This window comes from Buttiauxella noackiae, assembly GCF_000737905.1.
Taxonomy (GTDB): domain Bacteria; phylum Pseudomonadota; class Gammaproteobacteria; order Enterobacterales; family Enterobacteriaceae; genus Buttiauxella; species Buttiauxella noackiae.
In genome coordinates this window covers 518,825-749,510 of the sequence record NZ_JPRU01000001.1, presented here as the reverse complement: position 1 = coordinate 749,510, position 230,686 = coordinate 518,825, and the positions used below count along the sequence as shown (strand labels likewise).

The following is a 230,686-nucleotide window of genomic DNA, read 5'->3' as shown; positions in this document are numbered from 1 at the left end:
TGCGCAATGCGGCGTGATCCCGGCGTCCGCGGTGAACATTATTTCCGGGCAGTGTCAGGCCACAAAACTCAATAGTGAAGCCTTAGCACAAGCGGCGGCAGGCGCTGGAAATCTGGCGATCCCATTGGTGAAACAGCTCACCGCCAACGTAAAACAGCAAGATGAACAGGCCGCGCGTTACGTTCACTGGGGAGCAACCAGTCAGGATGTGATTGACACGGGTCTGGTGCTGCAACTGCGCACTGCATTTGAAGCCTCTGAATTGCTGCTCGGCCAGTTGATCGATGTTTTAGCCGCGCAAGTCCAACAACACCAGCATAGCGTGATGCCAGGCCGCACCTGGATGCAGCACGCATTGCCGATTACTTTTGGTCTTAAACTGGCAGGAACGCTTGATGCACTGTTGCGCTGGCAGCAGCGTTTGTATGAATTAAAACCGCGTGTTTTGGTGCTGCAATTCGGCGGAGCTGCGGGCACGTTGGCATCGCTTAAAGATCAGGGCATTCCTGTGGCGCAAGTGTTGGCAAACATCCTGGCGCTAAATCCGTCCGATACTCCGTGGCATAGCCAGCGCGACAGATTACTTGAGGCTGCCACATGGTTTTCCGGCGTCAGCAGCACACTCGGCAAATTCGCCAACGATTTTTCATTACTGATGCAAACCGAAGTTGCAGAAGTGGGTGAACCGGTTGCTGAAGGGCGTGGTAGCTCATCCACCATGCCCCATAAACGAAATCCGGTGAGTTGTGCCGCTATTCTGACTGCCACCATGCGTATTCCGGGGATGATGGCAACGCTGTACGCCAGCCAGAATCAGCAACATGAAAGGGCGCTCGGCGGCTGGCAGGCGGAATGGGAAACCCTGCCACAGCTTGTGATGCTGACGGGGGGGGTGATGCAAACCACGCTCGAATTGCTGACCGGTATGCAGGTTCATACCGCGAAAATGCGTACGAACCTGGATATCACTCACGGCTTGATTATGGCGGAGTCGGTCACGCTGGCGCTGGCGAAGTTCATCGGAAAACAGGCTGCTCACCATCTGGTGGAGCAACTTTGTCATCGCGCACTCGATGAAAACCAACCGCTTGCGACGCTACTTGCACAACATCCTGATGTCAGTGCCCATCTTTCAACGACACAAATCGAACATTTGCTCGACCCGCAACACGCCATTGGCAGTAATGATCATTTCATCAACCAGGTTCTGGCGCGGGCGACACAACAAACCAGGAGGGTAAAATGAGCCTTTATTATCAACTGGAAGGGCCAGCTGGCGCGCCAGTGGTAGTGCTATCTAATTCATTGGGTACCACGTTTGAGATGTGGCAGCCGCAAATGGCGGCATTGCGCGAAAACTTTCGCGTGTTGTGTTACGACACGCATGGTCACGGGCGTACAACGAAAAACGAGAAAACAACACTGCCACAACTGGCGGAAGATGTTATCAGCGTGATGGACGATGCGGGCGTTAAGCAGGCGCATTTCTGCGGGATTTCAATGGGAGGGTTAACAGGCCTTTGGCTGGCGCGTTTTGCACCAGAGCGTTTTCTTTCGGTTACCGTCGCCAACAGTGCCGCGAAAATTGGCGAACAAAGCGGTTGGCTGGATCGCGCTCGCACTGTTCGCCACGAAGGGATGTCGGCGATTGCCAAAAGCGCACCGTCACGCTGGTTTACTGATGATTTTGTTAAGCACCATCATGAGCAAGTCGATGCGTTATGTGCAACCCTGGCGCAGACCAGTGCCGAAGGTTATGCCGCCTGTTGTGAAGCACTGGCAGCGGCAGATTTACGTGCGGAAATTGGCAGCATCACATTACCGATGCAGTTTATCGCCGGAGCTAACGACCCGGTTTGTACCATAGCTGACAGTGAGTTTATGCATCAGCAGGTGCGCGGTTCGCATCTCGTTACGCTCAAGGCTTCACACCTCTCCAGCATTGAAGATGCGCACGGTTTCAACGTCGCGCTGCTTAACTTTATTCAACAGGGCGACTGAGATGAAGGACGAAGAACATTACCAGCAAGGGATGGACGTGCGCCGGGCAGTGCTGGGTGATAAACATGTCGATCGTACATTGTCGCAACTTACGCCGCTTAATGAGGAGTTCCAGAACTTCATTACGCGCTATGCATGGGGGGACATCTGGACACGCCCAGGACTTGAGCGCCACACGCGTAGCATGATAACCATCGCCATGTTGATTGCGCTTAACCGTGAGGCTGAGCTGAAAATGCACCTGCGAGCGGCGTTTAACAACGGCGTGACGCGTGATGAATTAAAAGAGTTGATCATGCATTCGGCGCTGTACTGCGGTTTACCCGCCGCCAACGCCACTATGCATCTTGCACAACAGGTGTTTGATGAGATGGATGCAGCGGGTTAATTAATGTCGGATGACGCTGACGCGTATCCGACCTACGAAAACGGTGTTGTAGGGTGGATACGCCGCGGGCGTTATCCACCATTATTCAACCCGGAATCGACTTCCGAATCGAAGCCAGCAGAATTTGTGCACTCGCCGAAAGCGGCGTATCAACGCGAGTCAAAATACCAATCGGCTCACCAGCACCTTGTGTTGCCACCGGCAACGAGGTCAACGTTCCCTGGCGTAAATCTTCTTTCACTGCGCCAGATGGCACAAACCACACGTAGTTATAATCCACGGTCAACTGGCGAGAAAGAGAGGCGGAAAGCGTTTCGACGCAGCCTGCAGGCATTTTACAGCCCTGGCTTGAAAGCAGCGATTCAGCATTCTGGCGTGGAATCGTCCCTTTTGGCGACACCACCACCGGCCACTCCATCACGCGGCTTAGCGTGATGTTTTCATGCAGTAGTGGGTGCCCTGGACGAACCACCAGTTTTAACGATTCCAGAAATAACAGTTCATAGTTAAGCCCGGTCATCAATTCAGGATCGGACATTCGGCCAATGCCTAAATCCAGCTCACCAGATTTTAAACCTGATAGCAGCATGGTGTTATTCATGGTGGCGACTTGCAGCGTAACGTCACTTTGCTGCTTGTGAAACTGGCCGATAACCTTTGGTAATATGCCAAGAGCTGCCGTCGGTAACGCACCAACACGGATAACCGTCGTGTTTTGCCCATCTTTTTGATTAAGCGATTGCCCTGCGTGATTGAGCGCATCGAGCACCTTTACCGCGTGCGTCAGAAACTGCTCACCCATCAGCGTCATTTGTGCGCCAAGACGCCCACGCTCAAATAAACGCGTGCCGGTTAGCTGCTCTAATTCATTAAGTGTTTTCGATAATGCAGGCTGGCTAAGATTAAGTGTTTCAGCTGCGCGCCCCAGAGTTCCCTGTTGAGCGACAGCCACGAAAGTATGAAGATGGCGCAAGCGAATGCGCTGACTAAACAAACCGTTTTTTTCCATAACCTGATGTTAAAAACAGACCCGTAGCGCTGACAAGATAAGTTGTTTGATTTTGATAACTTGCTAGCAAAATTTCATTAACATAAATCGATAATTGATAACAATTGGTGAGGGAAGGTTAATTTAAATTGATGATTCGGGTTAGGCGAGATTTTATTGGAAGTGGGTGGGGTTCCAATAAATATAGAGCAATTGTAGGTTTTCCGTTCACACCTAATTTCTGCGTTCGTGGAAACACTTGTTAACGGTGAACGTGTCGGGGGATTACGGTAGCCCCCCTTGTTTCGTTCACCGTTTCGGTGATTACAGGGATCACTGAACGTTCAGTGAATGGAAAATGTCAGGCCCGCCCCAGGCGAACAACTAAACATCAAAAAACACTGTTTCCTTCTCACCCTGAAGATAAATATCAAACGTATACACCACATCATTGCCACGCTTCTCGCGCTTGCCAATTAGCGTATTACGTCGAACTTCCCACTCGATGAGATTGAGTACCGGGTCGGCTTCATTTGCTGCCTGCTCATCGGAAAAATACATCCGCGTATTCAGGCCGATATTAATTCCGCGCGCCACAATCCACAGATTCAGATGCGGGGCCATCACGCGCCCATCTCGTCCAGTGACAGCACCGGGTTTGATGGTTTCAAAACGCCATACGCCGCTGTCAAAATCTGAACAAGTACGTCCCCAGCCCCGGAAATCCTCATCCAGTTGTTTCTCTGTTTGCTGATCCGCAGGATGGTTATAACGCCCGGCGGCGTTGGCTTGCCACACTTCAAGCAACACATCGCGCACCAGAGTACCAGAGCCATCAAACACGCGTCCTTCAACGATAATGCGCTCGCCATAAGTATGGGAGTTAGTCAGCACATGGCTAAAGTTTTTCTCGAAAATGTTAAAACCGGCAGCTTGCGGAGCCAGGCCGATGTGCACATACGGGCCGGCTGTTTGCGATGCGGTTTCCGCTAAATAATCTTTCATTACACGGCTCCTTGAGTGCGGTTTTCAAACAGCGTGGCGCGTTGGCCGCGTAACACCAAATCAAAGCGGTAGGCCAGGCAATCGAGCGGCACAGCTGCGTGCGTGTCCAGTTCGGCAATCAGTGTACGAATGGCGTCGTCGTTATTAATGGTTTTCACAATCGGGCACTGTTTAATCAGTGGATCGCCCTCGAAATACATCTGCGTGATTAAGCGTTGCGCGAATGAGTCACCGGAAAGCGAAAAGTGGATGTGGGAAGGGCGCCAGTCACTGGCCTGGTTACGCCATGGATAGGGGCCTGGCTTGATGGTGCGGAAAAAGTAATAGCCATTTTCATCGGTCAAGACGCGCCCGCAGCCACCAAAATTTGGGTCGATAGGGGCCAGATATTTGTCTTTCTTGTGGCGGTAACGCCCGCCCGCATTGGCCTGCCACACTTCAACCAGCGTATTTTTCATTGGACGGCCGAATCCGTCGCGAACATAACCATGCACAATAATGCGTTCACCAATAGGCAAGCCGTCTTTGGCGTAATTCATGATCAGATCGTTATCAAGGGGGTCGAGATCTTTTGCACCAAAGATAGGCCCGGTAATCTCAGACAATGAGTTCTGCAAAGAGATCAGCGCATTGCGTGGTGAGCGTAACACGCTGGTTTTATACCCCGGCGCGAAAGCCGGAGGATGGGAATCGTAGTCGCGATGTACAAGCTCACGAGGTTGCCAAATTTGTGACATAGCCAGCTCCAGTTGTGGGATACAGGAGACGATGTATTTTAATTTTAACTATCGCCAGCCACAGTCTCGGTTAATGGCATGTTAAATTAAAGTGAATTTAAAGGCTGGTTTATATAACCTTAAGCTATGAAATAATCAGTAAACATTACTTATGATGTATGGCTGTATAGTCGATCACAAAACGAAAATTCTTCGCCCAAAACTCCCGCGCAACATTCTACGCTTTCAGCAATATTCACTGGAGATACGACATCATGGCGAACAACATCACGGCTGATGATATTCGGGAAAAATTTTCGCACGCAATGTCGGCGATGTACCAGCAAGAGGTGCCTCAGTACGGAACCTTGTTAGAGTTAGTCGCCGATGTAAATCTGGCGGTGTTGGAAAATAACCCCGATCTGCAACAGCAATTAGAAAATGCCGATGAACTGGCGCGCCTGAATGTAGAGCGCCATGGCGCAATACGAGTGGGTAAAGCGGAGGAGTTGGCGACCTTACGTCGCGTTTTTGCGGTAATGGGGATGTATCCAGTCGGCTATTATGACCTTTCGCAAGCGGGCGTCCCGGTACATTCCACCGCGTTTCGTCCGATTGATGATGCGGCGCTGGCGCGTAATCCGTTCCGTATTTTTACCTCGTTGCTGCGCCTTGAGTTAATCGACGATGTGCAACTGCGTAAAACTGCGGCAGCTATTCTCGCAGAACGCGATATTTTCACCCCTCGTTGTCGAGCGTTGCTGGATATTTACGATCAGCAGGGAGCTTTTAACGAAGAGCAGGCCGACGAGTTTGTGAGTCAGGCGCTGGAAACGTTCCGTTGGCATAGTCATGCTACGGTCGATGCGCAAACTTACCAGGCGTTTCACCAGCAGCATCGTCTGATTGCCGATGTGGTCTGCTTCCGTGGTTGCCATATCAACCACCTGACACCACGGACGCTGGATATCGACCGGGTTCAGGCGTTGATGCCTGAATATGGCATCGCGCCAAAAGCGATAATCGAAGGCCCGCCACGCCGTAATTTCCCTATTCTTTTGCGTCAGACCAGCTTTAAAGCATTGGAAGAACCAATTATTTTTGCCGGCGTCCATCACGGTACGCATACTGCCCGCTTCGGGGAAATCGAGCAGCGCGGTGTGGCGTTAACGCCAAAAGGGCGTGCGCTATACGATGAGTTGCTAAATGAAGCTGGTAATGGGCAGGATAATTTCAGCCATCAGCAGCATTTACAGGAAGTATTCAGCCGCTTGCCTGACAGTGAAACGCTTATGCGCTGCCAGGATCTGGCTTATTTCCGCTATCGTTTAACACCTGTGGGTGAAATGCACCGTCAGGCGATTAAACCCGGTGATGACCCGCAGTCATTGATCGAACGAGGTTGGCTGGTGGCGCAGCCGATTATTTATGAAGATTTTCTTCCAGTAAGTGCTGCGGGAATTTTCCAGTCGAATCTGGGGAGTGAAAGCGGGGCACGAAGCCATGGCCACTCTAGCCGCCAGGAATTTGAACAAGCACTCGGCGCGCCGGTAGCAAATGAGTTTGAGTTGTACCAACAGGCATCTGACCGCAGTAAACGGCGTTGCGGATTGTTGTAAAACTATTTAAATAATTTGGATAGTTAATAACAGGCCCGCAAATTAAATGCGGGCCTGTTAATTCAGATTCTAATCAGAACTGGTAAACCAGACCTAAAGCAACGATATCATCGGTAGAGATGCCGTTGTCTTTATAGAAGCTGTCATTTTCGTCCAGCAGGTTGATTTTATAATCAACATAGGTGGACATATTTTTATTGAAGTAATAGGTCGCGCCAATATCTGCATATTTGACCAGGTCTTTATCACCGGTCACGGAGCTATTATTTGTTGCGGTAAGGTCTTTGCCTTTAGACATCAGGAAAGAAACAGCAGGACGAAGACCGAAGTCGAACTGATATTGTGCAGTGACTTCAAAGTTCTGAGTTTTATTTGCCACACCGTTGCTATCGCCATATGACGTCATATTACGGGTTTCAGAATACATGGTCGCCAGATAGATGTTATTAGCATCGTATTTCAGGCCCGCAGTCCAGGCGTCCGCTTTGTCTCCCTGCGCATTAGTCTGTGTTTGTTGATCATTACTACGGTCAGATGAGGCGTAAGCTGCGCCTGCGCTGAAGCCCATGCCCAGATCGTAAGTGGTTGATAAACCCCAGCCGTCGCCATTTTCGTTGCGAACGTCGTTATCATCGTTACGATTTGCGGTTCCTTCCTGGGTATTGGTGGAATTTTCATTCGCCCCCTGGTACTGAGCGGCGATATTCAGGCCGTCAACCAGGCCGAAGAAATCGGTATTACGGTAAGTTGCCACGCCGTTGGCACGGTTGGTCATGAAGTTATCAGCCTGGCTGTAGGAGTCACCGCCGAATTCTGGCAGCATATCTGTCCAGCCTTCAACGTCATACAGCACACCGTAATTGCGGCCGTAATCAAATGAACCGTAGTCACCGAATTTCAGACCAGCGAAAGCAAGACGAGTCCATGACTGGTCACCGCTGCTTTCCGTGTTATTTGCCTGAACGTTATATTCCCACTGTCCATAACCGGTCAGCATATCGTTGATCTGAGTTTCACCTTTGAAACCCAGACGCACATAAGTTTGATCGCCATCTTTATTGGCATCGTCAGAGAAATAGTGCAGGCCATCAACTTTACCGTACAGGTCAAGCTTGTTGCCATCCTTGTTATAAACTTCTGCCGCATGAAGAGAACCCGCAGCCAATAATGCCGGGATTAGAATTGCCAATGTTTTTCTAAACATGAGAACACCCTCTGATGAGTATATTATTATCCATTAATTGTTCACTAATCGTACGAGACGACAAGTGAGTCAATCCTACTCATTAAGTTCAGTTATGCTCACAGGATAAATGTAACCAAAATGGATGTTATAATTCAAAACGATACAATAGAAATGAGCATTCGCTTCATGAATATATTCGCTTCAATCATTCTTAATTTGCATTTTAACTCACCTTAATTAATTGATAGCGTGAAGAGGTGCGTTATATGCCAATAGCGTCCGTTATATGCCAATACTGTTAATCATTTAATTTAATCTGTCTTTTTTTATCATTAGAAATGCCTTTAGCCTGGATTTATCCAGGCTTTTTTTTACCCATTATAAAATATTTCGTGATCTGTATCTCTTATTTGACGGTTACATTTGGGGGTGGGGAAGAATGTGATCTTACTCGCGTAAAGTCAGCAAACTCTCCTTAAAAGCCTCAAGTGCAGGACTTTCCTCGCTGCCAGATCGCAAAGCCAGATGGTAACTGGCTCCCGTTTTTACCTCGTTGGTAAACGGCTGAACCAGGCGCCCGCGGCGTAAATCTTCGGCCACCAGCGTGGCATCGGCAATCGCAATGCCAAACCCCTGAATCGCGGCACTGATCGCTAAATCCATGGTATCGAAGTGTTGATTTTTATTCATGGCAGGCGCGATGGCGGTATTTTGCGCAAGCCAGAGTGTCCAGTCGGTGCGGTCGGGCGTTGGATGCAAAAAGGTAAAACGACTTAGATCTTGTGTGGTTAATACACCTTCCGGCAACAGGTGCTGGCTCAAGACCGGCGTAAGTCGCTCCTCAAATAGCAACACGCCACTACTACCTTGTTGACCAAAAATAATCGCGGCATCAAAAGGTTCGTTTTTGAAATTCACGCCGTGTTCCACGGTCGTGGTTAATGCAACCTGAATCTCGGGCGATACACTTTCCAGTTGTACAAGTTTCGGCACCAGCCAGCGCATGGCGCAGGTCGGGGCTTTCAGGCGGATAACGCTGGACTTATGGCAGGCATTGCTTGCCACATTGAGTAAGTGTTCAAAAGCATGTTGTAACTCCGGGAGCAGGGCAGAACCTTGCGGGGTGAGATGCAAGCCACGGGCATGGCGGTCAAACAACGCATAGCCAAGCCACTCTTCGAGCGTCGAGATTTTACGACTGACAGCACCTTGTGTCAGACAGAGTTCTTTTGCCGCGCGAGTCAGATTCAGATGTTTGGCCGTTACCAGGAAAGCATCAACAGTATTAAGGGGGAAGTTGCGCCGCATTCGATTGCTCTCCGCTGAGCTATGAGTTTTTTGCATGGCTATTATGACAACAATTCGGTTGTAGTAGCAACCTGTTGCATATTGAATAGTTATGCAAATCGCGTTTTAACAGGAGAGGCCATGACTATGCGAACCCCGGTGCAATTTCGTTCAAAATTACCGGATGTTGGAACCACTATTTTTACCGTTATTGGTCAACTCTCGGCGCAACATAACGCCATTAACCTTTCTCAGGGCGCACCAAACTTTTCACCTGACCCCAAGCTGATTGCCGGTGTCACCAAAGCGATGCAGGATAACCATAACCAATACGCATCGATGACGGGTTTCAGGCCGTTAAAAACCCTGATTGCAGAAAAAGTTGCCACGCTGTACGGCTCAACGTATGACGTTGATGACGAAATTTTAATAACTGCCAGTGCCAGCGAAGGGCTTTACTCTGCCATCAGTGGGTTAGTGCATCCTGGCGATGAAGTGATTTACTTCGAACCTTCTTTTGATAGCTACGCGCCTATTGTTCGCCTGCAAGGTGCAACACCAGTAGCGTTGAAACTGGCGTTGCCAGATTTCACCGTCAATTGGGATGAAGTGCGCGCGGCAATTACCCCTCGTACCCGTATGATCATCGTTAACACACCTCACAACCCAAGTGGGCAAGTGTTTAGCGCGCATGATCTGGAACTGCTGGCCGAGCTGACGCGTAATACCGACATCATTATTTTGTCCGATGAAGTCTACGAACACATCGTGTTTGATGGCGAGCGTCATCACGGTATGGCAACACATCCGGCGCTGGCTGAACGCAGCGTTATCGTTTCGTCATTCGGTAAAACCTTCCACGTTACCGGTTGGCGGGTAGGCTACTGCCTGGCTCCGGCAGAATTGATGACTGAAATCTGCAAAGTGCATCAGTTTTTAATGTTCTCAGCCGATACCCCTATGCAATATGCCTTTGCTGAATATATGGCGAACCCAGATACTTATCTTTCACTGGCGGCGTTTTACCAACGCAAACGCGATTTAATGCAGACCTTGTTGGCTGAGTCTCCGTTTAAATTGCTGCCAAGTGCAGGGTCTTTCTTCCTGCTGGCGAAGTTCGATCATTTCACCGATGAATCAGACAGCGAATTAGTAAAACGTTTAATTACGCAATACGGTGTGGCGACCATTCCGCTCTCCGCGTTTTATACCGACGGGACAGACAACAAATTGATTCGTTTGTCATTTGCTAAAGATGAAGCTACGTTACGTGCGGGTGCTCAGGCACTTTGCCAGGTTAAGCCACGCTGATACGAGGTCATAATGAAAAAAGTTTATGCGTTAAGTTTGTTGGTTGGGATGTGTGCGTCATTCTCGGCATTCGCAGCAACCGAACTGCGCTACGGCGTGGAAGCTGAGTATCCGCCGTTTGAAAGCCGTAACTCAGCGGGCGAACTGGAAGGGTTTGATATCGATTTAGGCAACGCGATTTGTAAAGCGGCAAGCCTGAAATGTTCATGGGTAGAAACGTCATTTGATGCGCTGATTCCAGGGCTGATGGCGAAGAAATTCGATGCGATTAACTCCGCAATGAATATCACCGAGCAGCGCCGCAAAAGCATCGACTTTACCCAGCCAATTTACCGTATTCCATCACAACTGGTCGGCAAAGCCGACAGCGGAATGGAAGCAACGCCTGCCGGGTTGAAAGGCAAAACTATCGGCGTGTTGCAAGGTTCCATTCAGGAAACTTATGCGAAAGAGCACTGGGAAAAAGAAGGCGTAACAGTGGTTTCTTATAAAGACCAAAATATGGCGTGGGGCGATTTGCTCAATGGCCGTATCGATGCGTCTTTGGTGATGTCAGCAGCAGGCCAGGCAGGCTTCCTGAGCAAGCCGCAGGGTAAAGGTTTTGGCTTTATCGGCAAGCCGGTGAGCGACGATACAATTCTGGGTAGTGGGATTGGCTATGGGTTGCGTAAAGGCGATGAAGCAACCAAAAAACAGCTTGATGCCGCTATTGATAAAGTGCGTGCTGATGGCACGATTACTGCACTTGCCAGAAAGTATTTCCCTGGTATCGATGTAGCCGTCAAATAACTGTTCTCCAGGTCGGATTAGCGTAGCGACATCCGACCCTGCCTGTGTAAATGGTGGATGGCGCATTCGCTTATCCACCCTACAAACTCCATCCTACAAATTTTGCGTAAAGGTCTGTGTCTCTGATTGGTTTTTCAGTGATTTTTGTCTAGAGTGTGCGGTCTAGATTTTGCCGTTGTTCTGCCTCTCGTGGGACGAAACACATCGACAATGAAGGACAATTTTTCAGGCATGAACCGCAGACGTTTTATCAAAGCCTCAATGGCTCTCGCCGCAGTCAGCGGCACAACTTCAATTGCCACGCTCTTCTCACGTGCGGCTTACGCAGCAGAGTCTGAAATTGCCGATGGTCGCACCACCGCATTCGATTTTTCTGTGCTCCAGTCAATGGCCCATGATTTGTCGAAGAAACCATGGGTTGGCAAACCGCGTCCGTTGCCGGACACACTGGCAAACTTAACTCCACAGGCTTACAACGCGATTCAGTATGATGCTGAACACTCGCTGTGGAATAACATTGAAAACCGCCAACTTGACGTGCAGTTCTTCCACGTTGGTATGGGTTTCCGCCGTCGTGTACGCATGTTCTCCGTTGATTCAGCCAGCCATCAGGCACGTGAAATCCACTTCCGCCCTGAGCTGTTTAACTACAACGATGCCGGTGTTGATACCAAACAACTCGAAGGTCAGATTGATCTTGGCTTTGCCGGGTTTAAAGCCTTTAAAGCCCCCGAACTGGCACGCCGCGACGTGGTTTCGTTCCTGGGCGCCAGCTATTTCCGTGCAGTAGATAACACCTACCAATACGGGCTTTCTGCCCGTGGTCTGGCGGTTAACACCTATACCGATCAGTTGGAAGAGTTCCCGGACTTTACCTCTTTCTGGTTTGAAACCGCGAAAGCGGGTGACACGAAGTTTGTGGTCTACGCATTGTTAGATAGCGCAAGCGTCACCGGGGCATACAAATTTACAATCAGTTGTGAAGCTGAGCGTGTGGTGATGGATGTCGATAACCACCTGTATGCTCGTGAAGATATTAAGCAATTGGGCATCGCACCGATGACCAGTATGTTTGCCTGCGGCACTAACGAACGCCGTATGTGCGACACCATTCACCCACAAATTCATGACTCCGACCGCCTGGCGATGTGGCGTGGAAACGGTGAGTGGGTTACGCGTCCGCTTAATAACCCACAGAAATTACAGTTCAACGCCTATACCGATAACAACCCAAAAGGCTTTGGTCTGCTGCAACTCGACCACGAGTTTGCTAACTATCAGGACATCATGGGTTGGTATAACAAGCGCCCAAGCCTGTGGGTTGAGCCACTGAACAAATGGGGCAAAGGCACTATTGGGCTGATGGAGATCCCGACTACGGGTGAAACGCTCGATAACATCGTCTGCTTCTGGCAGCCGGAAAAACCGGTGAAAGCTGGTGATGAGCTGGAGTTTAAATACCGTTTGTACTGGAGTGGATTGCCGCCGATTCAGTCGCCACTGGCGCGTGTTTACGCAACCCGTACCGGTATGGGCAGCTTCCCGGAAGGTTGGGCTCCTGGCGAGCATTTCCCTGAAAAATGGTCACGCCGTTTCGCCATTGATTTTATCGGTGGAGATTTGAAGGCTGCGGCACCGAAAGGTATCGAACCGGTTATCACGCTTTCTAACGGTGAAGCCAGACAGATTGAGATTTTGTATGTCGAGCCATTCGATGGCTACCGTATCCTGTTTGACTGGTATCCAACAGACGACTCTACCGATCCGGTAGATATGCGAATGTTCCTGCGCTGCCAGGGCGATGCCATCAGTGAAACCTGGCTGTATCATTACTTCCCGCCAGCACCGGATAAACGCAAATACGTTGATGACCGCGTAATGAAATAGACCTGAAGGCCCCGCAAATGCGGGGTTTTTTTGCGCTATAAACGGTGGGTTAGTTCTACCCCATCCGACAAAAGCCGTTCTGTCGGCTACTTCAACTTCATCTGCTTGCTGAGCATTTCAACAATATAGCTATTTACCGACATGCGTTTTTCGGCGGCGGCAATCGCTAAACGCTCACCGAAAGACTCCGGGTAGCGCAGAGTAAAAGTTTTTATCTTCTCTTCGCGCTCATAGGGTTCAATCCCTCGTGATCTGCAATCAGCAAGATACTCATTTAGCGAAATCTCACCTTCCTGCATTAGCCCTTTGGCACTGTCTGCAACAAAATCACAGTAACCTGAAAGGCCTAAAAATTTACCGCGAAACAGGTTAATTTCAGGAATCCAGGTGATCAGCGCTGGTTGGCCGCAAATTACCATAGTGTTTGGAATTGAGTGTGAATCCGTCATGGTGTTACTCCAATACTTTCAAACCATTCTCGTAAATTGACGATGGCACCTTTGTCTGTATCAGGGGACGGGTGGGGACGGTGAAAGCGCGCAATACTACCGTTCAATAAAAAGCGTACTCGCGATCCGTTGCCACTACTGACCTCGCCACCTAACGCTACTATCAGCATTTCCACATCCTGCCATTTGATATTGCTCGCCGTGGGTTTACTAAAAACTTGCTTTAACGTGCCCTGGTGTTTATTTCGCAGAGTGTCCTTGCCATATCCCATGAATCCTTCCGTGATATCAAATTATGAAGTCATGCTAGCATATAAAAAAATGACGTCAATTTCTGACGTCATTTCTGGAACATCCTTCAGGATTTGAATGAAAGATTGTGCAACGTTACTCGAGCGGCCCACCGAGAATGGTTTCGCGCATTCCGGAAAGTACCCGTTCGCCAGTTTCAACTTTCAGTTCTTCATACCAGCTATGCGTGATGGTCATATCTTTGCCATGGGTCACATCGCAGCGTTTGCGCGCCTTGAGCACCAGATCTTTTACGCGGTACGCGCGTTTCCCCTGATAGCGCAGCAATGCATCCTCCACGCCAAGAGAGTTAGTTTGCAGTGCAACAGCCAATACAACGGCGTCTTCCATGGCAGCGCACCCACCCTGGCCGATGTCCGGCGTTGTGCTGTGGCCGGCGTCACCAAGCAGTGCAACACGACCACGAACTAGTTGCATAAATGGCTCTATATCATGAATTTCTATGCGATTTGTAGTGTCAGGATTAATGGTGGAAATCAGTTTTTGCACCGGTTCTGCCCAGCCAGCAAAGTAACGGGTTAAATCGGCTTTTACTGTGCTGCGATCCTCCGGCAGTCCTTTTTCTAATGGCACATCAAAGAAGAAGTAAAAACGATTTCCCGCAACAGGCATCAGCGACACGCGTTTGCCTTCTCCGACGAAAGTCGTCCACTGGTTGGCTGGTGCAATAGTTTCATCAATTTCGACCAGACCATTCCAGTTAACGTAACCGGCATAACGGCGCTCTGTCTGGTGGCCGAGCACATAGGGGCGAATCACTGAATGGGTGCCATCAGCGGCGATTAACACATCACCAACGGCGACGTGGCCATCGTCAAAATATGCCCGCACGCCACCGTCAAACTCTTCGATACGCGCCACGCGCTTACCAAACTGAATATCGGCGCGCCCATAATTATCAATCAGCATCTCTTGCAGTTCAGCGCGCGCGACCGGATAGGGGCGCTCGCCAACACTTTGAATTAAAGGATCGAGACTAAAGCGCGTCATGGTTTGGCCGTGGACAAATTCTTTGTAGGCCATAAATTCCATCGGCCCACCCAATTGCTGGAGCTGTTCTTTCATGCCGAGCCAGTTTAGGCACTTCACGCCATTTGGCCAAATCGAAATCGCCGCACCAACCGGTTTGATTTCTTTGACCGCTTCATAGACTTCCGTTGTAATGCCACATCTTTTCAGGGCAATTGCCGCCGAGAGTCCACCAATGCCGCCGCCAATTATGATCGCTTTCATCTGAGTCTCCTTTGGGTTACAAAGATGTTAAGCAATATCTATACCAGCATGTGAAGCAGCCCGGCAGCGGTTCGAGGCGAGCGTGAAACTGATTTGTGCATTGGTGGGGATCGTCTGTGGTGCAATCTATTTTTCTGCACCATTATTTTCCACAGATAAAAAGAAGGAGAGGGTGCGTGCGCGATTCTGATAACTGGCAAGACGACGTGATTAATATTGATGACCACATAACGCTTCATTCAATCAATGAACGTTATGTGGATGAGATTTTTGCTTTGGTGCAAAAGAACAAAGCCTGGTTACAAACAGCGATGGACTGGCCGCGGTTCGTGTTGTCAGTTGAGGACTCGCGCAAAATGGCGCAGGGCAACTATATCCTCCATCATCGTGGTTACGCGAAAATGTTCCTGATTTTCCGGGATAAAAAAATGGTGGGGGTATTCTCGTTTAACCAGATAGAGCCGACCAATAAAACTGCCTATATCGGTTACTGGCTGGATAAGGATGCTCTCGGGGCGGGGATTATTTCGCGAGCGTTAGACGCGGTCATTCATAAGTACGCTCGTGAAGGGTTGGCCCGCCGCTTTGTGATCAAGTGTATTGTCAGTAATGTCGCCAGTAATCAGGTGGCCTTGCGTAATGGTTTCATGCTTGAAGGGCGCCTGAAACAAGCTGAGTTTTTAAATGGCGAGTTTCACGATCAGAACATTTATGCGCGGATTATTGGTTAACCCAACACTTCTTAAAACACGCCATAAAACGGTGAGCGAGTCACACGCTGCTCGCCGTTAATATCCTTAATGCCACGAATATGAATGAGCTCTCCGTCCAGGCCATCAACCGCCGCTTTATCGTAGATCTGCACATTATTCTCTATCAGAACATTGCCGGTGACGCGCGCCTGGCCGTAAATCTGCACCTGGTTATCTAATTGGATAGGGCCGCCAATGAGTGTTGCATCATCGAAGATATGCACATTGTGTTTTAGCAAACAATCGCCCTCAATAAGCGCATTGCCATAGACCTGCGAGGAGTAGCGGATGGTTGGGATTTGGTCCTCACCGCGCCCTGCTATAATCCGCGCATTATCAAAAACTCGAGCGCAGTCGCAGACCCAGATATTGTTCTCGTCATTGCCTTCAAGAATTGCCTGCCCGAATACTTCAGCGCGGTGTTCAATAAAGGCATTATTCACCACCGCGTTCCCAAAGATCTGTGCCTGATGAACCACGCGGGATGCGTTTACCGTAGCGTTGCCATAAATTTGCAGCACTTTATCGTTGTCGGCGGTCAGTCCACGAACCGCAATCACCTGGCTGCCGTTAACAATGCGCGCGGCATCGTAAATACGGCATTCACCGCTAACCAGTGATTCTTTAACGATGCTTCTTCCGCTGATATGTGCCATGTGGCAGAGGGTAGAATTACCATGAATTTGTGCATCATCATTAACACTTGAACCACCGTATACCTTGCACTCGCTGCCATAAATCCAGCAGTTCCCATGTTGGCTAAGGTTATCTTCGTTTTCAATCCAGCCGCCCAGTTGCCCGGTTTTGATGTTACTGAAATCGCATAGGGCTATGACTTGCCAGAGTTTTACCTGCTGTTTTTTTCCATCGACCAGATAATCATGAAGCTGCCAATCGCCCGTTAACTGATACTTGTTCATCATTTTCGCCTTAGTGTTCTTTCTGTTTAAAACTTAGCAGGTAAATCCTCAGATGGCGTTCTTCGGTGCAATCACATAAAATGCATCTCAAATACATTTTAAGTTTTAAACGAAATGAATAAATCAGTAACGCGAACCATGCTTAATCTGCCAGCTGGGTACTTCGGTATGGTACTCGGGACCATCGGAATGGGTTTTGCCTGGCGCTATGCTGCCACGATTTGGCCAGTATCACCGGTGATTGGTGAAGCGTTTGAGAGCCTGGCGATTGTTATCTGGCTCACTCTGGCGCTGGCTTTTATCGTGCGCCTGGTGAAATTCCCGCAAACGGTTATCGACGAGGTTCGACATCCGTTAAAGGGCAGTTTTGTGAGCCTTTTCCCTGCGACAACGATGTTAGTTTCCATCGCCATAGTCCCGTTTATTCGACCGCTTGCCGTGGGTATGTTTGTTTTTGGTGCGACAGTGCAGTTAGCGTATGCCGCCTGGCAGAGTGCCGGGTTGTGGCGTGGCAGCCACCCGCATACCGATACCACACCAGGGCTATATTTGCCGACTGTTGCCAATAATTTTATTAGCGCGATGGCCTGCGGCGCACTTGGCTTCCACGACCTCGGTATTTTGTTTTTCGGTGCGGGCGTATTTTCCTGGTTAAGCCTGGAACCGGCGATTTTGTATCGGTTACGCAGCGCTGGTGAGCTCCCGGAATCCACAAGAACTTCACTTGGTATCCAACTCGCACCTGCGCTGGTTGCTTGTAATGCTTATTTAAGTGTTAACGGTGGGCAACCTGATTTCTTTGCCAAAATGCTGTTTGGCTACGGGCTGCTGCAATTACTGTTTATGTTGCGCCTGATGCCCTGGTATTTGATGCAGCCCTTCAATGCCTCGTTCTGGAGCTTCTCGTTCGGTATTTCAGCACTTGCTGCCACGGCACTTCATCTGGGCATGGGGAGTAACGACGGGCTGTTTACTGCGCTCGCGGTACCGCTTTTTATCTTCACTAATTTCATTATTGGCCTGCTGCTGGTGCGCACAGTAATCCTGCTTTATCAGGGTAAATTACTGCTGCGTGCCGAACGGCCTGCAACAAGGAAAAACTAAATGCTTTCTGAAAATCATTACACCGAGAAATATGGCTTAACGGCAACCCATTCTGATGTGGTGAATGCGGCGACGATAGTACCGCCGGGTAAAACGTTGGATCTTGGCTGCGGTAGTGGGCGCAACAGCCTGTATCTGAATCAAAAAGGTTTTGATGTTACCGCCTGGGATAAAAACCAGATGAGCATCAGTAATGTGAACAGAATTATTGAGGCGGAAGGGCTAAAAAATATCACCACCGATGTTGTTGACCTCAACACATTAACCTTTGATGGCGAATACGATTTTATTCTTTCGACAGTGGTGATGATGTTTTTAGAACGCAACATGATCCCCGGTCTTATCGCTAACATGCAGCGCTGCACCAATGTGGGCGGCTATAACCTGATTGTTGCAGCGATGGATACCGAAGATTTCCCTTGCACCGTCGGTTTCCCATTTGCCTTTACAGAAGGTGAGTTGCGTAATTATTACGCCGGTTGGGAATTGATTAAATACAATGAAGACATCGGCCAGTTACATAAAACCGACGCTGAAGGTAACCGTATTAAATTGCGCTTCGCGACTATACTGGCACGTAAAATTTAAGCAGCAGGCCAGGCGCGGTTTTGCAACACCACGCGGTAACCATCGTTATCGACAAACGTGCGCCCGGCGATATCCCAGTACGGATTAAAACTGTTAATGGTTAAAAAGCCTGCATTCAGCATTTGCTGGCAGGTTTTTTGCCATTGAATGTTATCTGGATAGTACAATACTAACAGGTCATCAACCGTTGCGGCAGGTTCTACCGGGTGGCGGTGGCAAATAGTAAACTCCAGATGCCAGCTTAAATCATCACGCCCCAGCATCACTCCGCTAAAACCGTCGTGTTCGCTAAAATTACCGAGTTCCTGCAAATCTAATCCCTGGCAATACATCTCTTTGCTTTGAACAAGATCGGTCACCGGACGAGCAATACGCAGATGCGGAATCATAATCACTCCATATTTTTTATGTATGCAAGGTTATCTTATATACGAAAAACCATATGATTTGAGCGAAATAATAAGCATGTTAAGAAGAAATTTCGCGCATGTTATCTGAGTTTTGAAAAATAGCATTTATAACTTCATGCGCATTCCAATTTTTTTGCTATAACTGAAAGGCTTACATGCAATTTACAGGGATAAAATATGCGCACTTCTTTATGTGTTAAAGCCGCCTGCCTAACAGGCTTATTAGCCTTGGCCGGCTGTTCCTCGTCTGTAACCGCTCCAGAGAAATATTCCGGTTTTTTAAAAGATTATTCCGGTCTTCAGGAAACAAAATCCCCATCTGGAAAAACCATTTTACGTTGGGTTGATCCAGGCTTTAAAAGCAGCAACTACGACAAGCTTATATACAATCCGTTGACGTACTATCCGGTGCCGAAACCGACTACCCAACTGGGTGCTCAGACACTGGATAAAATTCTTGTGTACGCTAATCAACAGTTGAAAGCGAGTGCCGAGAAGCGCATCCAACTGGTCAGCAAGCCTGGTCCGCGTACTTTGATTTTCCATGGTGCAATTACGGGCGTAGACAGCAGCAAACAAGGTTTGCAGTTCTATGAAGTGATTCCAGTGGCAATGATTGTTGCGGGTACTGAAGCCGCAACAGGCCACCGTACAATGGAAACAAATCTTTATTTTGAAGGGGAGCTTGTTGACTCCTCAACTAATAAAGTCGTGATGAAAGTCGTTCGTAAAGGTGAAGGTAAAACGGTAAGTAATGAAAATACACCGATTACCGTAGATTCGTTGAAATCAGTGATTGATGACATGGCGACAGACGCATCCATGTTTGAAGTCAAATAACACGCTATTACACAGAAAAAGGGAGCTATGCTCCCTTTTTTACCTCTTATGCTGCCCGCTTGCGCCAGGGTAGTGCAGTAAACATCCCCGGTTTTGAAAACATCACCAGATTGCCCAGCAAGATCATGATAAGCCCGATAATGGCATTGCTATGCCAGACATACCCTTCATAAATCGTTGAGAGACTGAGCGCCACCAGAGGGAAAAGCAACGTGCTATAAGCTGCCTGGCTTGCACCGATACGCCCAACCAGGGTGAAATATGCACCAAAGGCGATAACCGAACCGAAGATTGCCAGATAGAACAGCGATCCGAGATAGCGCAGTGTAAATTCTGGCATAAACGAATCGCCGCGCACCAATGCCAGTACACCCATAATGATGGTGCCGTAAAACATGGCATAAGTGTTGGTGGAAAGCGTCTCTAGTCCACGACGCTGGTGGCGGGTACTGATCATATTGCCGAGTGAGAACCCGTAAGTGCCCAGTGCGCTCAAGCCGATTCCCAACAGTAGAGAAGGGGCAAGTTGTGTCGCGACCAAATCATGCCAGAACAGCGCAACAACCCCGGCAATGCCAAGTACTGCGGCCGGTAGCAAATTTTTGTGTGGGCGCTGACGGAAGAAAACCATGCTGTTAACCGCATTAAACAACACGGCCATAGAGAATATCACCGACTCCAACCCCGAGCTGATATATGCCGCGGCATGATAAAAACAGAAGAAGTTAAAACCAAAAACACATCCGCCTTGTAGCATGCAGAACAGATGGTCACGTAAGCTGATACGGCGTAAACGTCCCAACGCCAACAGCACCACCAACATCACGATAGCTGCTACGGCAAAACGCCAGAAAATAGATACTGGCACCGACACCACACCTTGCTGCATGTAAATTGCAAGCCAGGTTGTCCCCCAAATCACTACCACCGAAATATAAAGCAATGCATTCATTTTGTTATCTCCCCAACTGGTTAACGGGAGTATCCGGAAATTTACCGCTCGTTGCTTTCACCAGCTTGCGTGGCTTGCATATTCTTGCGGTTTTATTTGCAGAGTAGATTGTTAATGGCTGGTAACGAGTGCTGGCACTACATACACTGTCAGTCCCGAACTTTGATGGTAATAAGTTATGACCCTGCCGTATCACGCATTCGAAAATCTTCGCCAGCATAATGCCGTGCTGGAAGATAACGTGCAGCTGGGTTCCGGGATTCAATTGTCGGCCTGGTCAAATAGTCTCGACCGTGTGACGCAATGTAGCGATCACCATACGTTAAGCATGTATGTGAATGAAGGTTATGAAACCTACCAAAAAACCCATTCAGGTTGGAAAAATGGCGGTGGACCAGACCGATTCTGTCTGATGCCGAAAGATGGAGAAACCACCTGGGATATTCGCAACCATTTTTCATTTGTGCATCTGTATTGCACAGATGAACATTTGCGTCATATTGCGGAGCAGATCTGGGATCGCAGCCCGGCAGCACTTCAGCTTGATGAGAAAATCTTCAGCGAGGATCCGCGTATTACTCAGTTGTATCGCCACTTTCTACTCAGCAGTGACTGGCAACAGCAGGCGAACCATTTGATGTTGAGCACAGCATCTACATTGCTGTTGACCCACCTGGTGCAGACCTACAGCAACGTACAGTGGCGTTTACCCAATGTGCGTGGAGGCCTTGCACCCGCGGTGTTGCGAAATATTCAGGCATATATTGAACAGCACCTTAGTGAGCCACTAACACTGACTGAACTGGCACAGGAAGCAGGGCTCAGCGAGTTTCATTTTGCGCGGATGTTTAAGCAATCAACTCAGCTCGCACCTCATCAATTTGTGATGCAAAGGCGCATGTTACGCGCCGAAGTATTAGTAAAAAACAGCGCGCTATCGCTGACGGATATTGCGATGGCCTGCGGGTTTAGCTCCGCAAGCCATTTCAGTAACCGTTTTAAAGCGACAACAGGCGTGACACCGTCACAGCTTCGCGCGGCGGGTAAATGAGAACAACGCGTAACATATCCCGCCAGCCACCAGCCCCCAAAAAGCAGAACCAATCCCCAGCAAACTGACGCCAGATGCGGTGACCAGAAACGTGACGATAGCCGCATCACGCTCACGCTCGTGGTTTAATGCCTGATACAAACTTCCTGCAATGGTACTCAGCAACGCCAGACCTGCCAGCGTATGGATATAGGCGACAGGCAGAGCGGTGAGTAACGTGGTAATTGAGCCGCCAAAAATACCGGCAAGCAAATAAAACACGCCAGCCGCAGCGGCAGCAAGCCAGCGCTTCGACGGATCCGGATGCGCTTCAGAACTCTGGCAAATAGCGGCAGTGATCGCCGCAATACAAATAGAAAACACACCAAAAGGTGCCAATAGCAGAGCAATCGCAGCGGTGACGACAATCAATGGCGATACCGGAATCTCATAGCCCGAGGCTTTGAGTGTGGCAACGCCAGGTGCGTTTTGTGACGCCATGGTCACCAGGAAGAAAGGGATACCGATCCCTAACAGGCTCGATAGTGAAAAGTGTGGCGTGGTAAATTCTGGCATAACCATTGCGACCGGTACGCTGCCGTTTTGCAGGTTTCCACTCATGACGCAAACCAACAGGCCGACAATCATTGCTACCACAACGGCATAACGTGGAGCCCAGGTTTTTGCCAGTAACCAGCCGAGCAACATACTGGCACAGAGTAAGAAATTCTCCTGCAAAGAAGTAAATGCATCCAGGCCAAAGCGCAGCAGAATACCTGCCAGCATTGCAGCGGAAAGTGTTGGGGGGATAAGACGCATCAAACGGGCGAAGAGGCCGGTCACACCGCACAGCAGAATTAAAAATGAGGCGAAAATAAACACGCCGATAGCTTCATTGAGCGAATGGCCTGGCAAACTGGTCGCAAGCAGCGCCGCACCGGGAGTAGACCAGGCGGTGAGAATCGGTGTGCGATACCAAATGGTTAGCACGAGAGTACTAATCCCCATGCCTATCCCAAGCATTGTCAGCCAACCCGCGATTTGCAGCGTGTTAGCACCGGCTGATTCCGCAGCTTGCCAGATAATAGCCGCCGAACTGGCATAACCAACTAAAACAGCAACGAACCCGGCCAGAATCGTGGGCAATGGAATGGATATTGTGCGCATTTTTTCCCTTCATGGTTATAGCGTCGTCGAACTATAACATCACAAATCATTAACAACAGGCGTGATGATGTTGAAAACTCTGCAAGTTCACTTTCATGAAATGTTAGGTGAGGGCCAGAACAGGGGATTGCTCTCCGTGCGAAGAGCAATAAAAACCTTATGCGAATTCGCTACTGGATTCTTCTTCAACGGCGGTGCTGAGATAAGCAAACGCGTTTGCGCGCTCCAGAGGGCGCGAGAAGTAGTAACCCTGCATATAAGGGATGCCACATTTCTCAAGTAACTGACGTTGTTTTTCCGTTTCCACGCCTTCCGCGATCACACTGAAGTTGAGGCTGTTAGACATATTCATCATCGCCTGAACAATAGACAGGCCTTTTTGTTCGATATGCTGAATAAACGAACGGTCAATTTTGATGTAGTCAATATTCATATTCTGGATAACTGACAAACTAGAGTAGCCCGTCCCAAAATCATCTACTGAGAATTTCACGCCACATTGTTGTAGCTGACTCACCTTCTCATTAATCATCATTTGTTCAGACTGGAAGAGTGATTCAGTGACTTCCAGATGCAGTAAATGCCCCGGTATTGCATAGCGCTCAATAACCCGATTGACGTTATTGACGAACCCTTTGTCGTAAAACTGAATCAACGAGATATTCACGCACATGCAGATTTCCGCATTTGTTTTATGCATTTTCGCCAGTGTTTTACAGGCCTCTTCCAGTACCCAACTTCCCACTTGAACAATACGGCCGCTTTGTTCCATTAATGGGATAAATTCAACTGGCGAGATCTCCTGCTCCTGATAACGCCAGCGCATCAAGGCTTCAAAACTAACTATCTGGCCGGTGGCGTCGACAATTGGTTGATATACAAGACGGAACTCATCGCGCTCCAGAGCACCTTTTAGTGCTTCATTGAGCGTCATCTTGCGGCGCAGATTGTGTTCGAGTTCGAGGTTATAGAAAGCATAACGTTCAGGATATTTGCCTTTTTGCGAATACATGGCGATATCTGCAAGCTGAATCAGTCGCGTAATTGAGAAGTCATGCTCAGGACAAACTGAAATACCGATGGTTGCATTCAGGGCAATGGTTTGGTCATCAAGACGGATCGGTAGGGAGAGGCTGGCGATGATATTTTCAGCAAGTTCACTGGTAATAGCATGCGAACTTTCCTTAACCAACAGAATAAATTCATCACCACCCCAACGGCACATAAAGTTAACGTCACCGATAAAGCTCTTAAGTCTGGTACTTAATGCAATCAGTACTTTGTCGCCGACATTGTGACCGAGCGTATCATTAATATTTTTAAAACCATCGAGGTCGATAAAGAAGATGGAGAAACCTGTTATATGGTTTTGCTCAAATTCGCGCTCAATCCCTTCTACTGCCGATAAAAAAGCAGTGCGGTTATAGAGACCCGTGAGGGAGTCTATATTTGATATAACATAAACTTCCTGTGTTCTTTCTCGGATCGTCTCTTCCATGCTGGAAACAAGTTTTTTGTTTCGGTAACGTAACAAGATTGCTTCTTTAATATAATTGGCTGAGCGTGCAGAAGAGATAATCATGATTAAAGTAAAACAGATGCCCAGCCCGCCGAGATTATTTTTATATTGTTCTGGCTGCAGCATTAGCAATACAGACATCGGCATTAAAATAATAATGTTATAGAGCGCGGATAGCAGAAAACTTGCAGAGAGAATACTTGTCGCTCCCCCCGCCATGGCGGCAAGTATCACATTTGTAGAGCTAAGTTCTTCAACGGTAAATTGCGGGTAGAAAGTGACTGCATAGACGCTCCACAACATGGCAGTTATTAAACAGCCGATTGAAAAGCGCACCACCCAGTCCTTTCGGTCTTTAGATTTGGCGTCACTTTTTATCCACATATGGGTATCAATGAGTCGAATGGCCAGAACCAGAGTCATGAACAGCCACCAGGTCATTTTGGCGTAGAAATTATTATTGTCGATAAAAGTGAAGGCAAGAGTGGTAGACGCAATAAAAGTAATCAGAATGCCAGGTAATGAGTTGTTGTATAACAGCTTAACGCCTTCTGACTTATAAAGTCTTGAATGTTCTATGTTTATGGTCATTTCCCATCATCTTAACTGAGTCATTTAACTAGCTCCCACTTTAATAGGTCTAATATGATCACTCTTTGTAATTATTCCCGGTGGAAGTATAAATTAAAACATTTCGTAATACACCGTCTTTAGCTACCGCCAGCATTACTATCGGCCTATGTTGTTACGCCGTTTCATATGTGTTGGAAATTAATAAATTGAAGGTTGCTGGAGGTTTAATTTGCTCTTACCTTTGCAGATCTATGCTTACGCGACCAATCTGACTACAATACCCGCCTTTCGCCCATAACATAGAAACAGACCCACTATGCGCCTGCACGCCAATCATCTTGAATTACTCAGCCCAGCTCGTGACACCTCCATCGCCCGCGAAGCCATTCTGCATGGCGCGGATGCGGTCTACATTGGTGGGCCTGGCTTTGGCGCTCGCCATAATGCCGGCAACAGCCTGCAAGACCTTGCTGAACTGGTGCCGTTTGCTCACCGTTATGGGGCGAAGATTTTTGTTACGCTGAACACCATTTTGCATGACAATGAACTGGAACCTGCACGTCGTATGATCCACGACCTGTATCAGGTGGGTGTGGATGCGCTGATTGTGCAGGATATGGGCGTGCTGGAAATGGATCTGCCGCCGATTGAGATTCATGCCAGTACTCAGTGTGATATTCGCAGCGTAGAAAAAGCGAAATTCCTCTCCGATGCAGGCTTCTCGCAAATTGTTCTGGCTCGTGAACTGAACCTCAATCAAATTCGTGCAATTCATGAAAATGTTGATGCCACAATTGAGTTCTTTATTCACGGTGCGTTATGCGTGGCCTATTCGGGGCAATGTAATATTTCCCACGCCCAGACCGGGCGTAGTGCAAACCGCGGTGATTGCTCCCAGGCTTGCCGTTTGCCGTACACCCTGAAAGATGATCAGGGCCGTGTAGTGGCTTATGAAAAACATCTGTTATCGATGAAAGATAACGATCAAAGCGCCAACCTTGCAGCACTGGTAGATGCGGGTGTGCGTTCCTTCAAAATTGAAGGGCGCTACAAAGATATGAGCTATGTGAAAAATATCACCGCTTATTATCGCCAGTTGCTGGATGAATTAATGGAGCAGCGCACTGATTTGGTTCGTGCTTCCTCTGGCAAGACTTCGCATTTCTTTATCCCTTCACCGGATAAAACCTTCCACCGTGGTAACACTGACTACTTCGTTAATGAGCGCAAAATCGATATCGGCGCGTTTGATTCACCAAAATACATCGGCTTACCGGTAGGTGAAGTCCTGAAGGTGGGCAAAGACTTCCTGGATGTCAGTGTTACCGATACGCTGACCAATGGTGACGGTCTGAATGTGTTGATCAAGCGTGATATCGTTGGTTTCCGTGCTAATACGGTGGAAAAAACGGGTAAAAATCAGTATCGCGTCTGGCCAAATGAGATGCCGGAAACACTGAAAAATGTGCGCCCGAACCACCCACTAAACCGTAATCTTGATCATAACTGGCAGCAGGCTTTAACGAAAACCTCCAGCGAACGCCGTATAGCAGTGGATTTGGAACTGGGTGGTTGGGAAGAACAGCTGATTTTGACCCTCACCAGCGAAGAGGGTGTCAGTGTAACTAAAACACTGGAAGGGCAGTTCGAAGTGGCGAACAACCCGGAAAAAGCTTACTCAAACCTGCGTGATGGCCTGACGAAACTGGGTCAAACCATGTATCAGGCGCGAAAAGTGGATTTGAAGCTTCCAGCACCTTTATTCGTGCCAAACAGCCAGTTGAATCAACTGCGCCGTGAAGCTATCGACGAGCTAACCGAAGCGCGTTTACAGCAATATCAACGTGGCACCCGCAAACCTGTTAGCGTCCCGCCTCCGGTTTATCCGGAAGAGCATCTGACGTTTCTCGCCAATGTTTACAACCATAAAGCGCGTGAGTTTTATCAGCGTTATGGCGTGAAACTGATTGATGCCGCTTATGAAGCCCATGAAGAAAAGGGTGAAGTTCCGGTGATGATCACCAAACACTGTCTGCGTTTTGCCTTTAACCTGTGCCCGAAACAGGCGAAGGGTTCAGTAAAAAGCTGGAAAGCCTCGCCTATGCAGCTGGTGCATCAGGATGAAGTACTGACGCTGAAATTTGACTGCAAACCGTGCGAAATGCATGTTATCGGCAAGATGAAAAACCACATCCTCAAGATGCCATTACCGGGTAGCGATGTTGTGGCGTCCATCAGCCCGGACGAATTGTTGAAGACGATGCCGAAGCGGAAATAATCTTTGGTAATTAGATGACGCTGCGCTTATTGACCTACGAGACTGATTTGAAAATGGTTTTGTAGGTCTGGTAAGCGCCGCCAGACCAGTGTTTAAGGATTCTGCGCCCGCAACTGATCAATCATCCATCTTCCCGCAGGACCTGGCGGCGTTTTATTTGACCACAGAACATCCACGTCAATGCGCTGCGGCCAACCAGCAATGGGTAACTCCTGCAAGACACCGTGACCAAATTGCTCCACCAACCAGCGTGGCAAAATCCCCCAGCCAAACCCTTGCTCTGCCATTTCCAATAGCATCAATAACGATGGCGATGACCACATCGGGCCACCGCTTTTATTGCGGGTCGGATCGGTAAAGGTGCTTAAACAAAGCTGGCGTTCAGTCTGTAGCATATCCATTTCAATCGCAGGCAGACGAGCCAACTCATGCTTGCGGTGAATAAAAATCGCCATCTCCGCACCGACCTGCAAACGCGCCACCGTAACATCCACCGGGTAGCGAGGCTGCACACGCAAAACACCCACATGCGCACGGCCAATTTGTATCAGGTCGATGACATCTTCATCCTCAGCAATCAGACACTCGAATTCGATATCGGGAAAGCGTTGTGAAAAACGCTGGAGAATCGATTCGTGATGTGAAGTTTGCCAGACATCAGAGAGCACAAAACTCAGGCGTGGCTCAACGTTGCCGGCAAGGCGTACCGAAACTTCATCCAGCCTTTCGCTTGCCGCAAGTATCGACTGAATATAGGGCAAAACGTGTTTGCCCTGGTCAGTCAATACGGGTTGGCGGCTCTGGCGGTCAAACAAGGTCACGCCCAGGTCGGCTTCTAAATTTGCAATCGCGCTGCTTATGGTTGACTGACTTTTCTTTAGTTTCCTCGCAGCCGCAGAAAACGAGCCGGTTTCAACCGCTTGCAGAAAGGCCTCAAGAGATTCGGGAGAATACTTCATCTTCTATCGCTTTTATCGATGGCTATTAACTTAATTCTATCAGTAATAGCGATAATAATACGCCGCAGAGCCATATTGCTTTTATATCGTCTGGAGTGAGTTATGCAGTCTCAAAATAGAACATTTGCCGAACGCATCCTGCATGCGGTGGGTTTTGAAGTTATCGCGATTGCGATTTGTGCGCCTTTAGCCGCGTGGATTATGGATAAGCCACTGTTTCAGATGGGTGCGCTGGCTATTATGCTGTCGACCGTTGCGATGGTATGGAACATTATTTATAACGCTGGGTTCGATAAAATTTTCCCGATGGGGCAAAAACGCCGCTTGCCACTACGCGTCGCTCATGCGCTGGGCTTTGAAGGGGGCTTTATCCTGATTGGCTTGCCATTGGCGGCCTGGATGCTGGATATTTCTCTATTGCAGGCGTTTATGGTCGAGATCGGGTTCTTCCTGTTCTTCCTGCCGTATACCGTGATTTATAACTGGATGTACGACACGCTTCGTGCTCGCTGGATTCAGTGCCCGGCTTCTTCCACAAAATAGTCCAAATGGTGGGGGCGTTTGCGCTTAACCACCCTTGCATATTTTCCGCTTACATTTAGAACACATCCCCTGAGTCATTTGAGTTGCCTCCCGGCGGCTTAAATGGTTCAGGGGATTTTTGCAGGATTGTGCAATCATCTAACAGCATTGCGCTACAGGAAATACACCGTCTCAGATGACACTGAACCGGTCAAACATACCTGGAGCGCATCATGAAAACTATCAATCACATCTATATCAATGGCCAGTTTGTTATCCCTCATGGCAATGAGCTGTTCGATCTTATCAACCCAACTACCGAAGAAACCGTCGCGCAAGTGCAACTGGCAGATGTTGAAGATACTCGCCTGGCGATTGCTGCTGCAAAAGCGGCATTCCCAATGATGCGCAGCTCTTCCCGCGAACAGCGTATGAACTGGCTGCAACAACTGCATGACGCCGTAAAATCCCGCGAAGTTGAGCTGATTGATACCATGGTGGAAGAGTACGGCTGTATGCCTGCATTTGCTCAGGGTACCGTGAATCATGCCATCGATAGCTTTATGCAAATGCGCGATGTGCTGGCTAGATTCCCCTTTGAAACCCGCGTTGGTAATGCTCGTGTGATCATGGAGCCTTTGGGTGTGGTGGGGCTGATTACACCGTGGAATGGTAATTATGGTTTTATTGCCTCTAAGCTTGCGACGGTAGTTGCTTCTGGCTCAACGGCGGTGATTAAACCCAGTGAGCTAAGTGCCCGCCAGACGGCATTAATTACTGAGTGTCTGCATGCTGCAGGTCTGCCGAATGGGGTGATTAATATTGTTACCGGGCGTGGGGATGTTGTTGGGGCAGAAATTACACGCCATCCTGATATCGCAAAAATCTCGTTTACGGGTTCTACCGCCGTGGGAAAAACCATTGCCCGTGGTGCGGTGGATACGCTCAAGCGCGTGACGCTCGAACTGGGCGGGAAGTCTGCCAACGTGCTGCTTGATGATGTCTCTCTTGAAGAAGCCATTCCACTGGCGTTGCAGGTGATGTCCTGGAACAGCGGCCAGGCGTGTATTGCCGGTACACGTTTGTTAGTCCATGAAAACCGCCTCGAGGAAGTGAAAGCACAGTTACGCCAGGACATTTCTTTACTGGAACCTGGTAAGAATGTTGGAACAGCGGTGACGGCACAGCAATATGAGCGTGTGCAAGCATACATCCGTAAAGGAATTGAAGAGGGTGCTGAATTACTCTGTGGGGGTGAAGGCCGCCCGGAAGGTTTTGAGCGTGGTTACTATGTGAAGCCGACTGTTTTTGTGAATGTTCGTAACGATATGACTATTGCCCAACAAGAAATTTTTGGCCCGGTGCTGTCGGTGATTACCTATAAAGATGACGCAGAAGCTATCGCGATCGCCAACGATACTGTGTACGGATTACAGGCATATGTGAGTGGTAAAGATGTGCAACGTACACAGGCGATCGCAAGCCAACTTATCGCCGGACGAGTGTTCGTCAACGGAGTTTATAATGAACCACAAGTACCATTTGGTGGTTTTAAACAGTCGGGGATTGGACGTGAATTTGGTTCTTTCGGGTTGGAAGGGTATCTTGAACCAAAAGCCATAATGGGGCAGTGAAATGCCGGAAAGAGAAAACATTTTGCGGTCTGATGGCCGCATTTTAGCTGAGCTTTGTCAAAGCGTGGATCGGCATTACCAATGTGCGGAAACGTCTGAGATGGAGCTGCAAACCGCAGTGCCCTGGCTTCGATTTATCCGCGTATCTGAACCGACGCTGTTTAATCGAGGCATGCTGGAACCGTCGATGTGTATGCTTCTTCAGGGGCGTAAAAAAATGCTTATTGGTGACAACGTCACGGAATATGGCCCCGGGAATTACTCAATGGCGGCGGTAGACATGCCCGTTTCCGGCCAGGTGACCCAGGCCACTGTGTCTGAGCCTTATTATGGCGTGCGCATTGACCTCAATAGCCGGGAAATTGCCGATTTAATTGTCTCATTGCAAATTACACTGCCCGAAAAACAAGGTGAAAGTGTCAAGCCGGGCGCCTGGATCTCCAGTGCTGATGACGCGTTGCAGGATGCTTTTTTACGGCTGGTGAAAGTGCTGGATACCCCCGATGATTTACCGGTGATGTCCAAACTTATTAAACAGGAAATTCTTTATCGTCTGGTGACGTCGCCATCAGGTGCGACGTTCTGGAAACAGACGCTCTCCTGGAATCAGGGGAAAGGTGTGGGTGAGGCTCTGGCGTGGATTAAGCGCCATTTCGCCGAGCCGCTAAAAATTGATGAGCTGGCAAAACGTGTCGGTATGAGCACTTCAAGCCTGCATCATCGCTTTAAAGCCCTGACTGTGATGAGCCCGTTGCAATATCAAAAGCAGATCCGTCTGCTCGAAGCACGGCGGTTATTACTCAGTGGAGGCCAGGATGTAGCGAACATCGCCTGGCAAGTAGGCTATGAATCCCCATCGCAGTTTAACCGTGAGTACCGTCGTTCGTTTGGCGCAGCGCCGTTGCAGGATGTCGAAACGCTACGTCAGATGGGCGTTACGCTTTAGTTTTTCTTGCCACAATAAACAGGCGTGGGAACAGCATTAACACATTACCATCGTGTCGCGGCGGGTACGCCTGCTGCAAAAGCGTGTGGTAACGCTCCAGAAACGCCTGTTGTTGAATGTTATCCAGGTTTGCGAGATAAGGCCTTAAACCGGTAGAACTTAGCCATTCAATAATCGCCTGTGCTGACGGCATCACGTGGAAATAGGTGGTACGCCAGATATCCACCGTGCAACCCGATTGCGCCAGCAAATCGTAATACTCTTGTGCTGGGAGCAACGCTTCGCGCCCGGAGTCAGGGCTCCCCAATTGGGCGGCGACCTGGCGCATTAATGTATGCGTGGGCTCTTGCCAGTTATCCGGCATTTGCACCGCTAACACTCCATTTTCGGCAAGTTGCGCAGCCAGGTGGGGAAACAGCTCCGGGTGGTTACTTACCCACTGCAATGACGCATTTGCATAGATAACATCTTGTTTTACCGCAGGCGTCCAGGATGTCACATCAGCCTGTTCAAACTGGCAATTCGGCAGGGCAGCGCGCGCTTTTTCCAGCATCGCCGGAGAGCTATCAATACCGGTCACTGCGGCATTCGGGAAGGCCTGGTGCAGTAAAGCAGTACTGTTTCCCGGGCCGCATCCTAAATCTGCAATATGTTTTGCACCGGGGTGTTGAATACGTGCGGCGAGTTCTGCTGCCGGGCGCGTACGTTCTGCTGCAAACTGCAAGTAAAGCGCGGGGTTCCAGTCCTGCATAGTTTTCTCCTGTGGCTTAATTGCATTAAGCGTAGTGATGAATTAAGAAATTGTGCATGGTTTAGAATCTGATTAATTACTGTAACGTAGTGGCTAAACTCAGGTAAGGAAAACCGCAATGAAAGTGACTCGCAAACAGGAAAAGGTCGTCAAGCGCACACTGGAGGGCTGGCGTCAGGAAGGGGTGATTGATGCCGCAGAGCAACAGCGTCTGCAACAAAACCTCTCGGTTCAACTGTTCGACTGGCAACGAATGAGCCGCTATGCATTCTGGGTAGCGCTGGCCTGTTTCATTATTGCGATTGGCAGCCTGGTTGCTGATGAATATTTGATGGCGTTGCTGTTTAATTTTGGCAACCTCACGCGTGCTGTGATTCTGCTGCTTATCGCTATAGCGTTTTATGTCTGGGGATTTTATCGGCAAAAGAGGACACCGGATAAACGCTACAGCAATGAAGCTATTCTTTTCTTAGGTGCATTATTTACCTCGTTATTTTTGTGGCAGCTCGGCATGGCGCTGGATAACGGCAGCGGGAATGTGGCCCCGCTATGTTTGCTCGGCTGCGCTATATATGGCGCTATTGGCTACCTGGGCCGTTCGGGGCTTATCTGGCTGTTTTGCCTGCTGGCGTTGGGGAGTTATTTCGGCACTTCGACAGGCTATTATTCCGGCTGGGGCGCTTATTGGCTCGGTATGAACTATCCCATTCGCTTTGTATTATTCGGTGGGTTGTTACTTGCGGCATGTTATCTGCTTAAAAAACCTTTGCTGCAACGTAACCTGTTTGCGGTCAGTAAAGCGATGGGGCTGCTGTATCTGTTTATCGCTTTGTGGATTTTGTCGATCTTTGGGAATTACGATTTGGATATCTGGCAAAGTGTGCGCCAGATTGAGCTGCTGCACTGGTCATTGCTCTTCGCCCTCGCGGCAGGCGCATGTATCTGGATTAGCCTGAAAACTGACGATGGCATGCTGCGCGGATTCGGCCTGACGTTCCTCGGTATTAACCTCTACACCCGCTATTTCGAGATGTTCTGGGACGACACCAATAAAGTGATTTTCTTCCTGCTGCTCGCCATTTCGCTGGCTCTTGTCGGGCGCTACGCCGAGAAAATTTGGCGGCTCGGGGAGAAATGACATTCGCCGGGCGGGTCAATGCTGAAAACCCGCCAGCGAATGGCAAAGATTACTCAGATGTAAAAGTCAGATACCCGGCCACGCCACCGCCGCCATCTTTGGGATGATGGACGCCGTCCATTACCGTGACTTTCGGGAAGTCGAAAGGTGACACGCCTTCAATGCAGGCGACATTCACGCCATATTGCTCAGGGTTTGAGCGGCGCTGGTGAAAAGTATAAATCCCGCACACGGAACAGAAGAAATGCACCGCCGCTCCGGTGTTAAAACGATATTCGGTGAGTTTATCCTGGCCTTTAGTCATCTTAATCCCCGACAACGGAGCAGAAACAGCAACCGCGCCGCGCATTCGGCAAAATGAACAGTTACAGCGGCGGATAGTGTTAAAACCATCACTCAGTTCGACGGTAAAAGCGACAGCACCACAATGACATTGGGCAGAAACTTTTTGTTGCATAGCCACCTCAATCCAGATTTTTAATCCTCCTGAGTTTAGTGGTTAACTGAGGCTTGTCATTACGCTCAGGCTGTCTTTTCGCGTCATCTTTTGCGAGGATAGCGCGGAATTTACAGCTATCAACAAAAGGTAACGATATGGCTAAGCATCCAACGGGTAAATATTTGCGCGCCCCAATTACATCCAACGATAAAAATCTGCTGATTTACGTGGTGCGTGGCTCAAAAATTGACGATATGCCACCCGATGAAGATGAGGATTACCCTGGTGATATGCAGATGTTGATGCCGCAACTGTCTAAAGAGTTCGATGGCGAATTAAATATCGCACTTGAAGAGTGCCAGTCAGGTGATGTGATTGTCTTTATGTGTACGACGGATATGATTTTTGAGTACGGTTACTCGAAGATTAAAGCTATGCTCCGCGCTTAATTAACGCCTGTTTGAAAACTAAACCCCGGTGCGATGACCGGGGGTTGTTCTATTAATGACCGTAAAAAATCTCGCCTTTCATAGCGCGTAAAATCTTCCCTTCAGCATCGGTAATCAGCACGTAATTCCCGCCCATGTACGTCCAGTGGCTTCCTGCTACTGGTGCTGGCAGATGCCTGATTTGCCAGGCATCAATCTGATAAGGCTTAGTACGGTATAAATCAGGCACGATGTCGCCAATTTTAAATGGCTTGTAATCGGCATGAAATTCCTGAATTTCAAACGAGGACGTTGGCTGTGGCGCGGCGGGGGCCGGTGCGGCAACCGGTGCATCAGCTGCCTGAGCAGTCATCGCCAATGGCAAAGAACCGGCCATCAGGGCCGCAGAAAAAACAAATACATTCAATTTACGCATATCTTCTCCAGATACCTTCATCTGCTAACTTTCAAATAATGCCGTTATCTCTATCACGTTGTTTCACTGGTGATAATCAATTTTTCGTTACTTGAAGTAAATGACTTGCGGTATGTGGCGGGTGTGGTGGAAAACTTAGCGCGGAAATGGTGGCGCAGAGTCGCCGCACTGCCAAACCCGACTCGCTCGGCAATTTCATCAATGGAGAGTGTGCTGCTTTCCAGTAAATCCCGACAGTGCGTCAGGCGCATATTCAGCAGCCAGCGTGCGGGCGTGGTGCCGGTTGTTGCGGCAAAACGGCGTAAAAATGTTCTCGGACTCATACCTGTGAACGCCGCCAGCGATTCTACCGAGTGTTCATCAGCCAGATGGATTTGCAAATAATCGAACAGTGGGCTTAGACGCTTGCTTTCATAGGCAACCGGAATAGGTTGTTCGATAAACTGTGCCTGACCGCCAACGCGATGAGGGGGCACAACCAGGCGGCGCGCCACGCTGTTTGCGGCAGCCTGGCCGTAATCACGCCGCACCAGGTGCAAACTCAAATCGATACCGGCGGCACTTCCGGCTGAGGTCAGAACCGATCCGTTATCGATATACAACACATCTGGCATCACCTGAATAGCCGGATACCGTTGCTGCAACTTTTCGGTGTAACGCCAGTGGGTTGAAGCTTGTAACCCATCGAGCAGGCCGCTGGCTGCCAGCACGAATACACCAGAGCATATCGACATGATCCGCGCTCCGCGTGCATGTGCAGCACGTAAAGCTTCACACAACTGTGGCGGAACCGGTTCGTCAGCACCCCTCCAGCCGGGCACAATAATCGTCCCTGCGTCCTCCAACAAAGAAAGACCACCATCAACCGCCAGCCGGATACCGCCGGTCGCTCTAAGCTCGCCAGGTTCGATTCCTGCGACCGCAAATCGATACCAGTTATCGCCCATTTCCGGGCGCGGCAGACCAAACACTTCAACCACGACACCGAATTCAAAGGTGCACAGGCCGTCATACGCCAAAGCGACAACAAGAGGATTTTGCATGAGTATTCCAGACGATTGTCATGATCTTCACGTTATCTGTCATTTCTGCCATACGTCAAGCCATACGCTGCGCTCTATAGTGAGATCTCACCACCATGAGGAGTGTTTATGAGTTACGTTACTGATTATCCAGCCGCTGCCCCAGAAATCGCCGCCGCTCATTTTCTACAGCGTTTGAACCTTGAAACAGACTGCGATGATGTTCACAGTGCCATGAAAGAAGGGGACCTAGATTTTGTTCTGCTGCATGTTGTTGGCTCGCCAGAAGCCTTTGCGCGTCGCCATATTCCAGGAGCATTGCATTTGCGCCATCGGGATATGACGGCCGAGCGCATGGCAGAATGGCCTGCGGACACGCTATTTGTGGTTTATTGCGCGGGGCCGCATTGTAACGGCGCTGACCGTGCCGCATTAAAACTGGCTCGTCTTGGCCGTCCGGTGAAAATTATGATTGGAGGATTAACCGGTGGGCGGATGAAGGATTTAGCTTTGCCTGAGCTGTGAATTTGCTACCCGCAGGGCGCTAACAGGGTGTAATCTTTGGCTCAAATTTGTCATATCTAAAGGAAGTCACAATGTCGATTTACAGTGAAACCAATGCACAGTTCATCCTGGGTTTAAGTAACCTGTCTGCAATCCTTGAGAAAGCGGCTGATTGGGCGAAAGAGAACGGTAAAACGGAAGAGAGCCTGCTTACGGCGGCGCTTGCAGAAGATATGTATCCGCTGGTGCGCCAGGTGCAGATTACAACCGATATGGCCAAACGTGCTGTTGCACGTCTGGCAGGTGTTGATGCTCCGGTGATGGAAGATAACGAAACCACTATTGAACAGCTTCAGGCGCGTATTAAAGCGACGATTGCTTTCATGAAAGGCATTAGCGATGAGCAACTTGCTGGTGACGACGAGCGCCCAATTGTCGTGATGGCACGTGAACACGAACTGCGTTTCACCGCTCGCGGCTATGTGTATAAATTCGCCACCCCGAACTTCTACTTCCATTTCACCACCGCTTACGACATCTTGCGCCAGGCGGGTGTGCCATTGGGCAAACGTGATTTCGTTGGCCCGATCTTCTAAATAATTGTGCGCCTGCTAACTTAGCTGATAATGGCGGTTCGGGCGCAACTTCTCAGGCAGTTCCTCACGCTCATCCATATCCTGTAAATCCCGCTCAATAGTGTTGCAAATGGCATCCAGCGGCAGGTCGTTGTCTTCTGTGCCAAACGGCTCTTCCAGCTCTTCAGCCAGCGTATCAAGCGAAATAAAGGTATAGGAAACAAATACCGACAAGAACGGTGTCATGTAGTGTAGGTCGGTGACCAATGCGAACGGCAGCATAATGCAAAACAGGTACACGGTACGATGCAAAATCAGCGTATAGGCGAATGGCAACGGTGTGTTGGCAATGCGCTCACAGCCCCCGGAAACCGCTGAAAGATCGTTCAGATGATGATTCAGACTGCTCCACACCACATCAGAAATCAGACCCTGTTTGCGTTTATCGGCGAGCCATTCGCCCATCAGCAATAGTATGCGGTTACAGGGCGCGTGGCTTTTCATCACCCACTGTAATTCTTCGGCAGTTAAGAATTTTTTCAGGGTCTCTTCTACCGGGCGCTTACGCAATGTGAGCCTGAGCGCGTGGCAAAAGGCAATCTGCAAATTCACAAAAGACCTAATCTGACTGCGGTTTTCACCCAGCAGACTTTTAGTCTCGCGCAAAAACGAACGCTGAGTAATCGCCAGTTGCCCCCACAGCGTGCGAGCTTCGTTAAAGCGGGCGTAACAGACGCTGTTTCTGAATCCGAGAAAAATCGCTATCGCCACACCAAGAATACTAAAGGGTGCGATGGTGAGTTTTATACCCAGCGTTTCATACCATGGCAGGAAGAAGATAACGCTTATCGAGAGCGCAACATTCAACAACAGGCGTGAGTAGATTTTTTGTAGAACCGAACCGTGCCAGACGAATAAGCGGATAAACCAGTGTTGCTGCGGGCGAACAATCATATTGGGAGGCTCTAAAACAGGACGTCATATTTAACGGCAAACTGTGATGTAGATCAACTTGCAATTTACAGGGCTTTAACAACATGAATTATTTTCAATAACCATGAAAGATCTTCGTTTGTCCTCATGTTCGTCATCTGCCATTCTCAATTACACAAATAGCCGTCCAGATGGCTAAATATTCAAATAATGAATTATCACCTTGCTAAATTAATTAGCCGGGTCAGCGGAGAAAACACATGCCTCAGACCACACCACATCGCGCTCCATTCCGTGCCGATATTGTCGGTAGTTTCTTACGTCCAGCCACTATCAAAAATGCCCGTCAGGCGTTTGCTGAAGGTGAAATCGACGCCAGCCAGTTGCGCAAAGTTGAAGATGATGCGATTCGTGCTTCGGTCGAGCAGCAGTGCGCTTGCGGTCTGCACGTGGTGACTGATGGTGAGTTCCGTCGGGCGTGGTGGCATTTTGATTTCTTCGACGGCCTGCAAGGTGTGGAACGCTACGAATCAGAACAGGGCATTCAGTTTAATGGGGTACAGACCAAAGCGCACAGTGTGCGTGTGGTGGGTAAACTTGGGTTTGGTTCGCACCCAATGCTGGAAGATTTCCGCTATCTGAAAAGCATCAGCGGCAACGCGGTGCCAAAAATGACCATTCCAAGCCCAAGCGTGTTGCATTTCCGTGGTGGCCGCAATGCTATCGACAGTAATGTGTACCCTGATTTAAAAGAGTATTTTGACGATCTTGCAACGACCTGGCGCGATGCCATTCAGGCGTTTTATGCAGCAGGTTGCCGTTATCTGCAACTTGATGACACCGTTTGGGCTTATCTGTGCTCCGATGCACAACGTAAAGAGATCCGCGAGCGTGGTGATGATCCAGACCAACTGGCGAAAATCTATGCTCAGGTGCTGAATAAAGCGCTGGAAGGCAAGCCGGACGATTTGGTTATCGGCCTGCATGTTTGCCGCGGTAACTTCCGTTCAACCTGGATTTCTGAGGGGGGTTACGAGCCAGTTGCTGAAGTGTTGTTCGGCAGTGTCAATGTGGATGCCTTCTTCCTTGAATACGATAACGACCGTTCCGGTGATTTTTCGCCGCTGCGCTTTGTGCGCCCGGGTCATCAGCAGGTAGTTTTAGGGCTTATCACCACAAAAAATGGTGAGCTGGAAAACCCTGAGTTGATTGAACAGCGAATTAACGAAGCCGCGCAATATGTTGATATCAACCAAATCTGCCTCAGCCCGCAGTGTGGCTTTGCCTCAACAGAGGAGGGCAATAGCCTTACGCCCGAGCAGCAGTGGGATAAAGTCCGCCTGGTGACGGAGCTTGCTGAAAAGGTTTGGTAACGAGCAAGCCGATTGTTCACGGACCCATAGACATCCAGGGTGGATAGTCCATGCCATGGTAGAGAAGTGTTCGGACACATGGTGAACAATTTTTAACATCCTTTACCCATTATGATCGGCCTGTTTTTCAGGTCGTTCATGCTCACTCTTGCGCTGTACTAACACACTTCATCTTGTCCCCATCCAGCTTCATTCTGCCGATATGCTCGCGGATAAACGCCTTTAGCTACACGTCCCTAATACTGAGTTTCCCACTGATATCCACTTTCCTGACCATCCCCCTGGATCGTACTTTGCCGCCAACCGTACTTTGCAAAAGATCGCTCCAATCCTCAAAAAAACCCTTGACCTTCCAACAGTGGTAAGTCGGCTAAATGGCTGAAGAGCTGTTTCGGCTCAGCAAAATTAACCGTCGATTCCCGTCTTAAAGGGCAAAATGATGAAAGCCAAATCCGTAATCTTAATGACTGCGACGATAAGCGTCGTGCTCGCTATCGCTGGATGTAATGAGACGGCAACCGTTGCCGCTGCCGTAAAGCCGCCTGGTGTTCCGGTGGCTGAGGTGATAGTTCGCCCAGTGACGCCCTTTGTCGAACTCACCGGCTCGCTGACCGCCGTTAAGCGAGTAGAACTTCGCCCACGAGTTGCAGGCTATCTTCAGGCCGTGAGCGTACCCGAAGGAAGTGTTGTTGAAGCGGGCAGTGAACTGTTTCGTATTGACCCTCGAGTATTTCAGGCCCGAGTGAATGCTGAGAGGGCGCGCTTACGAGAGGCTGAAGCGGCATCAATGCTTGCGCAGACAGAATATACCCGAACCCAACGACTGTTCACCCAAAAAGTGGTTGCTCGCGAGCGTCTCGACAATGCAACTGCTTCGCTGAATATGGGTAAAGCCCAGGTTGATGCCGCAAAAGCAGCATTGGATGCAGCGCTACTGGACATGAGTTTCACGCGCGTCACTGCGCCAATTGGCGGGCGTGTTGGCCAGGTTCTCGTTACCGAGGGTAACTATGTCGCCAGTGGCGTAACGCCACTCACAACGATCGTCTCGATTAACCCACTTCATGTCTATTTCGATGTCGACGAGCGTACGTATTTGCAATCGCTCGCCGCAGGGCGAGTCAACGCTAGCTCGGACGGATCGCAGGCGGCAAAAGTCATGGTAGCTCTGCCCACCGATAAGACCTATTCGCGGCAAGGCCGTGTCGATTTTCTCTCCAACGCCGCCGATCGTGGCACGGGAACGGTGCGTATCCGTGCGGTTGTCGACAACCCTGATGGGCATTTGATGCCCGGTCTTTTTGCCAGGGTCAAACTGGAGACCGGCGTATCGCAATCCAGGGTGCTGATCTCAGATCAATCGATTGGCACCGACCAGGGCCGCCGCTACGTACTTGTTGTTGGCAAAGATGACAAGACGGAATACCGCCCCGTCGAGACTGGGCCGATGGTCGAGGGTTTACGAGTGATAGAGCAAGGTTTGCAGCCAGGCGAGCGCATCGTCGTTAAAGGGCTGGTACGTCCGGGTATGCAAGTCACGCCACAGACAGCAGCAATTGATGGCACGCCTGTTGTGGTCCCACCAGCATCAGGAGGCGCACAATGACTTTCCCTCGTTTTTTCATCGATCGCCCGATCTTTGCCATCGTCCTGTCGATTCTAATGGTGATCGCCGGAACCGTTGCCTTCTTCCAATTGCCACTTAGCGAGTATCCAGCGGTGACGCCGCCGACCGTGCAAGTGACGGCTTCTTATCCTGGTGCGAATCCTAAGGTGATCGCTGAAACAGTGGCAGCACCACTTGAGCAGGCAATCACCGGGGTCGAGGGCATGCTGTATATGTCGTCACAATCGGCAACCGATGGTCGAATGATCCTGACGGTCACGTTTAAGCAGGGGACTGATGCCGATATGGCACAGATCCAGGTACAAAACCGAGTCTCGCGCGCGCTGCCGCGCCTGCCTGAGGAGGTACAGCGCCAGGGCGTCGTCACACAAAAAACCTCCCCGGACATCTTGATGGTGGTTCACCTGCTGTCGCCTGATAAACGTTACGATCCTCTCTATATTTCGAATTACGCTTACCTCCAGGTGCGCGATGAGCTGTCCCGCATTCCGGGGATCAGTGACGTCCTGGTTTGGGGGGCGGGTGAATACAGTATGCGGCTTTGGCTCGATCCAGACCTGATCGCCGCCAGAGGATTGACGGCGGGTGATGTTATCGCCGCAGTACGCGAGCAGAACGTACAGGTGGCGGCCGGTTCGGTCGGGCAAACTCCCAATTCCAATGCCGCATTTCAGGTGACGGTGAACCCGCTGTGGCTTTGCAAATCATTCAGAGCCCGGGAGCCAATGCGCTGGATGTTTCGCAAGCGGTGCGGACAACCATGCAGCGGTTGGAAGCTAACTTCCCGGAAGGGCTCAGTTCACGCATCGCCTATGACCCCACGGTCTTTGTCAGTGCCTCACTTGAGTCAGTAGTCATCACCCTGTTGGAGGCAATCCTACTCGTCGTCATCGTGGTAGTCGTGTTTCTGCGCAACTGGCGGGCTTCGCTCATCCCCCTTTTGGCCGTGCCGGTATCGCTTATCGGCACTTTCGCCGTCATGCATCTGATGGGCTTCTCGCTCAACACCTTATCGTTATTTGGCCTGGTGCTTTCAATCGGGATCGTTGTAGACGATGCAATTGTCGTGGTCGAGAACGTCGAACGTCATATCGAAAATGGCGAGCCTCCTCCCCAGGCCGCAAAGCGCGCCATGGATGAGGTCACCGGTCCTATCATCGCGATCACATCGGTGCTCGCCGCCGTTTTCATACCGACGGCGTTTCTCAGCGGTCTGCAGGGAGAGTTCTATCGCCAGTTCGCGCTCACTATTGCCATCTCGACCATTTTGTCGGCGATCAATTCACTCACCCTTAGCCCGGCGCTTGCGGCACTTTTGTTACGGCACCGCAAGGAAGGGGTCACACATGACCCTGGTAGCCTGAGGGGCCGCATTGATCGGTTGTTTAAGTTGCTTGGTCGGCCGTTCCAGCATGCACCGAATGCCTATGGCAACACGGTTCGCAAAGTTGTACGAGTCAGTGGTCTCGCGCTTTTGGTTTACGGTGGGCTGCTCGTGCTGACCTTCTTCGGGTTCAAGGCTGTCCCACCAGGCTTTGTGCCGATGCAGGATAAATATTATCTGGTTGGCATCGCACAGCTCCCTAACTCTGCATCGTTGGATCGCACCGACGCAGTCGTCAAGCAGATGTCGAAGCTTGCGCTTGATGAACCGGGTGTGGAGAGCGTCGTGGCATTCCCTGGGCTGTCGATTAACGGTTTCGTCAACGTCCCAAACGCTGCGGTCATGTTCGTAATGCTCGACCCATTTGAAGCGCGCACGACACCCAATCTTACCGCTAACGCGATAGCCGGGCGACTACAAGCGAAATTCGCCAGCATCCCTGATGGTTTCCTCGGGGTATTCCCACCGCCACCTGTGCCTGGCCTTGGTGCTACCGGCGGCTTCAAAATGCAAGTTGAGGATCGCAGTGGCGCCGGGTTTGATGCCCTGGTCCAGCAAACTCAGCTTCTGATGACGAAAGCCACCGAATCAGGGCAGGTTGCTGGATTGCTTACCAGCTTTGATGTCAATGCACCACAACTCGACGTGGTTATTGATCGTACCCAGGCCATGAGTCAGGGAGTGAGTCTGTCGGATATTTTCGAGTCGCTCCAGGTCTATCTCGGATCCCTTTATGTCAACGATTTCAACCGATTCGGTCGCACCTATAAAGTCACGGCTCAAGCCGATGCAGACTACCGCATGCAGGCCGAAGCCATCGGCCGTTTGCAAGTGCGTAACGCGGCCGGAAACATGTTGCCTTTGTCCTCGTTTGTCACCGTCACGCCGGGTTCCGGTCCAGACCGTGTGATTCACTATAACGGCTATCCTTCGGCCGACATTTCGGGCGGCGCGATGATGGGCGTCAGTTCGGGACAGGCAGTTGCGGCTATGGAACGTATAGCGAAGGACGTTCTCCCTGAGGGCATGACCTTTGAATGGACTGACCTTACCTATCAGCAAAAGCTGGCCGGAGGTTCGGCGCTGTACATTTTCCTGCTCTGTGTACTGCTGGCTTATCTGATCCTCGCTGCGCAATACAACAGTTGGCTGTTGCCTTTATCGGTTCTGCTGATCGTACCGATGTGCCTGTTGAGCGCGATTGTTGGCGTCTGGTTGGCAGGCGGTGACAACAACGTATTCGTCCAGATTGGGCTCATCGTGCTCGTCGGTTTGGCGGCCAAAAACGCCATTCTTATTGTTGAGTTTGCGCGCAGTCTTGAAGGCGAAGGGGCAACGACGCTCGATGCTGTCATTGAGGCTTGTCGACTACGACTGCGGCCGATCCTGATGACGTCACTCGCCTTCATCGCCGGTGTCGTTCCGCTGGTATTGGCTAATGGTGCTGGGGCTGAGATGCGTCAGGCTATGGGCATCGCGGTATTCGCGGGCATGCTCGGCGTGACCCTGTTTGGATTGTTCATGACACCGGTTTTCTATGTGGTTATGCGTGCTCTGGAAACCCGTTTCGAGCAGTACAGATCAAAGTCGAAGTCGCGCATTAAGGAGGCTAAGTCATGAGAAGTCTTTCTAAAGCCGTTCTGCTTTCTCTAAGTACGCTCAGCCTGCTGACCGGATGCGTGGCGGTTGGCCCCGATTACTCAATACCTTCGTCCCCGTTACCCGCGACCTTCGGCACGCCAGCCGCAGGTCTTAGCTCGGGGGCCGTCGAGGTGCAATGGTGGCGCACCTTCGACGATCCTGCTCTGGACATCTTGATCCAACGGGCGCTTGCGGAGAACCACGATATTGGAATCGCTGCCGCGCGACTCGAAGAGGCAAGGGCCATAGTGCGTGAGAACCGTCAGGGATTCCTGCCGGTGGGGGGCCCGGTGCTGAGTTATGAGAAGCGCCAACGCAATGAAGTTGATACGCCACCTGACCAGCCGCGTCATACCGAATCCTATCGCAGCGCAGTGGATGCGTCCTGGGAAATTGATCTCTTTGGCCGCGTGCGGCGATCGGTGGAGGAGGCCAGGGCTCAGGCGGGTTCCCGCGAAGCGCTACTGCGAAGCACTCAGGCGAGTGTCGTTGCCGAGGTGGCCGCTACCTGGTTTGAATTACAAGGAATCGAAGCCGAACTGGCTGTTGTTACCGACATCAGCCAAAGCCAGCGCGAAAGCCTGGAGCAGGTCGAACGTCTCGTGAGTGCGGGTTCGGCCAGTGAGTTTGACCGATTCCGTGCTGAGGCGTTGTTGCGCAATGTTGAAGCGGCCGCACCCGAACTGGAACGTCGCAGTGCAGCTTCCGTCAACGCACTGGCCATTCTCCTTGGGGAAGTGCCCCAGACATTCAAACCACCCACGCCCACACCTGGGCGTGAAACATTAGCGATTCGGACGATTTCCGTGGGCGATCCTACGGCACTCCTCGCACGGCGCGCCGATATTGCGGCCGCCGAAAGGACTCTCGCTGCGGCAACCGCCCGAATCGGGGTAGAGACAGCCGGTCTTTACCCTGAGATCCAGGTGCAAGGTTCGATAGGGCTGGTTGCAGGGAGCCTTGATGCGATGAGTGGTGCCGGGGCGCAGTCCAGCTTCATTGGCCCGATTATTCGCTGGTCACTTCTCGATATTGGGCGAGTGCGGGCCCGGATAGCCGCCAGCGAGGCACGAACCAAAGAGGCGTTGAACATCTACGACCAGACTATTTTGCGCGCACTGCAGGAAACAGATGACGCCTTTAGAGCCTACGGAGCCGCGGGCAACACGCTTGGGTTACGTCTGCTTGAGTCAGAGGCAAATCGCGAAGCGGCACGGCTTGTTCAGCTGCAATTTTCAGAAGGTGAAGGTCAATACCTGGATGTGCTCGACGCTGAACGTACCGACTTTGCAAGCCGCCGTGCGCTGGTCGTTGCTCGCACCAACCAGCGCCTTGCAGTTGTCAGCATTTATAAGGCGTTAGGCGGTGGCTGGGAGATATGTGCCCAGTCGGATAACGATTGTAACGGAGCGGGTGGTCGAGCGGATTAACGCTTCGCGAAACAAATTACCCACGAAGCTTGACCTTCCCCTGAGGGGAAGGTTTAAGTTTTTTTAAACAGTAACATTAAAGGGGTAAAGCAATGGCTTTCCAACAAGTTTCCAATCCATCAACGTCCTCAGTCACTCGTCTGAGCTTACCGGTCGAAGGTATGACCTGCGCATCGTGCGTTGGTAGGGTCGAGCGTGCACTGAAAGAGGTCCCTGGAGTGCAGTCGGCAGCGGTCAACCTTGCTACTGAACGTGCCGATATCACCTTCACCGATTGGGCAAATCCCCAGGGGGCAGTCAGCGCCATCGAGAAAGCTGGTTACAATGTCCGCGAAGAGACCACTGAGCTTGCGATCGAAGATATGACCTGTGCGTCATGTGTGGGTCGCGTTGAGAAAGCGCTCGCGAAAATCCCCGGTGTATTAGAAGCCACAGTCAATCTGGCGACCGAGCGCGCAAGAGTGCGTCACCTTGCCGGGGTAGTCACAACGAGTGATCTTGAAGCAGCGGTTGAACAGGCGGGCTACAAATCCCGTCGTTTATCCGCCGAGGCGGTGAATACCGGCGATCAAGATGCTGAACGTCGCGAAAGTGAGGCACGTGCGCTGCGACGATCTTTCTTTATTGCAGGCATCCTTACCTTGCCAGTTTTCATCCTTGAGATGGGTTCGCACCTTATTCCCTCCATGCATCATTGGGTAATGGCGGTTATTGGTCAGCAGACGAGCTGGTACATGCAGTTTGTTCTCGCAAGTCTTGTCTTGTTTGGTCCCGGTCTGCGCTTCTTTCGTAAGGGCATACCGGCGTTGCTACGCGGTGCTCCCGACATGAACTCGTTGGTATCGGTCGGCACCGCGGCAGCTTACGGCTATTCGGTCGTCGCGACCTTCGCCCCTGAAGTGCTACCTGAGGGTACCGCCAATATTTACTTCGAAGCCGCCGCCGTTATCGTGACCTTGATCCTGCTTGGGCGCACGTTGGAGGCGCGCGCCAAAGGGCGAACCTCGCAAGCAATCAAACGGCTCGTAGGGCTGCAGGCCAAGACCGCGCGCGTTGAGCGCAACGGCGAGTCTGTTGAGATCCCGCTCGATCAGGTGAAGATGGGAGACATCGTGCTCGTTCGTCCGGGCGAGAAGATTCCGGTCGATGGTGAGGTCGTCGAGGGGTCTTCTTATGTTGACGAAAGCATGATCTCCGGCGAGCCGGTGCCCGTGTCCAAAGGGGTAGGCGCTGAAGTCGTCGGGGGCACAATAAACAAGACAGGGGCTTTCAGCTTCCGTGTCACCAAAGTTGGTGCGAATACGGTGCTTGCGCAAATCATCCGTCTGGTCGAGGAGGCACAGGGTTCCAAGCTTCCTATCCAGGCACTTGTCGATAAGGTGACAATGTGGTTTGTCCCCGCGGTGATGGCTGCTGCCACGCTGACCTTCCTGGTCTGGCTGGTCTTAGGCCCGGCTCCGGCGCTGACCTTCGCACTCGTCAATGCGGTTGCAGTGCTCATTATCGCCTGCCCGTGTGCTATGGGGCTCGCCACGCCGACATCAATTATGGTCGGTACGGGGCGAGCGGCTGAGGTCGGCGTTCTCTTTCGCAAAGGTGAAGCTTTACAGGCACTGCGCGATGTTAGCGTCATCGCACTCGACAAGACCGGCACGCTGACCAAAGGACGCCCTGAACTGACCGACCTCGTTCCCGCCGAAGGTTTCGAATATGACGACGTTCTCGCGTTGGTGGCGTCAGTTGAAACCCGCTCCGAGCACCCAATAGCAGAAGCGATTGTCTTAGCCGCGAAGCAGCGGGGTATCCCGCTTGCAGCCATTGAACACTTTGATGCAACACCGGGCTTCGGTGTATCGGCCAGGGTCGCAGGCCGGACCGTCGCCGTTGGCGCTGACCGGTTCATGACACAACTCGGCCTTGATGTGACGAGCTTCCTGGCGACCGCTCAGCGTCTGGGCGAGCAAGGAAAAAGTCCACTTTATGCGGCAATAGACGGTCACCTGGCGGCGGTAATTGCCGTCGCCGATCCGATCAGAGAGTCGACGCCTGAGGCTATCAAGGCGCTACACGCACTTGGACTCAAGGTGGCGATGATCACTGGCGACAATGCCGCGACGGCTGCGGCGATCGCTAAACAGCTCGGCATAGATGAAGTCGCAGCCGAGGTCTTACCCGACGGTAAAGTCGCAGCGTTGAAGACGTTCCGGATCAATGGCGCGCGGGTTGCCTTTGTGGGTGACGGAATCAACGATGCGCCAGCGCTGGCTGAAGCGGACGTTGGACTCGCCATCGGCACGGGAACGGATGTGGCGATCGAGGCGGCTGATGTCGTGCTGATGTCGGGCGACTTGCGTGGCGTGCCGAATGCCATTGCGCTTAGCAAGGCGACGATCCGCAACATCAAACAGAACCTGTTCTGGGCTTTTGCCTACAACGCAGTACTTATTCCTGTTGCAGCAGGGGCTCTCTACCCGGTGAATGGCACATTGCTTTCGCCAATTTTCGCCGCCGCTGCGATGGCGCTTTCCAGCGTCTTTGTGCTTGGCAACGCTCTACGACTCAAACGTTTCCAGGCACCGATGATGGTTGAAACCCACAACGACCGACGCTGAGTCGGTTAAACAGATAATCCCTCGCTTGCTTGAGGGGATTCCCCCAGAAGGAGTGAATGATGAATATCGGTCAAGCAGCCAAGTTTTCCGGTGTGTCAGCAAAGATGATTCGCTATTACGAACAGATTGGTTTGATCCCCAAAGCCCTTCGTTCTGATGCCGGTTATCGACATTACAGCCAGCCGGACGTGCATAGTCTTTGCTTCATTCGTCGCGCCCGCGACCTTGGTTTTTCGGTCGAACAGATCGGGGTATTGTTGGCTTTGTGGCACGACCGTGACCGTGCGAGCGCCGATGTCAAGATGATGGCGCTCTCCCATGTTGCCAGACTAAAGGCGAAAATTGACGAGCTGCAAGCGATGGCGCAAACGCTCGAGCATCTTGCCGATCACTGCCGCGGTAATGACCGTCCAAATTGCCCGATCCTTGCAGACCTGGCTGAGTCCATCGCCGCGGCGGAACAACCGCCACTCACTTCACGCAGGACGCCGCGGTTTGGTGTGGACACTCGCGCTTCATCACGTTCATCGTCACGCTGATTGAAGATTAAAAAAAGTCGCCACTTTACTGGAAAATTTTGTTGAAAAGCATTTGACCTTACCACGCTGTCAAGCTCGATAGTGAGTTTGAAACAGTAAACAAACAGGAGATCAAAATGCTTCATTTCTACATTCCAAAAATGACCTGCGGCGGCTGCGCTAAGTCCGTCACCCAAGCGCTGCTGAGTGTCGATCCGCATGCACCCATCGAGACTAACACGGCTTTAGGTGAAGTTTGGGTTGATAGCACCATGGAGGAGAGCGATTTCATCGCAGCACTTAGCAAGGTGGGCTTCCCGGTGCGAAATACCTGATATCCCGACGCATAGCGACAACCTACTTCAAGAGGTTAACCGCGTCACTCAGTACTGAGGAAACATTCTAAATAATGAGCTCCGTTGATTAAACGGAGCTCATATACGAATACAGAAAAGGAAAACAGATGATGAAAAACGTAACAATGACCCTCGCCGCTCTTACTCTGGCTACGCTTTCTTTCTCTTCTATAGCTGCAAACCTGGTTGACTCAGCGCCAGTGACTCAGGAGAAAGTCGGTGTCATTACCGCATGCACAAGCAGTAATAGCATTTCAAGTCTGCAACATGAAATGAATGTCAAAGCCACCAGAGTGGGTGCCAGTTCTTACCGTATCGTCGGGGCTTACGGCAACAACCGTTTGTGCGGTTCTGCGGAGATTTATAAATAAGCCTGGCGCTAATGAAATGGACGCTCCCATTTATCTGGCATCAAAGGAGGGTAATAGCCTTACGCCCGAGCAGCAGTGGGATAACGTCCGCCTGGTGACGACGCTTGCCGAAAAGTTTGGTCATCGGTTTGTCGGGTGACTGACGTCACCCGATCCCGCTTACGCCAACTTGAATACCGCTACCGTTTCATTTAACGCTTGCGACTGCTCTTTAAGCGACATTGCCGCCGCTGAAGCCTGCTCTACCAACGCGGCATTTTGCTGTGTCACCACATCCATTTGCACTACAGCCTGGTTAATCTGCTCGATACCGCGGCTTTGCTCACCTGTAGACACTGCAATCTCTTCCATCAGCCCGGTGACTTCTTTGATGGCGTTGGAAATGCGCTGCATACTTTCGCCCGCACGGTTCACCAGATTGCTGCCGATATTGACTTGCTCGCCAGAAAGCTCAATTAGCTCTTTGATCTCTTTCGCTGCCACCGATGAACGTTGGGCCAGGTTGCGTACCTCTGTTGCTACAACTGCAAATCCGCGGCCTTGCTCACCTGCGCGTGCGGCTTCAACCGCGGCATTCAGCGCCAGAATATTGGTCTGGAAAGCAATATCTTCGATAATGCTAATAATATTGTCGATTTTGCTGGAGCTGGACTCAATATTACGCATTGAATCAATTACTTCACTGACAATCTCATTGCCATCATTGGCAGCAGTTAGCATGCCATTTGCCAGTTTGTTGGCCTGGCGAGAGTTGTCGGAAGTCGATTTTACCGTCACGGTCAACTGCTCCATGCTGGCAGCCGTTTGACCCAGCGATGATGCCTGCTCTTCGGTTCTGGCAGAAAGGTCGGTGTTACCGGCGGCAATCTCTTCAGAGGCGTAAGCCACGGTCTGGCTCGACTCGCGCACCTGGCCGATAATACTTGCCAGTGATACACGCATTTGCTCAAGCTCGCGCATCATTGCACCAATCTCGTCATTGGCACTGGCAACAATCGGCGTATGCAACACACCGCTGGCGATTTCAGTGCAATGCTCTTTGGCTTTATCCAGTTCGTTGAGTACCCGTTTTTTTAGAAGCCAGAATACGGCACCGAGGATAACGGCGAAGATTAGTGCAAAAATCGCGATACTCAGGAGACTCTGTTTGAAACCAGATTGAGCATCTTTGTTGAGCTGCTGCGCATACTGCTGGCGGAATGCCAGTAATTTATCCAGTGCGACTTCAAATTGCTTATCCAGCTGCGGCAGGGTGGATGTCACCAGCGCACGAGCACGTGGAATGTCGTTGGCGCGGACAGCATCCAGTAAGGGTTGTAAGCCTTGCTCACGATAATTCACAAATGCGTTCTGATAGGAATCAGTCAAGACCTGTTCACCAGGCTGTTTGGGTGCCTCAAGATAAGCCTGAAATGCGGTGTTTGCCTTCTCTAGTACCGATTGTGCGCCGTTAAGTGCCTGTAGCCCCTGATCGTTTAATCCTTGCTCACGCTCTTCTAACGCTTCCATGGCACGAACGCGCATGGTGCGGCTGTGGTTGATTGGGTCGATTACCGATAACACCACACGGATTTCGCGATTTACATTATCCAGAGATTGGTTGCTTCGCGTTAATGACCAGATGTTGGATGCAGTGCTAACCAGAAAAATAATCAGTAACGTACTGAAAACTAGAATCGAAAAACGCCTGACGGACATGCGATACCCTTTTGTTTATAAAATAACCTGACTCGTTTCAGCCAGCACACCTGGGTATATCGGCAAGAATTGCAGGATATTTAGTTGCACAAAGTCATCACGTAAGAAAATAGTCATATTTGTGTCATATGACTGCTTTATATCTTGTTGACCAAAACGGGTGACCAAAACCAAAGGTAGCAAACACCATGAAATTAAAACCTTTTGCGCTGTTATTGACCTCTTTACTCCCTCTGGCAAGCCAGGCAGCAGAACCGCAGGTTGATCGTTACGTTGTCACATTCCCACAAGGTGACCATGTCGAATATAAAGGGGCATATGCCAGTCATTTCCCGGATGGTTTACCGGTTGGCGTGGGGTCGGGGCTGCAATTTATTCGTAAAGAGGGTGATGCCCTGGTATTTGCCACGGTAACCGATCGCGGCCCAAATGCTGACTCACCAAAAGCCGGTAAAAAAGATTCAAAGATTTTTGCTAACCCGAAGTTTACCCCATTGCTGATGACCATCCGCGTTGCTGATGGCAAAGCGCAGGCAACTGATGCGCACGCACTACATGATGAAAACGGCCCAATTAGCGGCCTACCGTTACCGGAAGGGTTAATCGGTGCCACCAATGAAATCGCCTTGAGTGACACCTTGCAGCAGTTATCGAGTGATAAACGTGGCCTGGATACTGAGGGGGTCACCCCGGATGGCAAAGGCGGTTACTGGTTGTGTGACGAATATGGCCCATTCATCATCAATATCGACGCTAACGGCAAAATCCTTAAAAAATATGGCCCGCAGGCAGAGCAAGGCGAGCAGGGCGTGGCGGGGGGCTTGCCGAACATTATCAAATGGCGCCAGGCCAACCGTGGTTTTGAAGGGATTACACGCATGCCAGACGGACGTATTATCGCCGCCGTGCAAAGCACATTGGATATCGACGGCAAAACCAAAAACAGCGCGCAGTTTACCCGCCTGGTGAGCTTTAACCCGGAAACCGGCAAAACCGAGATGTACGGCTACCCCATTGATGTAGATGTCTACAAGAAAGCCAAAGACGCTAAAATTGGCGATATCGTTGCACTGGATAACAACCGCCTGCTGCTGATTGAGCAGGGCGGTGACAAAAACAAAGCCATGCGTAATCTGATTTATGTCGTTGACCTCAGCCATGCCAGCGATCTGAGTTCATTCGATAAAGAAAAAGCACCCGAGTTTGACGACGCCGAACAACTGAAAGCACGTGGTATCAAACTGGCGGAGAAAAAAGAGATTGTTGATCTGCGTAAACTGGGCTGGCAGCAAGAGAAAGCGGAAGGCATGACGCTGATTGATAACCAGACCATCGCCGTGATTAACGACAACGATTTTGGTCTGCAGCCGGTACTGGAAAACCCGGATGCTGACGATAAGAAAGCAGATGACTATGAGGTGGATGGCAAAGGGCATCTGCTGCGCGACGGTATAGAAGTCGCGACTAAAATCGCTTTAAAACCGTTGGAAATACCGGAATCACAAAACGAGCTTTGGGTTATTAAATTGCCTGAGGCGTTGAAATAAGACGATTTGATATAATACCGGGCAGCCAGATGGTTGCCCTTATTTTATTTTTCAGTATTACTTTCCATTACGCTGCGAATTGAGTCTACGAGTGCAACTGCTGCGGGTGATAATTCGGAGTCGGCAAGTCGGGAAATACCAATTTGCTCCAGAATCAGCGGCTCGAATGACGGGAGCCTCACAAGATCGTTACGGTAAGTCAAATCAGTCACAATAGACTGCGGCAAGATCCCCAATAGGTCTGTCTTTTTTAATAACCACAAGATATTAAAAAACGAAACCGCTTCAATAGTGGCATGGGGAGGATCCATATTTTCATGATAAAAAATATTATCAAATTGCTTACGCAACGTGGTCTCAACCGGAGGCAAAATCCATGCCTCGCGCTTTAGTGTCTCAAGTGTTGCATTAGGATTTTGTTCCAGTGGGTGCCCGCGCCGCGCAACAATGATGGCATTTTCGCTAAATAGCGCTTCCTGTGCGATGACTGCACTGGAACGAATATCGGATAGACGGCCCACCAGGAAATCCAGCTCTCCAGAAATCAGTCGAGGTAGGAGCTCTCCACTAACGCCTTCAACAATTTTTATACGAATATCGGGCCGGGAAACACTTAGCCGGGCAATTGCCGCAGGGATCAGGTAACTCGATCCGGTCAAAATACTGCCAATCGCAACCCTGCCTGTTTGCCCGCGTCCCATGGCATCGATCGCCTGAGAGACTTGGTCAAGCTGCGCCAGCACCATTTTGCTTCTCTCGACAAAGTCCCGGCCCAGTTCCGTGGGCGTCACACCACGACGATTGCGCAAAAACAGCTTTGCCTCGACTGCATCTTCAAGATCCTGAAGCAGTTTACTGGCGGTTGGTTGTGAAACCTTTAGTGAACGTGCGGCGTGAAGAACACTTCCGTACTCAAAGAGCGCTATCGCCAGACGAAAATGTCTTACCGTCGCCCAACGTTCTAATCTGTCTGTTCTCATGTGCTATCCACTTTTTGAATATCACATGCAATATATCCGGTATTTACGAATATCACAAACCTTCATATACTCGTTTTTTATATTATCCAACCGGAGTTTTCCCATGAAAGAAAATAACCTTGAAACAGTAAAAAAATACTTCAAATATTGTGTCGATGGAAAAGATGCACAGCGCGTTGATGAGTATTTTGCCAAAGATGTCATTATTCATCGCCCTGATTGCGATGCACCAATACATGGTATTGAGAATTTCAAGCAAGCGTTAACCGAACACGTATTAGACCGCTATGAATCCATTGTCACGACATTCAGCAAAGAAGTGGTCACTGAAGATGTAGTGGTGGTTCATTTAAAACATGTTGCGCGAGGTTCTAACACCTGGCATGGTTTTGATGTTCATGGCAAAGATGTTACATGGACCGCGTTGACTTATTTCCGATTTAATTCCGAAGGAAAAGTCGTTGAAGAGATTGTCGAAAGAAATGAGTTATTTATGGCAAAGCAGGTTGGGATTATTGATTATAAATAAATCAGGCTTAAATAAACGATAACGTTATCCATATAGCACCCGAATTATTGCGGGAAATAGTGTACTTTCCCGCCCCATAAATTTAATTTCACGAAATTAACTATACCGATCCCCGCACCAGTAATTTCCAGTCCAGAATCTCATTCACCGTTTCAACTTCCGGGTTATTAATGCGCTCAAGCAGCAACTGCACGCTGCGAACGCCGAGCTGGTGCATCGGCTGCTCGATAGTCGTAAGCGGCGGAAAAGTCACGGAACCAAACGGCACGCCATCAAAGCCCATTACCGCGACATCTTCCGGAACACGCAAACCTTGCTCATGAGCGTAATGCATCGCGCCACCGGCCAGTGCATCGGAAATGGCGAATACCGCGTCTGGCGGTTCGGGTAGGGTAAACAGTTCAGCCATCGCTTGTATGCCAGCCTGATATTCCAGGCTGTCGGCATACACCACCGCTTGCCAGTTTTTACCAGAAGCAGCGCGATATCCCGCTTCACGCTGTTGAGAATAGAGATAACGCAGATCGCCGTTGATTAATGCGATGCGCTTATATCCTGATGTCATCAGGTGATCGACTGCGGCAGAAGCCGCTTTGAAGTTATCAATGGTTACCGATGATGCGTTATAACCCGGATCGCCTTCACCACATTGTACCCAGGGTGAATCCCCAATCAGCGTGGTTAACCCCGGCAAGCAACTGATGGCATCCATGGTGATAACGCCATCGACTACTTTGCCGCTTAACAGACGCAAATAGGCCGATTCACGCGTCAGGCGTGATTCAGAATTGCATAGCAGAATGTGGTAGCCATGCTTTTCCGCTTCCTCTTCGATACCGCGCACCACGCGGGCGCAGAAGGGGTTGGTGATGTTTGAAACCAACACTAATAGCATGCGACTGCGTGAAGTGCGTAACTGGCGCGCCAGCAGGTTAGGTTGGTATTCGCACGCCTCGATCGCCGCCAGCACTTTGTCGCGCGTGTCCGGTTTAACGGCGGGATTGCCGTTTAAAACCCTGGAAACGGTCGCGGTAGAAACACCAGCAATTCTCGCCACTTTATCTATCGACATGTTGATCCTTTGGACGATCGGTTGATTTGTGAACCACATTCCAGATTTGAATTGATAGTAACAAATAATTCATCAGCATGATGGTAACCCTGATGAAATCGATTACATTTTTAGTGAAGTGCGAATGTAATCGATTTCATAACAAAAACTCTTACCCTTAAATCAATACTCTGTACCGGAGGATTTATGTCTTCTCAGTCGGCCGTTGGGGCACAAGTGGCTACTCATAAATGGGTTATTCCACGCCTGTCGTTAATGATGTTTCTCGAGTTTTTCGTCTGGGGGGCCTGGTATGTCACCCTCGGGGTGGTGATGGGTAAATATGGCCTGAGTGCGTTGATTGGTGATGCGTATTCCACTGGGCCGATTGCTTCCATTTTGTCGCCGTTTGTTCTCGGCATGCTGGTGGACCGTTTCTTTGCCTCGCAAAAAGTCCTCGGCGTGTTGCACCTGATTGGCGCGGCATTACTGTGGTGGCTGCCGGGCATGTTTGAAAGCGGGCAGAGCGGCCTGTTGTGGATAGTATTTGCCTACATGCTTTGCTACATGCCAACAATTGCGCTGAGCAACAACGTAGCGTTCCACAGTCTTGCGAACAGTGAAAAAGGGTTCCCGATTGTGCGTGCGTTCGGCACCATCGGCTGGATTGTCGCGGGGTTAATTGTTGGCACCAGCGGGCTTTCTGACAGCACGGGTATCTTCACCCTGGCGGCGGTAGCCTCTGTGGTGTTGGGGATTTATAGCTTTACACTGCCTAATACGCCCGCACCAGATCGTGGCAAACCGCTTTCGATGCGTGATCTGGTTTGTGCCGATGCGTTCGCTCTGCTTAAACAGCGCCATTTTATGGTGTTTATCATTTGCGCGACGTTAATTTCCATTCCTCTTGCTGCTTATTACGCCTACGCCGCGCCGTTTATTTCCGCAGTTGGGTTTGAGAACGTCAGCGGCGTGATGGCATTAGGTCAGATGTCTGAGCTGCTGTTTATGCTATTGATTCCGTTCTTCTTCCGCCGTCTGGGCATCAAAATGATGCTGCTTATCGGTATGCTGGCATGGTTTGCTCGTTACGCGATGTTTGCCCTTGGCATCACCGAAGAGACACGCTGGATGATCTACATCGGCATCATTCTGCATGGGGTTTGCTACGACTTCTTCTTTGTCATCGGTTTTATCTACACCGACAAAGTGGCAGGCAACAAAGTGAAGGGGCAAGCGCAAAGCCTGCTGGTGCTGTTCACTTACGGTTTAGGGATGCTGATTGGCTCGCAAATTAGCGGCGCGGTATTTAACCGTTCGGTTACTGCACAAGGCGCTGAGGGCTTGTTGCAATGGCAACAGTTCTGGTGGATGCCAGCTATTGCAGCCGTGGTGATTGCGGCGATCTTCTTCTTTAGCTTCAACTATAAAGAGGGCGAGCAGCATGGCAAATAAGCCGCTGCGCGTGTTGGTTGTGGGCTGCGGGAATATGGGGGCTGCCCACAGCCTTGCGTATCAGCATCTGGACGAATTTACTCTCTGCGGGCTGGTGGCCCGTGGGGATTCTAAAGCCCGTTTGAAAACTCAACTTGCAGCGGAAATTCCACTATTCGATGATTTAAAACTGGCGATTGCCGAAACTCAGGCTGATGCAGTATGCATCGCCACCTGGCCCGACACCCACGAAGTGCTGGCATTAACGGCACTTGCCGCAGGCTGCCATGTATTCCTTGAAAAGCCGCTTGCCACCACGGTAAGTGGGGCGAAACGCGTTGTAGCCACCGCGCGGTTGGCAGGTAAAAAACTGGTGGTTGGCTACATTCTGCGACACCACCCGGCGTGGCAGCAGTTTATCGAGTTATCACACGGACTGGGTAAACCGCTGGTGATGCGCATGAACCTCAATCAGCAAAGCAGCGGCAGCGCCTGGCACACCCACAAAATGCTGATGCAGTCGCTTTCACCGATTGTCGATTGCGGTGTGCATTATCTGGATGTGATGTGCCAGATGACGCAATCCACCCCGCAGTCGGTGAGCGCCATTGGCGTGCGTTTAACTGACGAAATCGCGCCAGAGCAGTTTAACTACGGGCAGCTTCAGGTGCGTTTTGAAGACGGTTCTGTGGGCTGGTACGAGGCGGGATGGGGGCCGATGATGAGCCAGACTGCATTCTTTATTAAAGATGTGATTGGCCCGCAAGGCTCGGTGTCGATTATCCCTCGTGAAGCCGCTGGCGAAGGGCAGTCAGCCAATGTGGAAGCACACACCCGTACTGAATCACTGCGCGTTCATCACTCTCAACTAAACGCACAGGGCGAGTTTGTTCACCAGGATGAATGGGTGACGGCAAGCAATGAACCCGACCACTTTGCTTTGTGCCAACTCGAACAACAGTTTTTTGCCCGCGCCATTTTTGAGGATAGCGACTTAGCGCAGCATCAACAGCAGGCCATTGATAGCCTGGCTGTGGTGTTGGCCGCAGACCTGGCTGTGCGCGAACAGCGCACGGTATTGATCAAGGAGATGTTGTAATGAAAACCCTGAAAGGGCCGTCCATATTTCTCTCACAGTTTATTTCCGACCAGCCGCCGTTTAACGCTCTCGACACGTTAGTGGCCTGGGCTGCGGGGCTGGGCTACAAAGCGGTACAAATCCCTACGCATTTGCCGCATATTTTTGACCTCGCCAAAGCGGCGCAAAGCCAGGAGTACTGTGCAGAAATTCGTGGCGTGCTGGCGAATGTCGGGCTGGAAATCAGCGAGCTCTCAACCCATCTGCAAGGGCAATTAGTTGCTGTGCATCCCGCTTACGATGCGGCGTTTGCCGGATTTGCTCCGCCGGAATTAGCGCACGATGCCGCAGGCCGCCAGCAATGGGCGGTGAACAGCCTGAAACAGGCGGCGCGTGCTTCGCAAAATTTAGGGCTGAACGCTCACGCGACGTTTTCAGGTGCGCTGGCCTGGCCCTATTTTTACCCCTGGCCGCCGCGGAATGAACAACTGCTTGATGAAGCATTTCAAGAACTCGCCTCCCGCTGGAAACCGATTCTGGACTGTTTTGATGAGGCGGGCGTCGACGTATGTTTCGAGCTTCATCCTGGTGAAGATTTGCATGATGGTGTTACTTTCGAGCGTTTTCTGGCACTGGTTGATAACCACCCGCGCTGCAATATTCTCTACGATCCAAGCCACATGTTGCTGCAACACATGGATTACCTGAGTTTTATCGACCACTACCATCAGCGTATTAAAGCTTTCCACGTTAAAGACGCCGAATATTTGCCGTCGGCAAAAAGCGGAGTCTACGCCGGTTATCAGTCATGGATTGATCGCCCAGGGCGTTTTCGTTCGCTCGGCGACGGACAGGTTAATTTCAATGGGATCTTTAGCAAGCTGGCGCAATACGATTACGACGGATGGGCTACGCTTGAATGGGAGTGTTGCCTGAAATCAGGCGAAGCGGGTGCGCGTGAAGGAGCCAAATTCATCTCCGACCATATTATTCCGGTTGCCGATTATGCCTTTGACGACTTTGCGCTGCGCGACAGCGATAGAACGGCTGTACGTCGCATGCTCGGGCTGGAGGAATAACCCATGAAACGACTTCGTTTAGGTATGGTTGGTGGTGGTGAAGGTTCGTTTATCGGCGGCGTGCACCGCATTGCAGCACGTCTTGATGACCAGTTTGAACTGGTTGCCGGGGCGTTTTCGTCCTCGCCGGAAGTGGCAAAACGCAGCGGTGAAGCGCTGTTTATCGAAGCCGAACGCTGCTATGCCAGTTGGCAGGAGATGGCTGAAAGAGAGGCATCACGCCCGGATGGCATTGAAGTTGTCTCGATTGTCACCCCGAACCATCTTCACGTTCCGGTAGCAAAAGTATTTTTGCAACACGGTATTCATGTGATCTGCGATAAACCGCTCGGGGTAACGCTCGGCGAGGCGCAGGAGCTGGCGCAGATTATCGACGCAACCGGCCTGCAATTTATTCTGACCCACAACTACAGCGCGCTGCCGATGGTGCGCGAAGCCCGTGCACGTATCGCCAATAGCGAAATCGGTGATATTCGTGCCATTGAAGTAGAGTATTTGCAGGACTGGCTGAACGACAGACTGGAGTTAACCGACAACAAGCAGGCGAGCTGGCGTGGAAACCCGGCCATGGCGGGTGCAGGTGCGATTGGTGATATTGGCACTCATGCCTGGCAACTTGCGGCGTTTGTCAGCGGTATGGAGCCAGAAGCTTTACGCGGCGAACTGCTAACACGTATTCCGGGCCGCGTGCTGGACGATGAAGTGTACGCCGAAATGCGTTACGCCAACGGTGCGCGCGGGCGTTTATGGGCAAGCCAGGTGGCACCCGGTTTTGAAAACGATCTGCGGCTGCGCATCGTGGGAAGCAGGGCGACGATCAGTTTTCGCCAGCAACAGCCTGAAATCCTGGAAATCCATCCGCATCATGGAAACAGTTACGTTGTCACGCGAAACGGTGTGAATAATCACGATTCCGTGCGCCACCAGTGCCGCACACCTGCCGGGCATCCGGAAGGTTATCTGGAAGGGTTCGCGCAAATTTACCGGGAAGCAGCGGTTAAAATTCGCGGTGGCGACGCGCCCTGGCTACCGGGCATTGCCGAAGGACTTGCTGGTATGAAGTTTATCGAGACAGTGCGAGAGAGTAGCAACCGTGGCGGTGAATGGCTGGAATGGTGAGTGTCTTGATTCAAAGGCGTAGCATTGCTTCAAAAAAGCGACTCAGTAAATGCTGATCGGCATCTTCGGCTCACTGCCAGTGTAGATGCCGGTTCACATCCTGGCTCTGACCAAGAATACGGATGATGATAATTTCTGCCTGCGCCTTCCCGAAATGCAACAGTCCATAATCCCAGATGGCAGTCAGATCATCATTCGCTTTTGGCGTAAGTTTAACTATTCTCACCCGTTTTCCTCGTCCCTGATTTCACGTTCAGCAGGAAAGCGTCCTTTTCCCATGCCTGCGGCTCCCCGCTGCTTAATCCTTCTGCCAGCATGTCTCGCAATGCCTGAAGGCGCGACTCAGCCTGTTTTTCCCGTAGAAGCCGAAGGGATTCGCGGATAACTTCACTTTGTGTCCGGTAATCACCTGATTCAATAAGGGATTCTATAAATTCCCGCAGTTCATCACCAAGATCGACCGTCATTGTTCTGGCCATTATGCGTCCGATGTAAGTTTAAATCTTACAATAGTGTATTGGGCATCAGGGATAATTGCCAGTTCGGGACGTAATCCAGGCTGTATTTCATCGTTGTTTCAAAAAGTGGTTTTTCGGTTGCTTCTGGCTCACACCCCCGTAGCGCGTCCTACTCAAAAGTGAAATAAAAAATAGCGATACGTGCACCGCGTCGAGAATTTGCACAAAGGTTAGGGCGCTAAGTTGCTGATGTAGACGGTTGTTAACTAACTTTTCAAATGGTGTGCTGTTTTTTCACCCCCTCCGAAGCTATCTGAATAAAAGAGGAAACAATGAAAAAGCTGACGTTAAGTCTTATTACCTTAGCGCTCGCGGGTGTTTCAAACGCCGCGCTTGCCGATACCCTGCGTATGGAATGCCCGATCTCCCCCGGCGGTAAGGAATACTGCAAATACGTCAAAGACCGTTTTGAAAAGCAGACCAGTAACAAGCTTGAGTTTATCGAGTTCCCTGCGGCGTCGGATGAAAAGCTGGCGCTGCTCCAGCAACTTTTTGCTGCCAAAGATGAAAAAGCCGTGGATTTGTTCCAGTCAGACACCATCTGGGTGGGGCTGCTTGATAAACAAACGCTCGATTTAACCGACGCAGTTGGGGATATGAAAGGCGATTTCTTCCCCGGTCCGTGGGCGAACGACACGGTGAACGGCAAAGTGAAAGCGGTTCCGGCTTATCTCGACACCGGCGTGCTCTATTACCGTAAAGACCTGCTGGAAAAATACAACGAACAACCGCCAAAAACCTGGGAAGACCTGACGCGTATCGCTACCAAAATTCAGGAAGAAGAGCGCAAAGCGGGGCACAAAAACTTCTGGGGAATGATCTTCCAGGGCAAATCGTATGAAGGGCTGACCTGTAACGCGCTGGAGTGGATTGACTCCTATGGTGGCGGCACCTTTATCGACGAAAAAGGGAACGTGACCGTTAATAATCCTAAGGCTGCGGCAGCGTTGGATATGGTCGCAGGCTGGATTGGTAAAATCACGCCGAAAGGGGCGTTAGGTTACAAAGAAGAAGAGTCGCGAGCGGTGTTCCAGAATGGCGACGCACTATTTATGCGCAACTGGCCTTATGCCTATCTGCTCTCGCAAGGCGCTGATAGCCCGCTGAAAGGCAAAGTCGGCGTAGCACCGCTTCCTGCCGGGCCAGACGGGAAATCAGCCAACGCCCTGGGTGGCTGGCAATGGTCGGTTAACGCCAATACCAAAAACAAAGATGCAGCGATTGCGCTGCTGAAAATCCTCACTGATGCCGATTCGCAGAAAATGCAGCTGAAATATCTCGGATTCGCACCTACACGTTCGGCCCTGTATGAAGACAAAGCGGTACTGGAAACCGCACCGCATCTGACGATGTTTAAGGACATCTTCGCCAATGCAGTACCGCGCCCGGCAACGGCGACCAAAAGTCAGTATCCGCGCGTTTCAAACGCCATCTTTAACGTGACCTTTAAAGTGCTCAACGGCAGCAGCGACGGCAAAACGGCGGTCGCCGATCTGCAAAAACGTCTTGAGCGCGTGAAAGGTAAGGACTGGCATTAATTGGCGCATACAGGCTATCAACAACGGCGTCGCCGTATCGCATGGATACTGGTGGCGCCAGCGCTATTACTTCTGGCACTGGCGGCGGGATGGCCGCTGGTGCGTACCTTCTTTTTCAGTTTCACTAACGCGATGCTCGATAACCCGTCCGAGTACCAAATGGTGGGGCTGGCAAACTACTACGCTACGCATGACGGCGACACCAGTGGGGTATTGGTTGACCCTCTCTGGTGGCAGGCTGTCGGCAACACCTTGTGGTTTACCGTGGTATCGGTTGGCATCGAGCTATTTCTGGGGATGTTGCTCGCGCTGCTAATGAACCAGAAATTTCGCGGCCAGGGCTTAGTGCGTACCGCGATTCTGGTGCCGTGGGCGATTCCGACCATTGTGAGCGCCAAAATGTGGGGCTGGATGTTCCACGACCAGTACGGCGTGGTAAACGATTTGCTGGCGAAAATATTTGGTTATCAGGCACATCTGGCGTGGATTGCCGAGCCGTCGCTGTCGATGTGGGCGGTAGTAATTGCCGATGTCTGGAAAACCACGCCTTTTATGGCGCTGATGTTGCTTGCTGCACTGCAACTGATTCCCAGCGATCTTTACGAGGCGGCGCGCGTTGATGGTGCCAGCCCATGGCAGCGCTTTAAGCGCATTACGCTGCCGCTGATTATGCCGGCGATGATTGTGGCGCTGATTTTCCGCGTGATGGACGCGATGCGCATTTTCGATCTGATCTTCGTGCTGACCTCAAACAGTGAGGCCACGATGTCCGTTTCCGGTTATGCCCGTGAGCAGATTATTTCCTATCAGGATATGGGCATGGGCTCGGCAGCATCGGTGCTGGTGTTTATGATGGTGGCGGGTATTGCTGCCTGTTTTATCCGCGTCTCACGTTTAAACGAGAAGGAGAAGCGGTGATGAAAATGACTCGTCGGCAACGCAAATTCGGTCATAGCCTGGTTATCTTCATTGGTGCGACCTGTGCCGTGCTGTTTTGCGTTTTCCCGTTTTATTACGCGATTATCACGTCACTGCGCACCGGGCAGGAGCTGTTTTTACCCTCCTATTTACCGAGCGGCTACCACTGGAGCAACTACGTTACTGCACTGGTGGATAATGGCATCGCCCGCAGCCTGCTTAATTCTGTACTGGTGGCGACGATAACCGTCGGTATCTGTCTGCTGGTGTCCATTACTGCTTCCTTTGCGCTGGCACGCGTGCCGTTTCGTGGACGTAAATTTCTACTGTTTACCATTCTGTGTGTGTCGATGTTCCCGCAGGTGGCGGTGCTGACCGGCATGTTCGAGCTGGTGCGTTTCCTCGGGCTTTATGACTCGCTCGGTGCGCTGGTGCTTTCATACACCACCTTCTCGCTGCCGTTTACCGTTTGGGTGCTCACCACTTTTATGAAGTCGATACCCGTTGAATTGGAAGAGGCGGCGATTGTTGATGGCGCCAAAACCTGGACCATTATCCGCCGGGTGTTTGCCCCGATTCTCGCCCCCGCTTTAGTTACCACCGGGCTGCTGGCGTTTATAGGCGCGTGGAATGAGTTCATGTTTGCGCTGACATTTATTATTTCTGGCGACAAACGCACGGTGCCTGTTGCCATCAGCATGTTCAGCGGTGCGTCTACGTTTGAGCTGCCGTGGGGCAGCATTATGGCAGCGTCGGTGGTGGTGACACTGCCGATTATCGTGCTGGTGCTTATCTTCCAGAAACGCATTGTCAGCGGGCTTACCAGTGGAGCGATTAAGGGATAACCATGGCGCAACTCGTACTCGATAAAATTCAAAAACGCTACGGCGCGGCATCTGAGGTGATTAAACCGCTCGACCTGGAAGTGAACAGCGGGGAATTTGTGGTGGTAGTCGGGCCGTCCGGCTGTGGGAAATCCACCTTGCTGCGTATGGTGGCGGGGCTTGAGGAAATTAGCGGCGGCGAGATGCGCATTGACGGGGTTTGCGTCAACGATGATTCCCCGTCAGAGCGTGGCATAGGTATGGTGTTCCAGTCTTACGCGCTCTATCCGCATATGACGGTGTACCAGAATATGGCGTTTGCGCTGGAAATGGCGAAACTGCCGGTTAAAGAGATCGACGAAAAAGTGCGCGAAAGCGCGCGAATTTTGCAACTGGAGCATTTGCTCGACAGGCGTCCTAAAGATCTTTCTGGCGGGCAGCGTCAGCGCGTGGCCATCGGGCGGGCCATTGTACGCGAGCCGAGCCTGTTTTTGTTCGATGAACCGCTTTCTAACCTTGATGCTTCATTGCGCGTGCAGATGCGCATGGAAATTGCCGCACTGCATAAACGCATCAACGCCACCATTTTGTATGTCACCCACGACCAGGTTGAAGCGATGACGCTTGCCGACCGCATCGTGGTGCTTAATCAAGGGCAAATCGAGCAGGTGGGCACACCGCTTGAGTTGTACGACAGCCCGGCAAACGTGTTTGTCGCGCAGTTTATCGGCTCGCCAAAAATGAACCTGATCCCCGGTGTTTTGGTTTCTGGTAACGCCCAGCGTACCGATGTGATGCTGGAAAATCGCCAGCTGATTTCGCTGCCGGTTAACGGCGCTGGCGTGCCTGAAGGGCAAAAGGTGCAGCTTGGGATTCGCCCGGAACATATCCAGATAACCGAACTGGCGCAGGCAGATATCGAAGGGGAAATTTTATTTGTCGAGCAGATGGGCAACGAGACTTTGCTCTACGTAAATAGCGGTTACGGTAGCGAACCGTTAGTTATGCGCCATACTTTCAGGCTTGAGATCAAAGCTGACCGACGCATCGGCCTGCGGTTGCCGCCGGAGAATTGCTACTTGTTTAACAGTGACGGGCGGGCGTTTGTGCGAATTTAGAAAGCTGGATTTTTCGTGCGTAGGTCGGATAAGTACTGCGTCATCCGACAAAACAAGGAGAAATAAGTGGAAAAAAAATGGTGGCACAATGCGGTGGTGTACCAAATCTATCCGCGCAGTTTTATGGACAGCTTCGGTGATGGTATCGGCGACATCAACGGCATCATCAGCAAACTCGACTACCTGCAACAACTTGGCATCAACCTGATTTGGCTCTCTCCCGTTTACCGCTCGCCAATGGACGATAACGGCTACGACATATCTGACTACGAAGATATTGCCACCGAATTTGGCACCATGGCGGAAATGGAAACCCTTATTGCACAAGCGAAACAGCGTGATATCCACATTCTGATGGATCTGGTGGTTAATCACACCTCCGATGAACACCCGTGGTTTATCGACGCGTTGAAATCGAAAGACAATCCGTATCGTGACTTTTATATCTGGCGTAAACCTGCGGCGGATGGTGGCCCACCAAATGATTTCCGCTCATACTTTGGCGGCAGCGGCTGGGCGTTTGACGAGGCCAGCGGTGAGTATTATCTGCACCAATTTTCTAAGCGCCAGCCTGATCTGAATTGGGACAATCCGCGTGTTCACGATGAAGTCCACGCCATGATGAACCGCTGGCTTGCTAAGGGCATCGGCGGCTTTCGCATGGACGTTATCGATCTCATCGGCAAAGAGGTCGATGCGCAGATTATGGCGAACGGTAAAAACCTGCATGCGCTTATTCGCCAGATGAACCGCGCCACCTTCGGCAAAGGCGATTATGTGACGGTCGGTGAAGCCTGGAGCGCTACGCCAGATGACGCGCTGCTGTATAGCGGGGCCGAGCGCGAAGAGCTTTCGATGGTTTTCCAGTTCGACCACATCAAACAATTCTGGGATGAGCACGCCGGGAAATGGCGCAGCAAACCGTTTGAACTGGCGAGTTTCAAAGCGGTGATTGAGAAGTGGCAAACGGCACTGGCGCATCAGGGCTGGAATTCGTTGTTCTGGAGCAACCACGATTTACCGCGTGCGGTGTCGAAATTTGGTGACGAAGGGGCGTTTCGTGAGCCGTCGGCAAAAATGCTCGCCACCGCGCTGCACTGCCTGAAGGGCACGCCGTATATCTATCAGGGCGAAGAGATCGGCATGACTAATGTGCGGTTCGGGAATATCGATGAGTACCGCGATATTGAAAGCCTGAATCTTTATCACGAGCGACTGGCGCAAGGCGTCAGCCACGAAGAGATGATGCTCGGCATTCACGCTAACGGGCGCGATAACGCCCGCACCCCGATGCAGTGGGACGCTAGTCCAAATGCAGGTTTCACCACTGGTACGCCGTGGATTGCGGTTAACCCCAACTACCGTGAAATCAACGTCGCCGCTGCCCTTGCTGAGCCGGATTCGATTCTCTGGCATTACCAGAAACTGGTGGCGCTGCGTAAGCAGTATCCGATTTTAGTGTACGGCGATTTCCAACCTGTGTTGTGCGAGCATCCGCAGGTGTTTGCCTGGCTGAGAGCACTTGATGATGAGCGGTTGCTGGTCGTCAACAACTTCACCGCTGAGCACCTGACGCTCGACATTCCGCATGAGATGCAGAACTGGCACGGTGAATGTTTGATCAGTAACTACGCGCCGCGCGACCAGTTGGCGGTGAGTCTGGAACTACAACCTTATGAATCTTTTGCGTTATTAATCGGGAGGTAAACGATGGCGAACTGGTGGAAAGAGGCGGTGGCCTACCAGATTTATCCGCGCAGTTTTAAGGACAGCAACGGCGATGGTATTGGTGACCTGAACGGCATCACCGAAAAACTCGATTACCTCAAAGACCTCGGCATCGATCTGATTTGGATCTGCCCGATGTACAAATCGCCGAATGATGATAATGGTTACGATATCAGTGATTATCAGCAGATCATGGCAGAATTTGGCACGATGGCTGATTTTGACCGCCTTCTAAGCGAAGTTCACGCTCGCGGAATGCGGTTGATTATCGACTTAGTGGTAAACCACACATCCGATGAACACCCGTGGTTTTTGGAATCTCGATCCTCGCGTGATAACCCAAAACGCGACTGGTATACCTGGCGCGACGGTAAAAATGGTGCAGAGCCTAACAACTGGGAAGGGATCTTTAAAGGTTCGACCTGGGAGTTTGACCCGGTAACCGAACAATATTTTCTGCATCTGTTTACCCGCCGCCAGCCGGATCTTAACTGGGAAAACCACGATGTTCGCCGCGCTGTGTACGACATGATGCGCTGGTGGCTGGATAAAGGCATCGACGGATTCCGTATTGACGCCATCGCCCACCTGAAAAAAGAGCCGCTGCTGGCTGATGTGCCTAACCCTGACAAACTGCGTTATGCGCCGTCGATGAAAAGCCATCTGAACTATGACGGACTGCTCGATTATGTCGATGACATGAGTCGTAACGTCTTGCAGCACTACGACATTGTCACCGTTGGTGAGATGAACGGTCTGTTTGCCGACCACGCCGAAGAATGGGTAGGGGAACATCGTAACCGTCTGAGTATGGTGTTCCAGTTTGAGCATGTGCGGTTGTGGGAACCAGAAGCCGGTTTGCGCCCGGAACCTGCGGTGTTAAAGAAAATTTTCACCGCCTGGCAGGAAGCGCTGGAAGGCAAAGGCTGGAACGCGCTGTATGTGGAAAACCACGACCTGACGCGCATTACCTCGCGCTGGGGCGACACCGAACACCACTGGCGAGAAAGTGCGACCTGCATCGCCGCACTCTATTTCCTGATGCAGGGCACGCCGTTTATCTACCAGGGCCAGGAAATCGGCATGACCAATACCCGATTCAACAGCCTTGATGATTTTGATGACGTGTCTGCGAAAAACATGTGGCGTGAAATGGAAGCTCAGGGCAAAAGTGAAGAGGAAATTATCGCGTTTCTCACCAACACCGGGCGTGATAACTCCCGCACGCCGATGCAGTGGAACACCTGGCCCAACGCCGGTTTCAGCGAAGTGAAACCGTGGTATCACGTCAATGCCAACTTTGAAATGATAAACGTCGCCAGCCAGCAACAAGACCCGGATTCAGTGCTGAATTTCTACCGTGCATTAATCAAACTACGCAAACAAGAGCGCACGCTGATTTATGGGCGCTACGAGCTGGAACTGGCAGACAACCCGCAAATTTACGCTTACCGGCGCGTGCTCGACGGCGCGGAGTTCGTGGTGCTGTGCAATATGTCGTCGAAATCCGCCCGCTGGACGAGCGATGAGTTGCCGCTTGAATGGGCGCAATGCGTGCTGGGGAACTACCCGCAGGTGGATGAGCTCTATCGGCTGCATCCGTGGGAGGCGCGGGTTTACAAGCTTGCGTAAACCATTTTGTCGGATGACGCTGCGCTTGTCCGACCTTCGAAAAACGATTTTGTAGGGTGGATAAGCGCAGCGTCATCCACCTGTTGCGCAAGGCTAATCGAAGTCTAAGAGCAACCTTATGTAGTAACGGCATGGCCTGCGGTATGATGGGCGCTGGTTTTTAACAAGGAGGGGTTATGTTGACGACAACATTTCCAGCTTTGCAGCCGACGACCATTGATGCCATTAATACGCTTGGCGAGTGGCTTTCTCACAATGAGTTTGCCGCCCCGCCTGCGGTTTGCGATGGCGAACTGATTATCCTCGCGGGTAATGCCGTTATCCCCACCATTGATGCAGCCTGTGCGCTTGCCGCCAATACTGAATTGCCGCTGCTGATTACCGGTGGGATTGGCCATTCCACGACTTTTTTGTATGCGGCGATTGCGAAGCACCCGCGCTACAACACCATTCCCACCACAGGGCGTGCGGAAGCCGCCATTATTAAAGACATTGCGACCGAGTTCTGGAAAGTCCCGGCAGAAAAAGTGCTGACCGAAGAGAAGTCTACCAACTGTGGTGAGAACGCGCGCTTCACTTATGACTTAATGCAAACGCGGCAAATCGAGCCCGCACGCGCGATTATCATTCAGGACCCCACCATGCAGCGCCGAACCGTCGCGACCTTCGAACGCGTTTGGCAGGGGCAAGAACGCTGCCCGCAATGGCGTAGTTGGCCGGGTTTTGTTCCACATGTAGTCAGTAACGAAACCCATACCGCATTTAGCCTGAATGAAAAGGGCTTATGGCCGGTAGAGCGTTATATTTCACTGGCGTTGGGGGAGATCCCGCGTATCCGGGATGATGCGCAGGGTTACGGGCCGCGAGGCCGCGACTTTATTACTCATGTAGATATTCCTGCTGACGTTACACATGCCTGGGAAATTCTGGCGAATGATGCCGCGCTGGCGCAATTAATGCACGAGCGCGGCTTGTAAATGATTAACGATGCAGGTAACAGTTAACGCCTAAATACTTACTGAACGCCTCCTGCAATACTGCACCCGTCGCTGAGTGGTTCATGGCGACGTGGTGCTCAAAGCCATTGTTACAAATCCATGCCAGTAAATTCTCCAGATGCGGCACTTCAATCACCGCGCGGCAGCCGACGGTATCTAACGCATCGTCAACCGATTGCCCTTCACCAACATAGGCTTTCACCTCACCGGTAAAATCATCAGAAGAGAGGCGGAAGTAAGTCAGTGGGCCACTTTTCAGACGACCATGTACTGCGCCGCAGGTGTTCTCTTTGCCGACCGTGGTGCCGATAATATCGGCGGTGCCCATCGACGGCGATTCCAGGCTACTGCTGGCAAAGTTCCCGCAGTGGAACAACACGCATTTGTTGCGATCGTCGCCAAAGTTGTTGTTCCAGTCGGCAATTGAGGCCGGGTTAAGCGACGCGCTGGCGAGTGCGTACATCGATAATGCGCCCATCACGTCGACTTCACAGGCGCTTGGCATCAGCTGCCCGGACATCACGCTCATAATGGAGCAGACGTTAATACCGAGATTTTCCTGAAGCGAGGTCCAGCACTGGATTGCCGTGGTGTCGATGTCGTTTGCCACGACCCATTCGCTGATCACCACAAACAATTTCGCCATCTGGGTTAACTTATCGGCCGGGATCCCACTGGCGTCGGCGTTTTCAATCAAGATGCCACGTTTCTCATGCACCCGCAGATCGTCGTCGCTGATGTGTTTGATGCGGGTGAAAATTTCAGAAAGGTCGAGGGTTTCCACCGCCACACCCATTTTTTCGAGCAGCTTTTCGCTGTAACGCACGGTGTTAAAACTGGCCGGACGCGCACCAATTGCACCGATGCGCACGCCCTGCATTGATTTCACTACCCGGCAGATTTGCGCAAAGCGCTGTAAATCTTGTTCGAACACTTCACCGCTTAATGCGCAAACATGCTGCGTGGTGAGCGTGAAGGGGATGTTGTACTGACGCAGGTTGTTGCACAGAGAAATTTTCCCGCAGAAGCTATCGCGACGTGTCGCCAGGCCCATTTTGTCGAGATTGTCCTCTTCGGCCTGGATTAACACCGGCACTTTCAAACCGGAAAGGCGAATCGCTTCTGCCACCGCTTTTTCATCGCCAAAGTTAGGCAGTAGGACCACCACACCATGAATATCATCGCGATGCTGGCGGAAAAGTTCGGCGCAGACTTTGGCATCCTGACGAGTTTCGACACCGCCAAGATGCGTTTGTCCATCTTTTAACATCACGGTTTTGATACCCAGTTTGCCAAACAGTGTTTCGGCTTGTTCATGTGCCTGCGCCACTAAATAGCTTGGGAAGAACCCGCGGTTTCCGATGATAACGCCGAAAGTTAATTGTGTTGGGATACGAGACATGGCTTCACTCCAGTAAAAAGTTAATTTGGCACAAAGCGGCAACGGGCCACGGCTTCAAGCCATTGTTTATAGTTTTCTTGCATTTTTTGTTGTTGTTCTGCGTGTGGCTGCAAACGCTCGCCACAGTGGGCTAATGCGGCAAGCGGTGTTCCGTCTTGCCACCAGCCGAGAGTTTTTCCGGCTAACAGCGTTGCGCCGAGTGCGGAGATTTCAGCCGCGGGTTGAATGATTAACGGGCGTTGCAGCACATCTGCCTGTAACTGCATCAACCAGCGGTTTTGGGTGGCGGTGCCATCCACACACAGCGATTCAAGGCGCTCGCCAGTGGCCTGTTCCATGGCAAAAAAGACATCGGCAATTTGATAGACCAGCGACTCCAGCGCGGCTCGCGCCAGCACTGCAGGGGTAGCGGCATCCGTCAGGCCGCAAATCATGCCGCGGGCGTGGAGATCCCACCACGGCGCGCCCAGCCCTGAAAGCGCTGGCACGTAATAGACGCCCTGGTTGCTGTCGGTAGATTGGGCAAGATCGGTGAGTTTTGCCGGGTCATTGATACCCAACATTTTCCCCAGCCAGGCGGCACCCGAGCCGGTATGGGTAATGTTGCCTTCCAGTGCATAATTCAATTCACCGTCGTGCCAGGCAAGCGTGGTGCTCAGGCGATTGCTACGGTTAACCGGTTCCGGAAGCGAAAGCATTAATGATGAACCGGTACCATAAGTGGCTTTCACTACGTGGCCGCAGACGCTGCGCTGTGCGTAGAGCGCAGCGTGTGAATCACCGATTAGCGCCAGTACTGGCGTGCCGATGGGCAAGCCTGCAATTGAGTTGATTTGCACTTCGCCGTGGTGGCCAGCAGAAGGGCGCACTTCAGCAAGTGCTGCACGGGGAATGCCGAATAATTTGAGTAATTCGTCATCCCATTCGCTCCGGTAAATATTAAACAGCTGCGTGCGGGCGGCATTCGAGTAGTCGGTAGTGAACGAATGCCCGGCGGTCAGTTGCCAGTTCAGCCAGGAATCGATTGTCCCGATACACAGTTCGCCCGCTTCGGCACGTTTCATACCATCCGGAATGGCATCGAGCAGGGCGCGGATTTTCGCCGCCGGGAATAACGGATCGACGGGCAGTCCAGTCAGGCGAGTGATTAGTTCGCCATGGCCCTGTAGCAAAAGTTGCTCACAGATTTGTTCTGAACGGCGGTCCTGCCAGCTTACTACTGGCGTCAATGGTTGGCCGTCATGGCGCTGCCACACCAACACCGACTCACGCTGGTTGCTAATCGCTATCCCTGCGATGTTGACGGAGCCGAGTTGTTGCAGGCAGCCGCTCAGTGCTTCGCAAACGGCATGCCACAGCGCAACAGGGTCTTGTTCTGCAAGCCCTGGTGCCGGGTGCGTCATTGCCACGCCGACACTGCAACGGGCGCAAATTTCCCCGCTGCCATTCACCGCCAACACTTTGGCGTTGGTGGTGCCCTCATCAATAGCCAGAATTACCGGGCTGGACATGGCTATGCTCCTTTGCAAAGCGCCGTGGCGGAACGAGTGACTCCTGCGGCATCAATTCCATGATGGGCACGCATCTCCTTGCGATCCGCCGCAATAGCATAGCTACCGTCTGCAATTCCGAGCCGCAACAATGGTATGCCGCATCCCGCTTCCGCTAACACTTCCGCGACCAGGCTGCCGACACCGCCATTCACGTTGTGCTCTTCAACGGTTATTACGTGTCGAGAATTTTTAAGCATGGTGAGAAGGTGCGCGGTATCGCAAGGTCGAATAGACGGAACGTTGATCACCGCCGCATTAATACCCAAATCTGCGAGTTGTGCCGCAGCAGTGACGATTTCATGCACCGTTGAGCCCATGGCGACTAATGCCACATCGTCGCCTTCGCGCAGTTGCTCAACCGCCCCTGGTTTGAACTGATAATTAGCATCGTGCAGCTCCGGCAGCGCTTTACCATCAAGGCGAATATAGACCGGACCAACGTGTTCCAGCGCGTAGTCAATAATCTGGCGGCATTCAATCGGGCAAGACGGCGCATAGATTTCGATGTTGCCAAAACCGCGCAGCACGGCGATGTCGTCAATACTGTGGTGGGTGCTGGCGAGGGGGCCGTAACTGGCTCCGGCATTGAGGCCAAATAATTTTACGTTGCTGTTGTTGTAGCAAACGTCGACTTTGATCTGTTCGTTAGCGCGCGAGATTAAAAATGGTGCCGCATTGCAGGTCACAGCAATTTTGCCGCCCATCGATAAGCCGACCGCCGTGCCCACCAGTGTCTGTTCTGCAATCCCGACGTTCACCAGCCGGTCCGGAAACTGTTTCATAAACGGGGATATTTTTGCCGTCGAGGTTGAGTCGGCTACCACCGGAACCAGGTCTACGCCGCGCTCGACGGCGTCAATAAAGGCATTCACCATTACGGTTGCCAGGTGTTCGCTATTACTCATCTTTCAGTTCCTCCAGCGCCAGTTCGATTTCGTCACCTTTCGGTATCCGGTGGTGCCACTCCGCGCGCCCCTGAATAAAGGAGATGCCCGCGCCTTTGGTGGTGTTGGCAATCACGACGTGCGGTTTTCCATGCGGCTGCAACCCTTCAAGTGTTGCGACCACATCAGCCATGTCGTTGCCACGGCACTCGGTCACTTCCATGCCGAACGCGCGCCATTTCTCATCCAGTGGGTCAGTATTGAGAATGTCTTTGGTCGAGCCCGCGAGTTGCAGATTGTTTTTGTCGTTAATAATGATCAGGTTATCGAGCTGGTAATGCGCCGCGACGAGAGCTGCCTCCCAGTTGCTGCCTTCGGCCAGTTCACCATCGCCTGTCACGACAAAAACACGGCGCTGGCTGTTGTTGCGTTTAGCTGCAAGTGCGATACCAACGGCGACGGGCAGGCCGTGGCCGAGAGCGCCAGTGTTAAGCTCCACCCCTGGTGTTTTGTGCTTCACCGGGTGGCCGGGCAGATGAGAGTCGGCATGCTGATAGGTCGGCAGCCACTCCACGGGAATAAAACCGGCCTCTGCCAGCACACAGTAGTAGCCGCCAACGGCATGGCCTTTGGACTGAATGTAGATGTCACGTTCGTCGCTGTTAATCAGCTGTGGCGAACAATTCAGTATCCGGAAGTACAGGGCGGTTAAGATTTCCACCTGTGATAAGTCGGCCCCGGTATGGCCACCAGCCGGGCTGTTAGCATTGAGTAGGACGATGCGGCGACGGACGGCGCGTGCTCTTTTTTCCAGATCCGTAACTGACAGTGCGAACGGATTCATAGTGTTACCTCTTGCATTTAAAATCATATGTGAATAATTATTCTGAGTGGGTAAAAAAATACCCGCCGTTCAGGATCTGTGGTGCGTTATACCTTCCCGCTACTTTCCATGATGGTTTTCTGCGCCACGACAGCGGCTTTCTGCTGCATGCGGTTTTGCATCTGGTCGATGATGACCGCCACAATAATCACGATGCCTTTGATGACCATTTGCCAGAATTCACTCACACCCATCATCACCAGGCCGTCAGCCAGGAAACCAATGACGAATGCGCCGATAAGTGTGCCAAGGATGGTGCCGCGTCCGCCTGCAAGCGACGTTCCGCCGAGTACAACTGCAGCGATGGCGTTCATCTCAAATGCTGTGCCGTTTGCCGGGTGACTGGCAACCAGTTGTGCTGAGACCACAATTCCGGCGATGGCGGCGCAAAAACCTGACAGCGTGTAGACCCAAATTTTTACCTGGCGGACTTTAACGCCTGACAGTTCAGCTGCGCGTTCGTTATCACCAATCGCGTAAACATGGCGGCCAAAGGGCAGGCGGCGAGCCACATAAGCAATCGCGATGGCGAGCACAATCATCATCCAGATAGCCCACGGAATGCCGAACAGCGTCCCAGAGCCAATAAAGTCGAAACCGGTATTGCCAAGTTGTGGGTTGCCGGAGAGTCCGGGGAAGGTTTCCCCACCCGAGGTCAACATGGCTGCTCCGCGCAGCACATACATGGTGCCGAGCGTGCAGATAAATGGTGCGACGTTATAGCGGGTAATAATCCAACCGTTTGCTGCACCAATTAACCCACCAACAAGCAGTACCAAAGGCACAATTACCCACACACTTGGGAAAATCGCGATGCCAAACATCGGCAGCACAATGCCTTTGGTAATCAGCCAACCGGCAATCATGCCGCACAGCCCGAGTGTTGCACCAATCGATAAATCAATACCCGCCGTGATGATGACAAAGGTGATGCCGAGTGCCAGGAATGCATTGATAGCAATGTGTTTAATCATGATCACCATGCTGCCCATGGCAAGGAAATCCGGCACCATGATGGCGAAGAAGCCCACTATCAAAAACAGCGCAATAAAGGTGCGAAGTTTAAGCAGTAAGAGCAGCAGATTTTCCCGCGAGCTAAACGGCGAATCTGGTCTGGCGTTGAGCGCGACAGTATCATTCGTTTTCATATCAGAACCCTTGTGCACTAGCGGAAACCAATGCCGATTCTTCGGCGTGTTCGCGGAGAATATCGGCGGTGATTTTGCCACCTGACATCACCAGAATGCGGTCAGAAACCGCCATAATCTCTTTCAGATCGGAGGTAGAAAACACCACTGCAATTCCTTGTTCGGAAAGCTGAACCATCATGCGGAACACATCGGCTTTCGCGCCTACGTCGATACCGCGCGTCGGTTCATCGAGCAGCAAGAGTTTAGGGTTGGTTAGCAGCGAGCGGCCAATCACCACTTTTTGCTGGTTCCCACCGCTTAACGCCTGAATTTCTACGTCAGGAGAGGAGACCTTGATTGATAGATTGCCAATCGTGCTGGCAACTACCGCTGTTTCATCCACTTGGGAGATGGCAAAACCGCGTTGTAAGCGCCGCCATAAACTGGCAATCGTTAAGTTGCTCGCCACCGATGAACCAGGAAAAATCCCGGTGCGCTTGCGATCCTCAGGCACCAGACTCATGCCCATACGAATGCGTTCGGCTGTGGCAAGGCGCGGCGGCACCGGTTTACTGTCGAGCCATAATTTGCCCAAATAGTTGCGTTGTGTACCCAGCAGGCATTCAAACAACTCTGTGCGGCCAGCGCCCATCAACCCATAAATGCCAACGATTTCACCTGCGCGTACCTGAAAACTGACATCATTTACCACTGTATTTCCCGCAGAATTGACGCAGGTGATGTGTTCGGCTTCAAGAATCGCAGCACCAAATTCACGCCCCGGTTTCAGGAAGCTCGATACCGGTTCGCTGCCCAACATTTCACATACAATCCACGGCACGTCGATATCACACACCTGCGCTTCGGCCTGGAATTTGCCATCGCGCAAAATGGTTATCACATCGCCAATCGCCATTAACTCTTCGAGGCGGTGGGAGATATAAATAATGGTGACGCCCTGGCGGGTAAGTTCGCGAATCACCCGGAACAGGATCTCCACTTCGGTTTTACTCAGCGCTGAAGTGGGTTCATCAAGAATTAATATGTCCGCGTTCTCAGCTAAAGCTTTGGCGATTTCTATCAGTTGCTGTTGGCCAACTTTCAGATTTGCCACTATCTCCTTCGGGGAAATAGGCTGATCCAGGCGTTTGAGCAATTCCGCGCTGCGAGCCTGCTGCGTCGTTTCATCAATGGGCGATAGACCGTGTTGCAATTCACGCCCAAGAAAAATGTTCTCGGCGACTGTCAGGTTTTCAAACAGGTTCAGTTCCTGGTGAACCATACCGATGCCGTGCGCGGCGGCCTGGCGCGTGCTATTAAATTGTACGACTTCACCATTGAGGCGGATTTCGCCGCTACCTGGCTGCTGAACGCCAGCCAGAATTTTCATCAGCGTCGATTTACCGGCACCGTTTTCTCCGATGATCACATTCACTTTTCCGCGCCAGACGTTGTAATCAATGTTGTCCAGCGCCACGGTGCCGGGGAACAGCATTGAAATGCCACGGGTGCGCAGAATGATTGGATCTTGCGACATTATGGTTTCCCCCGTTCCAGTGAAATTGCCGCCGCATCACTTAATGCACCGTTACGCATCGTGACTGCCATCACCACGGTGACAGGTTGCTGTTGCCAGCTTTCATCGACTTTTGGCAGATGCTTTGCCGCTTCACGGTTATAAGCTTTTGAAAGCTGTGCGAACTGCACCTGGTTGGTGAAATCTTCGAATTTGTAACCTGTCGCATCGCGGATTGCGTTGCCGCGAATCATCGGCCCAACTTGCACCTGCAGCGGTTGGTCATTGACGGTCACGGTCAACGTGCGCTCGCGTTCGTTATCCAGGGAAACGCTGTCGACTTTGCCTTGTACTTTGACGAATACGCTTTCGTTGTTGGCATTGGCGGCGCGGGTTTTCAGAGCAGTACTATCCAGTGCATGGCTCTGCGCGGGAGTCAGTACTTTGCTGTTCCAGGTTTGTTGCGCTATCTGCGCGGGTGTCTGGTTTGCGAAACTCGCTTTCGCATTCGGATCGGGCGGAATAATCGGTTGCCCGTTTTCATCCAGATCCACCACCCGGCAGGCAGTGAGCAACAGGGTACTGCAACATAACCAGCCAATACCCCATTGTTTAAGCGACATATAGCCTCCCGGACTACTTAGCCAGCTTGAAGGTTTTCAGCTGATTAGCATTGCTATCGTCAATTAATACGCAGTCCATTAACTGTTTTTCCTGTAGCTGTGGTTTGCCGTTTTTCAGGAAATAATCCGCTTGTACCACCGCCATTTGCGCTTGCTCCCAACCAGGTTGCAGCACGGTGGCTTTGATATTGCTCCTGGCGATAATCGAGTCGCGTACGTAGTCGCTGCCGTCAAACCCGACCACGATGACATTGGTCTTGCCTGCGGCTTTTAACGCAGCTTCTGCACCAAGCGCCATGGTGTCGTTACCAGAAATCACACCGACGATGTCAGGCTGGGTTTGTAAGATGGATTCCATGCGGGTGAAGGCTTCGGTCTGGCTCCAGTTTGCGGTTTGCTGTGCCACCATTTTCATATCCGGGTAGTCGTCGAGAATGTCGTGATAGCCCTGCGAACGCACGTGGGCGTTGGTGTCTGACTGGCGGCCCAGCAATTCAACATACTTGCCTTTACCGTTAAGCAATTTGGCAAATTTCTCGGCACCCAACTGCGCGCCTTGATAGTTATTGGAAACAATCTGCGCCACGGCGACACCGGTTTTGTTGATTTCACGGTCAATAAGGAATGTAGGAACTCCAGCGGCTTTGGCTTTTTCTAATGGGCCGACGGTGGCATCTGCTCCTGCGTTATCCAGGATGATGGCTTTTGCTTTGCGGGCAATAGCGGTTTCAATCAGCTGGTTTTGTTTATTCACATCATCATCGTGCGACGCGACCAGCGTGGTGTAACCCAACTCTTTGGCCTTGGCCATCGCGCCATCGGCTTCGGCTTTGAAGAATGGGTTGTCATGAGATGGGGTAATGATGGCAATCAGCCCATTATCGGCGGCATACAGGTTGACAGAGGAAGCAAGAAGAGCGGCAACGAGTGAGGTCTTAAGTAAGGTAACTTTCATTTTTATCTCCACATTGAATATATATTCAAGCATGATTTATTATTCAATGTAACGATAGGCCTGTGATTAGAATCTGTCCATGCGGAATTGAGTAAAATGATAAAAAGGCGAAAGCGATCACAAATTGTACGATTAAGCATCAAAAGGAATGCTGTCTTGTTATTTATGCAAGCTTGAATAAAAATACAAAGCAGAGAATCAGGAGGTGCTAATGTCAAAGCAGGATGAACAACGTTTGTTGGTCAAGATTGCGACGCTCTACTTTGTCGAAGGGATGAAGCAGTCAGAAATCGCCGGGTTATTGCACCTGTCGCAATCATTTGTCTCACGCGCTATTACACGCTGCCAGAAAGAGGGCGTGGTAAAAATCAGTGTTATCCAGCCTGCCAATATTTTCCTGTCACTCGAGCAAGCGCTGGAGAAAAAATACGGTATTCGCCAGGCAATTGTGGTGGATGTCGATGAGTCTGCACCCGCCGCGCAAATCAAACATGCGATTGGCAGTGCGGCAGCACACTATGTTGAAACGCGTTTGCGGCCAAACGACCTGGTGGGGATCTCTTCCTGGAGTTCGACCATTCGCGCAATGGTCGACGAACTGCATCCGCAGAGCATTAAAGCGCGCGGCGTGATTCAACTGCTCGGTGGCGTGGGTCCAAACGGCAACGTGCAGGCGACAATTCTGACGCAAAACCTGGCGGCGCAACTCGACTGCCCAGCCTGGCTGCTGCCGTCGCAAAGTATTGAGCACTCCGTTGAAGAGCGCGCCAAACTGGTCGCCAGTGACGATGTGGCTGAAGTGGTGAAAAAGTTCGCCGAAGTTGACGTGGCGATTCTCGGTATTGGAGAGCTTGAACCGTCCCAACTACTGAAAAATTCGGGCAACTATTATGGCGAAGCGATGCTCAAAACCCTCGCCGAGCGTGGAGCTGTGGGGGATATCTGCCTGCATTATTTCAATGCCCAGGGCGAGCCAGTATTAAGCAAAGAAGAAGACCCGGTTATTGGCATGGAACTAAGTCAGGTCCGCGACTGCCCGCATGTGGTGGCGCTTGCAGGCGGAAGTGACAAGGCTAATGCGATTCGCGGTGCGCTTCATGGTGGCTACATTGATGTGCTGATCACCGACTACCCTACGGCCTGCCAACTGCTGTAATTCTCCCATAATGACCGTTTTCTGATGAAGATGTCTAAAACGGTCATTTTTCCCTTTCTCCGTGACAACTAAACGGCTTCTTTCCCATTGTTTTTATTGAGAGCCATCACAGTTCATGACCTTTTTGCCCGAATGGCTGTTTTTGATATCTAAAGTGTTTACATTGTTTTTACATAAACGAAACATAAAAACAGCAAGCGCAGAGGAGCCGATCATGACAGCACCTGTACAACACCCGATGTATATTGATGGTCAATTTGTTCAATGGCAGGGCGAACAGTGGATTGATGTGATCAATCCGGCTACTGAAGAGTTGATTTCGCGCATTCCTGACGGGGATGCAAAGCACGCCTGTGATGCGATTAATGCTGCGGCAAATGCGCAGGCCGGTTGGGAAGCCTTGCCCGCGATTGAGCGTGCTGGCTGGTTGCGCAAAATTTCTGCCGGGATTCGTGAACGAGCAAAAGCCATCAGCGCATTGATTGTTGCCGAAGGTGGGAAAACTCAGCAATTGGCTGAAGTGGAAGTGGCTTTCACTGCGGATTATCTCGATTACATGTCGGAGTGGGCGCGTCGTTATGAAGATGAAATTCTGCAAAGTGACCGACCTGGCGAAAACATTCTGGTGTTCAAACGTGCGCTTGGCGTCACCACCGGGATTTTACCGTGGAATTTCCCGTTCTTCCTGATTGCCCGCAAACTCGCGCCAGCGCTGATTACCGGTAATACCATTGTTATCAAACCCAGCGAATTTACGCCAAACAATGCCATCGCTTTTGCACAAATTGTCCATGATATCGGGCTACCAAAAGGCGTGTTCAACCTGGTGCTGGGTCGTGGCGAGACTGTTGGGCAGGAGTTGGCGAGCAACCCGAAAGTGGCGATGGTCAGCATGACCGGAAGCGTGGGCGCGGGCGAGAAAATCATGGCAGCGGCGTCTAAAAACATCACCAAAGTTTGCCTCGAACTGGGCGGTAAAGCGCCTGCCATTGTGATGGACGATGCTGACCTTGATATCGCGGTGAAAGCGATCGTTGATTCACGCATGATCAACACCGGGCAGGTGTGCAACTGCGCGGAGCGCGTGTATGTGCAAAAAGGTATTTACGACGAATTTATCACCCGTCTGAGCGAAGCGTTTAAGCAGGTGAGTTTTGGTAATACCGGCGAACGCAATGATGTGTCAATGGGGCCACTAATTAATGCGGCAGCGCTTGAACGCGTCGAACAGAAAGTGGCGCGTGCTGTGAGTGACGGTGCGCGTGTTGTGCTGGGTGGCAAAGCGCCTGAAGGAAAAGGGTACTTCTACCCGCCAACGCTGCTGGTGGATGTGCGCCAGGATATGGCGATTATGCATGATGAAACCTTTGGCCCGGTGCTGCCAGTCACCACGTTTGACACGCTTGAGCAAGCGCTTGAGATGGCCAACGACAGCGATTACGGCCTGACATCTTCAGTTTACACACGTGATTTAAATGTCGCGATGAAGGCAATTAAGGGCCTAAAGTTTGGCGAAACCTACATCAACCGTGAAAACTTTGAAGCGATGCAGGGCTTCCATGCCGGCTGGCGTAAATCGGGTATTGGCGGTGCCGATGGTCGCCATGGTTTGAATGAATATCTGCAAACCCAGGTGGTCTATTTGCAAGTGTAATGATTTACTTTCTCATTTATAAATGATAATAATTATCAACAGTTATTTAAACCTTTAGCTAACGTCCTGTTAGCTAAAGGTATTCACCTGCTGTTGATAAGGATATTTATGTCTGCTTTACCACAAACCCGCCTGCGTGCTTTGCCTGCTTTAGTGCTTACCAGCTTGCTGTTTTCCAGTTCACTGTTTGCCGACACCTCGTTTACGGTTGAAAGAAAACCGGTTGGCAAAGGGGTGTATGAAATGGCCTATAGCGCGGACCAATCCGCACTCTATGTTGCCACTTCCCAAAGCCGAAAAACGGATAAAGGCGGGGTGGTTTATCGTCTTGACCCGGCAACCCTCGAGGTGACTCAGGCGATTCACAACAACCTGAAACCTTTCGGTGTGGCCTTTAACAAAACCACGGGCACATTGTTCCTGGGCAATACCACCAGCAGCGCGGTGACGGCCATCAACAGCAAGACGGGTGATGTGATTAAGTCACTGGTGGTGGATGAGACAAAGCGCACTGAAACTGCTCGTCCGTTAATGCCGCGCCAGTTAGTGGTTAACGAAGCCACCAACACGCTGTATATGGGCGGATTGGGTGAGTCCAGCGTGCTGTGGGTGATTGATGGAGCAACATTGACGCTTCGGGATACCATTAAAGATCTCGGTAAAATGGCGACGGGCCTGGCGATTGATGAGAAATCCTCGCGTATTTATATGACCAATGCTGACAACGAATTTATTGTTATCGACAGCAAAACCAACAAGGTTATCTCGCGCACAAAATTGGAGACAGAAGGCGAGCATTTCTATCTGAATATCGCGCTGGATAGCGCAAACAACCGTGCATTTGTCAGCGATTCGAAGTCACCGCAACTGTTGGTTGTTGATACCAATACCAGCAAAGTGCTGAACAAAGTGGATGTGCCGCTGGGTCTGGATGTGTTGTTTAACCCGACGCGCAACGAAGTCTATGTGACTCATCGCAAAGCCGGGAAAGTTAGCGTAGTTGATGCGAAAAGCTACAAAGTGCTGGAGACTATCGATACGCCAGCACTGCCAAATAGCCTGGCGCTTTCACCAGACGGGCAACAGCTGTTTGTCAGCGTGAAACAACCGGGAACTCGTGAAAAAGAGCCGACCAGCCCGGACGATGTTGTGCGTATCAGCTTTAAGTAATCGTCATACTTCGAGTTGCCGCCTGGCTGCAACTCGAAGTATTTAGAGTCATTACGCGTGGTGTTTTGTCGTTTGTTTAGCAAAACACCAGAACGCTTTATTTAGGAGAAGCGGGCAAAGCTTCAATCCAGTTTATCAGCAACTCTGGCCAGCTGGCAGCGGGCAAACCGACTGCGCCACGAATCCCAAAACCATGTTTACCCTCCTGGAAAAGATGTATTTCCACCGGCACGTGCTGGGCGCGCAAGGCCGAGAACATGGCAAGACTGTTATCTACCGGGACGGAAGGGTCATCCACCGCATGAACGATAAACGTAGGCGGCGTCTGGTCCGTTACATTCTGCTCCGGTGAGTATTTCTTTATCTGCTCAGGAGTGGATTTCTCGCCAATCAAGGCTTTGCGCGAGCCCGGATGCGCGATACTTTCCTGCATGCTAATCACCGGATACATAAGTGCCAAAAAGTCGGGGCGCGCACTGGTTTTATCTACCTCATCGCTTGCTGGATAAACAGATTCTTCATAGCGCGTAGCAAGGCTTGCTGCGACATGGCCTCCTGCCGAGAAACCCAGAATACCAATACGATGCGGATCGATTTTCCACTTGTTGGCATCGGTTCTTAGAGTTCGAATGGCCCGCTGAGCATCAGCCAACGGTGCATCTGAACCTTCCACATGCCCATTTGCTGGCATGCGGTAGGTCATCACAAACAGGGTATATCCTTTAGCGTTGAAAATGGGAGCAAGGTCGCTACCTTCTTTATCCAGCACTACGCGCTGATAAGAGCCGCCAGGGGTGACTAATATCGCAACCCCATTGGGTTTTTCCGGTAAATATGCGGTGATGGTTGGTGTGCGAATACCTGTTACCGCGCGGTCCGAAAGCCCGCCGTCCTTACGCCTGTCGACAGTTTCTTGCTGCACAGGGCTCGTTTTAGCACCTGGCGCTTCGCCCTGTGACCAGACAGGAAATTCAGGTAGTGCCAGAGCGGCACTACTCATAGACAGCAGGATTGAAGTAGCAAGCAGAGAGCGACCTAACATAGCCTTTCCTTTTTTGAATAATTAACGCAGATATAACATGTTGTTAATGTCAAAAAGGCGAGGTGGTGCTCAATTATGAATCAGATTGGTAATTTTATTGAAATAATGTTTTGAAAATAGAGCTGCGCCCATCTTGCCAGTTATAGCGAAGATGAGCGTAGTCCTTGAGGCTAATCTGGGAAGTTACTCGCTATCTGCTTTTTCCGCTTTACCTGCCATCTGGGCCAGGAAGTCGTAGCGTTTTTGCAAATCTACGGCGGCATCTTTCCACAACTGCTCTGCAACTTCTGGCTGTTGCGCGTTCAGACGGCGGAAGCGCTGCTCTTTCATCAGCGTATCGGCCAGCGCGTCGGACGGCGGACGGGAATCCAGCGCCAGCGGCAGTTTGCCTTCATCGGCACGACGCGGGTCGAAGCGATACAGCGGCCAGAAGCCAGTCGCCGTGAGCTGGCGCATCTGATCGTGGCTGAGCGCCAGATCATAACCATGCTCTTCACATGGGCTGTAGGCGATAATCAGCGATGGGCCCGGATAAGCTTCCGCTTCCTGAATCGCTTTCACCGTCTGGTTGAGCTGTGCGCCAAGTGAAATTTGCGCCACATAAACATGCCCGTACATCATCATGCTGACACCGAGATCTTTACGTGCTTTGCGCTTGCCGTGTTCGCCAAACTTAGTCACTGCACCCAGCGGTGTCGCTTTTGACGCCTGGCCGCCGGTGTTGGAGTAACACTGCGTGTCGAGAACCAGAATATTGACGTTCTCGGTCAGGCTTAACACATGATCCAGCCCGCCAAAACCAATGTCATACGCCCAGCCGTCGCCGCCAATCAGCCAGATAGATTTCTCGACCATCGCGTCAGCGTCGGTGATGAGCTGGCGCGCGTCCGGGTCGTCGATATCCGCCAGATGTTTGCGCAGTTCGATAACTTGCTCGCGGCGCACTTCAGGTGTGGCTTCGGCATGGAGTTGTTCGTTCAGCTCCGCAGGTAGTTTATCGGCAAATTTTCCGACCAGGCGCATCACACGGGCGCGGTGCTGGTCGACCGTTAGACGGAAGCCGAGGCCAAATTCGGCGTTATCTTCGAACAGCGAGTTTGCCCAGGCTGGTCCGCGCCCATTAGCATCAGTGGTGTACGGCGTGGAAGGCAAATTACCGCCATAAATTGACGAACAGCCGGTGGCGTTAGCTATCAGCATGCGGTCGCCATACAGCTGGGTCAGCAGTTTGATATACGGTGTTTCGCCGCAGCCGGAACAGGCGCCGGAGTATTCGAACAGCGGTGTCAGCAACTGCGAAGTACGAATATCAATGCGCTCAAGGCTGGTGCGGTCCATTTCCGGCAGTTTGAGGAAGAAATCGTAATTCTCTTTTTCTTCTTCAACGTGCTCAAGGCGCGACATCATATTGATGGCCTTGATTTCCGGGTTCTGGCGATCTTTAGCCGGGCAAACTTCCACACACAAGTTGCAACCGGTGCAATCTTCCGGTGCCACTTGCAACACATATTTCTGCCCACGCATATCGCGGGATTTCACATCCAGCGACTGCAACGCGGCAGGGGCGTTTTCCATCGCTTCCGGCTGCACGACTTTGGCACGAATCGCCGAGTGCGGGCAGGCGGCTACGCAGTGGTTACACTGGGTACAAATATCCGGTTTCCAGATAGGAATTTCTTCGGCGATGTTGCGTTTTTCCCACTGCGTGGTGCCCATCGGCCAGGTACCGTCCGGCGGGAGCGCAGAAACGGGGAGTGCATCTCCAAGGCCTGCGAGCATCGCGGCAGTTACGGTTTTAACGAAATCAGGTGCGGCGTCGGACACCACCGGTGGGCGCATTGGGCTAGTTTCGTTGACTTCTTGCAGCGCTACTTCCGCCAGCAATTCGCGGGATAATGCCAACGCCTGCCAGTTGCGCTCCACCAACTCCTGACCTTTGCTGCTGTAGCTTTTTGCAATCGCACCTTGCAGTTCTGTCAGTGCGCTATCGCCCGGCAGAATATTAGTGAGATGGAAAAATGCCATCTGCATCACGGTGTTGATACGTGCACCAAGCTGGCATTCACGGGCGATTTTCGCTGCATTAACCACAAAGAAGCGCGCTTTTTTCTGGTTCAGTACCGCCTGAACTTCTTGTGGCAGGCGATGCCATACTTCGTCCGCGCCGTAAGGCGTGTTGAGCAGGAGAATACCGCCTGGTTTGAGGCGTTCGGCCATTTGATATTTGTCGATAAACTGCAACTGGTGGCAGCCGACAAAATCAGCGCGGTCAATAAGGTAGGTTGAGTTAATCGGCTGTTCACTGACACGCAGGTGGGAAACCGTCAGACCGCCTGCTTTTTTGGAGTCATAAACGAAATAACCCTGAGTGAAGAACGGTGTCGAGTTACCGATGATTTTGATGTTGTTTTTGGTGGCGGACACGCTGCCGTCACTGCCAAGACCATAGAATAGCGCTTCAAGTTTGGCGCGGTTCGGCAGGGTATTTTCCGGCAATGGCAGAGACAGGTTGGTTACGTCATCGTAGATGCCAACGGTAAAGCGGGGGCGCGGTTTGGCCTGCGAGAGTTCGTTAAATACCGCCAGCACACAATCCGGGCCAAACTCTTTGGACGAAAGGCCATAACGCCCGCCAATTACGCGTGGCAACGTTTCACGTTCGCCACGGTTAAACGCTTCGGCAAGGGAGGTCATGACATCGAGATAGAGCGGTTCTGCCAGCGAACCGGGTTCTTTGGTACGGTCAAGCACAGCAATGTGGCGGGCACTTACTGGCAACACTTCTAATAAATGGTCGGCGGAGAAAGGACGGAACAGGCGAACTTTCAGCACGCCGACTTTCTCGCCGCGTGTCAGTAATTCGTCGACAACTTCTTCACACGTTCCGATAGCGGAGCCCATCAGGATAATCACGCGCTCAGCTTGCGGATGGCCGTAGTACTCAAACGGGCGATACTGGCGGCCAGTTGTTGCCGCAAAGCTGTTCATCGCCTGTTCAACGTGTTCATACACTGCGTCGTACCACAGGTTGCTGGCTTCGCGAGACTGGAAATAGGTGTCCGGGTTAGCGGATGTGCCGCGAATTACCGGGTGCTCTGGATTCAGTGCGCGGGCGCGGTGATCATCTATCTCTTTTTGCGGCAACAGTTCCAGAATGGTGCTGTCTGCCAGTGGGGCGATTTTATTGATTTCATGTGATGTGCGGAAACCGTCGAAGAAATGAATAAACGGCACGCGACTCTTTAGGGTTGCGATATGCGAAATCAGCGCGAAGTCTTGTGCTTCCTGAACGCTGCTGGCGCACAGCATGGCGCAACCGGTCTGACGAATTGCCATCACATCCGAGTGGTCACCAAAAATTGAGAGCGCGTGGGTGGCGACAGTGCGTGCCGCAACATGCAGCACAAACGGCGTTAATTGCCCCGCCAGTTTGTAGAGCGTTGGGATCATCAGCAGCAAACCCTGCGATGAAGTAAACGAAGTGGAAAGGGCACCGGTTTGCAGCGCGCCGTGAACCGCAGCAATCGCACCCGCTTCTGACTGCATTTCTACAACGCGTGGCGTATCGCCCCAGATATTTTTACGGCCATCCCCGGACCAGGCATCAGCCAATTCAGCCATGGTTGAGCTAGGGGTTATCGGGTAAATGGCGATGACTTCACTGGCGCGAAACGCCACTGACGCGACCGCACCATTGCCGTCGATTGTGATCATGGAGACACCCTTACATTGCGCAATAATATGAATACGAAAAGGCCCACATGACAACGGCGAGCCGAAGAATAATCTTTTAATTCTAGCAAAGCCCACAGAAGGTGATTTTCGCTTTTGTGTCCTGCGTTGAACCTTGATTGAGGTCGTGAAAAGGGTTGGGTGGTTATGTTTTGCGCAATAAAGTGATCCGCATTGCAAAATCACACACATTTTATGGCTTTACGGCCTCGACGCAACGCAACGCCTGCGCTTATGATTCTTAGGTTTTGCAACGTTCAGGGGGAGAAGAGTAATGCGCGCTGCGTTTTTAGCGGGATTTGCCGCACTGTTATTGTCGGCATGTAGTAGTGAACCACCTCAACAAGCCACTGCAGCTCACGTACCGCCTGGTATGCGTGCAGCAATGTCAAATCAAGGGCAGGCGAGTTGTGCAATGATTGGTGGGACGTTAAGTGTTGCTCGTCAGCTTGATGGTTCGGCAATCGGTATGTGCGCGATGCCAAACGGCAAACGCTGTAGTGAAAATGCGCTTGCCGCCGGAACGTGTGGAGCGTACTAGCTTAATCAGTTGACCAGATCGGCCAGTTTATAAACTAAAGTATGCTGGCTGGTTTTGAGCGTCAGCTGTTGCGCAGCTAAGTCAACTTTTGCACCCGTGGTCAGCATATCGTTAATCATGTGATCCAGCCCATTAAGCTGCGGTTCCGCACACATCATCATGGTCATTCCCAGACCTTTGGCTTTCAGGGTATCACCTTCAAGTGTTGCCTGACCCATAAAGCGGTTACACATGCTGCCCGCAATGTGCATGTTCTCACCGAAACTCAGTTCCGGCATGCGATCAATCCCGGTTAACGGCTTGCCATCAACACTTTGCAGAACATAGCGGTGGTGTTGCAGATCTTGTGTGGTCACTGTCGATTTATCGCCTGATTGCGCGCAACCGGCCAGTACCATTGCAGCCAGAGCTAAAGAAGCTAATTTTTTCATTTCTTGTCCTTAAGTTATTCGTTTCATCAATGAGTTGGTGCCAACTTTGGCAAAAAGCGGGGCGTGATTCTTTAAGGATAATCTTAAAACGAGAGTTGAATCTATTTCGTTATAGATGTCGCTAACGCTAACCCAATCGACATAACTCCAGGTGTAGGGCGTATTAGCGCAGCGACATCCGCCACAAAGATTAACTCACCTGATTAACACAAGGCTCGCCGTTCTCTAATTGACGTAAGTTTTCCAGCGTCGTTTCGGAAATGCTGGTTAACGCTTCCGCAGTCAGGAATGCCTGGTGGCCGGTAAACAGTACGTTATGGCAGGCTGACAGGCGACGGAATACATCATCCTGAATGACATCGTTAGATTTATCTTCAAAGAACAGATCACGTTCGTTCTCATACACATCCATACCTAACGCACCGATTTTTTGATTTTTCAGCGCATCAATCGCGGCTTGTGAATCAATCAAAGCGCCACGGCTGGTGTTGATAATCATCACACCATCTTTCATCTGTTCAAATGCGGCCCGGTTAAGTAAATGATAGTTCTCAGGCGTCAGCGGGCAGTGCAGTGAAATAACGTCTGATTGTGCAAACAGCGTTGGCAAATCGACATATTCCACACCCAGTTCAAGTGCTGCAGCACTTGGGTACGGATCGAACGCCAGCAAGCGCATGCCGAAGCCTTTCAAAATTCTCAATGCGGCGATACCAATCTTACCAGTACCAATCACACCGGCGGTTTTGCCATACATGGTGAAGCCCGTCAGCCCTTCAAGAGAGAAGTTCGCATCACGGGTACGCTGATAAGCGCGGTGAATACGACGGTTCAGGCACATCATCATGCCGAGGGCATGTTCTGCTACGGCTTCTGGTGAATAAGCTGGAACTCGTACTACTGGCAGGCCTAACTCTTTAGCAGCGTCAAGATCGACGTTGTTAAAACCTGCGCAGCGCAATGCGATGAACTTCACACCGTGCTTTTTGAGCTCTTCGAGAACAGGGCGGCTACCGTCGTCATTAACGAAGATACAAACACCATCGCAACCATGAGCCGTTTTGGCTGTTTTTTCGGTTAGCAGGAAGTCGAAAAATTCAAGATCAAAGCCATATTCATTATTAACCTGCTCCAGATACTTTTTGTCGTACTGTTTTGTGCTGTACACTGCCAGTTTCATGAGACTTATCTCCAGAATGATATTGGTGTAAAATTATCACGCTTAAAATATTCTTACAAATATTAAAATTTATTTTTAAGCATGAAATTCTGCCGCTAACTCAAGGTTGGCTACGCTTATACCAGGTACGACCTTCACGCCCGGTCCAAATAATGCAAGAATAATCGCATATGTTATGTAAATGGGCACATAATTGTCGCAGAATCAGGATATTAACCACCCATGAAGGGTAAATATAAAGCCATTATTGCGTTGGTGCTGATACTCATTCTGCTACCGTTAACGCTTCTGATGACTATAGCCCATTGGCTGCCAACGCTTGCCGGTATCTGGCTGCCGCAAGGGACACGCATCGCTATGGAAGCCAGCCCACGCTTTACGCGCGGTGCGATAATCGTTCCTGATTTGCATTATCTTGCCGGGAATTGCGAACTGGCGACGATAAAAGATGCCACTCTTAGCCACCCCAAACGCTGGCGCATTCATCTTGATACGCTCAATCTTAACGTTGATTGCCTGAGCAAAATCCCTCTCGACAAATCAGGCCCAGCCGCACCGCGTACTTTGGCTGAATGGCAATCACTGTTGCCTGAAAGCCTGCTTACTATAGATAAGGTCAATGTAACACCCTTTCAACAGTTCTCCGGTGGTTTACGTTTGACGCTAACGCCGCAACAGCAAACGGTTCACTACAAAGGCCCATCGCTCAGCGTTGATGCGCAGCTAAACGGTCAAATACTCAATCTGCAAAAGTTAAAAATTCAGGCTTTTGCTGGTATGGACCCGCTGGAACTTGTCGGCACCATTACCTTACCTCCGCTTACCGATAAACTGCCTGAACAGGGCCATCTGGCGACAAAATTACGCATTCCACAAGAGTCTGATCTGATCGATGTCGTTCTGAACTGGCACGATGATCAGGGTTCATTTTCACTGAAGAACCCAGCTGCGCCTGAACCATTGATGACACTTCCCTGGACCATTAGTGAGAACATTTTTGAAGTCAATGGTGGGCAGTGGTTCTGGCCCTATGCGGGGTTCCCGCTGCGTGGCGGCATCGCTTTACGGATTGATGACTGGAAGCAGGGGTTGGAAAAAGCCTTAATCAGCGGGCGTATGAACGTCATCACGCAGGGGAGTGCCGGGAAAGCCAACGCGGTGTTAAATATTGGCCCCGGTAAGCTCAGCATGATCAACAGCGCCTTACCGGTGCAATTAACCGGTGAAGCAAAACAAGATGGCATGGTGTTATACGCCGTACTGCCGGGTGAAATTAGCGGCGCGATTGCCGACCCACAATTAATGTTCCGACCAGGTGCACTGTTGCGTTCTCGAGGGCGTGCCATTGACTCTATCGATGTCGATGAAATTCGCTGGCCTCTGGCTGGAGTCAGCGTCACGCAACGCGGTGTTGATGGACGGTTGCAGGCAATAGTTCGCGCACATGAAAACCAGATGGGTAATTTCGTGCTGCATCTTGATGGTAAAGCGGATGACTTTTTGCCCGATGCGGGTTTGTGGCGGTGGAAGTATTGGGGCAAGGGTGAGTTTACCCCGATGCAGGCGAAGTGGGATGTCCGCGGGCAAGGAGAGTGGCGCGACAGCGTGATTGAGCTTAGCTCGCTTTCTACCGGCTTTGACAAGCTTGAGTACGGCTCAATGTTGGTCACTGAACCGCGTTTGAAACTTGAGAGACCTCTTCACTGGCAGCGTGCGCAAACAGCTCCTGTTTTTGATGGCGCGTTTATCCTCAATGCGGGGGAAACGACGTTCAGCGGTGGCAGTACATTACCGCCGTCAACATTAACGTTTAGTGTGACGGGCGAAGACCCTTCTTCCTTCCAGTATAAAGGTGACCTGCATGCCGGGAGTATTGGCCCGGTACGTGTGAATGGTCGCTGGGACGGTGTGCGCCTGCGTGGTAATGCATGGTGGCCACAGCAAGGTTTGACGGTATTCCAGTCCCTTATCCCCGCTGACTGGAAAATGACGTTAAAAGATGGCTCGCTCTATTCGCAGGTGGCCTTTTCCGCAGCTGCAGGGCAGGGATTTGAGGCCGGTGGCCATGGCGTGGTGAAAAATGGCAGCGTCTGGTTGCCGGATAACCAAATTAATGGTGTTGATTTTGTATTGCCCTTCCGCTTTAGCCACAGTACGTGGCGATTAGGGACAGATGGCCCGGTCACATTGCGGATTGCCGAAGTGAAAAATCAGTTCGCGGCGACAAATGTGACGGCCGATCTTGAAGGCTGGTATCCATGGAGTGAAAAGCAGCCGCTGATGCTCAGTAACGTTAATGTGGATCTTCTGGGTGGAAAATTACGTATGCAGCAATTGCGCATGCCACAACGCGATGCGGCCTTGCTACGCTTAGAGAATATCTCGTCGAGCGAATTGATTTCTGCGGTCAATCCCAAACAGTTCACTATGTCCGGGCGAGTGAATGGAGCGTTACCGCTGTGGCTTAACCATCCACAGTGGATCATTAAAGATGGCTGGCTGACAAACCCTGGGCCACTTACATTGCGGTTGGATAAAGATATGGCTGATGCCATTGTTGAGAACAATATTGCTGCAGGTGTTGCGGTTAACTGGCTGCGTTATATGGAGATTTCTCATTCCTGGACAGATATCAATTTAGATAACCTTGGCGTGCTAACTTTGCGTGCGAATGTACAGGGCACAAGCCAGGTTGAAGGGAAAAGGAATGCGGTGCGGCTGAATTACAGCCATCAGGAAAACCTCTTTACGCTTTGGCGCAGCCTGCGTTTTGGGGACAATTTGCAAACCTGGCTTGAGCAACATACCGAATTGCCGGATGTGCGTTGCCAGGCTCGCGATAAAGCTTGTGAGGAAACACAATGAAAATCGTCATCGCTATGCTCCTGGTGACAGGGATTGCAGGGTTAACGGGATGCACGCCGCGTATTGAAGTCGCGGCGCCAAAAGAACCTATCACCATTAATATGAACGTGAAAATCGAGCATGAAATTCATATTAAAGTAGATAAAGACGTTGAAACGTTGCTTAAAAACCGCAGCGACTTGTTTGGCCAGGAGTGAAGCTCATGAACAAAATCGTTAAGAGTGTTTTTCTGGCATCCATCTTATTTAGCCACCAGGCATTGGCATTAACCCTGTCTGAAGCACGCCAGCAAGGGCGAGTGGGAGAGACATTAAGCGGTTATGTTGCGCCAATCAAACAAGATAAAGAGACACTGGCATTGGTGAAAAGCATTAACGAAGCACGTGCGGAAAATTATCAGAAACTGGCAGATAGCAACAACATCTCAGCAAACCAGGTCGCAGAATTGGCTGGACAGAAGCTGGTGGCTCGAGCACAACCGGGTGAGTACGTGCGCGGCATTAACGGCCAATGGATGAAAAAATAACCCGGTGCGCAAGGCGCTGGGCTACACTGAAGTTGCTTTAATGACATGGATTGTACACGCATGTATTAGCCATACCGTTGTTCTGAAGCCCGCTCATTTACCTGTGCGTGAAATAGTATAAGGACAAAAAACCACTTTTTATTCCGTACTATGGATACAACTATGGGTACTGGATGAGGAACAACTGATGAAAAAGATCATTTTGACCGTGGTGCTATCTCTGGTTACCACAGCGGCGTTCGCGCAATTAACGATGAATTCTGGATCAAGTAATACGAGCTCAGGCAGTTCATCAAGCAGCAGCCAGCAAACAGGCACCGTTGACTTGATCGGCAGTGATACGGTTGCAGGTTTTGGGACTAGCGATACCGTGGCTGGTCTTAGTGGGACCGATTCGCAGACTATCAACCCAACATCTTCATCCTCGCCAATGCCGGCTTTTGGGCATACGGGCAACCTCAGGCAACCTGGTTCAATTCGCCATTAAGCAATAAGTAGAGCAGCTGCTGCATAGCATCAAACGGTTACCGACCAGAGTCTTACGAGAAAGTGTGAATGCTGGATATAAACGTAAGGTTGTAACCGTCATGCATTTCAATGCTGCTCTCGTTTTGGCGAAATTTACGTATATTTATATAACATCTGGAATAAAAGCTTATTTTCTCAGCAGGTTAATTTAAAACCAGTGATTGGTTTTTATTCTATTTAAAATATTCACCTTATATTTTTTAAGTACATTCTCGATTAAGAAAACATCCCCCTCATAAAGTGTCAAATCCATCAGGTATGATTTACGTAACAGTGCCTGTTTGCATCTTAGAGCAGGAGTAGGGTTTTTGAATTATTCGGCTAAAAAATGCAAATAAGTGAAGTCAAAAACCACGCAAATGCAAATATTCAGCATAAATTGCTGCATTGTGAATAACGCACTGATTTTCATAAAATAAATACAAGATAAAAACATTAGGACAACATACAGATTTTCACAAAATAAAATATTGAGTAGAAAGTAAAAAGAACCTATATTGACGGCGTTTTTTACACACTGGTCAGTTTTTCGACATTCATTAATTCAACTGCCTTATTAACGAACCGGCAGCTGTGGGAGAGATATGATGACGGATAAAGTCCGTATTGATAGTTTAGGTGCTAATTCATTCAATGGTAACAATGAAACCTATTTGGCGCGTCAAGCTGAATTTGAATCGAATGTCAGAAGTTATCCACGTAAATTGCCTTTAGCAATTGCGCAGGCCAACGGTGTTTGGATCACTGATGTTGAGAATAATCAATATCTTGATTGCCTGGCCGGTGCGGGTACGCTTGCTCTTGGGCATAACCATCCTGACGTGCTGCAAAGCATCCAAAATGTCATTACCAGCGGCTTGCCGTTACATACACTGGATCTTACAACTCCGTTGAAAGATCAGTTCTCTGAATATCTTCTCTCTTTATTGCCAGGTCAGGGTAAAGAGTATTGCCTGCAATTCACCGGCCCATCTGGTGCGGATGCAGTTGAAGCTGCGCTGAAACTGGCTAAGAAAGTAACCGGTCGTTCAGGCATCATCAGCTTCTCCGGCGGCTATCACGGCATGACTCATGGCGCACTTTCCGTAACAGGTAACCTGTCACCGAAAGAAGCGGTTGATGGCATGATGCCGGAAGTTCAGTTTATGCCTTATCCGCACCTGTACCGCTGCCCGCTGGGTATTGGCGGCGAAGCTGGCGTGAAAGCATTAACTTACTACTTCGAAAACCTGATCAACGACGTTGAGAGTGGCGTGCGCAAACCTGCAGCGGTCATTCTGGAAGCGGTTCAGGGTGAAGGTGGTGTGAACCCAGCACCAAAAGAGTGGCTGCAGCGCATTCGTAAAGTCACCAAAGAACACGGCATTCTGCTGATCATCGATGAAGTTCAGGCTGGCTTCTGCCGTACCGGTAAATTGTTCGCCTTCGAACATGCGGGTATTGAGCCTGACATCATTGTTATGTCTAAAGCGGTTGGCGGTGGCTTGCCACTGGCTGTTCTGGGCATTAAGAAAGAGTTTGATGCATGGTCACCTGGCCACCACACCGGTACTTTCCGTGGTAACCAGCTGGCGATGGCAACCGGTCTGACTACGCTTAAGCATCTGACTGAAAACAAGATTGCTGACAAAGTTGCAGCGCAGGGCGAGTGGCTGAAAGGCAAACTGGCTGAACTGCAAAAACGTTACCCGGTTATTGGCCAGGTTCGTGGTCTGGGCTTAATGATCGGTATTGAGATCGTTAAACCAAACGAAGCCAAAGATCATATGGGTTGCTACCCGGCTGATGCTGAGTTGTCCGCATTGCTGCAGAAAAACTGCTTCAAAGCAGGGCTGATTCTGGAGCGTGGTGGCCGTAATGGCGTCGTGCTGCGTCTGCTACCATCTTTGCTTATCACTAATGATGAGCTGGCTATTTTCCTCGATAAGTTTGAGCAGGCGCTGTTAGCGGCTGGCATCAAGCCTGTCTGAGTGGAGTTAATGACCTCGATGTCTGAATTAAATCCTATCCTGGCAGGCTCAGCGCAAAGCACTGAAGCCTACCAGCAGGCCATTGCACAGACCAGCGCCGCTGTTGTGCAGTGGTTGCAGCAACCTGAGATGTATCAGGGTAAATCTGTTGCTGAACTGCGTGAACGTATTCAACTGGATTTTAATCCTCAGGGCCTGGGCAACCAGGTCGCTATTGAACGTGCGATCGAATACTTCTTAAAAGACAGCTTGTCGGTGCATCACCCACAGTGTGTCGCGCATTTGCATTGCCCAAGTCTGGTTATCAGCCAGGCTGCGGAAGTGTTGATCAACGCCACTAACCAGAGCATGGACTCATGGGACCAAAGCCCGTCAGCGACCATCATCGAGATGAAGCTGATTGAATGGCTGCGTGCTCAAGTGGGTTATCAGGCAGGCGATGCAGGGGTGTTCACCAGCGGTGGTACTCAGAGCAACCTGATGGGCCTGATGCTGGCTCGTGATGCGTTCTTCGCGCGCCAGGGCCACTCCATCCAGCAAGATGGTCTGGTCGGCAACCTGAAGAAGATTAAAGTTCTGTGTTCTGAAAACGCGCACTTCTCAGTGCAGAAGAACATGGCTTTAATGGGCCTCGGTTACCAGTCAGTGACGTTGGTGAAAACCGATGAATTCGCACGTATGGATATTAACGACCTGCGCGAGAAACTGGCACAGGCTCAGGCAAACGGCGAGCAGATCCTGGCGATTGTTGCAACAGCGGGTACTACCGATGCTGGCGCAATTGATCCGCTGCGTGAAATCGCAACGCTTGCAGCAGAGCACCAGATTTGGGTGCATGTTGATGCAGCGTGGGGCGGTGCGTTGTTAATGTCTGAGAAATATCGCGACTATCTGGATGGCATTGAATTAGTGGACTCCATCACCCTGGACTTCCACAAACAATACTTCCAGACCATCAGTTGCGGTGCTTTCTTGCTGAAAGAAGCGCGCCACTATGAGTTGATGCGCTATCAGGCGGCTTATCTGAACTCTGAGTTCGATGAAGCTGCTGGCGTGCCAAACCTGGTGTCTAAATCTTTGCAGACAACTCGCCGTTTCGACGCACTGAAACTGTGGATGGGTCTGGAAGCGTTAGGTCAGAAGCAATATGCCGCGATCATCGATCATGGTGTGACGCTTGCACAAGAAGTTGCACAGTACGTTACTGAAGAGCCGTCTCTGGAACTGGTGATGAAACCGCAACTGGCGAGCGTTCTGTTCCGTTTCCGTCCTGAGCAAATGGCTTCTGCTAGCGACGCGGACATTGCACTGCTGAACCAAAAAATTGGTGATGCATTGCTGGACTCTGGTCGTGCAAACGTCGGTGTGACCGAGCATAACGGCGTAACTTGCCTGAAGCTGACGCTGTTAAATCCGACCGTTACGCTTGAGGATATTAAAGTCCTGCTGGCGTTGGTTGAGAAAACAGCACAACCGTTGCTGGTTGGCTAAATAAAGTCAATGGGCGGTGAATACCGCCCATTTATTTTTCCCCCGCATTACATTTATCTCCTGTCTCCCACTTCTTTTTATTAGCTACGATATTGCTCATATTCAATGGTTTCACGCACCGTGTTCAACGCCTGATAAAGAAGGTCTTCACTGACTGATCCGAGTGCAATACGAATGGCGTGGGGAACATTTTGCGAAGTAGTGAAAGGCTCCGCGGTTGAGGTCGAAATATTTTTTTCCAGCAAGCTACGTACCACACTTTCTGCCCGCACTTCTTCAGCCAGCGGCAACCATAAAAAATAAGAGGCTGGATGACTGATATAGGGCAGTGGCTTCAACACTTCGCGCGCAATATTTTGGCGCCTTTGGGCATCTTCTCGCTTAAGTGATTCAAGTCTGTTGACCGTTCCATCACGTATCCAGCCACAAACTAATGATGTCATAAGGGAAGGCGTATTCCAGGTGGTTACCCTAATCGCGCGCTCCAGTAGCGTTCTGTATGGAGCAGGGCAGACAACCGCTCCTACACGTAAACCGGTCGCAATATTCTTCGAAAAACCTGTGACATAAATAGTCCGTTCTGGTGCAAAAAAGGCTAACGGCGGGGGCGGATTGCTGGCCAGAAAAGCGTAGGCCGCATCTTCAATTACCAGCAGATCATGTTCTCTGGCGATAGCGGCAATTTCTTTACGCTGATCGGAGTTGAGTACCCATCCCAGTGGATTATGCAGCGTGGGCATCGTGTAGACGGCACGTACTCGTCTGCGCTGGCACAATGCCCGCAACGCGTTAAGGTCAGGCCCCACCTCAGATACGGGAATCGCCTCCAGCTCGAGATTAAATGCCGCCGCTAGTGTCTTAAAACCGGAATAGGTTAGCGCATCCACGGCGATAACATCCCCAGGCTTAAAAAGCCCCATCACGGTGATGGCCAGACCATGCTGGGCGCCGTTAACAATAAGTACATCATCGGCACTCGCTGTTATCCCGGCATGGGCAAGATGCGATGCGATTGTCTCTCGATCGTTCAGGCGACCGGCATGAGGCTGGTAGCGCAGTAATGCTGCCAGGTCACCGGAAGTCGTGAGTTGGCGGAGTGCATCGCGCAACAGATCCGTCTGTTCGGGTAGTGCGGGGTAGTTAAAGTTTAAATCCAGCACATCGCTCGCCACAATGTGCTGATCGATTCCCAATCCAGCGGGAATAGAGATTTCCCGGACAAAAGTGCCGCGGCCGGTTTCCCCGCTCACCAATCCCATGGATTCAAGTTCAGCATAAACGCGTGTCGCCGTAGCCAGGGACACATGCTTTTCGCCAGATAGTGCCCGGTGTGTTGGTAGCCGGGTTCCAGCGGGTAGATCGCCGCAACGAATGGACGCGGCAAGTTCATCAACAATCGTTTTATATCGCGCTTTCACTGATTGTATCCATGACAATATTTTGATTGTCATGGATTGTGGCGATTATCATGCGATCTGTCCATGAAAGAGTTGCCATGGCGTTCCCTTCGCGTACTGCTGAGATTGAGGTGAATGTGGTTGATAAAAAAAGTGCAGGTTCATTATCTGGATGGTTAAACGGATTGATTGGCGTGGTTATCTTTAGTGGCTCGCTCCCGGCAACACGGGTGGCAGTGCAGGAAATAGATCCTTTGTTCCTCACCTTTATCCGTGCATCAATTGCCGGCATGTTAGCGCTGATATTGGTGCTGAGTTTCAGGGAACAATGTCCGAAGAGGTCTCAAATTGGCTCATTAGTGATTGTCGCATTGGGCGTGGTGATTGGTTTCCCATTATTGACAGCGATGGCCTTACAATCTGTCACCTCCGCTCATTCAATTGTTTTTCTGGGGCTTTTACCGCTGGCTACTGCCATCTTTGGTGTTATTCGCGGCGGCGAACGCCCACAGTCTGCGTTCTGGATATTCTCTATTATCGGTAGTTTGCTGGTGGTGGGTTTCGCCTTTTCCCAGAACGTTTCGATTTCGCAAACCGGTGATTTACTTATGTTGGCAGCAATTGTGGTGTGCGGACTTGGCTATGCCGAAGGGGCGAAACTCTCAAGGGAACTGGGTGGTTGGCAGGTTATCTGTTGGGCGCTGCTGATTTCACTTCCCTTTATGTTGCTGGCCTCGTTTACTACTTTGCCCGTAACTCCTGGCAGCATTAGCCCTGAGTGCTGGTTTGCGCTCGGCTATGTCTCCGTGTTTAGCATGCTGATAGGTTTTATATTCTGGTACAAAGGGTTAGCGGTGGGCGGTATTGCCGCAGTGGGGCAATTACAACTGCTGCAACCATTTTTTGGTCTGGCACTGGCTGCTACATTACTTCATGAAAAGGTGAGTGTGCTGATGGTGATCGTGACACTTGGTGTGATTGCTTGTGTTGTGGGTTCGCGTAAGTTTGCGAGATAGCTTTGTTACACCTGAAAAAAACGGCAAACCAGGGTTTGCCGTTTCAGAAACACGATAAGTCAGATATTACGCAGTAACGATGCTATCAATTGCCGCTTTCGCATCAGTTTGCGCTTTAGTCGCTACTTCCGGTCCGTATGCAATACCTTCAGCGAACACATAGTTCACATCGGTAATCCCGATAAAGCCCAGGAAAATATTCAGATACGGAACCAGCAGATCGGTAGGGGTGTCTTTATGGATACCGCCACGGCTGGTCAGAACCACAGCACGTTTGCCGGTTACCAGGCCTTCCGGGCCTTTCTCGGTGTAACGGAAAGTCACGCCAGCACGGGCAACCAGGTCGAAATAGTTCTTCAACTGTGTTGGAATGTTGAAGTTGTACATTGGTGCGTTGATAACAATCACATCGTGAGCTTTCAGCTCGGCGATCAGCTCGTCAGACAGCGCCAAAGCTTCTTGCTGACGTGGTGACAGTGGCGCATCACTTGGGCGCAGCGCACCGACCAACTCGCCATCCAGAACTGGAATTGGGTTAGCAGCCAGATCACGCACGGTAATCTCATCTGCGCTATGCTCTTCACGCCATTGTTCAACAAAATAGTCGGACAGCTGATTTGACTGAGAGTAACCTGCCAGGATGCTGGACTTCAGAACTAATACTTTGCTCATGGGTGATTCCTTTGTTGTGTTCATTCGGGACAGATTGCCCGTTCGCTGTGAAGTACTTTATTCACAATCCGATTACAGTGATAGCGCAATATATCGAACTCAATGTTCGATTTTATTGAACAAGGCGTCGAAAGGTGTGATGTGCTAATCTAGCGCCAATTCATGAAACAGACTTACCAGGCAGTGCGCTGCCATGACGACTACGCAATGGAAAACATAAAACCCTCACTGTCTTCATTATTCTCTCGCCTTGATGGCTTAATGCTACGCGACAGGCAACGCTTCTCGCGCCGTTTACATGGTGCGAAGAAGGTGAAAAATCCTGAATCGCAACAGGCGGTTCTTGATTCACTGGCGCAAGAGATTGACTCTGCCGCCGGTAAAGTCCTGCTGCGTGAAGCTTCACGTCCAAAAATCACCTACCCAGAAAATCTGCCTGTCAGCCAGAAAAAACAGGACATTTTCGATGCCATTCGTGACCACCAGGTGGTTATCGTGGCGGGGGAAACTGGCTCAGGTAAGACCACGCAGCTACCAAAAATCTGCATGGAACTTGGGCGCGGTGTTAAAGGCTTGATAGGCCATACGCAGCCTCGTCGACTGGCTGCGCGAACCGTTGCCAATCGTATTGCCGAAGAGCTGCAAACAGAGCCGGGCGGCTGTGTTGGTTATAAGGTGCGTTTTACTGATCATGTCAGTGAAAACACAATGGTTAAACTGATGACCGACGGCATTTTGCTGGCGGAAATTCAGCAAGACCGCCTGCTGATGCAGTACGACACGATCATCATCGATGAAGCGCACGAACGTAGTCTGAACATCGATTTCCTGCTGGGCTATTTGCGTGAGTTATTGCCGCGTCGCCCGGATCTGAAAATCATCATCACGTCTGCAACCATTGACCCGCAACGCTTCTCGCGACACTTCAACAATGCGCCGATTATCGAAGTTTCTGGCCGTACTTACCCGGTGGAAGTGCGCTATCGCCCAATTGTTGAAGACGCAGATGATACCGATCGCGACCAGCTACAGGCGATTTTCGATGCGGTAGATGAACTCGGCCATGAAGGTGCCGGGGACATTCTGATTTTCATGAGCGGCGAGCGTGAAATTCGCGACACCGCTGATGCGCTAAACAAGCTGAATCTGCCGCACACCGAAGTGCTTCCGCTGTATGCGCGCTTATCGAATAGCGAGCAAAACCGCGTCTTCCAGTCCCACATTGGGCGGCGCATTGTGCTGGCAACAAACGTGGCTGAGACATCGCTCACCGTGCCGGGCATTAAATACGTCATTGATCCTGGTACGGCGCGTATCAGCCGCTATAGCTACCGTACCAAAGTGCAGCGTTTGCCGATTGAGCCGGTTTCTCAGGCTTCGGCAAACCAGCGTAAAGGTCGTTGTGGCCGTGTTTCCGATGGGATCTGTATTCGCCTCTACTCTGAGGATGATTTCCTGTCACGCCCGGAATTTACCGACCCGGAAATTCTGCGCACCAACCTGGCGTCCGTTATCTTGCAGATGACTTCGCTTGGGCTTGGCGATATCGCCGCGTTTCCGTTTGTGGAAGCACCGGATAAACGCAATATTCAGGATGGCGTGCGCCTGCTTGAAGAGCTCGGTGCGATTACCAGCGAAGCCGATCTAAGCGTTTATAAACTCACACCGCTAGGTCGGCAGCTATCACAACTGCCGGTCGACCCGCGGCTTGCGCGTATGGTGCTCGAAGCGCAGAAATTTGGCTGTGTGCGCGAGGTGATGATCATCACCGCCGGTTTGTCGATTCAGGACCCGCGTGAACGCCCAATGGACAAACAGCAGGCATCTGATGAGAAACATCGTCGTTTCCACGATAAAGAATCTGATTTCCTGGCCTACGTGAATCTGTGGAACTACCTCGGCGAACAGCAAAAAGAGCTGTCCTCGAACCAGTTCCGCCGTCAGTGCAAACTCGATTATCTCAACTACCTGCGTGTACGCGAATGGCAAGACATCTACACCCAATTGCGCCAGGTGGTGAAAGAACTCGGCCTGCCGATTAACAGCGAACCGGCCGATTTCCGCTCCGTTCACTGCGCATTACTGACTGGCCTGCTTTCCCATATCGGCCAGAAAGATGCCGATAAACAGGAATACACCGGTGCGCGCAACGCCCGTTTCTCCATCTTCCCAGGCTCTGGTTTATTTAAAAAACCGCCAAAGTGGACGATGGTTGCCGAACTGGTAGAAACCAGCCGTCTGTGGGGGCGCATTGCTGCCCGTATCGACCCTGAATGGGTAGAGCCGCTGGCGCAACATTTGCTGAAACGCTCATATAGCGAACCGCACTGGGAGAAATCGCAGGGCGCGGTCATGGCGACAGAAAAAGTTACGCTCTATGGTTTGCCGATTGTTGCCGCCCGCAGCGTCAACTACAGCCAGATTGACCCGGCTTTATGCCGTGAGCTGTTTATCCGTCACGCGCTGGTAGAAGGTGACTGGCAGACGCGCCATGCATTCTTCCGCGACAACCTCAAACTGCGCAATGAAATTGAAGAACTTGAGCACAAATCTCGCCGCCGCGACATTCTGGTGGACGACGATACGCTGTTTGATTTTTACGACCAGCGTATTGCCCACGATGTAATTTCTGCGCGCCACTTTGATAACTGGTGGAAACAGGCCAGCAAAGAGACACCGGACCTGCTCAATTTCGAAAAGAGCATGCTGATCAAAGAGGGCGCGGAGCAAGTCAGCAAGCTCGACTACCCGAACTTCTGGCATCAGGGCAATCTCAAGCTGCGCCTGACGTATCAATTTGAACCGGGCGCAGACGCCGATGGCGTAACGGTGCACATCCCGCTGCCGCTGTTAAACCAGGTGGAAGAGGCCGGTTTTGAATGGCAGATTCCGGGCGTGCGCCGTGAGCTGGTGATTGCACTTATTAAGTCGCTGCCAAAACCGGTGCGTCGTAACTTTGTGCCTGCGCCAAACTACGCAGAAGCATTCTTGGGCCGCGCCACGCCGCTGGAACTGCCGCTGCTGGAAAGTTTAGAGCGTGAATTCCGCCGCATGTCGGGCATCACCATCGACCGTGAAGACTGGCATTGGGATCAGGTGCCCGATCACCTGAAAATGACTTTCCGCGTGGTGGATGAGCACAACAAAAAACTCAAAGAGGGGAAAAACCTCACTGAGTTGAAAGGTGGCTTGAAAGAGAAAGTCCAGCAAACACTTTCGGCTGTAGCCGATGACGGTATCGAACAAAGTGGTTTGCATATCTGGAGCTTTGGCTCGCTTCCGGAAAGCTATGAGCAGAAACGCGGCAACTATCGCATGAAGGCCTTCCCGGCGCTGGTGGATGAAAAAGAGAGCGTGGCGATCAAGCTGTTTGATAACCCGCTTGAACAGCAACAGGCAATGTGGCGTGGTTTGCGCCGTTTATTGCTGCTGAACATTCCATCGCCGATTAAATACCTGCATGAAAAGCTGCCGAACAAAGCCAAACTTGGCCTGTACTTTAACCCGTACGGCAAAGTCATGGATTTGATTGATGACTGCATTTCTTGCGGCGTTGATAAGCTCATTGCGCAGGCCGGTGGGCCAGTCTGGAGCGAAGAGGGCTTTGCCGCGCTGCATGAAAAAGTTCGTGCAGAACTCAACGAAACCGTAGTGGAAATTGCTAAACAGGTCGAACAGATCCTGACGGCGGTGTTCAACATCAACAAACGCCTGAAAGGGCGCGTGGATATGACGATGGCACTCGGTCTGTCGGATGTGAAAGCACAGATGAGCGGGCTGGTTTATCGCGGTTTTGTCACCGGAAACGGCTACAAACGCCTGGGCGATACGCTGCGTTACCTGAATGCTATTGAGAAACGCCTCGAAAAAATGGCGGTCGACCCACATCGTGATCGTGTGCAAATGCTGAAAGTTGAGCATGTGCAGCAAACCTGGCAGCAGTGGCTGAACAAATTGCCTCCTGCACGCCGCGTTGACGACGATGTGCAGGAGATCCGCTGGATGATTGAGGAGTTGCGTGTGAGTTTCTTCGCTCAGCAATTAGGCACGCCATATCCGATTTCTGATAAGCGTATTTTGCAGGCGATGGAAGCGATTACGGGGTAGTTTTAGTTTATTCAGAGCAGTCTTTACTTCGCACTTTTGGCCTGAGCAATGGACTGTTTATGCCAGTTCGGAGAAGGTTCCGTTCACTAAACGATAAGCGATTTATGTTGTGACTGAACTGGTGAACGTCGCAGGGGGGCCGCCGTCGCCCCCCTGCGAACCCCGACTCCCGGCACACAAATCGCCGCAAGCGGTAAACCTCCATTTTGTCTCCGTGTCAGGGTCGGTTGTGACGCGTTCCCGACGCTCACAACCTCCAGCCGCTTCCCTGCGGCTGGACCCATCCACCAGGCGCCAAAATGTCAGCGATTTAAGCCGGACTAAAACCACTCGCTATCATATCCAGCTCATTAAACTCACTCTTCGTTGTACCCTCAGCAAAGCAAAGATACGTTAGTTCAAATTACTGAGGCGAATGCGTCTATATCATCAACAATGCAATAATTCCCTTCCGATACCATACTCCTTGAGCGGTCAAATTATGACCGCTTCACCGGGGTTCTCATATGAAACGATTAGTCGATAAAGTTGCCATTGTGACCGGAGCCAGCTCAGGCATCGGGTATGTCACCGCCAAACTGTTCGCCGCCGAAGGCGCAAAAGTGGTGGTTGGTGCCAGGCGTGAAACCGAACTTGCTCAACTGGTTGATGAAATCAAAGCTGCCGGAGGCGACGCTGTCGCTGTAACGGGTGATGTACGCGAAGAAGAGTACGCCAAAGCGTTGGTAGCTAAAGCGGTGGAAACGTGGGGGCGGCTTGATATCGCCTTTAACAATGCCGGAACGTTAGGTGAAAACGGCCCAAGTACCGAAGTCTCAGCAGAAGGTTTTGCTAATGCGGTGGCCATCAATTTGACCGGATGTTTCCTCGGAGCTAAACACCAGATTGCCGAAATGCTCAAACATGGCGGTGGCTCGGTTATCTTCACTTCAACTTTTGTAGGATACAGTTTCGCGTTTCCACAGGTTGCCTCTTACGCAGCCAGTAAAGCAGGGCTGATTGGACTGACGCAGGCGTTAGCATCGGAGTTTGGCCCGCAAAATATTCGCGTCAATTCCGTATTGCCGGGCGCGGTGGACACCGATATGTATCGCGATATGAATAACACTGCCGAATCACAGGCATTTATTACCGGGCTTCATGCGCTAAAACGCGTTGCTCAACCGGAAGAAATCGCCCAAGCGGTGCTTTGGCTTGCTTCAGATGAATCATCATTTGTGACGGGCACCGCTTCACTGGTGGATGGCGGTGCGTCAATCAACGGGGTTTAGTCTTTTACGCGCGCAATCGAAAAACCATCCCAACCTTTGCTGCCCACGGTTTGTAAGGCCGTGGCAGTCAGGCGTGGGTTGCTACCTGTCAACTCGATAAACGAACGGGTTAGCCCGTTTTTGAGGTGATATTTATTATTTAGCGGCTAATACGCACAGTTTTAATGCCACGTTATAAGAGGCTTCAAATGCGCGTAGCGGTAAAAACTCGAATTTAGAATGGAAATTATGCGCACCAGTAAAGAAGTTTGGTGTTAATAAGCCTTTTGCCGAAAGTGCTGCACCGTCTGTACCGCCACGCATTGGAATGATCTTTGGTTCAATATTTAACTCTTTCATCGCGTCAAAAATTAAATCAATGGCCCGACGATCGTCTTTGATGGCATTACTGATATTGCTGTAGGTATCGCTGATTGAAATTTCCACTTTTGCTGTCGGATGCTGTGCGGCTATTTTAGCTGCAACATCACGAAGTTGTTGTTTACGTTGTTCAAACATTTGCGTATCAAAATCGCGAATATTGGCTTTCAATATCGCTTCATTTTGTGTGGTGTGCATGCCGTTAAACCAAATATAACCTTCCCGGCCTTCGGTATTTTCTGGTGTCTGATTTCTGTCGAAATGGCTGATGAAATCATGTGCCATTAACAGCGGGTTCACTAAGACACCTTTTGCAGACATCGGGTGCGCAGTCACGCCTGTAAAACGAATTTCGGCGTGCGCGGCATTAAAGTTTTCATATACCACTTCACCTAATTCGCAGCAGTCGATAGTCCAGGCAAAATCAACGTCAAAACGGGCGAGATCCAACGCTTTTGCGCCACACAGGCCAATTTCTTCATCAGGTACAAAAGCCACGACAATATCGCCATGCTTCATCTCAGGTGTCAGGTTTTCAAGCAGCGCCATCACCACAGTTACTGCGGCTTTATTATCGGCACCGAGTACGCTGGTGCCATCGCTAAAAATAATCTCTTCATTTGGGTAAGCGAGAATTTCCGGGTGTTCAGTGGTGCGTAACCAGATATCCTTTTCTTGGTTAAGGCATAAATCCTCACCGGTAAAACGGAGCAATTGCGGATGAATATCCGGTGATAACCCGACATCTACCGTATCAATGTGTGTAATAAACCCAACGCGTGGCGCACCTGCAACATTTCCCTTTTTAACCGCCGTGACGGTGGCATGCTCATCGATAACTACATTATCCAGGCCTAATTCCCGTAGCTCAGTTGCCAGCAATTGTGCCATTTCATGTTGGCCTGGCGTGCTTGGTAGGGTGCTGGCACCCGCCTGACTTTGGCTGGTGATCGCCAGATAACGGAAGAAACGTTGCGTTAATTGTTCTGAGAGTTGTGATGCCATGACTTCCTCTTTACTGGATATATTCATTTGTTTGAAATCGACTTTTAATGTTATTTATTAAGTCGCTTTGTACAAGCACTATCCTGGGTGAAAATTATAAATAATAGGGCAGGCATGAAAAATTCCATCACAACAAAAACCACAAAACTTGCATTGATAATAGCCGCGCTGACAGTCAGTTCTACTGTTGCAGCTAAAACATTAGTTTATTGCTCCGAGGGTTCTCCGGAAAACTTTAACCCGCAGTTATATACATCGGGAACCAGTGTTGATGCGAGCGCTGTACCGGTTTATAACCGACTGGTAGATTTTAAAGTAGGCACCACCGAGCTTTCGCCAAGCCTCGCTGAAAGTTGGGATATCAGTGATGATGGTAAAGTTTATACCTTCCATTTGCGCAAAGGGGTGAAGTTCCAGAGCAACAAATACTTCAAACCGAGCCGTGATTTTAACGCTGACGATGTTATTTTCTCGTTTATGCGTCAGAAAGATCCAAAGCATCCTTATCACAATGTTTCTAACGGAAACTATTCCAATTTTGAAAGTCTCGAGTTTGGCAAATTAATTACCTCGATTGATAAAGTTGACGATAATACCGTTCGCTTTACGCTGACTCATCCGGAAGCACCATTTATTGCCGACCTTGGCTGGTATTTTGCCTCGATACTTTCCGCTGAATATGCTGATTCGATGCTAAAAGCAGGTACGCCAGAACGTGTGGATATGGACCCTATCGGCACCGGGCCTTTCCGTCTTGCGCAGTACCAAAAAGATTCACGCATTCTATTCACCGCATTCCCTGAGTACTGGCAGGGCAAGGCAAAAATCGACAAGCTGGTATTTTCCATAACCCCGGACGCCTCAGTGCGTTTAGCTAAGCTTGAGAAAAATGAGTGCCAGGTGATGCCATTCCCAAATCCGGCCGATTTGCCGCGCATGAAGGAAAATACTGACATTAACCTGATGCAAAAAGCGGGTCTGAATACCGGCTTCCTCGCATTCAATACCCAAAAAGCACCAACGGATAATGTGAAAGTGCGCCAGGCGTTGGCAATGGCGATCAACAAGCCTGCAATTATTGACGCGGTATTCCGTGGCACCGGTACGGCTGCGAAAAATTTGCTGCCACCAGGCGTATGGAGTGCTGATGATTCGCTCAAAGATTACGAATACGACCCGGAAAAAGCCAAAGCGTTACTTAAAGAGGCGGGTTTTGCTAATGGCCTGGCTATCGATCTGTGGGCAATGCCGGTACAGCGTCCGTATAACCCTAACGCTAAGCGTATGGCGGAGATGATTCAGGCCGACTGGGCGAAAATTGGCGTAACGGCAAAAGTGGTGACCTTTGAGTGGGGCGAGTATCTAAAACGTGTGAAAAGTGGTGAGCACCAGGCGGCATTGATGGGGTGGACCACGGCCACAGGGGACCCGGACAATTTCTTTGGCCCACTGTTTACCTGTCGCTCAGCGGATGGCGGCTCTAACTCGGCAAAATGGTGTTATCAGCCGTTTGATAAGTTGATTCTTGAAGCGCGTACTTCAAGCGATCATGAAAAGCGCGTGGCACTGTATAAAGAAGCGCAGCAGATGATGCATGACCAAATGCCTGCGGTGATGATTGCTCACTCAACGATTTTCGAACCGGTGCGCAAAGAAGTGACCGGCTATGAAGTCGATCCGTTTGGTAAACACATTTTCTATCAGGTGGATGTGAAGTAACTGAAAACGGGGGCGATAAGCCCCCGCTTCAGATTGCTGACAAGTGTTGTAGGGTGGATAAGCGAAAGCGTCATCCACCATTTTCGCCTGTGTTGTCGGATGGCGGTACGCTTATCCACCCTACGTAGGTCTTTGTTATAATATCGTTTTTGCTTATTTTTCGTCCGGTAACGCATAAGCAATGATGTAATCACCACGGTCAGGAGACTGACGTGCGCCGCCTGCGTTAATCACGATGTACTGTTTACCGGTTTTTGGTGACACATAGGTCATTGGCCCTGATTGGCTGCCAACCGGCAGACGTGATTTCCAGATTTCCTTGCCGTTTGCTGTATCAAACGCGCGCAGATAGAAATCCTGTGTACCCGCGAAGAACAACAGGCCAGACTGAGTCGACAGTGACGCACCCAGCGTAGGCATACCAATTGGAATCGGTAAATGCATACGAATCCCGAGCGGCCCTGTGTCCTGAACGGTGCCTACCGGAACCTGCCAGACGACTTTCCCGGATTTCAGGTCAATGGCCGACATGGTACCAAACGGTGGTTTCTGGCACGGAATGCCCAGCGGCGAGAGGAAACGCTCGCGCATCGCGCCATATGGAGTACCGTCCATTGGGACAATCCCCATCTCGATACCGCTGGCGTTCTTCGCCACATTGGCGCGAGGCACCATGTAGTTTGCAAGCCCCAGACGCATATCGTTGACGAACATCAGGCTGTTATTCGGGTCAACAGAAACGCTGCCCCAGTTCATCCCGCCTAGCGAGCCTGGATATTGCAAAGAGCGATCAAGGCCCGGTGGTGTGTAAACCCCTTCGTGGCGCATCCCTTTAAACTCGATGCGGCAAATCAACAGATCGATTGGGGTTGCGCCCCACATGTCCGATTCTTTAAGGGTTTCGTTGCCAATCATGGGCATCCCGACAGAATACGGCTGGGTTTTCGAATAACGTTCACCTTCAACATTACCCTGCGGCACTGGACGTTCTTCTACCTTAGCTACCGGCTCGCCAGTCTCGCGGTTGAGCATGAAAATCATGCCCTGTTTGGAGGTCTGAACAATCACAGGCGTAGTGCTGCCTTTACCATCGGGTAAATCATAAAGCAGCGGCTGTGAGGGTAAGTCGAAGTCCCACAAATCGTGGTGGGTGGTCTGGAAATGCCAGCGTACTTTGCCCGTTGTAGCTTCAACTGCAACAATAGATGAGCTGTATTTATCGTCCTGTGCAGTACGCGTGCCGCCAAAGAAATCAGGGGTGGCGTTACCGGTTGGCAGGTAAATCAGACCCAGTTTTGCATCATAAGACATGGCCGACCAGACGTTTGGTGTACCGCGCGTATAAGTCTGGCCTTCCGGCGGTAATCCTGTGATAGCCGGATTACCCGGATCCCATGCCCATGCCAGTTTACCGGTGTGAACATCATAAGCGCGTACCACACCCGGAGGCTCACCGGTGGAGAAGTTATCTGCTACGCGGCCACCCACGACTACCACGTTACCTGCAACAAGAGGTGTAGAGGTTTGTTGGTAATAGCCCGGTTTAACTTCACCCATGCCCGCTTTCAGGTCGACCGTACCGTGGTCACCAAAGTCATCGCACAGCTTGCCGTTATCTGCGTTGATGGCAATTAAGCGCGCATCGGTAGTGGGCAGGAACAGGCGACGAGGGCATGCAGCGGGTTGCGCCGGTTCGGCAAGAGTAGCGGCAGCCTGTTGAGTCGTTTCTTCGAAATAGCCTAAACCACGGCAGCGCTGCCAGTTTGGTGCTGTGGCTTTGCTGTCATAGCGCCATTTTTCTTTACCGGAGTCGACATCCAACGCCAGTACCTTGCTGTACGGTGTGCAGACAAAAAGTGTGTCGCCAACCTGCAATGGTGTGTTCTGGTCTTCAGCACCCGAGCCGTTGCTTTGCGGGATATCACCCGTATGCGCCGTCCAGGCTACTTGCAAATCGGAGACATTACCCTTGTTGATTTGATCAAGGGCGGCAAAACGGTCGCCGTGGGTGGTATTGCCCCAGTGCTTCCAGTCTTTTTGGACTTCATCAGGAGTAACGGGTTTTACCGGTACATCTTCATTGGCGGCAACTTGAACCTGCGGAACAAACATCCAGCCTGCGCTCACCAACATGCAAATGGCGAGCAGGGCGGCGATGCCATATGCCGGCCCTTTTTTTACCGGAACCGTACTTTTGGTTGCACGTAAAATGGGCCACGCAATGGCAGCAAGGAAGGCGAGCACTGCAAAGGTAAACAGGCGCGAGAACAGCGGCCAGAAGTCCCAACCTGCATCGCTAATCGCCCAAAATATTGAGCAGATGAATGCCAGACCATAAAGCACCAGCCCGGCAGTTTTCTTTTTCATAATCAAAATGGCAGAAATGAACATCACAATGCCCATCAGCAAGAAATACCAGCTGCCGCCCAGGGCAACTAAATAAGCCCCGCCAATACCGATTGCCAGGCCAATAAGTGCCATTAGCCCGCCAAGAACCCACAGCAGCCCAAGTGCCAGGCCGCGCGGGGGAGTATAATTTGCCATAACTTTCTCCTGTAGAAGCCTGTTCCTTCAGCTTCATATGCAACAACGTCTCCTTGTTGCAGGAGATCGTCTGATTTGTACCTTTTGGTATAAACATAAACGCACGTGGTGGCTGTATTTAGCGTTATCTCAAGAGGGAATTACGCGCAACGAACCAAATGGTTAATGTCGAGGTATCATAATCTTCCGTTATGGTATTGCAAAGTTGTTAATGAGAAATCTCGCATTTATTGCGAATTGGTAGCGTGATGGGTTGGCTGGTCGGGTAGGTTAGGCTACCCGACAAATACTGAGAGGAAAGAGGGTTTTAAGCTATGCGCAGGCTTTCAACGGGAGCAGTACGGCAAATTTTTACCGGTACTGATTTCGACGTTGGTGTCCCGGTGCCGTCGCCGATGCTGGTCAGAGGAACCAATGGGTTCGTTTCAGGGTAATAGGCGGCCAGATTGCCGCGCGGAATGTTGTAAGGCACGATTTTAAAACCGCTGACTTTGCGCGTAATGCCATCGTTCCATATGGTTTCGATATCGACCAGGTCACCCTCGCGCAACTCAAGTGCTGCAAGATCGTCTGGGTTAATAAATAGCACTTCGCGCTGCCCGTAAACGCCACGGTAACGGTCGTCTAACCCGTAAATTGTGGTGTTGTACTGATCGTGCGAGCGTAAAGTTTGCAGAGCAAACGGGGCTTTCAAATCACCAAATAGTGATTCTGGAAGAGGGGCCGCACTGAATTCTGCTTTCCCCGTTGGGGTATTAAAACGCAATTCCGCAGCCGCGTTACCAAGGTAGAAACCACCTGGTTTTTCGCACTGCTGGTTAAAATCTTTAAAGCCTGGGAGGGTGGCCGCAATATGATCGCGAATCAGATTGTAATCCCCTGACAATGCCAGCCAATCGAGCTTACCGCTTCCCAGAACGGCATTGGCAATTCCGGCGACAATCGCCGTTTCCGAACGTTGCGTATTCGCGATTGGCTTACCGATACCTTCAGATGCGTGCACCATGCTGAATGAGTCTTCAACGGTGATGAACTGCCGCCCGCTGTCTTGCATATCTTCTTCAGTACGACCAAGCGTTGGCAAAATCAGTGACTCTTTGCCGGGCACAACATGGCTACGGTTAAGTTTGGTGCTGATATGCACCGTCAAGCCGCAACGTTGCAGCGCTTCCTCAGTACGAGGGCTGTCTGGTGCTGCTGCCGCAAGGTTACCACCAAGTGTAATCAGGACTTTGACTTCATCGCGTAGCATTGCCGCGATAGCTTCAACGGTGTTATGGCCATGTGTGCGTGGCGGTTCAAATCCAAAATGTGCTGCAAGGCTATCGAGTAATGCTGCTGAAGGTTTCTCATCAATACCCATCGTCCGGTTGCCCTGTACGTTACTGTGACCACGTACCGGGCAAAGGCCCGCGCCAGGCTTTCCGAGATGACCGCCCAGAAGTTGCAGGTTAACGATTTCACGAACGGTGTTCAGGGAGTGTTTATGCTGGGTAACGCCCATCGCCCAGGTGCAAATCACACGTTCGGCCTGCTGCCAGACAGTTGCGGTATCGCGTAATTGCTGCTCGCTCAATCCAGATTGATGGGTAATCTGCTCCCATGAGGTGTTGTCTATTTCAGCGAACCACGCGTCCACGCCATGAGTGTGCTCAGCAATAAAGGTTTCATCGAAAATACCCGTGTCGCCGTTCTCAAGTTTCTGACGATGGGTTTCCAGCAGCGCTTTTGCCATACCGCGAATCGCGGCCATATCACCGCCCAGATTCGGTTGGTAATAGTAGCTACTGATTTTACCGGCCAGTGGTGTCACCACTTCTAACGGTTTCTGCGGATCGGCAAAACGCTCAAGACCGCGTTCACGCAGGGTATTGAAGGTCACAATTTGTGCGCCATTTTCAGCTGCGTGGCGCAGGCTATGCAACATGCGCGGGTGGTTAGTACCCGGGTTTTGGCCAAACACAAAAATGGCGTTGGCCTTATCGAAATCATCTAAATGAATGGTGCCTTTACCGACGCCAATGCTGCGTTTAAGTCCGCTACCGCTGGCTTCGTGGCACATGTTGGAGCAGTCCGGGAAGTTGTTGGTTCCCACCATGCGGCCGAATAGCTGGTACAGATAAGACGCTTCGTTGCTGGCGCGCCCCGAGGTGTACAGTTCCATCTCATTGGGGTTATCGAGAGCCTTAATATGCCGACCGATAAGCGCCAGTGCATCATCCCAACTTATCGCTTCGTAGTGGTCAGTCTGGGGGTTGTAACGCAACGGTTCAGTAAGTCGCCCTTGATATTCAAGGAAATAGTCGCTTTGTTGATACAGATTACTGACACTGTGTTTAGCAAAAAACGCATTATCGATAAAGCGGCGAGTGGCTTCCCATGTCACCGCTTTCGCGCCGTTTTCACAGAAGCTAAAGGTACTTTTATTGTCATCGCCCCATGCACAACCCGGGCAGTCAAACCCCTTGGCTTTATTCATACGCATAAGATTGCGCAGGTTTTTTATGGCGTGTTTGCTGTCGATAACAAAGCGGGTAGTTGCTTCAAGAGAGCCCCAGCCACCGGCTGCTGCGTGATAGGGCTTGATTGCCGATTTAAATTTCATAACGCTTAATTGTTGTCCTTTGAGCGACCGCACGCGGTTACGCCATTTACTGTTACAGTCAGTTTACTCCGGTTTAACCTGAATGTAAGCCTTACTGGTTACATGGTTAAACTGTGATCTGTATAACTATTCATCGATTATTTGTTAACCCTTCCACAAAACGACAACTTTTTATTCAATCTTTTGTTTTTCATGGCCGATGACTCTTTTACAGAAACACCTTTTTACAAAAAGAGAAACCAAGGACATGGCAACTACAAAAATCACCCCACAAGGGGCTGTTCGTTTCTGGCACAACATCCGATTAGTGCCGCTGTTTACCTCGATTCTGGGTGGGATTTTAGTTCTGTTCGCCTTATGTGTTGGGCTTGCGAGCTATTTTTTGATTCAAAGTGACAAAGCGCTGCAAGACGTGACAAACGAAATTCAGGTGCGGATTGGGCTTTCGGAAAGCTCGACTAATTTGCGTAGCGCACGACTAAATATCATTCATGCGGGGGCTGCCGGGCGTGTGGCCGACATGGATGATATGAAATTTAATATCGCTGAGGCGGAAAAGCTGATTAAACAAGCGCAGGCCAGTTTTGATATTTATATGGCGCGTACAGATAAAGTCGCAGCGGGCGAAGCGTTGGACAGCCAATTGCGCACCCGCTTTGATGACTACCTGAATAAAGGTATGGCGCCGATGATGAAATATGCCAAAAACGGCATGTTTGAGGCCATCATCAATCATGAAAATGAAGAAGCCCGTAAGCTGGATGCCGACTACAACATGGTGTTAGAGCAAGCGGCGAAGATCCGTACCGAGCGTGCAGTTGCGCTTCATGAGCAAGCCCAGGCCCGGTCACATTTGAGTGTGATGGTGATGGCTTGCGCATTCGCAATCGCATTGCTTCTGACGATATTTACCTTTGTCGTATTACGCCGCGTGGTCATTCACCCTCTGCAACAGGCAGCAACGCGTATCGAACATATCTCTCAGGGCGATTTAACCCAGGCATTGCAATCGTTCGGCAACAGTGAAATCGGCAAACTTAATCATAATTTGCAAGATATGCAGGTTTCATTGGTGAATACGGTGGGTGAAGTGCGTATGGGGGCTGAGGCGATTTATCAGGGCACCAGTGAAATCTCTGCCGGTAACACCGACTTGTCGGCGCGTACTGAACAGCAAGTGGCGGCACTTGAAGAAACGGCAGCCAGTATGGAGCAGTTAACGGCCACGGTGAAACAGAATGCAGATAACGCCCACCACGCGACCAGACTTGCCGAAGAAGCCTCCCATAAAGCCGGTGACGGTGGGCGCATTGTTTCAGGTGTAGTGAAAACTATGAACAATATCTCGACCAGTTCGAAGAAAATTTCCGAGATAACCGCAGTCATCAACAGTATTGCGTTCCAGACCAATATTCTGGCACTCAATGCGGCGGTTGAAGCGGCGCGAGCCGGTGAACAAGGGCGCGGCTTTGCTGTGGTGGCAACTGAAGTACGCACCCTGGCGCAGCGCAGTGCGCAAGCCGCTAAAGAAATTGAGGGGCTTATCAGCGAATCGGTATCGCTCATTGATAGTGGCTCAAGCCAGGTCGCCCAGGCCGGTGAAACCATGACGGATATTGTCGGCGCGGTGCGACGTGTCACCGATATCATGCAGGAAATTGCGGCGGCGTCGGATGAACAAAGCCGTGGTATCGAGCAAGTCGGGATCGCGATAAACGAAATGGATAATGTGACACAACAGAATGCAGCATTGGTTGAAGAAGCAACGGCTGCGGCAAATTCTCTTGAGGAACAGGCTGCGCGCCTGACCGCCGCTGTAGGAACATTTCGTTTAAGCCATCAATCCGATAGGGTAAAAACAGAGCCTGAAAAGCCAAAAACCCTCTCTAAGACGACTAAAACCGTTATAGATGAAGACGATAACTGGGCAACATTTTAGTTAATGCGAATCGGTGGATGTCGCTTGCGCTAATCCACCGTATAACGCGTCGGATTAGCGCAAGCGACATCCGTTACTAATGCTTACTCAAGTTCCAGCCGCAGATTAAGTGCGGCTATTTCTTTCCGCCATTGCTGCTGAAGCGCTGGTTTCTGGTGGCTTTGCTTACGCGCTAAATCCTGCGCAAGTTTCTCCTCCAGCTCAACCAAGCGTTCAAGCCAGGTTTCTGTTTCCGAATGAACCTGAACCGTCGTTGGTGACTCACCTTTCTGTGACGTTGTCACGATTTCGGCATTTTCATTCGTCAGCTGCGCATACAGTCCCTCCAGGGAGTGCCATTCACTTAATTCGCCATTATCAATCAACCAGAAGCGGTTACAGCTTTTAGCGATTAATGTCCGATCGTGTGTGACCAGCAACACGCCACCTTCAAAACTTTGCAGCGTTTGGGCCAACGCCTCTTTGCCTTCCATATCCAGGTGGTTGGTTGGCTCATCAAGAAGTAACAGTGAATAGCGCGCAAGAGTCAGCCCAACAAAGAGCAATCGGGAACGTTCGCCACCGCTCAAAGTGCTGACCGTTTGCCCATGGCGTAACCAGGCAAAACCGGCGCTGATTAACGCCATTTTACGATCGCGCTCGGTTAACGGTGCGAAAGGCTCAAGCGCTTCGAGCAAGGTGTCACCGTCACGTAACTGATGGAGTGTCTGGTCGTAATAACCCATTTCTACTCGTGGATGCAGACGAATTGAGGACTCATCTTGCGACTGCTGATAATGCTGCCACAGCAGGCGCAATAAAGATGATTTTCCGCATCCGTTCTTGCCGATTATTGCCACCCGATCACCACTTTTCAGGCGTTGCATTGGCAGCTTGAACAGTTGTGGGCAATCGGGTGCAGGGCTGACCGCCAGGTTTTCCATTTCCAGCAATCTGTCTGCCGGTAACGCTTCGCCTTTGAGTATCAACTGCCACAGGTTCGTGGCACTTAGCTCGGTTTGGCTATCCTTTAGTTTGTCCATGCGTTTTTCCATTTGCTTTGCTTTACGAGCAAGGTCTTCGTTGTCGTAGACTTTTCCCCAAATAGCCAGACGTTTCGCACTGGCCGCAATGCGGTCAATTTCCTTTTGCTCGGCCTGATAGCGGTGTGCATCGGTACGGTCCCGCTCTTCAAGAGCAGCGCGGGCCGCAGAGCAGGGTAGCTGGAAGAAACTGAGCCCGTGGTCGCGCAGGATCCATGTGCCGTTGGTGACGTTATCCAACAGATGTTGGTCATGAGAAACCAATACAAAGCTGCCGTTCCAGTGACGTAAGAACTGCTCCAGCCACAGTAGTGTGGGCAAATCGAGGTGGTTGCTTGGTTCATCAAGCAGCAAGAGGTCCGGCTCGGATATCAACGCGCGCGCCAATAATAAGCGTGTGTGTTGCCCGCCGCTTAGTGTTCCGGCGGTGAGTTGCCATGCACTTTCATCAAAACCCATGCTGGCTAATAGAGCCTGTGCTCGCCAGCCGTCGGTATGTTGTTGTGCATCACTCAGTCGCGCTATGACGGCTTCAAGTAAGGTGAGTGAATGTAAATCTTCAGGCAAATGCTGTTCGACACGCGCCAACAAGCAGTGATGCGCGCGCGTCACAGTGCCACTGTTGGGGGCGATGGTGCCATCAAGCAATTTAAGTAGGGTGCTTTTACCACAGCCGTTGTGACCAATTAAGCCCAGGCGATCGCCTTTTTTAAGCGTAAAGGTGATGTCAGCCAGCAGGGGGCCAAAAGCGGTATCAAGACTCAGGGATTGCGCGGTTAATAATGTGCTCATTGTTGCTTACTCAAGAGTTACAGGCGCGAAAACGCCTCGTCAAATATGGCTGACGATAACCCGGTAAGCCCGAGGAAAGGGGTTGCAGTTGGTTGCTTCGCTCAAGCCGGATTATCGCAGTGCGATATCGATAACGCTTGAGCTATGACGATCACCAAAGGTATGTGAAATAAACAAAATTTCACGAAACAGCAGCATGGGTTCCTCCTTATATATTCAGTTGGTTGATGAATAAGCAAATCCTGGCAGAAAGCATGAATAATTTCCAGCTACTGATTTTTGACCTGCAACCGTTATCGTATTATTAGCGCAGAGATCAAAATTTAAATGAGTGAATGTTCGCGATGAAAGATACCGTAAAGTACGAGTTTCACCACTTTGGCATTCCGTTGCAGGACGGCAAAGAAGAAGGGGTTTTCAGCGAAAAAGCTGATTGAGCGTTTCGGCACAAAATAAAGTCGTAAGGGCACAATGCAGTTTTGCGGTTCGCTTTACATTGAGGCTTCTCACTCAAACGAGGACAAACAATGAAAAGAATCGCAACTCTGGCCGCAGGTGTTTTGGTCGCAATCAGTTTTAGTGTTTCAGCCGCGCCTGCATTCAGCCTCAGCAGCACCGACATTCCAAAGGATCACCGCTTAACCGAAAACCAGGTTTTCCAGGGTTTTGGCTGTAGTGGCAGCAATATTTCCCCACAACTGGCCTGGAAGAATCCGCCAGTGGGTACAAAAAGCTATGCGATTACGGTTTATGATCCCGATGCGCCAACCGGTAGCGGGTGGTGGCACTGGACGGTGGTAAATATTCCTGCAGATATCCACGCCATCCCGACCGGTGCCGGAGATAGTGCAAAAACAGAGCTGCCCGCTGGTGCTGTTCAAGGGCGTAATGATTTTGGTTATTCCGGCTTTGGCGGCGCGTGCCCACCGGCAGGCGCAAAGCCTCACCGTTATCAGTTTACCGTCTGGGCACTGAGTACCGATAAATTGCCAATCGATAGCAATGCGAGCGGTGCGTTGGTCGGTTTTATGCTAAACAGTAACGTCATTGCGAAAGCTGAATTAACAGCATCATACGGAAGATAACAGGCGGGATAACACGGTGCAGGAATTACATTTTCAACATAAGAATCTGACGACGGCGGAAGTTTATTCCAGCCGGTTGCACCACTTGCACCGTGTTAAGCTTTTCTCGCCGGCTATTTGTCGCATTACCCAGGGAAGCAAAATCATCATTCAGGATGGTAACCGGCTGGTTGCCACGCCTGATGAGCTGATTATCATTCCGGCAAATACGGAGCTTGAGATTGTTAACCAGCCCGCGCAAGGGGTATTTCGCTCCGACTTATTGCTGCTCTGTGCGGAATTAGTCACCGCGTTTAAAGCCCAGTATATTCAGGATTTCCCACAGGCCAGGCACACTTCTTTGTGCGCGCCGATGAGCAGCGGGCTCTCTTTTATGTGGCAGAATTTGTTGAGTGCCGTACGCCATGATTTACCCGCGCAACTCCAGGAACACCAGGCGATGGGGCTGTTGCTGGCGCTCCATCATGACGGCCTGGCGGGGCCGCTGTTGATTGAGCGCCGTTTTAATCTCGCGGAGCAAGTGCGGCAAATTATTATGCTGTCACCAGCAAAACCCTGGACGGCGCAAGATATTGCTCGCCATCTCTCTTTGGGAACCTCAACGTTACGCAGAAGGCTGCAACAGGAGTCCTTGAGTTACCGGCAAATTATTGAAGAGGTGCGCATGTCGTATGCATTAGGGCAACTCCAGACGACGGCGCTGCCGATCGGGGAAATTGCCTCCCGAAGCGGTTATCTATCCAGTTCGCGCTTTACCGCCCGTTTCCGGCAGCACTATGGTTGCCTGCCGAAAAACGTCCGTTAGCAACCATAGGCTAGCGGACGTTTTACCCACTCAGAATGGCAATGGACGTGGCTGTGTTTGCATGGTTATCCAGCGTAATTCGGTAAACTCGTGCACCCCAGCAAGTCCGCCAAAACGCCCGTAGCCGGAATCCTTAACGCCACCGAATGGCATCTGTGCTTCGTCATGTACCGTTGGGCTATTGATATGGCAAATCCCGCTTTGAATACGGCTGGCGATATTCCATGCGCGTGCGTTATCGCGAGAGAACACCGCTGCAGAAAGCCCCAGATCGTTGTCGTTGGCGATCGCCAGAGCTTCATCATCGCTTTTCGCACGGATAATCCCTTTTACCGGGCCGAAGGATTCTTCGTGGTAAATGCGCATTTCATTAGTGACAAAATCCAGCACTGTAGCGGGCATTAATGTGGAGTCCGCTTTGCCACCGGCAACCAGTTTTGCCCCTTTCGCCAATGCATCATCAATCAAATCATTGCAACGGGAAACCGTCTGCACATCCACCACTGAACCCAACACGGTAGGGCCGAGGCGTGGATCGCTGCACGGCAAACTCATCGCTTTGGCGGCAAATTTTGCTACAAACTCATCGGCGATCTGTTCATCAACGATAATACGCTCGGTAGACATGCAGATTTGCCCGGAGTTGGCGAAAGCTCCGAACGCCGCGCAATTCACCGCTAAATCAATATCAGCATCATGTAAAACCAGTAACGGTGCTTTGCCACCCAGCTCCAAAACCACAGGTTTGAGATAGCGAGCACAAGTTTGCGCGATAATTCGTCCGACGTGTGTCGAACCGGTGAAATTGACACGGCGTACAGCCGGGTGGGCGATCATAGCTTCTACTACGCTTGCAGCATCTTGCGGCGCATTGGTGATGAAATTGACCACACCCGCCGGGAAACCGGCCTCATTGAGCGCATCGATGATCAAACCGTGCGTTGCTGGGGAGATTTCCGATCCTTTCAGCACCACACAATTACCGCAGGCCAGAGGGGTGGCGATAGCCCGCACGCCGAGAATCACTGGCGCATTCCAGGGGGCCATTCCCAGTACTACACCCGCAGGTTGGCGGATTGCCATTGCCAGGTTTCCTGGCACATCTGATGGAATAACTTCACCATTAATTTGTGTGGTGAGAGCCGCTGCTTCACGCAAAATTCCGGCCCCCAGATGCACGTTAAATTCAGCCCACTGTGCTGTTGCCCCGGTTTCGGCGGCCATCGCGGCAACAAAGGCGGCTTGTTTAGCTTCCAGCGCGTCAGCGGCTTTTAAAAGCAATGCTCGTCGCTGGTTTGGCCCGGTTTGTGACCAGGCGGCAAATGCCTTTCCTGCGGCTTCTACGGCTGCACGAGCGTCATTGACACTGGCAGCAGGCGCTATTGTGGCAACCTGTTCATCTAGCGGATTACGACGTTCAAAGATGGCCTGATTGTGTGCCGCGACGGGCACTCCATTGATAAGCATAGAAATAGAGACAGGGGATGTGTTCTGCATATGACACCTCTTTTGTTATTTAAATGTTAAGGTGTCATCGAGTGTAGTGAGGATTAAATCGTTTTCCCAGCAATTTAATATGCTTACGAATGCGACATAATCTGCGTAATCAACTCTCTAACCCATAGGTGCCCGGCGTGCCCATGGCTGCGTTCGTGCCAGACCAGGCTTACGTTAAATTGCTCGGCAAGCCACGGTAATTCAGTCACCGCCAGCTGTTGCGGTTGTGCCAGCAATAAGCGACGCGGAACCAATGCCACTAAATCACTCACCGAGACGATTTGCGGTACAAACATAAAGGTTGCCGCCGACATCACCACATTTCGCTTATGCCCGAAAGTTGCGAGTGCATCGTCTATTGGCGTGGTAAAGCTGCCTCCGGAGGGTGAAACAATCACATGCTCCAGTTCAACAAATTCCTCTATGGTCAGGTTTTCTTTAAGCGCCGGATGACCGTGTCGCCCGATCAACACATAAGTTTCATCAAACAAGTGGCAGGAGCGCAGATGTGCTTTCGTCGCATCGGGTGACGCAATGGCGATATCAACTTCACCACTCGCCAGTTGCTGCTCAAATTGAAGAGGATTGTAGGGGCGCGCGGCAATACGCACGCCCGGAGCCTGTTGCCGCAGAGCGAGCATCAGCGGCATAACAATGGCGGCCTGGGTGTAGTCGGTACAGCTAATCGTGACGGTGAGGTTCGCTTGTTCAGGGTAAAAATCTTTGTGGGATAGCAGCGTATGCCGCAGTTTATCAAGAGACTCGCGCACCGGAACAATCAACTCCAGCGCCTTTGCCGTCGGTGTCATTCCTCGCCGCGCAGGGATCAGTAATGGATCGTCAAACATGTCCCGCAGGCGGTTTAACTGCGCGCTGACGGCAGGTTGGCTGAGGTGCAGTCTTGCTGCGGCTTTAGTGACATTTTGCTCGGCAAGCAAGGCTTCCAGCGTCAATAGCAAGTTTAAATCCAAGCGCATGGTATCCATCTGGTGGATTCCTCAATATAAAACAATCGATTTCAGTTATCCCTTAGTTGTCCTGATAATTCAAGCCAGTCCAGAATAGTCAGGAGAAAATCATGGTATCGAACAACAAACCCATCATCACAGTAGTGGGTGCACTCAGTAAACAAGGGCGCAGCGTGGCGCGCTCTCTGCTGGAAAGCCAGCGCTATCAGGTGCGGGCATTAACCCGCCAGGTAAAATCACCGCAAGCGCAGGAGCTTGCCCGTTTGGGGGCCGAGTTAATCAACGTGCCGCTGGATTTGGGGCACAAAGATGAGTTTATTCAGGCTTTTCGAGGAGCGTATGGCGTGTTTATGATGACGCCTGGGATCACTCCCGACGCGGTAAACGCCCAGACGCATGAAACAGCACTAGGCAAAGAAATTGCCGATGCCGCAGTTGAAGCGGGTGTGAAGCATCTTGTTTTTAGCAGCCTGGAAAACGTCGGGCAAATTACCGAAGGTAAAAAATGGGTGCCGCACTTTACCGATAAAGGCCGGGTAGATGAGTACATCCGCACGCTGCCTATCACCAGTTCATTTATTATGATGGCGTTTTTCTATACCAACTTGCTTGAGTACTACCAACCGCGTAAGGCCGATGACACGCTAATTTTCCCGATCTATTTGCCTGAGAATTTTCGCGCTCCTTTTGTCGACCCGTTGACGGCAACAGGCCCGGCGGTGCTGGAGATTTTTAATAACCAGGACAAATACGCTGGCTGCACTTTACCGGTGATTGGCGAAATGCTCACCCCTGCTGAGATGATCGAAACCTTTAACCGTGTAACGGGCAAAAAGGCGGTGTATAGCTCAGCGGTAACACGTGAGGAATTGCTGAACCATTTCCCGGCATTTGCGCAAATGGGTGGGTTAGTGGAAGAAGTGATCGGGATGGCCGAATATGCCATTGAACAGGGTTATTACCGCCCGGATCGCGATCTGCTATGGAGCCGGCAGATTAACCCGCACGCGCTGACGTGGGAGCAATTTCTAAAAACTACCGGCTGGCAGGGTGATGGTCAGACTTTCGGGCTTTGAGTGAATATGTCGGATTAGCGGCAGCAATATCTACCGCTTTTATCACCCTAAACTAATAATGTCCGTAGCTGCTGGCGCTGTTGCTCACTCACATCCAACGGATGGCGATAACCGATGTTTTCCACCGCGCGGGTATAGAGCGCCACCAGCCAGTCATAGACATAGAGCGTGTTACCACATGTAGGTTGCTCACCTAAACGCACCAGGCGGGTGCTGGCGGTCGCCTGTTTTTGTGGTGCAAACACGGGTGAGCCTTTATTCACCCGACTTGCCGGACGCAAAGCTGGGTCAACATGGGCATAACCCAACCAGCTAACAAAATCGCCCAATACGGCGGTTAAACAGGTGATTTCCTGCGCCATGCTGCCATCACCGTGGCGTAATGCCGACTCCAGCTGTTCAGGTAATTTCAGGCGATAACTGGCGACAATCAACAACTGGCAAAGTGCCTGTAGTTGGGTGTTATCCAGCCCGGACAGATGGGCGACTTCGCGGCGCGTTGCCAACTGACGCAGATGATTAATCCATAACAGATGTACGGCGTCTGCAAAGCTGTCGGGGCTGCGCGTTAGTGTTTCGCTGCTGTCTACTTCTGCGAACAGATCGATATCCAGATTGAAACCAGCTGGCTGCTGGCGACGTAATTGCTGGTGGCTTACCCAGCGTTGTTGTAACACGTGGCGTTCTGGCAGCAGGCTTGCCAGTAGTTCGCCATGAAGAGCCGCGTGGGATTGCAGTACGCGCACTAAACCTTCAGCCTGAGAACGCGCGCGTACAGGTGTGAGGTCTTCGTCTTCAATAATATGCGTGAACAGGGCGTTGATTTCTGTATTTAGCGCGGCCTGCAACATTTCAATACGCAGTCTACGCTGTGCAGGAACCAGCGCGTCGGCCAGCCACTCCAGCAATCGGTGCATATTACGGCTATCCAGTGCTTGTAGCGTTCCCCAACGTTTACCCGGCAGACCTATAACACGTTGCACACCTTCATCCAGGTTAGCGCCGCTAAAACGGGCATCGCGCGGGGTAATCGCCCAAATCAGACCCGGTGTTGTGGCATTACCGGCCTGGGTTTTATCGACCCAACGCGCCAGCATTTTACCCGCTGCATTCACTTCCCGACGCTCGGCTGCCGCATTGCAGACCACTAATTTATCGGGCTGTAGATATTGTGCGTAATCATCAAGTTGTGCGAGGGGAATATCGACCACGTCAACCTGCGCCAGGCGCGGCTGGTAGTTAAGGGAAAGCGTGATTTCAGCGCTCAACTGCTGTAAATCCTGCTGCGCAAGGCTGGTCTGTGTCCCGGCTTGTTGGTTGAGCAAAGGGCAAACCAATACGTCTGCACTCATTTCTGGTTCATCAGGCGTGGTGGGGATCAAGAAGCCTTCTACCGGAAGCAAGAATGTATCCACCAGCAAACTGGCGGGAGCTAAAACCTGGTGGGCATAACCTAAATGATTCAACGTCTGTGCGAGATGTTGCCAGTGAGCGGTAATGGTGGCGTTATCACCCCAGAGTGGTGCCAGCAACGTGGCTTGATCGGTGCAGCTTAACCACGGCAGAAGCTCGGCCATTTGCTGCCACAGTGTGTTATCCAAATGATGTTGGCGGCGTACCACTTGCTGATAAGTTTGTGCAATATCAGAAAATTGCAGTTGCGTCAGCCCCGGCATCGGTTGTGCCTGGCGGCGAGACTGTAACTCTTTGAGCTTTAATGCGATCACCTCAGGCTGCGCAAAACGGGTAGCCCTGGTAGAGTGGTACTGGCGAATCATACGTTGCGCAAGCGTACTGGTGCTGCACAGCGTGATGAGCAACGGATAATGTTCCACCACCGGCAGTTCGCGGCGAGTAAAACGCACGGCAATGCCCGGCGCATGTCCTGGGTTAATGTGCGTCAGATAATCCAGCACTTTTCCGCCGAGCATAATCTCGATACGTTGATGATTATCGCCCAATAGCGTGGTCAATAGATGATGCTTGCCTGCGACCGAGTGGCCATATAAGCCAATGGTTAGTGGTTGCTCCGCCTGGAGGTCTAGCTGATGCTGGCGCTGTTCGAATATTGCCAGTTTATGCAGCAGTCCATCGGCTTCATTTTCCACCAGTGGCACACTCTGGCGAGTCTGTTGTACCCAGTTCACTAAAGGGTGCAGCGTTGAGGTTTTTGGATTCATTTTTGATACACGCTCCCGCTGTCAATCCAGTAATGGCTGGCTCCGCTATAGCTTCCTGCCAGAGTATTCAATTTAAAACTGAGCTGGTTAAGTGGCACTTTACTGCCATCCTGCAACCAGGCTTCTGCCAGCACAAAAGCATCGGCTTCGCGTGTTTGTTGCAGGCGCACATTTAGCACCCCTTCACCGGCTATCTCTTTTGCCAACTGAGGTGAGTTAATCGCCAGTGTATACAGCGGTGTGGCAGGCCAGCGAGCATCGTCAAGCTGGCGGAAACCGAGACAGGCATTGCCGCGTAGCGGGAAATGCAGACGCGTATCTAGCGTGGATTTCGGATCGTCAAGATCTATATCGCGATACCAGACGTTTTTATCCACCAGGGTGTTATTGCCATCGAGCATGCCCAGATAACGCACTGTGGAATACGCCTGAATGTCAGAGGCTTTGAAGTTAAAGCCAGGCAAGCGCAAGTCCATCGCCAGGCTGCACAGCATGGCACCAACAGCGGCGGTTGATTTCGGGTTGCCAATACGGCCTTGTTGGCTAAATGGATACCATTCATGAGTCTGATAGTTATCTAACCAGACGATGCGGTTCACGGGTACCGGTTGTTGGTAACGCAATAATGCCTGCACGCCTGGTAAGCAGGCCGGACGCCCGGTGACCAGCAGCACATCGCAACAATAGTGGCTTATCACTTCACACAGCGCCTGAAGCGGGGCGGTCAGAGTGAATTGCCCTGCAAGTAACGCCTCTTGTAACGATGCCAGTTCAACATGTAATGGCACACTGAACAGATCAAATGCCGGGGCATCGGCAGGCAGCGCGTGCTGCACGGCCTGCTGAACATAATTAATCACGTTGTCTGTTGGGCGTTGGGCTAACAGTTCGCCAAATGTCGCTTCGAGTGTTGCGTGGCGATCGTCGGGATCGCTGTTTTCCCAATAAGAGAGCACTGCGTGCCCAAGAGGGATAAACAGTTGCAGCGCGGTTTGCTGGCGCAGCGTGCCTCGTGTATCCATGCGCCCGGACTCGCCAAACAACGTGGTCATCAGACCGGTGGTATCCACCACTCCGGCCTGGTGAATTTGCGCCTGTAATGCGGGGAGCACACAGCGCTGGATAACATCCAGCAAAATGTCATCACCGGCGACTTTAAAACCTTCGCGGAACAGGAGACGCGGAGCAATTTTCACATTGCTGCCAACACCATCATCAAGATGATACTGGGTGATAGCCATATCGGTAGTGCCCCCACCGATATCAATGGATGCGACGCGCAGCGTTTTGCCCGGCAGTTCATCGGCGGCTAATTCGCGGTCAGGGCGTGCGAGGCTTTTAAAGAAGTTACCTGTTTGCCCGGCATAGTTGACCAGCGCTTCATTATAGAGCCACACCAGTTGCCCGCAGGTGGCTTCGTCCCATTCCATCTGCACATCAGGTACCGGGACAACACTTTTCTGGAAATCACGATCGCTGGTGAAACCATCGTCTGTCGGGTGCCATTCCATCGCTTTCCACACCAGACCTACTGCTTCTTGCATCCGCTGGCGGAAGATCTCACGCTCCTGCTTTGGCATTGCCGAAGGCAGTGTCAGAATCAGATGGCGTAACTGACGTGGTGCATTGAGATGCCCCATACTCTGACGCGAACCGACGCTGTTAATCTGCATCAGCGCCTGAGCCAGCAGTTCGCAGAGCATCAGCGTCATTAACGAACTGCGGCTGTACTGTGGCGAAAACACCGGCAGGCGTTCTTCTAAAGGTAATGAGTAGAGCGGTTGCCCGTCGTCATTCATCAGGTTCATTAAGGGATAAGCGGTTGCCAGCGGTTCACGCTGAGTTTTCACCCCCATTTGGCTAAAACGCCAATCCTGGGTGGCCGGAGTTTCATCCCATAGATAACGGCGCGGGCTGGAGATACCACTTGCGCCATCGGTCCCCAAACGGGCAGAAGCCATGCTGCGAGCTTCATCGCCAACGCGGGCAATCGACGGCCAGACAAACGCATCATCACGGCCACTTTCTACTGAGAAATGCTGTTTGCCAAATTTGGCTTCAGAGAATTCGAGGCGGCTGGTAAACATCGCGTCATTGATGGTTTGCGGTTCGCTGAGCGAGCGAATCTGCAACTCGGCGGTCTGGCGCAGGCCGTCGTTAGCTTCAGCGTGGTCTTCAATCAACACGCCGCAGGTGTGGGTATTGCCAACATCCAGCACCAGATCGACAGGGATCGCGGGGGCCTGCAGAGTGGCAGTGACGATTTTCACTTCTGGCACGCAAAGCTGCGAGCCAAGCATTTCGATAATATTGAGATAGTGCGCCTGGTACTCGAAGGTTTTCAGCGAGTTGCTAATTTCACGCTCTGTTCTGGATTCTTGGCGTGTGGCAAATTGCGTGAACACTTCACGCAGCCAGCCATCGACCCATGTTTGATCGATAAAATCGTTAATTTCTTCGTTGTGCCACGCAAGGGCAAAACGGGCTCCGTTACGGACATCATTTTGCGTGGGAGCCAAATGGGCCGCAGGGTTATCATCGGCCAGGATTTTTGTATCCAGTGCGATAGTAATGCGTACGGTGTTACCAGCTGAATCAGGTGTTTCAAGGCAACGAATCTGCACGCGTGCCCAGTTATCCGGGCCGCCAACAAAAGTACGTGGCGGGTTAAAACGCAGGAACGGCAGCGGCAGCCACGTTTTATCCAGCAGTTTTAGGGAATGGCCAAGTGTAATAGTGCTTTCTGGTTTCACGACCTCAGGAGCCGAACCCTGTGTGCCTGGCAGAGTAAACTTTCCTGGCACGACATCGTAATCCAGGCGTAACAGCGGGCCGTTCGCCGTTTTACGCACAAAGCGCCCGGTATGCGGAGCATTAGGCTGTGGAGCAAGGCCGAAATCCAGGAACTGAATGCCGCTGTCTTTAATGAGCGTCACGCTCGACTTGTAAGGGTACAGAGTGGCAAACATTGATTAATCACCCACTTTTTTAAATGTCACAGGAACCACAGTGTCCTCCTCGTAGCGCCCACTGCACTGAGCGACATCGTTCTCGCCTGGTTTGCAGGATATTTCCGGCAGCGGGTAGCGTGAGCCATCGCTACAACGTGCGTTGCCACGGGTTTTGATCATCAACGTACCGGACTGCATCAGCCCTGAGAACACTTCTGCTTTGCAGACGATATTGTCGCCATGCACCAGCCGGACATTGCCTTTGTTGTTGGCAATTTGATAACGCAGCGTAGGCGGTTTGCCAGTGATGGAATCTTTAACGTTGATGGCCACACGCCAGTTGCCGTTGAGGAATTTAGTCGAGCCAATTTTTAGCGAATCAGCCGGTAAAACAAGCGCGCCTTTAGGTATCTCAGCGGCTGGAGTTGTTGCAACGGCAGCAGCTTCTGGTTCCGGTGCTGGTGGTTCAACGACTGCAGCTTGAGCGACAGGCAAAGTAGAAACATGGGCCACGGGTTCTGCCTGAATGACTGCTGGAGCGATGGTCTGAGGTTTAACTTCCGCTGGTTTCTGAGCTAAAGGTTCGGCATGTGGCGCCGATACCAGATAATAAGAGAGCGGGGCGGCGATGCAGGCGATGATGGCGGCTGCAACAGGGAGCAACCAGCGTTTCGGTTTTTTCGCGATGGGTGTTTCACGCGTAACCTCAGGCTCCGGTACTGATACCAATGGTTCGTCAATTTGAGGTACCGCAGGCGTGAGTGCTGCCACGGAGTAAAGCGGTTCATCGGGTTCGCTTAACACCACTACAGCAGCAGTTGGCGGTTCTGGCAGGAATTCAATAACCGGCTCGTGTTCTTCAGTCATGCGCAAGCAATCCAGTGGATCAGGACGAGCACTGCTATTTAGCGCCACAAAGCCCCAAAAGGTGATGACCGGTTTACCGTCCACCAGATAAATATGTTGGCTACCCGGAAACTGCATTGTATTGGCGAGTAACGAGCCAAAAAGCTGGATGGAGGTTTTTTCCGCCTGTTGGCAACGCTGAATCAGCGAGGCGACGTTGGCCTGGCAGTTATCGAGGTAGCGCAGCGCTTTTTTGCGTTGTTCATCACTGGCCGCAGCCCAACTAACAACGCTGCCTTCAAAGGGGGCGTACCAGTCAACACGATCGCCTTCATCGTTTGGTTGAGGTATCGCCAGGCTATCGACCACCGCTTGCTGTTTGCGTAAACGGAGTGTTTCGCGAATTTGTAGCGCTGAGTCGAATACCGTCTGCCCGTTTTCCCCGAGCGAAAGGAAATCATCTAAGCATCCGCTGCGTAATAATGTTTTTGCCACGTCATCAATCCTGCTGTTTTCGGCTCCGCATGAGCCATCTTCACGCTTTCCACTTTACTGAAACTTTGCGCAACTAAACGGCGGAAGAGACGGGTCTTTTTTCTAATTATCGGCGGATTGCACTTAAGTCTTTGGGGCGTTCGCAGGTTTTGTGCTACTGATTAAAGTCATCCCAAAACCAAAAAGGCGTTCGATCAATGTCAGAAACACTACCTTTATTACTGGTTCAAATGGGCCATCCTCCCATTGATATTCGTGCAGCCGTTGGCGAACAACCCGACTGGTTTAAAGCCGCGTTAGGTGATGTTGGCCCAATTAAAGTTGTATGCCCGTTTGAAGGTGAGCCATTGCCACCAGCAGGTACGTTTAGCGGCGCGGTGATTTCTGGTTCATGGGCGATGGTCACCGACTGTGAAGAGTGGAGTGAGCGTACGGCTAACTGGTTGCGCGAGATTATCAGCGCAGGGGTTCCGGTATTAGGTGTCTGTTATGGGCATCAACTGATGGCCTACGCGCTAGGCGGTGCGGTGGATTACCATCCGCAAGGCAGCGAAGTGGGGCAAATTACCGTTACCTTGAATGATGCCGCTCTTTATGACCCGTTACTCGAAGGGTTGCCAAACGCCTTTGATACGTTTTTAAGTCATGAGCAAAGTGTGCTCACGCTACCGTCTGGTGCCGTGGTGCTTGCTGCATCCAGTCACGATCCACACCAGATTATCCGCTATTCATCTACAGCGCTTTCGGTGCAATTCCACCCGGAATTTAGTGCGTCGGTGATGAATAAAATCATTACCAGCCGCAGTGAAAGAGTGGCGATGAAAGGCAAAGACCGTGATGCGTTATTAGCAGCAGTGAGTGACACGCCATTTTCGCGTGCCATCCTACAACGGTTTGTTGCGTCATTGTAAATGGGGTTCTACGCTGAACCGCCGAATTTCGTTATCCCAGTTTCAGTGCAGTAACCAGCGTATCCTGGTCAATAATTTCATCGCTGCCCTGGAATGTATATTGTCCGTTCAGCAAAATGTGCTGCCATGCTACCGACGATATTCGGGTCAGAGCCTTAATGCCCCTGTCGTTATCTTCGGCTTCCGGTCGTTTCAGTAAACGTGATGTAATAAATTATCGTGTTGGAGATTAACCTCCAGCACTGATTGCTGATGTCCGTTTCAATATCATTTTTCCCGGTTAACTCTTTCTTACCGCTGATATTGGCGACTACGGCACGCAACTGGTGATAATATTCAACGCGGTTCGGGGAGTGATGGATAGCGATTTGGCTAAATTGTTTTCCGTTTCTCGTCCAACTGTTTACCGGACGCTTTCCCGAGGGGAAATAATAAAAAAATGGATTTAATGAAAATTAGCATGGAGTGGCTATGTATACCAACAATGAAGTCATCAGTTACCTACAAGCTAACAGGATTCTCGCATTAAAACTCGATCATGCAGTTTCTGCCGTCGGTCAGCAGGTTACAAATCAAGTTGAAACCTTAGGAAAGGGTGCTACCCGCCTGCTGTATTACACGTCCTGTTTTACCGATGAATATAATGATGTTTGCCAGCAGCAAAAGACGGAGGATCTACGCTTCAGGAATGCTGTTATTCGAATTATTCAGCATGGCGACGTTGTCTATGAAATGCTTCGGGTTTACTTTGAAGAAATATTCAAATACAAAACGAATGCCCAATTAGAGCATATTAAAAAAGCGCTTATGGCCGTAAATGTTCATATCGCGGCAAGCACCCTTAGCGGTGCGGGGTACGCTTTAGCGGTCGCTACCAGCGTCCGTATCGGATTAAATCTTAGTATGCAACTCAGTGCCCTTACGGGACGTGCAGCGGGTACGGCTGCCGGGGTTGTGGCCACGTATGGCCTGGTTCAGAAAGCAGCGGAGAGTGCTCGTCGTCTACATGTCCAATATCCAGCTTATTACTCTGCACTTTACATGCATCAACTGGAAATGATGTATTTCCTGATAGAACCAGTATTCGAGCGCGCGGGCGCACTTGAAGCGCAATCGTCGTCTGATTCATGTATAGCAAATATCATAACCTGGATGATCAGATAACCATGATTCGATCACTAAAGAAATTTTTACTGTGGCAGCTCAGGTTTTTATCATCGCTGTATGGAGCTGTAATTTTTACGATTATTTTCGCATTGCTCCAGGGATATTTTTTCCCTGATAGCCCAGTCTGGCCTATAGGCGTATTCGCCATAGTTATGATTGTTATTTTCACGCGTTACTGTAAATGGTGACAGCATTAATATCACAGTTATTTAAATCATCACTGATAAGGAAATTACATGTCTACTCCCGCTCATTTATGGCTTGAAGATGAAAATGGAGAGCCGGTTGTTGGCAGTTGTTTAATGCCACTGCGTTTGGGTTCCATCGAATTAAAATCATTTTCGCACGGTGTAACCATTCCAGTAGATCCCAGTTGGGGCAAGCTTACAGGAACGCGCGTTCATAGCCCGATCACGATAGTGAAAGAATTTGATCAGACAACACCACTCCTGTACCGCGCTGTCTGCGAAGGCCGAACTATGAAAAAGGCGACAATCAAGATGTACCGTATTCTGGAATCCGGCATCGAGGCCGAATATTTCAATATTATTCTGGAAAACGTCAAGTTCACAACAGTTGCGCCATATCTGGCTCCTAACGGTATGAGTAGCACTCACCTTGAAACGCTCGAATTGCGTTATGAGGCGATCACCTGGAAGTATACGGAAGGTAATATTATTTATCGTGATTCATGGAACGATCGCTGCTGTGCCTGACAACTAAGGAGGTCTTTAAACGGATGATGGACAGCGCTTCAAAAATCTAGATGGACTGCATTTGCCTGCATGCCCTGGATATTTTCGCTTTGCAAAATGGATGGAAAGGGTGGCTCAGGGCATTGCTAATGGAGTCATTGAGATGCCGAAAGATCACTAAAAGAAATGGATCGGAATTTCGGCGGTTCCGGCGTAGCCCCCCTAAATGAAAATGATGGGATATTGTGCTGCGTCTGGCGTAAAAATGCACGAATATCACTATTATTGAATAACCTGAGAGCCTTTTGTTATTTGTCAGAATATAAGAGCTATGGTGTTATTGACGCTCAAAATTATAAGTTCACTTTTCATTTGGCAAGCATACAAAAGGCAAAACTATGTCGACAGGGAAAACACTTCTCGCACTGTTGCTCAGCAGCATCTTACCCGCCACGGCTGCATTTGCTGCAGCAAATAACACGTTAGTTTATTGCTCCGAGGCCTCACCAGAATCCTTTAACCCACAAATTGCCAGCTCCGGCCCTACGTTTGTTGCCAGTTCACAGACACTCTATAACCGTCTGGTTGAATTTCGCCCAAGCGACAACTTACCGGTTCCGTCACTGGCTACCGCGTGGGAAATCAGCCCGGATGGTAAAACGTATACCTTTACCCTGCGTAAAGGCGTGAAATTCAATAGCAATAAAGAGTTTAAGCCGACCCGCGATTTCAATGCTGATGATGTTGTTTTCTCAGTCATGCGCCAGAAAGACCCGAAAAACCCGTACCACAACGTGTCGCAGGCGACTTACGAATACTTCAATGATGTTGGGCTTGATAAGCTGATAACCGAAGTTAAAAAGATCGATGATAACCATGTTCAGTTCACCCTGAGTGAACCCAATGCGGCATTCCTCGCAGACTGGGGTATGGATTTCGCTTCCATTCTTTCAGCAGAATACGCGGATGCGATGCTAAAAGCGGGCACCCCTGAAAAGGTGGATACTGCGCCAATCGGTACAGGGCCGTATGCGCTACAGGAATATAAAGTAGATTCGTTGATTCGCTATGTGGCGAACCCAAACTACTGGAACGGTGAAGTGCCGACCAAACATTTGATCTTCTCCATTACGCCAAACGTCCAGACGCGTATGGCGAAATTGCAGAAGAACGAATGCCAGATAATTCCAGCCCCGGCTCCGGTGCAGTTTGACGCCATTAAAGCCGACAAGGACCTGACTTTGCACACGGTAGATGGCCTGAATGTCGGTTATCTGGCGTTTAACACCACCAAAAAACCTTTTGATAATGTTCTGGTACGCCAGGCGTTGAACTACGCCGTGGATAAACAAGCCATCATCAATGCGGTGTTTATGGGGTCAGGCACGATTGCAAAATCACCGATCCCACCGGGCATGCTGGGTTTTGATAAAGATCTCAAAGATCGCTCGTACGACCCTGAAAAAGCAAAAGCGTTGTTGAAGCAGGCGGGGTTAGAGAAAGGTTTTGATACCGATTTGTGGTCGATGCCAGTGCAACGCCCATACAACCCGAACTCGCGCCGTATTGCTGAGATGATTCAGCATGACTGGGCTAAAGTCGGTGTGAACGCGAAAATCGTCACCTTTGAATGGGGCGAATACCTTTCTGGCATGCGTAAAGGCGAGCACTCATCTGCGTTGTTTGGTTGGATGAGCGATAACGGCGACCCGGATAACTTTGCAGACACTCTGCTTGGTTGCGGCAGTATTAAAAGTGGCTCTAACGCCGCGCGCTGGTGTGACAAACAGTACGATGCATTTACGCAGAAAGCGAAACTGATAAGCGATCCAGCTGCACGTGCCAAACTCTACGAGCAGGCGCAAGAAGTGTTCTACCAACAAGCCCCATGGATCCCACTGGCAAACGGTAAAACTTTCTATGCGACACGCAGCAATGTGACCGGTTATACCGTAAGCACAAACGGCAGCGATTTCTCGAAAGCAAAATTGAATTAATCTCGACTGACGCTTCCCGAGTTGGGAAGCGCCATATTCTGGACTCGGCAGCTACATAAACAAGGATGAAAAATGGTAATGTTCAGGCCTATGTTAAGCCATGAGTTTTTGGCTTTTGTTGAATATTTCATTGCGGATTATGCAAATGAGATAGCCAGTAATTATCGACTTTCGCCAGCGGATGCTTTGTTACAGGCCCGCCGTGAGACAGAGTCAAGTTTCCCTGACGGTGAAAAAAGTGCCGGTCAGGTTGTGTTATGCATAACACAAACCCGCCAGGGTGAAGAGCAGCATATTGGCTATCTATGGTATAAGCCGGACGCGCAACTAAAATCTATTTACATCAATGACTTTTATCTCTTTCCAAAGTTTCGTGGCTTGGGACTGGGGAGTGAGGCGATGAAATGCCTGGAAGGGCGGCTAATTCAGGAAGGCTATAAGCAGATCAAACTTCGGGTGGCTGCTGATAATCGCAAAGCCAGACAGGTCTATGAATCTAATGGTTTTGGTGTCACCGGTATCAATATGAATAAAATATTGGGCTCAACACCCGATACTCTTTCTGAGGATTAATGCTGTGGAATCGTTTATCTCCTCTATAGCACATTGCCGCGTTCGCTGGATGGATCTGCCCGGAACGGGAACACCACTGGTGTTTGTTCATGGCCTTGGATGTGCGGCTTCTTATGAATACCCACGCGTGGTTACCGATAAAAATTTTTCCGGAAGAAGGGCGATTCTTATCGATCTTCCTGGTTACGGATACAGTGAAAAACCAAAGGATTATCGCTATTCGATAACCGAACAGGCGCAGGTGGTTGCCGAGCTTATCTCTCATTTGAAATTAGAGAAGTTTTTTATCTATGGCCACAGTATGGGGGGAAGCATCAGTATCGAGGCGGCGCAATTGCTCGGCGAGAGTTTGTGCGGGCTGGTGGTATCGGAACCCAATTTTCACCCTGGTGGCGGGTTCTTTAGCCAACAGATTTGTAGCAACAGTGAAGCGGATTATGTCTCAACAATTCACCATTCAATGGTTAGCGATGAAAGTGGGCCATGGGCGGGGAGTTTATCTGTTGCGGCGCCCTGGGCCGTCTGGCGAGGCGCTGAAAGCCTGATAAACGGAAATGACTGGATTGGCGCATTTGCTGAGCTAAACAAACCGAAGGCGCTCATATTTGGCGAAAGGTCGTTACCTGACAGCGATTTCGAGCAAATCCGAACCATGAATATTTCGACTGTAGTATTGCCCGCTTGTGGGCATTCGATGTCATGGGAAAATCCTTCAGCGTTAGCCAAAGCTTTAGATGCATTTTGCCAATGCTATGAGTGAATGGTGAACAGCGGCAGTACTCCCCGGTTAATACCAGCCATAAAATCATTGATTCCTGACCTAAAAACGCTAGGGTGTCGGTACGAATTGTAAGGAGAAAAAGATGGCGCATTTAGAAGATGTTATTGCCCGAGTAGACGCAGCGATTGCTGAAAATGTGATCGAACATATGAACGAACTGCTGATCGCGTTGAGCGACGATGCAGAATTAAGCCGTGAGGAACGTTATGCGCAACAACAGCGCTTGCGCGTCGCCATTGCGCAGAAAGGGCATCACCACAAAGCAGAAGCAGAACAACGCCGTGAAGATTTAACGAAAGGCGGCACAATTATTTAATCCTGGGCGGGAATTTCCCGCCTTATCGTCTTTCCCCAGCTCGAATTATTTTGGGTATATCAGAATATAAGTAAATATTATGACGGATAATATTTGCACCGTCCTGAACAAATAATTTTATTACACGCTCTAAAAGAGTGCGGAGAAATATCTTACTCCATCTCTGAAAGAATCTAATTATCTGAATATAATGATAATTAAAACTTTGGCACGCTAAATGCTTTATTTATTCCATCTTGTATACCAGATGGGATTCCAGTTTATGTCAGTAGCGACTTTGTCTGAATGGGTAGCCAGTTATCACCAGCATCCGCAACAACTTGTAGCGGCATATCAGCAATTAGATGCAGATTTATCCCGTGATGATAACGCCTGGATATATATTGCGACGCATGATGAAATCTATGGGCAATTAACCACAATTTTTCATGCGATTAATTCTGGTGAAAAACAAGCACTCGATTTTCCTCTATTAGGCGTTCCTTTTGCGGCGAAAGATAATATCGATGTCGCCGGAATGCCCACCAGCGCCGCATGTCCAGCTTTTACCTACACACCAGAAAAAGATGCGACGGTGATTGCTCGCCTGAAAGCGGCGGGAGCAATTGTGGTAGGCAAAACAAACCTCGACCAGTTTGCGACCGGGCTTGTCGGCACACGCTCACCGTTTGGCGCGGTGAAAAATACTTTTAACCCAGAATATGTCAGCGGTGGCTCAAGTTCTGGTTCCGCCTCCGTGGTGGCTCGCGGCCTGGTGTGTTTCTCTCTGGGTACCGACACCGCAGGTTCCGGGCGCGTCCCGGCCGGGTTTAACAACATTGTTGGCTTGAAACCGACCAAAGGCTGGATTTCCACCGCAGGCGTTGTCCCTGCATGTCGGCTGAATGACTGTGTTTCGGTGTTTGCGTTAACCGTTGAAGATGCACAAATCGTTGCCGCTGTTGCGGGTGGCTACGATCCACAAGATCCGTACTCCCGAAAGAACCCACAAACGGCTCCTGCACGTTTTAGCGAAAAAATGCGATTTGCCATTCCTGATTCGTTGGAATTTTTTGGCGACAGTGTGAGTGAAGCGGCCTTCATGAAAACATTGACCCGACTGCAACAGCAGGGCGCAGAACTGGTGCCGATTGATTTCAGCGCATTTAACCAACTTGCCGAACAGCTGTATTACGGCGCGTGGGTGGCAGAACGCACCGTTGCCGTAGGTGAAATCTTCAAAAACCAGCCTGAAGCGATGGACCCGACAGTGCGCGGTATTGTGGCAAATGGCCTCAATTACACGGCTTGTGATGCCTGGCAGGCGGAATACACCCGCGCCGAACTGGCACAGCAAATCAATGCGCAGCTGAGCGAGTTTGACGCACTGGTGGTGCCAACCTCACCGACCATTCATACCCTTGCCGAAATGGCGCAAGAGCCGGTGCGATACAACTCGCAGTTTGGCACTTATACCAACTTCACTAACCTTGCCGACCTTTGTGCTTTAGCTCTGCCGGGTGATTTCCGCACAGACGGAATCCCCGCCGGGATAACACTTATCGCCCCTGCATGGCATGACCAGGCACTGAGTCATTTTGGGGAAAGCTGGCAGCAGGCGCTGAACTTACCACTGGGGGCTACCGATAAATGTCTTCCTGCGAGCAACGCCGCAAAAACGTCTACAAACCACGTTCGTGTTGCGGTCGTTGGCGCACATCTGCGCGGTATGCCGCTTAACCACCAGCTCACCACCCGCAATGCGGTATTTATCGAAGAATCCTTTACTGCCGCCAATTACCGCCTCTACGCACTTGCAAATACTCAGCCGCCGAAACCGGGGCTTGCACGCAGTTCCAAAGGGCAGCCGATTGTTGTTGAACTGTGGGACATCCCGCTGGCGCGCTTTGGTGAGTTTGTGGCAGAAATCCCGGCCCCGCTTGGGATCGGCACATTGACGCTGGAAGATGGCCGGAGCGTTAAAGGGTTTATCTGCGAACCCGTAGCACTCTCTGATGCCACGGATATCACCGAGTGGGGCGGCTGGAAGGCCTGGCTTACCCGTCACCACAGCGCCTAAGGAGACGACAATGTTTAGCTCTGTATTGATAGCCAACCGCGGTGAAATTGCCGTTCGCGCAATTAAAACGCTTAAAAAAATGGGCATCGGCAGTGTTGCGGTTTATTCCGATCCTGATGCTAACGCGCAGCATGTGATTGATGCCGATGTGGCGATTGCGTTGGGTGGCGAAAAAGCAACGGACAGTTACCTCGATATTGAGAAGATCGTTGCCGCTGCTAAAGCGAGCGGGGCTCAGGCGATATTTCCTGGCTACGGTTTTTTGTCGGAACGCGCGGAATTTGCTCAAGCCTGTGCTGATAACGGGTTGATATTTATTGGCCCTACACCTGAGCAAATTCGTGACTTTGGCCTGAAACACCGCGCGCGTGAACTGGCGTTTAAAGCTGATGTGCCGATGACGCCGGGAACGGGCCTGCTGCTGACACTGAAAGAGGCACAACTGGCGGCGGCTGAAATTGGCTATCCGGTAATGCTGAAAACCACCGCCGGTGGCGGAGGGATTGGGCTGACGCGATGTGAAGATGACGCAAGCCTGGTTGAAGCCTGGTCGAGCGTAAAACGTTTGGGTCAGCAGTTTTTCAGCGACGATGGTGTGTTTATTGAGCGTTTTGTTGACCGTGCACGTCACCTTGAAGTGCAGATTTTTGGCGATGGCAAAGGCAAAGTCGTGGCTCTCGGCGAGCGTGATTGCTCACTGCAACGCCGTAATCAGAAAGTGGTGGAAGAAACCCCGGCACCAAACTTGCCGCAAGCAACCCGTGAAGCTATTCATGCGGCAGCGGTCGCACTCGGTGAATCAGTGAATTACCGCAGCGCTGGCACCGTGGAATTTATTTACGATGCGGCACGCGATGCGTTCTATTTTCTCGAAGTGAATACCCGTTTGCAGGTAGAGCACCCGGTAACAGAGATGGTCACCGGACTTGATCTGGTTGAATGCATGATTAACGTCGCCGCAGGTGTCACGCTTGACTGGCAACGTATGGCGCAGCCGCCAAAAGGTGCATCCATTGAAGTACGCATTTATGCCGAAGATGCGCTGAAAAACTTCCAGCCAAGCCCTGGCGTGTTGACTGACGTTTTCTTCCCGCAGGGTGTGCGCGTCGATGGTTGGGTCAGTACCGGCAGTGAAGTCAGCGCGTTCTACGATCCGATGATCGCCAAAGTGATCGTCCACGGTGACGATCGTCAGCAGGCGTTAAGTAAACTGAACACGGCGCTGGCAGCTACGCGTTTGCATGGTATTGCGACCAATCTCGATTACCTGCGTCAAATTGTACAACTGGCGGAATTTAAAGCTGGGGTGATGTGGACGCGCCTGCTGGATGACGTGGTTTACCAGGCTCATGCCATTGAAGTGCTGGAGCCAGGCACCTGGAGCAGCGTGCAGGACAGCCCCGGCCGCCTCGGTTACTGGGACATTGGTGTGCCCCCGTCCGGCCCGATGGATGATTTTGCTTTTCGACTAGCCAACCGCATTGTGGGCAACCATCCGTCTGCCGCAGGTCTTGAATTTACCCTGCAGGGGCCGACGCTGCGCTTCCACAGTGAGGCGACCATCGCGTTAACGGGTGCTGATTGCCCGGCAACGCTTGATGATCAAGAGATCCCATACTGGCAGCCGGTGATCGTTAAAGCCGGGCAGACGCTAAAACTGGGTCGCGCCACTTCCGGTTGCCGCACTTATCTGGCAGTACGTAATGGTTTTGACGTTCCGGTCTATCTCGGTAGCCGTTCGACCTTTGCCCTTGGGCAGTTTGGCGGCCATGCCGGGCGCACCTTACGCGTAGCGGATGTGCTGGCGATTTCCCAACCGTGTTTACCGGCCTGTACCACACCTGCACCGATTTCGTTGCCACAAACCCCGGAACCGGCAGTGATTCCACAATACAGCGATGTGTGGGAAATCGGTGTGTTGTACGGGCCACATGGCGCACCTGATTTCTTCACGCCTGAGTCCATGCAGACATTCTTTGAAAGCGAGTGGCAGGTTCACTACAACTCGAACCGCCTCGGGGTGCGTTTGGTCGGCCCTAAGCCCGAGTGGACGCGGGCTGACGGCGGTGAAGCGGGTTTGCACCCTTCCAACGTGCACGATTGCGAATATGCTATTGGCGCGGTGAACTTTACCGGTGACTTCCCGGTCATCCTGACACGTGATGGCCCAAGTCTGGGCGGTTTTGTCTGCCCGGTGACCATTGCCAAAGCGGAACTGTGGAAGGTCGGGCAGGTGAAACCAGGCGACCGCATTCGTTTCCATGCGATTACCTTTGAACACGCTCAGTCGCTGGAAATTGCCCAGGATGTGGCGGTAACTAATTTGCTGCATGTATTAACGCTGCCGGACTTACATCCGTCGATTACGCCGACGACCACCTCAAGTGCGGCGATCCTCGCAGAACTGGCGGCGCAAGGGGATTTACCCGCCGTGGTTTACCGCCAGGCGGGCGACAACTATGTGCTGATTGAATACGGCGACAACGTATTGGATCTGGCTTTGCGCCTGCGTATTTATCTGCTGATGAAAGCCATCAAACAAAGTGGGATGTCGGGAATAGAGGAGCTTTCACCGGGCGTACGTTCGCTACAGGTGCGTTACGATAGCCAGCATATTTCCCAGTCGCAATTACTCACTTTGCTGCTTGGCCTGGAAAAACAGCTTGGCGATGTCAGCAAACTCAAAATTCCTTCACGCATTGTGCATCTGCCAATGGCTTTTGAAGACAGTGCGACACTTGCTGCGGTTGAACGTTATAAAGAAACCGTGCGCGCCGATGCGCCATGGCTGCCGAACAACGTTGATTTTATTCAGCGCACAAATGGCCTCGCACACCGCGACGAAGTGAAACAGATCATCTTCGACGCCAGCTACCTGATTCTCGGCCTTGGGGATGTGTACCTCGGTGCACCATGCGCTGTGCCGCTCGACCCACGTCACCGCCTGCTTAGCTCGAAATACAATCCCGCCCGTACATGGACTGCCGAAGGCACCGTTGGAATCGGCGGCATGTATATGTGCATCTACGGCATGGATTCACCCGGTGGATATCAGCTTGTCGGGCGTACGCTACCTATCTGGAACAAATTCCTTAAGAACGAACAGTTTGGTGATGAGCCATGGTTGCTGAAGTTCTTTGACCAGGTACGTTTCTATCCGGTTAGCGAAGACGAACTGACTGAGTTTCGCGCTGCGTTCCGTGAAGGACGTGCCCAGGTGCGTGTTGAAGAGGTTGAGTTCGATTTTGCCGCTTACACACTATTCCTCGCCGATAACGCCGACGACATAGCTGATTTCCGCACTCGCCAGCAACAGGCGTTTGCGCTTGAGGTAGCCAATTGGAAAGAGCAAGAAAGTGCCGCCGTCGAGAGCGCGATGTCAGCGCAACTCGAGGTTGTTGAAGATCAGCCAGGACAACTGGTGAGTGCGGATCTTAACGGCAATATCTGGAAGATCCTCGTGGAGCCAGGGCAGGTTGTGAAGCAGGGCGAGCCGCTGATTGTGGTGGAAGCGATGAAAATGGAGTTGATGGTCGCAGCACCGTGCGATGGCACTGTGCTGCGCGTCAGCTGCCAGCAGGGCCGCCCCGTGGGGCCAGGGGATGCGCTGCTTTGGCTGGATGCGGTGTGATTTTATGGCGGATGGCGCGTTGCTTATCCACCCTACGAACGGAGCCATCCGCCGCGAGGTAAACATGCATAACACGAAAAAACCAGCGGGTATCGCCGAACGCATCTATCGCCAGCTCAAGCAGGAAATCTTTGATTTTCAGTTACTGCCCGGTGACAGATTCAGTGAAAACGACATCGCGGTGCGTATGGCGGCGAGCCGTACGCCGGTGCGTCAGGCGCTGTACGCGCTGGAGCAGGAAGGCTATGTCGAGGTGCAGCCTCGCAGTGGCTGGCAGATCAATGCGGTGGATTTCGACCATCTGGAATCGCTCTACGATCTGCGCATTGTGCTGGAGCTGGAAGCCGTAAAACGGCTATGTGCGCTGCCCGCAGAAGTGCTGCCGCTACCCCTTCAGTCTCTCAAGCAATTCTGGATTGATGCACCGCAACTGGCTGATGGTGCGGAAGTCGCCAGCCATGATGAGGTGTTCCATATGACGCTGGTGGAAGCGACAGGAAACCCGGAAATGGCGCGGGTGCATCGGGATATTACAGAAAAAATTCGTATTGTGCGGCGGCTGGACTTCACCCAGCGGCCGCGCGTGAGTGCCACTTACCACGAGCATGGGCTGATTTTGCTCGCCATTTTGAACCGACAGCTTCAGGAGGCGCAAAGCCGTTTACACGACCACATAGCCGCAAGTCAGAAAGAGGTTCGTCAGATTACCCTCCACATGCTTCATCAGGCGAAGCGTGGAGCTATTCGCTAGTACACACAGCTAATTTTTGGAGTGAGACTTATGCAACGTCGTACTTTTATCAAAGCTTTTGCACTCTCGGCCTCCGTTGTCAGCATGGGGCTGGCCTTCAGCGCATACGCTGCTGACACCATTAAAGTGGGCATCATGCACTCGCTTTCCGGCACCATGGCAATTTCTGAAACGCCGCTCAAAGATGTGGCGCTGATGACCATCGCGGACATCAACGCCAAAGGCGGTGTGCTGGGGAAACAGCTCGAACCGGTGGTGGTTGACCCGGCATCTAACTGGCCGCTGTTTGCTGAAAAAGCACGGCAGTTACTGAGCCAGGATAAAGCAGCGGTGGTGTTTGGCTGCTGGACATCGGTATCGCGTAAATCGGTTTTGCCGGTATTTGAAGAACTGAATGGACTGCTGTTCTACCCGGTGCAATACGAAGGTGAAGAGATGTCGCCAAACGTGTTCTATACCGGTGCGGCACCGAACCAGCAGGCCATTCCGGCGGTGGAATACCTGATGAGCGAGGACGGTGGGGCGGCGAAACGCTACTTCCTGCTGGGCACGGATTATGTTTATCCGCGTACCACCAACAAGATTCTGCGTGCTTTCCTGCATTCCAAAGGCGTGCAGGATAAAGATATTGAAGAAGTGTATACCCCGTTTGGTTACAGCGATTACCAGACCATTGTTGCCAATATTAAGAAATTCTCCGCCGGCGGCAAAACGGCGGTGATCTCCACCATTAACGGCGATTCCAACGTCCCGTTCTATAAAGAACTCGCCAACCAGGGCCTGAAAGCGACCGATGTGCCGGTAGTGGCGTTCTCGGTGGGTGAAGAAGAACTGCGCGGTATCGATACCAAACCGTTGGTCGGCAACCTGGCTGCGTGGAACTACTTTGAATCAGTGGATAACCCAACTAACAAAGCGTTTGTCGCCGAATGGAAAGCCTACGCCAAAGCCCACAAGCTGCCGAATGCCGACACGGTTGTGACCAATGATCCAATGGAAGCGACATATGTGGGTATTCATATGTGGGCGCAAGCGGTGGAAAAAGCCGGAACCACGGACGTCGACAAAGTACGCGCGGCAATGGCGGGGCAAACCTACAAAGCGCCATCTGGCTTTACGCTCACCATGGATGCCACCAACCACCACCTGCATAAGCCGGTGATGATTGGTGAAATCGAAGGTAACGGCCAGTTCAACGTGGTGTGGCAAACCGACCAGCCAGTACGCGCACAGCCCTGGAGCCCGTTCATTGCAGGCAATGATAAGAAGTCTGACGAGCCGGTGAAAATGGCGAGTAATTAAAGCAAAACCAGTGTCGGGTAACGCTAACGTTTACCCGACCTACAAATGCCTTTGTCGGGTGGATAAGCGCTGCGTCATCCACCATAAATCCAGGAGCCTTCATGAAACTATTTCGCTGCCTGTTAATCGCAGCCTGGCTGCTGCCGTGTTTCGCTCATGCCGGAGACGCTGAAGATTTTGCCGCAGCAAACCGCGCTCAGCAGGCAAAATTGCTGCAAACGTGGGCGGCGGCACCGGATGCAAAACGTTTACCGTTGCTCAACGCTCTGACGCAAGAAAATCTGGTGATTAACAATAAAAAAGTCCGGCTGACTAACCGTTTACGCATTCTGGCTGGCAGTGCCCTCGCCAGCCATCAATTAGTGAGTGACAACGTCACCGAGCGTTTGCAAGCGGCAAAAGCGCTGCAACGCGATGTACAGCCTGATTTGCTGCCACTGTTACAACAAAGACTTAGAGCTGAAACAAACGAAGATGTTCGCAGTGCGCTCGAAGGCGTCGTTGCCCAACTCCAGCTTGTCAGCCCTGACGCAAAAGTGCGCCTCAATGCGGTTGAATTACTTAGCCATTCTGCCGATCCCGATACGCAAGCATTGCTTAAACCGCTGACTGACGCGCAAACCGAACCCGATGCGCAGGTGCGCAAAGCGGCCAGCGAAGGGCTGCAAAAAATTCAACACCGTTTAATGCTGGGCGACATTCTCGGTCAGGCATTTATGGGGATTTCGTTAGGTTCTATTTTGCTATTGGCAGCACTCGGGCTTGCGATTACCTACGGTTTGCTGGGCGTGATTAATATGGCGCACGGCGAAATGCTGATGTTGGGAGCTTACTCCGCATGGCTGGTGCAAAGCGTTTTTCAGCACTACGCGCCAACATGGCTGACATTTTACCCGATCGTGGCGTTACCGGTGGCGTTTGCTGTTACCGCCGGAATCGGTATGGCGCTGGAGCGCACGGTGATTCGCCATTTGTACGGACGGCCGCTGGAAACCCTGCTGGCAACATGGGGTATCAGCCTGATGCTTATCCAGATAGTACGCATGGTGTTTGGTGCGCAAAACATGGAGGTCGCTAACCCTTCCTGGTTGTCTGGTGGCGTGCAGGTGTTGCCGAACCTGATTTTGCCGTGGAACCGCCTGGTGGTGATGGGGTTCGTGATGCTGGTGTTGCTGTTTACCTGGCTGCTGCTGAACAAAACCCGTCTTGGCATGAATGTGCGAGCCGTTACGCAAAACCGCGCCATGGCAGCCTGCTGCGGTGTGCCAACCGGACGTGTGGATATGCTGGCGTTTGGCCTCGGTTCAGGTATTGCAGGTCTTGGCGGCGTAGCGCTTTCGCAGCTTGGCAACGTCGGTCCGGAACTGGGACAAGGCTACATTATCGACTCCTTCCTGGTGGTGGTGCTCGGCGGTGTGGGCCAACTGGCAGGAACGGTTGTTGCCGCATTCGGGCTGGGTATCTTCAATAAAATCCTCGAACCGCAAATTGGCGCGGTGCTGGGCAAAATCCTCATCCTTGTGCTGATCATTTTGTTTATCCAGAAACGCCCGCAAGGCCTGTTCGCCCTGAAAGGGAGGGTTATTGACTGATGAGCCAGCCGCTTACGTTAACCATGACCCGCAAAGCGCCACGTTTGTCTGTCGCATTGGGGGCACTGATTGTGGTGCTGATGCTGACACTGCCGTTTTTAACGCTTCTGCCAGCAAGCCATCCACTGAGTCTCTCCACCTACACGCTGACGCTAGTCGGCAAAATCCTTTGCTATGCGGTGGTCGCCATCGCGCTGGATCTAGTATGGGGCTACGCCGGGCTGCTTTCGCTTGGACACGGTATTTTCTTTGCCCTCGGCGGCTACGCAATGGGGATGTACCTGATGCGTCAGGCCGCAGGTGACGGGCTACCCGCGTTTATGTCTTTCCTTTCCTGGGATCAACTGCCGTGGTTCTGGTGGGGCACGCAACATTTTGCCTGGGCGCTGGCGCTGATTGTGCTGGTGCCAGGGTTGCTTGCCTTAGTGTTTGGTTTCTTTGCGTTTCGCTCAAAAATCAAAGGTGTCTATTTTTCGATTATGACTCAGGCGCTGACTTATGCCGGAATGCTACTGTTCTTTCGTAATGAAACCGGATTTGGCGGCAATAACGGGTTTACCGGGTTTACCACGTTGCTGGGGATGCCAATTACGGCGACCAGTACGCGAATTGGTCTGTTTATTGCCACGGTTTTGTTACTGCTGGCAAGTCTGGGAATAGGTTTTGCCTTAGCGCGCAGCAAGTTTGGCCGGGTATTAACCGCGGTGCGCGATGCCGAAAACCGCCTGGTGTTCTGCGGGTACGATCCGCGTGGTTTCAAACTGCTGGTGTGGACATTATCCGCTGTGCTTTGCGGGCTGGCGGGGGCGTTGTATGTGCCACAGGTCGGCATTATTAATCCAGGTGAAATGTCACCGACCAACTCTATCGAAGCGGCTATTTGGGTGGCGCTTGGCGGGCGAGGCACCTTGATCGGTCCAATCCTTGGCGCAGGGCTGGTGAACGGCGCGAAAAGCTACTTCACCATGGCGGTGCCGGAATACTGGCAACTGTTCCTTGGGCTGATTTTTATCGTCGTTACCCTGTTTTTACCGCGCGGTGTGATTGGCTTGCTGCGTAAGGGAGAAAAATAATGCAACCAGGTGAACCGCTTTTTACTCGGCAGTACGAAGCAGACAGATTTCGTGATCAAACCGATCCGGTTCTGATGCTGGAAAACATCAATGTCAGTTTTGATGGGTTTAAAGCTCTGACCGATCTGTCACTCAATATCGGCGTCGGTGAATTACGTTGCGTGATTGGCCCAAATGGTGCCGGCAAAACCACGTTAATGGATGTGATTACCGGCAAAACCAAACCGCAAAGCGGCAGGGCATTTTACGATCAATCGACCGATTTGCTGCGTTTAGAACCGGCTGATATTGCTCAACGCGGTATCGGGCGTAAATTCCAGAAGCCAACGGTTTTCGAGGCTTTGACAGTATTTGAAAACCTCGAGATTGCGCAGAAAACCGATAAATCGGTCTGGGCGAGCCTGCGGGCGAAACTCAACTCTGAACAGCGCGATCGCATTGACGAAATGTTCACTATCTTACGCCTGGGTGCTGAGCGCCATCGTAAAGCCGGGCTACTTTCTCATGGGCAAAAGCAGTTTCTGGAAATCGGAATGCTGTTGGTGCAGGAGCCACATTTATTGTTGCTCGATGAACCCGCAGCAGGCATGACGGATGCCGAAACTGAGTATACCGCCGAGCTGTTTCGTGGGTTGGCGGGTAAGCACTCCTTGATGGTGGTGGAACATGATATGGGCTTTGTGGAAACCATTGCCGACCACGTTACGGTACTTCATCAGGGCCAGGTGCTGGCGGAAGGTTCACTGCGCGAAGTGCAGGCCAACGAGCAGGTGATTGAAGTGTATTTGGGGCGATAAATTCATGATGGAAGACGCCACGCTTTTCCATCCTACAACGGCAATTCGTAGATCGGATAAGCGGCACGCCATCCGACACCAAAGGGGTTAACTATGCTCATAGTCAACGATCTTAACCAATACTACGGCGGTAGCCATATTCTGCGCGGAGTCTCGTTTGAAGCAAAAATTGGTGAAGTCACCTGCTTGCTGGGGCGTAATGGCGTTGGTAAAAGTACCTTGCTTAAATGCCTGATGGGGCTGATCCCGGCAAAATCCGGCAGCGTTAACTGGCAGCAGAACAACATCACCAGCCGTAAACCCCATCAGCGTGTACAGGCAGGTATTGCCTATGTGCCGCAAGGGCGCGAAATATTCCCGCGCTTAACGGTGGAGGAAAACCTGCTGATGGGGCTTTCACGCTTTGCAGGGCGAGATGCAAAGCAGGTGCCGGAAGACATTTACCAGCTTTTCCCGGTGCTTAAAGAGATGAAGCAACGGCGCGGAGGCGATCTCTCTGGGGGCCAACAGCAACAGTTGGCAATAGGTCGTGCGCTGGCCTGCAAACCACAGTTACTGATTCTGGACGAACCAACAGAAGGGATTCAGCCATCAGTTATTAAGGAGATCGGTCAGGTTATTGGTAGCCTTGCTGCCAAAGGAGATATGGCAATTTTGCTGGTGGAGCAGTTTTATGATTTTGCCGCGCAGCTTGCCGATAACTATTTGGTGATGTCACGTGGCTCGATTATCCAGCGTGGAAAGGGCCCGGATATGGAAACCGATGGGGTCAGGGGGCTGGTGGCGATTTAGCCCTGCATATGGTCTACAAAACCTGCCACATTATGGTTCTTTTTGTTATGCCATTTGTTGCTTATATTCGTAACACTTATCCCTCTAAGTTTGCCGAGGCCTGAATTGACCATAAATGAACATCAACAACCGGTTGGCCATGCACTTCCGGATTGGCAGCCTTGCCCGCACCCACAGCGTGTAGTGCTGGAAGGGCACTATTGCCGCCTTGAGCCGCTGGCACCTTCTCATACCGCCTCACTTTGGGCTGCCTGGAATACGGCAAAAGACAACAGCGGCTGGACGTATCTGAGTGTTGGGCCGTTTGCGAGCCTTCAGCAATTTGCCGATTTCATAGAGACTGCGGCGCAAAGCCACGATCCATTGCATTACGCGGTTGTCGATACCCAAAGCGGCGACGCGCTGGGCACACTGTCTCTAATGCGCATCGACCCGGCAAATGGCGTGGTGGAAGTCGGTTTCGTTATGTACACCCCGCTGTTACAGCGCACCGTTCAGGCAACCGAGGCCCATTACCTGTTAATGAAGTATGCCTTTGGGCTGGGTTATCGCCGTTATGAGTGGAAATGCGACAGCCTGAATGGCCCATCGCGCCATGCGGCAATTCGTCTGGGGTTCCGTTACGAAGGTTTGTTCCGCCAGGCGGTGGTGTATAAACAACGCACTCGGGATACTGCGTGGTTTTCTATTCTCGATAGCGAATGGCCGCAAATTCAGCAGGCATTTGAAGCTTGGCTCAGCATTGAAAATATGGCTGATGGCGTACAAAAGCAGGGACTGGCCAAGATTCGTGCGAGTTTGAGGAGTCATCGTCCAAACCTGAACAGGAATGTGGTGCAGGTAAGAGCTCTTGTTGAAAGTGACTATGCGCAGTGGGCTGCGTTGTGGCAGGGGTATCTGACGTTTTATAACTCGCAGATTGGTGACGTTGTCACGCAACTGACGTGGCAGCGTATGCTGGATGCAGCCGAGCCGATGTATGCGCTGGGCGCGTTTGATGAGCAGGATAAAATGGTCGGTATTGTGCATATGGTTTATCACCGTGGCACCTGGTCGGCTGAGGATCATTGCTATCTTGAGGATCTGTTTACCGCATCTGATTCGCGTGGCAAGGGGGTTGGCCGGGCGCTGATTGAAGGTGTTTATCAGCATGCGCAATCGAAAGGTTGCGGGCGGGTGTACTGGCATACCCATGAAACCAATGCGGCAGGCCAGGCGTTATACGACAAGTTGGCGGATAAGCCTGGTTTTATTCAGTACCGTAAAGATCTTAAGTAGTTTCGTCGGATGACGCTTTGCTTATCCGACCTACGATTAGGTTTGTAGTATGAATAAACGAAGCGTCATCCACCACTTAGTTCAAAGCCCGTTGCGGTTTCACCGCCATTCCTTTCACAATCATCAGATAGGCCAGTGCAATCGCCACCATCAGCGCTACAAATAACATCGATGGCGGCAACCAGGTTAGCATCAAGCCGGTGAACAGCGGGGTACATGCACCGCCTAACCAACCCAACTGCTGTGCAGAAAAGTAACTTGCTTTAAGCCCTTCAGGGGCAATGTTATCAACCAACATATATTCCCCTGGTGCAAATATAAGTTCGCCAAGCGTAAACACTGCCGCAGATACTCCCCATAACAGCAGGTTATCGCCCGAGATCATAAACCCTCCCAGACCCGCCATGAAAAACAGCGTACCGTAGCCCATCAGTTTTTTGATGTTGTCCGGGCGAATGCGTTTGCCGACCATATACTGGAAAACCACCACCACAAATGCGTTCACCGGCAGCACGACACCCACCACTTTTTGTGCCAAATCTGAATCGGAGATGGCAATCGCGTATTGCGATAAACAGGCAGCAAAAGAGCCAAACACCAGCGAACCAAGAAATGCTGACAAGGTGAAATACATCAATGCCTTGTCTTTAAGCATCTGGCGCGGGGAAAGTACGACCCCATCGTTAGAACGCGAAGGGGTAACCGGAACACTATGCACATAGCGGCTAATCATGATAAACGGGATGATTGCGGTCAGGCCCGAAAGCCAGAATGGCAGGTTGGTGCTGTAGAGAACAGCCAGCGTGCCAATAGGTGGGCCGACCGTCCAGCCGATATTGGCGAAGGTGTAGTTAAGCGAGAAGATTTTAGGTTTTTGATGAATTTCCAGCGTGTCAGAAAAATACCCTTTCAGTACCGTGGCAAATACTGAATATGCGCAGTTTATGAGCGAATAGAACACCACCACCAGAACGGCGCTATCCACCAACGGAATTGCGACAAATCCGCCGAGGAAAATCACTATCGACAATAGCATGTATATTTTCTTGTCGAATTTATCCGCGAGGATGCCAAACCACAGGCTAAACACCACACCCGCCGTTAGCGCGATGGTCAGCGCCATACCAATTTCGCTTAACGGCATACCGTACTGCCGGGAAAGATAAATGGTCATAAATGGCAGTGTCAGACCGCGCCCAACGGTGAGTAGTAGCGAAGAGAGCAGTAAAACGCTGATGGAAAGTTGCTTACCAGAAAAACGAGCTGCTAAAAAAACCATTTTGTTGTGTGTTTTTAGTATGTTCACGAAGATGTATTTCAGATTTAGCATGAAGAATCGCCAAAGTATAGGAGGCGTTTATCATGGAATGCTTTCTGTGCTTATGGTTAAAAGTGCGATCTGTATCTGTTTTCAAATTGGATATAGCCTTAGATTTTAACAAAATCGAAACAAAATGAGGGCAGGGTATGACGCGTAAAGATGGGCTACTGGCGATGCTGGTGGTTGTGGTGTGGGGGCTTAATTTTGTGGTCATTAAAATGGGACTACACAATATGCCGCCGCTGTTACTGGCGGGTCTGCGCTTCCTGCTGGTTGCTTTTCCCGCGTTGCTGTTTGTCGCGCGACCTAAAATTCCCTTTCGCCTGCTTGCGGCTTACGGGCTGACTATCAGTTTCGGGCAGTTTGCGTTTCTGTTTAGCGCGATTAAGTTTGGTATGCCCGCAGGGCTTGCTTCACTCGTACTTCAGGCGCAGGCATTTTTCACCATTATCCTCGGCGCGGTTGTGTTCCAGGAACGCCTGCAAGGCAAACAACTGGCGGGAATAACGCTTGCGGTGATCGGGGTACTGGTGTTGATTGAGGGCAGTCTCGGTGGGCAGCATGTTGCATTGCCTGGTTTTATGTTGACGCTGGCGGCGGCGCTTAGCTGGGCATGTGGGAATATCTTTAATAAGAAAATCATGCAGCTTGAGTCTCGTCCACCCATTATGTCTTTGGTGGTGTGGAGCGCATTAATCCCGGTGCTGCCATTCTTTGCCGCCAGTTACCTGCTTGATGGCCCAGACGTGATGTGGCAAAGCCTGATTGTCATTGATATGACGACGATTTTATCGCTGATTTATCTGGCCTTTGTGGCGACGATTGTTGGTTACGGTATCTGGGGAAGTTTGCTGGGGCGCTATGAAACCTGGCGAGTTGCGCCATTGTCGTTGCTGGTACCCGTTGTGGGGATGGCGAGTGCCGCGTGGTTACTGGATGAAACACTGTCGTTAACGCAATTGGCCGGGGCGCTACTGATCATGGGCGGCTTGTATATTAACGTCTTTGGTTTGCGGATTAGGCGGGCGATAGTCAGTTAATTTCTTCTGGCGGGCTCATATAAGTGCGCCCGCCAGATGCGGAAATTAGCGCGTACTTTCGTGGTAGTAAGGCGTGCCCAACAACTCTGACTTATCACCAATTGTATCGCGGGAGCTGCAATTGGTATTGTTGTCAGAAGGAGGGAGAATCATCCCGCCGTGATTGCTTTGGGTGGCGTTAAAACTGCCGGGCTGTTCCGCCAGAGCGTTAGCGGAAGCCAGAATCAGTACCAGGCTTACAGCGCCGATAAAACGTTTCATAAATCCTCGGTGTCTGTTTTAACCAGACGGTTGCATAGCATTTAGTTTTTAATGATTTAGCGCGTGAATAAACTTTCCTTCGCCACCTGAACACGCAACGCGGTATCTGTGAGGAGGCACAGAGAAGTAATTCTTGAACGTGCGGGTGAGTGTCTGTTGTGACTCAAACCCATAACGCTCTGCTAAATAGAGAATCGGCTCGTTGCTTTCTTTAAGCTTGAGGGCGATCTCGGTCAATTTGCGATTGCGGATGTATTGGCCTAATGAGTGGCCGGTCTCTTTTTTAAACATCCTTTGCAGGTGCCACTTCGAGTAGCCAGAACGCTGTGAAACCTTCTCAAGTGACAAAGGGTTCTCCAGATTCTCTTCTATCCAGTCCAAAATGCTTTGAATGGTTATGGCATCATTGTTCCGTCTGGACATCGTTTCACCTCTTTTCAGGTTTTACGGTAATACTTTTGTCAGCAGTTGATAAAGTGTGTCCACTTCGTCATCAGTCAGGTTTTTAGTTAACTCTTGATGCAGGTTTTGCCCCACAAGCTGGTGGCATTTTTCGCACAACGTTTTCCCTTCAGGCGTCAGCCGTACCAACACACCGCGTTTGTCGTTTGGGTTGGGCAGGCGTTCAATCCATCCTTTGGATAGCAGGCGATCTAACATGCGCGTGAGTGCACCGAGATCTACCGACAACGCTTTTTTCAGTTCCACTGGCTGCAAACACCCTTCGCAATAAATGCTGCAAAGCACCTTAAATTGCGTAGCGGTGATATCGAGAGGGGAAAGGTGATCGTTTAGCAGGCGATCCTTATGCTGGTTAACCATATGGATAAGGCGCCCCAAAGGAATGACTTCGTTAAACAGATCGTTAGTGCTTTTCACTATGATTGCCCAGGCAAGTATATTTAATCACGGTGGATATTATTGCTTAGGCAACCATAAGTCAATGTGATGGTTCTGTGATGACACGAATAGCTAAAACGGTTCAGATTTTAACATTGATACAAATCAGTTAACCCATATTGAACACAGATAGCTGGCAAAGGTTGATAAACATATTTATACGGGAACAAGCGGTTTGCGCCAGTGTTGACGGATGAAGCTGCCACTTATCCGATCTGCGATGGCTTTGGGATTACTTGACCTGAATAAATGAATCTCTCGGCTCCGGCATACATGCTCGTTCCACAATCAATTCTTTAGGTTTTACGGAGTACTGTATAAATAAACAGTCATGCATGAGTGCGACTGTTAAAGGGGACTAAATAACAAGTTAGGGGCTGGTACTAAACGTAATATAGGAAGCGATCCTGATATTGAATTTAAGTTGTAATGTTTCTCTAAAAATAAGCGCACATATCCATGTGCTGTTCCCTGTATAATTGGAAGGAATTCATGCGGAATATATTTTTTATTTAATTATCAGTGGCATGAATGTTGGTTAAATAAGTTTTTAACGGTTACACATTACGATTTATAGTGTTAATTTTAATCATCTCAAACACCATAAAGGGAATTAAAAAATGGCAATACCAGCTTATCTATGGCTCAAAGATGATGGTGGTGCAGATATCAAAGGATCTGTTGACGTTAAAGACCGTGAATACAGTATAGAAATTTTAGGCTTCGCACATGGTTTACATCTTCCTACCGACAACAACACGGGTAAAATAACAGGCACTCGGGTTCACTCTGCGTTGACCTTCGAAAAAGAATTTGATTCATCGAGCCCATATTTATATAAGGCTGTAGCGAAGGGGCAAACTTTAAAATCAGCTGAATTTAAGTGGTACAAAATCAACGCTGCGGGTCAAGAAGTTGAATACTTCAACATGCTTCTTGAAAACGTAAAAATAGTTTCCATATGTCCGATGATGCACGATATTAAAAATCCTGCTACTGAAAAGCATAATCACCTCGAAGGTGTTTCCTTGCGTTATGAAAAAATCACATGGAAACATTGCGATGGCAATATCATCTTTACTGATTCATGGAATGACCGATGATCCGATGCACTTTTCATTTAAACGGCGCAGCACTTTCAACGTTGAGTTGCCCAGGTGTCGGTTTCTTTCCTGCGTATTCTGGCAATGCAGGGCCGATGAGGAATAATCCAGATTCAATAAAGGTTAAAGATGTTGGGCCGCTTCCACCTGGGCAATACTATATTGTTAGCCGTGGCCGTGGTGGAATAGGCACAATGGTTAACGATCTTATTGCTTCTGAATATACCGGGTCGGATCGTGGCGTATGGTTTACTTTATATCGTAATGATAGCCAAATTGATGATCACACGTTCATTGAAGAAGTTCAGCGGGGGAATTTTCGGCTACATCCTGCTGGCTATGAAGGTCGGAGTAACGGTTGCATCACATTGCCGCGAAAACCTGATTTTATGCTCCTGCGTGAAAGTCTGCTCAAAACAGCCGCTTTTAAAGTTACGGCATCATTAACTGCTTTTGGAACGATACAGGTAAATTAGTGAAACCTCATCAATTCGTATTTTACTGGTTTGCGGCCTTTGCCTCTTATCTACTCATTGTTTTTTCAAGTTATGGTTTCTTACCAGAAGGTATTCTGCTGGAACTTATCACAAAATATACCGGTGATATTAGTGGTGAAAGCTGGGATAACTTCATGGGTTACGTAATATTCATTGGTTCTGCAATGGTCAATGCTGTTCTCATCTGGATTGTTGTCAATATTTACCAACGAGCAACGGTGAAGAAACATTGATACAAATCCGATAACGTAAACGCTGACGGTTGGCTGCTATACTCAGCCGCGCATAAAGCCACTGAATGAAGGGTAAAAGATGATGGAATTGGTTAAGGCCATAGGGTTTGGGTTAGTGGTGCTACTGCCGCTGGCTAACCCATTGACTACTGTGGCATTGTTCCTCGGCCTTGCCGGAGATATGAACAAAAAAGCGCGTGATAAAACCGCGTTGATGGCGTCTGTCAACGTCTTCATCATCATGATGGTTGCGTATTACGCTGGGCAAGTTGTGATGAATACGTTCGGTATTTCGATACCCGGTCTACGTATTGCGGGTGGTTTGATTGTTGCGTTTATTGGCTTCAGGATGCTATTCCCCCAACAAAAGGCACATGAGTCCCCCGAGGCGCACACGAAAGCTGAGGAACTGGAACAAGAACCGGATACTAATATCGCGTTTGTGCCGCTTGCGATGCCCAGCACTGCAGGTCCTGGTACGATTGCGATGATTATCAGTTCATCATCAACAATCGAACACGGTGTCAATTTCTCCAACTGGGTTGTTCTGGTGGCTCCGCCGCTTATTTTTGCGCTGGTAGGCGTAATTTTATGGGGTAGTTTGCGCAGTTCTGGTGCGATTATGCGTCTGGTTGGCAAGAGCGGTATTGAGGCAATTTCCCGTCTGATGGGCTTCTTGCTGGTTTGTATGGGCGTGCAATTTATTATTAACGGCGTACTGGAAATTATTACCCACTTCCCGGCGCAGTAAGTTTAATAAGGGCCACGGTTTCAGACCGTAGCCCTTAACTTGCTTATTGGCTTTGCTGCTCTTCAAGCGACACGGGCCAGCGACGGAATATCAACACCGACCAGATAAGCGCCGCCAGGGCCGGAACCGCACCTACCAACCCGATACTCGACATATCAAAATGCAGGCTAACCTGATTTCCGACCAAAGCGCCTGCACCAATCCCAAGGTTAAAAATTCCTGAGAACAGCGCCATTGAGACGTCGGTCGCATCTGGAGCCAGAGCCAGTACTTTTACCTGCATACCCAACGTAAGAATCATAATTGCGATGCCCCAGAACAGGCTTAATATCGTCAGGTTGACTGTGCTTTGTGCGGCAGGCAAGAGCAATGCGAGGCAGAGAACTAACAAGCCGATTGAGCCACTAACCAGCATTGATGAATGGCGGTTGCCCAACTTGCCAAACAACACGCTACCAATAATCCCTGCGCCGCCAAGAACCAGTAACAGGAAGGTGGCCACGTTGGCGCTTAGTCCTGCCACGGTTTGTACAAACGGCTCAATGTAGCTATAAGCGGTGTAATGAGCGGTTACGACTACGGCTACCAGCACATACAGACTCACTAACGCCGGGCGTTTGAATAGCAGCGGCAAACTTTTCAGTGACCCGGAATGCTCACTTGGTAATTTAGGCAGCAGCTTGATGACGCAAAAGAGTGTCAGGGCGGCTATTACGCCGATGGCGAAGAAGGTTGTGCGCCAACCGAAATACTGGCCGACGACACGCCCAAGCGGCAAACCTAAAACCATCGCCAGCGCAGTGCCAGTTGCAATCAAACTCAATGCCTGGGCTTTTTTACCCGCAGGTGCCATACGTATGGCCAATGATGCCGTTATCGACCAGAAAATTGCGTGAGCGAACGCGATACCAATGCGGCTTATTACCAGCACAGTAAAGTTCCAGGACAGGAATGACAGCACATGGCTTGCGATAAACAAGGTAAAGATGCCAATCAACAGCCGTTTACGCTCAACCTGACTGGTCAATAACATAAATGGCAGAGACATCAGCGCAACGACCCATGCGTAGATAGTCAGCATGATCCCAACTTCCGCAGTTTGCATACCAAAACTACTGGCGATATCGGAAAGCAAACCAACGGGAACAAATTCGGTGGTATTAAAAATGAAGGCTGCAACCGCGAGTGTTACGACGCGTAACCATGCCGTTTTGCGTGAGACATTACTTATTGTCATAGATTGGTTTCGCGCTGATAAATGAACTGTTAGGTGAGGAGGTGATCATAAAACCATCGATCCAGCCATACAACCCATTTTGTGATTTAAGTCTCATTTAATTGTGCTGATAATTCTGGCTCTCATGGCATGGTATGTAAGTGGAACATGTGGTGGAGAAAAGCGATGCAGCAAATTGATTTTTATATGGTAGATGCCTTTACTGAAACCACTTTTGGCGGCAATGCGGCAGCGGTGTGTCCGCTTACGGAGTGGCTGCCTGACGAAACGCTGCTGGCTATGGCTCGTCAGCATAACCAGTCAGAAACAGCATTTTTTATTCACACTGATGATGGTTTCGAATTGCGCTGGTTCACCACGCAGGGGGAAATTAATCTGTGTGGCCACGCAACGCTTGCAACAGCGCATGTGATTTTTGAGTCTCTGAGTTACCCGGAGGCCACCATCCACTTTGCTACACGCTTTGTTGGTCCACTGACAGTCACGCGGAATGGCGACTGGTTGACGCTGGATTTCCCGGCAACCAGCAGCGAGCCTGTTGAGCCGCCACAATTACTTCTTGATTGTCTGGGGATTAGCGACTATCAGGAAGTCAGACTTGGGCGCACATATACCGTGGTGCTCAAGAATCAGCAGCAGGTTGAAGCGGTAAGGCCGGATATTCAACTGATGCTCAAGCTTAACCAAAAGGTCTGCATCACGACTCCTGCCGAAATTGAAGGTTACGATTTTGTCAGCCGTTTCTTCTCACCTGCTGCGGCAATTACCGAAGATCCGGTTACCGGTTCAACTCACACCATGTTGATTCCTTACTGGGCGCAACGGTTAGGCAAAACACAGATGTTGGCTCGCCAGGTTTCCAGTCGTGGAGGCGATATTCGCTGCCAACTGGTCGGTGATAGGGTGCTGATGTCGGGCCAGGCGGTAACTTACCTGGTTGGCAAAGTATTATTGCGTCGCCCGGCCGCACAGCCCAACGTGTGATTTAACTCGCTTTTAACTGTATAGGTCGTCATTGTTTTTATGAAATGGTAAGTGCCATTGAGTTACCCGGGAGAAAAGGCTATGCAACAAATTGATTTTTATATGGTAGATGCGTTTAGCGATACCACTTTTGGCGGCAATGCGGCAGCAGTATGCCCGCTTACGGAATGGATGCCTGACGAAACTCTGCTGGCTATGGCTCGCCAACATAATCAATCCGAAACGGCCTTTTTTATTACCACCGATAGCGGTTACGAATTACGTTGGTTCACTACGCAGGGGGAAATTAATCTCTGTGGCCATGCAACCCTTGCAGCAGCACATGTGATTTTCGAATATCTCAATTACCCGGAAACCACGATTCACTTCGATACGCGCTTTGTTGGTCCATTGTCGGTGACACGTAACGGGGATTGGTTGACGCTTGATTTCCCTGCCTGGGAATCAGAACCCGTTATGCCGCTTCCATTGCTTCTGGAAACGTTAGGTATTACGCAATGCAAAGAAGTGCGTGTTGCGCGGGATTACATGGTTGTGCTGGAAACTCAGCAACAGGTAGAAGCTGTTTGCCCAAATATCAATGCGATGATACCGCTTGGAAAAATGGTCTGTATTACCGCACCGGGCGACGGCGAGTATGATTTTGTCAGTCGTTTTTTCTGCCCGGGAGAATCTGTACCCGAAGATCCTGTTACCGGGTCAACACATAGCATGCTGATTCCTTACTGGGCGGACCGCTTAGGTAAAACGCAAATGCTTGCTCGCCAGGTTTCCAGTCGTGGTGGTGATTTGCGTTGCCAACTTGTCGGCAATAGAGTGCTGATTGCGGGTAAAGCCGCAACCTATTTGATTGGTAAGGTATTCCTGCGTAGCTGAGTTGTTTCCCCATAAAGCGATATATGAGGGTTAGAGCTGTTAGTTAAGTATGTGCGGGATGCCTCAGTGACGATAGTGATGAACATTAATCATCTGGCGGGAGGTAACGGCTGTGGCGGTGGTCTGATATAATGGCGGGCGTAAAATACCCGCCAATCAGGAGTTTGCAGTGCCAGGTCCGTTAGATAATCAATTACTGGAAGATATTCTTACTCAGGTACGGCCATTAATTGGTCGCGGTAAAGTAGCGGATTACATTCCTGCTCTGGCGGAAATTCCAGGTGACAAGCTGGGGATTGCAGTTTGCACCGTCGAAGGTGAGGTATTTAGTGCAGGCGATGCGACTGAGCGTTTCTCCATTCAGTCGATCTCTAAAGTACTGAGTCTGGCGTTGGCAATGGCGCGTTATGACGAGCATGAAATCTGGCAACGCGTGGGTAAAGAACCATCAGGGCAGCCGTTCAATTCTTTACTCCAGTTGGAGCTTGAACAAGGTAAACCCCGTAACCCGTTTATTAATGCTGGCGCGTTAGTGGTGTGCGATATGCTGCAAACTCGCCTTAGCGCACCGAGGCAACGTATGCTGGAAGTGGTGCGTGTGCTTGCGGAACAACCGGACCTTGCTTATGACGCCCGCGTGGCGAAATCTGAGTTTGAACACTCGGCACGTAATGCGGCTATTGCCTGGCTTATGAAATCATTCGGCAATTTCGATAATGACGTTATTACCGTCCTGCAAAATTACTTCCACTACTGCGCGTTGAAGATGAGTTGTACTGAGTTGGCGAAAACTTTCCTGTTTTTGGCAAACCAGGGGCGCGCATTGCATCTTGCTGATCCCGTTATTACGGCTCAACAAGCCCGGCAGATTAATGCATTGATGGTCACCAGCGGAATGTATGATGGCGCCGGTGAATTTGCCTATCGTGTCGGGATGCCGGGTAAATCGGGCGTTGGCGGTGGAATCATTGCCGTTGTGCCCCACGAGATGTCGATTGCTGTCTGGTGCCCGGAATTGGATGCTTCGGGGAACTCGCTTGCGGGAACGGCAGCACTTGAGATTCTGGCGCAGCGAATAGGCCGCTCAATCTTCTAAGATTTTCGTAAGCAAGGCATATTAGAGCCTGATAGTTCAGGCATATGAGCTTTATCTCGTTGTCCGCAGGTTGTACCAGATAAAATCTGCTAAGCTAAAATTTATTTTTTGCACTCATCTCGCAGTATGATTTTATTAAGCAGTGCATGCATAAATATGAGTTAAAATAGCATGTCTAATCAAATTGAGTTTGTGTGTTTTTCGCCTGAAAAACGGCTGGCTAACGCGATAAATATATTTGTCATCACTACATTGTTTTACTTTTTTGGGGCCTCACTTCGCCTGATTGATGAGCTGTCTCTGTTCTGGCCGCTGAATGCCGTGCTGGCTGCGGTGTTTGTACGCAACCCGTTCCTGAATCGCCCTGTATATTATTTCCTCTGTTATAGCGCGATGGTGATTTATGACGCCTTTACCACGCATTGGGGTTGGCAATCAGCAATAATAAATCTCTCCAATATGGTGTTTATTATCATTGTAGCCCTGCTATTACTCCGTTATTCCCGGGATGAAAATGAAAATAATTGGGCAATTAATGCCTTTAAAATTTTCTATTTTTGTCTTATCGGTGCGGTGCTCAGTTCTTTATTAGGATCTTTAGGTTCCCTTGGCCCTTCATCAGACTATCGTCAGTTTCTTCCTTTGTTTGCCGATTGGTTTAGTGAGCAATTTTCTACCGGGGTCCTGATGATGCCATTTCTGCTGATGGCTAAATGGCCACAGTGGGGCAAGATGCCTGCTTTTCATTTTTCAAAACTGTACCCGTTGCTGGGGGTTATCATTTCGGTGATTGCCTCGGTGGTAATTGGTGGTGCAGGGAGCCTGGCGTTCCCGCTGCCAGCCCTTATCTGGTGCGCAATTCGCTACCCATTGCCGATTACCGCGTTGATTACACTTTTAACTGGCGGTATGGAGATTGTTCTGGTCGCCAATTCAATAGTGGTGATTCACCATAGCCAGCCGCTGGTGGTGAATGAGATGTTCTCTGCACGCCTGGGTATTGCCACTATGGCGATTTGCCCGCTGATAGTGTCGGTGAGTGTAGATGCCATTAACCGCCTGATTAAACAGACTTCACTGCGTGCCGATTATGACTATCTTACCGGTGTGCATTCTCGTTCAGGTCTTTATGAAGCGCTGAAAATTACCGCTCCGTTAATGCATAAACCAGGACAAAAGTTGTGTGTGATGCTGCTGGATATCGATTATTTCAAACGCATTAACGACAACTATGGCCATGAATGCGGAGATGTCGTGTTGCGTGCTTTTGCTGCGCAACTCAGAAAAGCGGTGGGTGAAGAGGGGCTGGTGGCACGTCTGGGCGGGGAGGAGTTTGTGGTGGCTTGTAGCACCAATTCCGAAGATGAAGGATATAAGATTGCGGAGAAGATTCGCCAGAGTATAGAACTCACGGCGTTTCGTTATCAGCAACAAACACTGTTTATCACCGTCAGTATTGGCCTTGCTGCCACCACACCGGGAAAAGAGACATTGCTTGATACGTTTAACACACTGCTGGCCGAAGCCGATAAGTATCTCTATCTGTCAAAGCGCAACGGTCGCAACCAGATCAGTACTTCGCTCATAAATCAGGAAGATATGGCGGCGTCTGTTTAGATAGCGCCTTGTTATTCAGATTTATATACATATTCTGAGAAATGCCCAATCCAGAGTTTTTATTAGGCCGTTGTAAAAGCGTATAGGTTCCAGCGAATAAACTTTGCAAGAGGAATTCACCTTGAGTGAAGCAAAGTATATCGCCTGGAGGCAAAATGACTATTCTGGATCAGCATCCGTCACTGCAAAAAAATAATGCAGGGGTTTCCACTATCATGGCTCTGGTTAGCGGGGATCTCACGCCTTGCGATATCTGGCATGAAAAGTCATACCGGGCGAAATTCCTTTTGCGCACGCTGCTGGCTCCCCGCCAGACATTGCGTTTCTTTAATTCAATGGCGCGACAGAGTTATTTTTCAACGCTGCTAAAAGCACAAAAAACGCTACCGAGTAAAATCCATCGTCATTATTTATATTTGGGCATGCGTGCTGCCGACCGTGTAGATGCCATTCTCAACCATTACCAATTTATTGAAAAACTGGGCTGCAAAACACTGGCCCGTGGCTTGATGTCACCCGAACAAACACGCCTTCTGGAGCTGAGCGGTAAAATCGGTGAAAAAATAGAGATTAATGCCAGTACCGCACTGGGTGCAGAACGTGAAGGTGAGAGTACTCTTTGGTTTAACATGAACGGGATAAGACTTGCCGCGTTAACATTCTGTATTACTGGGGATGCGATTTTTATTGGCGGACTGCAGGGTGCTCATCGCAGTGTACCTCATGACACAATCAAAACGGCAACTAAAGCATGTCACGGTTTATTTCCTAAACGTCTGCTCATGGAAATTTTGTGGTTATTAGCCGCACAAAAGGGAATAAAAGCCATTTATGGGGTGAGTAACGATGGGCATGTATTCCGTGGACTGCGTTATCGGCTCAGTAAGGGCAAGCATTTTCACGCCAGTTATAATGAATTCTGGGAATCAATTAGCGGTGAAAAATATGATAAGCATCTTTACCGCTTACCATTGTCATTACCGCAAAAAGATCTGAGTGAAATTGCCAGTAAAAAACGCTCGGAATACCGTAAGCGCTATTCATTGCTTAATGAGCTACAAACCCAGTTCGCAGAACTGAGTTAACCGCCTTTGCTTAGAGATGTTATACCAAATGAGCGTGTGGTTTTTCAATTGAGGGTGCGACAGCAAAACAAACGTGACGGATGTCGCACCCCTCGCACATGGCAAGCAAGATAATTGGTATAATAACTTTAGTTTGATCAAAACGGGGTTTCACTTTGTTGAGTTCTGGTAATTTGGACAGGATTTTTATGGTCGCTCATCCTGTACACACCAAGGAACAACATAGTGAAAACACTTAATCGTCAAGACTTCCCTGGCGCCCAATATCCTGAACGTATTATTCAGTTTGGTGAAGGCAACTTCCTGCGTGCTTTCATCGACTGGCAAGTCGATCTTCTTAATGAACACACGGACTTAAATGCGGGCGTTGTTATCGTACGTCCGATCGACAGCGCATTCCCGCCGTCGTTATCTACCCAGGATGGGCTTTACACTACGGTTATCCGTGGTCTGAACGAGCAGGGCGAAGCGGTCAGTGACTCGCGCCTGATTCGCTCCGTTACCCGTGAAATCAACGTCTATCAAGAATATGAAACATACCTGAAACTGGCTCATAACCCAGACATGCGTTTCGTGTTCTCCAACACCACTGAAGCTGGCATCAGCTACCATGCAGGCGATAAGTTTGAAGATGCGCCAGCAGTAAGCTACCCGGCTAAACTGACTCGTTTGCTGTTCGAACGCTTCAACCACTTCAACGGTGCTGCGGATAAAGGCTGGGTTATCATTCCTTGCGAATTGATCGACTACAACGGTGACGCATTGCAAGAGTTGGTTCTGCGTTATGCACAAGAGTGGGAGCTGCCTGCAGCATTCACCCAGTGGCTGAACGACGCTAACACATTCTGTTCTACGCTGGTGGACCGTATCGTGACGGGTTATCCACGTGACGAAGCTGCCGATATTGAAAAATCTTTGGGCTACAAAGATAGCTTCCTGGCTGCTGCTGAACACTTCTACCTGTTTGTTATTCAGGGGCCTGCGTCACTGGCGCAAGAGCTGCGTTTGGATAAATATCCGCTGAACGTGCTGATCGTAGATGACATCAAACCTTATAAAGAACGTAAGGTTGCGATCCTGAACGGTGCTCACACGGCGTTAGTTCCGGTTGCTTATCTGGCTGGCTTGAACACTGTTGGCGAGTCTATGAACGATGCTGAAGTTTGTGGCTTCGTGGAAAAAACTATCGCTGAAGAAATCATTCCAGTACTGGATCTGCCGCGTGACGAATTACTGTCATTCGCACAAGCCGTAACCAGCCGTTTCCAGAACCCGTATATTCAGCACCAACTGCTGTCTATCGCGCTGAACGGTATGACCAAGTTCCGTACCCGTATTCTGCCGCAATTGCTGGCAGGCCAGCAGGCGAACGGTACTTTACCTGCGCGTCTGACTTTCGCACTGGCGGCACTGATCGCCTTCTATAAAGGCGAGCGTAACAACGAAAGCTATCCGTTACAGGATGACGAGCATTGGTTGGTGCGTTATCAGCAACTGTGGACTTCACTTGGCGACAAACAGATCACCGAGCAGCAGTTGGTTGAAGCGGTACTGTGCGACAGCGATCATTGGGGCCAGGATTTGACTCAGGTTCCAGGTCTGGTTGCTAAAGTTAGCGAAGATTTGCAGGTTATTCTGACTCAGGGTATGCGTGCTGCGGTAGCTCGTTACTGCTAAGTGCCAAACCGGTAGAAAACCTTGATATAGTGCCTCCAGGCTTAGCTTAGAGGCACTTTTTTTATGCGCAATTCCGCACTTTGGTTCCGGCGATTTGGTGAGCCTGAACAGGTCATCACTCATGAACACTCAGAACTTGAACAACGCCCTTGCAGCACTACAGGCTTTTGCTGTTTCAGGGCGACGTTATAAGCCAGTTTTGGCGATGTAACGTGACAACGTCACCCATAAATGATTACTTATCGCCGCCCATGATCGTTTTCATGGTTTCTTCATCTGGCAGGCCCTGATGTTGTTGCAGACGCCCATCTTTATTGAGGTAATAAATAGAAGGAGTGGCTGTCCCGCCGAGCTCATCCATTAACGCCAGGTTATCTTCCAGCGCTTTCGTGATTTCTGGCTTGATGGCTGCCGGGATTTTCAGTGCCAATTTCCCTTTGCTATTCTCATATTCCGCCAGTGTTTTAGCGGGGTCTTCAGCCATCATGATCGCGGCGGCTTTTTGTCCACTGTCCGGGCGTAACATCCCAACCATTAAGACACGCAGTTGTACCTTTCCTGAACTCAGCCACGGCTGCGCATTCTGCCAAAATTGAGTGCAGTACGGGCAGTAAGGATCGGCAAAGGCGTAGACAATTTGCGGAGCATCCGCTTTCCCTGCGGCTATCCAGTGATTTTTTTCAAGTTTCTGCCACATCTCTTTGGCCATAGGCGCATAAACCCATTTTTCGACTTGCGCATCGCTGAGGTTTTTCCCAGTGGCATCAACCAGATTCCCCATAATTGCATGCTGTTTATCCGGGGTCAGGAACACTGTTGTGCCTTGCCCCTGGAATTGCATCACGTAACCTGGCAGGTTACCTGGACCTTTAAATTCACCTTTCAGTTCAAAACCTTGCTGCTGTAAGGCGGTAATTGGGGCAGGGAGTTTAGCCTCAGTAGCCAGCGCAGAAGCGCTGGTTAGCAGGGCAAGCGACAGAGTCCATACTGCATGTTTCATTACGTAATCCTTCTCATTCTCTTGATGAATGTATGCCGTGTTAGGCTACATGTCGTACGCTTGTAATGAAAGTTCTCGTTTAGAAAGATGAGGCCGCGTTATTTTGTTATCTTATGCGCAATTATTTAGAACTACCGGACGCATTATGACCAACTCATCAAAAGACCCTCTGCACGGCATGACGCTTGAAGCTATTGTGAATGCGTTAGTTGCTCATTTTGGCTGGGAAAAACTGGGAAAACTTATCAATATCAACTGTTTCAAAAGTGACCCAAGCGTGAAATCCAGTCTCAAATTTTTGCGCCGCACGCCATGGGCACGCAAAGAAGTCGAAGATCTGTATATCGATATGGTAGAGACCACACACGAGGCTTCACCAGACCTTCCTGCTGATAGCCCTTGGGCCAACTGGCAAAGTAAGAAAGATCGGGAATAGTAACCAATAGCGGGGCGAATTGATGAGTGACTGTCTGGCAAAAATGGGGGCTGCCCGTGTTCGTCGAACGTCATTCCATGGTATCGAATGCATTGAAAAAAGCTCGGCAAGCGCAGTTGAGTTTCAGTTTTACCAGGATGTTGCTCCCGCATTTCGCTCCGCAGGTATCGCCATCCCCGAGCTGTTAGCTTGCGATGCCCAAACCCAGACATTAACCCTGGAATATATTCCCCACGCTCTGAGTCAACACGCGTTAGCAGAACACCGCGATGTGTTAACGACAATTACGCGTATTCACCAATATCCCTTCGATAAGCATTGGACTTTTAAGCACCACCATTGGCTACGGGACAAAACTACAAAAGCGCTTGAGCTGCTGAAGTTACCAAATGAGTCTGTTGCGATTTTTCTCGATCTTGAAAAATATGGCTCATGCCTGTTTAGCGCCCAAACGCTTATCTCTGGCGATACTAATGCAGGGAATTGGGGAATAAGAGAAAAGGGAGAAGTGGTGTTATATGACTGGGAGCGATTCAGTACCGGCAGCCCGGCAATTGACCTCGCCCCCTTAATTAAAGGGATGGGAAACATCTGTGATTACATTCATATCGCAAAACGATATCAGGAAGTTTCACCTTCCGCTGATGCCGCAGCACTGGCCCAGGAGATTGCTATCTGCAAATTATGGATAGTCACCGAAGTCCTCGATATTCTTTCTCGAAACCATAAGGCCGATCTCAGCAAGTATATCGACTGGTATCGCAGATATTTGCCAGACTGGTTAATACAGCTACGGCAATTTTTACCTTAAACAAACGCTGCTAACGGATCGGCTGCCGCAAAGGCAATATCCTTCTCCGGTTTAGGTGGATAAATCAGTTCGTTAGTAATAGCGATTTTAATTTTCTTACCCTCCGCGCGGGTAGATTTCACGACCTGATCCCATCCTTCTGTGTAAACCGCACCCCATGCACCTAAATCCAGGCAAGTCACATAGTTTACCTGGCTGTATGGCAATGGGTTGGCACCAATTACGTCAGCAGCAACGTTGTTGCCCACGAAACGTCCGAGCATGATTGCGTGCTGGCAGGTCATCAGGGCAGTGTTGCCTTTGTCATCGGTACGGGCATGGGCCACATCACCGGTCGCATAAATGTCTTCATGGCCAACTACTTTCAGATTTTGATCAACATGCAGGCGGCCTTGTACATCGCGCATGGCTGGAATTTGCGCGGTAAGGGGACTGGCCTGTACGCCCATGGTCATAATCACCGTGGTTGAAGCAATAAAATCGCCGTTCTTAAACTTAACGCCATGTTCATTGATAGAAGCAATATCTGCTTCAAGCTGCCATTCAACACCAAGCTCGTCGCTTGCCTGTTTGATAACCGCACACAAATCTTCGCTGTACCGGCCACCAACCACTGGGCTTCGGTCTGCAATAATCACACGCACCGGAGTTTCATTTCCCAAAATAGCGCGTAAACGGGTAGGGAGTTCGGTTGCCAGTTCAATACCAGTGAAACCACCGCCACAAACCACCACGGTATTACGTGCATGGCTATCGGGTTGCTCCACTAACTGGTGAAGGTGTTTTTCAAGATGAGCCGCGCTTTCTAGCGTATCGACATCAAAAGCATGCTCATGTGCGCCAGGGACAATTGGATTGATTTGACTGCCGGTGGCCAATACCAGGCGGTCATAGTGAAGCGCTGCCAGTTGCTCTTGCGCGGTGTGATACCACACTTGTTTGTTCGCAACATCAATCTCTTTGGCGGACCCGGCAATAAACTTCACTCCTGTGGCTGCAAACAGCGGTAATAGGGGCGCTGCAAAATTTTCAACTCCTGCTTCATAAAAGCGTGGGCGAATACGGAGCTCTGGCTGCGGTGCGAGGACTGTAATCTCAATATCGTTACGATCGTGAAGATCGGTTAAACGTGCAGCGCTCAATGCTGCCCACATTCCTGCAAACCCTGCGCCTAAAATAAGAATTTGTTGTTTCATGTTTTATCCCTGGTTTTTCGACGGTCATTGAAAATCTTAACTACGATAATATTTGTCGTAGTTAAGATTTTCAAGAGCTTTAGGGTTCCTGGAAACGGATTTAATCTTAATTATTTGAAATTAATTGATATTTAAAAACAAGCCAATAATTAAAACTGACAGAAATTGCTTCAAAACAAGGAAGGATTTATCATTTAACTCAGAATAAATGGAGCGGAGAATTTATGGCATTTTACAGTTCTGGCGTGGAGTACGGCATCCATAGCCTGATGTGTCTGGTTGATAGCAAAGGCGATGGACGCGAGATGAGCGTGCGGGAAATTGCTGAGCTACAAAACGTTCCGTACGACTATCTGGCGAAGATTTTTACCAAGCTGTCCAAAGCTCAGTTGGTTGAAAGCACCGAAGGAAAAGGAGGGGGATTTCGCCTTGCGAAACCTGCCGATCAGATAACTGTGCTGGATATAGTCGCGGCCATCGATGGTGAAAAATCGATTTTTGACTGTAAAGAGATTCGCCAGCGCATGGCTATCTTTGATGAGCCAGCTCCCGCATGGGCATGCGAAGGTGTGTGCGGTGTGCGCCATGTGATGCAGGTTGCGCAGCAACGTATGGAAGAAGCGCTTGCTCAGCACACCGTGCTGGATTTGGCGCGCAGAATGTTTAGAAAAGCGCCGGAAGCGTTGCCTATCCAGATTGAAGAGTGGATAGGCCGTCGCCGTAGTGATGCTTAGTACTTAACTGACGCGGCGTAGCAAAATCACCAGAACAAACACTCCGCCCACACCGGCGGTAATAATCCCAATTGGCAGTTCCTGCGGGGCGGCGAGTGTTCGACTCAGAATGTCACCCGCAGAGAGAATAATTGCCCCCATGATCCCCACCAGTGGCAGTAATCTCCGGTGGCGCACTCCGGCAAAGGGGCGCGCCAGATGAGGCACCATTAATCCCACAAAACCAATCACCCCGGTTAGCGAAACCAGGATTGCGGTGGCCATAGAACAGCAGAGAAAAACCTCGGTTCGTAAGCGATTGACGTTAATACCCAGCGACCAGGCGGTTTGTTCCCCAGCCAATAGCGCATCCAGGGCTTGCCAGCGCCGGGATATAAGCACAACGAGAATCACCAGCGCGATAGCGGCAAACCCGAGATTTTCCCAGCGCGCAAAACCTAAACCGCCGAGAGCCCAGAACAGTGCATTGCTGGCTGCGCGCTGATCGCCGGAAAAAATCAGGAAGTTGGTCAACGCCCCAAATAAAAATGACACTGCCAGCCCGCATATAATCAGCTTTTCAGTTCCTTTATGTGACTGCGACATAAAAATAATCATCACGGCAGCGGCAGATAGCATCCCACCGACAAATGCGGCGATGGGTAATGTCCACGATCCCAGACTGTCACCAAGACGGGTTATCACCAGTACCACGCCTGCAGAAGCACCAGAAGACAGGCCGAATAAAAAGGGATCGGCTAAATCGTTGCGTGTGGTGGTTTGCAGCAATGAACCGACCAGGGCCAACCCGGCACCGGCAATCATGCCAAGTATCGTGCGCGGTAGCCGTAATTCGAGCACGATGCTCTTTATCATCGGTGCGACTTCCCCATGCATCAGGCCGAGGGCGGTCAACACTTGTGAAAAAGAGAGGGGTACGCTGCCATTCGCAACACTTGCCAGAGCAAGCCCCGCAAGCAACAGCGGGGCCGCTATCCATATCAGCAAAAAACGCTTGTTAGCGAACATTAGTTAAACGCTGCCGGATAAAATGCACGGGCAAGTTTAGTTATCGCGGTGATATTGGCAGGCCCTGGTGTCAGTTCCTGATACTTAAGTTTCAGATAGCGATGGTGAAGCACCGCTGGCGTGTTTTTCATCAGCGGATGTTGTTCCAGGAAACGCCGTAATCCATCAGCGCCACCGTTATAGTCAGACTGATAGTCCATCAGAATAATAAACTCAGGCTCCGCGGCGGCAACACTTTCCCAGTTGGTTGCGGCCCAGCTTTTATCCATCGTATCCATGACATTTTTACCGCCAGCAGCTTCGATAATTGCCGTTGGCATGGCATACGCACCGCTGGTGAACGGCTTATCTTCGCCAGAATCGTAGAGGAAAACGCGAACGGGTTTATGCCCGGCCGTCTTTTTGGTTAAGTTCGCAACCTGCTTTTTCCAGCTATCGACCAACTTCACGGCATCTTCTTCTTTGCCAAAGACTTTGCCCAGACGCAGCATATCGCCATACAGCAAATCCATACTGGCGCGTGGACGATGGCTATTAACGTGAATACAGCTTTCGCTCAGGATCAGCGTCTTGATATCAAATTTTGCCAGCGCCTGCGGCGTGACGTCGCCGCGTAAACCGTAGTTCCAGCCTGCGAAGAACAGGTCGGGCTTTGCCGCCAATAACGTTTCCATCGAAGGGTATTTGGGCGCAATCTCCGGAATAGAACCCTGCAAACGAGTAAATGCCGGGATATTTTTGTACCAGCCGGAAATGCCGCTAACGCCAACAATTTCCGGTTGTAAATGTAGGGAAAACGCCATTTCGGACATATTGATATCATGAACGACCATGCGTTTAGGGGCTTGCGTGAACGTTAAAGGTTGCCCGCAGTTATCGACGGTTACCGGGAAACCAGAGGCAGCCGCGCCGTTGGAAACCACGGCCAGTAACGCCGCCAGAATTGATTTTTTCACACATACTCCTGATTCACTACTGCCACACATGATTGGCTCTGTGGACATGAATAGCGGGACAGGGTGTCCAGAATGAAACCTCACCTGTGCACACTTCCCGACACTGAGTTGTGTACAGGTGTGGCAAATGACGGTAGTAAACCGCGACCTGTGACACAACGCCTTCCCACCGAAGGGTCGTTCTTGAGGTTGTGCCGTCGGTCTTCTGGCTTAGCATCATTCTTCACCACGCCTTCCCGTCAACAGACAGTGGCATGTGTGGTGTCGTCAGCATTACAGCAGCGGGGGCTGCGGAGGAATTTCACCTCACTTCCCGGATAGCGACGTGCGCTAAAACGGCAGAACCGAAAGCGAAAATCTCGCTTCCTGATAAACCGCCGCACCATACAGGAATTGATGGGGTGAATAGGTCTGGTCAGATCAAACAATACTTAGTTATTTGTATTTCAATCAAATTGTGATGGCAGGGCTTCGAAGATGCGCAGTGTTTTGCCACTGTTTGGATGTGTGACGTGCAGGCTTCGCATACCGAATATCCTGGCAAGCCAGGGCGAGTCCAGAACCTGCGCCGGCGTGCCACGGCAAACCAGTTGCCCCTGGTTCATCATCAGAACCTGGTCTGAGAAAGGTTGAATCAATTCAAGATCATGCAATACCGCAATGGTGGTGATGTTCTTGTGCCTGACGAGACTGAGCAGCTGATGGCGGGCGAGTGGATCGAGATGATTTGTTGGTTCATCCAACAACAGCAAAGCTGGTTGTTGTGCCAGAACACGGGCTAAGCCTGCACGCTGGCGCTCACCGCCGGATAATTTTCCCAAAGAGACCTGTTGCAGGTGTGTGATGCCAACATCGTTAATCGCCTCAGTGATGGCTTTTTCATGTTCAACGTTTGGGTATTCGGCCTGCCATGGGATGCGCCCCAATGCCACATATTCACGCACTGTCAGACGTAAATCGGCATTGTCATGTTGGGTCAGTAGCGCGACGGAGCGAGCGCGTTCAATGGGTTTCATGGTGCGTAACGCTTTACCCTGAATCACAACCTCACCGCTGGCGGGTAACAGTTCACTGATGATAAGCCGTAAAACAGTCGATTTCCCGCTACCATTTGGACCTATTATCGAAACAAACTCACCGGGATAAATATCAAATGACACCGCATTCACCTGTGGTGTTTTACCGGCAAAGAAGTGGGTGAGGTTACGAACAGATAGCAGGCTTTCAGGCGCGTTCATCGGCAATGTCATTAGCTGAAAATGGCGCTTAGGATAGCAGCCATGTTTTGCCAGGCAAGCAGTAAGGATCGATAATCAGTTGCCATCGACTACGTTATATAATTAAATACACATCGAATTTACTCCTTTCCAGATGGCAATTATGTTAATCCTTCGTAATATCGCGCTGGTTCTCGCCAGTGCATTTTTCGCATTAAACGCTCAGGCAGACAGAATCATCACTGACCAACTTGGTCGCCAGGTCACTATTCCTGACCATGTTGAAAAAGTGGTGGTGTTACAGCATCAGACCTTGAATCTATTGGTTCAGCTCAATGCACAAAATGAAATAGCCGGTGTGATGACCAGCTGGAAAAAACAGCTTGGCCCTGAGTTTTCACGCTTTATGCCTGAGATTAACTCACTGCCTACTCCAGGTGATCTCACCGCGGTAAATATCGAAAGCTTGCTGGCCATTCACCCGCAGGTGGTATTCGTCGCCAACTATGCACCCGCTGAGATGATTCAGCAGATTCAGAATGCTGGAATCCCTGTCGTGGCAGTCTCTTTGAGAAAGGATGCTGATGGGCAGCAGGATAAAATGAATCCGACGATGGCGGATGAAGAGCTGGCCTACAACGAAGGGCTAAAACAAGGCATCCGCTTAATTGCTGATGTGGTAGGGCGCAAACCTCAGGGTGAAGCACTCATCAAGTATACCTTTGCGGCACGTGAGAAATTTAACGCACCGGTTGCGAATATCCCGGATGCACAGAAAGTGCGTGTCTACATGGCGAACCCTGATTTGATGACTTATGGCTCAGGCAAATACACCGGGCTTATGATGAAGCACGCAGGTGCGCTGAACGTCGCTGCTGCCAGTGTCAAAGGTGCGCGCCAGGTTTCATTGGAGCAGGTGTTACAGTGGAACCCACAAGTTATCTTCGTGCAGGACCGCTATCCGCAGGTGGTGTCTGAAATCCTGAACGACCCGAACTGGCAGGGGATCGATGCTGTGAAAAACCACCGTGTCTGGTTAATGCCTGAATATGCTAAAGCCTGGGGTTACCCAATGCCGGAAGCTTTGGCAATTGGTGAGCTGTGGATGGCGAAAAAACTCTACCCGGATGCTTATAAAAACATCGATGTTGATGCCCAGGCACAAGATTACTACCAGAAATTTTATCGTGTGAACTGGCAGCCCGATGCTAAGTAGTGAGTCATTTATTCCCCAGCAACTGGTACTGATTCTCTCAGTGCTGTTGCTGGGAGTTGCTTCACTTTGCTTAGGTCAATATTCACTTACGCTAAGTGAAGTTCTCCATCAGCTAACTCATTTCTCCGACACGCAAGGCATTGCCAACCAGGTCATCTGGACGGTAAGGCTACCGCGTATTCTGATGGCCTTGCTTGCCGGTGGTGCATTGGGGTTATGCGGCGCAACCCTGCAAGGGGTTTTCCATAATCCGCTGGTTGATCCACATATCATCGGCGTGACTTCCGGCTCTGCTTTTGGCGGCACACTGGCGATACTGCTGGGGCTTGACCCATTATTGATGATGGGGTCGACATTTTTCTTCGGCCTGAGCGCATTGATTCTGGTTTATGCGATTGCCGCTTTGCAGGGGCGAGAAAACGCGTTGGTGCTGATTCTCTCCGGCATCATCCTGAGCGGTTTTTTTGCCGCCCTGGTAAGCCTTATTCAATACCAGGCTGATACAGAAGAAGTGTTACCTAACATTGTCTTCTGGTTATTGGGGAGTTTCGCAACCGCCAACTGGCATAAAGTTTTGATGCTGGCTGTTCCGGTCATAATTTCTGGTGCGATTTTGTTCCAACTGCGTTGGCGCATTAACTTATTGTCACTTAACGATAAAGAGGCGCAGGCATTGGGTGTTTCCGTGGTGCCTCTGCGACGCAGCGTATTGGTTTGCTGTGCATTTTTAGTCGCAGCACAGGTTGCTGTCAGTGGCAGTATCGCGTGGGTAGGATTAGTCATTCCTCATCTGGCGCGTCTTCTCGTGGGAGTTGACCATCGCCGCTTGCTCCCTACCGCATTCTGGATGGGGGGCGGTTTTATGATTGTCGTCGATGATATTGCCCGCACGTTAATGCAAGCCGAAATTCCACTGGGAATCATCACCGCTTTATTGGGTGCACCGCTGTTTACCTTTTTGCTAATACACTCAAGCCGCAGAGGCCGTCGATGAAAACGGGTGAATTACGTGTTCAGCAACTATTGTATGGACACAAAACGCCATTGTTTGAACCACTCAGTTTCCATTGCCAGCAAGGGGAAGTCTGGGCTGTTCTCGGACGCAACGGTTTGGGGAAAAGCACGTTGCTTGACACTTTGACCGGTACATTAAAACCCCTCGCAGGGAATATAGAGAATGAGGGGGGAATTGGCATTGTGGCGCAACATTCGCACTTGCCCTTTCCGTACTCAGTAAGCGATGTGGTGCTGATGGGAAGGGCGCAGCATGTGAAACTATTTTCACAACCGGGCAGTGAGGACAAGCAGAAAGTTATCGAGGCGCTGGAGCAGTTAAATATAGCTCAGTTAGTTTCAACGCCTTTTACTTCACTTTCTGGCGGGCAACAGCAATTAGTGATGATTGCCCGTGCGCTAGTAACTGCCAGCCAAATCTTATTGCTGGATGAACCTTGTTCAGCACTGGATTTAGCCAACCAACAGGTGGTGTTGCAACTGATTAGCGATCTGGCTCACCGGCAGCATCGCGGCATCGTTTTTACCACCCATGATCCGGTTCATGCATTACAGGTTGCAACGCATACGTTGTTACTTTTGCCTGGTGGAAAATGGTTGGCTGGCACAACAGACACCATCGTTACTGAAGAGAATATGTATCAAGCCTACGGTTTAACGTTGAGGAAAATCAGGATGGACAACTATGCCACCCCGTTTGTTGCGCCACTCTTTACGATTGAGAAGTAAGCGGTAAAAAACCCGCGCTAGTCAGAAACCTTTGTCCGTCAGGGCTAAGAATAAATTCAACCAGCGCCATTACTTCTGCGGAATTCTCAAGCACAGCCAACTGATATTCGCACTGAATATTGTGTTCAGGCGCAATCGCTACGCAACGGATATCCGTGTGCCTGGCCAGTGCTTTACCATAATGCGCGTAGCCGATAAACACATCGGCGAAGCCCTGGTGCAAAATCCAGGCGCTAGCCAGTTCTCCCGGCGGGATGCTGAGCGTATCACGTCCACCAACCAGCGGAATTGCGCGCTGACGCAGTTGTTGCCCAAGACCCGGCTGAAGTAGCTCGAGTTTATCAAACAGTGCCCAGGTGTAATCGCCAGACGGGTCGCATCCCGGTGTGGAAGTGCCAATCCGTAGCGTGGGATCAGCGAGCAAATCCAGCCATTCACCACTTTTTTGCGTAGTTAATACCAGTTGATTGCAGGTAAAAGTATGGGTTTCAGTCGCTTTCCCTGCCGTCAGTAAATGCTGAGGATGCTCCCGGTTGGCGGAAGCGAAAAGGGCGCAGGGCTCACCCGCCTCAATACGCTCTCTCAACAATCCTGCCGGGCCATATTGTGCTGCAACCTCAATTCCTGTGAGTTGGGTAAAATGGTTAAGTAGCGGGGTTAAAGCCAGTCGTAAACTGCCCGCAGCAAGCAAAGGTAAAGGAGATCTCATTGGTTGATTTTGAACCTTAAGAGTCATGGAGAATACACCGGCTAATAATACTGTTTATTAATTCCTAACTGAAGGTTGTAGCCAATCATATGGGTAGATCGTGGGCACCATAATGTTATTAATTCCCATGCTAGAATTTAACCACTACTTTGACATGGTTAACCTTTTTCAAACTAAAACTAGCATAGTATGACTTGCTATTTAGTTAATAATAATGATGAGTTCGTATTCAACTTCTCAGGGGAGTCTGAAATGGAAAAATACGTTTTTTATGTCAAGGGTAGCGCAACCAAAGTGTTTGTTAAAAGTGAGCTTTCTAAGAGTAGTGTCCAGCAGCTAAAACAAGAAGGGTATAAGAAGTACCAACTGGAATTTGATGCAAATAGTAAGCAAGAGGCTATCAAAAAGCTTAACGAAAACTCGCGGGAAAGTCTTGATTCGTTGAGCCAATTTTCTGGAAGTTATCTTTTTCTGGCATTATTCCCTCTTGCTATATTTATACTGGTTTTTATATTCCGCTGAAACGAATATCCATATTGTGTGGAATTTATTAGATTAAAATTGACAGCCACACTATGTGGCTAATTATTGCGCACATTGCTTTGATCTTAATATCGAAATCATTTCCAGTTAAATCTTGTTTAAAATTAAACAAAGAAAATAAAAATCAGCACAAATTAAATAACATGCAACACGGCTGAAACATAAAATCCTCATTCATATTTTTAGTATTTGGCAACAGATATTGTTCAGTTTGCCGGCTATTTTTTTTGAATCAGGATATATATGAAGTACAAAAAAATTATTCTCATTGCCGCTTTGGCCATGGCAGGCTGTAGTGCAAAGGGCGATACGGCTAGCCAGCAACGGAGTGCCATTCAGCAGATGCGAATTGATACGCTGATAAAACTCTATAAGGTCCATCCTGAAGCCCGCAGTGAGATTCTGAAGTCAAAAGGGTATGCGGTGTTCTCCAATAACAGCAGCAAAATTTTGTTATTTGGATTTGGCAGTGGCTATGGTGTCGTGAAAGACCTTAAGTCAGGGAAAGACACCTATATGAAGATGGCACAGGCCGGGGCAGGATTGGGGATGGGGGTGAAGCAACAGCGAACCGTACTGGTGTTTAAGGACCGCAAAGCGCTGAGCGATTTTATTAAGAATGGCTATATTGTTGGTGCTGATGCAAATGCCGCGGCTAAATATGATGACAAAGGGTTGCCTGCATTGGGGGCTTCGGCAAGTGCTGTTGCTCCGACCAATGTTGCAGTGCCTAAACCCGTGGGTGTATACGAACTGACCGAAAAAGGCCTTGCCGCACAAGCCATGGTTAATGGTTACAAATACTGGCCAGATGATGCTCTGAACAGTAAATAATGCAGAGAAACTAACGGCACGATGGTGCCGTTTTTTTATCGGGTAATTTTCCAGGGTGAAAAGCAGAAGGGTAAAGAAGTGTAAAAAACTCTTTCATTTGCTTATGGCAATACATAGCTTCAATTTCTATTATGCACTGGCTTTTTCATCAATAACGACAATAAATAAAGAACCAGCAAAACATGTTATAGGGTTAGGTATGCTTAACAACTACAGCGTAAGAACCGTTATCCTTGTTTTTATATCTGCCTCTTTTGTCTTCATTGATCTGATGGCCTTCCTTTTGGTAGCAAACGTAAATGTCATCCTGATGTTGAACGTCGTTGGAGTCGTATTGATCTCAACCTTATGGTTCTACATGACTAAATATCTTGTGAGGCCGATTAACGAGGTTAAAAGAAATATCGATGAAATCAACGCAGGGAATTTATCAATTTCTATTCGCGAGTTTGGCAATAACTGTGCGGGAAAATTGATTCCAGGGATAAATAGCCTCGCAAAAGAAATATCCAGTCTGGTCATGGATATAAGAAAATCATCCAATTCGGCAAGCATTCTATCTGGCACTCTGGCTAACCAAAGTGCGGAACTCTCAGTTAAAACTGAACAGCAATCGGCCATGCTGATGCAAACAGCATCAAGTATGGAAGAGATTTCGGCGGGGACAAAGAGCAATGCAGAAAACACCCGGCAGTTAAATGACATAACCAATGAAGCCCATAAATCTGCAGGTCATGGGAGCCAGTTGATGCATAAACTCACTGAGAACATGGTATCAATTACTGACTGTTCAAAGAAAATGACCGAAATTATTAGCATAATCGATGGGATAGCGTTTCAGACGAATATCCTGGCACTGAATGCAGCGGTTGAAGCTGCGAGAGCAGGTGAACATGGCAAAGGATTTGCCGTGGTTGCGGGTGAAGTCCGGGTGTTAGCTCAAAAAAGTTCTGAGTCTGCAAAAAACATAAAAGCACTGATTGAAAAAACAAATACCAATGTGATGCAAGGTGCAAAACTTGTCTCTGAAGCAGAAAAAAATATGCACGACATCGTTTCAGGATCAGACGATCTTAATATGCTGATGGAGCATATTTTTTTATCGACCAATGAGCAGGAAAAAGGTATTCAACAAATAACCATTGCGTTATCCGAGCTGGAAAAGGTCACTCTGAGTAATGCTGCAGTCGTTGTGGAGCTTGCAGAATCTTCCGATGTTCTAAAAAACCAGGTCGTAGATCTTCAAAAAAGAACAAATAATTTACGCTTAAATGATGAAGACAAAATGACGATGCCTGTCTCTGCGCTCATCGTCCCAACGAAGCAGAAAAAACAGCCACCAGAAGGTCACTGGCAGACATTTTGAATGGCCATAATTAAGCAGCCTGAATTGCACCCCAACTGTTGGATATTCAACGTATTAAGGTGCAGTTTTTAATCGTAAATTTGCATTTATCCGATTGCAGTTATTTATATTAATTTAAGATTCAATTGTCTGCCGGATAACTTGTGCGCTATTTGCTCAGGGCGTGATACGATGAACCTCAATCATTGAAAGGCTAATCATCATGTCAATATTCGATTATGCAATGAAGCGCTTTAGTAACGCCACAAATGGCACTGTGACATGTCCAATCTGCGGAAATAAAGCCTCTTTTCCCGCCAGCAAAATTCGCCAGGGGCAAACATTGCTCTGCCCAAAATGCAAATCACTGTTTGTTGTTCCTCGCTAATACTGTTGCCCACAGAGAATCACCACTGACGCCACTCATCTTCATATTCTCTGTGGCAAGAACCTGCGCTGAGCCTATAAATCAGCGCACGCAATGGCGATAAAAACGGCTGTAATATCTCCTGAACATTCATATTTCGCTTACCAACGAAGCATCATCTTATTGAATCCCTATAGTAGGCCTCACAAGCGTACAGTCAGGAGGATTATTATGATCGCGGTACTTTTCGAAGCTAATGCCATACCTACACAACAAGCGCGGTATCTACAACTGGCCGCAGAATTAAAACCTGAGTTGGAGAAAATTGCAGGCTTTATTTCAATCGAGCGTTTTCAGAGTCTGCATACCGCAGGAAAAATTCTGTCGCTGTCCTGGTGGGAAAGTGAAGAGTCTGTCATAGCGTGGAAACAAAACCTAAAACACCAGGCTGCTCAATTTGAAGGGCAACAATCTATATTTTCGTTCTACAGAATCAGAGTTGCACATGTTCTGCGGGATTATTCATCAGAGAATAGAGGTTCTGGTCATGTATGATATTTACGTTATTCTTACCAATACTCCAGGATCGCTGTCACTGCTGGGATCTTTACTCGGCAAAAGCGGTGTGGGACTTGAAGGTGGCGGTGTTTTTACTTTAGGCGATGAAAGCCATGCTCATTTTCTGGTTGAAGATGGTGAGCTTGCGAGGCAAGTGCTTGTCGAGGCAGGTCTGAATGTTAAAAATATTACTTTGCCATTAATCAGAAAGTTAAAACAAGAAAGACCCGGAGAGCTCGGGGAAATTGCCAATGTCATTGCTCTAAATGGCATTAATATCAATGTACAATATAGCGATCACAACAATCGTTTGATTCTGCTGACCGACAATAATGAACTTGCCGCAGAAGTAACCAAACAATGGGAAGTGCCTGCTGAATGAATTTAAAAGTTTCAAAAGCTGTTGTTGATGAAAGTGAATTTCTTGAAACATCAATGTCAGTTGTTGCATCTGCCATTGCTGACCCTTCAAGGGTCAGCATTCTTTGTGCACTAATGGATGGACGGGCATGGACGGCAACAGAATTAAGCTCTGTTGCCAATATCGCTGCATCAACAACAAGTGCCCACCTCGCAAAACTACTTAATAGTCGCTTAGTCACATGCCTGTCCCAAGGGCGGCATCGTTATTACCGCCTCGCTGGAAACGATATTGCAGCTCTTCTTGAAACCTTGATGGTGGTATCAGCAAAGAGTGGAAAGACGCTTGAGACCAAAACCCCATCCCATTTACGTGTTGCCCGGACATGCTACGACCATATGGCCGGAGAAGTTGCTGTTGGAATTTATAACTTCATGTTCAAAGAAGGCTGGTTTTCTCCTGATGGTAATCTGCTTTCGCCGATCGGAAAGCTCCAGTTTCAGAATATGGGCGTACTCGTCAATCCAAATAGCAGGCGCAAAAGCTCCTGTGCTTGCCTTGACTGGAGCGAGCGAAGATTTCACCTTGGAGGTAGTGCCGGTGCCGCACTAATGCTGTTCTTTGAACAAAAGGGGTGGATAACCAAAATTGCTGGTTACAGAGAGGTGACAATCACAGAAAAGGGCAAAGCTGCTTTTTTACGGTTATTCCAGCTCACTGTGAATTGAAGAGAGCAAGATTTTCAAAACATTAACTTTGAGCACTCCTTTGCTCATCAGCATTGAAAACGTCACTGGTTACTTCGAAAACTTTTCAGCTTGCGCTTTTGCTCTCCGCTGGTTGTGAAATTGCCCGGCGAAAGCCAGCCTGATAGTGAGCTTTCCACTATTGGCCATTCAATATCGATAATAGATAACCAGTCCGTATCGCGGTTACGTTGTTTGCGTGTCATCGCCTGGCGAAAACGTCCTTCAAATGTGAATCCCAATCTTTCCGCGGCATTTCTGGAGGCCAGATTCAGTGAGTCACATCGCCATGCCACGCGCCGATAGCCCAGAGAAAATGCTTTTTTCAGCAACAAAAATATGGCTTCTGTGCCCATGGCGGTTCGTTGCATTTTGGGAGACCAGGTGACATGTCCTATTTCTAGCGCACCGTTAACAACATCAATATTGCTAAAGCAGACGACACCAACCGCAAGACCACTGTTAATTTCCGCCACGGCCCATGCAACCAGCCCGGGATCATTAATTTTATTCTCAACCCAAAGCTGCATTTCCTGTAAACAGTTAGGCCGCTCAGCGCCAAGCCATGTCCAGTCTCTATCATCAGGAGCCCGTGAAAATGCCTCGAGAAGATCATCACAATGGCTGATTTCAAGAGGTAAAAGGTTACAGTGATGGCCACTGATTGGGGTGCGGGTTGGAAAGGGCGCAGGTTGCCAGTCGGAAAGCGGAAAACCAACGGGCTGACCATATTTATTTGTATTCAACGATCATTCACCTTCTATTTTGCAAGCGTGCGCGATAGCCATTTTGGTAACAGTCAGGAGCGTATTAAATCATGAAGCCGAATCAAGCGTTAGAAGTGAGCTATCATGCTGATAGCCTTTTACTTTACCTGAAAAATTCTTTCACGTTTAGCATGCCTGAAGTTGCCAATGCCCCTCGGTGATAGATAAGCGCTCCGTTAAATTCAGGTTCTTTAGGAACGTCTCATCGTGCGAAACAACGACCAGAGCCCCCTGATAAGTCCGCAGCATTGTTTCCAGTGCCTGAATAGAAGGTAAATCGAGGTGGTTGCTGGGTTCATCGAGCAGCAATAGTTGTGGCACGGGGTCAGCGTATAACACACAGGCTAACGCTGCTTTCAGGCGCTCACCACCACTCAGACATCCGCTGGCAATCTGGATTTTGTCAGCATCCAGGCCCAACTGCGCAAGCCGCATACGTAAATCAGCCTCAGCGGCACTGCGGTTGGCTTCACGTATTTGGTCGAGAACTGAACGTTGCGGATCCAGATTGTCGAGATGTTGATTAAGCAAGGTATGCCCATGTGGGATACGGATAACACCGCTTAATGGCTGAAGTTTGCCTGACAGTACGTTTAATAGTGTCGATTTTCCACAGCCGTTACGCCCAACGATACCGATGTGTTGCTGGGTGTATATCGACAGGTTCAATGGAGAAGAAAAGGCTGTCACGAAGGGCAGTTGTAGCTGATTGAGCTCTGCAACCAGCCGCCTTGAAGGAGAGTTCACGGCCAGCGAATGCACAATGATTTCAGCATTCTCTTCTACGCGAGTTGCCGCTTCACGCACACGCTTATCAAGTAATTCCTGAGCGGCAATGTGAAGCTGGTTTAATTTCCCGGCCGACGTCTCACTGCGTTGCTTTTGTCCACCCAGCAAAATTTTAGCCTGATTGGCTTCTCGGCCCTGTCGATGACCGCGTGACTGCCGTTTCTGAAAACGTTCCTTCTGATCCTGAAGGTTTTTCTGTTCGCGCTGGCGCTCACGTTTTCGCTGTTCCAGTAGATGAAGGGCGTTTTGTGTTTGTTGTGCTTTTTGCTGAGCGTAAAACGAGTAATTACCGCCATAACTGTTCAAGCCGATGGAGGAAAGTTCAAGAATCCGCTGCATTGACTCCAGTAATTCCCGATCATGACTTACCGTCAATAGCCCGGCGGGCCAGCGTTGTAACTGAGCAATCAAAGCCAGACGGTTTGCTCTATCAAGATGGTTGCTGGGCTCATCAAGAATTAAAAAATCGGCCTGTGAAAGCAATGCTCCTATGAGTGAGACGCGCATGGCTTCGCCACCACTCAACTGACTTACAGGCGTTGATGCTGCAAGATGCCCCAGTTCGCATCGCTCTAACTCAATTTGCAAACGCTGGCGTATATCCCATTGTTGGCCAACCAATTCAAAATCTACCGTCGAGATACTACCCATTTCGATGCGCTCAAGTGCGCTGATAATGGATTGAACCCTCGCAAGCTCTGCAACGGTCATTTCAGCCTGATAGTGGGTTTGCTGTGCCAGATAATACGCAACGCCAAAGCAGTTACATCTACCGGACGAAGGAAGGATTTTCCCGGCCAGAATCTGCGAGAGAACGCTTTTACCCACACCGTTTCGCCCCACAATACCGGTATGGCGTGAGTCGAAAGATTCATTGAGTTGTGAGAACAGCGGTGAACCGTCAGATAATACAAAAGACACGCTTTCGAGCGTGATGAATAAATTCGTCATATAACTACTCCATAGATGCCAGCAACTGACCCGATAAACCGGGACAAGTAAATTGGCCGTCAGACAGACGGCAGCATCAATGGCGCATTGGACGAATACCTATAAAGAAGAAATGATGATAGACATTTTAAATAGGGTATGAAAAAAGTAAAGGATCGGATAATAAGCGTGATTTAGGTCAATTCGCGCAAATGGGGAGTGGAGCGATGAAAGTGAGATTGGCAACGCCAAAAGAGGCAGAAGAGTGTTGGAATATTAGAAACCAGTCTATTCGCCATGGATGTCAGAGTAGCTATAGCGCAGCGGTAATTGCGGCATGGACACCTGAAGCAATGCCTGAAAATTACAGAGTGGTTATCACTAACAACCCATTTTTCGTCATTGATGGACAGAACAGTCGGCCTGTTGCAACAGGCTATCTCGATCTTTCTGCGGGAAGTGTTGAGGCTATTTTTACCTCCCCCGATTATATTGGTAAAGGATTTGCCGGTCTTATTCTTGAAATGATCAAAGACGAGGCGCGTAAACGTGGGTTTAAACAATTAACATTGTCATCGACGCCTAATGCGCAGTCTTTCTATGAAAAACATGGCTTTATTCTATTACGAGAAAACCTGTATTCATCTTCTCTTGCCCAGGCAGATTTGCGCTGCATGGACATGTCCATCGAGCTATAGCCCACCCAATTTTCTCCCTCTCGACTATCCTGACAGATGAGCGAATGACTCGTTTTTACTCAGAATCTGTCTTTAACTGTTTTGATTTACCACTTCGAGCCAGGAGAAAGTTTTATGAATGCAGAAATTAAGGGGGGTATTGATATCGCGATTAAAGTGCCCTCACATCAATACCAGCAGACGCTTGATTTTTATCGCAATGCTATCGGGCTCATAGAAATCACAGACAAAGCACCGGCTACCGGGTTTGTATTTGGCCCAAACCGTTTATGGATTGATGAAGCGCCAGGTTTGAGTCAGGCGGAGGTCTGGCTTGAGCTGTTTACACCTGATTTTAAATCAGCTGAAGCGCATATTAAGGAGTATGGAGTTGTGCGTTGTGATGCTGTAGAGCCCTTGCCTGAGGGGTTTAAAGGAGGATGGGTTATGAGCCCTTGTAATATTGTACATATGCTTCGCGAACCAGAAGCATGGTGAACAGGGGAGTTATATTTCTGCCCAAATACAGCAAGAAGCCAGGGATGAGTATGTTCGTATTATCTGCAAAAGGCCGCTGCAAGAATTAAAACCTGCAGCGGCTAATAGTTTGTTGTTTGCCCGCTATTTATCGATCTTCTTACCTTGTTCATCAACAACCTGCTCACCATCCTCTTTGGTGAATGCGCCGCGTTGCCCATCAGTTAAAATTTCCAGAACCATCTCTGAAGGCCGACATAGCAGGGTACCCAATGGTGTGACGACAATTGGTCGGTTAATCAGGATTGGGTGCTGCAACATGAAATCAATCAACTGGCCGTCACTGAAGGTGTCACTTGCCAACCCTAATTGTTCGTAGGGTTCGACATTCTTACGTAATAACGCACGGACCGTGATCCCCATATCGGTAATTAACTTTTTCAGTTCATCCCGGGCTGGCGGTGTTTCCAGATACAGAATAACCGTAGGTTCGGTGCCACTGTTGCGAATTAATTCCAATGTGTTGCGGGACGTTCCGCAAGCGGGATTATGATAAATAGTTACATTGCTCATCGTGATGATCTCTCGCTGAGGCCCATAAAATGGGCCGTACTTTAAACAACAGTTATAAGGCCACTGACAATCGCAGGGCTAAGGCCGCCAGTGTGATGAACAACACTGGAATAGTCATGACTATGCCTACCCGGAAGTAATACCCCCAGGTAATTGTGATATTTTTCTGCGACAAAACATGCAGCCATAACAATGTCGCCAGGCTGCCAATAGGGGTGATTTTTGGCCCCAGATCGCTACCTATAACGTTGGCGTAAACCATTGTTTCTTTGATAACCCCCGAGGCTACACTGCCATCAATCGACAGGGCCCCGATCAGAACGGTCGGCATATTGTTCATAACTGACGAAAGGAAGGCTGCCAGGAACCCTGTTCCTAATGTCGACACCCACAATCCTTGCTGTGCAAATTGATTGAGTAGGGCGGAAAGGTAGTGGGTCAGTCCCGCATTTCGCAAACCGTAGACCACCAGGTACATACCCAATGAGAAAATTACAATCTGCCAGGGCGCACCACGCAGTACTTTGCCGGTGTTAATAGAATGACCAATCTTTGCAACAGCAAACAGAATCAGTGCGCCAACGGCAGCGACCAGACTCACTGGTACGCCGAGTGGTTCCAGACCAAAAAATCCCACTAATAGCAAGAGTAGGACCAGCCAACCGGCTTTAAAAGTACGGGCATCCCGGATTGCTTCTTTCGGCTCTTTTAGTAGAGAAACATCATAAACGGCAGGGATGTCCTTACGGAAAAACAGGTGCAATATAACCAGCGTTGCTGCAATGGCGACAAGGTTAACCGGCACCATCACGGCTGCGTATTGCGTGAACCCAAGATTAAAGAAATCGGCCGAAACGATATTTACCAGGTTCGAGACAATTAGAGGCAGACTGGCGGCATCAGCGATAAATCCTGCAGCCATGACAAAGGCTAACGTTGTTCCCCGGCTGAAACCCAGCGCCAGCAGCATTGCAATGACAATCGGAGTCAGGATAAGTGCGGCACCATCATTGGCAAACAGTGCCGCCACCATTGCACCCAGCAAAACAATCCAGGTAAAAAGTAGTCGGCCCCGGCCATTGCCCCTGCGTGCAACATGCAATGCGGCCCATTCAAAGAAACCTGATTCATCCAGCAGTAGGCTGATAATTATCACCGCGATAAAGGTGGCAGTCGCATTCCAGACTATTTGCCACACTATTGGGATATCCCCAGGGTGAACGACGCCTGTTAGTAATGCCAGGCCAGCACCTAGTATGGCGCTCCAGCCAATCCCAAGACCTCTGGGCTGCCAGATGACCAAAACGAGAGTGAGCAAAAAAATCGCACTAGCCACTAACATTACAAACCCCATTCATATTTGATTAAGTGAATATGTTTCTTCGTTATCAACATGAGGATAATGAAGCCGCACTGAGTTTTTTCTGGATGTTATCTCGCTCACTATTCCATGCGGATTCAATAATGGTCGCAGCCCAGGCTGGCATGTGTGGTGACAGACGATAATGTACCCATTTTCCTTCCCGGCGATCGGTGACCAGCTCCGCTTCGCGTAACAGAGCCATGTGGCGGGATATTTTGGGTTGGGATTCAGCTGTTACTGCACAGATATCGCAGACACACAGCTCACCGGACTCTCGGAGTAGCATCACAATGGTCGAACGGGTTTCATCGGCAAGCAGTTTAAAAAGTTGAACAGGCTGTAGCATGTTGAACCTCGCTATGAACTTATGATACATATGTTAAATCATATGTGTTGGTTTTTAAAGCTTAGTTTTAAGATGGGGAAATTTCATGACGCATTTATCAGCAATCGAACAGGAATATTTTGATGATGAGATTGCCAGCAAACTGCAAGACGATACCCAAACGATGCCGCGCATTTTAATCCTCTACGGTTCAGTTCGGCAGCGGTCGTACAGCCGGTTTGCAGCCGAAGAAGCAGGGCGTTTACTTAGCAAAATGGGGGCTGAGGTGAAAATCTTTAATCCTTCCGGCCTGCCATTACCTGATGATGCGCTGGAAACCCATCAGAAAGTGCGCGAATTGCGGGAACTGGTCAGGTGGTGTGATGGAATGGTGTGGAGTTCTCCGGAAAGACACGGAGCTATGAGTTCAGTGATGAAGGCCCAAATTGACTGGATACCACTGAGCGAAGGTGCTGTTCGTCCATCACAAGGGAAAACGCTGGCCGTAATGCAGGTTAGCGGCGGTTCGCAGTCATTCAATACGGTAAATCAGATGCGAATACTTGGCCGTTGGATGCGAATGTTCACCATTCCAAATCAGTCATCGGTACCGAAGGCGTGGCAAGAATTTGATGATGAAGGACGTATGAAACCCTCAGCCTGGTATGACCGGATTGTGGATGTAGCAGAAGAACTATTCAAAATAACGTTAATCCTGAAAGGCCATACTGAGTATCTGGCCGACCGCTATAGCGAAAGGAAGGAAAGCCATCAGTCGCTGTCCGCTCGGGTTAATCAGGAAAAAATATGAGCACCTTCAAATACCGAAACCTGTCTGCAAGCAATTAAAGCCTTAAAGGAAAATTGATGATTACCGGAATAAATATCGTGAAAAGGATCCGTAGTCTCCTTGAGACTGCAGATCCACTAATCTGAAGATAAAGGCCCTGTATATCGGCCAGCCATTTATATTTACGGCTTATCCAAAATACGTATAGTCGGGTATGACTTAGCTATGGACAAACAGACTCATAATACCTATCAGCAGTGAGCTGTAAAAAATGATTCCATATAAATTACTCGGAATATCAATCCATTTGCGAATAATCCCAAGGGCCACAACGGTTAATGCCGCTGGATAAATGGCGCAAAGTACTGGCACAGCAAAAGTAGTCAGCGAATTTAGGCCAAGCACGGAAATACCGGCGGAAGCAATCAGCGAAATGACGACCAGCAAACCATAAGACACACCAGTATTTTGGCTGAAATATTGGGCAGTACCGGTTACCAGGCCGATTGCCGTCACCAGACAGGCGAGGGTAATTATCGCCGACAGCAGTATGCGACCATAAACACCAAATAAGGTTTCCACAAAAGTACTGATGATCTGCAGCCCGTTTGTGGCATGTAATGCAGGGCTGTGGGCCCCCATTGAAAGGTAACAGACATAAATCAGTATCAACCCCACAGCGGCGATAATGGCGGCGATTGTGGAGTATTTAAAAATTCCTGCTTTATAGGCAATGCCGCGTTGTTGCAAGGTGTGTGTAATAATCGCGCCAAAGCACAGGGCACTAATAACGTCTAAGGTCTGATAGCCATTTATAAAACCTGTGTTAAAGGCATGCTCCTGATAAGCATTTTCTGCAAAAGTAATGGCGCCAATTGGATGAATCCATGCGCAAATCCCAATGAAAATTAATGCACTTATCTTCACAGGCGAAAGAACAAATCCGACTATCTCCAATAGTTTTCCGGGTTTAGCCAGTGCTGCGCCGGCAAGGCCAAAAAATGCCACTGAAAATAGAATTTTCTGACCCCATGACTCTTTTGCGCCGTGAGCAATAAGTTCATAGCTGATTGTTGCCGTCCTTGGAGTACCAAATAGAACACCAAGAGTCAGAAAGCAGACACTAATAAAAATAAAACTAACGCGTTTACCTAATGGTTGAGTTAATTCATTAATATCACCGCTATTGATGGCCAGCGATATGATGGCGAGAGCAGGGAATAATACTGCCGTGATGATAAAACCAAATCCTGCCGTAAAGGTGTTGCTCCCGGCTTGCATACCAACCAGTGGCGGGAAAATAATATTCCCAGCCCCAAGAAATAGAGCGAGAGTCATCCCCCCAAGCGCCAGCGTTTTCGGGAGTGATAGTGTTATTTTTTGTGTCATGTTGTTAATACCAATATTAAATTATGCTTATACCATCATTTTGAGTATTAAATAAATTCTATTGTTCATTTGGTAAAATTAAATTTTTAAATTAACCGTTATTTTTTGTCTTATTCTGTTGTCTGATTAAAAATCAATCCTTTCAGGAGTTTTTTTAGAATTATTAACTGAACGTGTTTATGACACGCAGCATGAGAACCCGGGTGTTTGCTTTTTTAATCACTACAATCTGTTAACAACAGGATTTGAGGTGATTTTACAGATGCGAAATGGTGGCCTGGATGCTGAAATATCATCAGGCCAATCATCCACGCTTCATTGAAAAGTCACCGTAACCGTCGCGGTAGCGGAAAAATTCCCCGTCTTCGGTTTTGCACTTAGCCACAGTACCCCCGCAGTGTAAGCCTTATTGATCGTATTGCCCGCGGTAACAGTAACCACCTGTGGTGCATTCATCTCAATTCTTGGCTCCAGGGTGACATTGTTTGAGAGGATAATGCCAAACCCGCTGTCCGACGCGGGCAAAATAATAGTTTTGTCCTGTAGCTGATTTGTCGTGCTGAAAGTCGCGAGTAAGTTTTCAGTTGTACAGGTTACTCCCGTTCCCTTGATTTGCAGTCCATAGGCAATATTAAAGCCTAACTTTTTCTCAACTCGTCCGGGGGATGCGTTAAAAGAGGTCATGGAACCAAAATCGATTTTGTCAGGTGTTATGGCGATGGTGGGAACACACGCCATCAGGTTTATCTTACTTAGCCCGGTAATAAATAAATTGAAATTGGTATCACCGCCGCGTAGTCCTCCTTCACCATCAACTTGGAACAAAGATAGATTCAGGTTATCTTTAATTACCCCACCCGCTGGCACTGCTTTGCCGGTCGCTTTTATATATACCTGATAATCAAGGTTGAAGGTCTGGGGTGTTGCAGGGGAAACACATTTGCCAGCAACCCTGTTACAAATCGTCGCCGGCCCAAGTTCGACTTTCTTGCCATTCTCCAGCGGATAATCAATCCCGTTGTAGGTCACGCCGATTGAAATAAATGAAGGAATAGTGCCAGCCTGTTTTTTCGGATCAAGCCAGAAATAGGCCATTTCACCTTGCGGGTGGCTATCCGTATCCCTACAGGTAAAGGTGGCATTGATGACCGAAGACACCCAAATTTTTTGGTTCGCCTTAATCTCAGAACTGGATGCCTTAATCACCTGGCCAATATTCACCGTTTCGCTGACCGCTGAATTTGACGCTTCACAGGTCAAAGCATAAACCGTTTGCGGCATGATCATCATGATTAGCAGGGCCGTCAGACAGCGACCCAGGTGTTGGTATCCTTTCATCATTTCCTCGATTACTTGCGACAAGATAGGGTAAGTTCGCGATAGCCGCTAACCGCCAGGCTTGCGTCTTCGTTCATTCCAGGAAGGGTTAACTGACATTGTTCTTCGGGGGCATCACCCCATTTAACCTGCAATTTATCTCCACCCGAAACGCCGGAAATAAAGATATCGCCATCGGGGCCGGTCAAGCCGCTGTTTCGGCCATCAGCCGCGAAAACGGTAGCACCGAGCGGAGGCACGCTGTTATCCGCAAGTTTGCTGTGAATAAGCACGCTTTCACCTTTGTAGGTCTCGAATGTTATGCGGGTAATTGCGCCACGGGTTGGAACGGTATCGGCTACCGCGGCCGGTACATCAATGCGAGAACCGAAATCTTCGGTGTTTAATGCCACGGTATTAACCCGCCAGGGAATGGTGTGGGGCAAAACGGCGTAGCCAAAGCGGTCGATAGCAACACCTGGCTGATTTTCAATACTGACACCCGCGGCATTTTTGGCCTCTATCAGCGAGAATGTTTCCCCGAGTGGCTGTGACAACGTCACACCGCCCTGGTGAGCGATCAGGCCGCCAGAGAGGTTAATGCTGGTCTGCTGACTGGAATTATTGTAACTGTATCCAGCGTAAGCATTAGCGAATTGCCCTTGATAACCGACACTGGCACTGTTAGTTGATTTGGAACTCCGATCGTAGGTCGTCTCTACGGCATAGCTCATGCGTCCATCGTCAAGCAACGTGCCGTTGACCCCGGCAGTCGCGGATGCGCCAGAGGATTGGCTGTTATTAACGCTAAAGTATGCCGTCATATTGTTTTGGTTTTTAAAGTAGAACGGAATGGATATGCGAAAATTGACGCTATCATCGTGAGTAGAATAATGATTACGGCTGTTTTGATAATAAATACTATAACTGGCCCGACCAATATTGGAGCTAATCCCACCCTGAACAGACATATCATGGTCGGTGTTTTGCCAGTAATTTTGCTGACTAAAATTCAGATAAAAGGCCGTTTGTTCACCAAGATGCTGACTTGCTGAGAAATCAAAACGTTCTTTTTTAGTGTTAAAACTCGGGGTGTAAAACGTTTCGGGTTTCCTGACCGCCCATTCAGGATCATTGGGATCTTGTTCCTCCCAGTAATAATTTTTGTATGACCCATTGTCCCAGCGTTGATGCTCGGCAATTGCTTCTGAAAAGTCGTAATAACCTGAGGTTGAATAGCGATAACCAGCGATTTGAAAATCGGTCCCTGAACCGCGAAATGATTTCGCATATAAAAAGCGCACGCTACTACCTTGCTTCCGCTCACCGCTGGCAAGCGCGGTATCAGCCCAGGTTAAATCCGCCGAAAATGCACCTATGGCACCAAGATTTGTCCCAACCCCCAGGGCGCTCGCCGTGTAGTTTTCCGCATTCAGCACACCGCCATACAAGGTAAAGGTGTCGTTCAGACCATGGGATACCGTGCTCTGAATAAAAGCCGGAGCATAAGCGTTGTTAGCGTTATAGTATTTCCCGGCAGCTAATTGATAGTTCCATAAACCGCGACGAACCAGGTTTGGTAAGGCCGTGTAAGCCACGGTGAAGGTGCTTTTAGTGCCGTCGGCTTCAATAATCGTGACATAAAAATCACCGCTTCGGTTAACCGAATAAATATCATTTATCTCAAAAGGGCCGGGAGAGACATTAGTCGAATAAATAAGATAGGTATTTTGCCGTACTTCAACACGCGCATTACTGTTGGCAATGCCGCGAATAGTAGGGGCATAGCCGTTCTGGCTATCGGGTAACATACTGTTATCACTGTTTAATTGCACACCGCGAAATGGCACGCTATCGAATATCTCCCCTGGGGTGCTGGCCTGCCCGATAAGCAAATGACTCTGCCACGGTACAATATTAGTTTCTACCCAACTTGAGACGGTTTTCCAGCGCGCAGTTCCGTTGCTCGATTTGTTCCAGTAGGAATTATTGCGAAAACGCCAGGCGCCAACATTGATCCCGCTATTAAGTGAAAGGTACTGATATGTCTGATCGCTAATATCGCTTCTGTTATTGTCAGCGGTGAAGTTGTAATTAACAAACGCCGCATTAATACCGTCATCGTAACGGGCAGGGGAGATATAACCCTGGGGAACGGGATGGGTGTATATCTGCGGAATAGTAATATCAAGACGATGGCGAAATATATCCAGAGCTTCCTGTGCACCAGAGACGTTTTTTCTGAGTGAATAGCAGGGAAGGCTACTCTCCGGTAGTTTTATGCCATATTGTTGATATTGCTTTGCCGTTAAGCATGGCTGTAATTTATCATCATCCGGTGAACGAGAAAATTCTACATTCTGGCTATCAACCTGCACATCATTGACATAAATCGCGACCGGGTAAACACCGGGCAACACGTCATCATCATGGCTGATAAAATCAGCCATGGATTTGGCGTCGATGCCATGAAGAAAAAGTGTGTTGTATTTTTCCGCGGCCATGGTGTCGCAGGATGCAGAAATGAACAGCGCGCAAAAATAATAACCAGCATGGGCAGCTTTCATCATTCCTCTCCCTGGAAATCACAGTTAATTATTTAGTTGCTGGCTGGATAGCCACAACGGCACCGTAATCATTGATGTAATTCATTTTGACCACGCGTGTTTTCCCGGCAACAGGAACGACTAGCGTACTAAATGGTGAAACCATCGGAATGTTAACCGGAGATACTTTCCCATTTTTATCAGCTACTGCGACAGAGATGAGCGTAATATGTAACGGACCATCATTTTTGATGAGCAGTTGATTGTCTTTTATTTGCCAGGACATTTTTTTCACCACATCAACAAGTGTATTTTTTACTTGTGGTGGGCGATAGAAAAGTTTCAGCCTGGTTCTAATTGCCAGCTGGAGAACATTTTCCTGCTTCGACTTTGGCGGCACTTCCTGTACATTCAGCCAAAATATACTTTCTCGGTCGACTGGCAGTCCGTTACCCGAGTATATAAAACGTAATATTGCTGACTGCTCGGGTTTAAGTTTAACCAGCGGAGGGGTAACTACCAGCGGTGGCTTTTCGCCGCCTTTGTCAGTGCCTTTATCTAACCAGGACTGCACAATATAGTTCTCGGTTGAAATGTTATTTATTTTAACCGATGCCGAATTTGAGTTGCCGGAATAAATAATACGCGAACTTTCAATTTGTATAGCACTTTGGGCCTGCGCCATACACAGAAGAAGCGACATAAATAAATATCTTTTCATAGTGATTCCATTTTTAATTTACGCCATCCATGGCTTGTAAATATTAATGCTGGACGATGGTGAAATGGGCGGTGGCGTTCGCAACACCGGGTTCAACTGTATCAGCAATTGCTTGATAGTTCGCTTTTAAAAGAAACGCGCCAGCTCCACCCTGGTTAGCAATGGTAATTGAAGCATCGGTGCTCTCAAATTTCTTGGAAATGGTTACTGCCTTATTGTTGGTGTCGGTTATTTTAATACCTACACCAGTGGTATCGCTGCCGGCATCGTCCAGAGCCAGAATGTTGTCTTCTCCATCAACGGTTGCACCATCAATGATTAAGTAATAAGTTCCTGCATCACAATTCGTCAGTGAGATTCTGAAACCAACCTGTGGCCCAGACTTATTCCCCCCTTCGAAGACAGATTTTGGAATTGACCCCATAGGTACGGTTATTGTCGAGCTTTCACCAGAAGAAATAGTACAGGATGAATTGGTGATATTCCCCTGGAAAGTTAGTTTTCCATCCGCGGCATTGGCATAGTGCGCTGTTGCAGTGAATACGGCCATGGCCATACAAAGTGTTTTAATTTTCATAGACAGCTCCATCTGTTTTGATTTTGCCCAAAATAGTTTATGAGCAATAAATAAGAGTTTGCGGGATTAGCATAAAGCATTATGAATACATAACGCGCTTCAGCATAAATATGCTGGCCATAAAATGATGTAATGTCAGTTCCTTGACGATTAATAACCTCCTCACTTAACAAAACCCAACGGTGTTTTCCTCGCTGGTTTGCGTAATCTGTGTCGCTTTCTGAAATGCGTTGTAAAATTCTGTTAAATTGTGCGCATTGAATTTTCTGTATATACTACGCCGGTGTTGACTAACGACCTTGTCACTAATATCAATAAACCGTGATATCTCTTTGTTATTTTTCCCGGAAATGATATATGGCAATATCATGTCTTCTTTTTTTGTAAGATTTATTTTCTTCTCAATTTCAGACCATACCATGTTTTTAATGATGATTTTTGAGTGTTTTTCCGCGTTGATATATTCAAGATATAACTTTAGTTTTTTTACATCAGCTACCACATCAATAACAAGATCAGATACGGTGTTAATAAGAATATTTTCAGCAGTGTTTAAGAAGCGTTCTTGTCTGGCGATTAATATAACATCGCAATCAGTATTCTTATACTTAACCTCTATCAACCTCACCAGCGATTGAAAATCAGGAAGGCTATAATCAACAATGATTGCTTTCGCCGCACTTAAAACACACTCTTCAATATGGCTGATGTTCGACGAATAGACAACTCTTGAAAAATTATCAGCCCTTTTCAAGGCTTGCTCAGAAAGAACACTTATTCCGTCATAAAAGAACCTATTCGACGACACGACTATAATCATAACAGAGAACCTTAATAGTACTCCCTTGACTTAATAGTTACTCGATATGAGTTAACTAGCAACCAAGAAATTCTGCGCAATACCAGAACATTCTGAATTTACGGGTTGAGAAGTAAATATAATAATTTCCTCAATATAAAAAGCCATGTAAAACATACCATTAATTGGTGAGTTAAGATTGATCCATAATCTACGGATTATTCCTGAGAACAGCCAAAAATGATTGATAGCTAAACACAGCAAAATAGTTCTGGTTAAATAAACCCCGGAAGTAATAAAATTGTTATCAGATGGCTGAATATTCGCTTGTTATAAGAGGAAATGATTACGCTAATATCAAGTGCTGATGGCGTTAATCATAATGAGACTGGTCCTTTAATTTTTGTGTATTTGTGCTTTAAAAGTATAATCATGGCCCAGAGGAAAGGTTGAACGGTGTTAATAGCTGCTATTTTAAGGACTTATACCATGGCCTATTTGTGTTGCCTTGATTGTCCGAGTCTGGTCCCATATGTATAATATGGGGACTATCTGTGACTACGCTACAGTGACAACCGATGAAAATCTTCGCCTATTTACCCATAAATGAAGAATATGAACAGGCAAAAAGTGCGTTGATCGCTGCCAGCGAGACGCTCGATTTCCGGATTGACCATATATTCGAAGAAAACGACAAAGAATATACCCGTCTCCGCCAGTTGCTGACGCAGGCCAACCCCGGCGATGTTCTTCTGATCACTAAATTCGTTTTTTTAGCCCGCCTTCCAAAGCAACAGTGGGTTACGCTGAGAAACAGTACCGATGCCGGTTTGAATGTCGTCGCCCTGAATGTAAAGGCAACGCTTCGTGGGCTGCATATTGCAAGCCCGGCGGAACGACTGGCGAGCAAAGCATCAACAGATACACTGATGGAATTAGCGGATAATGTTATTTCCTATCTTCAGAAAGACCCCGCATTTGCGAAAAGAAGAACCATCACGGGAAGTGCCGCCGGGAGGCCGGTCAATGAAGGGCTTCATCACCGCATTTCCCTGATGTTACTTGCTGGCGCGAGTTACAGCGAGATCCAAAAAACGCTAAATTGTGGAAGGTCAACTATCTCCCGGGTGAAGCAGACAATAGTCAATGTGAATGATATCTAAGGGCAGGGAAGCTGCCCCGAAATTGACGGCAGGCTGAGTGCTGGGCGGCGGCTTTACTTGATGTAAGACTCTAAAACTTTCAGCACTACGTCTCAGTCGTTCTCACGTTTTGCCTCACTATCTTCGCGAACAATGTGATCGATCAGATGCCCGCATCAACCCATTGGCTTCACGATTGGTGACGGTCGGTGCGGCTGCAGCATATAGCGTACGCCAGGCAACCATGCGCTGGAGCAGATTCGATACACTGACGCGTCGGCACTATATTTCTCCAGTATGCTAATTGCGCTGGTTGGGATTTATATGGGGTATCACGGTTTGATCGCGCCCTGCAATAACCGATGCAAAAGGTAATATGGCCTGAGCAAACACATGTTCAGGTCAATTATTTTCTGCCCCTCAGCCCAATTCATCACGCCAATAAACCTATTCTGATACTTAAATATTCGCAGGAAAAACAGGTAATACATTTTTGTCGGCCAGTTTTCTGAGGAAATGTATTAAATCACGGTCGGTACGCAGCTTAAATTTCTTCATGATAAGACATTTATGTGTTGATACCGTTTTCTCAGCGATCGTTAATTTTTTGGCAATTTCAGACTGGAGCATCCCCTGATAAATAAATGACATGATCATTCCCTGACGTAGGGTGAAATCTTTTCTGTGGCAACTCATGCAAAAATCCTTACACCACGGTATTTTTTGCTGTGGGGCTTTTTGCCATGCGGAGAGTATTTTATTTTTAATCTCATCAAGTGATTCACGGCGGTGGATAATAATCATATCGGAAAAACAGAGCGGCAAGATGGAATTGATCTCCAGAGACTCATCCACCAGTCCAATCACAATACCTTTTTGCCTGGCTCGTAGTTCAGGAATACACATAAAATGCTCCCCTGGTGATAATGTAAGCACTGTCACATCCGCCTGGTAAAAAGAGAGAGGATCGTAATCAGTTAAAAAGAAGATATTCTCAGAAATATACCCGTAGAAGGTATCGATAAAGAAATGCTGTAATCCATGACGATAGAATTCGTACGGGTCTGTTATTAATATATTCATTTATCCCTGAGCCACAGCAGATATATTGACACTTAGGATTATTGATAAGTAAACGTCACTTGCGACAAACTCACTACCGTACCAGGCATCACGTCTGACGACGAAGCAATCGCACGGGCGCCCATATGGAAAGTTGCGGTATGGTCGACTGCTACGCTTTTGGTTAACGTTGTTCCTGGCCCTAAAAACCTGCCGTTTCCGCCAGACTGGCTCTCTTTTAGCTGCACGTTTATATTCTGCGCCGTCCCCGTATTGTTGTAATCGGTGCTACCGCCCGGCGCCAGTTCGCCGGAAAAAGCCGCCGTGACCGAGGTGGTTGAAAGCGGGCAATCTTTCAGTATCAAATCGAAAATCTTGTAGGGGCTTGTATTACCGGCCTGGTTCATCGTACTGATCGGAATACTTCCCAAGTCGACGTTAAGGTTGGAATTTGCCGCATCAATGGTACAAGCTGATGCAATAATTTTACCGGTAATATTGATATTCACCGGGTCGGCCTGTGAAATATTCGTCAGCGTCATCAAACAATTCGCAGAAAATAATGTCATGATGATCCATCTGGTTCTGTTCATTGATATCTCCTGTTCTTTTATTACTGGTGTGATACTCAGCGGTTATTGATAAGTGATATTTAACGTTGCCGTGGAGTTGGCGCTACCGGCGGTTACTTTGTCTCTGGTCTGGAAATAGCGTGCCGTAAAGGCATCAGCAGGAAACTCCTGGCCACCTGTTGACGTTTTCAGCACAATATTATTATTAATTTTCAGCGGTGTATTACCATAAAGCAGTTGAATTCCTACGCCCCTGGCGACGCCTGCTGTTCCTGCGCCAGATAAAGCCAGAATACTGGTGTCAGATGTTTCGGCACTTTTGCTGCCGCTTAATGAAACGTTAATTCGCGCCCCGGCATCACAGTCAAGATCAACCGTAAATGAGGTTTCGCCAGGGGTTGCACCTGGGCCAGTAAAATCAATACCTAAGACATCGGGTAGTGCGACGTTAATATTCTGATTGCGTAGGGAGCAGGCCACCTGAATAACCTGCCCGCCGACAATACTCCCCCTGACAACTTCCAGTTCGCCATAGGTTTTCTGAAAATATAAGCCTGGTTCAATATTTCCGGAGCTAATTGGGCCCGTCTTATACAATTCAATCTTGATGCCACTGCCGAGTCCTAAAGCGGAAACTGTTCCACCGGAAGAGCTATTTATCCCGGTGCGAGGAGGATTATCGAAAGTACCGCTGGTCTGATAATAGGCCTTGATTCCCACTCCCGGAATACCGGTGTCATAAATATGCGAAAAGCCGCTGACAGCATCCCGGAACATGGTTGCAGAGATGAGTTCACCGCTGCCACAGGTTAGCCACTCGCCTGAGAAAGTCGCAGGCAAAACCGTGCTGTAAATTATTGAGCCGACCGGGGTGTCGCGCTGTGCATATACGGTTCCGATGTTGATATTGTCCCAGATCATAGGGGCTGTCCCGCGGTAAAAACTACAGGTGGCGCAGGCGGAAAATGCGCTGAGCATTAAAAATAGCCCCGGGAAAATCATCCCTAATAAGCGTAATGTGCTCATTGGCACCTCCCGTTAATAACCAGTATCTCTTCGTGTTTTTCCGGCAGGCTGAAACGGGCGATGCATTGCTCGTGTGCATCTTTACCCCATTTCGCGTGTAATTGCCCGTTCTGCCCGAGCCCGGTCAGGTACACCTGGCCATTCTCCCCAACAATAAAGCTCTGTTTATTCACCTGACCGGCTTGCGTGACGATGGCGCCAAACGGCACCGGCTGTTGGTTGGCCTGTAGCAGCGTCATCAACAGCCGATTGCCCACGCTTGTCTGAAAGTCAGCTTTTACCACCGCGCCACGGGTGGGAATTACCGTTTGGCTGGTTAATGCCACTTCGGTGTTGTCATCGAAAGTTTCTGTATCCAGTTGAATCTGATTTTTACGGTAGGGATTAACGAACGGGATAAGCGCATATCCACGCCAGTCGGTTTTCACCCCGGTCTGATTGCTGACCCCGATGCCCGATGCCCCCGGTGCCTGCACCAACGTAACGGTCTCCCCCATTGGCTGCCCGAATGTAGCCCCTCCGGCATGCATGACCATTCCCCCCTGAACGCCATAGTTCAGACGTCTGCTGCGCGCATCATAGGCGTAGCCTGCGTTCACTTCCCCGTATGTCGCCCGATAATCGGCCAACAGAGCACCGCTATTACCGGTTCCCTGGCTGCCATAGCCCTGTTGCAGACCCCAGCTCAAGCGGTTATCGGCAAGTGCAGTACCGTTAAGTGACAGGGTATTGCTGGTTCCACTTTTCTGGCTGTGATTCAAGTTCCAGGAAGCCCAGCTGTTCACCGTCCAACGGCTCAGCGGGATACTGACGTTGAGCGAAAGGATTCGGTCGCGGCCGTATACCTTGTCGCCGTGCCCGTCAGTGGTCGTGGTGTTTTCGTTGAGGTTATAGTTCAGGCCATAACTGATGCCATTCCAACTGTTGTTGTATCCGATGCCCGTCGAACGCATGGTGCGATTGCTTTTCCAGTAATCTTCGCTGATCAGGCTTAGCGACAGCGAGCCTGCGCCTTCCCACAGGTTCTGACTCATCGTGAGTTCCGTGCGGTTACGCTTACGCTCGTTATACGGTTGGATCTGCCTGTCACGCCAGGTTTCCAGAACTTCCTGCATGCTGTAGTAACCGTCCGTTGAATAGCGATAACCGGCAATGGCGAAGTTCGTGCCGGTCAGTACAATGTTTTTGCTGTAACGAACGCGCCATGACTGGCCTGTTTCTTGTGGTTGCTCCTGCATGCGCGACCACGCCTGAGTCACGTCCAGGGAGAGTGCTCCAATGCCGCCAAGATTTTTGCCTATTCCAAGCGCCAGCGAATGATATTTGCTGGCGAACTGGCCACCACCGTAGGCGGTAAAACCGTGCGGTAAACCGTATATCAACGTCCCCTGGCCAAACGGCGTGTGGTCGACGCTGCTGTCATAAGCGCGATACTGGCCGCTGGTCAGCGAATATTTGAGGCGGCTTTCACGCTGTAATACCGGCAGAGAAGCAAAGGGGACCACGAGAAGCTGTTCGCTACCGTCAGCCTCTTTAATCGTCACGTAGAGATCGCCACTGCCACCGGTAGCATACATATCGTTGATTTCAAAGGATCCGGGCGCCACATAGCTCTGGTAAATCACGTAACCGTTCTGACGGATAATCACCTGCGCATGAGTACGGGCAATTCCCCTGACCACGGGCGCATAGCCTTTCAGGCTATCGGGAATCATGTCGTCGTCCGATGCCAGCTGCACGCCCCGAAAAGGGACGCTGTCAAACACATCTGCCGGCGAAGTGCTGTCTCCGAGCATTAACTGACTGTGCAGAGGGCGAATGTCGCGGTTCAGATAGGTGTATACCATATCCCACTGAGGCTGGCCGTGAGAGTCCCGCAGGAATGTAGTGTAATTGCGCAACCGCCAGGGCCCGACGTTGATGCCTGGCCGTAAGTTGGCGTACTGACTACTACTGTCGTTGCCGCCACCCTGACGGGAAACCGTGCTGGCGCCGCTCAGATTATAGTTAAGTAACAGAGCGGGGATCCCGTCATCCCATTGTGTTTCAGGTACATAGCCACGCGGGTTTTGCGCAATGGCCGACTGCGGGATACTCAGTAGGAGTTGTTGGGCGCTGAAGTGGAATTCGGCGCTGGCCTGCGGGATAGCCGAAAGGTTAGCGCAAGGCGCCCCGTGTTGTTCTAATTCAGGAAAGAGCGTGGTTTTTATTCCCATTGAGTTTAATTGGGTAACGCTCAGGCAGGGCTGAAGGTGAGCTTTCCCCTGCGGCGTGGTCTGCGTTTTGAATTCAATATCCTGCGTTTCCTGCTGCTGGTTATTGATATATATATCTACCCGATAAACGCCAGACGCCTGACCATTTCCCTCTTCAAATATCGTTAAATCTGTATTTCCCTGCTGCGGATTATCAATCTCGAGCATCAACGGATTAAAATATTCCCGCGCATGTACCGAGAAGGAAATACAGTTGAAAAAGAATATTGATGCGGAAACAAGCGAGAATAGTCCGCAGATGCTTAGCGGTATATATTCATCGTGCTCTGTCTGGTTATTCATTTAGTTACTTCCCTTATGTAAAGGGGAAATTAATAATGCCTTGTTGCCTGGCTACCGGGTTATTACTGCAATGTGGCGTGGTGGAGATTGCCCACACCGCCGTAATCGTTAATGATTTTCCAGGCCACGCCGCTGCCACCGCCTGCAGGTAACGCAAAGCTGGCATTACTCATCGGTGCCACGTAAGTAGCCTCCGACAGTGTGTTGTTACCGACGGTGACGCTCTGAAAGTTCATATAAAACGGCGTGGGATTACTGACTTGTAGACGGTTCCCGATGCGCTGCCAGGTGAGCTTTTCGGTGAGTTCTTCCGGCACGCCTTTTAAGCTCTGGGGGCGATATATTAGTTTGATGCGCGTTTTCACCGCGATCTGTAGCGTGTTCTTGCTCTGATCTTTCTCAGCCGACGGGATGGACTTAATACTCATCCAATACAGCGTTTCCCTGTCCTGCGGCAGGTTGCCGCCTACCCGGACGACGCGCAGCACATTTTCTTGTCCACCATCGAGGCGAAACAGCGGCGGCGTTATTACAAAGGGGGCTTTTTCTGCGCCATCCGTAGCCGGCTCTACCCAACTCTGAATAAGATACGGTTGCCGGTCTGGATTACTGACCTTCAGCGAAGATTCTTTCTTGCTGCCGTTGTAAATAAGGCGGGTGCCGCCAACAATCATGCCCGCCTGGGCTAACCCAGCGCTTATTAATAACGCTGCCAACAGTGTGGAAGGAATCAATTTCATATTCAATATTCACAAAAGAGAAGGGGAGAGCCGGCTATTTATCAACGGCTCGAATAACCATTCCGGTATTCTGACCAAAATCAGTTATAGATAACGGTAAAGCTTGCCATTGAATTTGCCAGACCTGCCGTCACCGAAGCCGCCGTCGCAATATAACGTGCGACAAAATCCAGATTGTTCATCACCCCGGTGCCCGTATTCAGGTTGTAGCGTTTTGATGCTGTATATAACGGCACAACGGTATTGCTATCGTCGGATAACTGAATACCGACCCCTGAGGCCACACCGGGCTCTTGGGTCAGCGCCAGAACGCTGTTATTACCGGAGATGGAACTGCCATCAAACTTAACGGCGGCAGCGGTGGCGCTAACCGGGCAGTCGGCAAGCTGGAGCGTGAATTTGGTTGCCGCAGCCGTTGAACCTGCGCCAGAAAATGCGCTCCTGTTGACCTGGCCCAATGTCACTTGCAGAGGATTGCTGGGGGTATTAATGACCTGACAGGCAGAGTCAATAATTTCACCCGAAAAATTCACCTGCCCATCGGCGGCCATCGCAGAAATACTAAATACGGACGAAAACATCATTGCTATAGGCAATAGTTTATTATTCATGATTCATCTCCTTGAGTATATTAATTGGTGTTTTTAACTAAGATATTGCATGTTGCGCGGCAATATCTTCTATATCCATAAACATTCACCTCTCTTCGCATTAATAGTAATAGAGGAAATGCCGGTCAATATAAATAATAAAGTGATAATCAGCGCACTTTATGACTATTGAGTGTTTTTATCTTTCTTTTTATTTCTATGGGTATTCTCAGTGATGAGCAAAAATACATCAAGATTTTTTTGAGTGTAATTTTACACCGGAATTTTAAGCGGCTAGGTTATTAACGTGGCTTTGTCGGATGCTCGGGGTTTTAATAAAAACCAATCCATTTATTAACAAATGAAAAACATAAAGTTTATGCCATAGGATAAGTCAGTACTTTAACGGGAGGTGGTAAATCTCCATCAGAATGCCGTTTTCGATTCTGATATACCCTCCTTTTTTCAGCTGCGCCAGTATCTTCATAATACTACTGCGGGAAAGCGATGTTTTTTGCTGAACATAATGGGCAGCAGAAACATTATTTTTGTATTCAGGAGGTTCGCTCATTAGTTCAAGTAACTGAATGCGGGTGATTTCGTATGCGCTGGAAACGTTGAAATAGGTATTTATGGTATAGAGTCGGCTGGTGACCCGGGAAACATGACTGGCCAGTAACTCCCAGAGATTGTTCTCAGCAATAAGTTGCCGAACCTGTACGGTGCTGATAGTTGCTATCTCGGATGTACTATGTGTCTGAATAAATAGCCCCGCCTCAACAGGAAGTATTGCGCTAATACCAATGATCCCAGGGACAAGGAGCGTGCCGAGAAGCAGTTCGTCATTCCGGTGATAAACTTTACAGATGCCACTGCGCACCAGATAACAGTACGAATGGCCATTGATATAAAGGTAAAAGCGGGTATCGGGAGGCGCCGTTATGAAGGTCACAAAGGGCGTGAGCTTTTCTACAAGCTCAACGGTCGCGGAAATATCCTTGCTATGATCGTGATGTATGTTGATCATAAATGCCTCGCCCCATAATAAATGGCTGTTTAAAATATAGCATAAGATAGCACTGCTACGTAGTTTACCAATTTCTTTCTTAATCAATAGTTTGGCTGGGTATCAGCGCGATGCTTTTAATGTAAATATTCCATCAGTAACATCTAATGCGAGCTGTTAATTTATATGCATTTACTTATTGATGGAAATGTCTCTGAGGATGCTGAAGAGAACAGTGGAAGGGCACAGATCATTGATACAACGCGCACAAGTCTTTTTTGGGGTGTAATTTTACACCGTCAGAAAACTTTTAAATTTTATTAATAATTATCATAATCCACTCATCTGGAAAAATGACAGGATTGCGGTTGTTCGTAAACCGCATGACGATTTATGAAAAAAACCTCTATTTTAATTGGTTGCAATATGATGCATAAAAAACCACTGGCTGACATTAATTTGCTTATCAACAGCCTTGCGCCGAATGCAAATAAAATAGTGACTGCTGATAAGCAGTCATTGAATTATAAAACAGGAGGGCAGCACAATTGTTTTTTATTGCATGGCGGCAATGTTACCCTCTATCGTTATGCTGACGGTATGATATTAAATTCAGAAGCGGCACCTTACGTTTTTGGTTTAAGTACGCAATTGGTGGAAAATGACTATCTTTATATCCGGGCGCAGGCCGCATCTGAAATCAGCATCCTCACCATTGAAGAGGCTAACCGGATTATCGACAGGGACAACTTGTGGAAAAACCTTTCTACGCTGTTAATTTATACAGCCACAAGAATTTATGATCACTGTACGAAAATTTCATCGTTATCCTCTTATGAAGTTATCTGCTATCAACTATATGAGTTGATGAATGAAACCGAAGAGGTAAGAAATAGCGTCAGCATCGTTTCTTACATTTTGAGCCGTACATTTCTTTCCCGCAGCACGATTATGAAGATACTGGCCCAGCTTAAAACGGGGAATTATATTGTGACCGAAAAAGGCCTGCTGAAAGCGATAAATAACATTCCTTCACGCTATTAATACTGGAATGGTCATGCGGTTGTAGTGCCGAAGAAGATTTCGCCTTAGCTTATCATGGTGCGCATAATGTATATTATGTTAAATTACATATAAAGGTACATTACTTCACATCTCTAACTGACTTTGCGATAAATCAAGGTGTTCGCTAAGTCCCACGGCACCAATAATCTCCCTCACCCGTCAGCGCTGAAACGCGCGATGATATCCCGCAAACGATCAGGTACATGAGCTGATGTTACAGAGGTTCGCACTGCATATACCCGCTTCGACCATGCGGATGAGATCGGCAATGTATAAACACCGAGCTCAAGGGCTCGCTGGAACAAAGCAGTGACTGCCCCGGCATCGGCGCACATGATTGGGATGATTGCTGTGGACGACCGTCCGGTGTCAAAACCCAGCGCGTTGAGGCTGTCGCGCCAAAGGTCGGCATTGCGGTCAAGTTGTGCTTTCAACACATCTCCTTCCTTTTGCAGAAGTTTCGCGCCTTGCAAGGCAATAAATGCATTGAGTGGGGAAAGACTCGTTGAGAAACTTGCGCCCCGTTGGAACCGCAGGCGCAATAAGTCCTCGGTTCGACACGTAACATATCCACCAGTCGATGCGAGTGCTTTGGCCAATGTGCCGGTGCGAATGTCGATCGAGCCGGGCAAACCAAAATGAGATTCCACCCCAGAGCCATCAATGCCAAGTTGTCCCAGCGAGCAAGCCTCATCGACAATCAGGCGGCAGTCAAAGCGACGTGCAACATCATAAATTGCTGGCAGTTCCAGAACATCACCCTCGATGCTGAAAACACCCTCGGTCACGATTGCTCGAATAGCTTTTGGGGAGCAAGGTGTGCTCGACAGCTGGCTTTCCAGATCTCCAATGTCGTTATGCCGATAGACGGATATTTTCGCGCCGCTCAAAAGACAACCATCAATGAGCGATTGATGACAACTCTCATCGACGAACAAGTGGTCATCGGCGGAAACGACCGCGGCAATCGCTGAAATATTAGCGAGATAACCGGAGCCATATAGCACTGCAGCTTCGCTGCCATGAATTTCGTTTATGGCAGCGATCAACTGTTCGTGCCAGACAGTGAACCCGTTTAGTTCCGCCGAACCATGCGCGCCTAGTGCGTGGCCCTGACCGATAAAGCGAGCGATCTGTGCGCGGGTTTCCGGGTGCCCAGCCAGGCCGAGATAACTGTTCGAACAGCAATGGTCGAGTTCTCTGTGCGCAAAAGAAATGTGTGTCTCGGTAACATCTATCGCCGGTCCGAGAAGATCGCGTGGGTTATCCTCAGGCAAAATGGTGCGTTCTGGCCGTGAGGATAAATCAGGTAAAGCGCGATCAGGGAGTGTTGCCTCTATTTCAGCGATGGACATCCCATTATGGAGCCCATCCAAAACATATTTGTCACGTGACAGATGGCTGACAAGCGCCATAAAGCGTAGTGAATCAATGCCAAGAGCGACAAGTGCGACGTCGAGGGGAGGATTGTTCAGCCCTGTATGCCGGGAGACGAATGCTAAGATCTGCTCAAGTGTTTTAGCGGTCATCTCCCCTGCCCCTGCGGTATTCGCGTTCTTAAGCCCGGTTTCAGATTTCGCCATCTCGGTCAGGGCTCGCATATCGATCTTACGGTTGATCGTCAATGGAAGTTCGTTGAGCATGCAAAGCCGGTGCGGAACCATGTAATGCGGCAACCGTTGCGAAAGCCAGTGACGTAGGTCACCGAGTTCATCCTCTGTCATCGGATTACAAGGAACAATACAAGCGATGAGTGTGAGCAGACCTTCCACCTCAACAACAAGTGTTGCGGTGTTTTTGACTTTAGGATGCTGGCGGCACATGTCATCAATTGCCGTGAGTTCGACACGATATCCGCTGATCTTGTACTGGTCATCCATTCGTCCAGTGAAAATGACACCGTGACACAGTGAAACGTAACCAAGATCGCCAGTTAAGTAAGTCGGGATGTTATGCGGCCCGGGCACGATATCGTTTCTGAATTTTCGCTTAGTTAATTCCGGGTCCCCGACATAGCCAAGAGCAACATAAGGACTTCGCAAAGCGATTTCACCGATTTGGTACGGGAGCGCCATTCCTGGGTGCGTGAGGTCCCGGACAAGAAGCTCAACATTTTTCATGCCACGCCCGAGGGGTACCACATCCGGCAGATCTGCCAAAACATCAGCGTCACGCGGCAATTCAAAAAAGCCAACCGCGCGCTGGGTTTCGGTAGCGCCATATAGATTGATGATTTGTGTATTTGGCGCAATTTTGCGCAGCATGATGGCCTGTGTACGCGTCAAAGCTCCGCCGACACAGAACAAAGCGCGAAGATGCAGAAGCTGGGTTGATGACCCGAGCCACGGCACAAGTGCTGCATTAAGGCAGACAAATTCGATTCTATTATCTGCAAGCCAACGAGAAAGACGCTGGGGTTCATTCAGATCACGCTCGGCCGGGATCACTATGTGCCCGCCGACATAGAGCGGCGTCATAATATCCCTCTGCAGCGGGTCATGCCCAATGCTCGAGCACATACCAAATGCCGCGTCGGTCATGGGACCCAAACGCTCGTCCATCCAGTCGAAAAATTGGGTCAGAGAACTGTAGCGGCCCATAACTGCTTTCGGCACGCTCGTCGTCCCTGATGTCAGTGTAAGGATTGCACAGTCGTCTCCTTGAAAATGGTCTTCACGTATTGGAGGAGCCTTAGCGTTCGGCGAGAGATCGACGGCCGTGACCACGGGAATATCCGCAAGCGCCAGTTCCCGACCGGTCAGATTGATAACCATTGCGGGAGACACAATACGACAGCAAGTTTTTAAATAGTCATCCGGCTGGCGCGGGTCGACCAGGCTTATGGCAAGACCTGCCTTAAATGCGGCAACAACAGACGCCACAAGTGCAGGACCACGAGGAGCAATCACCATCACCCTGGCCCCTTTTGATAGCTGAAGATGCCGCCATTCATTGGCGATACGGTCTGTCATCAAGGCGAGTTCACCATAGCTGATGGACTTATTCCCCGCGATAATTGCAGTTCGTTCGGGAGTCTCTTGGGCAATAATAGAAAAGCGCTTAATGAACAAATCCCCTGTCGTCTCAATGGCCTGCGGCGTGGCTGTTTGATATGAAAGCAGCGAACGAATTATCTGTGTGATGTCGACCGTACTGTTAACAACCGGCAAACACTGCTGTGTTAACCCATACAGTGCCTGTTTCAGCAAGTCCGGGAAGCCAGGATCGTTGAAAGCGCCCCGCTGCTGCATAAAGGTAACGGTCACGCAATTCTGGTTCGTCGACATGTCCAGGAGTAGCCCGGTACGCGGCTGCCAGCGGGTAGCCATCGCCCGGTCTGGAGTTTCGCCGCAGACGATGATGTGTGCGCCAGGAGCTGGTTCACCCTGACTGTTGCGGCTAGCCGTGGCAATCCATTTATGGCAAGCGCTGAGGGTGATGGGGCCTTCTGCTAGCTGTGCCAGATCGAGCGCCACAAATGCACCAGGATTGCGGCATAAGCAAATTTTGCTGGTAAAAACCGCGTCAAAGATACGGTGTAAAGAAACGGCTGCTGCAAGCCACGTCTGCGGGTCGGCGGGCGGAAAACGCCAGACAAAATAGTGATAATTGCTTTCGAAAGCGTCTCCACATTCCACGACATGCTCCTTTCTTTCGATCTGCCAGTTTCCCGGCAAAAATGAGTCTATATATCAACGGTGTGTTTCAAGGTCGGCTCGAAATATGCCAGAACTGGCCGGGGACTCAGGCCATGTCGGGTTTTAAAACGTGGATTGCGACGCCCGGCTTCCAGCACGGACTTGCCTGACGTCAGAGCCTCTTCGAGAATGCCAAGGAATGCGAGATAGAAAGGGCTGATCTGCGGCAAGGCGGTATAGTCGTTTCCGGCCACCCACCAATGCAAAGTTGACTCTTCATCCAGCAAAATCGCCGAGCCGATGAGCTTTCCGTCGAGTCGCTGCTCGAGCACGATTGCATGTTTGCCCATGGCCCGCACGAAAGCCTCGAAAATACCAGGTTGGTAGTAGCCGGCATTACCGTATTTGGCAGCACCCGCACGGGCAAGTTTGACGAAACCTTCGAGGTCGGCTTGCTGCACATCTTTGATACTGTTGACAATACCTTCGCGTTCCGCAATGTGTCTGTAGCGGCGTAGGTTCTGGCGTACATCACTTTTCAGTCGCGCGAGATAACTATCAATATCGGGAACAGACGTGAGATCGATAAGAAAGCGCTCATCAACCGGGACTCCCGTCATGCCTGCTGCGGTAAGAGCCTGGTTTAGCGCACCGGTACCATCGACGTTGGTGAATCCCCATAGTGCAACACCGAGCTCCTCCGCAAGCATCTTCATATTTTGCAGCACTACACCCACGACATCGGCGTCGAGATGACGCGCCAGAATCCAGGTGTCGTAGCAATGCCAGACATGGTTAACGAGGATGGAGGCGCCATTATAGTCAGGGAAATGATCGTTAATCACCCGCATGGGATCTACCCCTTTCAGGAGGTAGACAGGAGTTGCGAAGATTAACGAGCCGTTTTCGTCCTCTCCAGTAAGGTAGTAATGAGCCTTCACGTCGTGTAGCGGAAAAAGCTCAAAAGCACGCAGGAATGTTGAGCGATAGAAGATTGGAGCACCGCAGCTGGCGACCAGTTCATCCCAACGCCCCACTCCCACCTCGTCAATATTGTTATAGGTGTAGATACGCATCGACAGGCAACCTCTCAGGGACAGGAATGAGCAAAGGGGTTATAAAAAACACCCATCGGGTCATAGGATTGGCGCAAGATTACCAGTCGTTCAAAGGTTGCTGCCGAATAACATCGGCTTACTTCATCCCGCCGGCCTTCCAGATCGAACTCGTTGATGTAGGCGCTGGTTGCGACTTCAGCCATGTCGTCATAAAAGCCCTTCAGCCAGGCGGCGTTAACCTGGTCATCCTCGGTGAGATCCCACTGCGCATAAGTTGAGACGAAGTACCTGCCCGAGACAGAGTAAGCAGCTTCCGGCAGTGTTTTTTGCCCACCCAAGACTATCAATGACAGGCTGGCCGGTGATGGTGCCATCGGCAAATGCCGCATAACGATTTTTACCGCGTCGCCGAGGTTGTCGCAGAGAATGTTATCGGTACGAAAGCGTTGCGACACAAGAAGCGCTTTGCCTTGTTCCTGAATTTCGGCAAACCTTGTAGAGGGATTTTCAGTCCGAACTATCGCGTTTGAGAGCATAGGCAGCGAAGCCAATGGTCCCAGAATCAAACTGGCATCATCAACATCCTCAGCGAATGCCATCGCAGTAAGGGCAACGATGCGACCGCAGTCCTCGGCGCTGCACAGCTCGGCAAGTTCTGGTGGCGCAGAAAAAATAGCCACCATCACCTGAAGGCGCGGATCGAGAGACGATGCAACCGCCTCCAGCTCTTGTGTCAAGTGCAGCAAATCGGAGAAGTGAAACAGCCAGGTGTTACTGGAGATCAAACCGGGATGGTCGTAGCAGCGTAGGTGAAAGCGGGTAACGATAAATGGCAGTCCAGGGCCGCCGCCGCGAAGCGCCCAAAAGAGGTCGGGATTGTTTTCGGCATTGATGTAATGCGTTTTGCCATCGGCTGTCACAATATCCGCTGCCAGGATGTTGAAAGTGCTCATTCCTCCCCATGCGGCGCAGTTGATGCCAAGCCCTCCACCTAAAAGGAATCCGCCGATCCCCACTTGTGTGTCATGCCCGACGGGAAAGGCTAGCCCTTCCCGTGCCAGCACCGCAGCGATCAGGCCGCTCCTTGCACCTGCTCCTACGCTCAATCGGTGTGCTGAGCGGTCAACAGTAATGTCGTTTAACTGTGAAAGGTCAAGCAGCAGGCCACCGTCGCATAAGAAAACAGCGCTGTAGCTATGGCCTGAGCCTCGAGCACTGACGGCCAAACCATGGCATTTCGCGAAATCAACGGCCTTCGCCACATCGGTGGTGGTACGTGCTGTGACGATCAGAAAAGGATAATGCTCCGGGGGCCGACCATTCCAGACCAGTCCACATCGGAGCGGTTCATAGCCAGGTGACAATTGGCTGGATACGTGGCCTGAAATACTTTGGGCAAAACATTCTATTTGTGCAGCAGTCGGGACATTTCGCGAGAGGTTCATGGCTTTCGCCCCGTCACAATGCTGTGATAACCGTAAGTCGGGATGATCTGAATGTCACGGAAGCCCGCTTCTTCCAGGAAACTTTGAATCTGCGGGCCCGAATACTGTTCACCCTCTCCCCAGCCGAGCATGATCATGCTCAATGCTGCAGCCGGAAAAGGACCCGTTTTGCCAATATCGTCATAGAGAATTTCATGGACGATGATCCGTCCGCCTGCTTCCATACTTTCAAAGCTCTTTTGGCTAAGAAACTGACACTTATCGGGCTTCCAGCCATGATAAACATGGGAGTAGAAATGTAGATCGGCCTGCGGAAAAGCATCGTTCCACATATCGCCAGGCTGAGCCTTGACGCGCGTCTCAAGACCGTAACGGGTGATAAATTCCTCAGTCACCGGGCAGACTGTAGCAAGATCGAAGACAGTGACCTGCAAATGCGAAACAGCTGAGGCCGCCGTTAAAGCATGAGCACCCGATCCGCCGCCTATATCGAGCATTCTACGGTAGCCGGTGAGATCCAGTTTTTGTATCCATCCGGATGCCGCCGCCACACTGACTGAGTGCATAGCACGAGTAAAAGTTCGAGTCCGTTGGGCATCCTCACGGTGAGTCTGGTAGATGTCCTTAACGCCGTAGGCTCGCGGAGTATCGCTCACGACCGCCGCCATCAGGGCTTCGAAGGAAAAGACCTCATGGTTATCAATCAGGAGATCCCAGTAATGACCGAAATAATTTGCGCTGCTTTCCAGCAGATAATCTTTTGCGAGGGGAGTTAAACAATAGCGATTATCAATGAGGTCAAGAAAACCGAGGGATGTTGAGGTACTAACCAGTATTTGGGCGCCACGCCTGTGCAAATTAAGACCTTCACAGAGCTCATCGAGCGTGGGGTTTTTATCCGCGACGAACTGGAAGAGATTGAGCCGATGCGCAATGAAAAGCGCTGGCAGTCCAAAAATACCAAAGATGACATCCCAAAGCTGGTGGTCATCAGTATGTGGCGCGCGCGCAAGGGCTGGTGATTGTGTCGGCATAGCTATCCTCTTACTCAATTGAATAATTTAGGACACCGATACAACGCCAGCCTACAGGCCAGGACCTCAGCATACTTTTACAATTGAGACTAAGAGTAGTAAAAGGCTTATACCTAGCAATGAATGAAAGGAAAAGAATCGTTTGTTTTTTGTAAAAAAACTGTCAACAAAACGAAGTGAAAGCTACTGACGCACAGTCACCTTCAGTTTCGTTTTACGCGTTAAAATACCTTGGAAGAATAATCGGACTTCACTTCACTCTCGATGTAAGTATTCAGGCCCCATCCTGCCCGAGCCAACTCTTTCATCTTTTCCAGATGTTCAGGTCCTGGATGGCGGAGATCGTAGAGATACACGTGATTATTTTTAAAACGGACTTTGATCGAATTGGTATCAATCTGGAAACTAACAACTTGTGAATCACCACTGATGTTCGCGTAATTTTCCATATTGCATCCTGTTAGCTATGCCTGAACTTGGCCGAAGTTATCTATTAACCACGTTCCGCATTTTTATACAGGGTTATAGCTCACGATTTGGTTATAACTCGTGTTACTGACCTGAATGAAACTTAATGGCAAAACCTTGCTTCTGCCAGTGTTCCAGTTGTTCCTGTTGGCGCAAAGTTAGTACCTTCCCTGTCCAGACAAAAATATGCTGACCTGGAAACAATTCCGGTCGAGGTGAATCCAGAGGGTCTGCCAGCACATCAGGACGCCAGCCATGTTGTGAAAGGCGCCAGGCTTCGAGCCAAAGACGGGTTCTCTCCTCGCTTTCCCAGCCGATCAGTAATGTGTCTTTACCTTCTTTGCTTCGAGAGTCAGCGAGGCACTGGATAACGTACTCAATCAGCAACCCATCAAGAAGGCTAATCATTGCTCTTGAAGTATTTTTATCCAGGCTAAGACATTGACGTACCGGGATAAAAACATGGTCAATGAGGATGTCAACACTAAATACCTGACCTAAAGCTGCAATTTTTGTGCGGAGTTTTGCAGGTTGTACAAGACGCAACACAGTCATCACTTCTTCCTGCTGCGGTCGCCACGCTTCATGGTCATGAGTCGTTGTCTGACTCGCTTCCAACAATGCTTTAACCTTCCCTACGGACACGCCACTTTTTATCAGACGTTTAATCTCTTCGATACGCAGGATATCTTCGTCATCAAACTGCCGATGTCCGCCCTCACTGCGCTGCGGCTTGAATAATCCATAACGGCGTTGCCACGCGCGCAGCGTGACAGGGTTGATTGCGCATCGTTCGGCAACTTCGCCGATACTGTATAAGGTCATTAATCCCTCGTTGTGAGCTTAAAACGTCCATGTCGAAACTAACGACTCCGTGCTGGTTGTACAACCTTTTTTACATTGTACAACCTGAATTAGAGATCTGCTTTCCTTTCTGGCCAGGCTACGGCGGCTATGCCACTTAACTGGGCACGGGCAAACAAGTTGCCCTGAAAATGCGAGATACCAGCTGATTCCAGCCACATCCACTCTTCGGCCTTTTCCACTCCAACCGCCGAAATGGATATTTCAAGCGAAGCGCAGCATTTGATAATGGCCTGGATAATTGCCTGCCGTGGGCCACTTTTATGGACATCTTTAATCAGTTCACGATTAATTTTAATTCTGTCTGGCTGAAACTGTGACAGCAACAATAGCCCGCCAAATCCGGCACCAAAATGATCTATCGCTACGCTTATCCCCGCAGCTTTCAGTTGTCTGATGCCATCGGTGAACTCCTCGATGCGCGATATCACTTCACTCTCAGTAAATTCTACGGTTACTTGCTCTGGAACAAGGCCGTTTATCTGAATCTCTCTTAACAAGAAATCAACAGCACCAGGAATCACCACCAGGGTCATAGGCAACAAATTAACGGAAACAGACTGCTCGCCAAGTTTGAGCGAACTGGCCATCGCAAAGGCGACTTTCTTGCTATTAAGGTCCGCTTCGTAAAGTGCCTTTCCAGTAAACCCTGCAAAATAAGTAGCCGTTGACTCCCCGCCAGCTGTGCGCAGCAAAGCTTCAGTTGACAAAATTTTCTGCGCGAACGGGTCCACCATAGGCTGGAATGCAAAGCTACAATCTGCCGTATTATCAGCAATAATGGCTTGCGTATGAACGTCTTTTTTGTCGGAGATAAACAGCCAGGAATCCGCTGGCGGAATTTCAAAATAGTTTTCTTTTTCAGTCGCTTCAACGAATGTACGTAAAAATTTAAGCGCGCGGTCGTTATAAAACAGCTGGTACTTTGAGGTCCCTTTATCCAGCACAGCTTGCAGCACCTCATCCCTGTCGTACTCCCTCAAATCAAAGAGTTCCATGCCGGTTTTTCCAAACCGCCGCGCAGGAGCGTAATCACAAAGCAACTCAACAATGTTGTAGTGGCGATTATCCCGGCAAATATGTTGATAAATACTCAAAACGCTCTCTTCCGGGCCTTCAATCATCTGAAAGAAATGCGTGCCGTTGAACAGCAGAATGCCCGTCACGTCGGCCTGATCATTTTTAACATTTGCAGCTGCAACCATATCCATAACCGAGTGGAACGGTACGTTTTTACAGATATGGCTGCGATAAATGATGGTAGTAAGCATGCTGTGTCCAATTGAAAGCTGTTTAGGCATTTACAGTAGCAGATGACCTGCCAAACCCCTCATTTAAAATACATTAAAATTAATAACTTATTAACAATAAATGAACGTTTGTACACCTCGCTTACTCGGTTTTTGATCACGCCTTATACACAGAAATGCTGAACCTATACACCAAATGTCGTGAATGCAAATTACTTATCACGCTAACTAGTTGAAAATTAATGTATAGCATTAAAAGCTTAAGCTTTTAAGAAAAATCCTTACGCTTTTCTATGTACAACTTTTTAATCATTGTATAACTTTGTTTGTACATCTTATTAAATACTGCATATTTACAGGAGTGACTGATGCAACAGAACAACTACGTACCCGATACAGCTAATGCTATCACCCGATATTTCTCTAAAGCAGCCCTGCCTTCCCAGCAGGAAACACTCGGGGAAATAGTGGTGGAGATCCTGAGCGACGGACGCAGTTTGAACCGCAAAGCAATCTGCACAAAATTGTTACGTCGGGTTGAAGAAGCATCGGGTCCTGAAGAAGAGAGTCACTACCACACTTTAATTGGCCTGCTTTTTGACCGTTAACTTTAAAACGGTCCTGATAGCGCAAATTACATGGCTTAATAGATCAACACTTGCGGGAGCATTATTTCAGGCAATATAGAAAAGCCTGGCAACCTTCAGCTGACCTCCTGAGCGAGGGCTGATTTCAAGCCACATTTCGGTAACGAAACTCGGTGGCAAGAAGAGACGCAGTTATGAGCAGAAGTAAAAGAGAGCAACTAATCGATCAACTGATTGGAGAGGCAGTTCTATCAATCCTTTACGATAACGGACCCATCAGCACTCGGTCCCTGATTGAAAGACTGCAAACAATGGAAGCGTCAGAAAGAGATGCACAACGGCGAAATGTGATAGCGGATGTGATTGCCGATATCAGTCACCAACGCCTGGGTATCTCGCGACGTAACCCAGTTCCGACTCAAAAGCAGTGGGACATGGATAGCCCGGTTAAACAAAAAAACAAGGCATATCCGTTATTCGACGATAGCCCTGATCCTGGCAGCAGTAAAAAACACTGACTGTCCTACACACTCAACTTACTCATGGTGAAAGTAAATGACTCAGATGACGCTTCATAAATCAGAAATTTATGCCACCCTGCCAAACACGGCTTTAACTGCATATTTTCGTAACGCTGGCGACATGCTGGCTGATGAGGCCGTATTACTTGGAGCGGTAATACGCAGCATTCTTGCTACTGATGGACATTTAACTAATAAAGCCATAATTCAGCGCTTGATCGAGGCAATTGAATCCACTGATGATGTCGTCACCATCGACATCGTGCGTAAAACCCTCGAGATTGTCGTTGACCATACTTTTGATGACATTTAATCGTGCAGCGATAGTATCAATTTTCAACTTTTTGCACGATTGGCTTAAGACAAATAGAAAAGTATGCTGTCATCCCCGCTCCGGGATGACAGCAAATCTTGTGGTAGTGAGATAAAAATTTCGTCTTGAGAATCGATTAACCGCAGACTCACCAGTCAACACCACTGTTTCAGCGCCATTCTGACGCTAAAAATAACCCATCTTTTAATCAATCCGTAACAAATCCAATTTGATGAGTCACGATAAATGCAATGAGTTGGTACCAGCCCTCTTGCTACTTTTATTTTCCCTACACAACGTTAATGGTATGGGTGTTGTTGGTTTTTATTCGAATAATGAACATGTTTAATTAGCATGCTATTTACACAGCATTATTACGTTATGAAAATAACCTGCCATCGAAACACTAATATTAGCGAGATATGAAAGTAGTAGCATAAATACTTTGCCGACTAAAAATCGGAACGTAAAGAAATGAAAATATCACTTGCCGTTATGACTGATGAGATTTTTTATCATTTGACTTTTTTTGGTAAGATGCTAAACACCCAAGGCATAGATGTTAAATTTAACAATTATATTTATCAATAAGTTGAGTCGATTTTCGCATCTTATTCAGCTGAAAAAAATCTTGCCTCCCTCCACTCTTACATTAAAAAAGTAACGCATTGTGATTACTGCTCTACTGAATTGTTTCAAATTTTATTTTTTCTCATAAGAAAGTATGAGAGAAGTAACCCAAAGAAAAACCATAGTTATGAATATAACAAAAGTGTCATGCAGGGTAAAAATCTCAGCCAATATACGAGTAATCAATATTTAAAACCCTCCGCCTTGAATGCATCTGCAAATTCAAAAGGTCAAGGCTGCCTGTAACTTACATAAAATTATCTTTGCGAACGAAGGAATAAACTTATTCAGCTAAGTATTTTTACAGGGAGAATAACTCTTATAAGGTAGCCAATATTTTAAATTACATAACATGGACATTGGTTGCGTCATTGCAACTCGATAATTCATTTCAATACACACGGTTCATTCGCCTGCCCTTTTTTGAAAAAGGCAGGAAAGAGTGATGATAGCTAGTTCAAAGTAAAGATAGGGGTAATTATTTATGGCCTCACAATATGACTTTACTGTCACGCTGCACGATCTTGCTTTTATTCTCAAGCAGATAAAAATATCTGAAGCAGCGACAAACCCAGACGGTAGTATTAATGGCGATGCACTCCGGGACTTAGTTTCCAGTCCGTTGTTACCCTACGGTATTCGCACCGTAGATGGCTCCTGGAATAACCTTTTACCGGGTCAGGAGCTATATGGTTCAGCCGATCAAAACATGCCAAGACTCACCGCGTTGAACTGGCAAGATGCGGATGCCATGACCAGTTATACTCAACTCGGTGGGACGGTCATTGACGCAGACCCGCGTATTATCAGTAACTTGATATCTGACCAAACCGCGTCAAACCCGGCAGCAGTCGAAGCGCATAACAACTTACAAGATGCCCCTGGAGGTGGAACCACATCGGCAAATGGTAGCCTGTCGATTCCTAACCTGTCTCCTGATGTGGGCTTGTCCCCTGCTTTCAATGGCTGGATGACACTATTCGGGCAATTCTTTGACCACGGTCTGGATTTAATTCCAAAGGAGGGAAACGGCATTGTATTCATTCCGCTGCAACCCGATGACCCCTTATATGTGGAAGGGTCGCCCACTAACTTTATGGTATTAACCAGGGCAAAAGTTGATGCCAACCATGAAACTGTAAACCTCACCACTCCATTCATCGATCAAAACCAAACTTACACCTCCCACCCGTCACATCAGATATTCATCCGCGAATACGTCATGATTGATGGCAAGCCTGAACCAACCGGCAACTTATTAGGCGGCGCAAACGGTGGGCTGGCAACCTGGGCTGATGTCAAAAACCAGGCTGAAACCCTGCTCGGTATCAAACTCACCGATCAGGATGTGTTTAATGTTCCGCTGCTGGCCACTGACCGTTACGGCAACTTGATCTTAAGTGAGAATGGCAAAGTGCAGATCGTTACCACCGCTGGGTTAGTTGAAGCGAATGGTGATTTCTTACCTGCCGGAACGCTGCGCACCGGGCATGCATTCCTTGACGACATTGCCCACACCGCTGCGCCAAAAGCCGGGCTGGTAGCTGACAACGATGATGTCATTGGCGGCGCTCAGCCAGCCGGAACTTATGATGACGAGCTGCTCGATCGGCACTTCATCACCGGTGATGGGCGCGGTAATGAAAACATCGGTTTAACCGCGGTGCATGCCGTATTCCACAGCGAGCATAACCGCCTGGTGGAAGAGTATAAAACCACCCTGCTGGCAACCGGTGATATTGACCTTATCAACCAATGGCTGATGCCAGCGCACCAGATAACGGAACTGCCAGCTGATACCAGCACCCTGGTCTGGAACGGTGAGTATTTATTCCAGGCAGGCCGTTTCACCACGGAGATGCAGTATCAGCACCTGGTCTTCGAAGAGTTCGCCCGCACCGTACAACCTGCAGTCGACCCGTTTGTCTTCTCCAACACGGCAGACATTAACCCGCTGATCTTTGCTGAGTTCGCACATGTGGTTTACCGTTTTGGCCACTCGATGCTGACAGAAACCGTGGCGCGTACTGATATTGATATGCAAAACGGTGACATTGGCCTGATTGAAGCGTTCCTGAATCCGGTTGCTTTTAATGAAATTAACGGTGGTGCGGTTTCCGACGAACAAGCAATTGGCGCGATTGTTCGTGGCATGACGCGGCAAGTGGGTAACGAAATTGACGAATTTATTACCGATGCACTGCGAAACAACCTGATCGGTTTACCGCTTGATTTAGGCGCTCTTAACATTGCTCGTGGCCGTGATACGGCAATGCCAACACTGAACCAGGCCCGTGAGCAGTTCTTTGAACTTAGCGGTAACAGTGAACTACGCCCTTATACCAGTTGGGCCGACTTCACGACTTACCTGAAAAACCCGGCCTCCATCATCAACTTTATGGCCGCCTACGGCCAACATGAGCTGATTCTTGGCGCTACCACCATTCAAGGCAAACGCGATGCGGTGAACTTCTTGCTGTTTGGCGATGGCACTTCTCAACCGCCTGCCGATGCGATGGATTTCTTCAACAGTACTGGCGCATGGGCGACAAAAGAGTCCGGCCTGAACATGGTCGACTTCTGGATTGGCGGGCTTGCCGAGCGGAAAAACGAGTTTGGGGGGATGTTGGGCTCTACCTTCAACTTTGTCTTTGAAACGCAAATGGAAATGCTGCAAGACGGCGACCGCTTCTACTATCTGAGTCGAGCTCAGGGGCTGAACATGCTCAATGAGCTGGAAGCCAACTCATTCTCCGCGCTGGTTATGCGTAACAGCGACCTTGGGGAAAATGGCTCATCTCACCTGCCCGCTAATCTCTTCCAGACCCCAGACCATATTTTCGAAGTGAATCGGGCACTGCAGACGGAAGCTGACCCAACGTGGGGTAACCCACTAAAAGATCTGTTAACGCCTTTGCTGACCCGGCGCGCGGCCACACAGGACGTTAACGGCGATGGCGCAGCTGACGGCGCTTATCTTAAGTACACCGGTGATGGGCATGTGGTGCTCGGCGGTTCTGCGGGTAACGATACGTTAATCGGCGGTAAAGGCATCGACAGCCTATGGGGCGATGGTGGAGATGACCGCCTGGATGGTGGCGATGAGGCAGATGTGGTCCACGGTGGCGATGGTAATGACATTATTACCGACACCGGCACACCCGTTGGTGATGCAGACTTCCTGCACGGCGACGCAGGTCACGATGTCATCTTCTCCGGTAACGGTAACGATCTGGTATTCGGCGGCAGCGGCAGTGATTTTGTGGTTGTTGGCGAAGATGCCCAGGAAGTCTTTGCTGGCCGGGACAATGACTTTGTTCTGGGGGGCTCCGGCGCTGACGCCCTGCTTGGTAACGAAGGCGATGACTGGCTGGAAGGCGGTGACGGGTTTGACTCGTTGACGGGCGAAAACTCCGAGCTGTTCTTCAACAGTACGATAGTTGGCCACGATGTGCTTAACGGCCAGGGTAACGACACGGACTACGATGGCGAAGCAGGCGACGACATTATGGTTCAGGGCCCCGGCATTCAGCGCAACAATGGCATGGCCGGTTTCGACTGGGCAATCCATAAAGGCGACCCACATGGTGCTAATTCCGACCTCGGCATTCCGATTTTCGTTAACCAGCAAGAGTTTATCCTGCGGGATCGCTTCGATCTGGTTGAGGGGCTTTCGGGCTGGAAACACAACGATGTGTTAGTGGGCACCGAACAGCCTCTTGGGACCGCACCGGTTCTTGGCACCCCGCTCTCCAATAATCTTACCCAGGAAGGAGCTGACAGGATTAGCGGTCTTCAGGCCGTACTCGGTGTCGCCCACTCAGCGGACCCGAATGCAGTGTTGCTTAACCCCGATGATGGCAGCGATATTTTGCTCGGTGGTGGTGGAAGTGACCGCATAACCGGTAAAGCGGGCAACGACATTATTGATGGCGACTCGTGGTTGAACGTGCGAATTGCGGTCAGTGGGATGCCGGGCATCACCAGTGCGGACAGCATGAACGAACTGAAATCTTACATGCTGGCTGGCACCTTAAAACCGCACCAACTCTCTATAGTGCGTGAGATCTTGAGTGAGGGTAATGGCTCTGAAACTGACGTTGCGGTGTACCGCGATATCAGTAGCAACTATGCCTTTACACGTATGCCCGATGGCAGCCTCCGGGTTGACCATGCTACCCCCGATGCCGCATTGAATTTTGATGACGGTATTGACCGCCTGCTGAACATCGAAAAACTGGAGTTTGGCAACGGTGAACAGTTGTGGGTAACGGCGCAACAGGCGACAGGCAATCTCACCATTGATAACCCAACCCCCGAAGTTGGCGACCTCCTGCGAGTCAACCTGGCGAATTTGCAGGATGGGAACGGTATTGCGGCTAACGCAGCTATCACGCTGACATGGCAGGCATTTACCAATGGCCAATGGCGTGATCAGGCCGTCGGTGAGGAGTTCAGAGTACCTGGCGCTATTTTGGGTGCTCCACTGCGTGTGGTTGCCAGTTTCAGTGACCGTATGGGAGATGCTGAAACCCTGGTTTCGGCTCAAACCCAGGCCGTTATGGTGCGCGACCAGCCGACTACCGGTGCCCCGGTGATTAATGACCTCACACCGACCGAAAGCGTCACACTGACGGCTGTTGTCTCCGGTATTGCTGATGCGGATGGTTTGACCGGCGGTAACTTTAGTTATCAATGGAGAATGAGCACCGCGACCGGGTTTGTGAATATTGTTGGCGCCACTGCGGCTACCTTCACTCCGGCTCAGGCGATGGTTGGCAGGACTCTGCAAGTGGTGGTGACAGTCACAGATGATGAAGGAAACGCACCTGTTGTCCTCACATCTGCCACTACCCAGCCTGTTGGCGATCTTATTGTGGGCTCTAACGCCGGTAACACTCTCATCGGTACAGCATGGAGTGACATCCTGCGTGGTGAAGGCGGTAACGATACCCTGCTTGGACGTGCGGGTGACGATTTGTTGGTAGGTGGTGCAGGCAACGACAGCCTGTCAGGTGAAGCGGGACAAGATACCCTGCAAGGGGATGCTGGCAACGATGATCTTGATGGTGGTCTGGGGGCAGACAGCATGGCCGGTGGCGCCGGAAATGATAGCTATATTGTTGATAACGCAGGTGACATCGTTATCGAAGGTCTCAATGCCGGGACAGATATTGTCCAAACCGGCCTCGCAAGCTACGACTTGACCGATAACATCGAAGAACTTGTGTTTACCGGCCAGGGAAGTTTCATCGGTACCGGGAACGCGATTGCTAACACCATCACTGGCGGTAATGGGAATGACTCTCTGTTTGGGATGGGAGGCAATGACCAACTGATAGGTGGGAACGGTAATGACTTCCTTGATGGTGGTGATGGTGCCGATAACCTCCAGGGCGGGATTGGCAACGATGTGATGATTGGTGGAACGGGTGCCGATATTCTTTCTGGCGGCACTGGTAACGATATCCTCAACGGCCAGGCGGGTAATGACACCATGGACGGCGGCACCGGTAATGACATCTTCGCCTTCAGCACAAGCTTTGGGCAAGACCGCATCACGAGTTTCGATAGTAATGCCGTTGGTGGGCAGGATTACCTCGATTTAAGTTTGTTAGGTATTACTGCGGGTAGTTTTAACGGCAACGTCGCGATTACGGGAAGCAACGGTAATACCGTCGTTACCGTTGGTGCGGATGTTATTACTTTAGTCGGCGTGAACTCAACCACCGTTAATATCGGTGATTTTATTCTCGAAATACCGTCAACCTTTGCCGCTAATAATGGCAATAACTCACTGATTGCGTAAGGAGAAGACTATGTCGCGCCAGCATACGCCAACAGAACTGAAGAGTGCATTAAAGGGGACTAAACCGACCTTTATAATGCTGTTGTTTTTTAGTTGTGTAATTAACATGCTTATGCTGGCGCCGGCAATATATATGTTGCAGGTCTATGACCGTGTTCTGGTCAGCAAAAATACGACCACTTTACTGATGTTGACGTTACTTATTGTCGGTATATACATCGTAATTGCGATGATTGAATCGGCCCGTTCAAGCGTCATGATTAGGCTTGGTAATCGGCTCGATGTCAAAATGAATAAGTTAGTCTTCAATGCTGCATTTAAACGAAAAGTTGCTACTGGCGATAGTAACCCTGCCCAGGCTTTAGCCGAGCTCGATCAAATTCGTCAGTTTCTTTCTGGCAGCAGTCTATTTGCGCTGCTGGATATTCCGTGGACACCGGTATATTTATTCATTGCCTTTCTTGTCCATCCTCTGTTGGGATACCTCTCTTTAGGAGGGATAACAATATTATTTATCCTGACCCTGGTTTCTGAATTTTCGACCAAACGCCCTATTCAGCAAGCACATGCGCTAACTATCAATAATGCCAGCAAACTCAATAAACAATTACAAAACTCCGACACTATAGAAGCGATGGGAATGCTTTCCACCCTAAAACATCACTGGGGGGAGCAGCATGACAAAGTGCTGGTTTTACAAACACAAATTGCCGATAAAACGGCTGGATTAAACAGTTTAAGCCGCTTTGTGCGAGTACTGCTGCAATCTATTGCGCTGGGTGCTGGGGCCTTACTGGTGATCGGAGGCCAAATTACCCCAGGGCTGATGATTGCCGCCTCCATCATTCTCGGGCGTGTACTGAATCCGGTGGAACAAATCATCGGTAGCTGGAAACAATTTGTGCAGTTTCGTAGCGCATGGCATCAGATATCAACTTTGCTGAAGGAATACCCGGTACCAAAAGAAGTTCTGACCCTGCCGCGTCCGAACGGAAATATCAGTGTTGAAGGTATTTTTGCCGCAGCACCAGGCCAACATGCACCACTGCTACGTAATATCTCATTTCAACTCGAGAAAGGTGAAGTACTGGGTATTATCGGCCCTTCGGCATCAGGGAAAACCTCACTTGCTAAGTTACTGGTCGGCGTCTGGAAACCTTTATCCGGTAAGGTTCGCCTCGACGGCGCGGATATTTGCCAGTGGGATAAAGAGTTGCTTGGCCCCTCCATCGGTTATCTTCCACAAGATGTTGAATTATTCGACGGCAGCATCGCACAAAACATTGCCCGTTTTGCCGAAAACGACAGCGAACTTATCGTCGCAGCCGCAACTTTGGCCGGTGTGCATGACATGATTCTACGTCTCCCCCAGGGCTACGACACGCCTCTGGGTGCAGGTGGACACCAGTTGTCCGGCGGGCAACGGCAACGTATTGGGCTTGCGCGCGCGGTCTACAACAATCCGGCATTCGTCGTTCTGGATGAGCCAAATGCCAATCTGGATGATGCCGGTGAGTTTGCTCTCGTCAAAGCGATTAATACGCTGCGCACACAAGGCCAAACAACCGTCATTATCTCGCATCGCCCGACACTGCTCGGCGTGGTCAATAAAGTCTTATTACTTAATGACGGAGCCATGCAAGAGTTCGGAACCCGCGACCAGGTTTTTGCCAATCTACGGCAGGCCAATATATTAAAACCGGTAGCGACCTCCTCTCCATCGAGTACTGAACAGCAACGAGAGGCCTGATGAATGAAAAAGAATAATAAAGACACTGCAACCCCCGCTTCCGGCAGCGTTGATACCAATATCTGGCCACCAATACTGCGTGGAATCATCGTTATAACACTTGGCGTTGGTGGTTTCTTATTATGGGCTGTGCAGGCTCCTTTAGATGCCGGTGTAGTGGCTGACGGGACGGTGACGGTTTCAAGCCACCGTAAAACTATTCAGCATTTAAGCGGTGGGCGAGTCACCGATATTTTTATTAAAGAAGGCGATTTAGTTAAAAAAAACCAGGTGTTAGTGCGGCTGGATAAAATGCAACTTGGCATGCGTTACAGCACGTTAAATGCACAATATATATCAGCAAAAAGTATTGAAGACCGTTTACTGGCAGAAAGAGATGGGCTGGAAGTTATTGCCTTCGACAATACACTGACACAGCAATTTCCGGACAATAAACGCCTGGCAGCAGTCAGAAATTTGCAGGGAAAATTATTTGATACGCGTAGAAAAAACATCCAGGATGAGTTGTCCATGATTCAGGAAACACTGGATGGCCTTGTTGGGCAAATCGAAAACCTGAATAAAATAAAAAGCTATCGGGATCACCAATCGACTCTGATCAATCGAGAACTGGGTGCTATTCGAGCGCTTAGCGAAAAAAACTACTATCCAAAAGCACAATTGCTGGTGCTTGAACGCGAAGCCGCTGAAATATCCAGCAACGTTTCAGAAGATATTCTGAATATCGCCAAATTAAAGTCACAACAAAATGAACTGAAGATCAAAGCGTATCAGGTGCGTCATCAATATCTGCGGGAAGTAGAATCAGAGCTTACGGAAAAGCAAAAAGAAGTCGCAATGCTTGAAGATGAATTAGTTTCGACTCGACATGAACTGGATAATACGGAAATTCGTTCACCTATTGACGGCATCGTTCTGGACGTAAAAGTCAGTACTGTGGGCGGTATTATTCAGCCAGGAGAACATTTAATGGATATTGTTGCCGCAGGGCAACCTCTGCAAATAGATGCAAAAATACCGGTACATGCCATTGATAAACTGGTTCCGGGGTTGATGGTTGATGTGCTGTTCCCTGCCCTTAACCATGCTTTATTGCCATCAGTTCCTGCGCGCGTGTTAACTATTTCGGCTGACCGCTTAATCGATGAAGCCACGCAGCAGCCCTATTACCTGGCAGAAGTTCAGGTCTCTACAGAAGGTGTGCGTTTGTTGGGGGATTACAAAATTAAGGCAGGCATGCCGGCGAGTGTGACGATTAAAACCGGAGAGCGAACATTCTTGAGCTATCTGTTCAAGCCATTAATCGCTCGCCTGGAACTGGCGTTTAAGGAGTACTGATGCCATCCTGTCTAAGGCGAGTGGCCATAGTGCCACTCGCTACCCGTCATACTTAAAGCGGCAGGTGCGTTGGCAGCTCTCAGTCACCCGATGCCAATTAACATAATCTACATCATTGACTTAAATGCGAATCAGCAGAGAATATTCGTTCCTGACTATGTGCCGCAAAACTGGAGTCTACCATTAGCCGTTCTCGTAGCTTTCCGCTTATGACAAGAAAAGTGAAAACGTCAGGCGCCTTTATTATCGCCGCTATTTTACTTGCCAGTTGTTCTTCAAAACCACCGGTCTCGCTCGTGACCCCGGTGACTAAACCGGCGCATCCGGCATCGCCTTCGCAAAATCAAGAACCCGTGCGAGGCGTGTGGCTCGCAACGGTATCTCGTCTTGACTGGCCCCCTGTTGCATCAGTAAATCCGAACAACGCTTCCACTCGCGTTAGTCAGCAACAGCAAGCGTTAAAAAACAAATTAGATAACCTGAAAAGCCTTGGAATTAATACCGTATTTTTCCAGATCAAACCCGATGGCACCGCGCTTTGGCAATCAAAAATTTTGCCATGGTCAGATGTAATGACGGGTAAAATTGGTGAAGACCCAGGTTACGACCCGCTGCAATTTATGCTCGACGAAGCACACAAGCGCGGTATAAAAGTTCACGCCTGGCTTAACCCTTACCGTGTTTCCACCAATACCAAACCGTCGACCGTTGCAGAACTCAACAACACTTTATCGGACCAACCACCGAGCGTGTTTGTGCTCCATCGTGACTGGATTCGTATCTCAGGCGATCGTTATGTCTTAGATCCTGGAATTCCAGAAGTTAGAGACTGGATTACCAGCGTCGTTGCTGAAGTCGTATCGCGTTATGACGTCGATGGCATACAGTTTGATGACTACTTCTATACAGAGTCTCCAGGATCCCACATCAACGACAACCCGACATTCCAAAAATATGGTCAGGGATTTGATTCAAAAGCAGACTGGCGTCGGCACAACACGCAGCAACTTATTGAGCAAGTTTCTCGAACTATCAAGCAGTTAAAGCCGGGTGTTGAATTTGGTGTGAGTCCTGCTGGTGTATGGCGCAACCGTTCATTTGATCCTGCCGGTTCCGATACCCGAGGTGCAGCGGCCTATGATGAATCTTTTGCTGATACACGAAAGTGGGTACAACAGGGCTTATTGGATTACATCGCCCCGCAGTTGTACTGGCCTTTCGCGCGTGATGCCGCCCGTTATGATGTACTCGCAAAATGGTGGGCCGACGTGGTGAAACCAACAAATACACGTCTGTATATTGGCGTTGCACTCTACAAAGTCGGTGAACCGTCCCGGAAAGAGCCGGATTGGACGGTAAACGGTGGTGTGCCCGAGTTGAAAAAACAGCTCGATCTTAACGAATCATTGCCGCAAATCAGCGGTACGATCTTGTTCAGAGAGAACAATCTCAACCAGCCGCAAACCAGAGAAGCCGTTAGCTATCTTAAAAATCGCTGGGGGAGTTAATACCTTCCACATAACCAATTGAATATAATGATTTTTCTTTAAAATGGCGTCGCTACGTGAATTCTGTTGTTCTGGCAGTACATCAGTGCAGCAGAATTCACGTAAAATCATCTGAGAATTTGGGTTTCATTTTCCAAATCACTTCCCGACATGAGTCATAGTTGCTTATCTCTTTTTGTTTTCCCGCGTTGGTTCCTAAAACCAATCGAAACGGTCGTTTTCTGTTCCTCGATTGGTGCATCAATTTAGCCACATTAATTATTTGTTATTTTTAATTATGCGATGAATATTAATTGAACAATATTGAGGAAAGTGTGGAGGGGATAAAATTGAGTTTTATCTGGTTGTTCAAGTTTTATATCAACCGATAATCACTGGTAATGTTAATAGTGAGAAACGGTATCAACCATGAAAAAATTTGCATTAATTATCAGTAGTATAGTAATTGTTATGAGTCTGTCTGGCTGTATTTACAGAGATGGTGGTCATCACCACGGCTGGCATCATCACCATTATCGCTAATTAAAAATAAACCCCGGAATAATCCGAGGCTATTTATTTAACCGCCAGGGAAGTGACCACACTTCCCTATTGAAAACTTCCGCCAGGTTATTAGCCGTGGCGGAGGTTTTCATAAATGGCTGATTAAGACGCCGTTACACCCGGATTGTCTGATAACGAGATGAATTTCCCGCCTTTGCTATCAAATGCTTCAATACATCCCGATTCAATATCATAAACCCAGCCGTGAAGTGTAATGTTGCCCTTCGCAAGCGCTAATGCAACACAAGGGTGGGTACGTAAATTCCCCAGTTGTGCGATCACATTTTGGTGCACCATGCCGTCAACGCGAGATTGGGTTGAGCTATGCTCTTCCGCTTCGTTAATGGCTTTTGCAGCATCTGCATAACGTAACCAGTGAGCAACGGCTGGCATATGGTCAAGACACTGGCAGTTGGCGACCGCGGTCATCGCCCCACAATCTGAATGCCCACAAACCACGATGTCACGAACGCCAAGTGCCATCACCGCATATTCAACCGATGCTGAAACACCACCAGGCTCTGGCCCGAACGGTGGCACAATATTACCTGTGTTTCGAATGACAAACAGTTCACCCGGTTCACGCTGTGTAACTAATTCAGGAACTAGTCGGCTGTCGGAACAGGAAATAAAAAGTGTTTTAGGATTTTGATTTGATGCGAGTTTTTTGAATAGTTTGGAGCGTTGCGGAAAGGCTTCTTTCTGAAACCTCAAAAAACCGTCAATAACGTCTTTCATCGTAAGCCCTATATATTTTTTGTGCCGATATGATGCCACGCAGATAATGACAGATCAATTCACTGTCATACGATATATATATCCACATATTTATTGTTATTATATTTCCCCCTGTTTTTTATGCTGCTTTATATCCGCTTCATTCGAATAATCGGCAGTGGTTCCAGGTCACTATCATGCCTCCTCACCCAGCCGCGTTATCACTGTGCGCAAATAAGTCAGCACTGCTGTTGCCGTTTCGCTCAGGGAGGATTCAGCAAGCGTGACCGCGCCAACATCCATGTAGGTGGTGCTGTCAGTAATGCTGCGGCGCATCACGCGCAATCCTTCGAGCGACCACGGGCGGTAAACCAGATCCGACAATATCGTCACCCCCTTTCCTTTTGCCACCAGACTGCGCACCGTTTCGAACGAGGTGGTGATGAAACTGATATTTGGGCTACCGCCTCGGGCACGCCAGTGCTCTTTAATCACGTTGGGGTATTCGTCGGTATCCAGCAGCAAAAATGGCTGGTTTTCGAGATCAGCCAAATGAATCACTGACTGGTTCAATAGCGGATGGCCCTGCGCGGCCCAAAGTCGGCGCGGTGAACGAATAAATATCTCTTTTTTCAGGGCATTGTCGTGAGCAATATTTGAGGTTAACAGTAACGAGAAATCAATATCCCGATTCTTTAATGATTCGGTTAATTCCTGCGGATCTGACTCAATAAAATTAATCGTCATTAATGGAAAATGCTGTTCAACTTCAAGAATAATCGCTGGCAGTAAATAAGCAGAAAGCGTTTTGGCGATACCAATATTCACCGTGCACGCGCGGTGAAGTCTATTCGCACCTGATTCCGCTCAGCGGCGGCGTGTTTAGCGTGCTGTTTCTCAACGTGCCGCTACATGGTTTTCACCTCGTCAGCGCGTTGCTTATCGCACTGGGAATTGCACTTTGCTCGATGGCTCCAAAGCAGAAGCTTTTAGCTCCTGACCCATGCAGTCGATAAAATATTCGCAAACTGGCGTCAGTACCTGGTCTTTTCGCAACATAAAGCCAAAGGTGATATCGGGTAATTGCGTCTGAATGTTTAGCGGTACTAATTCCTCTTGCCCAGGGCGGGCACGCAGCAAAAAATCCGGCCAGATGCTGACGGTGTTAGCATCCTGTGCCAGTGCTGAATAGAGCCCCCATGAAGTGCAGATATTCACCTGCGCGGGCTCCTGCACCTGTTGCTCCCCTGCCAACTGTTGCCAGAATGGTTGCCAGCTTTCCCTGGTGTGGCTGCATAGCCACTGTGCTTCAGAAAGTTGGTTCAGATTGACGGCGTTGGCCAGCGGATCGCCTTTTGCCACCGCCAGAGTTTGCGGCCAGTGCTGCAAAGCAATCAGGCGAAACTCAGCAATGGGGTCGGTTTGTGCCACAAATGCCAGGCACAGGTCAAAGTCACCATTGCGTAACCCATCAATGATTTGTCCCGGCATGCCTTCATGAACGTTAACGCGGGCCTGTGGGAAGCGTAAGCGAAAGCGACGCAGAGCCTCATAAACCGGAACAGTTGCTGAAAGCAAAGAGACACCAATATTCAAACTGGCATGGGATTGCGCTTTCATGGCGGCAATTTCATGCTCTGCGCGGCTAATTTCGGTTATCACGGTGCGGGCATAACGCAGCAGCGTGTTGCCATAAGTGGTGAAACGCACGCCAGCGCCACTGCGCACCAGTAACTGCACACCTAGTCGAGATTCGAGTTCTTTGATACTGCGCGTGACGCCCGGTTGAGATAAACCCAACTCGCCAGCCGCACCGATCAGCGTTCCATGTCGGGCTACTGCCACTAAGATCCGCAATTGAGATGTTTTGATAAACCCTCCGCTATAACTGTTTGTTATAGGCATAAGAAACTGGAAATTGACCAATGATTTCAGTCTCTTCTAGCATCATAAAGCCGGTCGTTTTGCGAACTCAGTATAATAGAGGGCTTTATAAGTGGTGAACAATAACCTTGATTTGACGGTAAATATTGCTGAGTTAGTGGCACTACGCCGTGATTTACATGCTCATCCCGAAATTGCTTTTGAAGAAACACGCACCAGTGAACGTGTCGCTAATTGCCTGCAACAATGGGGAGTCACCCATTGGCGCAATATCGGCGGAACAGGTGTTGTTGGTGTGGTGGAAGGCGAACGCGGCCTTGGGCGCACTATCGCTCTGCGTGCGGATATGGATGCGCTGCCGATGGAAGAAGAAGGTACTCCGGAATATCGCTCCACTCATGCGGGCGCTTTTCACGGCTGCGGGCATGACGGGCACACCGCTATGTTGTTAGGTGCGGCGCAGTGGTTTAGCCAAAACCGCGATTTTGCCGGGAAAGTGGTGTTCTTGTTCCAGCCTGCCGAAGAAAACGGCGGTGGCGCACTGGCGATGCTGGAGGCCGGTGCTGAAACACAGTTTGACTGGGATGAAATTTACGGACTGCATAACGCGCCACATTTTGCGCCCGGGACATTTGGCGTGCTGGATGGCGCAATGCTGGCCTCATGTGACGATGTGTTGATAAGTATCGATGGCGTGGGTGGGCATGGTTCCGCACCAGAATTAACTCGCGACCCGGTGATTGCCGCAGCACAACTGGTCTGCGCATTACAAACGGTAGTCAGCCGTACCATCTCCCCCTCAGAAATGTCGGTGCTGAGCATCGGTAGCATGCATGCTGGCAGTACGCCAAACGTTATCCCTGCTCATGCCACACTTGCAGGCACGTTACGTACCTTTAACGAAGCGGTGCGTGCCCAGGCAAAACGCCGGATTGAGGCAATTTGCGAAGGGGTGGCAAAAACCTGCGAATGCGCGATTAGCGTTCGTTTTGCCAATGGTTCCCCGGCAACCGTCAACCACCCGGCTCAGGCCGAGGCTGCAGCAAAAAGTGCCGAAAAAGTGTTTGGCAAAGACAACGTGTTACGCAGTTTCCCACCGATGAACGGTTCAGAAGATTTCTCAGAGTTTTTATTACGCAGGCCCGGTGCTTATGTGCTGCTCGGCCAGGGAGGCGTTTTTTGCCATCACCCACAATACGACTTTAACGACGATGTACTGCCGCTGGGCGTGCGCTATTTCATTACCCTCGCCCTCGACCGCCTTTGTGCATAACAGCGCTAACTGACTATCACCGGAGTGTAAGATGAACAAATATGTTGCAGGGGTTTGTGGATTGCTGGCATTGACGGTCTGCCAGACCGTTCAGGCGCAAACATTACGTTTTGGTACCGACCCCACTTATCCACCTTATGAATCGAAAAAGCCTGACGGCAGTTTGGTGGGACTGGATATTGCGATTGGCAATGAAATTTGCAAAACCGCAGGCGTCACCTGCCAGTGGGTTGAATCAGGTTTTGATGGTCTCATTCCGGGCCTGAATGCCAAAAAATTCGATGCGGTTATCTCCTCAATGGCCCCGAATGCGCAGCGCCTGAAAGTCATCGACTTCAGCCAGACATTGTATGAAGACAACAGCCGCTTAATCTCTGCCAAAAATGCACCGTTGAAACCGGATGCCGCATCGCTGAGCGGAAAAAATGTCGGCGTATTACAAGGCTCAGTACAGGCAAAATATGCGGATGCGAAATGGCGCTCGCAAGGTGCCAACGTCACGGAATATCCCGATCAACAGTCGATTTACGGCGACTTAGCCAATGGCCGACTGGATGCTACTTTTGTTGTTGCCACCTCCGGGCAATCAGCCTTTCTTGACCAACCGATTGGCAAAGAGTACGCCTTCTCGGGTGAGCCGGTGAAAGACCCGATGTTATCCGCCAATAGCGCCATCGGTGTGCGTAAAGGTGATGAGCAGACGCTGAAACTTATCAATGATGCACTCACAAAAATGACGCAGGATGGCACTGTGGCCAGGCTGGAAAAAGAGTATCTCGGCAAGCATTAACCTTCGGCTGTCTCAGTCAGTGCTGAGACAGCACAGCTTATCGTAAACATAAAATTACACTTCATGTAACCCTCATTTGACGCAGTCACAACAATCCTTTACCCTGCGCGGCATAATCTCGTTATTACAAGCGTAAATTCAGAGGGAAGCGTGAAGAATCGCACTCTTGGCAGTATCTTTATCGTCGCCGGCACCACAATTGGCGCAGGAATGTTGGCAATGCCATTGGCTTCAGCAGGCGTTGGGTTTGGGGTGACTTTCCTGTTGCTCATCGGCCTGTGGGGGTTGATGTGTTACACAGCACTGCTTCTGGTCGAAGTTTATCAGCATGTTTCCGCCGACACAGGACTTGGCACCCTTGCCCGCCGCTACCTTGGGCGTCCGGGACAATGGCTTACCGGTTTTAGCATGTTGTTCCTGATGTATGCGCTGACGGCGGCGTACATCAGCGGTGCAGGTGAACTGCTGGCCGCAAGTCTGAATCAATGGTTTGCATCCTCAATCTCCGTGACAACCGGGGTTTTACTGTTCACGATTGTTGCCGGTGGCATTGTCTGCATCGGCACTCATATGGTGGATATGTTTAACCGCGTACTGTTTAGCGCCAAGGTGATTATGTTGGTGGTGATGCTTGGGCTGATGATGCCGCACATCCATCACACTAATTTACTGACGTTGCCTCTGGAGAAAGGCCTGGCTCTTTCAGCTATTCCGGTGATCTTCACCTCGTTTGGTTTCCACGGCAGCGTGCCGAGTATTGTCAGTTACCTTGACGGCAACCTGCGCAAACTGCGTTGGGTGTTTATCATCGGCAGCGCAATTCCGTTAGTTGCCTATATCTTCTGGCAAGTTGCCACGCTGGGTGCGATTGACTCTGGTGTATTCAGTGGGCTGTTAGCCAACCATTCAGGGCTGAATGGTTTGTTGCAGGCGGTTCGTGAAGTAGTGGCCTCGCCGCACGTCGAGTTAGCGGTGCATCTGTTTGCGGATCTGGCGCTGGCGACTTCATTCCTGGG

198 protein-coding genes, 7 pseudogenes and 1 riboswitch (2 of these 206 cut by a window edge) are annotated in these 230,686 nt (G+C 49.9%); of the genes and pseudogenes, 117 read left to right on the top strand and 88 right to left on the bottom strand.

All coding sequences use genetic code 11. The annotated features are described in order from the left end of the window. The 3 genes in view from IX31_RS03320 to pcaC are tightly spaced (at most 1 nt apart) and all read left to right on the top strand, a layout consistent with a single transcriptional unit that may run on beyond the window. Nucleotides 1–1,246, top strand: the 3' portion of a protein-coding gene (locus tag IX31_RS03320; protein ID WP_034455739.1) for a 3-carboxy-cis,cis-muconate cycloisomerase. Its footprint begins 110 nt before the window's first position; 1,246 of the gene's 1,356 nt are visible here — the last part of the coding sequence; its start codon lies off the left edge, out of view; the stop codon is at nucleotides 1,244–1,246. After that, entirely contained in the window at nucleotides 1,243–2,001 is a 759-nt protein-coding gene (pcaD, locus tag IX31_RS03315) for a 3-oxoadipate enol-lactonase (protein WP_034455738.1), read from the top strand. Before IX31_RS03320 ends, pcaD begins: the two co-directional genes overlap by 4 nt. A 1-nt stretch (nucleotide 2,002) precedes the next feature. Then, a complete protein-coding gene (gene pcaC, locus IX31_RS03310) occupies nucleotides 2,003–2,389 on the top strand; it encodes a 4-carboxymuconolactone decarboxylase (protein ID WP_034455737.1) in 387 nt (128 codons plus the stop codon). An 85-nt stretch (nucleotides 2,390–2,474) separates the two neighbouring features. Here the strand turns inward: pcaC and pcaQ are convergent, their stop codons facing one another. From pcaQ to pcaH, 3 genes are all read right to left on the bottom strand, one after another. After that, entirely contained in the window at nucleotides 2,475–3,398 is a 924-nt protein-coding gene (gene pcaQ, locus IX31_RS03305; RefSeq protein ID WP_034455736.1) for a pca operon transcription factor PcaQ, read from the bottom strand. 363 nt (nucleotides 3,399–3,761) lie between these two features. Next, nucleotides 3,762–4,382, bottom strand: coding sequence for a protocatechuate 3,4-dioxygenase subunit alpha (gene pcaG / locus IX31_RS03300; protein WP_034455735.1), 621 nt, complete (start codon nucleotides 4,380–4,382; stop codon nucleotides 3,762–3,764). Then, on the bottom strand, nucleotides 4,382–5,119 hold the full coding sequence (gene pcaH / locus IX31_RS03295) for a protocatechuate 3,4-dioxygenase subunit beta (RefSeq protein ID WP_034455734.1): 738 nt from the start codon (nucleotides 5,117–5,119) through the stop codon (nucleotides 4,382–4,384). Before pcaH ends, pcaG begins: the two co-directional genes overlap by 1 nt. A gap of 254 nt (nucleotides 5,120–5,373) precedes the next feature. Between pcaH and hglS the strand changes: the two genes are divergently transcribed. Continuing rightward, a complete protein-coding gene (gene hglS, locus IX31_RS03290; protein WP_034455733.1) occupies nucleotides 5,374–6,717 on the top strand; it encodes a 2-oxoadipate dioxygenase/decarboxylase HglS in 1,344 nt (447 codons plus the stop codon). A gap of 73 nt (nucleotides 6,718–6,790) precedes the next feature. Here the strand turns inward: hglS and ompC are convergent, their stop codons facing one another. Both ompC and IX31_RS03280 read right to left on the bottom strand, forming a co-directional pair. Further along, nucleotides 6,791–7,921, bottom strand: a complete 1,131-nt coding sequence (ompC, locus tag IX31_RS03285; RefSeq protein WP_034455732.1) for a porin OmpC — start codon at nucleotides 7,919–7,921, stop codon at nucleotides 6,791–6,793. Nucleotides 7,922–8,350: 429 nt separating this feature from the next. Further along, complete coding sequence (locus IX31_RS03280; protein ID WP_034455731.1) at nucleotides 8,351–9,211, bottom strand: LysR substrate-binding domain-containing protein; 861 nt, start codon at nucleotides 9,209–9,211, stop codon at nucleotides 8,351–8,353. Between the two features lie 120 nt (nucleotides 9,212–9,331). On the opposite strand from IX31_RS03280, the gene IX31_RS03275 reads away from it, so the two are divergent. From IX31_RS03275 to IX31_RS03265, 3 genes are all read left to right on the top strand, one after another. Further along, nucleotides 9,332–10,501, top strand: a complete 1,170-nt coding sequence (locus tag IX31_RS03275; protein ID WP_034455730.1) for a pyridoxal phosphate-dependent aminotransferase — start codon at nucleotides 9,332–9,334, stop codon at nucleotides 10,499–10,501. 12 nt (nucleotides 10,502–10,513) lie between these two features. Continuing rightward, complete coding sequence (locus IX31_RS03270) at nucleotides 10,514–11,290, top strand: transporter substrate-binding domain-containing protein (RefSeq protein ID WP_034455729.1); 777 nt, start codon at nucleotides 10,514–10,516, stop codon at nucleotides 11,288–11,290. Nucleotides 11,291–11,521: 231 nt separating this feature from the next. Next, nucleotides 11,522–13,177, top strand: a complete 1,656-nt coding sequence (locus IX31_RS03265) for a glucan biosynthesis protein D (RefSeq protein ID WP_034455728.1) — start codon at nucleotides 11,522–11,524, stop codon at nucleotides 13,175–13,177. 86 nt (nucleotides 13,178–13,263) lie between these two features. Here the strand turns inward: IX31_RS03265 and IX31_RS03260 are convergent, their stop codons facing one another. From IX31_RS03260 to hpxO, 3 genes are all read right to left on the bottom strand, one after another. Beyond that, the gene (locus IX31_RS03260) at nucleotides 13,264–13,626 is read right to left on the bottom strand and encodes a type II toxin-antitoxin system HicB family antitoxin (protein WP_034455727.1); all 363 of its coding nucleotides are present in this window, start codon (nucleotides 13,624–13,626) and stop codon (nucleotides 13,264–13,266) included. Further along, a complete protein-coding gene (locus IX31_RS03255) occupies nucleotides 13,623–13,898 on the bottom strand; it encodes a type II toxin-antitoxin system HicA family toxin (protein WP_034455726.1) in 276 nt (91 codons plus the stop codon). Before IX31_RS03255 ends, IX31_RS03260 begins: the two co-directional genes overlap by 4 nt. Before the next feature lie 115 nt (nucleotides 13,899–14,013). Beyond that, nucleotides 14,014–15,171 (bottom strand): FAD-dependent urate hydroxylase HpxO, encoded by a 1,158-nt coding sequence (gene hpxO, locus IX31_RS03250; RefSeq protein ID WP_034455725.1) that lies wholly within the window; start codon nucleotides 15,169–15,171, stop codon nucleotides 14,014–14,016. 176 nt (nucleotides 15,172–15,347) lie between these two features. Here hpxO and rimL point away from each other — a divergent pair, with 176 nt between their 5' ends. Further along, nucleotides 15,348–15,902, top strand: coding sequence for a 50S ribosomal protein L7/L12-serine acetyltransferase (gene rimL / locus IX31_RS03245; protein ID WP_034455724.1), 555 nt, complete (start codon nucleotides 15,348–15,350; stop codon nucleotides 15,900–15,902). An 11-nt stretch (nucleotides 15,903–15,913) separates the two neighbouring features. Here the strand turns inward: rimL and ydcK are convergent, their stop codons facing one another. Then, nucleotides 15,914–16,846, bottom strand: coding sequence for a YdcK family protein (gene ydcK / locus IX31_RS03240; RefSeq protein WP_338390761.1), 933 nt, complete (start codon nucleotides 16,844–16,846; stop codon nucleotides 15,914–15,916). Between the two features lie 111 nt (nucleotides 16,847–16,957). On the opposite strand from ydcK, the gene tehA reads away from it, so the two are divergent. Together tehA and tehB are read left to right on the top strand one after the other, a co-directional pair. Next, complete coding sequence (gene tehA, locus IX31_RS03235) at nucleotides 16,958–17,947, top strand: dicarboxylate transporter/tellurite-resistance protein TehA (RefSeq protein ID WP_034455722.1); 990 nt, start codon at nucleotides 16,958–16,960, stop codon at nucleotides 17,945–17,947. Beyond that, nucleotides 17,948–18,535 (top strand): tellurite resistance methyltransferase TehB, encoded by a 588-nt coding sequence (gene tehB / locus IX31_RS03230; RefSeq protein ID WP_034455721.1) that lies wholly within the window; start codon nucleotides 17,948–17,950, stop codon nucleotides 18,533–18,535. It begins immediately after the preceding gene. Here the strand turns inward: tehB and IX31_RS03225 are convergent. Beyond that, on the bottom strand, nucleotides 18,532–18,924 hold the full coding sequence (locus IX31_RS03225) for a hypothetical protein (RefSeq protein ID WP_034455720.1): 393 nt from the start codon (nucleotides 18,922–18,924) through the stop codon (nucleotides 18,532–18,534). The genes tehB and IX31_RS03225 overlap by 4 nt on opposite strands. A gap of 198 nt (nucleotides 18,925–19,122) precedes the next feature. On the opposite strand from IX31_RS03225, the gene IX31_RS03220 reads away from it, so the two are divergent. Continuing rightward, the gene (locus IX31_RS03220) at nucleotides 19,123–19,785 is read left to right on the top strand and encodes a DUF3313 domain-containing protein (RefSeq protein WP_034455719.1); all 663 of its coding nucleotides are present in this window, start codon (nucleotides 19,123–19,125) and stop codon (nucleotides 19,783–19,785) included. 46 nt (nucleotides 19,786–19,831) lie between these two features. Here IX31_RS03220 and IX31_RS03215 read toward each other — a convergent pair whose 3' ends face one another. Further along, nucleotides 19,832–20,737, bottom strand: a complete 906-nt coding sequence (locus IX31_RS03215) for a DMT family transporter (protein ID WP_034455718.1) — start codon at nucleotides 20,735–20,737, stop codon at nucleotides 19,832–19,834. Between the two features lie 178 nt (nucleotides 20,738–20,915). On the opposite strand from IX31_RS03215, the gene IX31_RS03210 reads away from it, so the two are divergent. Further along, nucleotides 20,916–21,788 (top strand): AraC family transcriptional regulator, encoded by an 873-nt coding sequence (locus tag IX31_RS03210; protein WP_198528553.1) that lies wholly within the window; start codon nucleotides 20,916–20,918, stop codon nucleotides 21,786–21,788. Here IX31_RS03210 and IX31_RS03205 read toward each other — a convergent pair. Then, a complete protein-coding gene (locus tag IX31_RS03205) occupies nucleotides 21,762–22,934 on the bottom strand; it encodes a benzoate/H(+) symporter BenE family transporter (RefSeq protein WP_034455716.1) in 1,173 nt (390 codons plus the stop codon). The two genes, IX31_RS03210 and IX31_RS03205, sit on opposite strands and share 27 nt — an antisense overlap. Nucleotides 22,935–23,091: 157 nt before the next feature. After that, complete coding sequence (locus IX31_RS03200; protein WP_034455715.1) at nucleotides 23,092–25,044, bottom strand: putative bifunctional diguanylate cyclase/phosphodiesterase; 1,953 nt, start codon at nucleotides 25,042–25,044, stop codon at nucleotides 23,092–23,094. Between the two features lie 298 nt (nucleotides 25,045–25,342). Between IX31_RS03200 and IX31_RS03195 the strand changes: the two genes are divergently transcribed. After that, nucleotides 25,343–27,304 carry a peptidase U32 family protein gene (locus IX31_RS03195; protein ID WP_034455714.1) on the top strand — a complete coding sequence of 654 codons (1,962 nt, stop codon included), beginning with the start codon at nucleotides 25,343–25,345 and terminating at the stop codon, nucleotides 27,302–27,304. A gap of 92 nt (nucleotides 27,305–27,396) precedes the next feature. Here the strand turns inward: IX31_RS03195 and IX31_RS03190 are convergent, their stop codons facing one another. Beyond that, nucleotides 27,397–28,263 carry a LysR family transcriptional regulator gene (locus tag IX31_RS03190; RefSeq protein WP_034455713.1) on the bottom strand — a complete coding sequence of 289 codons (867 nt, stop codon included), beginning with the start codon at nucleotides 28,261–28,263 and terminating at the stop codon, nucleotides 27,397–27,399. 102 nt (nucleotides 28,264–28,365) lie between these two features. Between IX31_RS03190 and IX31_RS03185 the strand changes: the two genes are divergently transcribed. The 3 genes from IX31_RS03185 to IX31_RS03175 all read left to right on the top strand — a co-directional run bounded on the left by IX31_RS03185 (nucleotide 28,366) and on the right by IX31_RS03175 (nucleotide 31,365). Next, the gene (locus IX31_RS03185) at nucleotides 28,366–28,806 is read left to right on the top strand and encodes a multidrug/biocide efflux PACE transporter (RefSeq protein ID WP_034455712.1); all 441 of its coding nucleotides are present in this window, start codon (nucleotides 28,366–28,368) and stop codon (nucleotides 28,804–28,806) included. 212 nt (nucleotides 28,807–29,018) lie between these two features. Beyond that, a complete protein-coding gene (locus IX31_RS03180; protein WP_034455711.1) occupies nucleotides 29,019–30,419 on the top strand; it encodes an aldehyde dehydrogenase family protein in 1,401 nt (466 codons plus the stop codon). Between the two features lie 100 nt (nucleotides 30,420–30,519). Then, complete coding sequence (locus IX31_RS03175) at nucleotides 30,520–31,365, top strand: AraC family transcriptional regulator (RefSeq protein ID WP_241767160.1); 846 nt, start codon at nucleotides 30,520–30,522, stop codon at nucleotides 31,363–31,365. On the opposite strand, the gene tam is transcribed toward IX31_RS03175, so the two are convergent. Continuing rightward, nucleotides 31,355–32,116 (bottom strand): trans-aconitate 2-methyltransferase, encoded by a 762-nt coding sequence (tam, locus tag IX31_RS03170; RefSeq protein WP_034455709.1) that lies wholly within the window; start codon nucleotides 32,114–32,116, stop codon nucleotides 31,355–31,357. The two genes, IX31_RS03175 and tam, sit on opposite strands and share 11 nt — an antisense overlap. A 118-nt stretch (nucleotides 32,117–32,234) precedes the next feature. On the opposite strand from tam, the gene IX31_RS03165 reads away from it, so the two are divergent. Next, a complete protein-coding gene (locus tag IX31_RS03165; RefSeq protein ID WP_034455708.1) occupies nucleotides 32,235–33,254 on the top strand; it encodes a DUF2157 domain-containing protein in 1,020 nt (339 codons plus the stop codon). A gap of 49 nt (nucleotides 33,255–33,303) precedes the next feature. Here IX31_RS03165 and IX31_RS03160 read toward each other — a convergent pair whose 3' ends face one another. After that, entirely contained in the window at nucleotides 33,304–33,711 is a 408-nt protein-coding gene (locus tag IX31_RS03160) for a GFA family protein (RefSeq protein WP_034455707.1), read from the bottom strand. Nucleotides 33,712–33,848: 137 nt separating this feature from the next. On the opposite strand from IX31_RS03160, the gene IX31_RS03155 reads away from it, so the two are divergent. Next, nucleotides 33,849–34,142, top strand: a complete 294-nt coding sequence (locus tag IX31_RS03155; RefSeq protein ID WP_034455705.1) for a hypothetical protein — start codon at nucleotides 33,849–33,851, stop codon at nucleotides 34,140–34,142. 52 nt (nucleotides 34,143–34,194) lie between these two features. Here the strand turns inward: IX31_RS03155 and IX31_RS03150 are convergent, their stop codons facing one another. Next, entirely contained in the window at nucleotides 34,195–34,557 is a 363-nt protein-coding gene (locus IX31_RS03150; RefSeq protein WP_034455704.1) for an RcnB family protein, read from the bottom strand. A 53-nt stretch (nucleotides 34,558–34,610) separates the two neighbouring features. Beyond that, nucleotides 34,611–35,600, bottom strand: a complete 990-nt coding sequence (ftrA, locus tag IX31_RS03145; RefSeq protein WP_034455703.1) for a transcriptional regulator FtrA — start codon at nucleotides 35,598–35,600, stop codon at nucleotides 34,611–34,613. A 108-nt stretch (nucleotides 35,601–35,708) separates the two neighbouring features. Here ftrA and IX31_RS03140 point away from each other — a divergent pair. Continuing rightward, nucleotides 35,709–36,097: pseudogene (locus tag IX31_RS03140) on the top strand (rhodanese-like domain-containing protein). Nucleotides 36,098–36,175: 78 nt separating this feature from the next. Continuing rightward, nucleotides 36,176–36,679 carry a DUF1993 domain-containing protein gene (locus IX31_RS03135; RefSeq protein WP_034455702.1) on the top strand — a complete coding sequence of 168 codons (504 nt, stop codon included), beginning with the start codon at nucleotides 36,176–36,178 and terminating at the stop codon, nucleotides 36,677–36,679. Between the two features lie 15 nt (nucleotides 36,680–36,694). Here the strand turns inward: IX31_RS03135 and IX31_RS03130 are convergent, their stop codons facing one another. Then, a complete protein-coding gene (locus IX31_RS03130; RefSeq protein WP_034455701.1) occupies nucleotides 36,695–37,612 on the bottom strand; it encodes a bestrophin family protein in 918 nt (305 codons plus the stop codon). 239 nt (nucleotides 37,613–37,851) lie between these two features. On the opposite strand from IX31_RS03130, the gene IX31_RS03125 reads away from it, so the two are divergent. From IX31_RS03125 to IX31_RS23705, 9 genes and pseudogenes are all read left to right on the top strand, one after another. Beyond that, a complete protein-coding gene (locus IX31_RS03125) occupies nucleotides 37,852–38,964 on the top strand; it encodes a cobalamin-independent methionine synthase II family protein (RefSeq protein ID WP_034455700.1) in 1,113 nt (370 codons plus the stop codon). Nucleotides 38,965–39,400: 436 nt separating this feature from the next. Next, on the top strand, nucleotides 39,401–40,570 hold the full coding sequence (locus IX31_RS03120) for an efflux RND transporter periplasmic adaptor subunit (protein ID WP_277813393.1): 1,170 nt from the start codon (nucleotides 39,401–39,403) through the stop codon (nucleotides 40,568–40,570). Beyond that, a pseudogene (locus tag IX31_RS03115) lies at nucleotides 40,567–43,595 on the top strand (efflux RND transporter permease subunit). Before IX31_RS03120 ends, IX31_RS03115 begins: the two are co-directional and overlap by 4 nt. Further along, entirely contained in the window at nucleotides 43,592–45,046 is a 1,455-nt protein-coding gene (locus IX31_RS03110) for an efflux transporter outer membrane subunit (protein ID WP_034455698.1), read from the top strand. Before IX31_RS03115 ends, IX31_RS03110 begins: the two are co-directional and overlap by 4 nt. Before the next feature lie 92 nt (nucleotides 45,047–45,138). Further along, entirely contained in the window at nucleotides 45,139–47,658 is a 2,520-nt protein-coding gene (locus IX31_RS03105; RefSeq protein ID WP_034455697.1) for a heavy metal translocating P-type ATPase, read from the top strand. Between the two features lie 59 nt (nucleotides 47,659–47,717). Beyond that, nucleotides 47,718–48,197 (top strand): Cu(I)-responsive transcriptional regulator, encoded by a 480-nt coding sequence (cueR, locus tag IX31_RS03100; protein WP_034455696.1) that lies wholly within the window; start codon nucleotides 47,718–47,720, stop codon nucleotides 48,195–48,197. 116 nt (nucleotides 48,198–48,313) lie between these two features. Beyond that, entirely contained in the window at nucleotides 48,314–48,511 is a 198-nt protein-coding gene (locus IX31_RS03095; protein WP_034455695.1) for a heavy-metal-associated domain-containing protein, read from the top strand. Between the two features lie 131 nt (nucleotides 48,512–48,642). After that, complete coding sequence (gene bhsA, locus IX31_RS03090) at nucleotides 48,643–48,903, top strand: multiple stress resistance protein BhsA (RefSeq protein ID WP_034457109.1); 261 nt, start codon at nucleotides 48,643–48,645, stop codon at nucleotides 48,901–48,903. A gap of 16 nt (nucleotides 48,904–48,919) precedes the next feature. Continuing rightward, nucleotides 48,920–49,042 (top strand): hypothetical protein, encoded by a 123-nt coding sequence (locus IX31_RS23705; protein ID WP_277813392.1) that lies wholly within the window; start codon nucleotides 48,920–48,922, stop codon nucleotides 49,040–49,042. 20 nt (nucleotides 49,043–49,062) lie between these two features. Here the strand turns inward: IX31_RS23705 and IX31_RS03085 are convergent, their stop codons facing one another. Then, on the bottom strand, nucleotides 49,063–50,601 hold the full coding sequence (locus IX31_RS03085) for a methyl-accepting chemotaxis protein (protein WP_034455694.1): 1,539 nt from the start codon (nucleotides 50,599–50,601) through the stop codon (nucleotides 49,063–49,065). 188 nt (nucleotides 50,602–50,789) lie between these two features. Here IX31_RS03085 and IX31_RS03080 point away from each other — a divergent pair, with 188 nt between their 5' ends. After that, entirely contained in the window at nucleotides 50,790–52,148 is a 1,359-nt protein-coding gene (locus IX31_RS03080; protein ID WP_034455693.1) for an esterase-like activity of phytase family protein, read from the top strand. A gap of 44 nt (nucleotides 52,149–52,192) precedes the next feature. Here the strand turns inward: IX31_RS03080 and IX31_RS03075 are convergent, their stop codons facing one another. Further along, the gene (locus IX31_RS03075; protein ID WP_034455692.1) at nucleotides 52,193–53,128 is read right to left on the bottom strand and encodes a LysR substrate-binding domain-containing protein; all 936 of its coding nucleotides are present in this window, start codon (nucleotides 53,126–53,128) and stop codon (nucleotides 52,193–52,195) included. Between the two features lie 103 nt (nucleotides 53,129–53,231). Between IX31_RS03075 and IX31_RS03070 the strand changes: the two genes are divergently transcribed. Further along, on the top strand, nucleotides 53,232–53,657 hold the full coding sequence (locus IX31_RS03070; protein ID WP_034455691.1) for an ester cyclase: 426 nt from the start codon (nucleotides 53,232–53,234) through the stop codon (nucleotides 53,655–53,657). A 100-nt stretch (nucleotides 53,658–53,757) separates the two neighbouring features. On the opposite strand, the gene IX31_RS03065 is transcribed toward IX31_RS03070, so the two are convergent. Next, nucleotides 53,758–54,729: a LacI family DNA-binding transcriptional regulator gene (locus IX31_RS03065; RefSeq protein ID WP_034455690.1), complete on the bottom strand. Its 972-nt coding sequence runs from the start codon at nucleotides 54,727–54,729 to the stop codon at nucleotides 53,758–53,760. Nucleotides 54,730–54,915: 186 nt separating this feature from the next. Between IX31_RS03065 and IX31_RS03060 the strand changes: the two genes are divergently transcribed. Genes IX31_RS03060 through IX31_RS03045 form a run of 4 tightly spaced genes read left to right on the top strand, consistent with a single transcriptional unit; the run spans nucleotide 54,916 to nucleotide 59,418 of the window. Then, complete coding sequence (locus IX31_RS03060) at nucleotides 54,916–56,163, top strand: MFS transporter (protein ID WP_034455689.1); 1,248 nt, start codon at nucleotides 54,916–54,918, stop codon at nucleotides 56,161–56,163. After that, entirely contained in the window at nucleotides 56,153–57,241 is a 1,089-nt protein-coding gene (locus IX31_RS03055) for a Gfo/Idh/MocA family protein (protein WP_034455688.1), read from the top strand. The genes IX31_RS03060 and IX31_RS03055 overlap by 11 nt, the downstream gene beginning before the upstream one ends. Next, nucleotides 57,241–58,299, top strand: coding sequence for a sugar phosphate isomerase/epimerase family protein (locus IX31_RS03050; protein ID WP_034455687.1), 1,059 nt, complete (start codon nucleotides 57,241–57,243; stop codon nucleotides 58,297–58,299). The genes IX31_RS03055 and IX31_RS03050 overlap by 1 nt, the downstream gene beginning before the upstream one ends. A 3-nt stretch (nucleotides 58,300–58,302) precedes the next feature. Beyond that, on the top strand, nucleotides 58,303–59,418 hold the full coding sequence (locus tag IX31_RS03045) for a Gfo/Idh/MocA family protein (RefSeq protein ID WP_034455686.1): 1,116 nt from the start codon (nucleotides 58,303–58,305) through the stop codon (nucleotides 59,416–59,418). Between the two features lie 70 nt (nucleotides 59,419–59,488). Here IX31_RS03045 and IX31_RS23465 read toward each other — a convergent pair whose 3' ends face one another. Together IX31_RS23465 and IX31_RS03040 are read right to left on the bottom strand one after the other, a co-directional pair. Next, nucleotides 59,489–59,644 carry a type II toxin-antitoxin system RelE/ParE family toxin gene (locus IX31_RS23465; protein WP_122973980.1) on the bottom strand — a complete coding sequence of 52 codons (156 nt, stop codon included), beginning with the start codon at nucleotides 59,642–59,644 and terminating at the stop codon, nucleotides 59,489–59,491. Next, nucleotides 59,631–59,959, bottom strand: a pseudogene (locus IX31_RS03040) (type II toxin-antitoxin system ParD family antitoxin). The gene IX31_RS23465 and the pseudogene IX31_RS03040 overlap by 14 nt, the downstream one beginning before the upstream one ends. Before the next feature lie 249 nt (nucleotides 59,960–60,208). On the opposite strand from IX31_RS03040, the gene IX31_RS03035 reads away from it, so the two are divergent. From IX31_RS03035 to IX31_RS03005, 7 genes are all read left to right on the top strand, one after another. Continuing rightward, the gene (locus tag IX31_RS03035) at nucleotides 60,209–61,474 is read left to right on the top strand and encodes an ABC transporter substrate-binding protein (RefSeq protein WP_034455684.1); all 1,266 of its coding nucleotides are present in this window, start codon (nucleotides 60,209–60,211) and stop codon (nucleotides 61,472–61,474) included. Further along, nucleotides 61,475–62,392, top strand: a complete 918-nt coding sequence (locus tag IX31_RS03030; protein WP_051880504.1) for a carbohydrate ABC transporter permease — start codon at nucleotides 61,475–61,477, stop codon at nucleotides 62,390–62,392. Further along, on the top strand, nucleotides 62,392–63,237 hold the full coding sequence (locus tag IX31_RS03025) for a carbohydrate ABC transporter permease (protein WP_034455683.1): 846 nt from the start codon (nucleotides 62,392–62,394) through the stop codon (nucleotides 63,235–63,237). Before IX31_RS03030 ends, IX31_RS03025 begins: the two co-directional genes overlap by 1 nt. Nucleotides 63,238–63,239: 2 nt before the next feature. Then, nucleotides 63,240–64,334, top strand: a complete 1,095-nt coding sequence (locus IX31_RS03020) for an ABC transporter ATP-binding protein (protein WP_034455682.1) — start codon at nucleotides 63,240–63,242, stop codon at nucleotides 64,332–64,334. A gap of 66 nt (nucleotides 64,335–64,400) precedes the next feature. Further along, nucleotides 64,401–66,041 carry a glycoside hydrolase family 13 protein gene (locus tag IX31_RS03015; RefSeq protein ID WP_034455681.1) on the top strand — a complete coding sequence of 547 codons (1,641 nt, stop codon included), beginning with the start codon at nucleotides 64,401–64,403 and terminating at the stop codon, nucleotides 66,039–66,041. Between the two features lie 3 nt (nucleotides 66,042–66,044). Beyond that, nucleotides 66,045–67,694, top strand: coding sequence for a glycoside hydrolase family 13 protein (locus tag IX31_RS03010; RefSeq protein WP_034455680.1), 1,650 nt, complete (start codon nucleotides 66,045–66,047; stop codon nucleotides 67,692–67,694). A 176-nt stretch (nucleotides 67,695–67,870) separates the two neighbouring features. Next, nucleotides 67,871–68,671 carry a YdcF family protein gene (locus tag IX31_RS03005; protein WP_034455679.1) on the top strand — a complete coding sequence of 267 codons (801 nt, stop codon included), beginning with the start codon at nucleotides 67,871–67,873 and terminating at the stop codon, nucleotides 68,669–68,671. A 4-nt stretch (nucleotides 68,672–68,675) separates the two neighbouring features. On the opposite strand, the gene IX31_RS03000 is transcribed toward IX31_RS03005, so the two are convergent. The 8 genes from IX31_RS03000 to IX31_RS02965 form a co-directional block, all read right to left on the bottom strand. Beyond that, complete coding sequence (locus tag IX31_RS03000) at nucleotides 68,676–70,094, bottom strand: L-fucose/L-arabinose isomerase family protein (RefSeq protein WP_034455678.1); 1,419 nt, start codon at nucleotides 70,092–70,094, stop codon at nucleotides 68,676–68,678. A 20-nt stretch (nucleotides 70,095–70,114) separates the two neighbouring features. Further along, the gene (locus tag IX31_RS02995) at nucleotides 70,115–71,605 is read right to left on the bottom strand and encodes an FGGY family carbohydrate kinase (RefSeq protein ID WP_034455677.1); all 1,491 of its coding nucleotides are present in this window, start codon (nucleotides 71,603–71,605) and stop codon (nucleotides 70,115–70,117) included. A 2-nt stretch (nucleotides 71,606–71,607) separates the two neighbouring features. Then, entirely contained in the window at nucleotides 71,608–72,552 is a 945-nt protein-coding gene (locus IX31_RS02990; protein ID WP_034455676.1) for a transketolase family protein, read from the bottom strand. After that, entirely contained in the window at nucleotides 72,545–73,375 is an 831-nt protein-coding gene (locus IX31_RS02985; RefSeq protein ID WP_034455675.1) for a transketolase, read from the bottom strand. The genes IX31_RS02990 and IX31_RS02985 overlap by 8 nt, the downstream gene beginning before the upstream one ends. 86 nt (nucleotides 73,376–73,461) lie before the next feature. Further along, on the bottom strand, nucleotides 73,462–74,562 hold the full coding sequence (locus tag IX31_RS02980; RefSeq protein WP_034455674.1) for an ABC transporter permease: 1,101 nt from the start codon (nucleotides 74,560–74,562) through the stop codon (nucleotides 73,462–73,464). A 1-nt stretch (nucleotide 74,563) separates the two neighbouring features. After that, complete coding sequence (locus IX31_RS02975; RefSeq protein WP_081908618.1) at nucleotides 74,564–76,081, bottom strand: sugar ABC transporter ATP-binding protein; 1,518 nt, start codon at nucleotides 76,079–76,081, stop codon at nucleotides 74,564–74,566. Beyond that, nucleotides 76,081–76,683: a DUF2291 family protein gene (locus IX31_RS02970; RefSeq protein ID WP_034455673.1), complete on the bottom strand. Its 603-nt coding sequence runs from the start codon at nucleotides 76,681–76,683 to the stop codon at nucleotides 76,081–76,083. Before IX31_RS02970 ends, IX31_RS02975 begins: the two co-directional genes overlap by 1 nt. A gap of 13 nt (nucleotides 76,684–76,696) precedes the next feature. Continuing rightward, complete coding sequence (locus IX31_RS02965; protein ID WP_034455672.1) at nucleotides 76,697–77,638, bottom strand: D-ribose ABC transporter substrate-binding protein; 942 nt, start codon at nucleotides 77,636–77,638, stop codon at nucleotides 76,697–76,699. Nucleotides 77,639–77,849: 211 nt separating this feature from the next. On the opposite strand from IX31_RS02965, the gene IX31_RS02960 reads away from it, so the two are divergent. The 3 genes from IX31_RS02960 (at nucleotide 77,850) to yncE (ending at nucleotide 81,618) form a co-directional block, all read left to right on the top strand. Continuing rightward, a complete protein-coding gene (locus tag IX31_RS02960) occupies nucleotides 77,850–78,794 on the top strand; it encodes a sugar-binding transcriptional regulator (RefSeq protein WP_034455671.1) in 945 nt (314 codons plus the stop codon). 214 nt (nucleotides 78,795–79,008) lie between these two features. Beyond that, nucleotides 79,009–80,448 (top strand): aldehyde dehydrogenase, encoded by a 1,440-nt coding sequence (aldA, locus tag IX31_RS02955; protein ID WP_034455670.1) that lies wholly within the window; start codon nucleotides 79,009–79,011, stop codon nucleotides 80,446–80,448. A 108-nt stretch (nucleotides 80,449–80,556) separates the two neighbouring features. Further along, on the top strand, nucleotides 80,557–81,618 hold the full coding sequence (yncE, locus tag IX31_RS02950) for a 7-bladed beta-propeller protein YncE (protein ID WP_051880502.1): 1,062 nt from the start codon (nucleotides 80,557–80,559) through the stop codon (nucleotides 81,616–81,618). A 97-nt stretch (nucleotides 81,619–81,715) separates the two neighbouring features. Here yncE and paeX read toward each other — a convergent pair whose 3' ends face one another. Together paeX and nifJ are read right to left on the bottom strand one after the other, a co-directional pair. Beyond that, complete coding sequence (gene paeX, locus IX31_RS02945; RefSeq protein WP_034455669.1) at nucleotides 81,716–82,660, bottom strand: pectin acetylesterase PaeX; 945 nt, start codon at nucleotides 82,658–82,660, stop codon at nucleotides 81,716–81,718. Nucleotides 82,661–82,843: 183 nt separating this feature from the next. Continuing rightward, nucleotides 82,844–86,374 carry a pyruvate:ferredoxin (flavodoxin) oxidoreductase gene (gene nifJ, locus IX31_RS02940; RefSeq protein ID WP_034455668.1) on the bottom strand — a complete coding sequence of 1,177 codons (3,531 nt, stop codon included), beginning with the start codon at nucleotides 86,372–86,374 and terminating at the stop codon, nucleotides 82,844–82,846. A gap of 292 nt (nucleotides 86,375–86,666) precedes the next feature. Between nifJ and IX31_RS02935 the strand changes: the two genes are divergently transcribed. After that, entirely contained in the window at nucleotides 86,667–86,933 is a 267-nt protein-coding gene (locus tag IX31_RS02935) for a putative hemolysin (protein WP_034455667.1), read from the top strand. 5 nt (nucleotides 86,934–86,938) lie between these two features. On the opposite strand, the gene hslJ is transcribed toward IX31_RS02935, so the two are convergent. Continuing rightward, nucleotides 86,939–87,364 carry a heat shock protein HslJ gene (gene hslJ / locus IX31_RS02930; protein ID WP_034455666.1) on the bottom strand — a complete coding sequence of 142 codons (426 nt, stop codon included), beginning with the start codon at nucleotides 87,362–87,364 and terminating at the stop codon, nucleotides 86,939–86,941. A gap of 190 nt (nucleotides 87,365–87,554) precedes the next feature. After that, complete coding sequence (locus tag IX31_RS02925) at nucleotides 87,555–88,544, bottom strand: 2-hydroxyacid dehydrogenase (protein WP_034455665.1); 990 nt, start codon at nucleotides 88,542–88,544, stop codon at nucleotides 87,555–87,557. Between the two features lie 222 nt (nucleotides 88,545–88,766). On the opposite strand from IX31_RS02925, the gene IX31_RS02920 reads away from it, so the two are divergent. From IX31_RS02920 to IX31_RS02895, 6 genes are all read left to right on the top strand, one after another. Continuing rightward, nucleotides 88,767–91,409 (top strand): YdbH family protein, encoded by a 2,643-nt coding sequence (locus IX31_RS02920; protein WP_034455664.1) that lies wholly within the window; start codon nucleotides 88,767–88,769, stop codon nucleotides 91,407–91,409. Continuing rightward, nucleotides 91,406–91,606: a YnbE family lipoprotein gene (locus IX31_RS02915; protein ID WP_034455663.1), complete on the top strand. Its 201-nt coding sequence runs from the start codon at nucleotides 91,406–91,408 to the stop codon at nucleotides 91,604–91,606. The genes IX31_RS02920 and IX31_RS02915 overlap by 4 nt, the downstream gene beginning before the upstream one ends. A 5-nt stretch (nucleotides 91,607–91,611) precedes the next feature. Further along, nucleotides 91,612–91,935: a YdbL family probable chaperone protein gene (locus tag IX31_RS02910; RefSeq protein WP_034455661.1), complete on the top strand. Its 324-nt coding sequence runs from the start codon at nucleotides 91,612–91,614 to the stop codon at nucleotides 91,933–91,935. 187 nt (nucleotides 91,936–92,122) lie between these two features. Further along, entirely contained in the window at nucleotides 92,123–92,422 is a 300-nt protein-coding gene (locus IX31_RS02905) for a hypothetical protein (protein ID WP_034455660.1), read from the top strand. A gap of 625 nt (nucleotides 92,423–93,047) precedes the next feature. Further along, nucleotides 93,048–94,433, top strand: coding sequence for a diaminobutyrate--2-oxoglutarate transaminase (locus IX31_RS02900; protein ID WP_034455659.1), 1,386 nt, complete (start codon nucleotides 93,048–93,050; stop codon nucleotides 94,431–94,433). A gap of 18 nt (nucleotides 94,434–94,451) precedes the next feature. Further along, nucleotides 94,452–95,924: a pyridoxal phosphate-dependent decarboxylase family protein gene (locus tag IX31_RS02895; protein ID WP_034455658.1), complete on the top strand. Its 1,473-nt coding sequence runs from the start codon at nucleotides 94,452–94,454 to the stop codon at nucleotides 95,922–95,924. 80 nt (nucleotides 95,925–96,004) lie between these two features. Here the strand turns inward: IX31_RS02895 and IX31_RS02890 are convergent, their stop codons facing one another. Then, the gene (locus IX31_RS02890) at nucleotides 96,005–97,342 is read right to left on the bottom strand and encodes an aminotransferase-like domain-containing protein (RefSeq protein WP_034455657.1); all 1,338 of its coding nucleotides are present in this window, start codon (nucleotides 97,340–97,342) and stop codon (nucleotides 96,005–96,007) included. Nucleotides 97,343–97,419: 77 nt separating this feature from the next. Here IX31_RS02890 and IX31_RS02885 point away from each other — a divergent pair, with 77 nt between their 5' ends. Continuing rightward, on the top strand, nucleotides 97,420–98,337 hold the full coding sequence (locus IX31_RS02885) for a DMT family transporter (protein WP_051880500.1): 918 nt from the start codon (nucleotides 97,420–97,422) through the stop codon (nucleotides 98,335–98,337). A gap of 66 nt (nucleotides 98,338–98,403) precedes the next feature. Here IX31_RS02885 and azoR read toward each other — a convergent pair whose 3' ends face one another. Then, on the bottom strand, nucleotides 98,404–99,009 hold the full coding sequence (gene azoR / locus IX31_RS02880; RefSeq protein WP_034455656.1) for an FMN-dependent NADH-azoreductase: 606 nt from the start codon (nucleotides 99,007–99,009) through the stop codon (nucleotides 98,404–98,406). A gap of 207 nt (nucleotides 99,010–99,216) precedes the next feature. Between azoR and hrpA the strand changes: the two genes are divergently transcribed. Then, nucleotides 99,217–103,116, top strand: a complete 3,900-nt coding sequence (gene hrpA / locus IX31_RS02875; protein WP_034457099.1) for an ATP-dependent RNA helicase HrpA — start codon at nucleotides 99,217–99,219, stop codon at nucleotides 103,114–103,116. Between the two features lie 506 nt (nucleotides 103,117–103,622). Next, on the top strand, nucleotides 103,623–104,387 hold the full coding sequence (locus IX31_RS02870) for an SDR family oxidoreductase (protein WP_034455655.1): 765 nt from the start codon (nucleotides 103,623–103,625) through the stop codon (nucleotides 104,385–104,387). Here the strand turns inward: IX31_RS02870 and IX31_RS23570 are convergent. Beyond that, a pseudogene (locus tag IX31_RS23570) lies at nucleotides 104,384–104,494 on the bottom strand (methyltransferase); the annotation flags it as partial. The gene IX31_RS02870 and the pseudogene IX31_RS23570 sit on opposite strands and share 4 nt — an antisense overlap. 28 nt (nucleotides 104,495–104,522) lie before the next feature. Next, on the bottom strand, nucleotides 104,523–105,752 hold the full coding sequence (pepT, locus tag IX31_RS02865; protein WP_034455654.1) for a peptidase T: 1,230 nt from the start codon (nucleotides 105,750–105,752) through the stop codon (nucleotides 104,523–104,525). Between the two features lie 114 nt (nucleotides 105,753–105,866). Here pepT and IX31_RS02860 point away from each other — a divergent pair, with 114 nt between their 5' ends. After that, nucleotides 105,867–107,471 carry an ABC transporter substrate-binding protein gene (locus IX31_RS02860; RefSeq protein WP_198528552.1) on the top strand — a complete coding sequence of 535 codons (1,605 nt, stop codon included), beginning with the start codon at nucleotides 105,867–105,869 and terminating at the stop codon, nucleotides 107,469–107,471. 153 nt (nucleotides 107,472–107,624) lie between these two features. On the opposite strand, the gene IX31_RS02855 is transcribed toward IX31_RS02860, so the two are convergent. Both IX31_RS02855 and IX31_RS02850 read right to left on the bottom strand, forming a co-directional pair. Further along, a complete protein-coding gene (locus tag IX31_RS02855; RefSeq protein WP_034455653.1) occupies nucleotides 107,625–110,015 on the bottom strand; it encodes a glucose/quinate/shikimate family membrane-bound PQQ-dependent dehydrogenase in 2,391 nt (796 codons plus the stop codon). Nucleotides 110,016–110,322: 307 nt separating this feature from the next. Then, nucleotides 110,323–112,620 (bottom strand): FdhF/YdeP family oxidoreductase, encoded by a 2,298-nt coding sequence (locus IX31_RS02850; protein ID WP_034455652.1) that lies wholly within the window; start codon nucleotides 112,618–112,620, stop codon nucleotides 110,323–110,325. A 247-nt stretch (nucleotides 112,621–112,867) separates the two neighbouring features. Between IX31_RS02850 and IX31_RS02845 the strand changes: the two genes are divergently transcribed. Continuing rightward, nucleotides 112,868–114,559 carry a methyl-accepting chemotaxis protein gene (locus IX31_RS02845; RefSeq protein ID WP_034455651.1) on the top strand — a complete coding sequence of 564 codons (1,692 nt, stop codon included), beginning with the start codon at nucleotides 112,868–112,870 and terminating at the stop codon, nucleotides 114,557–114,559. 83 nt (nucleotides 114,560–114,642) lie between these two features. On the opposite strand, the gene IX31_RS02840 is transcribed toward IX31_RS02845, so the two are convergent. Further along, nucleotides 114,643–116,373, bottom strand: a complete 1,731-nt coding sequence (locus tag IX31_RS02840) for an ABC-F family ATP-binding cassette domain-containing protein (RefSeq protein ID WP_034455649.1) — start codon at nucleotides 116,371–116,373, stop codon at nucleotides 114,643–114,645. 527 nt (nucleotides 116,374–116,900) lie between these two features. Here IX31_RS02840 and IX31_RS02835 point away from each other — a divergent pair. Together IX31_RS02835 and IX31_RS02830 are read left to right on the top strand one after the other, a co-directional pair. After that, nucleotides 116,901–117,458, top strand: coding sequence for a kinase inhibitor (locus IX31_RS02835; protein WP_034455648.1), 558 nt, complete (start codon nucleotides 116,901–116,903; stop codon nucleotides 117,456–117,458). A gap of 16 nt (nucleotides 117,459–117,474) precedes the next feature. Then, a complete protein-coding gene (locus tag IX31_RS02830; RefSeq protein WP_034455647.1) occupies nucleotides 117,475–118,263 on the top strand; it encodes a helix-turn-helix transcriptional regulator in 789 nt (262 codons plus the stop codon). Between the two features lie 30 nt (nucleotides 118,264–118,293). Here IX31_RS02830 and IX31_RS02825 read toward each other — a convergent pair whose 3' ends face one another. Together IX31_RS02825 and IX31_RS02820 are read right to left on the bottom strand one after the other, a co-directional pair. Then, nucleotides 118,294–119,760: an aldehyde dehydrogenase gene (locus tag IX31_RS02825; RefSeq protein WP_034455646.1), complete on the bottom strand. Its 1,467-nt coding sequence runs from the start codon at nucleotides 119,758–119,760 to the stop codon at nucleotides 118,294–118,296. A gap of 83 nt (nucleotides 119,761–119,843) precedes the next feature. Further along, the gene (locus IX31_RS02820) at nucleotides 119,844–120,746 is read right to left on the bottom strand and encodes a LysR family transcriptional regulator (RefSeq protein ID WP_034455645.1); all 903 of its coding nucleotides are present in this window, start codon (nucleotides 120,744–120,746) and stop codon (nucleotides 119,844–119,846) included. Nucleotides 120,747–120,838: 92 nt separating this feature from the next. On the opposite strand from IX31_RS02820, the gene IX31_RS02815 reads away from it, so the two are divergent. Beyond that, nucleotides 120,839–121,804: an NmrA/HSCARG family protein gene (locus IX31_RS02815; protein ID WP_034455644.1), complete on the top strand. Its 966-nt coding sequence runs from the start codon at nucleotides 120,839–120,841 to the stop codon at nucleotides 121,802–121,804. 47 nt (nucleotides 121,805–121,851) lie between these two features. Here the strand turns inward: IX31_RS02815 and IX31_RS02810 are convergent, their stop codons facing one another. Genes IX31_RS02810 through IX31_RS02800 form a run of 3 tightly spaced genes read right to left on the bottom strand, consistent with a single transcriptional unit; the run spans nucleotide 121,852 to nucleotide 128,276 of the window. Then, a complete protein-coding gene (locus tag IX31_RS02810) occupies nucleotides 121,852–123,984 on the bottom strand; it encodes a virulence factor SrfC family protein (RefSeq protein WP_034455643.1) in 2,133 nt (710 codons plus the stop codon). After that, on the bottom strand, nucleotides 123,981–126,953 hold the full coding sequence (locus IX31_RS02805) for a virulence factor SrfB (protein ID WP_034455642.1): 2,973 nt from the start codon (nucleotides 126,951–126,953) through the stop codon (nucleotides 123,981–123,983). Before IX31_RS02805 ends, IX31_RS02810 begins: the two co-directional genes overlap by 4 nt. A 3-nt stretch (nucleotides 126,954–126,956) precedes the next feature. Then, nucleotides 126,957–128,276 carry an SrfA family protein gene (locus IX31_RS02800; protein ID WP_034455641.1) on the bottom strand — a complete coding sequence of 440 codons (1,320 nt, stop codon included), beginning with the start codon at nucleotides 128,274–128,276 and terminating at the stop codon, nucleotides 126,957–126,959. Between the two features lie 197 nt (nucleotides 128,277–128,473). Between IX31_RS02800 and IX31_RS02795 the strand changes: the two genes are divergently transcribed. After that, nucleotides 128,474–129,187, top strand: coding sequence for a glutamine amidotransferase (locus IX31_RS02795; RefSeq protein ID WP_034455640.1), 714 nt, complete (start codon nucleotides 128,474–128,476; stop codon nucleotides 129,185–129,187). A 31-nt stretch (nucleotides 129,188–129,218) separates the two neighbouring features. Here IX31_RS02795 and IX31_RS23730 read toward each other — a convergent pair. Beyond that, a pseudogene (locus IX31_RS23730) lies at nucleotides 129,219–129,549 on the bottom strand (Tn3 family transposase); the annotation flags it as partial. Nucleotides 129,550–129,658: 109 nt separating this feature from the next. Here IX31_RS23730 and IX31_RS02785 point away from each other — a divergent pair. The 15 genes from IX31_RS02785 to IX31_RS02710 all read left to right on the top strand — a co-directional run bounded on the left by IX31_RS02785 (nucleotide 129,659) and on the right by IX31_RS02710 (nucleotide 147,991). Then, complete coding sequence (locus tag IX31_RS02785; RefSeq protein WP_034455639.1) at nucleotides 129,659–130,351, top strand: hypothetical protein; 693 nt, start codon at nucleotides 129,659–129,661, stop codon at nucleotides 130,349–130,351. Between the two features lie 239 nt (nucleotides 130,352–130,590). Beyond that, nucleotides 130,591–131,070 (top strand): Hcp family type VI secretion system effector, encoded by a 480-nt coding sequence (locus IX31_RS02775; protein ID WP_034455637.1) that lies wholly within the window; start codon nucleotides 130,591–130,593, stop codon nucleotides 131,068–131,070. Nucleotides 131,071–131,447: 377 nt separating this feature from the next. After that, nucleotides 131,448–133,046 (top strand): ABC transporter substrate-binding protein, encoded by a 1,599-nt coding sequence (locus IX31_RS02770; RefSeq protein WP_034455636.1) that lies wholly within the window; start codon nucleotides 131,448–131,450, stop codon nucleotides 133,044–133,046. Nucleotides 133,047–133,118: 72 nt separating this feature from the next. Continuing rightward, nucleotides 133,119–133,619, top strand: a complete 501-nt coding sequence (locus tag IX31_RS02765) for a GNAT family N-acetyltransferase (RefSeq protein ID WP_034455634.1) — start codon at nucleotides 133,119–133,121, stop codon at nucleotides 133,617–133,619. A gap of 4 nt (nucleotides 133,620–133,623) precedes the next feature. Next, nucleotides 133,624–134,379 carry an alpha/beta fold hydrolase gene (locus tag IX31_RS02760; RefSeq protein ID WP_034455633.1) on the top strand — a complete coding sequence of 252 codons (756 nt, stop codon included), beginning with the start codon at nucleotides 133,624–133,626 and terminating at the stop codon, nucleotides 134,377–134,379. Between the two features lie 103 nt (nucleotides 134,380–134,482). After that, complete coding sequence (locus IX31_RS02755) at nucleotides 134,483–134,716, top strand: DUF2526 family protein (RefSeq protein WP_034455632.1); 234 nt, start codon at nucleotides 134,483–134,485, stop codon at nucleotides 134,714–134,716. 262 nt (nucleotides 134,717–134,978) lie between these two features. Then, nucleotides 134,979–136,775 carry an allophanate hydrolase gene (gene atzF, locus IX31_RS02750; RefSeq protein ID WP_034455631.1) on the top strand — a complete coding sequence of 599 codons (1,797 nt, stop codon included), beginning with the start codon at nucleotides 134,979–134,981 and terminating at the stop codon, nucleotides 136,773–136,775. A gap of 10 nt (nucleotides 136,776–136,785) precedes the next feature. Beyond that, the gene (gene uca / locus IX31_RS02745; RefSeq protein ID WP_034455630.1) at nucleotides 136,786–140,406 is read left to right on the top strand and encodes an urea carboxylase; all 3,621 of its coding nucleotides are present in this window, start codon (nucleotides 136,786–136,788) and stop codon (nucleotides 140,404–140,406) included. 64 nt (nucleotides 140,407–140,470) lie between these two features. Next, nucleotides 140,471–141,157: a GntR family transcriptional regulator gene (locus IX31_RS02740; protein WP_034457096.1), complete on the top strand. Its 687-nt coding sequence runs from the start codon at nucleotides 140,471–140,473 to the stop codon at nucleotides 141,155–141,157. 30 nt (nucleotides 141,158–141,187) lie between these two features. After that, entirely contained in the window at nucleotides 141,188–142,459 is a 1,272-nt protein-coding gene (gene urtA / locus IX31_RS02735; RefSeq protein ID WP_034455629.1) for an urea ABC transporter substrate-binding protein, read from the top strand. A 101-nt stretch (nucleotides 142,460–142,560) separates the two neighbouring features. Beyond that, nucleotides 142,561–144,051, top strand: a complete 1,491-nt coding sequence (urtB, locus tag IX31_RS02730) for an urea ABC transporter permease subunit UrtB (protein WP_034455628.1) — start codon at nucleotides 142,561–142,563, stop codon at nucleotides 144,049–144,051. Then, nucleotides 144,051–145,124, top strand: a complete 1,074-nt coding sequence (gene urtC / locus IX31_RS02725; RefSeq protein WP_034455627.1) for an urea ABC transporter permease subunit UrtC — start codon at nucleotides 144,051–144,053, stop codon at nucleotides 145,122–145,124. The genes urtB and urtC overlap by 1 nt, the downstream gene beginning before the upstream one ends. Continuing rightward, nucleotides 145,124–145,921, top strand: a complete 798-nt coding sequence (gene urtD / locus IX31_RS02720) for an urea ABC transporter ATP-binding protein UrtD (RefSeq protein WP_034455626.1) — start codon at nucleotides 145,124–145,126, stop codon at nucleotides 145,919–145,921. Before urtC ends, urtD begins: the two co-directional genes overlap by 1 nt. A gap of 93 nt (nucleotides 145,922–146,014) precedes the next feature. Further along, nucleotides 146,015–146,713: an urea ABC transporter ATP-binding subunit UrtE gene (urtE, locus tag IX31_RS02715; protein WP_034455625.1), complete on the top strand. Its 699-nt coding sequence runs from the start codon at nucleotides 146,015–146,017 to the stop codon at nucleotides 146,711–146,713. A gap of 105 nt (nucleotides 146,714–146,818) precedes the next feature. Then, on the top strand, nucleotides 146,819–147,991 hold the full coding sequence (locus IX31_RS02710) for a GNAT family N-acetyltransferase (RefSeq protein ID WP_198528551.1): 1,173 nt from the start codon (nucleotides 146,819–146,821) through the stop codon (nucleotides 147,989–147,991). A 76-nt stretch (nucleotides 147,992–148,067) separates the two neighbouring features. Here IX31_RS02710 and ydeE read toward each other — a convergent pair whose 3' ends face one another. Further along, nucleotides 148,068–149,270 carry an efflux MFS transporter YdeE gene (ydeE, locus tag IX31_RS02705; RefSeq protein WP_051880630.1) on the bottom strand — a complete coding sequence of 401 codons (1,203 nt, stop codon included), beginning with the start codon at nucleotides 149,268–149,270 and terminating at the stop codon, nucleotides 148,068–148,070. A 188-nt stretch (nucleotides 149,271–149,458) separates the two neighbouring features. Here ydeE and eamA point away from each other — a divergent pair, with 188 nt between their 5' ends. Beyond that, entirely contained in the window at nucleotides 149,459–150,352 is an 894-nt protein-coding gene (gene eamA, locus IX31_RS02700) for an O-acetylserine/cysteine exporter (RefSeq protein WP_034455624.1), read from the top strand. A 45-nt stretch (nucleotides 150,353–150,397) separates the two neighbouring features. Here the strand turns inward: eamA and marB are convergent, their stop codons facing one another. The 3 genes from marB to marR are packed head-to-tail and all read right to left on the bottom strand — an operon-like array spanning nucleotide 150,398 to nucleotide 151,492. After that, nucleotides 150,398–150,613, bottom strand: coding sequence for a multiple antibiotic resistance regulatory protein MarB (marB, locus tag IX31_RS02695; protein WP_034455622.1), 216 nt, complete (start codon nucleotides 150,611–150,613; stop codon nucleotides 150,398–150,400). A 48-nt stretch (nucleotides 150,614–150,661) separates the two neighbouring features. Next, the gene (gene marA, locus IX31_RS02690; protein WP_034455621.1) at nucleotides 150,662–151,036 is read right to left on the bottom strand and encodes an MDR efflux pump AcrAB transcriptional activator MarA; all 375 of its coding nucleotides are present in this window, start codon (nucleotides 151,034–151,036) and stop codon (nucleotides 150,662–150,664) included. A 21-nt stretch (nucleotides 151,037–151,057) separates the two neighbouring features. Then, nucleotides 151,058–151,492: a multiple antibiotic resistance transcriptional regulator MarR gene (gene marR / locus IX31_RS02685; RefSeq protein ID WP_034455620.1), complete on the bottom strand. Its 435-nt coding sequence runs from the start codon at nucleotides 151,490–151,492 to the stop codon at nucleotides 151,058–151,060. A gap of 641 nt (nucleotides 151,493–152,133) precedes the next feature. Between marR and IX31_RS02680 the strand changes: the two genes are divergently transcribed. The 4 genes from IX31_RS02680 (at nucleotide 152,134) to IX31_RS02665 (ending at nucleotide 154,097) form a co-directional block, all read left to right on the top strand. Then, nucleotides 152,134–152,616, top strand: a complete 483-nt coding sequence (locus IX31_RS02680; protein ID WP_034455619.1) for an Hcp family type VI secretion system effector — start codon at nucleotides 152,134–152,136, stop codon at nucleotides 152,614–152,616. Further along, nucleotides 152,613–153,092: a DUF2778 domain-containing protein gene (locus tag IX31_RS02675; protein WP_034455618.1), complete on the top strand. Its 480-nt coding sequence runs from the start codon at nucleotides 152,613–152,615 to the stop codon at nucleotides 153,090–153,092. Before IX31_RS02680 ends, IX31_RS02675 begins: the two co-directional genes overlap by 4 nt. Further along, entirely contained in the window at nucleotides 153,092–153,346 is a 255-nt protein-coding gene (locus tag IX31_RS02670) for a hypothetical protein (RefSeq protein ID WP_034455617.1), read from the top strand. Before IX31_RS02675 ends, IX31_RS02670 begins: the two co-directional genes overlap by 1 nt. Nucleotides 153,347–153,425: 79 nt before the next feature. Then, entirely contained in the window at nucleotides 153,426–154,097 is a 672-nt protein-coding gene (locus IX31_RS02665; protein ID WP_034455616.1) for a MarC family NAAT transporter, read from the top strand. A gap of 43 nt (nucleotides 154,098–154,140) precedes the next feature. Here the strand turns inward: IX31_RS02665 and IX31_RS02660 are convergent, their stop codons facing one another. Continuing rightward, nucleotides 154,141–155,334 carry a sugar transporter gene (locus IX31_RS02660; RefSeq protein ID WP_034455615.1) on the bottom strand — a complete coding sequence of 398 codons (1,194 nt, stop codon included), beginning with the start codon at nucleotides 155,332–155,334 and terminating at the stop codon, nucleotides 154,141–154,143. A gap of 165 nt (nucleotides 155,335–155,499) precedes the next feature. On the opposite strand from IX31_RS02660, the gene IX31_RS02655 reads away from it, so the two are divergent. The 6 genes from IX31_RS02655 (at nucleotide 155,500) to IX31_RS02630 (ending at nucleotide 162,669) form a co-directional block, all read left to right on the top strand. Then, nucleotides 155,500–156,318 carry a PhzF family phenazine biosynthesis protein gene (locus tag IX31_RS02655; RefSeq protein WP_034455614.1) on the top strand — a complete coding sequence of 273 codons (819 nt, stop codon included), beginning with the start codon at nucleotides 155,500–155,502 and terminating at the stop codon, nucleotides 156,316–156,318. A gap of 81 nt (nucleotides 156,319–156,399) precedes the next feature. Continuing rightward, nucleotides 156,400–157,194 carry a PhzF family phenazine biosynthesis protein gene (locus tag IX31_RS02650; RefSeq protein ID WP_034455613.1) on the top strand — a complete coding sequence of 265 codons (795 nt, stop codon included), beginning with the start codon at nucleotides 156,400–156,402 and terminating at the stop codon, nucleotides 157,192–157,194. 169 nt (nucleotides 157,195–157,363) lie between these two features. After that, nucleotides 157,364–158,290: a glutaminase B gene (gene glsB, locus IX31_RS02645; RefSeq protein WP_034455612.1), complete on the top strand. Its 927-nt coding sequence runs from the start codon at nucleotides 157,364–157,366 to the stop codon at nucleotides 158,288–158,290. Between the two features lie 171 nt (nucleotides 158,291–158,461). Then, a complete protein-coding gene (locus IX31_RS02640) occupies nucleotides 158,462–159,907 on the top strand; it encodes a GGDEF domain-containing protein (protein ID WP_034455611.1) in 1,446 nt (481 codons plus the stop codon). A 155-nt stretch (nucleotides 159,908–160,062) separates the two neighbouring features. Further along, nucleotides 160,063–160,992, top strand: a complete 930-nt coding sequence (locus IX31_RS02635) for a VirK/YbjX family protein (RefSeq protein WP_034455610.1) — start codon at nucleotides 160,063–160,065, stop codon at nucleotides 160,990–160,992. A gap of 225 nt (nucleotides 160,993–161,217) precedes the next feature. Then, nucleotides 161,218–162,669, top strand: coding sequence for a tagaturonate reductase (locus IX31_RS02630; protein WP_034455607.1), 1,452 nt, complete (start codon nucleotides 161,218–161,220; stop codon nucleotides 162,667–162,669). Nucleotides 162,670–162,904: 235 nt separating this feature from the next. Here IX31_RS02630 and dsbG read toward each other — a convergent pair whose 3' ends face one another. After that, nucleotides 162,905–163,669 (bottom strand): thiol:disulfide interchange protein DsbG, encoded by a 765-nt coding sequence (gene dsbG, locus IX31_RS02625; RefSeq protein WP_051880497.1) that lies wholly within the window; start codon nucleotides 163,667–163,669, stop codon nucleotides 162,905–162,907. 145 nt (nucleotides 163,670–163,814) lie between these two features. On the opposite strand from dsbG, the gene IX31_RS02620 reads away from it, so the two are divergent. Both IX31_RS02620 and IX31_RS02615 read left to right on the top strand, forming a co-directional pair. Beyond that, on the top strand, nucleotides 163,815–164,105 hold the full coding sequence (locus tag IX31_RS02620; RefSeq protein WP_034455605.1) for a VF530 family protein: 291 nt from the start codon (nucleotides 163,815–163,817) through the stop codon (nucleotides 164,103–164,105). Between the two features lie 22 nt (nucleotides 164,106–164,127). Then, complete coding sequence (locus tag IX31_RS02615) at nucleotides 164,128–164,916, top strand: phosphotransferase family protein (RefSeq protein ID WP_034455604.1); 789 nt, start codon at nucleotides 164,128–164,130, stop codon at nucleotides 164,914–164,916. On the opposite strand, the gene IX31_RS02610 is transcribed toward IX31_RS02615, so the two are convergent. Continuing rightward, nucleotides 164,913–166,112, bottom strand: coding sequence for an NAD(P)/FAD-dependent oxidoreductase (locus IX31_RS02610; RefSeq protein WP_034455603.1), 1,200 nt, complete (start codon nucleotides 166,110–166,112; stop codon nucleotides 164,913–164,915). The genes IX31_RS02615 and IX31_RS02610 overlap by 4 nt on opposite strands. A gap of 224 nt (nucleotides 166,113–166,336) precedes the next feature. Between IX31_RS02610 and IX31_RS02605 the strand changes: the two genes are divergently transcribed. Further along, on the top strand, nucleotides 166,337–166,846 hold the full coding sequence (locus tag IX31_RS02605) for an RrF2 family transcriptional regulator (RefSeq protein ID WP_034455602.1): 510 nt from the start codon (nucleotides 166,337–166,339) through the stop codon (nucleotides 166,844–166,846). A 3-nt stretch (nucleotides 166,847–166,849) separates the two neighbouring features. Here IX31_RS02605 and IX31_RS02600 read toward each other — a convergent pair whose 3' ends face one another. The 3 genes from IX31_RS02600 to IX31_RS02590 form a co-directional block, all read right to left on the bottom strand. Further along, the gene (locus IX31_RS02600) at nucleotides 166,850–167,854 is read right to left on the bottom strand and encodes a FecCD family ABC transporter permease (RefSeq protein WP_034455601.1); all 1,005 of its coding nucleotides are present in this window, start codon (nucleotides 167,852–167,854) and stop codon (nucleotides 166,850–166,852) included. Continuing rightward, a complete protein-coding gene (locus IX31_RS02595; RefSeq protein WP_034455600.1) occupies nucleotides 167,854–168,810 on the bottom strand; it encodes an ABC transporter substrate-binding protein in 957 nt (318 codons plus the stop codon). The genes IX31_RS02600 and IX31_RS02595 overlap by 1 nt, the downstream gene beginning before the upstream one ends. Nucleotides 168,811–168,988: 178 nt before the next feature. Beyond that, a riboswitch (cobalamin riboswitch) is annotated at nucleotides 168,989–169,166 on the bottom strand. A 90-nt stretch (nucleotides 169,167–169,256) separates the two neighbouring features. Beyond that, on the bottom strand, nucleotides 169,257–170,048 hold the full coding sequence (locus IX31_RS02590; protein ID WP_051880495.1) for an ABC transporter ATP-binding protein: 792 nt from the start codon (nucleotides 170,046–170,048) through the stop codon (nucleotides 169,257–169,259). Between the two features lie 142 nt (nucleotides 170,049–170,190). On the opposite strand from IX31_RS02590, the gene IX31_RS02585 reads away from it, so the two are divergent. From IX31_RS02585 to IX31_RS02575, 3 genes are read left to right on the top strand one after another with little or no spacing between them, the layout of a single operon-like run. Then, entirely contained in the window at nucleotides 170,191–171,243 is a 1,053-nt protein-coding gene (locus IX31_RS02585) for an ABC transporter substrate-binding protein (protein ID WP_034455598.1), read from the top strand. After that, entirely contained in the window at nucleotides 171,233–172,237 is a 1,005-nt protein-coding gene (locus tag IX31_RS02580; protein ID WP_034455597.1) for a FecCD family ABC transporter permease, read from the top strand. The genes IX31_RS02585 and IX31_RS02580 overlap by 11 nt, the downstream gene beginning before the upstream one ends. Then, nucleotides 172,234–172,986 carry an ABC transporter ATP-binding protein gene (locus IX31_RS02575; protein ID WP_034455596.1) on the top strand — a complete coding sequence of 251 codons (753 nt, stop codon included), beginning with the start codon at nucleotides 172,234–172,236 and terminating at the stop codon, nucleotides 172,984–172,986. Before IX31_RS02580 ends, IX31_RS02575 begins: the two co-directional genes overlap by 4 nt. Here IX31_RS02575 and IX31_RS02570 read toward each other — a convergent pair. Then, nucleotides 172,970–173,695 (bottom strand): substrate-binding domain-containing protein, encoded by a 726-nt coding sequence (locus IX31_RS02570; RefSeq protein ID WP_034457088.1) that lies wholly within the window; start codon nucleotides 173,693–173,695, stop codon nucleotides 172,970–172,972. The genes IX31_RS02575 and IX31_RS02570 overlap by 17 nt on opposite strands. 252 nt (nucleotides 173,696–173,947) lie before the next feature. Between IX31_RS02570 and IX31_RS02565 the strand changes: the two genes are divergently transcribed. From IX31_RS02565 to IX31_RS02540, 7 genes are all read left to right on the top strand, one after another. Next, nucleotides 173,948–174,217, top strand: a complete 270-nt coding sequence (locus IX31_RS02565; RefSeq protein WP_034455595.1) for a hypothetical protein — start codon at nucleotides 173,948–173,950, stop codon at nucleotides 174,215–174,217. A gap of 264 nt (nucleotides 174,218–174,481) precedes the next feature. Beyond that, nucleotides 174,482–175,072, top strand: coding sequence for a lipid-binding SYLF domain-containing protein (locus tag IX31_RS02560; protein ID WP_034455594.1), 591 nt, complete (start codon nucleotides 174,482–174,484; stop codon nucleotides 175,070–175,072). Between the two features lie 199 nt (nucleotides 175,073–175,271). After that, complete coding sequence (locus IX31_RS02555; RefSeq protein ID WP_034455593.1) at nucleotides 175,272–176,438, top strand: methyl-accepting chemotaxis protein; 1,167 nt, start codon at nucleotides 175,272–175,274, stop codon at nucleotides 176,436–176,438. A gap of 202 nt (nucleotides 176,439–176,640) precedes the next feature. Then, nucleotides 176,641–176,805 carry a YnfU family zinc-binding protein gene (locus IX31_RS23560; RefSeq protein WP_273213459.1) on the top strand — a complete coding sequence of 55 codons (165 nt, stop codon included), beginning with the start codon at nucleotides 176,641–176,643 and terminating at the stop codon, nucleotides 176,803–176,805. Between the two features lie 210 nt (nucleotides 176,806–177,015). Next, nucleotides 177,016–177,339, top strand: a complete 324-nt coding sequence (locus IX31_RS02550) for an antibiotic biosynthesis monooxygenase family protein (RefSeq protein ID WP_034455592.1) — start codon at nucleotides 177,016–177,018, stop codon at nucleotides 177,337–177,339. Further along, complete coding sequence (locus IX31_RS02545) at nucleotides 177,332–177,724, top strand: hypothetical protein (protein ID WP_034455591.1); 393 nt, start codon at nucleotides 177,332–177,334, stop codon at nucleotides 177,722–177,724. Before IX31_RS02550 ends, IX31_RS02545 begins: the two co-directional genes overlap by 8 nt. Next, the gene (locus tag IX31_RS02540; protein WP_034455590.1) at nucleotides 177,721–178,431 is read left to right on the top strand and encodes an ArsR/SmtB family transcription factor; all 711 of its coding nucleotides are present in this window, start codon (nucleotides 177,721–177,723) and stop codon (nucleotides 178,429–178,431) included. Before IX31_RS02545 ends, IX31_RS02540 begins: the two co-directional genes overlap by 4 nt. A 62-nt stretch (nucleotides 178,432–178,493) precedes the next feature. Here the strand turns inward: IX31_RS02540 and IX31_RS02535 are convergent, their stop codons facing one another. Beyond that, nucleotides 178,494–179,195 carry a GNAT family N-acetyltransferase gene (locus IX31_RS02535; protein ID WP_034455589.1) on the bottom strand — a complete coding sequence of 234 codons (702 nt, stop codon included), beginning with the start codon at nucleotides 179,193–179,195 and terminating at the stop codon, nucleotides 178,494–178,496. Nucleotides 179,196–179,342: 147 nt separating this feature from the next. After that, complete coding sequence (locus IX31_RS02530; RefSeq protein WP_034455588.1) at nucleotides 179,343–180,956, bottom strand: ABC-F family ATP-binding cassette domain-containing protein; 1,614 nt, start codon at nucleotides 180,954–180,956, stop codon at nucleotides 179,343–179,345. Nucleotides 180,957–181,162: 206 nt separating this feature from the next. On the opposite strand from IX31_RS02530, the gene IX31_RS02525 reads away from it, so the two are divergent. Together IX31_RS02525 and IX31_RS02520 are read left to right on the top strand one after the other, a co-directional pair. Then, complete coding sequence (locus IX31_RS02525; protein WP_034455587.1) at nucleotides 181,163–181,633, top strand: GNAT family N-acetyltransferase; 471 nt, start codon at nucleotides 181,163–181,165, stop codon at nucleotides 181,631–181,633. Nucleotides 181,634–181,747: 114 nt separating this feature from the next. Next, nucleotides 181,748–182,110 carry a VOC family protein gene (locus IX31_RS02520; RefSeq protein ID WP_034455586.1) on the top strand — a complete coding sequence of 121 codons (363 nt, stop codon included), beginning with the start codon at nucleotides 181,748–181,750 and terminating at the stop codon, nucleotides 182,108–182,110. Between the two features lie 123 nt (nucleotides 182,111–182,233). Here IX31_RS02520 and arsC read toward each other — a convergent pair whose 3' ends face one another. Genes arsC through IX31_RS02505 form a run of 3 tightly spaced genes read right to left on the bottom strand, consistent with a single transcriptional unit; the run spans nucleotide 182,234 to nucleotide 184,371 of the window. Continuing rightward, complete coding sequence (gene arsC, locus IX31_RS02515) at nucleotides 182,234–182,662, bottom strand: glutaredoxin-dependent arsenate reductase (RefSeq protein ID WP_034455585.1); 429 nt, start codon at nucleotides 182,660–182,662, stop codon at nucleotides 182,234–182,236. Nucleotides 182,663–182,714: 52 nt separating this feature from the next. Continuing rightward, nucleotides 182,715–184,004 carry an arsenic transporter gene (locus tag IX31_RS02510; protein WP_034455584.1) on the bottom strand — a complete coding sequence of 430 codons (1,290 nt, stop codon included), beginning with the start codon at nucleotides 184,002–184,004 and terminating at the stop codon, nucleotides 182,715–182,717. 46 nt (nucleotides 184,005–184,050) lie between these two features. After that, nucleotides 184,051–184,371, bottom strand: coding sequence for a metalloregulator ArsR/SmtB family transcription factor (locus IX31_RS02505; protein WP_034455583.1), 321 nt, complete (start codon nucleotides 184,369–184,371; stop codon nucleotides 184,051–184,053). A gap of 85 nt (nucleotides 184,372–184,456) precedes the next feature. Between IX31_RS02505 and arsH the strand changes: the two genes are divergently transcribed. Continuing rightward, a complete protein-coding gene (arsH, locus tag IX31_RS02500) occupies nucleotides 184,457–185,161 on the top strand; it encodes an arsenical resistance protein ArsH (protein WP_034455582.1) in 705 nt (234 codons plus the stop codon). 198 nt (nucleotides 185,162–185,359) lie between these two features. Here arsH and brnQ read toward each other — a convergent pair whose 3' ends face one another. The 6 genes from brnQ to IX31_RS02470 form a co-directional block, all read right to left on the bottom strand. Next, the gene (gene brnQ, locus IX31_RS02495) at nucleotides 185,360–186,529 is read right to left on the bottom strand and encodes a branched-chain amino acid transport system II carrier protein (RefSeq protein ID WP_051880493.1); all 1,170 of its coding nucleotides are present in this window, start codon (nucleotides 186,527–186,529) and stop codon (nucleotides 185,360–185,362) included. A 315-nt stretch (nucleotides 186,530–186,844) separates the two neighbouring features. Then, nucleotides 186,845–187,870: a fimbrial protein gene (locus tag IX31_RS02490; RefSeq protein ID WP_198528550.1), complete on the bottom strand. Its 1,026-nt coding sequence runs from the start codon at nucleotides 187,868–187,870 to the stop codon at nucleotides 186,845–186,847. A gap of 8 nt (nucleotides 187,871–187,878) precedes the next feature. Further along, nucleotides 187,879–190,416, bottom strand: coding sequence for a fimbria/pilus outer membrane usher protein (locus IX31_RS02485; RefSeq protein ID WP_122973979.1), 2,538 nt, complete (start codon nucleotides 190,414–190,416; stop codon nucleotides 187,879–187,881). Between the two features lie 25 nt (nucleotides 190,417–190,441). Next, nucleotides 190,442–191,113: a fimbrial biogenesis chaperone gene (locus IX31_RS02480; protein WP_034455581.1), complete on the bottom strand. Its 672-nt coding sequence runs from the start codon at nucleotides 191,111–191,113 to the stop codon at nucleotides 190,442–190,444. Nucleotides 191,114–191,156: 43 nt separating this feature from the next. After that, nucleotides 191,157–191,690 carry a fimbrial protein gene (locus IX31_RS02475; protein WP_034455580.1) on the bottom strand — a complete coding sequence of 178 codons (534 nt, stop codon included), beginning with the start codon at nucleotides 191,688–191,690 and terminating at the stop codon, nucleotides 191,157–191,159. A gap of 166 nt (nucleotides 191,691–191,856) precedes the next feature. After that, on the bottom strand, nucleotides 191,857–192,510 hold the full coding sequence (locus IX31_RS02470) for a LuxR C-terminal-related transcriptional regulator (protein ID WP_034455579.1): 654 nt from the start codon (nucleotides 192,508–192,510) through the stop codon (nucleotides 191,857–191,859). Nucleotides 192,511–193,067: 557 nt separating this feature from the next. Between IX31_RS02470 and IX31_RS02465 the strand changes: the two genes are divergently transcribed. Beyond that, nucleotides 193,068–193,652 (top strand): recombinase family protein, encoded by a 585-nt coding sequence (locus IX31_RS02465; protein ID WP_034455578.1) that lies wholly within the window; start codon nucleotides 193,068–193,070, stop codon nucleotides 193,650–193,652. A 163-nt stretch (nucleotides 193,653–193,815) separates the two neighbouring features. Then, nucleotides 193,816–194,006 (top strand): annotated as a pseudogene (locus IX31_RS22160) (hypothetical protein); the annotation flags it as partial. 84 nt (nucleotides 194,007–194,090) lie between these two features. On the opposite strand, the gene IX31_RS02460 reads toward IX31_RS22160, so the two are convergent. From IX31_RS02460 to IX31_RS02430, 7 genes are all read right to left on the bottom strand, one after another. Next, entirely contained in the window at nucleotides 194,091–194,714 is a 624-nt protein-coding gene (locus IX31_RS02460; RefSeq protein ID WP_034455577.1) for a helix-turn-helix transcriptional regulator, read from the bottom strand. A gap of 38 nt (nucleotides 194,715–194,752) precedes the next feature. After that, nucleotides 194,753–195,286 (bottom strand): fimbrial protein, encoded by a 534-nt coding sequence (locus tag IX31_RS02455; RefSeq protein ID WP_051880491.1) that lies wholly within the window; start codon nucleotides 195,284–195,286, stop codon nucleotides 194,753–194,755. A gap of 42 nt (nucleotides 195,287–195,328) precedes the next feature. Then, complete coding sequence (locus IX31_RS02450; RefSeq protein WP_051880488.1) at nucleotides 195,329–196,291, bottom strand: fimbrial protein; 963 nt, start codon at nucleotides 196,289–196,291, stop codon at nucleotides 195,329–195,331. Next, the gene (locus IX31_RS02445) at nucleotides 196,288–198,849 is read right to left on the bottom strand and encodes a fimbria/pilus outer membrane usher protein (protein WP_081908616.1); all 2,562 of its coding nucleotides are present in this window, start codon (nucleotides 198,847–198,849) and stop codon (nucleotides 196,288–196,290) included. Before IX31_RS02445 ends, IX31_RS02450 begins: the two co-directional genes overlap by 4 nt. 62 nt (nucleotides 198,850–198,911) lie before the next feature. Further along, the gene (locus IX31_RS02440) at nucleotides 198,912–199,589 is read right to left on the bottom strand and encodes a fimbrial biogenesis chaperone (protein WP_034455576.1); all 678 of its coding nucleotides are present in this window, start codon (nucleotides 199,587–199,589) and stop codon (nucleotides 198,912–198,914) included. A gap of 80 nt (nucleotides 199,590–199,669) precedes the next feature. Then, complete coding sequence (locus IX31_RS02435) at nucleotides 199,670–200,200, bottom strand: fimbrial protein (protein ID WP_034455575.1); 531 nt, start codon at nucleotides 200,198–200,200, stop codon at nucleotides 199,670–199,672. 373 nt (nucleotides 200,201–200,573) lie between these two features. Continuing rightward, a complete protein-coding gene (locus IX31_RS02430) occupies nucleotides 200,574–201,206 on the bottom strand; it encodes a winged helix-turn-helix transcriptional regulator (protein WP_034455574.1) in 633 nt (210 codons plus the stop codon). A 372-nt stretch (nucleotides 201,207–201,578) separates the two neighbouring features. On the opposite strand from IX31_RS02430, the gene IX31_RS02425 reads away from it, so the two are divergent. Beyond that, complete coding sequence (locus IX31_RS02425) at nucleotides 201,579–202,229, top strand: helix-turn-helix domain-containing protein (RefSeq protein WP_034455572.1); 651 nt, start codon at nucleotides 201,579–201,581, stop codon at nucleotides 202,227–202,229. Between the two features lie 173 nt (nucleotides 202,230–202,402). Here the strand turns inward: IX31_RS02425 and IX31_RS02420 are convergent, their stop codons facing one another. The 7 genes from IX31_RS02420 to IX31_RS02390 form a co-directional block, all read right to left on the bottom strand. Beyond that, the gene (locus tag IX31_RS02420; protein ID WP_051880485.1) at nucleotides 202,403–205,888 is read right to left on the bottom strand and encodes an aminotransferase class I/II-fold pyridoxal phosphate-dependent enzyme; all 3,486 of its coding nucleotides are present in this window, start codon (nucleotides 205,886–205,888) and stop codon (nucleotides 202,403–202,405) included. Nucleotides 205,889–205,935: 47 nt separating this feature from the next. Next, the gene (locus tag IX31_RS02415) at nucleotides 205,936–206,739 is read right to left on the bottom strand and encodes a GNAT family N-acetyltransferase (RefSeq protein WP_157837358.1); all 804 of its coding nucleotides are present in this window, start codon (nucleotides 206,737–206,739) and stop codon (nucleotides 205,936–205,938) included. 239 nt (nucleotides 206,740–206,978) lie between these two features. Continuing rightward, nucleotides 206,979–208,391, bottom strand: a complete 1,413-nt coding sequence (locus IX31_RS02410) for an FAD-binding oxidoreductase (RefSeq protein WP_051880482.1) — start codon at nucleotides 208,389–208,391, stop codon at nucleotides 206,979–206,981. Next, nucleotides 208,388–209,425 (bottom strand): methyltransferase, encoded by a 1,038-nt coding sequence (locus IX31_RS02405; protein ID WP_034455570.1) that lies wholly within the window; start codon nucleotides 209,423–209,425, stop codon nucleotides 208,388–208,390. Before IX31_RS02405 ends, IX31_RS02410 begins: the two co-directional genes overlap by 4 nt. A 221-nt stretch (nucleotides 209,426–209,646) precedes the next feature. After that, on the bottom strand, nucleotides 209,647–209,874 hold the full coding sequence (locus IX31_RS02400; RefSeq protein ID WP_034455569.1) for a hypothetical protein: 228 nt from the start codon (nucleotides 209,872–209,874) through the stop codon (nucleotides 209,647–209,649). A 103-nt stretch (nucleotides 209,875–209,977) separates the two neighbouring features. Beyond that, nucleotides 209,978–210,718, bottom strand: a complete 741-nt coding sequence (locus IX31_RS02395; RefSeq protein WP_034455568.1) for a MerR family transcriptional regulator — start codon at nucleotides 210,716–210,718, stop codon at nucleotides 209,978–209,980. A gap of 89 nt (nucleotides 210,719–210,807) precedes the next feature. Next, nucleotides 210,808–212,028: a diguanylate phosphodiesterase gene (locus tag IX31_RS02390; protein ID WP_034457070.1), complete on the bottom strand. Its 1,221-nt coding sequence runs from the start codon at nucleotides 212,026–212,028 to the stop codon at nucleotides 210,808–210,810. Between the two features lie 347 nt (nucleotides 212,029–212,375). On the opposite strand from IX31_RS02390, the gene ycgZ reads away from it, so the two are divergent. From ycgZ to IX31_RS02355, 7 genes are all read left to right on the top strand, one after another. Next, entirely contained in the window at nucleotides 212,376–212,615 is a 240-nt protein-coding gene (ycgZ, locus tag IX31_RS02385) for a regulatory protein YcgZ (protein WP_034455567.1), read from the top strand. Between the two features lie 290 nt (nucleotides 212,616–212,905). Beyond that, on the top strand, nucleotides 212,906–213,112 hold the full coding sequence (locus tag IX31_RS23555; protein ID WP_241767158.1) for a hypothetical protein: 207 nt from the start codon (nucleotides 212,906–212,908) through the stop codon (nucleotides 213,110–213,112). Nucleotides 213,113–213,149: 37 nt separating this feature from the next. Continuing rightward, nucleotides 213,150–213,428, top strand: coding sequence for a biofilm development regulator YmgB/AriR family protein (locus IX31_RS02375; protein WP_034455564.1), 279 nt, complete (start codon nucleotides 213,150–213,152; stop codon nucleotides 213,426–213,428). Nucleotides 213,429–214,542: 1,114 nt separating this feature from the next. Next, nucleotides 214,543–219,867: a peroxidase family protein gene (locus tag IX31_RS02370; protein ID WP_034455563.1), complete on the top strand. Its 5,325-nt coding sequence runs from the start codon at nucleotides 214,543–214,545 to the stop codon at nucleotides 219,865–219,867. A 10-nt stretch (nucleotides 219,868–219,877) separates the two neighbouring features. Beyond that, the gene (locus tag IX31_RS02365; RefSeq protein WP_034455562.1) at nucleotides 219,878–221,617 is read left to right on the top strand and encodes a type I secretion system permease/ATPase; all 1,740 of its coding nucleotides are present in this window, start codon (nucleotides 219,878–219,880) and stop codon (nucleotides 221,615–221,617) included. Nucleotides 221,618–221,620: 3 nt separating this feature from the next. Continuing rightward, nucleotides 221,621–222,955, top strand: a complete 1,335-nt coding sequence (locus IX31_RS02360) for an HlyD family type I secretion periplasmic adaptor subunit (protein WP_034455561.1) — start codon at nucleotides 221,621–221,623, stop codon at nucleotides 222,953–222,955. Between the two features lie 209 nt (nucleotides 222,956–223,164). After that, nucleotides 223,165–224,463, top strand: a complete 1,299-nt coding sequence (locus IX31_RS02355) for a glycoside hydrolase family 10-like protein (RefSeq protein ID WP_034455560.1) — start codon at nucleotides 223,165–223,167, stop codon at nucleotides 224,461–224,463. 645 nt (nucleotides 224,464–225,108) lie between these two features. Here IX31_RS02355 and IX31_RS02350 read toward each other — a convergent pair. Together IX31_RS02350 and IX31_RS02345 are read right to left on the bottom strand one after the other, a co-directional pair. Further along, nucleotides 225,109–225,744 carry a carbonic anhydrase gene (locus IX31_RS02350; RefSeq protein ID WP_034455559.1) on the bottom strand — a complete coding sequence of 212 codons (636 nt, stop codon included), beginning with the start codon at nucleotides 225,742–225,744 and terminating at the stop codon, nucleotides 225,109–225,111. Between the two features lie 174 nt (nucleotides 225,745–225,918). Further along, a complete protein-coding gene (locus IX31_RS02345; protein ID WP_051880480.1) occupies nucleotides 225,919–226,551 on the bottom strand; it encodes a LysR substrate-binding domain-containing protein in 633 nt (210 codons plus the stop codon). 5 nt (nucleotides 226,552–226,556) lie between these two features. Between IX31_RS02345 and IX31_RS22155 the strand changes: the two are divergent. Continuing rightward, nucleotides 226,557–226,739, top strand: a pseudogene (locus tag IX31_RS22155) (DMT family transporter); the annotation flags it as partial. Here the strand turns inward: IX31_RS22155 and IX31_RS02340 are convergent. Then, on the bottom strand, nucleotides 226,663–227,628 hold the full coding sequence (locus IX31_RS02340; RefSeq protein WP_072009403.1) for a LysR family transcriptional regulator: 966 nt from the start codon (nucleotides 227,626–227,628) through the stop codon (nucleotides 226,663–226,665). The pseudogene IX31_RS22155 and the gene IX31_RS02340 sit on opposite strands and share 77 nt — an antisense overlap. A 91-nt stretch (nucleotides 227,629–227,719) precedes the next feature. Between IX31_RS02340 and IX31_RS02335 the strand changes: the two genes are divergently transcribed. From IX31_RS02335 to tyrP, 3 genes are all read left to right on the top strand, one after another. After that, a complete protein-coding gene (locus tag IX31_RS02335) occupies nucleotides 227,720–228,880 on the top strand; it encodes an amidohydrolase (RefSeq protein WP_198528549.1) in 1,161 nt (386 codons plus the stop codon). Nucleotides 228,881–228,911: 31 nt separating this feature from the next. Beyond that, nucleotides 228,912–229,670, top strand: a complete 759-nt coding sequence (locus IX31_RS02330; protein WP_034455557.1) for a transporter substrate-binding domain-containing protein — start codon at nucleotides 228,912–228,914, stop codon at nucleotides 229,668–229,670. Nucleotides 229,671–229,820: 150 nt separating this feature from the next. Then, nucleotides 229,821–230,686 carry the 5' portion of a tyrosine transporter TyrP gene (tyrP, locus tag IX31_RS02325; protein ID WP_034455556.1) on the top strand. The gene runs 346 nt beyond the window's last position, so only the first 866 of its 1,212 coding nucleotides appear in the window; its start codon is at nucleotides 229,821–229,823; the stop codon falls past the right edge of the window.

Bases quoted from the DNA above. Each gene is read 5' to 3' on its own strand.
- atzF (WP_034455631.1), top strand. From the start codon at position 134,979: ATGTCAGTAGCGACTTTGTCTGAATGGGTAGCCAGTTATCACCAGCAT.
- hglS (WP_034455733.1), top strand. From the start codon at position 5,374: ATGGCGAACAACATCACGGCTGATGATATTCGGGAAAAATTTTCGCAC.
- IX31_RS23555 (WP_241767158.1), top strand. From the start codon at position 212,906: ATGGAAGCGTCAGAAAGAGATGCACAACGGCGAAATGTGATAGCGGAT.
- IX31_RS03255 (WP_034455726.1), bottom strand. From the start codon at position 13,898: ATGGGATATGGCAAGGACACTCTGCGAAATAAACACCAGGGCACGTTA.
- IX31_RS03225 (WP_034455720.1), bottom strand. From the start codon at position 18,924: ATGATTCCGCATCTGCGTATTGCTCGTCCGGTGACCGATCTTGTTCAA.
- IX31_RS03070 (WP_034455691.1), top strand. From the start codon at position 53,232: ATGAAAGAAAATAACCTTGAAACAGTAAAAAAATACTTCAAATATTGT.
- IX31_RS02895 (WP_034455658.1), top strand. From the start codon at position 94,452: ATGTCTGAATTAAATCCTATCCTGGCAGGCTCAGCGCAAAGCACTGAA.
- IX31_RS03200 (WP_034455715.1), bottom strand. From the start codon at position 25,044: ATGACCATAAACATAGAACATTCAAGACTTTATAAGTCAGAAGGCGTT.
- IX31_RS03055 (WP_034455688.1), top strand. From the start codon at position 56,153: ATGGCAAATAAGCCGCTGCGCGTGTTGGTTGTGGGCTGCGGGAATATG.
- IX31_RS02680 (WP_034455619.1), top strand. From the start codon at position 152,134: ATGGCAATACCAGCTTATCTATGGCTCAAAGATGATGGTGGTGCAGAT.
- tehA (WP_034455722.1), top strand. From the start codon at position 16,958: ATGAATAAATCAGTAACGCGAACCATGCTTAATCTGCCAGCTGGGTAC.
- IX31_RS02815 (WP_034455644.1), top strand. From the start codon at position 120,839: ATGGTATCGAACAACAAACCCATCATCACAGTAGTGGGTGCACTCAGT.
- IX31_RS02855 (WP_034455653.1), bottom strand. From the start codon at position 110,015: ATGGCAAATTATACTCCCCCGCGCGGCCTGGCACTTGGGCTGCTGTGG.
- IX31_RS02480 (WP_034455581.1), bottom strand. From the start codon at position 191,113: ATGAAAAGATATTTATTTATGTCGCTTCTTCTGTGTATGGCGCAGGCC.
- IX31_RS02805 (WP_034455642.1), bottom strand. From the start codon at position 126,953: ATGTTTGCCACTCTGTACCCTTACAAGTCGAGCGTGACGCTCATTAAA.
- IX31_RS03280 (WP_034455731.1), bottom strand. From the start codon at position 9,211: ATGCGGCGCAACTTCCCCCTTAATACTGTTGATGCTTTCCTGGTAACG.
- IX31_RS03160 (WP_034455707.1), bottom strand. From the start codon at position 33,711: ATGCAACAAAAAGTTTCTGCCCAATGTCATTGTGGTGCTGTCGCTTTT.
- IX31_RS02435 (WP_034455575.1), bottom strand. From the start codon at position 200,200: ATGAATAATAAACTATTGCCTATAGCAATGATGTTTTCGTCCGTATTT.
- IX31_RS03195 (WP_034455714.1), top strand. From the start codon at position 25,343: ATGCGCCTGCACGCCAATCATCTTGAATTACTCAGCCCAGCTCGTGAC.
- IX31_RS02810 (WP_034455643.1), bottom strand. From the start codon at position 123,984: ATGAATCCAAAAACCTCAACGCTGCACCCTTTAGTGAACTGGGTACAA.
- urtC (WP_034455627.1), top strand. From the start codon at position 144,051: ATGAGCCAGCCGCTTACGTTAACCATGACCCGCAAAGCGCCACGTTTG.
- IX31_RS03060 (WP_034455689.1), top strand. From the start codon at position 54,916: ATGTCTTCTCAGTCGGCCGTTGGGGCACAAGTGGCTACTCATAAATGG.
- IX31_RS02795 (WP_034455640.1), top strand. From the start codon at position 128,474: ATGTCAGAAACACTACCTTTATTACTGGTTCAAATGGGCCATCCTCCC.
- IX31_RS02925 (WP_034455665.1), bottom strand. From the start codon at position 88,544: ATGAAACTGGCAGTGTACAGCACAAAACAGTACGACAAAAAGTATCTG.
- IX31_RS02430 (WP_034455574.1), bottom strand. From the start codon at position 201,206: ATGATCAACATACATCACGATCATAGCAAGGATATTTCCGCGACCGTT.
- hpxO (WP_034455725.1), bottom strand. From the start codon at position 15,171: ATGAAAGCGATCATAATTGGCGGCGGCATTGGTGGACTCTCGGCGGCA.
- IX31_RS02525 (WP_034455587.1), top strand. From the start codon at position 181,163: ATGAAAGTGAGATTGGCAACGCCAAAAGAGGCAGAAGAGTGTTGGAAT.
- IX31_RS03045 (WP_034455686.1), top strand. From the start codon at position 58,303: ATGAAACGACTTCGTTTAGGTATGGTTGGTGGTGGTGAAGGTTCGTTT.
- ydcK (WP_338390761.1), bottom strand. From the start codon at position 16,846: ATGATGAACAAGTATCAGTTAACGGGCGATTGGCAGCTTCATGATTAT.
- IX31_RS02600 (WP_034455601.1), bottom strand. From the start codon at position 167,854: ATGTTCGCTAACAAGCGTTTTTTGCTGATATGGATAGCGGCCCCGCTG.
- IX31_RS03085 (WP_034455694.1), bottom strand. From the start codon at position 50,601: ATGTCCGTCAGGCGTTTTTCGATTCTAGTTTTCAGTACGTTACTGATT.
- hrpA (WP_034457099.1), top strand. From the start codon at position 99,217: ATGGAAAACATAAAACCCTCACTGTCTTCATTATTCTCTCGCCTTGAT.
- IX31_RS03270 (WP_034455729.1), top strand. From the start codon at position 10,514: ATGAAAAAAGTTTATGCGTTAAGTTTGTTGGTTGGGATGTGTGCGTCA.
- IX31_RS02575 (WP_034455596.1), top strand. From the start codon at position 172,234: ATGAAAACGGGTGAATTACGTGTTCAGCAACTATTGTATGGACACAAA.
- IX31_RS02360 (WP_034455561.1), top strand. From the start codon at position 221,621: ATGAAAAAGAATAATAAAGACACTGCAACCCCCGCTTCCGGCAGCGTT.
- IX31_RS02900 (WP_034455659.1), top strand. From the start codon at position 93,048: ATGATGACGGATAAAGTCCGTATTGATAGTTTAGGTGCTAATTCATTC.
- IX31_RS02365 (WP_034455562.1), top strand. From the start codon at position 219,878: ATGTCGCGCCAGCATACGCCAACAGAACTGAAGAGTGCATTAAAGGGG.
- IX31_RS03025 (WP_034455683.1), top strand. From the start codon at position 62,392: ATGAAAATGACTCGTCGGCAACGCAAATTCGGTCATAGCCTGGTTATC.
- IX31_RS02620 (WP_034455605.1), top strand. From the start codon at position 163,815: ATGACCAACTCATCAAAAGACCCTCTGCACGGCATGACGCTTGAAGCT.
- IX31_RS02565 (WP_034455595.1), top strand. From the start codon at position 173,948: ATGGAAAAATACGTTTTTTATGTCAAGGGTAGCGCAACCAAAGTGTTT.
- IX31_RS02885 (WP_051880500.1), top strand. From the start codon at position 97,420: ATGGCGTTCCCTTCGCGTACTGCTGAGATTGAGGTGAATGTGGTTGAT.
- IX31_RS02455 (WP_051880491.1), bottom strand. From the start codon at position 195,286: ATGAACAGAACCAGATGGATCATCATGACATTATTTTCTGCGAATTGT.
- cueR (WP_034455696.1), top strand. From the start codon at position 47,718: ATGAATATCGGTCAAGCAGCCAAGTTTTCCGGTGTGTCAGCAAAGATG.
- IX31_RS02610 (WP_034455603.1), bottom strand. From the start codon at position 166,112: ATGAAACAACAAATTCTTATTTTAGGCGCAGGGTTTGCAGGAATGTGG.
- IX31_RS02935 (WP_034455667.1), top strand. From the start codon at position 86,667: ATGCGCGCTGCGTTTTTAGCGGGATTTGCCGCACTGTTATTGTCGGCA.
- IX31_RS03155 (WP_034455705.1), top strand. From the start codon at position 33,849: ATGGCTAAGCATCCAACGGGTAAATATTTGCGCGCCCCAATTACATCC.
- IX31_RS02665 (WP_034455616.1), top strand. From the start codon at position 153,426: ATGATGGAATTGGTTAAGGCCATAGGGTTTGGGTTAGTGGTGCTACTG.
- IX31_RS02820 (WP_034455645.1), bottom strand. From the start codon at position 120,746: ATGGATACCATGCGCTTGGATTTAAACTTGCTATTGACGCTGGAAGCC.
- IX31_RS02905 (WP_034455660.1), top strand. From the start codon at position 92,123: ATGAAAAAGATCATTTTGACCGTGGTGCTATCTCTGGTTACCACAGCG.
- IX31_RS02510 (WP_034455584.1), bottom strand. From the start codon at position 184,004: ATGTTAGTGGCTAGTGCGATTTTTTTGCTCACTCTCGTTTTGGTCATC.
- IX31_RS02490 (WP_198528550.1), bottom strand. From the start codon at position 187,870: ATGATGAAAGGATACCAACACCTGGGTCGCTGTCTGACGGCCCTGCTA.
- IX31_RS02580 (WP_034455597.1), top strand. From the start codon at position 171,233: ATGCTAAGTAGTGAGTCATTTATTCCCCAGCAACTGGTACTGATTCTC.
- brnQ (WP_051880493.1), bottom strand. From the start codon at position 186,529: ATGACACAAAAAATAACACTATCACTCCCGAAAACGCTGGCGCTTGGG.
- IX31_RS02635 (WP_034455610.1), top strand. From the start codon at position 160,063: ATGACTATTCTGGATCAGCATCCGTCACTGCAAAAAAATAATGCAGGG.
- paeX (WP_034455669.1), bottom strand. From the start codon at position 82,660: ATGTTAGGTCGCTCTCTGCTTGCTACTTCAATCCTGCTGTCTATGAGT.
- dsbG (WP_051880497.1), bottom strand. From the start codon at position 163,669: ATGAAACATGCAGTATGGACTCTGTCGCTTGCCCTGCTAACCAGCGCT.
- IX31_RS02650 (WP_034455613.1), top strand. From the start codon at position 156,400: ATGCAACAAATTGATTTTTATATGGTAGATGCGTTTAGCGATACCACT.
- IX31_RS02740 (WP_034457096.1), top strand. From the start codon at position 140,471: ATGCATAACACGAAAAAACCAGCGGGTATCGCCGAACGCATCTATCGC.
- IX31_RS02850 (WP_034455652.1), bottom strand. From the start codon at position 112,620: ATGAAATTTAAATCGGCAATCAAGCCCTATCACGCAGCAGCCGGTGGC.
- IX31_RS02415 (WP_157837358.1), bottom strand. From the start codon at position 206,739: ATGCGGGTGATTAACGATCATTTCCCTGACTATAATGGCGCCTCCATC.
- IX31_RS03080 (WP_034455693.1), top strand. From the start codon at position 50,790: ATGAAATTAAAACCTTTTGCGCTGTTATTGACCTCTTTACTCCCTCTG.
- IX31_RS02975 (WP_081908618.1), bottom strand. From the start codon at position 76,081: ATGTCGCAAGATCCAATCATTCTGCGCACCCGTGGCATTTCAATGCTG.
- IX31_RS02590 (WP_051880495.1), bottom strand. From the start codon at position 170,048: ATGAACGCGCCTGAAAGCCTGCTATCTGTTCGTAACCTCACCCACTTC.
- IX31_RS03020 (WP_034455682.1), top strand. From the start codon at position 63,240: ATGGCGCAACTCGTACTCGATAAAATTCAAAAACGCTACGGCGCGGCA.
- IX31_RS02475 (WP_034455580.1), bottom strand. From the start codon at position 191,690: ATGAAAATTAAAACACTTTGTATGGCCATGGCCGTATTCACTGCAACA.
- IX31_RS02585 (WP_034455598.1), top strand. From the start codon at position 170,191: ATGTTAATCCTTCGTAATATCGCGCTGGTTCTCGCCAGTGCATTTTTC.
- IX31_RS02530 (WP_034455588.1), bottom strand. From the start codon at position 180,956: ATGACGAATTTATTCATCACGCTCGAAAGCGTGTCTTTTGTATTATCT.
- IX31_RS02555 (WP_034455593.1), top strand. From the start codon at position 175,272: ATGCTTAACAACTACAGCGTAAGAACCGTTATCCTTGTTTTTATATCT.
- IX31_RS02910 (WP_034455661.1), top strand. From the start codon at position 91,612: ATGAACAAAATCGTTAAGAGTGTTTTTCTGGCATCCATCTTATTTAGC.
- IX31_RS03220 (WP_034455719.1), top strand. From the start codon at position 19,123: ATGCGCACTTCTTTATGTGTTAAAGCCGCCTGCCTAACAGGCTTATTA.
- IX31_RS02845 (WP_034455651.1), top strand. From the start codon at position 112,868: ATGGCAACTACAAAAATCACCCCACAAGGGGCTGTTCGTTTCTGGCAC.
- IX31_RS02990 (WP_034455676.1), bottom strand. From the start codon at position 72,552: ATGAGTAATAGCGAACACCTGGCAACCGTAATGGTGAATGCCTTTATT.
- pcaC (WP_034455737.1), top strand. From the start codon at position 2,003: ATGAAGGACGAAGAACATTACCAGCAAGGGATGGACGTGCGCCGGGCA.
- IX31_RS02450 (WP_051880488.1), bottom strand. From the start codon at position 196,291: ATGAGCACATTACGCTTATTAGGGATGATTTTCCCGGGGCTATTTTTA.
- pcaQ (WP_034455736.1), bottom strand. From the start codon at position 3,398: ATGGAAAAAAACGGTTTGTTTAGTCAGCGCATTCGCTTGCGCCATCTT.
- IX31_RS02540 (WP_034455590.1), top strand. From the start codon at position 177,721: ATGAATTTAAAAGTTTCAAAAGCTGTTGTTGATGAAAGTGAATTTCTT.
- pcaD (WP_034455738.1), top strand. From the start codon at position 1,243: ATGAGCCTTTATTATCAACTGGAAGGGCCAGCTGGCGCGCCAGTGGTA.
- urtD (WP_034455626.1), top strand. From the start codon at position 145,124: ATGCAACCAGGTGAACCGCTTTTTACTCGGCAGTACGAAGCAGACAGA.
- IX31_RS03105 (WP_034455697.1), top strand. From the start codon at position 45,139: ATGGCTTTCCAACAAGTTTCCAATCCATCAACGTCCTCAGTCACTCGT.
- IX31_RS03120 (WP_277813393.1), top strand. From the start codon at position 39,401: ATGATGAAAGCCAAATCCGTAATCTTAATGACTGCGACGATAAGCGTC.
- IX31_RS02390 (WP_034457070.1), bottom strand. From the start codon at position 212,028: ATGCTTACTACCATCATTTATCGCAGCCATATCTGTAAAAACGTACCG.
- IX31_RS02370 (WP_034455563.1), top strand. From the start codon at position 214,543: ATGGCCTCACAATATGACTTTACTGTCACGCTGCACGATCTTGCTTTT.
- IX31_RS03175 (WP_241767160.1), top strand. From the start codon at position 30,520: ATGGAGCTGCAAACCGCAGTGCCCTGGCTTCGATTTATCCGCGTATCT.
- IX31_RS02655 (WP_034455614.1), top strand. From the start codon at position 155,500: ATGCAGCAAATTGATTTTTATATGGTAGATGCCTTTACTGAAACCACT.
- IX31_RS02870 (WP_034455655.1), top strand. From the start codon at position 103,623: ATGAAACGATTAGTCGATAAAGTTGCCATTGTGACCGGAGCCAGCTCA.
- uca (WP_034455630.1), top strand. From the start codon at position 136,786: ATGTTTAGCTCTGTATTGATAGCCAACCGCGGTGAAATTGCCGTTCGC.
- ydeE (WP_051880630.1), bottom strand. From the start codon at position 149,270: ATGGTTTTTTTAGCAGCTCGTTTTTCTGGTAAGCAACTTTCCATCAGC.
- IX31_RS02550 (WP_034455592.1), top strand. From the start codon at position 177,016: ATGATCGCGGTACTTTTCGAAGCTAATGCCATACCTACACAACAAGCG.
- IX31_RS03110 (WP_034455698.1), top strand. From the start codon at position 43,592: ATGAGAAGTCTTTCTAAAGCCGTTCTGCTTTCTCTAAGTACGCTCAGC.
- pepT (WP_034455654.1), bottom strand. From the start codon at position 105,752: ATGGCATCACAACTCTCAGAACAATTAACGCAACGTTTCTTCCGTTAT.
- IX31_RS02915 (WP_034455663.1), top strand. From the start codon at position 91,406: ATGAAAATCGTCATCGCTATGCTCCTGGTGACAGGGATTGCAGGGTTA.
- IX31_RS02970 (WP_034455673.1), bottom strand. From the start codon at position 76,683: ATGTCGCTTAAACAATGGGGTATTGGCTGGTTATGTTGCAGTACCCTG.
- eamA (WP_034455624.1), top strand. From the start codon at position 149,459: ATGACGCGTAAAGATGGGCTACTGGCGATGCTGGTGGTTGTGGTGTGG.
- IX31_RS03205 (WP_034455716.1), bottom strand. From the start codon at position 22,934: ATGCGCACAATATCCATTCCATTGCCCACGATTCTGGCCGGGTTCGTT.
- IX31_RS02825 (WP_034455646.1), bottom strand. From the start codon at position 119,760: ATGCAGAACACATCCCCTGTCTCTATTTCTATGCTTATCAATGGAGTG.
- IX31_RS02755 (WP_034455632.1), top strand. From the start codon at position 134,483: ATGGCGCATTTAGAAGATGTTATTGCCCGAGTAGACGCAGCGATTGCT.
- yncE (WP_051880502.1), top strand. From the start codon at position 80,557: ATGTCTGCTTTACCACAAACCCGCCTGCGTGCTTTGCCTGCTTTAGTG.
- IX31_RS02660 (WP_034455615.1), bottom strand. From the start codon at position 155,334: ATGACAATAAGTAATGTCTCACGCAAAACGGCATGGTTACGCGTCGTA.
- IX31_RS02465 (WP_034455578.1), top strand. From the start codon at position 193,068: ATGAAAATCTTCGCCTATTTACCCATAAATGAAGAATATGAACAGGCA.
- IX31_RS03165 (WP_034455708.1), top strand. From the start codon at position 32,235: ATGAAAGTGACTCGCAAACAGGAAAAGGTCGTCAAGCGCACACTGGAG.
- IX31_RS02400 (WP_034455569.1), bottom strand. From the start codon at position 209,874: ATGGAAAATTACGCGAACATCAGTGGTGATTCACAAGTTGTTAGTTTC.
- IX31_RS02985 (WP_034455675.1), bottom strand. From the start codon at position 73,375: ATGAATCCGTTCGCACTGTCAGTTACGGATCTGGAAAAAAGAGCACGC.
- IX31_RS02615 (WP_034455604.1), top strand. From the start codon at position 164,128: ATGAGTGACTGTCTGGCAAAAATGGGGGCTGCCCGTGTTCGTCGAACG.
- urtA (WP_034455629.1), top strand. From the start codon at position 141,188: ATGCAACGTCGTACTTTTATCAAAGCTTTTGCACTCTCGGCCTCCGTT.
- IX31_RS02460 (WP_034455577.1), bottom strand. From the start codon at position 194,714: ATGAATATATTAATAACAGACCCGTACGAATTCTATCGTCATGGATTA.
- ftrA (WP_034455703.1), bottom strand. From the start codon at position 35,600: ATGCAAAATCCTCTTGTTGTCGCTTTGGCGTATGACGGCCTGTGCACC.
- IX31_RS23705 (WP_277813392.1), top strand. From the start codon at position 48,920: ATGGACGCTCCCATTTATCTGGCATCAAAGGAGGGTAATAGCCTTACG.
- IX31_RS02770 (WP_034455636.1), top strand. From the start codon at position 131,448: ATGTCGACAGGGAAAACACTTCTCGCACTGTTGCTCAGCAGCATCTTA.
- IX31_RS02605 (WP_034455602.1), top strand. From the start codon at position 166,337: ATGGCATTTTACAGTTCTGGCGTGGAGTACGGCATCCATAGCCTGATG.
- IX31_RS02505 (WP_034455583.1), bottom strand. From the start codon at position 184,371: ATGCTACAGCCTGTTCAACTTTTTAAACTGCTTGCCGATGAAACCCGT.
- IX31_RS02440 (WP_034455576.1), bottom strand. From the start codon at position 199,589: ATGAAATTGATTCCTTCCACACTGTTGGCAGCGTTATTAATAAGCGCT.
- IX31_RS03130 (WP_034455701.1), bottom strand. From the start codon at position 37,612: ATGATTGTTCGCCCGCAGCAACACTGGTTTATCCGCTTATTCGTCTGG.
- IX31_RS02965 (WP_034455672.1), bottom strand. From the start codon at position 77,638: ATGAAAGTTACCTTACTTAAGACCTCACTCGTTGCCGCTCTTCTTGCT.
- IX31_RS03180 (WP_034455711.1), top strand. From the start codon at position 29,019: ATGAAAACTATCAATCACATCTATATCAATGGCCAGTTTGTTATCCCT.
- IX31_RS03210 (WP_198528553.1), top strand. From the start codon at position 20,916: ATGACCCTGCCGTATCACGCATTCGAAAATCTTCGCCAGCATAATGCC.
- IX31_RS02995 (WP_034455677.1), bottom strand. From the start codon at position 71,605: ATGTCCAGCCCGGTAATTCTGGCTATTGATGAGGGCACCACCAACGCC.
- IX31_RS02775 (WP_034455637.1), top strand. From the start codon at position 130,591: ATGTCTACTCCCGCTCATTTATGGCTTGAAGATGAAAATGGAGAGCCG.
- IX31_RS03005 (WP_034455679.1), top strand. From the start codon at position 67,871: ATGTTGACGACAACATTTCCAGCTTTGCAGCCGACGACCATTGATGCC.
- nifJ (WP_034455668.1), bottom strand. From the start codon at position 86,374: ATGATCACAATCGACGGCAATGGTGCGGTCGCGTCAGTGGCGTTTCGC.
- arsC (WP_034455585.1), bottom strand. From the start codon at position 182,662: ATGAGCAATGTAACTATTTATCATAATCCCGCTTGCGGAACGTCCCGC.
- IX31_RS02395 (WP_034455568.1), bottom strand. From the start codon at position 210,718: ATGACCTTATACAGTATCGGCGAAGTTGCCGAACGATGCGCAATCAAC.
- IX31_RS03275 (WP_034455730.1), top strand. From the start codon at position 9,332: ATGACTATGCGAACCCCGGTGCAATTTCGTTCAAAATTACCGGATGTT.
- IX31_RS03075 (WP_034455692.1), bottom strand. From the start codon at position 53,128: ATGAGAACAGACAGATTAGAACGTTGGGCGACGGTAAGACATTTTCGT.
- IX31_RS02445 (WP_081908616.1), bottom strand. From the start codon at position 198,849: ATGAATAACCAGACAGAGCACGATGAATATATACCGCTAAGCATCTGC.
- IX31_RS03000 (WP_034455678.1), bottom strand. From the start codon at position 70,094: ATGTCTCGTATCCCAACACAATTAACTTTCGGCGTTATCATCGGAAAC.
- IX31_RS02405 (WP_034455570.1), bottom strand. From the start codon at position 209,425: ATGCCGACACAATCACCAGCCCTTGCGCGCGCGCCACATACTGATGAC.
- IX31_RS03185 (WP_034455712.1), top strand. From the start codon at position 28,366: ATGCAGTCTCAAAATAGAACATTTGCCGAACGCATCCTGCATGCGGTG.
- urtE (WP_034455625.1), top strand. From the start codon at position 146,015: ATGCTCATAGTCAACGATCTTAACCAATACTACGGCGGTAGCCATATT.
- tehB (WP_034455721.1), top strand. From the start codon at position 17,948: ATGCTTTCTGAAAATCATTACACCGAGAAATATGGCTTAACGGCAACC.
- IX31_RS02920 (WP_034455664.1), top strand. From the start codon at position 88,767: ATGAAGGGTAAATATAAAGCCATTATTGCGTTGGTGCTGATACTCATT.
- IX31_RS02470 (WP_034455579.1), bottom strand. From the start codon at position 192,510: ATGATTATAGTCGTGTCGTCGAATAGGTTCTTTTATGACGGAATAAGT.
- IX31_RS03010 (WP_034455680.1), top strand. From the start codon at position 66,045: ATGGCGAACTGGTGGAAAGAGGCGGTGGCCTACCAGATTTATCCGCGC.
- IX31_RS03260 (WP_034455727.1), bottom strand. From the start codon at position 13,626: ATGACGGATTCACACTCAATTCCAAACACTATGGTAATTTGCGGCCAA.
- IX31_RS02545 (WP_034455591.1), top strand. From the start codon at position 177,332: ATGTATGATATTTACGTTATTCTTACCAATACTCCAGGATCGCTGTCA.
- IX31_RS03190 (WP_034455713.1), bottom strand. From the start codon at position 28,263: ATGAAGTATTCTCCCGAATCTCTTGAGGCCTTTCTGCAAGCGGTTGAA.
- azoR (WP_034455656.1), bottom strand. From the start codon at position 99,009: ATGAGCAAAGTATTAGTTCTGAAGTCCAGCATCCTGGCAGGTTACTCT.
- IX31_RS02425 (WP_034455572.1), top strand. From the start codon at position 201,579: ATGAAAAAAACCTCTATTTTAATTGGTTGCAATATGATGCATAAAAAA.
- marA (WP_034455621.1), bottom strand. From the start codon at position 151,036: ATGTCCAGACGGAACAATGATGCCATAACCATTCAAAGCATTTTGGAC.
- IX31_RS03265 (WP_034455728.1), top strand. From the start codon at position 11,522: ATGAACCGCAGACGTTTTATCAAAGCCTCAATGGCTCTCGCCGCAGTC.
- IX31_RS02520 (WP_034455586.1), top strand. From the start codon at position 181,748: ATGAATGCAGAAATTAAGGGGGGTATTGATATCGCGATTAAAGTGCCC.
- IX31_RS02640 (WP_034455611.1), top strand. From the start codon at position 158,462: ATGTCTAATCAAATTGAGTTTGTGTGTTTTTCGCCTGAAAAACGGCTG.
- IX31_RS02410 (WP_051880482.1), bottom strand. From the start codon at position 208,391: ATGAACCTCTCGCGAAATGTCCCGACTGCTGCACAAATAGAATGTTTT.
- IX31_RS02960 (WP_034455671.1), top strand. From the start codon at position 77,850: ATGTCAAAGCAGGATGAACAACGTTTGTTGGTCAAGATTGCGACGCTC.
- IX31_RS02340 (WP_072009403.1), bottom strand. From the start codon at position 227,628: ATGCCTATAACAAACAGTTATAGCGGAGGGTTTATCAAAACATCTCAA.
- tam (WP_034455709.1), bottom strand. From the start codon at position 32,116: ATGCAGGACTGGAACCCCGCGCTTTACTTGCAGTTTGCAGCAGAACGT.
- IX31_RS23560 (WP_273213459.1), top strand. From the start codon at position 176,641: ATGTCAATATTCGATTATGCAATGAAGCGCTTTAGTAACGCCACAAAT.
- IX31_RS02980 (WP_034455674.1), bottom strand. From the start codon at position 74,562: ATGAAAACGAATGATACTGTCGCGCTCAACGCCAGACCAGATTCGCCG.
- IX31_RS02560 (WP_034455594.1), top strand. From the start codon at position 174,482: ATGAAGTACAAAAAAATTATTCTCATTGCCGCTTTGGCCATGGCAGGC.
- IX31_RS03050 (WP_034455687.1), top strand. From the start codon at position 57,241: ATGAAAACCCTGAAAGGGCCGTCCATATTTCTCTCACAGTTTATTTCC.
- pcaG (WP_034455735.1), bottom strand. From the start codon at position 4,382: ATGAAAGATTATTTAGCGGAAACCGCATCGCAAACAGCCGGCCCGTAT.
- ompC (WP_034455732.1), bottom strand. From the start codon at position 7,921: ATGTTTAGAAAAACATTGGCAATTCTAATCCCGGCATTATTGGCTGCG.
- pcaH (WP_034455734.1), bottom strand. From the start codon at position 5,119: ATGTCACAAATTTGGCAACCTCGTGAGCTTGTACATCGCGACTACGAT.
- IX31_RS03150 (WP_034455704.1), bottom strand. From the start codon at position 34,557: ATGCGTAAATTGAATGTATTTGTTTTTTCTGCGGCCCTGATGGCCGGT.
- IX31_RS02350 (WP_034455559.1), bottom strand. From the start codon at position 225,744: ATGAAAGACGTTATTGACGGTTTTTTGAGGTTTCAGAAAGAAGCCTTT.
- IX31_RS02675 (WP_034455618.1), top strand. From the start codon at position 152,613: ATGATCCGATGCACTTTTCATTTAAACGGCGCAGCACTTTCAACGTTG.
- IX31_RS03035 (WP_034455684.1), top strand. From the start codon at position 60,209: ATGAAAAAGCTGACGTTAAGTCTTATTACCTTAGCGCTCGCGGGTGTT.
- IX31_RS03135 (WP_034455702.1), top strand. From the start codon at position 36,176: ATGTCGATTTACAGTGAAACCAATGCACAGTTCATCCTGGGTTTAAGT.
- IX31_RS02330 (WP_034455557.1), top strand. From the start codon at position 228,912: ATGAACAAATATGTTGCAGGGGTTTGTGGATTGCTGGCATTGACGGTC.
- aldA (WP_034455670.1), top strand. From the start codon at position 79,009: ATGACAGCACCTGTACAACACCCGATGTATATTGATGGTCAATTTGTT.
- hslJ (WP_034455666.1), bottom strand. From the start codon at position 87,364: ATGAAAAAATTAGCTTCTTTAGCTCTGGCTGCAATGGTACTGGCCGGT.
- IX31_RS03125 (WP_034455700.1), top strand. From the start codon at position 37,852: ATGCCTCAGACCACACCACATCGCGCTCCATTCCGTGCCGATATTGTC.
- urtB (WP_034455628.1), top strand. From the start codon at position 142,561: ATGAAACTATTTCGCTGCCTGTTAATCGCAGCCTGGCTGCTGCCGTGT.
- ycgZ (WP_034455567.1), top strand. From the start codon at position 212,376: ATGCAACAGAACAACTACGTACCCGATACAGCTAATGCTATCACCCGA.
- arsH (WP_034455582.1), top strand. From the start codon at position 184,457: ATGACGCATTTATCAGCAATCGAACAGGAATATTTTGATGATGAGATT.
- IX31_RS02840 (WP_034455649.1), bottom strand. From the start codon at position 116,373: ATGAGCACATTATTAACCGCGCAATCCCTGAGTCTTGATACCGCTTTT.
- IX31_RS02485 (WP_122973979.1), bottom strand. From the start codon at position 190,416: ATGATGAAAGCTGCCCATGCTGGTTATTATTTTTGCGCGCTGTTCATT.
- IX31_RS02765 (WP_034455634.1), top strand. From the start codon at position 133,119: ATGGTAATGTTCAGGCCTATGTTAAGCCATGAGTTTTTGGCTTTTGTT.
- IX31_RS03215 (WP_034455718.1), bottom strand. From the start codon at position 20,737: ATGAATGCATTGCTTTATATTTCGGTGGTAGTGATTTGGGGGACAACC.
- IX31_RS03095 (WP_034455695.1), top strand. From the start codon at position 48,314: ATGCTTCATTTCTACATTCCAAAAATGACCTGCGGCGGCTGCGCTAAG.
- IX31_RS02570 (WP_034457088.1), bottom strand. From the start codon at position 173,695: ATGAGATCTCCTTTACCTTTGCTTGCTGCGGGCAGTTTACGACTGGCT.
- IX31_RS02785 (WP_034455639.1), top strand. From the start codon at position 129,659: ATGTATACCAACAATGAAGTCATCAGTTACCTACAAGCTAACAGGATT.
- marB (WP_034455622.1), bottom strand. From the start codon at position 150,613: ATGAAACGTTTTATCGGCGCTGTAAGCCTGGTACTGATTCTGGCTTCC.
- IX31_RS02355 (WP_034455560.1), top strand. From the start codon at position 223,165: ATGACAAGAAAAGTGAAAACGTCAGGCGCCTTTATTATCGCCGCTATT.
- bhsA (WP_034457109.1), top strand. From the start codon at position 48,643: ATGAAAAACGTAACAATGACCCTCGCCGCTCTTACTCTGGCTACGCTT.
- IX31_RS02835 (WP_034455648.1), top strand. From the start codon at position 116,901: ATGAAAAGAATCGCAACTCTGGCCGCAGGTGTTTTGGTCGCAATCAGT.
- IX31_RS02860 (WP_198528552.1), top strand. From the start codon at position 105,867: ATGAAAAATTCCATCACAACAAAAACCACAAAACTTGCATTGATAATA.
- IX31_RS02375 (WP_034455564.1), top strand. From the start codon at position 213,150: ATGACTCAGATGACGCTTCATAAATCAGAAATTTATGCCACCCTGCCA.
- IX31_RS03065 (WP_034455690.1), bottom strand. From the start codon at position 54,729: ATGTCGATAGATAAAGTGGCGAGAATTGCTGGTGTTTCTACCGCGACC.